This is a genomic window from Mesorhizobium sp. M0761 (assembly GCF_040320205.1).
Taxonomy (GTDB): domain Bacteria; phylum Pseudomonadota; class Alphaproteobacteria; order Rhizobiales; family Rhizobiaceae; genus Mesorhizobium.
In genome coordinates, this window is record NZ_JAMYPF010000009.1 from 1 (window position 1) to 222,719 (window position 222,719).

Consider the following 222,719-nt stretch of genomic DNA (forward strand, 5'->3'; position numbering starts at 1 on the left):
CATCGCCGGTCCTCCGGCGGACAAGAAAACTGTCACCCATGCTATCGGTCCATTCTGTTACCTATCTATCCGGTTCGGACACCGGCTTCTTCTCCCCGTATAGTGACGGGGAGAAGGACGCTGTCGCCTACTGATTTCGCCAATTGCCAGCGTTGCCAAGAGCGCCGATGTTGCGGCCATGTCGCTTCTCCCGTCACTATACAGGGAGAAGGTGCCGGCAGGCGGATGAGGGGCAGCGCCAGCCTCTGAAATGATTGCCTTGTTGCCTAAGCCCTTGCGCCCTGTGCAGCGCGGCATACCTATAGAGGATACTGCCCACGCATATCTGCCAGGATGACCGCATGCCGATCGATCCCGTTTCCCCGCTCTTGCGCTCCGTCGTTGGCGTGCGCGCCATGGTTCCCGACGATGCCTTCACGGCCAATGCCCTGGGCACGCGCCGGGAAGGCAGCGGCGTCGTCATCCGCGGCGACGGGCTGGTGCTCACCATCGGCTATCTCATCACCGAGGCCGAGGAGGTCTGGCTGACCGACCAGGACGGCCGCGTCGTGCCGGCGCATGCGCTGGCCTATGACCAGGAGACAGGCTTCGGCCTAGTGCAGGCGCTGGCGCCGCTCGGCCTGCCGGCGGTGGCGCTGGGTGACGCCTCGAAGGCGAAGATCGGCGACCCCGTGGTGTTTGCCGACGGCACCGGCCGCTCGGTCAAGGCACACATCGTCACCAAGCAGGAATTCGCCGGCTATTGGGAATATCTGCTCGACGAGGCGATCTTCATTGCCCCGGCGCATCCGTCCTGGGGCGGCGCGGCGCTCATCGGCCAGGATGGCAGCCTGCTCGGCATCGGTTCGCTGCTTTTGCAGATGAGCCGCAACGGCGAGGTCGCCGACATCAACATGGTCGTGCCGATCAACCTTCTGACCCCGATCCTCGACGATCTCCTGACGCGCGGCCAGGTGGCGAAGCCGCCGCGCCCATGGCTCGGCGCCTTCTCGGCCGAGTCGAACGGTGCGGTCGTGGTGATGAGCGTCGCCGAAGGCGGCCCCGCCGCCAAGGCCGGCCTGCGCCAGGGCGACATCATCTCCGACGTGCGCGATGGCGAGGTCGACGGTCTCGCCGATTTCTACCGCAAGCTATGGCAGAATCCGGCGGGTTCGGAGATTCCTCTCAGGGTCGTGCGTGACGGTCGTGAGACTTGGCTGCGAGTGAAATCCGCCGACCGAAACAGCTTTTTGAAGAAACCGCATCTGCAGTGAAGCCAATCTCCCCCCAAGTGGGGGAGATGCCCGGCAGGGCAGAGGGGGGCGCGAAGGATCGCGACCTCTCAATCTATATTTTCTGACAAGAATCGCGGGATAAACGTGGCTGACACTGGCCGGTGCGTTGGCGGGACAGCGGCCCCCCTGCCGGCCATCTCCCCCACGAGGGGGGAGATTGGCTGCCCCCTCAATCCCCGCATACCCTAAAAGGCGTCCCCGTGTCCCACTCCGCGAAGGGCACGACCTGGCCTTCGACAGACACGATACTGTTCACCTTGCTGTCATCATCCTGCGTCTGCATACTTTTGCCCTTGCCGGTCAGCACGTCGTAGTCGCAGCTGCTGTAGACGACAACGGACTGGTATTTGTAATGGTCATAGGCAACGCCGGCGACGACGAAGGCCTCGTTGCGCCAGGCGATGGTCAGCGTCATGTCGGTCCGCTCGCCGGGGCCGATCAGCCCCGGCAGATAGATCTTGATCGAGCCGTTGGGCAGCAAGGTCAACTCCGGTTCGATGCCGGAGCCCTCATAATGCGGCTGGTCGTAGTCGTTCCATTCGCCGTAGACCTGCTCATGCACGACGCCGGCGGGTTTCAGAAAATTGTACTTTTTGTCCCTCAGGAAGAAATGCATGTCCATGGTATCGTCTTCGGGCTCGGTCTCGACGATCATCGCCAGATCGGCGGCGCCGTCCCCATTGAAGTCGCCGGTCAGCGCGGTGATGATCTTCTGGGTTTCGATGGGTTCGGCGAGCGCCGAGGCCGGCAGCAGAAGGATGAGGCCGAGTAACATCGATCGCATGGCATTTCCCCCGAATTGCAGTCTGCCTTGCCCGGCTCGACCAGCCGGGAAACTGCCATGAGCGCCGGCTTGGGCGCAAGCCGGCTCGCAATAGGCTAGGGGGTATCGACGCCGCTGACGGAAACTGGCATCGACAGCCGATACAGCCGGCCCGGCAACAACGAGGTGATGATGGCGCCGTTCAAGGTCGATCCCGACAAGGTTCATGAATTCCCCGATCCCGACAGTTTTTACGCCTGGCTGCGCGAAAATCATGCCGGCGAGAGCGAGGTCTGGATCAAGGTCCACAAGGTCGGCTCGGGCCTCGCCTCGATCACGCCGAAGCAGGCCATCGACGTGGCGCTGTGCTTCGGCTGGATCGACGCCATACGCAAGCCGCTCGACGACAAGAGCTTTCTGCAGCGCTACACGCCGCGCGGCAAGAAGAGCATCTGGAGCAAGATCAACATCGACAATGTCGCCCGCCTGGTCGAGGAGGGCCGCATGACCGAACACGGGCTGAAACAGGTCGAGGCGGCCAAGGCCGACGGCCGCTGGGACCGCGCCTATGCCTCAGGCAAGGACATGAAGATCCCTGACGATCTGCAGGCCGCCATCGACGCCGAGCCGAAGGCGAAGGAGATGCTGGCAAAGCTTTCCGCCCAGAACCGGTTCGCGCTGGCGTTTCGAACGCACAACATGAAGACGGAGGCGGGGCGCAGGAAGAAGATCGAGGCTTTTGTCGAGATGCTGAAGCGCGGCGAGCCGATCTATCCGCAGAAGCGGTGAGGCGACGGCAAGCGGCTGCCATGGCGCGCGCAGCTAAAAACCCGCGTGTGAGGTTCTGGCCTCCCTTTATCGGACATAACGTATTGTTTTCACGGTATTTTCCACTCGTCGCGCGGGTGATAGCTGCGATAGTGAAAAACCATAACAACGTATTGTTTAATAAGAGTTTTCCACTATGTTAGCGTGATCCTGGCTTAAGAGTGGAAAACGATGCTGAGAGAGTTGACCGGCGAGCAGCGGCGCCAACTCATAGATTCGCAACAGGTCTACGAGGCCTGGCAGCATGCTGATGACCAGCGCCAAAGGCGCTTTGCAGGCAGCATGCGCTGGGTTGAGCGCAGCGGTGCTGAATACCTGCTGCGGAAGGTCCGGCAGGTCGAGAATTCACTCGGGCCGAAAAGCAGCCAGACGGAGAAGGCGTTCGCTGCGTTTTCCGAGGGCAGGGTGCAGAACAAGGATCTGCTGGCAGGTCTGGCCGATCGCCTGAACGGCCTGGCGAAAGTCAATGTGGCAATGGGGTTGGGCAGGGTACCGGCCATCGCCGCACGGATATTGCGGCGGTGCGCCGAAACAGACCTGCTGGGCAAGCAGTTGCTGGTCGTCGGCACGAATGCGCTGTTCGCTTACGAGGCTCTGGCGGGCGTCCAGATCACCAGCGGTCTCATGGCAACCGGCGACATCGACCTGCTCTTCGATTCCCGACGCCGCATCAGCTTCGTGACCGGCGAGAGGGTAAGCCAGTCCGGCCTGATAGGCGTGTTGCGTAAAGTGGACAGGTCCTTCAAGCCGCTCCAGCCCCGGGCCTTCAGGGCAGCGAACCGTGATGGCTATCTGGTCGACCTGATCCGTCCGCAGGCAAGACATGTCCTCAAGGACAACGCCACTACCTCGATTACACAGCTTGCCGACGATCTCGACAGCGCACCCATGGAGGGGCTGCAATGGCTCATCAACGCTCCAAAGGTGGAGGCTGTGGCGATCGATGAGCGTGGCTATCCCGTAAGCATGCCGACGGTCGACCCTCGAATGTTCGCTCTGCACAAGGCTTGGCTGGCCACGCTGCCTGATCGGTCTGCGGTCAAGGCAATGAGAGATCGTGAACAGGCGGAAGCGGCTGCACGCATTGCCACGGGCTATCTTGCGCTTCCGCTGGACAGCGAGCATCTCAAAGGGCTTCCGGGGGCACTGCTGGACGCTGCGGCCGCAACGCTCTCTGTGCCTGGCCCGAGCGGCTTTTCCGAAGACTCTCCAATTGAGCCCGACTGGTAGCGGCCGCGGTAGCACGCCATGCTACGAAAATAGCATTCTCGCCTCGCGAAATGTGATGCTACGGTTCCCGGCGCACCCAGGGCGGAGGGGTTGCCAAGAGGAGAAGTGGCGGGCGCTGGCCCGGATTCAGCGAGAACCGGACGGAACTGTTGAACCATTGCAAGGCCGCCGCGTTTTCCAGCGTCGGCCACAAGGGAGGAACCACCTGTGAAAGCATCCTATCTCGTCTCAGCCGCGCTGCTTGCGGCGACTGCGATGCCGGCGGCGGCCGGCGAAATTTCCGACGGCAAGGTCAAGATCGGCATCCTCAACGACCAGTCGGGCGTCTATGCCGATTTCGGCGGCAAATGGTCGGTCGAGGCCGCCAGGATGGCGGTCGAGGATTTTGGCGGCAAGGTGCAGGGCGCGCCGATCGAGATCGTCAACGCCGATCACCAGAACAAGCCCGACATTGCCTCCAACATTGCGCGCCAGTGGTACGACACCGAGCAGGTCGACGCGATCATGGAACTGACGACATCCTCGGTGGCGCTCGCCGTCCAGGGGTTGTCCAAGGAAAAGAAGAAGATCGACATCGTTACCGGAGCGGCATCGGCCGACCTGACCGGCAAGCAATGCTCGCCCTACGGTTTCCACTGGGCTTACGATACCCACTCGCAGGCGGTCGGCACCGGCGGCGCGCTTGTGCAGCAGGGCGGCGACAGCTGGTATTTCATCACCGTCGACTATGCCTTCGGCTATTCGCTGAAGGAGCAGACCTCAAAGGTTGTTGAGGCAAGCGGCGGCAAAGTGCTGGGCGAGGTGCGTTACCCCTTGGGATCGACGGATTATTCCTCCTTCCTGCTGCAGGCGCAGTCCTCCGGCGCCAAGGTTATCGGCCTTGCCAATGCCGGCCTCGACACCTCCAATACCATCAAGCAGGCGGCCGAGTTCGGCATCGTCGCCGGCGGCCAGCGGCTGGCAGCCCTTCTGTTCACGCTTGCCGAGGTGCACGGCCTCGGCCTGCAGGCGGCGCAGGGCGTGGTGCTCACCGAAGGGTTTTACTGGGACCGCGACGACAAGAGCCGCGACTTCGCCGGGCGCTTCTTCAAGCGCACCAACCGCATGCCCAACATGATCCAGGCCGGCACCTATTCGGCGGTGCTGCAATATCTCAAGGCCATCGACAAGGCCGGCACCGACGAAACCGAGGCGGTCGCCAAGCAACTCCATGAAATGCCCGTCGACGACATTATCAACGCCAACGGCAAGGTACAGGCCGACGGCTCGATGGTGCACGACATGTATCTCTATCAGGTCAAGAAGCCCGAGGAGTCGAAGAAGGACTGGGACTACTACACCTACCTTGCGACCATTCCGGGCGACAAGGCCTTCATCAAGGCTGAAGACAGCGGCTGCCCGCTCGTCACCAAGTGACGCTGGCGCAAGCCGTGGCCGTCCAGCCGGACGGTGCCGAAATCAAGCCGCGGGTGGTGCTCTCCGCCCGCGGCCTGCGGCGCGATTTTGCCGGTTTCGTCGCCGTCAACAATGTCGACCTCGACGTCCATCACGGCCAGATCCATGCCCTGATCGGGCCGAACGGCGCCGGCAAGACGACGATCTTCAACCTGTTGACCAAGTTCCTGCAGCCGAGCAGCGGCAGGATCGAACTTTTGGGCAACGACATCACCCGCACGGCGCCGGCCAGGGTAGCGCGCATGGGCCTCGTCCGCTCGTTCCAGATTTCGGCGATCTTTCCGCATCTGAGCGTCCTGGACAATGTCCGCGTCGCACTGCAGCGGCCGAGCGGGCTCGGCTTCCAGTTCTGGCGCTCGCTGTCGGCGCTCGATAAACTGACGCCACGGGCGCGCGAACTGCTTGCCGTCGTCGGTCTCGACGATGTCGCGCATCGTCCGGCCGGCGATCTCTCCTATGGCCGAAAGCGCGTGCTCGAGATCGCCACCACGCTGGCGCTCGACCCGAAAGTGCTGCTGCTCGACGAGCCGATGGCCGGCATGGGGCACGAGGATGTCGGCGTCATTTCCGGCGTCATCCGCTCGCTGGCAACGGACCGCGCCGTGCTGATGGTCGAGCACAATCTCACCGTCGTCGCCGACCTTTGCGACTGGATCACCGTCATGCAGCGCGGCCAGGTGCTCGCCGCCGGCGATTACGCAACGGTGAGCAAGGACGAGCGCGTCAGGATCGCTTACATGGGGACCGAGCAGGGGGACCGAGCATGAGTGAGCCGATGCTTGCCGTGCGCGATCTCCACGCCTGGTATGGCGAGGGCCATGCGCTGCATGGCGTCAACCTCGACGTTTTTCGCGGTGAGACGGTGACGCTGCTCGGCCGCAACGGTGTCGGCAAGACCACAACGCTGCGCGCCATCATGGGGCTGGTCCGCAAGCGCAGCGGCAGCGTCGCCTTCGACGGCAGCGACCTGATGCGCCTGCCGCTGCATCGTGTTGCCCATCGCGGCATCGGCTTCGTGCCGGAGGAACGCGGCATCTTCGCCACGCTCACCGTCGACGAAAACCTGATCCTGCCGCCGGTGGTGGCCAAGGGCGGCATGAGCGTCGAGGAAATCTTCGATCTCTTTCCCAACCTCAAGGAGCGCCGCAACAGCCCCGGCACCAAACTCTCCGGCGGCGAACAGCAGATGCTGGCCATCGCCCGCATCCTGCGGACGGGCGTGCAGATGCTGCTGCTCGACGAGCCAACCGAAGGCCTGGCGCCGGTCATCGTCCAGCGCATCGGCGAACTGCTGGCGACCTTGAAAAAGCGCGGCATGACCATCCTGCTCGTCGAGCAGAATTTCCGCTTCGCCGCGCGCATCGCCGACCGCTTCTATCTGATGGAGCATGGCAAGGTGGTGGAGGGTTTTGCCGTAAGCGAGCTTGCCGCTCACACGCAACAGCTGCACGAGGTGTTGGGGGTATGATGACGACAGCCCACGGCAGTACCCCCACCCCGCTGCTGCGCAGCGACCCTCCCCACAAGGGGGAGGGTGGAGGGCCACCGCCCTACCTTCCCCTTGTAGGGAGGTCGGACCGAAGGTCCGGGTGGGGGTACGTGCCGCACAGACGCATCCCGCTTGCAACACCCTCGGTGACGCCATGACCATGATCTTCGGCATCCCCGTCCAGGCCTTGCTCGGCCAGATGCTGGTCGGGCTGATCAACGGCTCCTTCTACGCCATGCTGAGCCTCGGCCTGGCCGTCATCTTCGGCCTGCTGCGGATCATCAATTTCGCCCATGGCGCACTCTATATGCTCGGCGCCTTCATCGGTTACCTGCTGCTCGTCCATCTCGGCATCGGCTACTGGCCGGCGCTGCTCCTGGTTCCGCTCATCGTTGGCGTCTTCGGCATGGCGGTCGAGCGCGTGGCGCTGTCGCGGCTCTACCGCCTGGATCCGCTCTACGGGCTGCTGTTCACCTTCGGACTGGCGCTGGTCATCGAAGGCGTGTTCCGTTTCTACTACGGCGTGTCGGGCAACCCTTATGCCGTTCCGGCGCAGCTTGCCGGCGGCACCAATCTCGGCTTCATGTTCCTGCCCAACTATCGCGGCTGGGTGGTGGTGGCCTCGCTCATTATCTGCATCGGCACCTGGCTCCTGATCGAAAAGACCAGGCTCGGCTCCTATCTGCGCGCCGCGACCGAAAATCCCGAGCTGGTGCAGGCCTTCGGCGTCAACGTGCCGCTGCTGCTGACGCTCACCTATGGGCTCGGCGCGGCGCTCGCCGGCCTTGCCGGTATTCTCGCCGCGCCCGTCTACCAGGTCAGTCCGCTGATGGGCTCCGATATCATCATCGTCGTCTTTGCCGTCGTCGTGGTCGGCGGCATGGGTTCGATCCTCGGGGCCATCGTCACCGGCTATATGCTTGGCCTCGCCGAGGGCCTGACCAAGGTGTTCTATCCCGAGGCGTCGAACCTCGTCGTCTTCGTCATCATGGCGGTCGTGCTGCTCCTGCGCCCCGCCGGCCTGTTCGGAAGGGACGCCTGAGATGAGCGAGGCAACCCTTCACCAACAGCGCACCGCCGCCTCCGTGCGGCTGGAGCGGGTATTGCTGGCATTGGCCATACTGGCGCTGATAGCCGCGCCCTTCTTCGTCTATCCGATCTTCCTGATGAAGATGCTGTGCTTCGCGCTGTTTGCCTGCGCCTTCAACCTGCTGCTCGGCTACACCGGGCTGCTGTCGTTCGGCCACGCCACCTTCTACGGCGCCGCCGCCTATTTCTGCGCCTACGCCGTCAAGGCATGGGGCTGGCCGCCCGAGGCCGGCATCCTGCTCGGCACCGCCGGCGCGGCCGTGCTCGGCCTGGTCATGGGCTTCCTCGCCATCCGCCGGCAAGGCATCTATTTCTCGATGATCACGCTGGCGCTGGCGCAGATGTTTTATTTCTTCTGCGTCCAGGCGCCGTTCACCGAAGGCGAGGACGGCATACAGGGCGTGCCGCGCGGGCATCTGTTCGGCATCGTCGATCTCAACGTCACGCTCAACATGTATTTCGTCGTGCTTGCCGTATTCCTCATCGGCGTCTTCGCCGTCTGGCGCATCGTCAACTCGCCCTTCGGCATGATCCTGCGTTCGATCCGCGAGAACGAGAACCGTGCCATCTCGCTGGGCTATTCGGTCGGCCGCTACAAGCTCGCCGCCTTCGTCATGTCGGCAGCCCTTGCCGGGCTTGCCGGCGCCACCAAGGCGATCGTCTTCCAGTTCGCGACGCTGACCGACGTCACCTGGCAGATGTCGGGCGAGGTGATCCTGATGACGCTGCTCGGCGGCATCGGCACCATGGTCGGTCCTGTCGTCGGCGCCGGCCTCGTCGTCGGGCTGGAAAACACGCTCGCCACCTCCGGCTTCCCGGTGACCATCGCCACCGGCCTGATCTTCATGATCTGCGTGCTGGTCTTTCGCCGCGGCATCGTCGGCGAGATTTACGCGCGCTGGCTGGCGCCGGCCAACGGCGAGGCGGGCCGCGATCAATAGGTGATGGTCACCACCACCGTGTCGGTGTAGACGCCGGCCGAGGGCGTCGTCTGCGGCGGCACGCGGCCATAGACGGTGAGCGCCTGGGCCGTACCGGTTCCGGTGCCGGCCACCGTGCTTCCCGGCGTTCCGGCGTCACCCCAGGGCTGCGAGCGCGCCAGATCCTTGTAGAGGCCGTAGGTGACCCTCTCGGCGCCCTTCGACATTTTGCGGGTGGTCGGCGTGCCCCCTGTCGTGCCGCCATTGAGGGAAACCGTGTACGCGGTAGACGGGGTGCAGGTGACCGTAACCTGGCCGGTGGCGTCGACATTGGCGTCGAGCACCCCCTTGGGGCCGAAATCGATGTTCTGGGTGGCGACCAGGCAGTTTGCCGCGACCGTGGCGTTGATGGTGAAGGTCGGACTGGTGCCCAAGTTGCCCGCGCCGGTGTCGCAGCTGCTGCTCAACAGGGTTGTCCGGGAGCGGAACTCGAGTTGCCCGCCCGAAAATGTCGACACATAGGTGCCCGGCGGGACGGTCGCCTGGCCGCCGGGAACCCGCCCATAGAGCGTCAGGGTGTCGGTTGAGTTGCCGAAGAGATTGGGGCTCAGCAGCAGCGGTGGCGGGCGCGAGGCATAGGCCCAGTTATGGGTGCCCCAGACAACGGTCATTGCGGGGTCCGAATAGAGTTGATAGTTGAGGCTGTTGACGCCGCTCGCCATCTGCCGGGCCGCCGCCGAGGTTGCACCGCCGGTGCCGGCGGCAATATGCGGACACACCAGGACCGGCAGCAGCAATGGCAAACTGCCGCTGCAAGTCGCGGTGAAGGTGGCTGTCGATGTCGCCGCGGTGCCCGACAGCGTGTCGATGAGGCCGAAATTCAAACTGGTGACGGTGTAACTGCAGCTTTGCGCGCGGGCGAGCGACGGCAGCAGCATAAGGACAATGATGAACGTTGCGCGCAGCACCTCGCGTCGGATGTTCATTGGCACACCACGTCCCCGATCACCACCTGCCGGCCACGCACCGCCTCGAAGGGAAACTCTGCCCGGCACGAACCGCCGTCCGCGCGCTCGACCTGCACGGAATTCTGCTTGCCGAGGCCCTTGATATAGGCCTGCCCGTCATAGCCGACGACAAAGTCTTCAGTGCCGCCATCGACGCGTCCCGACAGTCCGGCTTCGAGCGGCGTTCCGCTCGAGTCGACCAGGGTCACCAGCGCGGCCTGTGCCGCCTCGGACACGCCGAACTTCAGCACGACGCCGTTGCGGTCGGCTGGGACGACGGTCTCCTTGGTAGCCGGGACATCCGCGTCTACCGGCAGGTTTTTCGGGTCGATGGAGACCGTGTTCAGCTCATAGGAGTTGAGCCCGGTGACCAGGATGCGGCCTTTGCTGTCGGTCCTGCCTACGGGCCGGTTCTGATGCAACACCTCGACATCAGGCGTGCCGACATCGACGACGGCAAAGGCATCGTCGATGCGGTTGGTGGCGAACACCCCGCCGCCTGCGACCGCAATGGCGCCGTCCATCTGGCCGGTCACGCGAAAGTCCTTGTCGAATTGCTGAGCGCCGGCCTCGAAACGCGCAAACGGCGCGCGGTAGCTGACCGCTGCCGAACGATTGGGGACCTCGCCCTCCGAGGTGCGCAGCCGCCAGCCGATGCTGCCGTCCTCGGCCCGCTCCGATTTGGCGAGGTCGGCGACGACATTGAGGCCGTCAGGCCCATGCTCGACACCCGTCGAAGCCATGACGTCGTCATTGAACGGGATCGAAATCCCCGCAAAGATTCCATAACTGTCGCCGTCGTCGAGATCGGCGAAGGCCGTGGCATAGAGCGTGCTGCGCTTGAAGATCGCCTGACTATAGGAGAGGCCGACGATCTGGCTGGTCTCGCCTTCGGCATCCTTGAGGTGGGTATAGGAGAAGTTGAGGCTGGAGAAATCGATCGGCATCGGCACGCTGAGCGTCACCTGGTCGACCGCCCGCGGCACACCGGCGCTGAAACGGGTGAAATCATCGGGATCGAGTATGACCGGCTGTGCCGTCACCGAAGCGATGTCATCATAGCCGCCGAACGCCCGCTGCATGCGGGCATTGACCGCCCAGCCATCATAACCGAACTCGACCCTGGCATCGACCAGCGAGCCGGTGCGCCCGTCATGATGGCTGCCGGCGACTGCCAGCGAAGCCGCGCCATATGCCCCGAGCGGGAAGGCAGCGCCTATGCCGCCATTGATCAGATCCGCGCCGCCCTCGGCATGGGCTTCCAATGTCAGCCGGTCGGTCACGCCGTAACGCGCCGTGGCGACCCCCATGACGCGGCCGTCATAATCGTCGGAGGAGATGCCGAAATTGCGCCGCGCCATCCCTGCCTCCACGGAAAAGTCGAGCAGTCCCTGGCGCAGCAGCATGCTGGAGGCATAGAACGGCAAGGTGGCCGTGGTCTCGCGGCCGAGGCTGTCGCGCAACACCACCTGCGCCTGTCCGGCGCCGGTGAACACCGGCAAATTGGTGACCTGGAACGGTCCGGGCTGGATGTCGCCGGAATAGGTGCGCACGTTCTGCGTATAGACCTCGAGCGTCGACGGCACCGCCGCCGTGCCGCCGAAGGAGGGCAGGGGCAGCGTCACCAGGTCCGATCGCAGGTGGAAGTTGCGTTGCGCCTGGATGCCGCCGAGATAGACCGGACGCGTCCACGACAATCCACCGGAGATGAAGTCGCCGGCGCGGTAGGTCATCAGCCGGTCGGGGTCGGAATAGCTCCATGTCGTGTTGAGCCGCGTGAAGCCATCCAGCCTTCCGTCGGAATAGCCGGCGATGAAGGATTGGCTGAGCGTTCCATAGGGGCTGAACACGCGCGCATCGAAGCCGCCGGAAACGCCCTGGAACAGCTCGACGTCCTTGTCGAACAATGTGTTGGAGCTGGCAAACAGCGAATAGTTGAGAACCGCGCCCAAGCCCGATTGCGGCGCCGGCCGGTCCTGCAAGCGCAAGCCGAGATCGACCATGCGCGCCTCGCGGCTGTCATTGGCGGCGGTGACGTAGAGGCGCTGGGCTACCTCATCGATCCGAAACGAAACGTCGGCCAACTGGTCGAGCCTGACCAGGCCGCCGGCGTCGGCTATGTCCTCCGGCGGTTTCAGGCCGACCTCCTTCAGTTCTTGGGGCGTCGCCGCCAGCCGACCATCCGGCATCTCGATAAAATTGCCGACCAGCTTGGTCGAAACGTCGTTGATGAACACCTCGAGATAGAGGCTGCGGCCCGCTGGCAAAACGGAAGCCGGCTGTTCGAGGTTCGTCACGGCCGGAAATACCTGCGAACGCACCGCCAAGCAAGGTGTGAAAGTCGCAACCGCGACGATGACAGCGACGCTACTTGCCCTTGACGGCAACGTTGGCATCGAAGGGTCCAAGATCGCTCTGTGCCTTCAAAAGCACGGAGCCCGCGGACAGTGATTTGCCGCTGCCGATCGGCCACTGCATGGTCGCGCCGCCCAGCACATAGCCGACGAGCCCGTTTCGGTTGCCGAGCTTTTTGCCGTTCTGGGTCAGGGATAGGTTGGACAAGCGGAGACGACTTTCACCGGTATTGCTGGCTGTCAGCACAAGACTGCCGCCCTTGCGCGAAACACTCCAGGCGACTGCCGGCGCGGCCGCATCGGCGTCGCGGAAAAACACCGGGACCGAATAGCGCAGCGCGAGCGCGACCGTACCGGCCTTCTTGCGCGACGGGTCGGGTAACTCGTCGACGATGACGCGGTAGCTTTCCTCGGCCCGCACCGGCGCCTTGCTGACGCGCACGACGCGAACCACGTATTGGGCATTGGGTCCGAGTTTGGTCGATGGCGGGCTGGCGACGACGTCCGTAGTCGGCGTCAGCGTCTCGATCCCGCCAGCCTGGCTCCAGGCGAAGACGCGTATCTGCACATTGATCGGCCGCTTGGGGTCATCGTTGCTGAGGTTGAGAACCGCCGAGGCGTCGGGCGAGATCAGCTCGAGACCTGTCGGGGCCACCCTGAGCGAAGCGGCTTGTGAGAGACCGGCGCACAGCAACAGAACAGCCGTGGCTCCGATGCATGAAAGCATGGATCGCATGATCGTCCTCGTGTTGGTATCGATTGTCAGTACGTTATGGTGATCGCAACGGTGTCGGTGTAGAGGCCCGCCGCCGGTGTCGTCTGCGGTGGAACACGCCCGTAGACCGTCAGCGGCTGAATGGCGCCGTTGCCGGTTCCGCCGACCGTGTCGGTGGGGATCGTGGTGCCCCAAAGCTGCGTCCGGGTGCTTTCCCTGTAGATGGTGTAGTCGATCGTCGCCGACGCCGGCCCGGTCATCTTGCGAACAGCAACCGTTGCGCCCGCGCCCGCTCCGGCGCTCAGACCAACATTGTAGGACTTGCCGGTCGTGCATTGCACGTTGATGGTGCTGGTCTGGTCGACATTCGCATCAATGACACCGTGCGAGCCGAAATCGAGATCGCTCGCCGTCTGCACCTTGCATTCGTCGGTAATCGTGATGCGGACATTCATGCTGCCCGTCGCGGTCGCGGCGATCGCGGGCAGGATGGGAAGCAGCGACGCTCCCGCCAGCAGCGCATATTTCAGCAATCTCATGCGTGTTTCCTCCGTCGGGCAGACCGTTCCTCGCAACACAGTCTTGACCCGGATTTCACTCCTACAGCTCCTCCGTTGCATGCTTCGCAAGACATCAACGATACAGTAATGTCAGAAGCGAACTGTGTAATGATTATTACAACTTAGATTCGGATTACGACAGCGAATAACTTCGGTATGTATCGGGTAATTTTGGTTAATATTTGGTTAACAGAGATGAAATGGACGTTTTTCCGAAGTGAAAGTTCGTCTGCCGAGAATTTATTTTAGTTCTTGTGCCGAAAAGGCGAAAATATCTGGCAAATCATCTTGATTTTGTAGAGTCTCACCTGTCGTCGTTTATTATCGATATTTTGCGGCGTGCACCGGCGCCAAGCAGCCATCGCCATAGCCGCGCCGGTAGCTGTTCGCGCCTGTCCAAGCCTCGCGATCGTGCTGACAGGGCCGCATTCGCCAAAACCGTGTTCCGCCCGGCCCAAGCATGGCCGTCCCGGCTGAGATAAATCCACCGCCGTCGGGTCGCGGCGAAACACATGCGAGTCGTTCTGGCCACGCTGGCCCGGATTTCCTTCGGCGGCGCATCGGCCGGACGGGAGATGCGCCTGTTGTCCCTTGGAGCCATGATCCACGGCCGGCAGCCGCGCGGACCGGCTGCCAGACGTCAGAAAAGGAAGAACGATGAAGAAGACCTATGAAGAAGACCTATGAAAAGCCACAGCTCGAAAAGCGCCAGAAGCTGTCGCGTGTGACCGCTGTCGCCGGCCCATCAGTGACCAGTGAGAGCTGACGCCGTCGACCGGCATCGAACCACCAGCGGACAAGGAGAGCAGTCATGGATCAGCATGCGAACCCGTCACCCGGCTTCAGGCGCAATCCGGGCAAGGTGATCACCGTCGAGCCCTTCAACGGGCGTGTCGTCGTGTTTGCAAACGGCACCATCATCGCTTCCTCGGCAAAAGCCAAAATGGTGACCGAGCCGCCCCATCCCTTCTCCTTCTACATCCCGTTCGAGGACATCGACTTCCGCAAGCTCAGGAAGACGGAGCGGTCGACGCTGTGCCCCTACAAGGGCGACTCCAGCTACTGGAACGTGCTGCCGGCGGGCGAAACCGGTAACGACGCGATGTGGGCCTATGAGCAGCCCTTCGACGAGATGGCCGAGATTCGCGCCCACGGCGCCTTCTATCCCGACCGGGTCGCCATCGACGCCACGCCGCGCTAGCGCGTCACGCCTGTCGCCCAAAAGTGCCCAGCGTTTTTGGAGCCGACGACAGGCATGAACAGAGGAATTTTTCAGATCAGCCAAAGCTGTCCTCACCCGGGGGCGCAGCGGTTTTGCGGCAACGGCATGCCGAAACAAAGACAAAATGTCATGGACGAAAAGCAGAGAGCCATTCTCAACGAAATCCCGCGCCTGCGCCGCTATGCGCGCTCGCTGCTGCGCGACCGCGATTCCGCCGACGATCTCGTCCAGGACTGCCTGGAGCGGGCGCTGCTGCGGCTGGACAACTGGCAGACGGGAGAGAGCCCGCGAAAATGGCTGTTCACGATCATGCATCATCTGTTCATTGACCAGATGCGCAAGGTGAACCGGCGTGGCGAGGCCTCGATGCTGCCGCTGGAGGCCGGCGAGGTGCAGGCCTCTCCCGCCGACCAGCTGGAGAACGTCGCTGCGCGCGAGATCATCGACGCGCTGCAGGCGATCAGCCCCGACCGCCGTGCCGCGCTGACCATGGTCGCCATCGAGGGCTTTTCCTACGCCGAGGCCGCCGAGATGCTCGGCGTGCCGGCCGGCACGCTGATGTCGCGCATTGCCCGCGGACGTGAGGAACTGCGCGGCCTGCTCGAGGACAATGCGCGCCGCCGCGCGATAAGGATCGTCGAACCCGGGCCGGGCCGGGCGGCTCCAATCAGGGCGCCCATGGCATGAGGAATCCCGATCGCTTGATGGCGCAACACGGCAGGATACGATCCGATTGCAGGCCTTGTCCGCACTGTGGGCGCGGCGCACCCGGTAACGGTTTCTTCTCTGCTTGCGTGCATAGTGGCGGCGACGGAGTGAGCGAAACCAGGACATGGCTGAAGAGAAAATACGCAACGGCGAATTCTGGGCGCTTGCGCTCGAACGCGCTCATCTCGGCGTATGGGACTGGGATATTGTGAGCGGCGACTGTTTCTATTCGCCGACCTGGTCGCACATGCTGGGTTATGAGGATGGCGAGCTTGCCAACAGCGACGACCTCTGGCTGAAGCTGACGCATCCCGACGACCGCCAGCGGGCGCTGGCCAGCGGCGAGCGGCACATTTCCGGCCTGACCGCCTCGATCGAGACCGAGCTGCGCCTCAAGCACAAGGACGGCCACTGGATCTGGGTGCTGGACCGCGGCGGCATTGTCGAGCGTGACGAGACGGGCAAGCCGGTCAGGCTGATGGGCGTGCAGACCGACATCAGCCGGCAGAAAGAGGCGGAAGCCGAACTCGAGCGGGTCAATGTGCGCTTTCGCCTGGCGCTGGCGGCCAGTGGCACCGGCATCTGGCATCACGACATCGACGCCAACAAGAGCTATTGGGACGCCCGCACCAGGGAGATATTCGGCCTGGTCGCCGACACCGACGAGGTGGCTGCCGACCTTTGGCATTCCTATCTGCATCTCGACGACAAGGATGCCGCAGAGCGCGCCCATCTGGCGCCGCTTTCGACCGACGGCGTCGTCGCCGCGCAATACCGCATCGTCAGGCGCGACGGCGAAATCCGCCATGTCGAATCGCTGGTGCGCTTTATCGCGGCGCCCGAGACGGCGGGCCAGATTCTCGGCACCGTGCGCGACATCACCGAGGACAAGAAACGCGAGCGGGAACTCGCCTACGCCGCGCACCACGATGCGCTGACCGGCCTGTTTAACCGCGCCGCCTTCGACCGGCTGCTGGCCGAACACATCGCCATGAAGCGGCTTCTGCCGCTGGCGGTGTTCTATGTCGATCTCGACTACTTCAAGGCGCTCAACGACTTTGCCGGCCACGCCGCCGGCGACCTGGCGCTGAAGGGCGTCGCCGCCGGCATATTGGGTTGCCTGCCGTCAACGGCGCGCGCCGCGCGCCTCGGCGGCGACGAGTTCGCGCTGCTGGTGCCCAATTGCCAATCGGCCAAAGCCGAGGCGCTGGCGGGCGCCATCCTTGCGGCGGTCCGTGACGCCGACCTCGGACTGCCGGCGACCTCGCGAAAGCTCGCGGCCAGCATCGGCATCGCCTTCGTCGAGGACACCACCACCACGGTTGCCGATGCGTTGGCCTGCGCCGACGACGCCTGCTATGCCGCCAAGGCGGCCGGGCGCAATCGCTTCGCGGTGTTTTCGGCCGACGCGGCGTCGGGCTCCGGCGGCCTCAACGCGGCGCGTGTCGCCGCCGACACGGTCGACGCCATGGATGACGGGCGGCTGAAACTGTTCGGCCAGGAGATCCATCTTCTGGGCCAGCCTTGGCAGGAGAGCCGCCATGTCGAGGTGCTGGCGCGGCTTGCCGGGCGCAATGGCAAGCTGATCCCACCCAACGAATTCATTCCGGTCGCCGAGCGCTTCGGCATTGCCTCGCGGCTGGACCGCTGGATCATCAAGACAGCGCTTTCGCAGCATGGCGCGGCGATGCGGTCAGGCGCCATCTTGCTCGGCTTCAACCTGTCGGCGCAGACGCTGAGCGATCCGCTGCTATGGGATTTCGTCGACGCCGTCATCGCCGAGACCGGGGCGCCGCATTCCGGCATCGGTTTCGAGATCACCGAGACCGCGGCCGTCACCAATTTCGACGCCGCCGAGCAGTTCGTGCGCAAGGCGCGCGAGCGGCAATGCCGCGTCAGCCTCGACGATTTCGGCGCCGGCATGAGCTCGTTCGAATATTTGCGGCGCTTTCCGGTCGATCAGATCAAGATCGACGGCTCGTTCATCGAGAATATCGCGGAAAGCCGTTTCGACCGCGAGATCGTCTCGGCCATAGCGGGCATCGCCAAAAGTCTCGGCTGCGCGGTGGTGGCCGAAAAGATCGAACAGCAGGAAGCGCTCGACATTTTGCGCGGCATGGGCGTGGCCTATGGCCAGGGTTTTCTGCTTCACCGGCCGGAGCCGCTCGAGGCGATCGTCGCGCGGGCCGGCGAACAGTCACCGGCCAGCGGACAGTCGCCGGAAAAGCGCTTCGGCTGAGACTTCTCATCGCCTCGGGCTCGCGCGACTTGTCCGGCTAACCGGCGTCGGCCTTTTCCTGCTTTCGCTGCGCCGCCTCCTTCTTGCGGCGCAACACCTCATCTGTACCGACAAGGTCCTTCGAGGCGCCGGAAATGGCGGTCGAGACGACGGCGGGCGGATCGCTGGCCGGAAAACTGTCTTCGAGCCCTGATTGCAACTGCTCCTCGAGCGTCTGCGGGTTCTCGGAGCGGCCTTCGGCGCGGCGCTCGCCAACGGCTTCGACATCGCTCTTGGTGTCGGGGTGAGCGCGGGCTTCCGATATCGTCGACACCACCAGCTCGATGGCGAACTCTTTCATCGCCTCGGCTTGCGGCCCATCGACATCAGAGTCTTCGATCAGGCGGATGAGCGACTTTTCCAGGGCGCCCAGTTCCTTGACGCCCTGACACCGCGCCAGACGCTTGGTGAGCGAACCGATCAGCGCCGGGGCAAAGGTCGAATAGGCAAGCCTGCGTGTGTCGTCGACCTGCTCGGGATGAAGCTTTTGCAAGGACATAGATGCCTCCAGTCAATCAGCCGGGCAGCTTCTGCCGCTGGCCCCTCCTTAGGAAACAGAGGGGAGGGCAAGAGGTTCCATACAGTCCTCGACAGGGTCGACGAGTTCAACTCCACAGCGACGCCATGGTCAGCGACGCTTCGAATATCTGCTCCCTGTTCTCGTTCAGCATCTTGACGGTGATCCGCCGGTGGTCGCCCTCCGGAATCTCGTCGCGCGCCACATCGTGCAATATGCGCAGCGCTTCGGCTCCCGCACGCTCCCGGCTGGGAAAAAGCTGCCCCTCTTCATCAATCTGGGTCTCGGCGTTGTACAAGTCGAAGTAGAACCGTTCCATGTGTGCAAGGATCCCTGCGTGAGAACGCTAAGGCGCATCGCGGTTGAAAGGACGCAGGCGACGCGCTTCAGGTCTGTGTTTTTATGCATGTCGTTGTCTCAAAATCGGGGCCATTTTTGAGCGACATGGATTAAATCCCAACCCGCACCCATGGTTCCATGCGACTGTGTCCTGAGCAGATTTCCTGCCAGGAGCCGTCGCCGTGCCGGCCGATTGCAACCGCACCCGATCTCCGGCGTTTGGCTAGGCCACGAATGTCCACGAAATCTCGAACTGGATCCTCGATGCTAGAACCGCTTTATCTCAACCTTGGCCAGCATGACGCTTTGTCCGAGCAGGAAAAGGGGCTGCTGGCCGCCGCCATGACCATCGAGATGGATTTTGCCACTGGCCAGGACATCGTTTCCGAGGGGTCGAGGCCAGGCTACAGCACGCTCATCATCGAGGGATTGGCGGCGCGCTACAAAGTGCTGGAGGATGGCGGCCGCCAGTTCACCTCGTTGCAGGTGCCCGGCGATTTTGTCGATCTGCACGCCTTTCTGCTCAAGACAATGGACCATGGCATCATCGCATTGTCGCCATGCCGGGTGATCGCCGCCGACCACAGTCGGCTAAGGACGATCACCGAACAGGCGCCTCATCTCAGCCGCTTGCTGTGGCTGGACACGCTCGTCGATGGCGCCATTCACCGGGAATGGATCGTGGCCATGGGCCGGCGGTCCAAGACTTCGCATTTGGCGCATCTTGTGTGCGAGCTGTTCGTCCGGCTGCAGGTGGTCAAGCAGACCAACGGCATGAGTTTCCGGCTTCCTCTGTCGCAGGCGGAACTGGCCGATGTGCTTGGGCTTTCGGTGGTCCACATGAACCGGGTCATCGGCGCGCTGCGCAAGATCGGTGTGATCGGCTGGGCAAATTACATGGTGACCATTCTGGACTGGCAGCAGCTGGTGGAAATCGCCGAGTTCGACCCGACTTATCTCAGCATGAACCGCGAGCCGAGATAGGCTATCCGGCGTTCGCCATGACATCGCAGGCAATCCGTCAGCCGGTCTTTCAACGATGCCCATCCAGCGACGCCAATTCGTCGAGCATGGCAAGGGCGGCACTTGGCTTGGCCGGCTTCAGCAAGCCCTGTTGGGCGGCGGCATTCTGGAAAGCGGCAAAGGCGATGTCCGGGCGGCAAATGCCGTTCAACGCGTCGTCCACCAGCCTGTCGGCCGCCTTGTAGGCCGCCGTCTTCTTGTTCTTCCATGTTCCGCCTAGCGCCCTCCTGGCGTCGGCGATCGACGACACCGTCATCGCGCTTCCGTCCACGAATCTGATCGTCAGGGGCAGAAAACGGCTCATGCGCTCACCATCCAAACCATTCGCGTCTCGCCCGGATCGATCTCATCACTTGCCTCCTTGAAAACGGGATCGCCATAAACGAGGAAATCACAAACTGGTTGCAGCCCGGCGAGCTACATGTTGCTTGCCGGCCAGATCGGCCGATGCGGACGATAAGGCGGCCGCGGCGCCGGCTTCAACGGGATGTCGGCGAGCGAGTTGCGGATCGGCCTGTACAGTATCGGCGAAGACGCGGCGCGGCGGTGCAGTACCGCGGCAGACAGTTTGGCAATCAGATTTCGAACGTCCATGGGACACCTCGAGCGCGTTGAGAGTCCCCCCATGGCGATCACCTACCACCTCACCCCCACCATCCGCATTTAACTTTGATATAGGCCGGACGAATACGCGCCGCGCGCAATGTCTGCCGCCACCTTTGCTGGTCACCCGTCCGACAAGCAGGCGGCGATGTCTCGCAATTCGGCGCCAAGAACCCCGATGAAGCGCCCGGCCCAGCCGGAGGAGATCGCGCCCGCCTATGTGTTCCTGGCCGCAATGTTCAAGCTACATCACCGGCGAGAGTCTGCCGATCGTCGGCGGCTATTGAGCGGCGTCGCCAGGCTGGCGGTCACGCATCCCAGCAGCGACGTCGCAGACGCTGCTGCAACCGGATGAATTTTCGTGCATTCTTGTGCATGGCCACAATGCTTCGAACCGACACGCCGGCAAAATGCTGCTCCTATTGCGGTTCGCGAGAGCATGACTACGAGGATTGTCCGAAGCGCAAAGCAGAGGCGGAGCGGCAGTGGGAAGGCCAGGCAAAGCCCGGCGCCGAATCCCAGGCGACGGCCGAAGTCTAGCTGGGCTCGAACAGCTCGATCACGTTGCCGGACGGGTCTTCACAAAGAATCTGTCGCCCGCCCGGACCTTCGACGATCTGGTTGCGGAACCCCACGCCGGCCTCGCCCATCTTAGTCACGATTGACGGCAATTGCTCGACCTCGAGCACGAAGCGGTTCCATCCGCCCGGCTCGGGTGTCCGGCCGTCCGGCATCGGCCTGGCTGCCGACGCCAAGGGACCGGCGAGCCAGAGCGAGAGGTCGCCGCGCGTCAGGATGGCCATCGCCGGACCGAATTGCTGCTTCAGCGCGAAGCCCAGATGGCTCGTATAAAACGCGATGGACAGATCGACATCGCGGACCAGATATCGGACGGACACCATTCGCAGGCTCCCTCACAAACGCCCTCCCGAGAGATAGCTGGCGGGACAAGCTGGGGCAAGCCCGCGGCGCACGCTTCGGGCGTCTATGGTGCGATTGCGTGGTCGGCCTGTCTCTCTCTCACGAAGGCCGTCAGCAGTTCCATTCCCGCTGGCCAGTCGCCCAGCCCGCTATTGCTGTTGATGTGACCAAGCGGCCCGGCGATGTGCAGTTCGCTGCCCCATTGTGTGGCTTTCTCACGGGCATAGCCGTTCGGATCATAGGGATCGTCGGTGCTGGCCACGATCAGCGAGGGGAAGCGAAGCGGCCCGCGCGGCGTAGCGGCGAAGGGAATTCCGTAAGCGGGATAGACCGGCGAGGCCGGGTCGGGAACCGCAACCAGAAACGCCCCGCCGATCCGACGGCTCGACACCGCCTGCCAATGCGCGACCAGCAGGCAGCTGAGACTGTGGGCGACGAGCACCGGCGGGGTCTTTGCCTGTAACACCGCGACGTCCAGCGCCGCCACCCAGTCGTCGAAATCCGGCAGCTCCCAGCTTGCCGGGCTGAAGCGGCGCATCGCCGGGTCGGCCTGCTGCCAGCGTGTCTGCCAGTGGGCCTCGCCCGATCCGCCGCTGCCCGGCAGAATGATGAAGTCGGTCATGGAAAATCCTGTTTCTTCGCCGCAGATGATGCCCAATCCTAGGGCTTCTCCTCGTTCGCGGAATGAGAGATCATCGGAAAGCGACCAAGAATTCCGATGGATTGAAGGTGTTCATGGCAAACGGCGATTACCGGCCACGGCTCGACCCCACCGACATGGCAATCATCGAGATCATGCAGGAGGATGGCCGCATCGGCATTTCCGAACTCGGCCGCCGCGTCGGCCTGTCCCAGCCCGCGACGTCGGAGCGGGTGAAGCGGCTGGAGGAGCGCGGCATCATCGCCGGCTACCGGGCCGCGATCGATCCCACCGCCCTCGGTCTCGGCACCATGGCCATGATCCGCCTGCGCACCACGCATGAGCACATCCAGACCTGCCTGAAGAAATTCGCGGCCATGCCGGAAGTGGTCGAGGTGCTGCGGGTGACCGGCGAGGATTGTTTTCTGGTCAAGGTCGTCGTCCCGTCGCCGCCCGACCTCGAAAGCATCGTCGACGCCATCGGCCGCTACGGCGCGGTGACGACCAATGTGGTGCTTCGGGCCGAGCCGCCGAAGCGGCTGGGGCGGGAGCTGATGGCGAAGCTCTGAGCGGCCACTCGCGGCAAGAGGATTGCAAGCGCCTCCTTTGCGAGGTTCGGCTTTGCCGCGAAAGAATTTCGCGGGCTGGTGTAGGATCGGCGGCGTGGCGCCCGTCCTTGGGGCGAAACCCGTTGCAACCCTTGGAGGACATCATGGAAGCCGTTCAATCGCCATGGCAGACCGCGGCCATTCTCATCGCCCGCCTGACCCTGGCCGCCCTGTTCGCGATGGGCGCCGGCCTCAAGTTCATGGATATGGGCTTGACCGCCGGCTACATCGCCGCCGCCGGCTTCCCGTTCCCGCTGTTTCTGGCCTGATGCGCCGCGATCCTCGAAACGCTGCTGGTGATCGCCTTGCTGACCGGAGCATTCTTCACGCCGGCTGCCCTGGTCGCCGCCGTCTATGTGGTCTTCCTCGGCTTTGCCTTCCACGGTCCGTCGCACTGGACCGGCAACCAGGCCGAGGTCGGCGCCTTCATATCCCATTTCCCGTTCGCCGCCGGCTTGTTGTTCGCCGCCGTGCATGGACCGGGCAGCGTGCTGGCCTCGAAACTCGGCCGAGGGTGAGGCCCCGCGTCGGCAGACCGCCTCACATCTGGTCGTTGTAGGGTTCCTTCATCTGGCCGACCATGCGGGCCAGTTTCGAGAAGGACGGCATGTCCGCCTCCGGCTGGCATTGATTGGCCAGTTCCAGCAGTCGGATCGGAAAGTTGACGGCGTCGCGGTTGGACTCCGACATGCCGTCGGACCGCTCCTCGCCGGTTTCGATGGCCTCGGCCTTGCGCAGCGCAATGTCGATATCCTCCACCGTGAGCAGGCCCTTGCGCACCAGCACCTGATTGATCGAGGCGACGGCCATCAGCAGGCCTTCGAGTTGCAGATTGGCGACGTTCATGGCTGTTGCTCCCATTTGGCTCAGGCTCAACGCATGAGCCGCTGTTACGATCCGGACGGGGATACAAGCGATAGGCGTCCGTCGATGGCCTGCGCTACTCTTCTATCCAGCGGCGGCCATATTCGGCCCACAGCGCCTTGACCTCCCGGCTGCCGAGGCGCGGGGCGGCACCGTCGCCATAGGCGATCAAAACGCCGCTGATGTCGTAATGGGGGTGGGCGTCGATGACGAAGCGGATCGCCTCGCCGAGCGGCCTTCTGCCGATGACCGGATCGGCCTGGCCTTGGCCGACGCTGCGAACGCCCGAAACAGTGGCTGGCGCTTGCCGCATCCTGAACACGGATGCCATGGCTGGTTTGTCCATCCCGCTCTCCCCCGAGTTGGAGTGGAATGATTCCATAAGAGCCAGCTAATGACCAGTCGCTAGACGGCCTGTCGAAGGCTGCGTCTTGTATCCTGCAGCCGGTTGAAGGACTGTTCAGGCCAGCGGATCCGCCGCCGGCGGCCTGGCGGGGAGGCCGAGCCTTGTCCGCTCGCCGTCGGCAAACTCCTCGGCCGCTTCCTGGGCCATGAACAGATGCTGGGTCACCGTGCCATTCTCGGCAACCAGCACCGCCCATTGGCGGCGGTCGACACGTTCCACGCGAACGTCATTGGGCTCTCCGGCCACCATGATCGTCCTCCAGCAGGCGTACGGCACGGAGGGGGCGTGCCTTTACGCCTTGGTCTTGCTCTTGGCCGGCGCCTTGGCGGCCGGGGCCTCGGGTGTCCTGATGCCGAGCCCGAACTCCTTTGCCAGCTCCGATCGTTTGGCGGCGTAGCTGGGCGCCGTCATCGGATAGTCACCGGGCAGGTCCCATTTGGCGCGATAGGCTTCCGGCGTCATGCCATGGGCGGAGCCGAGATGGCGCCGCAGCGACCTGAACTTCTTGCCATCCTCGAGGCAGTAAATGAAATTCGGCGTCACCGAGCGCTTGCGGTTGACCGCGGGCTCAGGCGCAGGTTGCGGGGGAGCGACGGGATTGTCCACGGCCGCGAGCGCTGCATTGACGCTCTCGATCAACGCCGGCAGGCTATCCGGCGGCACAGAATTGTTGCGCACGAATGCCGCGACGATGTCGGCGGTCAGATTTATATTTCGGATTTTGTCCTCAGACATGGCTTCTTTTGCCCCCTTGATGCCAAAGGGCAAATTATCAGACAACATCCGCCGACGGCATGGCACTTTAGAACATATGCATATGACTTGACGCCGGATGTGGTAGCGCTAGCATCGCCGAGTCTCCGATCGATGTCGATGTAGGAATTCTTTCCTGACATATCTTGACCGGTGAGGGCAGCTATGCTATGATTTGTCGATGGTGCTGATTTGCGCCACCAACCCGCCGCCGAGGCGGGTTTTTTGTTTCAGGCCGGCTTGGAAGCGATGATGGCCAGTGACGCGAGTTTTCCCTCGCTCAGGCAGCTTATGTAGTTTTTTCGCCGCTGCACGAACTCGGCGCCGAGCACGATCGCATTGGCCTGCTGCTGGGCGGGCGAGGGCACGATGCCGGAATTTGCCCGTTTCAACGCCAGCTCGACGTGATCGCCGGTTTCGTCGATGACGTCGTCGACCTGGAATCCGGCTGAAGCAAACAAGACCTTCAGGGTTTCGCGGTCGACAAGATGGCTGACTGCAGCCGACACCGCCCAAGGCAAGGGATAGTGAGGCTCGCCGTCCGCCAGCACCGCCTCGGTCCAGACAAGCCTGGCCTTCGGCTTCAGCAGGCGCCACGCTTGCCCAATGACCGCCGCCTTGTCGGCGATATTCATGCCGACATAGAAGCAGATTGCCGCGTCGAATGTGTCGTCCGCAAAAGGCAGCCTTGTCGCATCGGCCTCATGGAAACGCACTTTGTCGCCGAGGCCGCAGAGCTCGGTCAGTCGGCGGGACGCCACGACGAACGCCTGCGTCAGGTCGACGCCGTCGACGCTGCACCCATAGGTCTCGGCAAGGAACCGGGCCGGGCCGCCAATGCCGCTGCCGATGTCCAGAACCCGATCGCCGGCGGAGGGCGCAAGACGCGCGGCATGGTCCTGCGTGGCGATCAGCTCGCGGCCATGAAGCTGGTCGAACGGATAGAGTTGTTCGGCCGCGAGGCTGCCGGCCCTGGCGTCCGGCACAGCCGACAGGATGCGCTCGACGATGCCGCCGCTGCCATAGTGACTGGTCACATTGCTCATTGCGCTCTCCGACGAGACGCAGCATCCCATCGATGCTGCCCTTGCGCAATGCGCGGCCGCGCCAAGACGCGGCTTTGACCGAAGTAGGAATTAGTTCCTAATCATATACTTGAGAAAGTATGGGAAAATGTCCTATGATTCGAGCCGACAGGCCGGCACTGATCTGAAAGCGCAAATAGAGGCAGGGACGCGGAGCTAGAAGGTGATATCTTCGCGGACACCGCGAAGCGCATCCTCGACCTCGTTCTCAGTGAACAGACCGAACTTCCTGAACATGAACACAGCCAAAGCCAGCGTTAGTTTGGCGCATGATTCGCTGGTCACATGGATGAAACCCATGGTGACCTCCTTGTGTTCTATGGATTCCATGGCTGGTCGTTCGAAGCGCGACAGATTGAAGGGTTGCTCGAAGAGCGTGCCGCCAATCATGGATGCGGTCCCGTGGATGCACCAGTTTCTATCATCCAGGATTCTGAAGGCAGCGTTCGCAAGCTCCTCAGCCCGTGGAACGGCCCCAGCAAGCTCTGGTATTGCTTTGATCGCCTTTTGGAAGAATCGGATTTTTGCCCGCGCATTCAGGGGCAATGTAGTAACTAGCGAGCTAGCGCCTTTCTCATAAAATAGGATAGAAATGCAGTGGTCGAACCCGTGTTCGGCAGCAGCCCAATTGATGGCTAACTTGCCGATGGCGCGTTCAAAATCTTCTCGCTGGATAGGGTCCAATGAAAGAATCAGCCAACCGTGATAGCGACAAAACCAACGATACACGCTTCAACGAGACGGTACAGCGGATGCTGAAGACGCCGCCCAGATCGCACCATGAAGAAAAGCATAAGACAGACCAGAAGACGCAAAAGTCCAAAAATAAGGCCGAAAAGCCTGAATAATTGGACTTTTAGCTTGCACTCCTCATATTGAGGCACCATGCCATATGTTGATTCGCGGGCTATAGCCAATTGGTTCATTAAGCGCGCTAGACGCGATGGCGGTCGCGCGCTTTCAAATATGCAGCTTCAAAAGCTGGTCTATTTTGCCCACGGCTGGAACATGGCTCTTCATCGCCATCCACTTATCCGCGACGAGGTGCAGGCGTGGGAGTTTGGTCCCGTCATCCCCACTCTGTATCGCGCTCTAGCGCCGTGGGGGCCTGATCCGGTCACGCAGCCAATTGACGCCCCACGCGAGAATTTGGAGCCGAACGAGCGAGATGTTTTGGAGCAAGTTTACGCGGCATATGCGGATTATCCGGCGTCAACGCTCTCATCCCTGACCCACCGGCGAGGCACACCTTGGGAGAGGGTCTTTGAGCCCGGCCGTCGCGGCGTTGTAATTCCAGACAATGTGATTGCGGACTATTTCAGTGGACTCGCCGAAAAGCGCTAAGCCAGACGCCGATATGAAGGCCCTGGTAAGGGCCGAGGTGGAGTCGTTGCCCGCAGAGACGGACGAGTCTCAGGCGATTTACGAGCTTGAGAAGGCGCGGCTGGAAAATGAGAAGCTGCGCACGCAAATCGACAGCCTAAAAGAAGGCGTGACTGACCAGCGGGCCGACCGAAATCTCAGGCAGGGGTACGCCGACAAAGCATTCCGCTTCCTAATTGTCTTCTCGGCATTCTCAGGGATTATCCTGATCGCACAGGGAATTCCGAGTTGCCCCTTCAAGCTGGACGATAAGGTCGTCATCACTCTTATTGGATCTACAGCGGTGGCTGTCGTGGGCTTGGTGGGCTGGATCGCTCGGGGCCTGTTCAAAGCCCCGAGCTAGAGCCCTTACTACTTCGAATTGCCATCAACCGGCGCGCCTTCTGCTTAGGCGTGACCGGCTTCACCAATCCGCCGATAGGTAAGGCGCTTGCCTTCGATCATTGCAAGCAACTGGTCGTGGCGTTCGGTGTCAGTCACCTTAAGAGCCGTGCGACGATTGTAGCGGAAATCGAACTCAGCAAGGTAGCGGTGCAAGTGAGCTTCGCCGCAATGCTGGTAGACGCCAACCATGCCGCGCTTGAACACTGAGAACACGCCTTCAATCGTATTGGAGTGGATCGTCTCTGCGCCTTCGTAGCGTACGTATTCGCCAGCGGCGTGATTGGTCGTCTTGTGCGATGCATGTTCATCGCCAGTGCGCGTGTAGAGGCGCGACGAGTCGGTATAGAGCGTCGTCGCGAGACACGTTGCGGACCAGCACATCGCGCACGGTAGAGGCCGTGGCGTCGTTCAAATGGAACATACGGGCTTTGCCGCCGCGCTCGACCAGACCAACCACAATGCGCTTATGCGCGCCGCCGCCTTTGCCCTTCTTGGTGAAGGGGCGGCCCTTGCGCTGCTCTGAAACGCGAGGCGTCTCACGCTTGCCGATGTAGGTCTCGTCGGCCTCGACGGTCTTGCCTTCGCCGCCAAGCGGCCCGGAAGACTTCACGTCTTCCTTCATGGCTTCGCGAATGCGGTGCGCCATAAACCAAGCTGTCTTGTAGGTGACGCCGAGCATACGGTGTAGCTGGTGCGCGCTCATGCCTTTCTTGGATGAGGCATACAGATGCGAAGCCAGCACCCACTTGTGCAGGCCGATCTTGGAACGCTCGAATACAGTGCCGACCGTGACAGAGAACGGCGCACGGCATTCGTTGCATTTGTAGACACCGGGGCGCGTGGACTTGCCCGCCAGTTTGGCAATGCGCTCAGGATTGGCATTGCCGCAATGAGGGCAGAACGGGCCGTGGGGCCAATGGATAGCCTCCAAATGCTCGCGGGCTTGTCGGCGTCGTGGTAAATGGCGTTGGTCAGATCGAACATTGCGATACCGCAAGCTGACGCTCACCTATGTCAGCGGCGCCGGCACTTTGCCAACGACGGCCAACGGCATCTGGCTGATGTTCGACCGTGCCGGCGACAGAGGCGCCGACGGGACGGGAGTAGGAGATTTTTTGGGGCCTGCGTCTTCCGTGACCGACAACATCGTCAGCTTCGCCGGGACCACGGGTAAGGCGGGGAAGGATAGTGGGATAGCGGTGTCCAGCCTGGCGCCGAAGGCCAGCCCGACATTCACCGGGACGCCAACGGGGCCGACCGCAGCGCCTGGAACGAATACCACGCAGTTGGCTACAACGGGGTTCGTCAAGGCTGGGTTGGATCTGAAACTTGATAGCCGTTCCAACCTTGGTGTCGTCGCGCAGACGATCACCGATTGGAACAACGCCCTGGACAATGGCTGGTATATGGCCTCGGCGGCGGCTAATGCGCCGGACGGCGTAAACTGGTTCCTGGGGTTTGTGGAAGCGCACGGCAGCACTGGCTACCGGACGCAGACGGTGCATGATTTCGTCAACGACACTACGGCGGCAGACCAAAAGCTATGGCGGCGCAGGCAGGCTGGCGGTGCCTGGGGAGGATGGATCAAGCTGCAATGGTCGCAGGCCGAACAGGATGCACGCTATGTCCAATCGTCCACGGCGTTGCTTCAGAAGTTTTATGAAAGCGCGCAGCAGACCATCACGAATGCCGGATCACTGACGCTAACGCATGGACTCGGCGTCAAGCCAAAAAACTACTTTGCCGTGCTGCAATGCACTACGGCAGATGCCGGGTATTCCATTGGAGACGAAGTACTGGCTAATCCGGGCGGCGGTACAGGCAACAAAGGTCTATCGCTGGTCCCGGACGCCACCAACATCAATGTGCGGTTTTCGTCCACCGCTGTTGATATCACCGCCAAAGGCACCGGCGCAGGCACCACAATTACCAACAGTAGCTGGAGGCTCGTCGTGCGAGCGTGGGCCTAATTATTAGCGGCTTCTCTCCTGGCCTGCAGCAGATCCTGCTGAGCGCAGTATTTCTCGTAAGGCGACCCCGTATACCGCGAAATGTATATGTCTACGCTTACCGATACAGGCAAAACAGCCAAAAAGAAGCCGCCTGTCGATAGCAGCCATCCGGCACCGCAACATAGGCGCCAAGAGCGACAAGTGCCACCAGTCCAATTTGCAGGGACTGATACCGGTACAGAAGCCACATCTAAAAAGCCCTTTCCAATTTTGAGGCGACACCATGACAAAATACTTCGTTGACGGCAATGGCGCCTATCTCGGCGGCTTTGATGGTGAAGACCTCGAGCTTCCTGAAAATGGCATCGAAGTGCCTGAAGCCCCGGAAGATGCGCGTCAAATATGGGATGGCTAGGCTTGCAGTGCTGCCCCGGCAGTCCGCCACATTGTGCTGAAATCCATAGTGCAAGCCCGCATCATCGACGGCGGCAAGATGCCGCAGGCCTATGGCATGCTCACCGGCAACCCGATCTATTTCGCCCGCTGGTTCGCTCCGGACGATCCCTCTCTCTACAGCGACGATCCTGATGCTGTGAACTTGGTCCGAGCGCTCGGGCTCGATCCGGCGGTAATCCTCGCCCCTAACCCACAACCCCAAAAGAGGCACAAAATGAACCGCAACTTCGCGCGGGCGCTTGCGCTCGTCCTCAAATCCGAAGGTGGCTGGTCCGACAATCCGGCCGATCCCGGCGGCGCAACCATGAAGGGCGTGACGCTGGCCAATTTCCGCCGCTACGTGAAGGCGGATGCGACGAAGGACGACCTTCGCCATATCACGGATACTCAGGTGGCGACGGTCTATCGCCGCTTCTATTGGGATGCCGCTGCGGGCGCAGAGCTTCCCGGCGGTGTCGACTATGCCGTCTTCGACTTCGCCGTGAACAGTGGGCCGGGCAGGGCGGCTAAATATCTGCAGGCGGCAGTTGGCACCGCACAGGACGGCAGGATCGGCCCGGCCACGCTCAAAGCTGTCGGCGCCAGGCCACCGGGCGCAGCCATCGACGATCTTTGCGATGCCCGCCTGGAATTCCTGCGGCGGCTGCCGACCTGGCCGGTTTTCGGCAAGGGTTGGAGCGATCGCATCCGGTCGGTCCGTTCCCAGGCGCTGTTGATGTCGGCACTACAGCCCGCTCCGGCACCTTTGCCGGGCACCCCGCCCCAGCCATCAGCGCTCTCACCGAAGCCCGGCAGTGCGATGCCGCCGGTGTCTCCCGGCGGGCGCGTCAGCCCCGTCGAACGCCTGCCGTTCTGGCGTGCGCTGCTTCAAATCCTGAAATCGATTTTCGCAAGGAGTTCGACATGATCGCCGTCTTCATCCGCATCGGCTTGCGTTACGGCGCCGGTGTTCTGGTCGTGCGTGGCCTGCTCGGCGCCGACGACGCGGCGGCATTTTCTTCCGACCCCGACATTCAAGCTGGTCTGGAGATCGCCGCCGGTCTCGCCATCGCCTCGGTCACCGAGACTTGGCACTGGCTGGCCCGCAAATCCGGCTGGGAGCACTGACATGGAAGGGTTTCAACAACTGCTCATCGCCTATCTCGAAGCCGCGAAACCCTACGCTATCGGCTTTGCCGCCGGGCTTGTCGCCGGGTGGCTGCTGTGAGCGCGCTCCTCGCCGTCCTGCTTGGCAACAAAGCGCTGCTGGGCTTCCTGGCATCGGTCATCGCCGCCCTTTGCTGGGGCGTTCACCAGCGGCTGGCCGGCGCCAGGGCCGAGCGCGGCAAACTGGCGGCCGCTGAGGCCGCGGCGCGCGCGGTCGCTGAGCAGGTGCAGAACGACGTCGGCGCACTGCCGGCGGACGCTGTTCGAAAGGAGCTGAAATCATGGGCAAGGGACTGATGCTTGCGCTGCTTGTGGCGCTTGCCGGGTGCACGACTGCTTCGGGCGGCTTCTGCGCGATTTCGAGCCCGCTGCGCCTTTCGGCCGAAGCCGCCGACGTCCTGTCGGACGCCGAGGCGAGAGCGCTCCTGGCGCACAACCGCAAGGGACAAAAGCTCTGCGGATGGAGGCCTTAGCCGATGCACGACCTATTCGACATGCTCGGCATCAAGGGGCCGGTCGTCGCCGCCGGGCTAGCCGGCGGCGTGCTGCGAGCACTGTCGCGCCATCGCTACAAGCTGCGCGAGATGATTGCCTCGCCGATCTGCGGGGCGCTGGCGGCTGCGTATCTGACGCTGCCTGCCGTCGCCTGGTTCAGGGCAACCGGCATGCCTATCCCCGATCCGGCCGACGATACCACGACGCTCGCCGCCGCCTTTTTGATCGGCGTCTCGGCCATGTGGATTTCCGACATCGTCTTCGAGGTCATCGTGCGGCGGTTCGGCTCGGCCGGCAACGAGTGATGCACTTGAGATGCTGGAAGAAGCCAGCGACAATGCCTACCTAAGGAGCAATCCAATGGAGGTATGATATGGCGACGTCCACCGAACGTGCAGTCCTTGCCGGCGGCTGTTTCTGGGGCATGCAGGATTTGATCCGGCGCTATCTCGGCGTGATCTCTACCCGCGTCGGCTATAGCGGTGGCGATGTGCCCAACGCCACGTATCGCAACCACGGCAGCCATGCCGAAGCCATCGAGATCGTTTTCGATCCGGCCAGGATCAGCTTTCGCACATTGCTCGAATCCTTTTTCCAGATCCACGATCCGACCACCAGGAACCGCCAGGGCAACGATGTCGGAATGAGCTATCGCTCGGCGATCTTCTACACCAGCGACGAGCAGAAGCGCGTCGCCGAAGACACCATCGCCGATGTCGATGCCTCTGGACTGTGGCCGGGCAAGGTCGTCACCGAGCTTGCGCCGGCGGGCGATTTCTGGGAGGCGGAGCCAGAGCATCAGGACTATCTCGAGAAATACCCCAACGGCTATACCTGCCACTTTGTCAGGCCGGGCTGGAAGCTTCCGGTCCGCGAAAAGGCTGTTTCGTAACGCAGCCGCTATCGTCTGCTTATCTGGCGGTCGAACTATTCTTCCGCGCGATCGGTATGCCGGCCGCCTCGTAGAGGTGGCCGTGCTCGGGCTCCCCATAGACGAACGCGCCGTGGACGGGTTTGCCGTCGACCTCAGAGTCTGAGAACGCGACGGCCTCGATCTTCTTTGTTCCGGTCAGGCTCTGGTTTCGAAGATAGGCGAAGGTTCGCACCGCTTCTCCAACAATTCGATCGAGAAACGGTTTTGGCCGCCTCCCGGGCCGTCGCACTAGGCTTGGAAAGCGCTCTCGTCCCGAAACAAAATGGTGCTGTGCGCAAAGCGCCGGCATGATCTGATAGATTCGGTTGAGCGAGCAGGTCATGAATCCTGGGTGAAAAAGAACGAAGTCGACCTCTCCTCTCAGATGCATGGTCCTGCGCAGCAATCTTTGCGCTGCCGATCTGGAGAGGACATAGCCTGCGGCGCCCGCGTGCAGGCCATAAAGTCTGGCAAGCGAAAACCCATCATCGAGAGCGACTTCCTTGCGTTCGACCCTCACTTTGGCAAAATGCGTTTCCAGCTTGATCACATCGGCATCGCGTGGCACCCATCGATCGGAAGCAAGCAGCGAGCCGGCGCCAGCGCCGAAAACGACGTCGTCTTCGAAAACCGCGCCATATTGATCCGCGCCGTTCGCAACGATCTCCCAACACGAGCGGTGGCTCAGGAAACAGCAAACCTCAGCAGCGCTCAGCGGGCTTTTGGCGACAGAGCAGCAATCGGGGCAATCAATGGCGGAGACACGCTCAAATGGTACTCCGATCCGGCCGAACTCGGACGCGACATGCGCCAGCCGATCGCGACAACGATCAAGATTGATCACCAGACACCTCATCAGCGCCCCCTTTGTCCGGTGATCAGTGAATATCACGTTCCCGTGATTGCAAATTTGCTTACGTGCGGGGCAGTGGGTAGCGGCGTACGTGCCGCCGGTTGATTTCGGAGGTTGGGTGGACATTGACTGCATCCCCGGCGAGGCGCGAGGCTTAACCGTGCGCGGGTAGACGAGTCGAGTCGCCCTAGAAGCCGAAGAATTGCCGGCCGATCATGTATCCAAGCGCGACGACCACAAGGGGAAACAGGGCGGGCGCCAGCCGACCAAGAGCGGAGGTCTTTGGCTGTTGCCTGGAGATGGTCGTGGGCGCATTGCCGAGATTCTTGGTCATCCGGCATAGTAGCAAGCGCTGATTAACGATTCCGTAACCCAGTCGAGGCCGCCGAGGCTTTTTGCGTTTCTGGCGCGACCTTGACAATGCCCAGCCCGTGACGCAACTGGGCCGTCTTGAGAGCATTGTGAGGCAAGGTCAATGCGGGTGACGCTCGTTTTGAAGGGCGTAATACCCTGCCGAGGTTACGGTGGGATTCAGCGTCAGGTCGAATGGCTGGCCACGGAGATGGTTCGTCTCGGACACGAAGTCGTGGTGATCGCTGGCCCTGGCTCCAGCCACCCGCTCTTCGAAGTCCGGCACGCTTCGACCGATGCCGAATGCCGGGCAGCCATTCCGCGCGACACGCAAATCGTCCACACCCATAGTTGGCCCGTCGAGGTGCCATTTCCAACGCTGAATACGCAGCGCGGCTTTATGCCGGACCAGCCCATGCCAGTTGCGAACTGGAGCTTTATCAGCGCCAATCATGCCCGCCAGCATGGGCGCGAGACATTCGTCTACAATGGCTTTCCGGTGGACGCCTATCGTTTGTCGGCTGCAAAGGGCGACCGCCTGCTATTTCTCGCCGGCATTGCACGATCAAGCAAAGGCCTCAACCGCGCCGTCGATCTCGCCAAAAAATTCGATTTCGGTCTCGATATCGCCGGTGGCTCGCGTTGGAAACTGCTGGGCCGAAGTCAGACCCGCCGCGAAGGGTTGTTTTTCAAGAGCCTTGGCAGGCGATACCGTTTCCACGGAATCGTTGACGGCGAGCCGAAGCTTCGCCTTCTCGGCGAAGCGCGAGCCTTCCTCAACCCCATCGCCTGGGAGGAGCCGTTCGGCAACGCACCGGTCGAAGCCATGTTGTGCGGCACTCCGGTGCTAACGACGACGCGAGGCGCATTGCCCGAGACGGTCGATGCCGACAGCGGGCGCTTCTTTGAGACCGATGAAGAATTTGCGGCCGCTTTCGAGGCCGTCGCCGACCTTACGCCTCAGCAATGCCGCGAATCGGCCGCGACGAGATTTCCCATCCAAAAAGCGGCGCGCGGCTATCTGGATCTCTATGCCCGCATCCTTGACGGCGAAGCGCTTCCTTGACGACCGGCGATCCAATCCTCTTCGTCGGCTTCCCCGCGGTCGGCGACTTCGTCCGTTGCCATTCCGCCATCCAGATCATTGCCGCGCGATTTCCTGATCGCCCCATAGATGTCGTCACCTCGCCCGTTGCAGCGCCGCTGGCGCGCCTGATGCCGCATGTCAGGAAGGGCTGGGCGTTTGCCAAGCGTCATCAGCGCCCCGGTTTTGGCGAGCGCAGCCGCCTGGTTGGCGAGTTGCGCAAGGAAAATTACCGTACGGCCTATCTGATGACCAGCAGCACCAAGGCGGCGCTGATGGCGTTCATGGCCGGAATAGAGGAGCGCATCGGCTATCCGCAGGAGTTGCAATTCGGCCTCCTCAATCGCTTCCCCGCCGGCTGGTTGGCGCATCTATGGGCCTTCGGACCCCGCAAGACGCGGCTCTTCGAGGAGGTCTGCTCGATTGCCTCGCTTGGCGAAAAGCCGGCTGCGGGCGCAGAGTGGCCGGCGCCCCGGCTTGTGGTCGATCCGGCCGAGTTGGACGATTGGCGCCAGCACAAGAAGATCGATGCCGGGCGACCGGCCCTGGCGCTCTATACTGCCGACATTGAGAATTTCCGCTCATGGCCCGTCGAGCGCTTCATTTCGATCGCCAGAGACCATCATGATCGCGGCTGGGCAATCTGGATTGTAGGCGGACCGCGCGAGCACGCCGGTGCCGCAAAAATCCGCGCCGCCATTCCTGAGGCAATCGACTTCACCTCGACCCCGTCGATTGCTGACGCGATGTGCCAGATCGCTGCGTCAACCATGTTCCTCGGGGTTGATGGCGGGATTTCCCACGCCGCCGCTGCCCTGAACGTCCCATGCGCGCTCATCTACGGGCTGAATCGCCCCTATGTGCATGGGCCCGTAAACAACCATGTTCGCTTTATCGAACCGCCGCTTTCGACGCCCAGCTGGGTCAAGGACACGCGCGGCGTCAGCGAAACTCGGGTGAGGGAGGTTCTGGCTGACCTCTCAGCCGGTATTGCCAACTGACCGGTGGCCTCGCCGGCCCCAAGCGTCTGATCAAACGCTCCGTGGGGGCAACCATCGCCCCGTTTCGGGTTTACCCCTTGGCACTACCCCTTGGCCCTGCGGTTTTCGGGCTCGTGATTGCCGACCCAGTGGGCACGGATGCGGTCGCTGGCTTCAAGGTAGGCCATGTCGATGAGGTAGGTCAGAAGCTTCTCGCCGTCGCCTTCGGCTTTCTGCCGAAGCTCCCGCAGTATCCCTTGCGCGAACTGCAGGTTCTCCATTTTGCTCGGCTGGTCCATCGGTGCCCCCCAATGTCTGCGCATGAACTTTGTGCTGACTATGCTTGCATGAAGATTGCCGTGAAGTGGATATTGCACGTGCGGACCGCGATCCTGCGAAGGCGCTGGCTGCATGAAAGCCGCCCCATCCGGATTCAAGATTCGCTACACTATGTGACGGAAAGAAAATAAACAAAGCGTTCTTTTGTACAAGACAGGAAGATTCCTTCAGTTCACACCACGACATACTTGGACAGCATAGTTGACGTAACGATATTGCGTGGTCTTAAGCTCTCGTTTCCAAACAAAACGTAGCATCGTTGCAACCACAAGACGAATTCCAGCTGACCGGGGACGCTCCGTAGTCAATCGCCGGTTACAAACGGCATGGGTCTCAGCCCAGGGCTTTGGCCAATCCATCGTTCCACGGCAGCGCAGGCCGGATGATCTACCGCCCGCCTTGGCTTGACGCCAAGGCGGGCTTTTTTGCGTTTGGCTTCTACCGGGTGAAATGTTGTCGGACCCGGTCCTGTCGGCATCGGGCGGTTTCGAGAATGAATTTCCTGCCTGCCGGCTGTCTGCGCCGCTCGCGCTAGGCCGACTTGCGTTGCGGCAAGCTAGACGGCGTCTCGACACCGTCAGAAATCGGTTCGGCTGTCCGGTTTGTCGGCTCGTCATCGACTCGGTCGTGCTCGAATTGCCGGGCGGCAGGCAAGCGTTGCAACCAGTGCTCACGGCGATTGACCCAGAGTTCATAGCTGGGCTCCAGCCCTTCGGTGGGCACCTCATCGAGGCTGCCAATCGTCACTTCCACCTCATTCTCACGAACCAAAGGGACCCGGCCGCCGCAGGTGGGACAAAAACTTCTGTCGCCGTAGCTGCTGACGATACCCGTCGTTTCGAACGCCTCGAGCGGCCACACTGCAAACGCCGAAAAAGCCGACCCGCTAGCCTTGCGGCAGTCCTTGCAATGGCAAAGGCCAATCCGAAAGGGATCTCCCGTCACCGAAAACTGGATGCCGCCGCACAGGCAGCTGCCGCTCCGCCTTGTATCATTGGGCATGACCGCTCCTCCATCTGGTTGGGCATCACACCGCTACATCTTGCAGCGCCATGCGCACAATCAATTCACCCGCAGCGCAAGGGTTCCATGTCGCCTCGCGCAAAGCATCGTCTGAACCCGGGAGCGCCATGGCAACGACCGCCGCAAGGCTGCTGGATGTGTCAGTTCGGGAAATCGAACACCGGTTCCCGGCACCAATAGACACGGCACTGGCGATCACGTGTCGGAACGGAGGCAGCGACCGGCACCTCCGGCCAGTCGCACTCGTTGCCGTATTGGCGGACATAGCGATCGTAAGTATTCTGGCCGGTCGTCAACACCGCCGAGTGATGGCTCTGGATCAGGCGCTGCGTCTCCTCGCAGCTCATCGAACGCGTGTCGGGTCGGGCGTGGGCCGTGCTTGTTGCTGCAAACAACGCCGTTCCAATGATCCATGCGATTGTTTGGGATGTCATGGCGATCCTTATCCTAAAATACGGCCAGGTATTTCAACAGCGAAATGATGCCGATAATGAGGACAACGATCTGCGCGATCTGCCTCGTGCGGCCATCGAGCGGCAGACGCTGGATGAGATAGAGCACCAGGATGATCACCAGGAAAGTGATTAGAATGCCGATAAGTACCGATGAAGCCATGTCCCTCACTCCGTCTGGCTACGTCTGAGAAGAGTACGCAGCGGCAAACGCTCTGGCCCTTGATTGGTTCCTGTCGATGCGAAGCCATCGGCGCAGCGTAAAGGCCGCGAAACAACGTTCCGCAGCCTTTGAAGCTGGATGCCGATCAGGGCCTGTTTGCCGCAATGGTTGTCGTTTGCCATCGGCGACACAGTCCCAGGCAACTTGTTGCTGGCGTCAGGCGGGGCTAACGGGAGAACCGCCTCGGGTTGACGAGCTTCCGACAAAGACGGCCTGAGTTGCGCTTCGTTGTCGACATTTGCGCGAGCCCTGAGATCCGGCGCCGCCCGGCGGGTGATCGCCTTTTCGCAGGAGAACAATTGCCGTCCCAAGGGGACGACGGGAACCGAAACCTCGCACGTGCATCTCAGCTACCGCGGAACGGGCAAATCGAGCAGGTGGGGAATTTGGGGTAGGGAAATACGTCATCCAACATGCGGGGATTGGAATCCCAGGTGTCGGGCCCGCCAGTTTGTTGGGAGCGTTGCCCGTTGCAGCCTACACCATCGACACACGGGGCCGCATCACGTTCTACAACGAGGCCGCCGAATGAGTGGGACGACGCGCCGCGGTTTTGGCTCCGTCGTCCTCCAGCGGGTTGCGCCACAAGCGCTTAGCGGCACCGGACAACTGGAATTTGGGGACAAGGCGTCGTCTGGACGCTCCAGGCGCCGCCGAGTTCGGTCCAAATCTCTCTCGCGGATTTTGTCGATTGAAAGAGAGGGTCGCGCTTAGGACAATCCCAGCAGGGGAGCGGTTTGGCCGCCTGTGGTGTCGGAATTGCCGATGCCAGACAGTTCGTGCTTATCGTCGGCAAGCGAAGTCAATCTCCCCGCCTCGACGGAGGTCAGTCCGTCCAATTCCATCACCGCGCCGTAGAGTTGGGCCGTCTGCATCACAAGCCGCTCGACGTCTTCAAGGGCGACGTTCTCGTCCAGGTTACGCAATCGTATGTCCTCGGCAACCACCGCAATATTGACCATTCCGCGCGAGCGCAGCGCGCCCAGGACCCGTGAATTGAGATCCTCCCGTAGCCGAGCCGAATATCCGTAGCGCATGGAAACCTTCCTTTCAGGAGCCGGTTGTCCCGTCGTGATCAAGATGCGCCAACGACCTTCAGATGGCAAGAAGAATATAAAATATTCTCAAGTAAATCAAGCAGTTAGCAGACTGCGAGGGTTGTGCTATCGGCGTGTCTTCCTCATCGTTGGTCTTGTATGTGAGTCACCCATCAGCCTCTCTTGACGCGCTGCACGGGGACCCCTAGCTATACTGCAATTGAGACACATACTAACTCACCATATTTTTGGTCTTGACGGTTGGAGGCGCGAATGGCCGAACTGGAACGACCCGAGCGACTGCAGATCATGCTGACAGCCGAGGAATTGGCTGCCTTGGAAAACTGGCGCTTCGAAAAGCGCATGCCAAGCCGGTCCGCGGCGGTGCGGGAACTGCTGCGGCGCGGCCTGGATGCGGATGGATTCCTGACTGCGGGACAAGGAACTAAGTCTCAGGACTTTGGAATTCTGGGCAGCAGTGTGACTGGCGACGGCCAGTCGGGCGAGTAATCCGACGGCGGTTAGCCTACAATCGCTTTTTCTGGAAGTGCCGCTACCAATTTATTGCCGTGGCGGAAACGCAAAGCGGGTCGGCTCTCGGCAGGGTACTGGTCTCAGCAGGGTACTCTTGGCGTATGGTTGCAAAGCCCGCTCCGGTTCGCCGGAGCGGGCTTTTTGCGTTTTCCGAACAGGAAATAGTCGCGATCGCTTTCAGATAGGCTCAAGGTTCTCTTCGCACTCCATGCACGCGACGCTGTGACCGGGGCAACTGAGCCGGTGTGTTCCTCCGGGGCAGCAATGGCCGTTCGAGCTCGCCCACCGGGCACAGACAAACACCTTGCGGGTTCCGTGGCATTGTGGACATTCCATCGGGCGGGCCAGCAGAGCCTCGTTTTCCGAGACACGGCATTCCCTCTCAAGAACCTGGACCATCTGAAACTCCACGGCCGAAATATAGCTAAGCTATCCATACCCGGAAAGCCTAAATTAGAATTTAATTACATAAGTCACGAGCCTTCCGAGGGGAAGTTTCGCGGATGGCAATCTCAGGCCACCGGCAGTCCGCCGCGCATGTCTCATTCCCAATTTCGGCCGTCTCAAGATCAAGCTCCGGTTGCTCCCGGCATCGGCCGACCCGCGATTTTGCCCACCGATTTTCGCATTCGGATCGTTATAGGCTTTCGCTTTGCTGGGGCGGCGTTAAAGCTGCCCGGCAAATGCCTGAGCGGGAACAGTCCGTTCCTGCGTCGGTTCGTTTGGACAAGGATGTCTGCCAATGACATTGATGGGCGCAGCGGCACTTTTGATCCTTGTCCTGACTTATGCCGGCGTCGCAATCGGGCGTATTCCAGGCCTCCGTCTCGACCGGGCAGGGATCGCCTTGCTGGGGGGTGCGGCGATGATCGCCATCGGCGCACTCAGTATGGAAGATGCCTATCGCGCCATCAATTTCGACACCATTACGCTGCTGCTCGGCATGATGATCGTGGTGGCGCATCTGAAGGTGTCCGGCGCCTTCCGGGCGCTTGGCGCCTACGCTATCGAGCATGCGCACGCGCCTTTCGTGCTGCTGGTGATGGTGACGCTGTTGACCGGCGTGCTGTCGGCGTTCCTGGTCAACGACGCCATCTGCCTGGTCATGGCGCCGATCGTCGTCCACGTCACCCGTGTCATCAACCGCAATCCCATTCCCTATCTAATCGCCACCGCCACAGCGTCCAACTGCGGCAGCGTCGCCACCATCACCGGCAACCCGCAGAACATGGTCATCGGCGCGCTGTCGGGAATTTCCTACCCCGCCTTTTCGGCCGCCCTGGCGCCGGTTGCCCTCTCCGGCCTCGTCGCGGTCATCGTAATCGTGCGCATGGTCTACCGCGCCGAATTCGCCCGCACCGCCGATCTCAACCCGGAAGTCTATCGCGGCCGCATGCTGCCGGGACAGGTGCTGAAGGCGGTGGTTGTCTGCATCGGCCTGGCCATCGCCTTCTTCGCCGGCGTTCCGGTTGCCAAGGCAGCGCTCATCGGCGGCGCCATCCTGTTGCTCACCCGCGCCATCAAGCCGGCACGCATCTACCGCGAGATCGACGGCCCGCTGCTGTTCATGTTCGCCGGCCTGTTCATCGTTGTCGCCGGCGCCGAAAAGACGCTGCTGACACCCGACATCATCGCCTCGGCCAAGAACCTCGGGCTGGACGACGTCTGGCGGCTATCGGGCTTCACCGCGGTGCTCTCCAACATCATGAGCAATGTTCCGGCCGTGCTGGCGCTGCGGCCATTCATACCCGGCCTTGAAAACCCCGGGCGTGCCTGGCTGGTGGTGGCGATGAGCTCGACGCTGGCCGGCAACTTCACCTTGCTCGGCTCAGTCGCCAACCTGATCGTCGCCGAACAGGCGCGGGCGGCCGGCACGCAGCTGTCCTTCTCAGCCTTCTTCAAGGTCGGCCTGCCACTGACGCTGCTGACCCTTGCCGTCGGGACGGCATGGCTGGCGGCTGGATTCTAGAGCAATTCCAGGAAAAGTGTGAAACGGTTTTCCGTCCGGATTGCGTCAAAACAAAGAGATAGAGTGTTTCGCCGTCTCCATTAGACGGTGAAACGCTCTAGCGGATAGTCGCCGATCCTAACCTTGCCCGAACCAGCGTTGCAGCGGCATGTCCGGCCGCCTCGATATAGTCGGGGTTGCGGTGGATCAGCATGATCGAGAACGCGCCGTCCATCAAAAGCACGATTTCGCGCGCCAGGGTCTGCGGCTCGTCGACGCCGTGGCCTGAGAGTTCGCCGGCCAGCCATGTCTCGAAATTCTGCTTATGCCGCGCCCCCGCTTTAACGGCGGGGTGTCCGGGCATGGAAGCGAGTTCGGCTGCCGTGCGCAGGAAGCCGCAGCCTCTCCATTTCGGGTGCTTCGCCACGCGCGCCAGATTGGTGAAAATCGCCTCGACCTTGCGCTCGACATCGCCTTCGGCCATCTCGAACCAGCCGGCCATCTGCTTGAGGTTCGGCTGGTCGCGACCGTCGAGATAGGCCGCGATCAAATCGTCCTTGCTCTTGAAATGATAGTAGAGCGTGCGCTTGGTCAGCCCGGCTTTTTCCGCCACTGCATCGACGCTGACGCGGCCGATCCCCTCGGCATAGAACAGCTTCGTTGCGGCATCGACAATGAGTTTGCGGGTAGGGCTCGGTGCTTCGCTCATACGCAAGTATACCGACTAGTGAATATACATACAACCGAAAGCCTGATCCTCTCCGTCGACAAACACAGGGAAGGAAAAGACATGACCGAGCTTGTGCTCACCGAGGCCCGCAACGGGATCGCCATCCTCACACTTAATCGGCCGGAAAAGCTCAACGCCTTGAACTATGCGCTGATTGATCGCCTGCTTGCGCTCCTCGATGCCGCCGAGACCGACGATGCAATCCGCGCCGTCATCCTTACTGGAGCAGGAGAGCGCGCCTTCTCCGCCGGCGGCGACATCCATGAATTCTCAGGCAGCGTGGCCATCGGCGTCGACGTTGCCCTGCGCGACTTCGTCATGCGCGGACAGCGGCTGACTGCAAGGCTGGAGGCATTCCGCAAGCCCGTCATCGCCGCCGTCAACGGCATCGCCTTCGGCGGCGGCTGCGAGATCACCGAAGCCGTGCCGCTCGCTATCGCCAGCGACCGCGCCTTGTTCGCCAAGCCTGAGATCAACCTTGCAATGCCGCCTGCTTTCGGCGGCACGCAGCGGCTTCCGAGGCTGGCAGGGCGCAAGCGGGCGCTCGAGCTGCTGTTGACCGGCGATTGGTTCCCGCCGCCGCGCGCCGTCGAACTCGGCCTCGTCAACCAGGTGGTGCCGCATGAGGAGCTGATGCCCGCCGCAATTGATCTCGCCCGGCGCATGACCAGGCATTCTCCTGCAGCAATTGCCTCGATCCTCACAGCAGTGGCGCGCGGCCTGAGCCAGAGCATCGCGGAAGGCTTGGCTGTCGAGGCTGAGCAGTTCGCCCGCATGGCTCCGACCGCTGATCTGCGCGAAGGGCTGGATGCCTGGATCGCACGGCGCCAGCCGGGCTGTGACGGCTCGTGGACGCACATCACCCGGCCGGATGAAGCCAGGTGAGCCTCAACGCAGCAGGACGGGCTTGCGGACCTGGATCAAGGCGCCGTCACGGCCACATGACCTTTCATGTTGGGGTGGAAGCGGCAGAAATATTCGACCGCTTCCGCCTTCCGCAGGGTCAGGCTCGCTGTTGTCTTCGGCGGGATCATCACTTCCCAGCCACCCTTGACGGTAGCCGTATGTGCGAACACGTCCTTGTTCACCCACTTGATCGTGTCGCCGACCTTCGCGTCGACGGTGGCCGGCGAAAAGATAAGTTTGTCGATGGTGACCTGGATGGTTTCGGCCTGCACGGGTGAGGTCCCGAAGACCAGCGCCAGTGCAATCCACAGCTGCCGTTTCGTCATAGCCTGGTCCTTACTTCAGCATACCTGCAACATGCTCGGCGTGCTGTTCATGGCCCTGGAAAATCTTCAGGCCGGTCTCCAGCAGGCTCTTCAACTCGGTATTACTGGCCGATGGGATCAAAAGGGTTTCAAGCGCGCCGTCGACCTGTTTGTGGTAGGCGATCTCGTTGTCGACATAGGCTTTGTCAAAGGCTGCGCCGTCGAGTTTGGCGAGCTTCGCCCGCTCCTCGGCCGCAGCCTTGGTCAGCGCCTGGCTGGTTGCGTTGTCTTGCGGCGTCACCTTCAGCTTCTTTACCAGTTCCAGTGCCTGCGCGTTGACCGCTTCGTGGTCGCGCACCATGTCGTTGGCGAAATCCACGACCTCCTTGGTCTTCGATTTCTTGATCGCCTGCTTGGCGGCTTCCACATCGATGACGCCTGCCGTGTAGGCGATGTGGGCGATCTGCGGGTCCGTCGGCTTGTCGGCGGCTTGTGCGAGCGGGGCAGCGCCAAGCAGCAGCAAGGCAGCGAGGGCGGCGGTGTGTCGGGTAAGCATGGCATCTCCTTCGCCCGGGCGCGGGATCGCGCCGGGCCATGTTTTTCAGTTGACGGTCATTGGATGCGCAGCGGCGGCAAACGTTCCCGGGGAAATCGGCCAATCAGCCGATGATCAGCTCTCCAGGCCGAGCCGCTGCATGACGGCGCTGGTCAGCCTGTCGCAGCGCCGGCCGGCGAATGGGAATGCGTCGAGCAGCACCGGCCCGATCTGGTCGTCGAGTGCCTTGCGCATCAGGGCGCGGGCGCGGTGTAGCCTTGTCTTGACGGTTTCCGGTCGCACGCCAAGTAGCTCGGCGGTCTCCTCGATGCTGAGCCCCTCGATCACCCGCGCCACGAACACCGTCCGGTAGACATCGGGCAGGCTGTCGGTCGCCCGTTCGACCAACTCGAGGATCTGCCGCTGCGCCATCGTCCGCTCCGGATCGTCGCTGGGATTGAGGGGGAACTGGATGATTTCGGCTTGCGGGTTTTTCGCCACCGTCCGCCGCCTTTTGCGCAGACGGCCGAGCGCCTCGTTGATGACGATGCGCGACAGCCAGGTGGCCAATGAGGACTCCCCGCGAAAGGCATCGAGATGGGCAAAGGCTCTGACATAGGCCTCCTGGACGATGTCCTCGGCTTCAGCATCGTTGCGCACCACCCCGCGAGCGATGCGATAGAGCCGCTGATTATGGGTCTTCATGATGATGCGGAAGGCGTTGCCTTCGCGTGCCAGCGCGCGGCGCACGAGAAGCATCTCGCTTGAAGCAGCTGTGGGCATTGGTACAGACATAGCAGGCATGGCCAGTTCCTCGATCCAATCCCCGTCCGAAACCTCGATCAAGACATTGGATGACATCGCCGGCTAAAGGTTCCCGGCCATTTTCGCCCGGCTCCGACGGCGCCTAGAATACTGCTTGCGCCAGCGGCTTGTCAGCAGCCTGCGCTCGCGCCGTGGCCGCAAGCAGGTCGGTCTGCGTGATCAGGCCAAGGATGCGGCTGTCCCCGTCCAAGATGATGACTGCATGGGTGCGGCCGTCGGTGAGCACCGGTAGCAGGGCCATGGCGGGCGTACCGGCGGCGGCGGTCGACGCTGTCGAGGTAACGCTTCCGACGGCTTCGTCGGCTCGCGCCAATTCCCTCAATCCAACGGTGCCGACCAGCCTGGCGTCCTTGTCTACAACCGGCAGCGTGCGGATATTGTGGTCGAGCAGCAGATGACGCGCCCGATCGGCAGACGCGTGTTCATCGACCGAAATCACGTCGCGCGACATGATGTCCTCGCACAACATGGTTCGGTGTGCGCGCATCGTCGCTTGCAGTTCGACCTGTCGCAGCAGTTGTTCGAGATCGTTGCGGTCGATGTCGAAGGTCTCGTCGAGCGCAGCCAGCGCGGCATCGATGTCCTCGGCCCGGAAGCCGATGCGCTCCTGAGCCGGCGGATCGATGGTTCCGTGCGTGCTTTTCGGGGCAGGGGCCGGCACATGCGGGTAGCTGCGTCGCGACAGCCTGTGGAAAGCATAGCCGAGCGCGACCAGAATCATGGAGTTCAGCGCCACCGGCACGAACGGAAACAGGAAGCCGGCACCGATCACGGCCGGCCCGCCGAGCACGGCGGTCAGTGCGGCGGCTCCGCCCGGCGGATGCAGGCAGCGTGAGAACGACATGGCGGCGATCGCCATCGCCACGGCAATGCCCGTGGCGAGAACGGGCTGATGGACGAAATGGGCCACGATCACGCCGACCAGCGCCGATATTGTATTGCCGCCGATGATCGACCATGGCTGCGCCAGCGGACTTGCAGGCACCGCAAACAACAGCACTGCAGATGCCCCCATCGGCGCCACCAGCAGCGGCACATGCGGCCCGTTGCCAAGCACCAGCGCGCCGATCGCGCCGGTCAGCGCAATGCCGATCATCGCCCCGATGCAGGCGATGAGGCGCTCGCGCAGCGTCGCGCCGGCGAGAATGGGGACAAAGAGACGAAAGGCCATGGCAAGCTCAGTCCGGCTGGAATTGCGCGCGCAGCGCCTGCAATGGCGTTGGCCCGACGATTTTGAAAGTCAAACCGATCCGAAAAAGCGCGCGTTGGGGAAATAACATTGCGCTTGGTTGACCGATGAGCGGCTTTGCGAGGTCGATCGCCCTACGAAAGCCGCTCGCCAATCCTTTCAACGGGTTAAGCCGGCTAGCGGAATCAGCTTGGCAAGTTTGCTGGTGTCATGCCGCAGCGGCCGCTTCCAGCCCGCGCAGGATATCGGCCTTGAGGTCCTCGACATCCTCGAGTCCGATCTGCAGCCGGATCAGCGGGCCGTCATAGGGGCCCTTGGCGACGGTACGGTCGCCGAGGAAGACCGGCACGGCAAGGCTCTCATAGCCGCCCCAGGAATAGCCGAGACCGAAAATTTTCAACGCATCGAGGAAGGCATGCTGCTGTCTCTGGCCGCCGCCTTTGAGCACGATGGAAAAGATGCCGCTCGAGCCGGAAAAATCACGCTTCCACACCGCGTGGTCGGGGTGGCTGGGAAGCGCCGGGTGCAGCACGCGGGCCACGCCGGGCTGGCCTTCAAGCCAGGTGGCAATCGAAAGCGCGCTCTTTTGATGGTGATCCAGCCGAACGCCCATCGTGCGCAGGCCGCGCAGGACTTGGTAGACGTCGTCGGGGCCGGCGCAGCAGCCCATCGTGTAGAACGTCTCGCAAAGCTGCTTCCAGCAGTTGGCATTGGCAGACACTGTGCCCAGCAGCACGTCCGAATGCCCGGCCGGATATTTCGTCGCCGCATGGATCGAGATATCGACGCCGTGGTCGAGCGGACGGAAATAGAGCGGCGTTGCCCAGGTGTTGTCCATCATGACGATGGCGCCCGTTTCATGCGCCGCCTTGGCGATCGCCGGAACGTCCTGCACCTCGAAGGTGTTGGAGGCCGGTGATTCCGTAAACACGACTTTGGTGTTCGGCTTGATCAAGCTGGCGATGCCGGCGCCGGCATGCGGATCGTAATACTCGACCTCGACACCCAGCCGCTTCAGCATCGTGTCGGCGAAATTGCGGGTCGGATGGTAGACGGAATCGACAATCAGGATGTGATCGCCTGCCGAGAGAAACGCCAGCAACGGGACGGTCACCGCCGCCAGGCCCGACGGCACGATTATTGTGCCGGCGGAGCCTTCCAGCGCGTCGATCGCATGCGCCAACGCATCGGTGGTCGGCGTGCCGCGTGTGCCATAGGTGTATTTCTGGCTGCGCGCCGCCATCACCGACGCATTGGGATAGAGCACGGTCGAGGCATGCACGATCGGCGGATTGACGAAGCCGAAATAGTCGTGCGGATTGTTGCCCGAATGGGCAAGCCGCGTGTTGATACCCATTTCGTTGCCGTCAGTCGCCATTGCTCTTCGCCTTGTGGTGAAAGCGCTAGCCATAGAGCGGCGGCATTGGCCGTGCAACAGCGGGCGCCCGCCAGGCGGTGCCCTTTGCATAGGCCAATTCCCCCATGAATAGTCTGGAAAGCCTGGCGATCCAGAGCCGCGGATTTCATGAGTGGATGTGGATTAGCGTCGACGGACTTTGCCGGTTTTATTTGCGGGGCTTGCTGCTTTCCTGATGCTGTTGTCCGCAATTCAGGCATTTGCGGCAATTGGTTTTCAAAGCTGTCGTGAAACGGTCATTTCCCTTGACCTCACGGAGATAATCGCCTTCGATGCAGTTCGTGAATGGGAGGGGCCGGGCGTCGGTTACGACGCGAGGTTCCGGAATGAGCCGGATGGGAGCCGGGTTCACGCGGGAAAAGATCAGGATTTGCCTGAGGATCAGGGTTTACCTGAAAACAGAAAAGGGTCTGTGGGTTATGAAACATATTGCAATTGGCATTCTCGGTGCCGCTGCGCTTGGATGGATGGCTTCGGCCGCGTCGGCGACAACGCTCGATACCGTCAAGGCGAAGGGCTTCATCCAGTGCGGTGTCTCGACGGGCCTGGCCGGCTTCTCGGCGCCTGACGACAAAGGCGATTGGAAAGGCATCGACGCGGATTTCTGCCGCGCTGTCGCTGGCGCAGTCTTCGGCGATGCCTCCAAGGTCAAGTTCACGCCGCTCAGCGCCAAGGAGCGCTTCACCGCGTTGCAGTCGGGCGAGATCGATCTCCTGTCGCGCAACACCACATGGACCATCAATCGCGATACCGCGCTTGGCCTGAACTTCATCGGCGTCACCTATTATGACGGCCAGGGTTTCATGATCAACGCCAAGAAACTGCCTGGCGTCAATTCGGCGCTGCAGCTTTCAGGTGCGGCAGTCTGCGTGCAGAGCGGCACCACCACCGAGCTCAACCTCGCCGATTACTTCAAGGCGAACAAGATGGAGTACAACCCGGTCGTCTTCGAAAAGCTGGAAGAGGTCAACGCTGCCTATGACGCCGGCCGCTGCGACGTCTACACCACCGACCAATCCGGCCTCTATGGCATCCGCCTGACGCTGAGTGCGCCGGCCGACCATGTCGTGCTGCCCGAGATCATCTCCAAGGAGCCGCTCGGCCCCGCCGTACGCCAGGGGGACGACCAGTGGTACCACATCGTCAAGTGGACCTACTTCGCCCTGTTGCAGGCAGAGGAACTGGGCATCACCCAGGCCAATGTCGAAGAGATGAAGACCTCGGATAATCCGGAGATCAAGCGCGTGCTCGGTCAGGAAGCCGAAACCAAGATCGGAACCGACCTTGGCGTGAGCAATGACTGGGTCGTCAACATCGTCAAGGCAGTCGGCAATTACGGTGAGATGTTCGAGCGCAATGTCGGCACCGGCAGCCCGCTGAAGATCGCGCGCGGCATCAATGCGCTGTGGACCAAGGGCGGCCTGCAATACGCACCGCCGATCCGCTGATCGAAATGTGATCCGGAAGGCAGATCATCTGCCTTCCGGTTTCTCTTTCCAGGGGATGAGCAATGGCATCGCAGGAAGTTCTTCGCGAGGAGCCGAGCCGCGGTTCCTTCATCAACGATCCGAAAGTCCGCGGGTTTTTCTTCCAGGCGGTGGTTGTCATCTTGCTGGTGGCGGGCGTCTGGTGGATCGTCCACAACGTCATCGTCAACCTGCAGCGCCTGCATATTACTTCCGGTTTTGGCTTCCTGAACAACCGAGCAGGCTTTGACATTCCAGTCAGGCCCATCGCTTATGATTCTGATTCGACCTATGGCCAGGCCATTGTCGTCGGGCTTATCAACACCATTATCGTCGCCGTTGCCGGCATTATCACCGCGACCATCATTGGCTTCATTGTCGGCGTCGGCCGGTTATCGCGCAACTGGCTGGTTCGCAAGATTTGCACGGTCTATGTCGAGGTGTTCCGCAACATTCCGCCCCTGCTGGTGATCTTCTTCTGGTATTCAGGCGTGCTCGCGGTACTGCCGGCGCCTCGCGACAGTTTCAATTTGCCGTTCGGCTCTTTCCTCAACCAACGCGGTTTCTATTTTCCGCGCGCTATCTGGGGCGACGGCTCCTGGCTGATGTTTGTCGCCTTGCTTGTCGGCATCGCCATGGCTTTTTTTGTCGCGCGCACGGCACGCCAGCGGCAAATGGCAACCGGCCAGCAGTTTCCCGTATTCTGGACTTCGGCGGCGCTGATCGTCGGCCTTCCGCTCCTGGCCTATGCGCTGAGCGGCTTTCCCTTGAGCTTCGACTTTCCAAAGCAATCGACCTTCAACCTGACCGGAGGCTTTCAGATCGGGCCGGAGTTCCTGTCTCTCTATTTGGCGCTGTCCTGTTACACGGCCTCCTTCATCGCCGAGATCGTGCGCGCCGGCATTCTCGGCGTCAGCAAGGGTCAGACCGAAGCGGCTGGCGCCCTGGGGCTGCGGCCGGGATCTATCCTGCGGCTTGTCGTCGTTCCCCAAGCCATGCGGATCGTCATCCCGCCGCTGACCAGCCAGTATCTCAACCTGACAAAGAACTCGTCGCTGGCCATTGCCATCGGTTACCCCGACCTGACGGCGATCGCCGGCACAGTGCTGAATCAGACCGGTCAAGCGGTCGAGGGTGTGCTGATCATGATGGTCGTCTATCTCATCATCAGCCTGGTGACGTCGGCGGTGATGAATGTGGTCAACGCCAGGATGGCGCTGGTGGAGAGGTAAGACCATGCAGGAACATGATACCTCCTGGGTGCGGACCGAAATGGCACTCGCTCAACAAGCCCCGGCCGGCGTGCGGGGGCCTTTGGCCTGGGTTCGCAAGAACCTGATCGGTTCGGTGGGCGACGTCATCCTGACTGTAGTGGCTATTGCGCTGGTGGTGATGATCGTGCCGCCCGTCCTCAACTGGGCCTTCATCAACGCCCAGTGGACGGGGCCGGACCGGACTGTATGCGCCACGGTGGCGCAAGGCGGCATCCAGCCGGACGGTTGGTCAGGCGCCTGCTGGGCCTTCGTCAACGCGAAGTTCGGCCAGTTGATGCTTGGCCGCTATCCCCTGGAAGAGCGCTGGCGGCCGATCCTGGTCGCCGTCCTGTTCGTGGCGCTGCTGGTGCCGTTGCTGATGCCACGTGTGCCGCGCAAGGGGTTGAACGCCATTCTTCTATTCCTGGCACTGCCGATCATCGCGTTCGTGCTCCTGGTCGGCGGCATCTTCGGCCTGCCGCATGTGGAGACCCAGCTATGGGGCGGGCTGCTGGTGACGCTGAGCCTGTCCTTTGTCGGCATTGCCGTGTCGCTGCCGATGGGCATCGTGCTGGCGCTCGGCCGGCGCTCCAAGATGCCGATCGTCAAGACACTGTGCGTGGTCTTCATCGAGTTCGTTCGCGGCATCCCGCTGATCACCGTTCTGTTCTTTGCCAGCGTCATGCTGCCGCTGTTTCTGCCCGCCGGGGTTTCGTTCGACAAATATCTCAGGGCGCTGATCGGCGTCTCGCTGTTTGCCGCCGCCTATATGGCGGAAGTGGTGCGCGGCGGCCTGCAGGCGATCCCCAAGGGCCAGTATGAGGGTGCGGATTCGCTTGGCCTGGGCTACTGGCAGAAGATGGTGCTGATCGTGCTGCCGCAGGCACTGAAGCTGGTCATCCCCGGCATCGTCAACACCTTCATCGGTATGTTCAAGGACACAAGCCTCGTCATCATCATCTCGATGTTTGACCTGCTTGGCGTCGTCAAGCAGAACTTCTCGGACGCCAATTGGGCGACGCCACAGACCGCGAGATCCGGTCTCATCTTTGCAGCCTTCGTCTTCTGGCTGTTCTGCTTCGGCATGTCGCGCTATTCGATGTATACGGAACGCCGGCTCGACACCGGCCACAAACGTTGATGCATGTCGCCCAAAAGTGTTTAGCGGTTTTGGGACAACGACATGCATCATAGCTAAAAGACAGAACAAAAAAGGGGAACCTGCCATGGTCATAGAAAACGCCGTCAGCGCCGAAGAGATCAAGGTCGATGCCAAGAAGATGCACATCTCGACCACCGATGTCGCAATCGACATCATCGGCATGCACAAATGGTATGGCGAGTTCCATGTGCTGAAGGACATCAACCTCAAGGTGATGCGCGGCGAGCGCATCGTCATCTGCGGTCCTTCGGGCTCGGGCAAATCGACCATGATCCGCTGCATCAACCGGCTGGAAGAGCACCAGAAGGGCAAGATCATCGTCGACGGCAAGGAACTCACCAACGATCTCAAGAAGATCGACGAGGTGCGCCGCGAGGTCGGCATGGTGTTCCAGCACTTCAACCTGTTCCCGCATCTGACCATCCTGGAGAACTGCACATTGGCACCGATCTGGGTGCGCAAGACGCCGAAGAAGCAGGCCGAGGAAATCGCCATGCACTTCCTCAAGCGCGTCAAGATCCCCGAACAGGCCAACAAATATCCGGGCCAGCTGTCGGGCGGCCAACAGCAGCGCGTGGCGATCGCGCGTTCGCTGTGCATGAACCCGCGCATCATGCTGTTCGATGAGCCGACCTCGGCGCTCGATCCAGAAATGATCAAGGAAGTGCTGGAGACGATGGTGGGCCTTGCCGAGGAAGGCATGACCATGCTGTGCGTCACCCACGAAATGGGCTTTGCCCGCAAGGTCGCCAACCGGGTGATCTTCATGGATCAGGGCCAGATCGTCGAACAGAACACGCCGGCCGAGTTCTTCGACCATCCGCGCCACGAGCGCACCAAGCTGTTTCTGTCGCAGATCCTGCACTGAGCATTTTCATGCGAACCAAAAGAGCCCGGCCGTAATGCGGCCGGGCTCTTTTGCTATCTGGGGTCGGGGTTGATCTTCTCCATTGAAACACAAAGCCGCCGCCGCATGAGAAAAGCCCTGCGTTTCGTGGCCATGCTGATTATCGTGGTCGCGCTCGCTGCCACGCTCGGCACGCTGGTGCCGCGTCCGCTGTGGCCGGCGTCAGCGGCGGGTGAGGGCACGCGCCATATTCTGGTGCTGGAGAATCCGATCCACACCGACATCGCCATTCCCGTCGATGACGAGGTGCGCCGGCGCTTCCATTTCCTGGTCGCTGCCGGCATCCCTGTCGACGCCCCGGAAGTGCGCTACATCGTCTTTGGCTGGGGCGGCCGGGCCTTCTATCTGGAGACGCCGAGCTGGTCGCAGCTGAAAGCAGTGCCCGTCCTCAAGGCGCTGACACTGGACGCCTCGGTCATGCATGTCGATATCGCCGGGACCATCGCCGAGCCGCACCCTGCTGTCACCGGTTTCGACATCGATGAGGAACGTTTTGCAGCGCTGCTCAACTATATCGACGCGAGTTTCCAGCAAGGGCCGCATGGTCCGGTCGTCATCGAGAACGCCGCCTATTCCAGCTTCGACCGCTTCTTCGAGGCGAACGGCCAATTCAACGCGCTTGTCGGCTGTAACACCTGGACAGCCGCCGGCCTGCGCACCGCCGGCCTGCGCACCGGCTGGTGGAACCCGCTGCCGGCCTCGCTGGGATTTTCAATGCGGTTTTATAACTAGCAGTCCTTCATCGCACCGCGACAGTGTTGGATCTTTTGAAGTCAGCGGGACAGCACCCCCCTCTGGCCAGCCGGCCATCTCCCCCGCAAGGGGGGAGATCAGCCGTTTTGCCCGCGGCGCTCCTGCTGCAACGCCGGCGATTTTGGCGAAGGCGACGGCGACACCAATCTCCCCCCTTGCGGGGGAGATGTCCGGCAGGACAGAGGGGGGTGGGAAGGATCGCTACGTCGACGATCTGGACTGCCGAGTGTCCGCTCGCCATCCATAGAGCCAGTCGAGGTCGGCGGCGAGCTTGTCAGGCGAGCGCATGGCCAGGAACAGATTGCGGGCGATCGCCACCGGGCCGGCAGCATGCCAGGCGAGGCGGTTTACGGCCCCACGACGCGCGGCCTTGGCGACACGCGGCCGCCGAAGATTTTCCCAGATTTGAAAACTTCTGGGCAGATCGCCAGGGAAATCGGCGATAGCGTCGGCAAGCGTGATGGCATCTTCGATCGCCATTGCCGCGCCCTGTGCGGCAAACGGCGTCATCGCATGCGCGGCGTCGCCGATCAGCGCGATGCCCTGCGGGCTCGTCCACCGCTGTTGTTCGACGGTATGGATCGGAAAGGCCGTCCATGGGCCGGCCAGTGCCACAAGCTTCGTCAGGCCCGGCGCGGTGCCGCGCAGGGCAGCCGTGAGGATCGCGGGATCGGCATGGCCCGACCAACCTTCGGCCATGCGCTCACCCTTGGTGAAGGCGGCGAGATTGAAGGTCCGGCCTTTGCTGACGGGGTAGGCGACCATGTGGAAGCCAGGATGCAGGAACGTGGTGACGCAGTCGGCGGCGCCGATCGCGGCAAAGGCTTCTCCGGCCGCACCGTCGGCTGCGATTGTAGCCCGCCAGGCGAGTTCGCCCGAAAAACGGCTTTTGACGAAGTCCTCGCCTGCGAGTTGCGCCCGGACCGCCGACCAGACGCCGTCGGCGCCGACCAGCAGTTTGCCGCGTGCCTCGATCTCGCGGCCGTCCACTTCGGCGGTCACGGCGACATATTGCGCGTCTTTGACGATGCCGGTCACGTGGGCGCCGGTGATGAACTCAATCTCCGGCCGTTCGGCCATTTGCGCCAGCAGCGCTGCCTGCAGATCGGCGCGGTGAGCGACGAGATAAGGCGCCTGCCAGCGCGCTTCGGCGGCTTGCCCAAGCGGTACCCGCGCCAGTTCGCGCAGCGTCCCGGCGTCCTTGAGCACGACCGCTTCCGGCCGCAACGCTGCGGGCAGCAGTCGGTCGAGCACGCCGAGTTTTCCAAGAATGCGTGTTGCGTTGGGCGAAAGCTGGATGCCGGCGCCGGCCGCTTCTAGGTGCTGTGCCTGTTCGATCAGCTTTACCGGATAACCCCGTCCGGCGAAGGCAAGGGCAGCGGTCAGCCCGGCGATGCCGGCCCCGGCGATTATGACCTGCCGGGACCTGATGTCTTCCATCGGGCTTGTCGCGGAAGGATCAGGCGGCCTGGTCGATATAAAGGCAACCAGCCGGCAGCGTTTCCGTCGCCCTCAGCTTCGCCGAATAGCGGTAGAGCGTCGAGCAGTAGGGACAGACCTTTTCATTGTCGTCGCCCATGTCGAGGAACACGTGTGGATGGTCGAAGGGCGGGTTGGCGCCGGTGCACATGAATTCCTTGACGCCGATGTCGATTGCCGGATGGCCCGCATCGTTCTGGAAGTGGGGAATGGAACCGCCTGCCATCGTCGTCTCCTTGATCTCGTCGAAAAGCATCTGGAACATAACAGGCCTGTTTGCAAGATCGATGAAATGAAACTGTCGCAAAAGCCTGTCAGAGGATACGGTGAGCCGGTTAAGTGCATGTCCCTGAAATCGGAATGGTTTTCGCCGAAGGGCCATGCGTCACAAAAGCGTGTTAGAGGCATGGCACGTCCAGCGGCGCTCCAAGGGACGGTTGGCGGGGAAGAGCAGGAACCATGAACGAACTGAAGCCGGTGCAGAGCGAATTCATCAATGTCGAGGTGGCGAGCCCCGAGGGCGGCAACCCCGATCGGTTCGTCAACCGTGAGTTCTCCTGGCTGCAGTTCAACCGGCGTGTGCTCGAGGAATCGCAGAACGAGCACCATCCGCTGCTCGAACGCGTCCGTTTCCTGTCGATTTCGGCCGCCAATCTCGATGAATTCTTCATGGTCCGCGTCGCCGGCCTTGCGGGCCAGGTGCGCGAAGGCATTGCGCTCAAGAGCCCCGACGGCCGCACGCCGGAGCAGCAGCTGGAACAATTGCTGCGCGAGGTCGAGCGGCTGCAGGAGGACCAGCAGAACAGCCTTTCAGCGCTGATGCTGCTGCTCAACAAGGAAGGCATAGAGAGCATCACCCGCGATGCACTAACCAAGGATGAGAAAGTCTGGCTGGAAGACCATTTCCAGGACCAGGTCTTCCCGGTCCTGACTCCACTGTCGATCGACCCGGCGCATCCGTTTCCGTTCATTCCCAATCTCGGCTTCTCGATGGCGCTGCAATTGCGCCATCGCAAGAATGGCGAGGAGATGAGCGCGCTTCTGCGCCTGCCGGTGGCGCTGAAGCGCTTCATCCGTCTGCCCGACCGCAAGCAGCACGTTCGCTTCATTCCACTGGAGGAGGCTGTCGGCCTCTATATCGGCAAGCTGTTCCCCGGCTATGAGGTCAAGGGTTCAGGCACCTTCCGCATCATCCGGGACAGCGATATCGAGGTCGAGGAAGAGTCGGAAGATCTCGTGCGCCTGTTCGAGACGGCGCTGAAGCGCCGCCGCCGCGGTTCGGTCATCCGCATCGAATTCGACAAGTCGATGCCCGGCGAATTGCGCGAGTTCGTCGCCGGCGAGCTTGGAGTCTCTTCGAGCCGCATCAGCGTTCTGACCGGCCCGCTGGCGCTCAGCCAGATTTCCGAGATCGTCGCCGTGCCGCGCGACGACCTGAAGTTCACCCCCTACAATCCGCGCTTTCCCGAGCGCATCCGCGAGCATGGCGGCGACTGTTTCGCGGCCATCCGCGAGAAGGACATCGTCGTCCACCACCCCTATGAATCCTTTGACGTTGTGGTCCAATTCCTGCGCCAGGCGATGGCCGACCCGGAGGTGGTGGCGATCAAGCAGACGCTCTACCGCACCTCCAACGACAGCCCGATCGTGCGCGCCTTGGTCGACGCGGCCGAGGCCGGCAAGTCGGTAACCGCCCTGGTCGAGCTCAAGGCGCGCTTCGACGAGGAAGCCAACATCCGCTGGGCGCGCGACCTCGAACGCGCCGGCGTTCAGGTCGTGTTCGGCTTCCTCGAACTCAAAACCCATGCGAAAATGTCGCTAGTAGTGCGGCGCGAGGACGGCAAGCTGCGCAACTATGTGCATCTCGGCACCGGCAACTACCATCCGGTGACCGCGCGCATCTACACCGACCTGTCCTTCTTCACCACCGATCCGACGATCGCGCGCGATGTCGCCCAGCTGTTCAACTTCATCACCGGCTATGCCGAGCCGACCGATGAGATGCGGATCGCCATCTCGCCGTTTACGCTGCGCAGCCGTATCCTCAAGCACATTGCCGACGAGGTCGCCTACGCGCTGGCTGGCCGTCCGGCGCGCATCTGGATGAAGATGAACGCGCTCGTCGATCCCAACATCATCGACGCGCTCTATGATGCCAGCCGTGCCGGCGTCGAGATCGATCTCGTCGTGCGCGGCATCTGCTGCCTGCGGCCGCAGGTGCCCGGCCTGTCGGAAAACATCAGGGTCAAGTCGATCGTCGGCCGCTTCCTCGAACACAGCCGCATCTACTGCTTCGGCAACGGCCATGGCCTGCCGTCGGACGAGGCGATCGTCTACATCGCCTCGGCCGACTTGATGCCACGCAATCTCGACCGCCGCGTCGAGACCATGGTGCCGATCACCAATCCAACGGTGCATGAACAGATCCTTGGCCAGATCATGCTGGGCAACATCATGGACAACCAGCAAAGTTTCGACGTATTGGCTGACGGAACCTCCCGGCGCGTCGTGCTGGAGGAGGGTGAGGAACCGTTCAACGCGCAGGAATATTTCATGACCAATCCGAGCCTGTCGGGACGGGGTGACGCGCTGAAGTCGCATGCGCCCAAGCGCATCGCGCAGTTCAAGCGTCGCAAGAAGAACACCGGCTGATGATTTCAACGTCCCAAGGCCGGCTGCAGGATCGCCGGCCGCTGTCCATCATCGACATCGGCTCGAACTCGATCCGCCTTGTCGTCTATGAAGGGTTGGCGCGCTCGCCGACCTTGCTGTTCAACGAAAAGATGCTGGCCGGCCTCGGCCGCGGCATCGTTTCGACCGGCAAGCTCGACCCCGAGGCGGTGACGCGCTCGATGGAGGAGTTCCGCCGTTTCCGCGCGCTCTCCGACCAGGCGGGTGCGGAGCACATGTTTGTGCTGGCAACAGCCGCGGCCCGCGAAGCGATCAACGGCCCCGATTTCATCCACCGCGCCCAGGAGGTGCTCAAGACCGAGATCCGCGTGCTCACTGGCCGGCAGGAGGCGCATTATTCGGCGCTTGGCGTCATTTCGGGCTTCCACCCCGCCAATGGCATTGCCGGCGATCTTGGCGGCGGCAGCCTGGAGCTTATCGACATCAATGGCGAGGCGATCGGCGACGGCATCACGCTGCCGCTGGGTGGCCTGCGGCTGCAGGACATGGCCAGGAATTCGCTCGCCCAGGCGGCAAAGATCACCCGCGACGAACTGGCGCGCGCCAAATTGTTGAAGGGCGGGCTGGGACGGCCCTTTTACGCCGTTGGCGGCACCTGGCGAAACCTTGCCCGGCTGCACATGGAAATGACCAACTACCCGCTTGGCGTCATGCACCACTATGAGATCGGTGTCGACAGCGCCGCCAATTTCCTGAAGCAGGTGGCGAAAGGCGAGATCGAGAAGGTCAAGGGCATCGAAGGCGTGTCGAAGAACCGCCGTTCGCTGCTGCCCTATGGCGCGGTCGTGCTGCAGGAGATCATGGCGGCGATGCAGCCGTCGAAGATAATCGTCTCGGCATTGGGCGTGCGCGAAGGGTTTCTCTATTCGCTGCTCGACCCTGCCGAGCAGAAGGCCGATCCGCTGGTCTCCGCTTCGGAGGAACTGGCGCGGCTGCGGTCGCGCTCGGTCAGCCATGCGCATGAGCTTGTCGAATGGACGGACAAGACCTTTGCCGCCTTCGGCATCGACGAGACGGAGGATGAGGCGCGCTATCGCCACGCTGCCTGTCTGCTGGCCGATATAGGCTGGCGCGCACACCCGGAATATCGCGGCAAGCAGTCGCTCAACATCATTGCCCACGCCTCCTTCATTGGCGTCGATCACCCCGGCCGTGCCTTCCTGGCGCTGGTCGGCCTGTTCCGCCACGAAGGCGTGTTCAACGATGCGGCGCCGGAAATCCGCGGCCTGGCGACGCCGCGCTATCTCGAGCGCGCCCGCATCCTGGCGGCGGTGCTGCGCGTCGTCTATCTGCTGACGGCGGCCATGCCCGGCGTCATGCCGCGGCTGAAATGGGAAAACCGCGGCAATGGCACGTTGGCGCTGGTGCTGCCGGCCTCACTTTCCGATCTTTACGGCGAACGCCCGGCCGGACGGCTGGCGCAACTGGCGCGGATCACCAACCGCCGGCTGGTGCTGGCGGTCGAGGGTGGGCAGAGCGTGTCGGTGAAGTAGGCGCGGCCTGACAGCAAAAGCATGTCGTCGTCGGCCTCGCGTTCGAGGACCGGCTTCCTCAATCCGTCGCTGCTTCGCACCGCCACCTTCCCCCTCCGGAGGGAAAGGAAGGGAGCCTCGTTGGAAAGCGTTGGCGGCAATAGGCTCGAGCCCTTCCTCTACTCCGTCGATCGGGGGAGAGGTGGCTCGGCGGAGCCGAGACGGAGTGGGGGTCGACCTGCCTCGGCGTGGGATCAACTTGGGACGATATTTGACGATATCAGACCGCGGCGCGGCGCCCGTCGATCGACCAGGCCCCGGCGCCGGCCATGGCTAGCGCCAGGAATCCACCGGCGATGGCAATATCCTTCATCAGCATCTGCTGGTGCAGGAAGGTGAGCATCGGGTCATCGCCGCCCTGGCCGTAGTGGCCGATGGAGCCTGCAACGATGCAGAAAGCGGCAAGAAGTATCGCAACGACCGGCGTCTGAAAGCCGACCAGTATCAAGAGACCGGCAATCAACTCGAACAGCCCGGTGCCCCAGGCAGCAAGCGTCGGCAATGGCATGCCGAGGCCGGCGAAATAGCCGGTCGTCCCGGCAATGTCGGCGAGCGCGTGGTAGCCGGAGGGAACGAGCAGGGCGGCGAGCAGCAGCCGGGAAATCAGAAGCAATGCATCGCGGGGCATGGTCATCTCCGTTGTCTGTCCGCCGGCTGTTTCGAGACCGATCCTAGCAGGGATGGAACGGGCGCGCGCTTGGGCAGACAACGAAAAAGCGGCGTGGAAAATTCCACGCCGCTTTTTTCAGGCTTGGGAGGGAAAGCTCAGCCGCGCTTGGCGTCGATCGAGTAGGCGCCAGGGCCCGAGGAAGCCAGCAGCAGGAAACCGCCGGTGATGGCGACGTTCTTCAGGAAATGGATCATCTGGTTCTGGTCGGCCCAGCCGGTATGGGCGACAAAGGCCGAGGCGATGGTGAAGACCGCGAGCACCCAGGCGGCGATGCGGGTCTGAAAGCCAACGAGCACGGCAAGGCCGCCGAGCAATTCGATCAGGCCGACGACAATGGCCGTTATGGTCGGCACCGGCAGGCCCATGGCGCCGAAATAGCCGGCGGTGCCGGAAATGGCGGTGAGCTTGCCGAAGCCGGAAAGCAGGAAGATGGCGGCGAGCAGGATGCGGCCGAGCAGGATGGTGGTGGAGCTGTTGGACGCGATGCCGGCGCCGGCAGCGGAAGTGTTGATGGACATGGTGGCTCTCCGAAAAGGGTTGATGTCCCGGTCAGATAGACCAAGCCGACTGTTCACCAAAGCCGCCAGTCCGGCGACACATTGTTCACAGGACGTACATTTCGGGATCGTTCGACCGACGCAAAATTCTTGTCGCGGCCAGCAGCGGCGGGAGCAAATTGTCCGCCACACAATTCGGATTTCTAGTTGACGCAATTCCAAAGAGGAAGGGCTGCGCGCTTCGAGGAAGGCACTTCCCCTGGAATCGCTTAACCCGGATGCGTCATGTCCTCCGGCCGCACCAGCCGGTCGTAGTCTGCCTCGCTGACCAGCCCGGTGGCCAGTGCTTCCTCGCGCAAGGTGGTGCCCTTCTTGTGCGCGGTCTTGGCGATCTTGGCGGCATTGTCGTACCCGATCGTCGGCGCCAGCGCTGTCACCAGCATCAGCGAGCGGTCGAGCGCGGCCTTGATGTTGTCTTCGCGCGCCTCGATGCCGACGACGCAATTGTCGGTGAAGGATATCGAAGCGTCGGCCAACAGCTGCACCGACTGCAGGAAATTATAGGCCATCAGCGGATTGTAGACGTTGAGCTCGAAATGGCCCTGGCTGCCGGCGAAGGTCAGCGAGGCGTTGTTGCCGAACACTTGCACGCAGACCTGCGTCAGAGCCTCGCATTGGGTCGGGTTGACCTTGCCCGGCATGATCGAGGAACCCGGCTCGTTTTCCGGCAGCGACAGTTCGCCGAGGCCCGAGCGCGGGCCGGAGCCGAGGAAGCGGATGTCGTTGGCGATCTTGAAGAGGGCGGCGGCCGCCGCGTTGATGGCGCCATGCGAGAACACCATGGAATCGTGCGCGGCGAGCGCCTCGAACTTGTTCGGCGCGGTGACGAAGGCAATGCCGGTGATTTCGGCGATGCGCGCCGCCACCTTTTCCGCAAAGCCGACCGGCGCGTTGAGGCCGGTGCCGACGGCGGTGCCGCCCTGCGCCAGTTCCTGCAGGCCGGGCAGCGTCATCTCGATGCGCTTGATCGAAGAGGCCACCTGCGCGGCGTAGCCGGAAAATTCCTGACCCAGCGTGAGGGGTGTCGCGTCCTGCGTATGGGTGCGGCCGATCTTGATGATGTGGGCGAAGGCCTTCGTCTTGACCTCGAGCGCAGCGTGGAGATGCTTCAGCGCCGGCAGCAGATCGTGCACGATGCGCTCGGCGCACGCGATGTGCATGGCTGTCGGGTAGGTGTCGTTCGACGACTGGCTCATATTGACGTGGTCGTTAGGGTGCACCGGCTTCTTCGAGCCCATGACGCCGCCCAGAAGTTCGATCGCCCGGTTGGAGATCACCTCGTTGGCGTTCATGTTGGACTGCGTGCCCGAGCCGGTCTGCCAGACGACCAGCGGGAAATGATCGTTCAGCTTGCCGTCGATCACCTCTTGCGCCGCCTCGATGATCGCCTTGCCGACTGCCGGATCGAGCCGCATCAGCTCCATATTGGCTTCCGCCGCCGCTCGCTTGACGATGCCGAGCGCACGCACGATCGAGGCCGGCTGCTTTTCCCAGCCTATCCTGAAATTGCCGAGGGAACGCTGCGCCTGCGCGCCCCAGTAACGGTCGGCGGCAACCTCGATGGGGCCGAACGTGTCGGTTTCGGTTCTGGTCGTGGCAGCGGTCACTTGTCTCTCCGACGATCGAATTCGGCAACGGCGTATCGCGTTGCACAATGGCCTTCAAGCAGAGATTGCGGTCGGCAGGCAGTAAATCGGTTGAAGCAGTAGCGCCGCCCTTCGGGACTCCTGCACCCTCCACTTTCGTGTGAAGGAAATTGCTCCTCAGTCCGGCTTGATCCCATAAAGTGGACGGAAACTTGCGGATTTAGCTCGATAAGATCATGTCGAGCTGGCGGATTGCTCTACGCAAACTTCCCCCAGGATCAGCAATGCGCAATTCACGTCTACCTACGGCGTCTCACTGGCAACAGCAGCGATGAGGTAGCTTATGCACTTGTCCTTCTGTCCAGTTTCCCGACCAAAATCCGGCATCGCATCCGGATCGAGCTTCGGATCGCGAAGCCGAGAATTTCAAGTCCACCCTGGGAGCGCCTCCACATAGCCTCGGAGATCTCCAAGATGCATGGCGGCAAGGTCGAAGCCGTCTCGACGTCGCAAGAGACGCTCTTTGTCCTCCGTATTTTGCTGAAAGCGCGCCTGATCGCGGACCGTCAGTTCGGAACCTTTTTCCTCCAGCGGCGCAGCTTTGTCCTGAGATAGGATCTGTAGCCGAACGGAAGTGTTCGCCGTCCGGAAGGCGTGCTTGTCCGCGCCTCCAGACGCTGGCGCACGACGCTCATCAGTCTGCAGAACGCGGGTGTTTCCAATGATTGCACCCGTTTGACGAGATTGTCGGGCAATGGCTTTGAGCGCCAGTCAAGCCTCGTAGTCTTGCGGCGTTGCGATCAGGTGCTGGAGATAGGCTGCAAGATCGCTGGCGCTGGCGAAGGCACTGGCGTCAATAAAGGAGTGCTCCGGAACGAACTCGTCCACATTGGGAGCGCCAAGGTAGATCGGCACCGTGCCGGCCATGAGCGCGTCATAGATTTTCTCGGTGACATAGTCGGCCTCGATCGAGTTCTCCATGGCCAGGCAGAATTTGTGCCGCGCAATGGTTTCAATCTTGGTCTTCGAGCCCAGATCGGGGCCAGAGACCGATCGGCTGTTGCGATATCGGCCATAAGAATCGATCTTGATGTGGCGCCCCAGTTCGTTCGCCAGATCGACACGGCCGCTATAATTCAGGCCGGCCGACTGGAAGAGTGCGACCGGCGCTTCTTCCGTTTTCGGTACGATTGGTCTGGCCAGCGCATCTTTCCACCACACCGCACGCGGAAGGTAGGGCACCCAGACATCGGACCGGGATTCATGCGTCATGATGATATCGAAGTGCCGCATGGTTTTGAGGTCGGCAAGTCGCTTGTAGTTTTGGCCGCATTCCATCGACCAGGCGACCCAATATTGACCAGGGTATTTGTAGGCATCGCCAACTTCGCGAAAGTTCGGAATATGGAAGACGACTGCCGCGGCCTCGGAAATCCGTCGTTTGTCCAGTGTCCACCGCCCGGGTATTTCGCACTGTATCGACGCGATATCGACGGGTTTGCTGAAGAACGTTGTGTAGAAGAGGATCAGTGGATCGATAGACGGCATGGCACCACGAATGTCTGAAGCATTGCTCAATCTGCAGACAGACGCGGTATCGGAAGTTTGGTCAAGTGCTCCGCTTGTTCGAGGCAGAGGGCCGTCCAAACGGTCACCCCGCCGTATACCCGCCATCGATCGCGAAAATGCCGCCGCTGGTCCACGCCGCCTCATCGCTGGCGAGATAGACGGCGATGCCGGCAAGATCGCTGGTCTGGCCGATGCGGCCGAGCGGGTAGCTGCGCTCGACATAGGCTTTCAGCTCGGCCTGCGCTGCCGCCGGCAGGTTTTCGATCGACTTGCGCCGCATGGCTGTCTCGACCGTGCCGGGCGCAATCGCATTGACCCTGATGCCGCGCGGACCAAGCTCGAAGGCCAGCGACTTGGTCAGCGAATTCAGCGCGCCCTTGGACAAGGAATACAGGCTCGATGGCCGCTTCGGGATCATCTTGTTGGCGAAGTAGGACGAGATGTTGATGACCGAAGCGCCGGCGCCGAAATGCGGCAGCAGGCGCTGGGTAAGGAAGAACGCCGCCGTCACATTGAGCGCGAAGGATTGCTGGAATTGGTGCTCGGTGACGGTCTCGAAAGGCACCAGATAAGCGACGCCGGCATTGTTGACGAGGATGTCGAGTGGGCCGGTTGCTTTCGCGCGATCGACCACGGCATCGATGCCGGAAGAGGTCGAGAGATCGGCCGACTGGGTGCCGACGTTGCCCTCCGCCGCAAGTGTCTCGCGGGCGGTCTCGAGCTTGCTGGTGTCGCGACCGACGATCAGCACGTCGGCGCCCTCGCGCAAGAAAGCTTCCGATATCGCCAGGCCGATGCCGTCCGAGCCGCCGGTCACCAGTGCTCGTTTGCCAGAAAGTCTCATTGAAGGCCAAGTCGCATCGAATGCTCTCGCTGTTGCCCGCGTCACGAAGGCAATGCCGATCGGCGAGGGCGGTCAAGCCGCCGGCCTATCGCTCAGTATGAACTTCGGTTGGCCGCGTGCCGATCCGGTTACCGCAGCAGCGACTGCGACGTCGGCGTCAGGCGCAAGGTTTCGGTCCGCCAGGTCACATCGGCCGCTTGCCATTGGGGCGAAGCGGCAACTGCGGCTTCGTAACTGGCATGCGCCTCGGGACTGTTGAAACCCGTCACCGCGATAAAGACGTTTTCGCTCAAGCGCACCGGCAGGCGGGGAAAGCTGTTTTCGGCGTGCTCGGTGATGAAGGCGCCAAGCAACCGTCCGCCGGCGCCGATAAGGACCGGAACGGCATCCGTTTCGAAATTGCCGGCGAAATCGGCTTCGGCGCCAGACCGCAGATGATGAATCTGGATGACAACCACACCGGTCAAGCCATCGTCTGCGCTCGGCTTTCCGTCCGCCGGCATGGCGCCTCGCTGCGCGCCTGACAGATCGAAGCCGGCGCCTGGCCATGCCGCCTTCAAGAGCAGCACATCGTCAGAATCGATCATCGTCGCATTGGCGGCGTCGCGGTGCGCCGTCCACACCGGCCCGTCATAGAAGGCGGTGAGCGCCTGCTTCCGCGCTTCCATGCCATCGAAGCCGCGCAGCCAGACGAACATGTCGGGGCGGTCGAGGTCGCGGAACTGTCCGATGATGGTCATGCCGGCGTGTTCCTGGCCTTCGATGAACCGACTGTCGAAGATGTCGATCAGCGTCTCGCGCCGGCCCGGCTTCAGCGTGTACTGCCGCAACTCGACGACAGGCGAAGCGAGCAGGCTTGCCGTCGCAGGCGCATTCAGGGGTACGGTCATTGTGTCGTCTCCAAAAAACAGGATGATCATCCGGTTTATAAAACAGACCGGTTGTCCTGTTTTGTCAATCTGCTATCGTTGGCAAATGTCAGCAGAGATTGCTCGGGCTCCGAAAGGGCCGCCGCGAAAACGCACCAACGATCCCGAAGGGCTGCGCAACAAGGTGCTCGATGTCGCCGAAGCGTCGTTCCAGGCGCGTGGCTATCATGCATCCGCTCTTGGCGAGTTGATGACGACCGCAGGCGTCAGCGGCGGCGCGCTGCATCATCATTTCCCGACGAAGAAGGCGCTAGCTCTGGCGGTGATCGAGGAGCGCGTGGCAGCGGCCCTCGATGAAACCTGGATCAACCCTGTACGGGCGGCAGGCTCGGCGCGCGAAGGCGTGCGCGCGGTGTTCGAGGCGGTGGCGACCGAGCTTGAGCAGCAAGGCTTCGTGCGCGGCTGTCCGCTCAACAATCTGGCGCATGAACTGTCGCTCGCTGACCCGGATTTCCGCGCCGCTCTGGACGATATCTTTGCCGGATGGCGTCAGGCGGTTGCCGACAAGGTGCGAGCCGACCAGCAGTCGGGGAGGGAGCAGGGCACCGACCCCGAGCGCTTTGCGGCACTCGCCATCGCCGCCTATTCCGGCGCCATGTCGATGGCCAAGGCGGCACAGGATGCCAGCGTGCTGCGCGATTGCCTGGCCGAACTTCAGGGTAGCTCAACGCCGCCATTCCCGAGCAGAGCGAAGCGGCGTCGCAGGATCCTGCTGCGGCCGGGAAAACCTTGAGGCCGGAACTGCGCTGTTCTAGTCGGAAAGCGGCTTGATCGTCTCGTAACCGTTCACCGATTCCGCGCTGGTCCCTTCGTCGTAGCGCCGGGCGAGGGACGCCTGCAGATCGGGCGCATAAAGCGCGGTAAATGTGTCCAGCGTTTCGCCGGCGCCGTTCTTAAAGGTCTCCGTGACCGCCAGCACGTTGTATTTGCAGCCGCCGACGTTGAACGTCTCCTTGCCCTTGACGACCAGGCTCAGTGTCTTGGTGCTCTTCGGCTGCTTGTTCGGCGACAGCTCGACGAATTCGATCGTGCTCTTGGCTCCCGTCTTCAGCGGAAACAGTTTTCGCAGATCGGAAAACGGGATCGTCGCCACCCGTCCGGTATCGCTGTCGCGAAACACTTCGACCAGGCCGGCAAACAGGAACTGTGTTTGCGGCGATTGCGATTCGTAGGTGTTGGCGACGGACACCATGCCGCCGGCCACCGGCCGAAACTCGCTGCGGACGCCAGGCATTTCCAGAACGAAGCCGGCCTTGGCCGATTTTGCGTCGACACAATCGGCGGCATGCACCGCAGCCGCCGGCAGCAACCCAGCCAGCACCACGCCTATCGAAAAGGCTCTCATGAAATCCTCCCCCTCTGCTTGTATTTGCTGCGCGCCAGCATGACCCAAGAAATGCCAGAGCCACAGTGCCGTGTCGACCTGCCATTCCTGGCAACCGGACGGTGGGGCGCCGGCTGTGCTGAATTTCAGGTCATGAATCGCAAGCTCGTCCTCTCCCGTCGCAATTTCCTCGCACAGGCAGCCGGCCTTACCATGGCTGGCATGCTGCCGCGCGCCGCGCTTGGCCAGACCGGCAAGCGCATCCAGCCCATCGACGCCACCTTTCTGTTCATCGCCGACGTCCATGCCTGCCGCATGTCGAGCGGCCTCAGCCCCAACTGCCTGGAGGAAGGCAAGACCGATGCCGCGCTGTTGCGCAATGTCGCTGTCCTCAATGGCTTGGCCGGCCGGCAATGGCCAGTCGAGATCGATGGCGTTGCAACCCGCCTGCGTTCGGCCGGCAGCCGCATCGATGCGCCGCTCGGCCTCGTTGTCGGCGGCGACATCACCGACGATGGCGGCGGCCAGATCACCGAGCCCAGCGAAGGCACGCAACTGTTGCAGTTCAGCCAGCGCTATCAACAAGGCGTCGGCCCGGACCGCGTGCACATGCCGGTCTATGTCGGCCTCGGCAACCACGATCTCGACCAGAACGGCTCGCCGCCCCATGTCGACTGGTATCGGCGTGAACTGCGCGACTATGTCGAGGTCAACCACCGCCCCGGCGTGTTCTTCAAGCCGCCGGTGCCGGCCACCGAATACGATGTCGACACCGACTGCTATTCCTGGGACTGGGGCGGCCTGCATCTCGTCCAGACCCACCGCTTTGCCGGCGACACCGGCCATGGCGCGGTGAGCAGCCTGCCGTGGCTGAAGCAGGATCTGGCGACCTACGCGGCGGATGGCCGTCCCCTCATCCTGTTCCAGCACTTTGGCTGGGACACTTTCTCGGTCGAGCGCTGGGACCCGGCCAAGCGCACCTATGACGATGACGGCGCAGGCGCGCCGCACTGGTGGAGCGAGGCCGACCGCCAGGCGCTGCTGGCGGCGCTGAAGGGCTACAATGTCATCGCCATCTTCCATGGCCATCAGCACGAAGTGCCTATGATCTACAAAAGCGATGGCCTCGACCTGTTCAAGCCGAAGGCCGCCTATATGGGCGGCTTCGCGCTGGTGAGGGTAACCGGGGACAGCATGGACGTAGTGCTGGGCGAGGCGGCCGGCGACCACGGCGAGGTCAAGTTCACCAGCGCCTTCAGCAAGAGTCTCAGCCTCTGACAAGAAAAAGGCGGCCTTGAGCCGCCTTCCTCATTGCCTGCGAGATCGGGTCAGAGCGCCTTTTTGATCTTGTCCTTCACGTCGCCATAGACCTTCTGCACCTTGCCGGCGGTCTTGTCTGCAGTGCCTTCGGCCTGGGTCTGCCTGTTGCCGGTCGCCTTGCCGCCGGCCTCCTTGACCGAGCCCTTGACCTGCTTGGCCACGCCGGCAACCTGATCCTTGTTCACCATCTTTGCATCTCCTGGGATTCCGGGGATTCATTCGCAGGAGGCAAACGGGCCGGCTTGGCTTAGGTTCCCTGGGCGGCGATCATCGTCGCATCTGGTCGCTTATATGGTCGCCGAAACGCTTTGCCGCGTCGTATCGTGTGACTAGTGTGACGAAATTTTGGGGAGACCGCCTTGGCTGAATTTACGCTCATCATCGCCAACAAGTGCTTTTCGTCCTGGTCGCTGAGGCCATGGGTGGCGATGAAGCATCTGGAGATCCCGTTCGAGGAAGGTTTCGTGCGCCTGCGCACGCCCGAGACTTTTGCCGCTCTGGCGAAAGTCTCGCCCACCGGCCTTGTGCCAGTGTTGAATCACAATGGCAGGATTGTCTGGGAAACCCTTGCCATCCTTGAATATCTGGCCGACCTGTTTCCGGAGAAAAAACTTTGGCCGCAGGATATCGGCGCCCGCGCCTTGGCTCGCTCGGTGGCGACCGAGATGCATTCCGGCTTTCGCGAGGTGCGCTATGGCTGGCCGATGAATTTGCGCCGGCCGAAGGGCCACAAGCCGCTCGACGCCGAAGGCGAAATGCAGCGCGCGCGCATCGAAACGATCTGGCGCCAGTGCCGGGAACAATACGGCAAAGGCGGCCCCTTCCTGTTCGGTCATTTCACCGCGGCCGATGCCATGTATGCACCTGTCGTCACCCGCTTCGACACCTATGGCGGCAAGCTCGCGCCCGACACGCGCGCCTACGTCGACGCCGTGTTGGCAACGCCGGCGATGCGGCACTGGTATGCGGAAGCAGCGAAGGAGACTTGGCCGGAACCCGGCCCGGACGAATAGGACCACTAATGACATCACGGTGAGTGACCGATGGCCAGCAATGATGGACCGCGTGAGACTACCGCGCCAACAATCTTCCACTGCCGGCTGATCCCGCCTCGGCCGGACTTCGCCTTCACCCTGACGGAGGAGGAGAGGGAGTTGATGGGCCGGCATGCCGACTATCTGCGCGGCAAGCTTGCCGAGGGCACCATGATCCTGGCCGGGCCGGTCGCCGACCCGGCCGGTCCTTGGGGTCTGCTGATCCTGCGTGTCGGCAGCGAAGCCGAGGCAAGAGCGGTCACCGACGGCGATCCGGTGTCGAGCTCCGGCCGCGGTTTCCACTACGAGATCCTGCCGCTGATCAGCGCGATCCTGTAGGCCGCCAGCGTGAGTTTAAGGAAAGTGTGAAACGGTTTTCCCCTGGGAATTGCGTCAGACAAGGGCACTTACAAGAACGCCTCTCGCACCGTTTAATGTGCGGGAGGCGTTCTTTTGCCAGCATTACCGAGATTGCTCTCTGAATTGCTGACACCACGGAAATGCGCCGGCTTGCGATTGGTTCCGGGGCGTGGAATATTTTTTGGAACGCCTTGAGCTCCGCCACCTCGTCAGTTGAGGCTTATGCCTCAGGCACCCTCAGGTTGAATTTGGGCTCCGGCCAAACCAGAAATTGACTCGGCGCTAAAAGAAGTCTATAAGAAACATGTCGATATTTGTTTGACCGACTTTTGTTATCCGCGCATGATGCGCGCCTTTGACGAACTTCCCCATCAAAAATCGAGACAAAACGCTGTTGTGCAGTCGCACGATGGTGAACGAATATTTGCCAGGGAAAGGGTTCTTCATGGCCACCGGCACAGTGAAATGGTTCAACGCCACCAAAGGTTTTGGTTTTATTCAGCCTGACGACGGCTCCGCCGACGTTTTTGTCCACATCTCGGCCGTAGAGCGCGCCGGCATGCGTGACATCGTCGAGGGCCAGAAGCTCGGCTACGAGATGACCCGCGACAACAAGTCGGGCAAGATGTCCGCCGACCAGTTGAAGGCGGCCTGATAAGGAATTCGGCCTTCCGGTGACCACGGATGTACTGGCACCGATGAAAGGCTGAAAGGAGCGCCTTGCGCATCCAACTGGATGCGCGGCGCTTTCATGGAAGGTCAGGCGGTGCCTGGCCTTTTTCATTTTGTGCGTCATGCCGCTAAAAGTGCGCCGCACGCCGGCCGGAACGTGCTAAGGGACGATCCAGCAATCTGAACCGCCCATACTGCCCCGCTGCCGTATTGCTTTGGTCGTAATCGAAGACCGCTCTCGCTCTATCGGCACCAGGCTCCCGACAGGAGAAAGTTTTGACCACTCAATCCAAGACTGCCGACCAGGCCGGCTCGCTGTTCAGCAAGACGCAAACCCAGTCGATGTCACTCAACCGCATCCTGTCCGAGCGTGATGCCGTCAGCGAGGCGCGCGAAGCCAAGACCGCGCGCTTGCGCGAACTGCGCAAGGAAAAGGAAGCCGACGACATGGCAGCGGCCGCAGTCCTTACGGCGCTGCCGAAGCGGGCAGGCAAACGCTGATGGCCACCAAGCGCGTACCGCCGACGCCGATCGATGCCGATGCGACCATCGCGTCCATGGTCCCGGGCCTGGACAAGCCGGTCGAATATGTCCGCCGTGTGCTGGAAAAGCTCGAGCGCTGCAAGCGCGCGCATGGCGATGCCCAGGTGCGCGTCGGCGTGCGCGGCCGTGCCGAAGCTCCGAACTATCTGGTCGAATATGTCCGCGAGGACAAAAAGACCCAGGAGCGCGTGACCTACCAGGATGCCGCCTATAGCGGCAGCACGCATCGCGAACTGGCGGCGCACCACATCGCCGAGGCGAGGAACTGGTCGCCCGAGGAAATGAACATCACAGCGGTCTCGGCGCTGATCGGCCGCTTGCGCAATCCGCGCGCACCATCATCCCGCTTTTCCGACGAGGACTGACATGGCCATAAAGTTTTCCACCAAGGACCAGCCGGCAGCGCCGACTGCTGCCACTGCAAAGCCGGCCAAGCCCGCTGCCGCGCCGAAGGCCGCCGAACCGTCGGCGACCGATCTGTTCGAGGCGCCAGCCGCCACGCCCAAGGGCAAGGCAGGCAAGAAGAAATAGCGCCTTGTCGCACCAAGCCGATCGCAATCTCGCAGCGCCTGGGCTGGTCGCGTTGGCCGCCAGGGATATCCGGTCGTCAAAACAGGACGACCAGCCGGTTTTCGATTGCCAGAGCTGCGGCGCCTGCTGCTCCTACTCGGCCGAATGGCCGCGCTTCTCGACCGAGGACGATGCGCAACTTGACCGGATTCCGGAAAAGTTCGTGTCCGCCGACCTGTCCGGGATGCGCTGCGAGGGCGTGCGCTGTTCGGCGCTTACGGGCGAGATCGGCAAGCACACGGCCTGCGGCATCTACGAGATCCGCCCGGACGTCTGCCACACCTGCATGCCTGGCGGCGACGATTGCCTGATGGCGCGCAAGGCGCACGGGATGCCAACGATCTAGCCGACGCCCACCTTGCCTGATCCCACATCCCCCGATAGCTTCCACCACGGGCAGGGCGTTGGAGGAACCATGAGCATCGAATTCCTGTTGACGTCGCTGATCGTCGTGGCTTCGCCCGGCACCGGCGTTCTCTACACGCTGAGCGCCGGGCTTTCGCGAGGCGCGCGCGCCTCGATCACTGCTGCATTCGGCTGCACGCTTGGCATCATCCCGCATATGGCCGCCGCCATCACCGGCCTGGCGGCGCTGCTGCACACAAGTGCTGTCGCCTTCGAGACGCTGAAATATCTCGGCGTCGCCTATCTCCTCTACATGGCCTGGAACACGCTGAAGGAGAAGGGCGGCCTGAGCGTCGATGAAAACGCGGCACCCCGCTCGGCAGCCAAGGTCATCACCTCCGGTATCCTGATCAACATCCTGAACCCGAAGCTGTCGATCTTCTTCTTTGCCTTCCTGCCGCAATTCGTCAGCACGACCGAACCGAACGCATTTGCCAAGATGCTCGAACTCTCGAGCGTCTTCATGCTGCTGACCTTCGTCGTCTTCGTCGCTTACGGGATCTTTGCGGCCTCGATCCGCAGCCATGTCGTGTCGCGGCCGATGGTGCTGACCTGGATGCGCCGCACCTTCGCCGGCGCCTTTGTCATGCTCGGCGCCAAGCTGGCGCTGGCTGATCGATAGAACAGGAGCTGCCAGGCCTCGGCCTACTCTTCGTCGGTTCCGGATCCGGTCCGGATGCCTAGACGCCAGGCCGAGGGAGGAAGGCCGATCATCTTCTTGAAGGCGCGGCTGAACGCTGCCTCGGATTCGTAGCCGATTTCAGCGGCGATGCTGGCCATGTTGCTGGAGCCGGCGCTGAGCAGCTCCGAGGCGATCTGCATGCGCCATTTGGCGAGATAATGCATTGGCGGCATGCCGACCAGCCTGGTGAAGCGTTCGGCGAGCACGCTGCGCGACAGCGCGGAGTCCTTCGCCAGCGCCTCCACCGTCCAGTTATGCGCCGGCCGGTCGTGGATCAGCGCCAGTGCCCTCGCCAGGTGCGGATCGCGCAGGCCAGCCAGCCATCCCGTGGTTTGTGGCGGCAGCGATTCCAAGTAACGGCGCAACACGTCGACAAACATCAGTTCGCTCAGTTTGGTGAGCACCGTTTCACTGCCTGCGCGCTTTTGCGCCACCTCCGTGACAGCCAGGTTGATGAACTGGCTGAGCCAGCCGCCATCGCCTTTGGCATCTCCGGCCTTGATCACCGACGGCAAAGCCTCGAGCAGTGGATTGAAAGGCTGTGCATCACAGGCGAGATAGCCGCAAACCAGCCTCGCCGAGGTCGCGCCGTCGCCGGCGCAGTTGATGTAAAACGGCATCCGGCCGGATGTTGCGATGTCGAGAACGTCGGCTGTCGGCGGATCGGCGCGCAGCGCCGGATTGCTGGACATAATGTGCGGGTCGCTCCTGGTGAAGACGACGACTTCGCCGGCCTCCAGCGCGATCGCTTCCTGGCCGACGATGCGCGCGAAGCAGCGACCGGCCGTTACCACATGGTAGGAGATCAGATGGTCCGCACCGGGCAGGATCTTCGGCAGGATGGACGATGGCGCCGGCGAGCAGACGGCCCACGGCTCGTGGCCCTCAATGTCAAAAAACGTCGCGCCGGTAAGGCGTACCGTCCTCAACAGGTCAGACAGAGCATCCCCGGCCATTCCGTTTCGTCCCGCACCCGGCTAGCCGGTCAGCCATCCCTTTCGAGTTCCGGACGCGCTGTCAAGCGAGGCGGACGCCGTATCATTCAGTTCGCGGCCAGAACTCCTAAACCTGCACCGGTGCTCAAGCGCTGCCGAGAGAGGGCGCTGAGTGCTGTCGAAACCAACCAGGGACAAATGTCATGACGGTACATAAGGGCGGGTGTTTTTGCGGCGCTGTGGAAATCGAAGTGCACGGAGCCGCCGAGGCAATGGGCTATTGCCATTGCGGTTCTTGTCGATCGTGGTCGGCGTCTCCCGTGAACGCATTCACGCTGTGGAAGCTTCAGAACGTCAAGGTCACGGGGGGCCTGGAGTTCCTGTCCGGGTTCGAGAAGACCGAAATGAGCGATCGCCAGTTCTGCACGAAATGCGGTGGTCATCTGATGACCGTTCATCCGCCGCTCGGCCTGGTCGATGTCTATGCGGCAACGATACCAGGCGTGAAATTCACGCCTGGAGTTCACGTCAACTACGCTGAGACCGTGCTGCCGATGAAGGACGGGCTGCCCAAGCTCAGGGACTTTCCGGCTGAGCTCGGCGGCTCCGGCATCGCGGTGCCGGAATAAGGCCCGGCCACTGCTCGCCATTTTTGACAACGACAATTCAAGACAGGAGATTGTTCATGGAAATCGCAACATTTCGCGCCACGCAGGAGCCGATCAAGGATCTCTATCGCAGGGATGCGAAGGCCGCGTTCCTCACCTTGAAGGCCAAAGGCGTCGCCGACGCGTCCACCGTGACCTGCAAGGTCGAGACCGGACGCGGGCTGGCGCTTGCCGGCATCCATCCGATGGCCGGGGGCAGCGGCCAGGAACTGTGCTCCGGCGACATGCTGCTGGAGGCGCTGATCGCATGCGCCGGTGTCTCGATGCGCGCGGCGGCGGCCGTGCTCGAAATTCCGATCAGGTCCGCCGAAGTTTCCGCGGAAGGTGACGTCGATCTTCGCGGCACGCTCGGCGTGACTGCGGGTGTTCCAGTCGGCTTCAAGGAAATCCGCTTGCGGTTCGACATCGACACCGACGCTCCCCAAAGCCAGCTCGACCAACTGCTCGAGCTCACGGATCGCTATTGCGTGATCTTCCAGACCATCCAGAACAGTCCCAGCACCACGGTGAAGCTGCACCGCGTCATCCAGTGACCAGAAAACCGGCCCGGAAACTCGACTTGAGCGAGATTCCGGGCTGGGAACGGGAGTGCCGTATCGGGCAACGCTTCTATCCCTTGACGTAACCCATCGCCTCGACGATCAGCCCGTCCGCGACACGCATAAGGTTGACGCCGCGGATGGAGTTGCCGTCGGCCATGAAGTAGCGCCAGCGGATCGTCGCCCGTTCGCCGGCGACGAATGTCTCCTCAAGGTCGAAGCGCGTGCCAGGCTGGGTGGCGATCGCCGACCATAGGTCAATGCATGCCTCTTTGCCGGCATGGCGGGCGCCGTCCGGCGCCGGCACGGTGTTTTCGATAACGCAATCCTGCGCCACCAACTCGGCAAGCGCGGACGGATCGTGCAACTGGAACACATCGTTGAAGCGACGCATGGTCTCGGCCGTCTGCCGGGACAAATCATTCCCGGCTGCGTCCATGATAAGCTCCTGTTTCATCATATTCTCCCGGTTTCATTGATCTTTGACGGCTTTGACCAGCACGGCCTTTAGGGTGATCTGAGGCACGCCGGCCAAGGCGCGCGAGACGAGGCAAGTCGCCTTGGCCGACTGCGCCAGGCGTTCGAACTCGTCTTCGGCGAGATCCGTGACCTCCGCCTCCGTTTCGAGCTCGATGCGGGTGATCGTCGGCCCGGCGGCGGTCGCGCCGAGATGCACCTTGGCGACGGTGCGGATGGTGCGGGCGACGTGGCCTTCCTGGCCGAGGATGAAGGTCAGCGCCATCGAGAAGCAGCCGGCATGTGCTGCCCCGATCAGCTCTTCGGGATTGGTGCCCGGACCATTCTCGAACCGCGACGGAAAGGAATAGGCGCCTTCGAAGACGCCGCTGCCAAGCCGCAGACGGCCGCCGCCTTCCTTCAGCGTGCCTTGCCATTCTGCGGAAGCTTCACGGATGGTCATGGTCGTTCTCCTGATTCGGGGTTGAAAAGCGGGCAATTGGGTCAGGCGCAGTCGATGACAACCTTCCCGAACACGTCGCCCTGCTGGAAGTGGCGGTACGCTTCGGGGGCTTCGGCAAAGGGGAAGACCCTGTCGATAACGGGCTTGAGGCGATGCTGCGACACGGCGCGCAGCATGGCCTCGAGATTGCTGCGGCTGCCGACGAACAGGCGGCTGATGGTGGCGAGGCTGCGCTGATAAAGCGCTGCCGGCATCTCGATCGATCTGCCACTAGCGTCCTGCAGCGTCAGCAGCACGATGTGTCCATAAAGCGTGCTGGCAATCAGCGACTGCGCGAAGGTGGCCGGGCCGCCGGTTTCGACGACGAGGTCGATGCCGCCTGTCTGCTCGCGCGCCCAGCCGCCCCATTCCGGTATGTCAGTGCTGGAGACAACGAGGTCGGCGCCCAGCGCCCGCAGCCTGTCGGCCTTCTCCGCGCGCGATGTGACGGCGACAACCCGGCAGCCGAGCAACTTGGCGAACTGCAGAGCAAACAGCGAAACGCCACCCGAACCGATGGTGAGAACCCATTGACCAGGCTTCGGAATCCGGGTCCCGGTCACCGCGTTCCAGGCCGTCACGCCGGCGCAGGTCAGCGTCGCCGCTTCGTGCCAGCTCAGATGATCGGGCAGTCGCGCCGCCCATTGTTCGTCGAGCACGGCAAACTCAGTCAGCATGCCGTCCAGCGTACAGCCGAGCTGGTCGATCAGACCGGCATTGATGCGGCCATCGATCCAGCGGGCGAAGTAGCTGCCTGTGACGCGGTCGCCGACGGCAAAACGGGTGACGGCATCGCCGATTACGACGACGTCACCGGCGCCGTCGCTCAGCGGCACGATGCCTTGCCGCGGCGGCAACGGATAGGTGCCGCCAAGGATCATCGTGTCGCGCCGATTGAGCGAGGCGGCGCGGACTCGCACCACGATCTCATGCGGTTTCGGTTCCGTCCGCGCCTCGTCGCGCATCGCCAGGGATTCGGTTCCACCAAACCCTTCGAGACGGTAGCTGCGCATGTCACTCTCCTTAACAATATATATAGACTGATCTACATACTATATAGACCGATTGTCATATTCTTGGCAAGGCCTATAATGCGTCACTGCTGACAGAGGTTGACATGGCCAACGACACCCGCACCCGCATACTCGAGACCACCGGCCTGTTGCTCAGGCAGCGCGGCTATCACGGCACCTCGCTCAACGACATTCTGGGCGCCAGCGGGGCGCCGCGCGGCTCGCTCTATTTTCATTTCCCAGGCGGCAAGGACCAACTGGTCATCGAGGTGACGCGTAACAGCGTTGCCGACGTCACGAAAAGGCTGGGCGAAGCACTGGCAGCCGAGAGCGATCCTGCAGTGGCCGTCCATCACATCTACCAGTCGGTCGGGCGCATGCTGGAGGACAATGATTTTTCGCTGGGTTGCCCCATCGCGCCGGTGGTGCTGGATTCACCCACCGATGTGCCGGAACTGGCGGAACTCTGCCGATCGGCTTTCGAGCAATGGATCGGCTTGCTGCGACAGGCCTTTGTCAGGGCAGGAGTGCCCGAACGCCGGGCGCATGCCCTGGCACTGCTGGTCGAATCCTCGCTGGAAGGGCTGATGGTGATTGCGAGGGCCACCCGCGATCGTGGCCCGGTGCTGGTGGTGGCCGACGAGGTGGCGGCGCTTGTCGAGCAGGCGGTGCTTGCAGGCAAGGTTGCGCGGCAGGCGGACAGCGCCGCCTAACCATCCGCTTTCCAAAACAAAAAGGGCGCCTCTCGGCGCCCTTTCCGTATGCATAAGCCAGATAGCTTGGATTAGAAATCCATGCCGCCCATGCCGCCCATGCCGCCGCCGCCCATGCCGCCAGGCATGCCGCCGCCGGCCGACTCCTTCTTGGGAGCCTCCGCGATCATGGCTTCGGTGGTGACGAGCAGGCCGGCGACCGAGGCCGCGTCCTGGAGAGCGGTGCGAACGACCTTGACCGGGTCGACGATGCCCATGGCGATCATGTCGCCATACTCGCCGGTCTGGGCGTTGTAGCCGTAGGTCGCGCCCTTGTTGTCGAGGATCTTGCCGGCAACGATCGAAGCTTCAGCACCTGCGTTCGAAGCGATCTGACGGGCCGGAGCCTGCAGTGCACGGCGAACGATGTTGATTCCGGCAGCCTGGTCGGCATTGACGCCGGTGACCTTGATGTTGGCCGAAGCGCGCAGGAGAGCGACGCCGCCGCCTGCAACGATGCCTTCTTCCACGGCCGCACGGGTCGCGTTGAGGGCGTCATCGACGCGGTCCTTCTTTTCCTTGACTTCGACTTCCGTCGCGCCGCCGACACGGATCACCGCAACGCCGCCGGCGAGCTTCGCCAGACGTTCCTGCAGCTTCTCCTTGTCGTAGTCCGACGTGGTCTCTTCGATCTGCTGCTTGATCTGGGCAACGCGGCCCTGGATCTCGGCCTTCTTGCCGGCGCCGTCGACGATGGTGGTGTTCTCCTTGGAGATCGACACCTTCTTGGCGCGGCCGAGCATGTTGAGGCCGACATTCTCGAGCTTGATGCCGAGGTCTTCCGAGATGACCTGGCCACCGGTCAGGATGGCGATGTCTTCCAGCATGGCCTTGCGGCGATCACCGAAGCCCGGCGCCTTGACGGCGGCGATTTTCAGGCCACCACGCAGCTTGTTGACGACCAGCGTGGCCAGAGCCTCGCCTTCGACGTCTTCCGAGATGATGAGCAGCGGCTTGGAGGTCTGCACGACGGCTTCGAGAACCGGCAGCATGGCCTGGAGGTTGGACAGCTTCTTCTCGTGCAGGAGGATGTAGGCGTCCTCGAGCTCGGCAACCATCTTGTCGGCGTTGGTGACGAAGTAGGGCGAGAGATAGCCGCGGTCGAACTGCATGCCTTCGACGACTTCCAGCTCTGTCTCGGCGGTCTTGGCTTCTTCAACCGTGATGACGCCTTCATTGCCGACCTTCTGCATCGCTTCGGCGATCATGGCGCCGACCGACTCGTCGCCATTGGCGGAGATCGTGCCGACCTGGGCAACTTCCTCGGAGGTCTTGATCTTCTTGGCAGCCTTGCCGAGAGCCGCGACGACTTCGGTCACGGCCAGGTCGATGCCGCGCTTCAGATCCATCGGGTTCATGCCGGCGGCAACGGCCTTGTGGCCTTCCTGGACGATCGACTGCGCCAGGACGGTCGCGGTCGTGGTGCCGTCGCCGGCGATGTCGTTGGTCTTCGAAGCAACTTCGCGGACCATCTGCGCGCCCATGTTCTCGAACTTGTCTTCAAGCTCGATTTCCTTGGCGACGGTGACGCCGTCCTTGGTGATGCGCGGTGCGCCGAACGACTTGTCGATGACGACGTTGCGGCCCTTGGGGCCGAGCGTGACCTTCACCGCGTCGGCGAGGATGTTGACGCCGCGCAGCATGCGCTCGCGGGCGTCGCGGGAGAATTTTACGTCTTTAGCAGCCATTTTTTAGCTCCTGGCAGGGGGCTTGCGATCAAGCCCGAAATTAGTTGACGGTGAGGCCGATGATCAGCCGATGATGCCCATAATGTCGGATTCCTTCATGATCAGAAGGTCTTCGCCATTGAGCTTGACTTCGGTGCCCGACCATTTGCCGAACAGGATGCGGTCGCCGGCCTTGACGTCCAGCGGGACCAGCTTGCCGGCTTCGTCGCGAGCGCCGGAGCCGACGGCGATGATCTCGCCTTCCTGCGGCTTTTCCTTTGCCGTATCCGGGATGATGATCCCGCCGGCGGTCTTGGATTCGGATTCGACCCGGCGTACGACCACGCGGTCATGAAGCGGGCGGAACTTCGACTTTGCCATTTTTTCTTCCTCGAATGAGAACGGTGAGAGCTGTTCCTCGATCCGGCGGTGCCGGATGTGCGTTAGCACTCACCTGGGGAGAGTGCTAACGTCGCGCTGAAATAAGCGCGTGGCTTTCGAGAGTCAAGGCGAACGGTGAGCACAATTGTGCCAATTGGAGCCGTGCCGCGATCCGACGGCAGACCCTATCGGCGCCGCGGCGATTCAAGCACCAGAAGCGGACAGCGTTCAGCCAGCCCATAGGTCCCTGTCGGCGCGAGGCGGACACTGTCAAAAAACCGGCTCGCCTCTTCGACCAGCGTCGCCGCCGGGGCGAAACTGTAGACAGTCTTCGAATTCGCATAGGCATCGATGGTGCCGATGACCGGCATCTCCCATCCGGTCGTCGCGGCAAGGGCCTCCCGGTCGGCAAACAGCGCATCGAAGGCATCGAGGATCGCCCGCACCGGAATGGCGCGGTCGGGATCGCCGCCGGCACAAGCCATGGCAATGCGCCATTTGAGTTCGTGGAAGGTCGCGACACCACCGGAAAGCGTCAGCGCCCGGACCTCCTGCAGATCATCCTGTACCTGAGGACTTGCATAGGCGCGCAATGCAGCCCGCCCACCGGACTTCAGCACACGCGCAATCTCGGCAAGCAGCGCCTGCCGTGCAACCGAGGAGTCCAGCGCCGACAGGCAGCCGTCGCCGATCACCGCCCCGGCGCTTTCGTCGCCCAGCGGCAACTCCAGCCAGTTGCCGATCACCGCCTTGCGTGAGGCGGTATCGCCCGGCCAGATGCCCGATATCATGGCAGTGGACTCGTCGATCGCGAGCATGGTCCTTCCGAGGCCGGCAAGCTCCGGCGTGACCCCGAGCAGCACCACATCGACTGATTGCAGGCTAAGTTCGCGCTCATAGGCGGCGACAGCTTCCGGGGGCGGACACAGCGGCGACCCGAGAAGCCGCCAATGACGGCGAATTGCGTCCCAATGCTCAGTCATGCGGAACGGTTTGGGGAAAGGCTGGACATATTTCCTTCCAGGCTGTTGGTTGCCTTGCGAGTTACCTCATGCAGGAAAGGCCATGGCCCGCATTGCCGTCATAACGCATGAATTTGACCGCTTCCAGAGCCGGCGGGGCCTCCTGCTGCGCCAGGACAGCCCCTACATGCTGTTCGACGTCCTGGCGGAGCTGAAACGGCGCGGTCACTCCGTGCAGATCATGCGTGGACCCTCGGCAAGTCATAACGCCGATATTGCCGTCCTGCATGTCGACGCGACAGTGACGCCATCGGACTATGTCGACTACGCGCGCGGATTTCCGATTTGTCTCAATCTTGGTGCAACCGACATTTCCAAGCGCCGCATCAGTGGTGCGATCCTCGAGGAGGGTGCCAACTGGAGCGGCCAGGTCATCGTCAAGAGCAACCTCAATCATTGGGGGACGCCCGAGGAGCAGCTCAACCGAAAATCCGTTCGCGCCGGCAAGGCAGTGCCTTTCCCGGGCGCGCAGACCTTCGACCGTTATCAGGTGCATGCCTCGCTGGCCGATGTGGCGCCGGAGATTTTCAGGCGTGCCGACCTGATCGTGGAAAAATTCATTCCCGAAATCGAGCCCGACGGGTTTGCGGCGCGGTTCTGGATATTCTGCGGCGATCGGGAGCGCTGCACCCGCTATGTCTCGCCGCAGCGCCTGGTCAAGGGCGACGACACCGTCCGCCGGCAGCCGGTTGCGGTTCCCGACGAACTGCGCGCCTTGCGTCGGAAGCTGGGCTTCGACTATGGCAAATTCGACTTTGTCGTGCATGAGGGCAGGGCCGTGCTGCTCGATGCCAACAAGACCCCAGGTCGCGCCAGGAACCTGTCGAAGATTGTTGCCGCCGGCACAGCCAACCTGGCCGACGGCTTCGAAAACCTCATCCACCAGACCGGACGGGGTCGAATCGGGCGCTAGAGAAACAGTCCCAACTGCGTATGGATGATCGACCGGTAGTCCTCGATGGTGTGGCGGCTTTCCTCCTGGTTCTGGGTCAGCGCCATGCGCACGACGCCGCCGGCCAGCTGGAAGATCAGGAAAACCATACGGCCGAACTCATTGCGTCGCTCTGGCGCGAGAAAGGGGCCGACATGGTCGCAGAACATCGTCGCCTGGCGCCGGGTTTCGGCGATGTCGAGATTCTTCAGCGCCTTGTCAGCCTGGATGGCGTTTTGCAGGTCCTGAATGGCGGGGTCGCCGGCGACGCGCTCATAGTAGTCGTCGAGCAGCCGGTCGGCCGCAGCGATAACGTCGTCCAGCCCGCCAATGTCGGCAACGATGGCGGCAAGCCGGGCGCGGCTCACTTCGGAGAATCGCTCGTAGAGCATCGCCAGGATCGCCGACTTGTTGGGGAAGTAATGATAGACGGTGGCGATCGGCCCGCCGGCCTGTGCGCCGACTTCCTTCATGGTGACGGCGTCGATGCCTTTCTCGCCGATCAGCCGCATGGTCGTCGACAGGATGGCGTCGATGCGCTCGCGGCTGCGCTCCTGTTTGGGCCTGCGCCTCGGTTCGGTCGTCATCTGCACTGCTTCGTTCATGCCGCCATCCTCTCGATCGCCCAGACCATTCGATCGCCAAGACCATCCCCAGCCTTGTTGGTGCCAAGTCCCGCTACTGATTGACAAACGAATATGATCGAGTATCAGTTTCTAAATGCTGACAGACTGTCAGTTTTTTTGCCGTCAGGCAAGGACGTTGGGAGGCGACCGTGACTTCTGCTGGTAACGCGGATGCCGGGAACGGCGACTGGCTGGTCGGCAACCCCACTGGGGCGCAACTCGCCTCGGCATTGTGGATCGGCTCGGTCGGCCTGCTCGTTCTCGGGCTGCAGCCGGTGCTTCTCGGCGCGCTCTACACCGAAGGGCATGTCAGCGGTGACGAACTCGCGCTGGTCGCCACGGCGGAGATGATCGCCATCGGCATCGGATCGGCGGCCATCGCCATGATGCTGTCCGCCCACAATATGCGCTTGAAAAGTGCCGTCCTTCTGCTCTTGCTGGCGCTGGCGAACGGGGCGACCGCCTATGCGCTGACCTCGACCTCGCTGATTGCCGCCCGCGCGGTGGCGGGCCTCGCCGAGGGTGGGCTGGTGGCGGTCGCCACGGAACTGATCGCCCGTTCGCGCCGGGCCGAGCGCATCGGCGGCTTCTTCGTCACCCTTCAGACCCTGGCGCAATGCGCCCTTGCCCTGCTGCTGGCGCTTTACGTCATCCCGGCCGCCGGATCGGCAGGCGGCTTCATCGTCCTTGCCGTCGTCTGCATCGCTTCGGTGGCGGTCGCCTTCATCGTTCCCGATAGCTATGCCGACCTGCCCAAGGAGGAACAGTTCAGCAATGTGCTGACCGTTCCTTCGCTTGCCGCTTTGCTGTGCGTCTTCTGCTACTTTATGTTCTTCGGCTCGGTCTGGGCGTTTCTCGAGCCGCTTGGCGCACAATACGGCATCGATGGCCGCAGCGTCGGCCTGATCGTCTCGGCCAGCCTGGCATTGCAGGTGCTGGGCGCAATGACGGCTACCGTCTTCGAGGCGCGTATCGACTACCGCTTCGCCATCGTGGCGATCGGCGTGGTCGCCGTCGCCAGTTCCGTGGTGCTCGCCGGCAGCCCCGGCCTGACGGTTTTCTGGGTCGCGGCCTTGATCATGGGCTTCATCCTTCTGTTCATCGTGCCCTATCAGATCCGGCTGGCGATCACCGCCGACGAGACGCGCACGGCCGTGCTTCTGGTGCCGGCGGCCCAGCTTTTCGGTCTGGCGATCGGCCCGGTCGCGGCATCGCTGCTGATCGACGGCAAGGATTTTCGGCCGGTGCCGGAATTTGCCGCCGCCAGTGCTGCGGCCAGCGTCGTGCTGCTCGGCCTGTTCGTCCTGATCGCACGGCGCCGCCGCGCCATCGCCTGAGACACGACCGGAGGAGCATCTCCTCGATACTTGACTAAGTCAAATAAATGACCGATCGTTGATGGGCAGGAGGCTTCCCATGACGATCCATCATCAACCCGGCAAGGAACGCATCGACGCGGTGCGGGCTTTCAACCGCTTCTACACCCGCCAGATAGGTCTGCTCGACGAAGGCCTGCTGAAAAGCGCCTTCTCGCTGACCGAGGCGCGGGTGCTCTACGAACTGGCGCATCGCGATGGCCTGACCGCCAGCGATCTCATCCGCGATCTCGGCCTCGACGCCGGTTATGTCAGCCGGCTCCTGAAGAAGTTCGAGCACCTGCAGCTGATTGCACGCGCGCCGCTGGCGTCGGATGCGCGGCAGTCGTCGATCACGCTGACGCCGGTGGGGCGGCAGGCCTTCGCGCCGCTGAACCGGGCTTCGCACGACCAGGTCGCGGCCTTGCTGGAGCGGCTTCCTGCTGCCGAACAGGACCGGCTGGTCAAGGCCATGCAGACGGTGCAGCAACTCCTGGGCGACAGCCCGGAGTCCAAAGTGCCGTATATGCTGCGCCCCTTGCAGGTCGGCGACATCGGCTGGGTGGTGCGCCGCCAAGGACAGATCTACGCACAGGACTATGGCTGGGACGAAACCTACGAGGCGCTGGTCGCCGAAATCCTCGGCGCCTTCGTAAAATCCTTCGATCCAGAATGGGAACGCAGCTGGATTGCCCAGCGGCAAGAGGAGGTAGTCGGCTCGGTCTTCGTCGTGCGCAAGTCCGACGAGGTGGCAAAATTGCGCCTGCTCTATGTCGAGCCTTCGGCGCGCGGCCTCGGCATCGGCAAACGGCTGGTCGAGGAGTGCATCAGCTTCGCCCGCGCCAGGGGCTACAAGACGCTGACCCTGTGGACCAACGACATTTTGACCGCCGCCCGCCACATCTATGAGAGTGCGGGCTTCAGGCTGGTGGACGAAGAGCGCCATCACGCCTTCGGCAAGGATCTGGTCGGCCAGAACTGGAACCTGGAGCTGTAGCGCCTTTTCACCGGAAGAAGGCAAGATCGCGCGCAAACGCTCTCACACTCTAACCGGAATCCATATCTCCAGCCCGCCATTGCCACTGCGCGGATCGAACTCCGGGCCGTAGCGTTCGAATTCGGGGCCGTCGGCTATATCGTGCCCCGAGGCCGGCAGCCATTTGTTCCAGATCGTGTTGACGGTGCGGCGGATGGTGGAGATGTGCTCGGCATGGGTGAACACGGCGTATTTCTGCGCCGGCACCCGCACCCGCGAAAGCTCCTTCGGCAGGTCCGAGAAATCCGAAACTTCGACGCCGGCGATATAGTCGAAATTGCCGGCATCGTCGCCGTTGACGCAGACGCCATAGGCGACGTCGCCGGTCTCGCCCGGAATGTTGCCGATATAGGGACCGAAGCGCTGCCACTGCATCGGAATGGCCGCGCTGGTTTCGCAGCTGTAGCGCTCGCCGAGGCCGGCAATGAGGAAGGGACGGCCGGTCTCGAAGCGCGGCGGCGGCAGTGAGGCGAGGAAGGACTGGTCCATCAGGATCGGCTCCACCAGGGCGAGATTGCTGAGGCTGCCCTGCGCGCGCACCAGTTCCGGCGTCGTGCCGAACTGATCGCGGAAGGCGCGGGTGAAGGCTTCGTGCGAGGCGTAGCCGGCATCGAGCGCGACCGCGAGGATGTCGGGCGCGCCGGAAGCCAGCTTGCGCGCCGCTTCGGTCAGCCGGCGCGCGCGCATATAGCCCATCACCGAACGGCCGGTGGCGGCGCCAAAGGCGCGCGTCACATGAAAGCGCGAGACGCCGCTGCTTTGCGCGACATCCTCAAGCGAGATCGCTTCCGGCAAATGGCTCTCGACAAACCACAGCGCTTTCTCGGTCGGGTTCATGAGTCTCCTCGCATTTGGCCACACCATGCTGCCGGCTTTTTGCGAGGCCAGTTTGATCGAAATTGCGCCTGTCGTAAAATCGAAGGGCGCTGGTCGACTGTGGCAGGTCACCATCGTGGAAAGCCGCTGCTGGGCGGCCTCGGCCTGGCTCGCTGGGACAATATCCGGGCGCGCTGGGTGCGGGCACCATCCTTGCCTATGCCCTGTGGAACCACCGCCGGCTCGATGCCTTCGCCGCCGGCGAAAATGCCGCCGAAAGCCTAGGTGTGCCGGTGGCGAGGACGCGCAAGACGACCTTTCTCCTCGGGGCGTTCTCGACGGCAATTCACGTCTCGGTCGGGAGGTCATCCGCAACCGTCATTGACAGCGCCGTGACCGCATCTGCATGGCTGCCATCCCTCTTTTTCGGCTCTGGTGCAATGCGGCGCCTTGAATGCTAAGCACGCTTATAATATATACCGCTCATGGTTTCCGACGGCATAGATAGATTGGGCTTTTTGATCCACGACGTGCAGCGCCTTATGCGCAAGCGCTTCGAGGCGCGCGCCAGCGGTCTTGGCCTTTCCTCGGCACAATGGCGGCTTCTGGTTCGCGTCGCCAAGGAGGCCGGCGTCGCCCAGGCTCGCCTCGCCGAACTTCTCGAAATCGAGCCGATCAGCGTTTCACGCCTCGTCGACCGGATGGAGGAGGGCGGCTGGATCGAACGGCGCTCCGATGCAACTGACCGGCGCGTGCGCATGATCTTCCCGACAGCCAAGGCGAACGCGGCCTATGCCGAGGTCAAAAGCCTTGCCGGCGAAGTTTATGAGGAATCGCTGGTCGGCGTTTCGCCGGACGACCGCCGCGTCCTGATCCGGGCGCTGGACACCATCGTGCAAAACCTGGCGGACGGCGAGACGTCGTCCTTGAAGAGTACGGAAGGGGCAGCAACATGAACGCGGCAGCCAAGCTAGACGAGAATGTAACCAAGATCGAGACGCCGGCACAGCCGGCTGCCGAAGCGCCCGCGCAGCCGGCCGCGGCACCTGTCGCTGTGGCTCCCCCGGTGCAGCCCGCTCCGGCTCCGGTCAAGAAGCGCCGCCTCGGCCGCCTGCTGCTGATGGTCGCCCTGCCGGCGGCACTGGCCATTGGCGGGGGCTACGTCTGGGTGACCGGCGGCCGCTATCAGGAGACCGAAAACGCCAATTTGCAGCAGGCCAAGGTGTCGATCGCCTCGGACACGGCCGGCCGCATAGTTCAGGTCGGCATCTCGGACAATCAGCAGGTCAAGCAGGGCGATGTGCTGTTTGCCGTCGACCCCGAGCCCTACCGGATCGCGTTGGCGCAGGCCGACGCGGCGGTCGCAGTCGCACGCGTCGGTATCGAACAGCTGCGCGCCGCCTACAGCCAGGCGCTGGCGCAGGAAAAGTCCGATGCCAGCCAGGTCGACTACGCGCAGTCGCAGTATGACCGCGCCGCCGACCTTGCCCAGAAGGGCATCAACGCCAAATCGTCGCTGGACGAGGCCAAGAACGATCTCGACAAGGCCAGGCAGCAACTGGCCGTTGCCGAGCAAGGCATCATCAGCGCCAAGGCCGCTCTCGCCGGCAATCCCGATATCGAGACCGACAAGCATCCGACCGTGATGGCCGCACTCGCCGCGCGCGACAAGGCCGCCTACGATCTGGCGCAGACCACGGTCAAGGCGCCGGCCGACGGCGTCATCAGCCAGGCCTCCTCGTTCAAGGTCGGCCAGTATGTCGGTTCCGGCACGCCGCTGTTTGCGCTGGTGGAGACCGGCGACACCTGGATCGATGCCAATTTCAAGGAAACCCAGCTTACCCACATGAAGCCTGGCCAGAAGGCCGAGATCGTCGTCGACACCTATCCGGGCAGAACTTTCGAAGCCACCGTCAAGGCGATCGGCGCCGGCACCGGCGCGGAGTTTTCGCTGCTGCCAGCTCAAAACGCCACCGGCAACTGGGTCAAGGTCACGCAGCGCATACCGGTGCGCCTGGAGCTGACCGATGCCGACGCCAAAATGGCGCTGCGCACCGGTATGAGCGCCTCGGTTACGGTGGATACCGGCGTTGCCCGCGGGTTCCCCGCTATCTTCGGCCACGCCACCGCAGGCGAAGCACAATAGACTGTGAATGGACCGTGATCTCGAAAAGCAGGATCACGGCCCGGCAGAACGCCCGCCGCAGGCGAGGTGAAGGTGAGATGACAGGATCGGTCCGACGGCAGGTTGAACGAGGGGTGGATTGGACCGGGCCGCATCGCGGCCTGCCCAGAACCTGGACCACTTCGGCGCCCATCCTTCGGACCTTGGATTTCCGGGCGGCAAGCGCCTGATGTGTCGAGACCTTCGATCGATGTAACCCCCACATCGATAGATCGCGTCCCACCGCGATGAGGGTCTCTTCACCAGAGAAGGCCTCGCCGCCCGGAAACCTAGTGTACACGTTTTTGTTACCTGTCGGAAGTTCCGCATGATGACCACACCAGAAACTTTCAAGGAAGTGCCGCATCGCGGCCTGATCACAGTGGCGCTGATGCTGGCGACGGTCATGCAGGCGCTCGACACCACGATCGCCAATGTCGCGCTGCCGACCATGACCGGCGACCTCGGCGCCTCGCCTGACAACATCAACTGGGTGTTGACCTCCTACATCGTTGCGGCCGCCATCATGACGCCGGTGACCGGCTGGCTGGCCGACCGCTTCGGCCGCAAGGAACTGTTCCTGGCGGCGGTTGTCGGCTTCACCGTGTTCTCGATGCTGTGCGGTATTGCCTGGAGCCTGGAGAGCATAGTGTTCTTCCGGCTGATGCAGGGCGTGTTCGGCGCAGCCATCGTGCCGCTGTCGCAGACCTTCCTGCTCGACATCAACCCCAGGGAACGCCACGGCCAGGCGATGGCCATCTGGGGCGCCGGCATCATGCTGGGGCCGATCCTGGGTCCGACGCTGGGCGGTTGGCTGACCGAGAATTTCAACTGGCGCTGGGTGTTCTTCATCAATTTGCCGGTCGGCATCATCGCCTTCCTCGGCATGGCAGCCTATTTGCCGGTCGTTGCCCGGCGGATCCGCAGCTTCGATTTCTTCGGTTTCGCCATGATTTCGCTCGGCGTCGGCGCACTGCAGCTGCTGCTCGACCGCGGCGGCGAGGTCGATTGGTTTTCCTCGGTCGAAATCTGGATCGAGCTTGCTCTTTCGATCACCGGCTTCTGGGTGTTCATCATCCACACACTGACGGCCGAACGTCCTTTCATCGACCCCAAGATCTTCCTCGACCGCAATTTCGTCACCGGTCTGGCCTTCATCTTCGTCATGGGCGTGCTGATCCTGGCCTCGATGTCGCTGCTGCCGCCGATGCTGTCGACCATCTTCGGCTATCCGACCGTGACCATCGGCGTCGTCCTGGGACCGCGCGGTGTCGGCACGATGATTTCGATGCTTGTCGTTGGGCGGCTCATGAGCAGGATCGACGCCCGCATCCTCGTCGTCATCGGCTTTCTGCTCACCGCGCAGTCGCTTTACACCATGTCTTCCTTCACGCCGCAGATGGACAATTGGCTGATCCTCAGCTCCGGCGTCATCCAGGGCCTGGGCATGGGCATGGTGTTCGTGCCGCTGTCGACGGTGGCCTTCGCCACGCTCGACGTGCGCTTCCGCACCGACGCCACGGCCCTGTTCAGCCTGGTTCGAAATCTCGGTTCGTCAATCGGCGTGTCGGTGGTGACGGTTCTCATGGTGCGCAACACGCAGGTCAATCACACCGAATTGTCGGCCTTCATCAACCCGTTCAACCCCAATTTGTGGGCACTCTCGCCGGCGGCAGCAGGCGGCGATCCGACGGCACTTTCGCAGGTGGACCGCATGGTCAACATCCAGGCGATGATGATCTCCTACGTCAACGACTTCAAACTGCTGATGGTGATGACGCTGGTTGCCATTCCGTTTGTCTTCCTGCTGCGCAAGCCGAAGACCGCTCCGGCCGGCGCGGCCGCTCCTGCCGCGCATATGGATTGAGGCGGGCGCCGGTAGCGCTGGCAGCAAGCTGGTTGCCCCTGATGATTGTTGCTCGGATGATCGTCAAAACCCGCGTGTGCAAAAGAATATCGATAATGAGCCGTTGGAAGTTGATTTGAAATGACATTTGCACCTTTGGTATCTGGTTGCTGACGCCTCCAATTCCGTTACAGTTCATCTTGAATTAGCACATCTGTAACATTGTCAGTCGACTTTCGTTTGGCACGACAGAGGCCCTTTCTTGTTTCAGGTGCCAAACCGGAGGAGGTCTGTTTGGTCACGAAGTCATCCAGAAGATCCGTCGGGGCGCGCGGGCCGGTGGGCGTAGTCGCATTGGCAAGACTGGCTGACGTTTCCTACGATACGCTCGAGGGAGAACTTCGCACGACCATTGCGGGTCTCGAAGGGCAGACCCTGCGCTTCGAGACTGCGATCGAGAATATTTCGCAAGGCATCTGCTTTTTCGATGCCGATGAACGCCTGATCCTGAGCAACCGGCGCTATGCGGAAATCTACCGCATTGCGCCCGAGGAATTGCGGCCTGGCGTGACACTGAGCGAAATAGTCGAACGCCGCGTTGCCGCCGGCACGGCGGCGACGGCCGCCGACACCTATCTCGCAACGGCTCGCTCGATCAATTCGGGCAAGGCTTCGCGGCTCTGGACCGCCAAACTTGTCGATGGTCGCACAATCCAGATCCGTAACCAGCCCATGCCCGATGGCAGTTGGATCGCCACGCATGAGGACATCACTGAACTCCTCGCCAATCGGCAGATCGTCGACGAGCGCATTTCGCTGCAGGCGCTGATCGACTGGGTGCCCGATTATCTCTGGGTCAAGGATACGCAAAGCCGTTTCGTCGTGGTCAACAGCGCCCTTGCGACCGATAGCGGCCGCAACAAGACCAGCGACATGATCGGTTTGACCGATTTTGATCTCCACCCCCCGGAAGTTGCGCGGAAATTTCGCCTGGTCGAGCAGCGCCTGCTCAAGAGCGGACAACCAATGATCGACGCGGAAGAGTTTGTCGTCGATGCGTCGGGGAACGGCAAATGGCTTTCGTCGACGAAGGTGCCGTTGCGCAATCGCCAAAATGAAATCTTCGGCCTGGTTGGCATCGCCCACGACATCACCGCCCGCAAGCAGGCGGATGTCCTTCGCAGCGGGCAGGCGCAGATCCTCGAAATGATTGCCACGAGCGCGCCGCTGGAGGACGTGCTCGACCGCCTCATGCGCTTCGTCGAGGCTCAGTTGAAGGGGATATTCGGTTCCGTCCTGCTGCTCGACAAGGACGGCATTCATTTGCGTCACGGTGCGGCGCCGGGCCTGGCGAAAGCCTATACGAGCGCCATCGATGGGGCGGCCATCGGTCCCAAGGTGGGATCCTGCGGAACCGCCATCTACCGGCGGGAACCGGTCATTGTTACCGATATTCTGCAGGATCCGCTTTGGGACGATTACCGCGAACTGGCGGCACCCCATGGCTATCGTTCGTGCTGGTCAACCCCGATCCTGTCGCATCGGGGCGTCGTGTTGGGCGCCTTTGCCATGTATTCGATGACCGTGCGCGAACCCACCCATGCCGAGACCCGCCTGATCGAATTCACCACACACATTGCCGGCATCGCGATCGAGCGCAAACTGGCGGAAGACCAGATCCACTTCATGGCCAACCATGATGCGCTGACCGGCCTGCCCAATCGCGCTTTGCTGGAGGATCGGCTTTCCCAGGCGGTCCTCTACGCGCAGCGATACAATCGCTGGATGACGGTGGTGTTCATCGATCTCGACAATTTCAAACTGGTGAACGATACGTTTGGCCACAATGCCGGCGACGAACTCCTCAAGACCGTCGCCAGCCGTTTGGTTGGATGCGTGAAGGCCACCGACACCGTCGTGCGGCTTGGCGGCGACGAATTTGTCATCGTCCTGTTCGACCAAACCACCAATGTCGATGTGGTCTCGGAAACCCTGCAGACGATCAGGGATGCGATCGCGGAACCGGTTCTTGTCGGAGAGCATCGGCTGAGAACGACGGCCAGCATCGGCATCGCAAATTACCCGAAGGACGGGACCAGCCCGGATACGCTGTTGGCCAATGCCGACGCCGCCATGTATCGCGCCAAGGAATTCGGCCGCGACAATTTCCAGTTCTATGCCCCGGAGTTCAACTCAACGGCACATGAAAAATTCCTGCTTCAGGAGGAATTGCGAAACGCGCTCGCCCGGTCGGAATTCGCTCTGCATTATCAGCCACAGGTGGATCTGCGATCGGGGCAGGTTTTCGCCGTCGAAGCGCTGGTGCGCTGGAACCACCCGACGCGAGGCCTGGTTTCGCCGGCGATGTTCATCCCGACCGCCGAGGAGACCGGGCTGATCGTGCCGCTCGGCGACTGGATCCTGCACGAAGCCTGCCGGCAGAACAAAGCCTGGCAGCGCGCCGGTCTGTCGCCCGTAACCGTCTGCGTCAACGTGTCGGCGCGGCAGTTCCGGGAGAAGAACCTGATCGACCGCGTCGTCAACGCATTGAAGGAAAGCGGCCTGGAGGCGAGGTATCTCGAGCTCGAAGTGACGGAAAGCCTGATCATGCAGGATTTCGAGCTGGCGGTCGCAACGATGAACGGACTGCAAAAGCTCGGCGTGCAGATATCGATCGACGATTTCGGAACAGGCTATTCCAGTCTCAGCGCCCTCAAGACGTTTCCGGTGGCGCGGCTGAAGATCGACAAGTCCTTCATCAACGATCTCGCGACCGACGAGAACGATCAGGCGGTCACTGGCGCCGTGATTTCCCTGGGGCAGAAGTTGAACCTTCGGGTGCTGGCCGAAGGTGTCGAAACGGAAGACCAGGTCGCCTTCCTGCGCAAGAACAATTGTGACGAGGTGCAGGGCAATTATTTCAGCAAACCCCTGTCGGCTGGGGATATCGGCGAGCTGATCGCGAAAGGCTGACGGCTGGCTCGCGCCGTAACCGCTGGCTGCTATTTTCCGAGCACCAGGCTCCAGTAGCGGATGGCGCTGTCGCGTCCGTCGCGTACATAGGCGAGGCCGAAGCGGCTGAAATCCGGATCGAGCATGTTGCGGCGGTGGCCAGCCGAATGCATCCAGATGTCGAACAGTTTCTGCTGGTCGAAGCGGCCCTCGGCGATGTTCTCGGCGGCGGCGCCCCGCACGCCATTGTCCTTCATCCGCGACGCGAAATCCTTTCCCCAGCCCGTCGTGTGGCTCATGCGTTCGCGTGAGGCCATATAGCCGGCCTGCTGCCGAGCGGCCTGCTCGAGCTGGGCGTCCGGCACCAGCGCCGGCAGTCCGGCCGAAGCTCGGATGCCGGCCAGCGTCGCGGTGGCGGAGGACGAGACACCGGCGCCTTCGCCGGTCGGCACCGAGACCGTGCTGCAAGCAGCGAGGCCGGCCATGGCTGCAAGGCCGATCAGCAGCAGGCGCCTGTTTGGTTTTGGACTTGCTGCGCCAGAGCGGGTTTGCGCGAGCGGGTGATTGGTGGTGCAGATCATTGTCATGCCTGCCTGACTTAGCGGCGATCATGGCTTTTGCCGGGCAGGGCTGCGAAAATCTCAATCGCTGGCCTCCGTGCAGGTTCGGCCGATCGATTCGAATGGGAAGGTCGGCGGCCGATGTAGTCTCGGCGCGCTGCCTCCGATCAGCGTTGCGCGTCGGTCGCCATTTTAAGCGCCAGCGCGGCGAGCACCGTGCCCATCATCCAGCGCTGGATGACCATCCATAGCGGCCGTCCGGCAAGAAAGGTGGCGATCGAACCGGCCGTTACCGCGATGATGGCATTGACGGTCAGGCTGATCGAGATCTGCGTGGCGCCGAGCACCAGAAGCTGCGACAGCACATGGCCGTTGCCCAGCGAGATGAACTGCGGCAGCAGCGACAGATAAAGCACCGCCACCTTGGGATTGAGGAGATTGGTCATTAGACCCATGGCGAACAGCTTGCGCGGCCTGTCCTTCGACAGTTCGCGCACCTGGAATGGTGAGCGCCCGCCGGGCCGCACCGCTTGCCAGGCGAGCCATAGCAGATAGAGCGCGCCGGCAATGCGCAGTGCGTCATAGGCAAACGGCACGGCAAGCAGCAGGGCGGTGATGCCCAGCGCAGCCGACACGACATAGAACAGAAAGCCGACCGCCACGCCGCCGAGCGAGATCAGCCCGGCCATGGGGCCTTGCGACAGCGAGCGCGAGATCAGGTAGATCATGTTCGGCCCGGGCGTCAGCACCATGCCCAGGCAGACCAGCGCGAAGGCGAGATGGTTGGCGGTTTCGGGCACGGGGCAATCTCCGGGAAGCGGTGACGATACCGAGCACGCGTTTTGACTCACCGCAAGAGCATGATGGCCGGAGACTTTGCGCCAGCGCCGAAAAATGTCGAAAGCGGCGAAGCCGTCAATTTCCCCCGCAAGGGGGAAGATCAGCAGCTTCAACCCTCAGCTCACCACGCGCAGGTTCGAGAGCTCGTTGGCGATTTCCTTGAAATTGTCGGACAGCGTGGCGCCGGTCGCGTTCCAGAACAGTTTTGCAGGCTTGCTCGGGTCGGTCGGATCCTTGCGGAAGCGCGAGTCCGACGAGCACGTCTTCAGTGCCTCCATCGCGCTCTTGTCGCCGGCGTCGGTCGTCGACATGTCGAGCGCCACCGTCATCACCATGATGTTGGCCGCCTTGGCGTTGTTGCACAGCGTCGCCATCTGCTCGTTGAGCGCGGCGGTGTAGTTGCTCGACGAATAGTTGAGCTGGCCGATGGCGCTCGACGTGCCGCCGAACAGGCGGGTGACCGCAGTGCCGTTGTAGCCGACGCCGGTATAGCCATAGCCGGCATAGGTCGACTTGTTGCCGGCGGGGTCGGAACTCACCGTCGAATAGGTGTTCTCGCCGTCGGTGAGCACGATGACCACCTTGTCGTTGCCGCGCTCCGTCTCAGGACGTCCTCCTGTGAAAGGCTCCGTGCTGGAGACGGTGCGCCAGCCCCAGGCCATGCCTTCCGGCACATTGGTGTTGCCGTTAGGCGCCATAAGGTCGATCGCAGCCTTGATCTTGGTCAGCCCGGCGGCGTTGGCGACGTCGGTCAGGGGTGTGATCGGCGTGGTGGTGCAGCTGTAGTTCGGACCGGCACCCGTCCCCAGCACCGGCGCGTTCATCGGCCGTGGCTGAAAATACTTGGCCATGTTGGACTGGCGCGTCTTGCCGGTGGTGCTCGCCGGATCGTCGTTCCACCAGCTGTTGGCTGCGCCATAGGTCTTGGGAGCCACCTCGTCGGGGTCCTGCGTTATGTACCAATGATTGCCCGGCTCATCCGGCGCGAACATCGGCACGAACATGGTCGCGGGATCGCCGACGCCGGTGCCGGTGTTGTTCGGTCCGCCGGAGGCCGGCGCGTCGTTGACATTATAGGGATAGGGCCGCACTTCGACGCAGCCCTGCCAGCTGGCGAACGGTCCATATGTGTCGTTGTAGTCGTATTCGTTGTGGCTGTCCGAGCATGTATGATTGGCGCGATATTTGTCGCAGACCACGCGTTTGCTGCCGACGATGCGCTCGTGGCTGGTGACCACCTTCATGTCGCGGTAGAGCGAGAAGCGGGTCAGCATCTGCCCCTCCTGCTCACCCCAGCCAGTGCCTTTCTTGTACCAGATGCCGCCGATCTTCTGGGCATATTTGTCGGCTGCGTTAAGCGTGGACCAGGCGAAATTCTCATTGTGGATGGGCGACAGCCCGTAGGCGTCGATCCACGACGCGTTGTCGTTGCTGGCGCCGACATTGACCGAGGCGGCGAACGGCACGAGGCTGAACTGGACCGGCTTGTCGATCTGCTTGATCATCGCGGCCTGCAAGGCAAGCGTGTCGACGAGCTGCTTGGCGGCTTGCTTGAGAAGGTCGATGCGCTTTTGTCCGGCACCCGTGCCCGTGTTCGACATCGACCCCGAATTGTCGAGCACCATGGCCACTTCCAGCGTGTTCTTCAGCCGGACTTGCGAACACACGGAGTAGGTGACGTTTTCCGACGTCCTGCCGATCAGCATCGCCGCTGCCGGCAGGAAATAGGGCTTGTAGACCAGGCTGGCGCACAGCTTGACGATGCCGCCGCCGGTCGTGCTGCTGGGCAGCGTAACGCTGAGCGTCGTGTCGGCGGGATCGACGTGGTTGAGGTTTGCCTTGAAGAAGTCGAGCGCATAGGCCCGCAACTGGTCGTCGGTGGCGCCTTCCACCAGCCGGCGCGCTGTGGCGAAGTTGGCGGCGTCGAGCGCGTTGACCACCCTCTGCTTCTCGCTGACCACGCCGGTGTAGTCGACAGCCATTGCCACGCCGCCCATCAGTGGCACCATCGCCACAACGGTCATCAGAGCGTAATTGCCGCGGCGGTCACGCCAGAAGTCACGCCGGAATGTGCGCCAGAGTTCACGCATGTGATGTAAGCGGCCCCGCCTGCGGATTCTTCAATGCCGCCACAGTTTCACAAAACGTTGAAGGACGGGTTTGGGAAACTGCTCGATTGCGCGGATAGCGCTTCACCAGGCGCTAACCAAATGCGCCAGCTGCCGAACGCAAAACGCCCCGCCGAGGCGGAGCGCCTTGTTCGAAAGATCGCGCCGATCAGCTGACGATGCGCAGGTTCGACAGTTCGTCGGCGATTTCCTTGAAACTTTGCGACAAGGTGGCGCCGGTCGCGTTCCAGTACAGCTTCGCCGGTTTGCTCGGGTCGGTCGGATCCTTGCGGAAGCGCGAATCCGAGGAGCATTTCTTGAGCGCATCTATGGCAGTCTTTTCCGCCGGCTTGGAACTAACAAGGTCGAGCGAGACGGTCATCAAGAGAATGTTCGAATTCTTCGCATTGGCGCAAAGGGTTTGCATCTGCTCGTCAAGCGCGGCCGTGTAGTTGGTCGCCGTATAGGTTGTCTTGGCGACGGTCGTGTTGACGAACAGGCGGGTCGCAGGCTCCACTGGCTTCGGAAAATTAGGGCCGGTGTAGCCATAGGCGGCGTAGGTCGATCCATTCTTGGCGTAGTTGCTGGTCATGTCGTTGCTGGGGCCGATGCTATAGGTGTTTGCGCCGTCGGTCAGGACGATGACCACTTTGTCGTTGCCTCTTTCGGTGTTCGGCCGGCCTTGCGTAAAAGGCTCGTTGCTCGACACCGTCCGCCAGCCCCAGGCCAGCCCTTCCGGCACGTTGGTGTTGCCCGTCGGGGCCATGGCATTGATGGCATCCGTCAGGATTTTCTTGCCATCGGTGGTGGTTATGTCCTGTAACGGCGTGATCGCGGCGGTCGTGCATGCCGAATTGGGTCCATCATCGGCCGCAGCGGCTGCTGCGTCCCAGGGCTTTGTCAGAAAATACTTGCGCATATCCGCCTGGCGTTTGGGGACAGTCAGCGTGTCGGAATAATCGATCCACCAATTGTTGGCGTAACCCCACGTCGATGTGCTGGTGCGAGTTGTGTCGGTCCAGAAATTGCCAGCTTCGTCCGGCGCGAACATCGGCACGAACATGGTGGCGGGCGTGCCAGTGGTCGGCGACGTGTCGTCGTCATTATAGGGATACGGCCTCGCCTCCACGCAGCCCTTCCAGGCTTCGTATTTGGCGACGACGGAGGTCTTGCAAGTGCCGTTCGAGTTTTTCTTCGTACAGGTCGTTGCCATCATGTCCTGATAGAGGGTGAAACGCGTCATCTCCTTGTCTTTGTCAGTGCCCCAGCCCGTGCCGCGCTGGTAGTAAACGCTGCCTACTTTTTCGATCCATTTGGTGGCATTTGCCGCCGCTGTCATCGTCGACCAATCGAAGTTCTGATGATGGATCGGGGAAATGCCGGTCGTGTCCAGCCACGTCGGCAATGGAGCCGGGGGGATCGGAGCGCCGACATTGACCGACGCAGAAAACGGGACCAGCGAGAACTGCACCGGCTTGGTCACCTGCTTCATTTGTGCGGCCTGGAGCGCCATTGTATTGACAAGCTCGGTCGCGGCCTTCTTGAGCAAATCTATTCGCGGCTGGCCGGTGCCGGAGCCGTTGGTGCTCATAGAGCCGGAATTGTCGAGCACGAGAGACACTTCCAGCGTGTTTTTGAGGCGGATCTCCGAGCATGCCGATGTTGTGACGTCGGCGGCGGTTCTTCCGATCATCATGGCCGCTGCCGGCAGGAAATAGGGGTGGTACGTCAATTCGGCGCACAGCTTCAGCGTGCCACCACCTGCGTTGTTGTTGGGAAGCGTCACCGTCAGGGCCGTATTGGCTGCTTTGACGCGGCCGAGATTGGCTTCGAAGAAATCCTTCGCATAGGCCTTGACTGCCGTGTCGGTCGCCCCGGTGACGATCTGCTGTGCCGTGGCAATCCCGGCGGCATCCAGCGCGTTCAGCATGTTCTGCTTTTGGCGCAAGAGATCGGTGTAGTCGATGGCAAGCGCCAGCGCGCCCATCAAGGGCACCATGGTGATCACTGTCATCAAGGCATAGTTGCCGCGTCTGTCGTTCAGAAATCTGCGGATCATGCCTTCAGCACCCCTGCCAGGACCCCAATATCGGTCCGAAGATGCCCACAAAATCGTTAAATTTCAGGTTGCTGAAATGCGTTCAACATAGGCCGATCTTTTCAAGGCTCGTTAACCACTCGGCCCTGGTGACCAGCGGTGCGACATTGTTTCGATAGACCAAAGCTCGGAGAAGGGTGGTTCCTGCCTGTGCAACCTTCGATCAGCCCGTTGCGCAACAGCCTGGCAAGTGCCGAAAAGCTGGTGACAGGATGAAACGCTTCGGTTAATGCGGGGCCGGTTGCGGCGGACCGTCGGCTGCAGCTCTCGCAATGATCGTCACAGCAGGTAAACGGCATGGCGGATTCGCCTGATATCATCGGCTCGCTCGCGGATTTGTCGGGCGCCTACTCGGCCATCCTGTGCGATGTCTGGGGCGTGATCCACAATGGCGAATGGCATTTTCCGGCGGCTGCCGAAGCGCTTGCCGCCGCGCGTGCGGCGAAGGTCCCGGTCGTCCTGATCACCAACTCGCCGCGCCGCAATGCCGATGTGGTGGCGCAGATGAATGCGATCGGCGTTCCCGCCGCCGCCTACGACCGCGTCGTGACCTCAGGCGATGTGACCCGCGACCTTATCGCCGAAGGCCCACGAAAAATCTTCCATATCGGCGCCGACCGCGATTTCACCCTCTATGACGGTCTCGACGTCGAGCTCGTCGAGGAGTTCGAGGCCTCCGGCGCGGTCTGCACCGGGCTGTTCGACGACGAGGTGGAAACGCCTGAGGATTACGCCGATCTGCTGCGCCGGCTGCGCGCCAGGAACCTGCCTTTCATCTGCGCCAATCCCGACATCGTGGTCGAACGCGGCGAGCGCATGATCTGGTGCGCCGGCGCCTTGGCGCGCGACTATGCCCAGCTTGGCGGCCGCACGCTGATCGCCGGAAAACCCTATGCGCCGGTCTATGACGTAGCGCTGCGGGAGGTTGCCGTGCTTCTCGGCCGCGACGTCGCGCGCTCCGAGGTGCTGGCCATCGGCGACGGCATGATGACCGATGTCAAGGGCGCCGCCGACAACGGCATCGATGTGCTTTACGTCTCGGGCGGCATTCACGCGCGCGACTATGGCGATCCCATGCAGCCGGACCCCGCCAGGCTCGCGGGCTTTCTGCAAAAGCACGGCTACCGGCCGGTCGCCGTCATTCCGAGACTGCGGTAGGATTGCTGCATGAGCGCAGCTTTCGAACACATTTCAGCAACCGCGCCGCTGCCGCCGCATTTGCGCCGCGGCGTGGTGGCGATCGGCAATTTCGACGGCGTCCATCGCGGTCACCAGGCGGTGCTCGATCGCGCGCTTGCCGAAGCCGGGCGGCGCGGCGTGCCGGCGCTGGTGCTGACCTTCGAGCCGCATCCGCGCAAGGTGTTCAGGCCCGATATGCCGCTGTTCGTATTGACGCCGCCGCCGATGAAGGCGCGGCTGCTGTCGCATCTGGGCTTTGCCGCACTCGTCGAACAGCCGTTCACGCGCGCCTTTGCCGGCCTGTCGGCCGAGGCTTTCGTGACCGATGTGCTGGAGACGAACCTCGGCATCACCCATGCCGTGACCGGCTTCGATTTCCACTTCGGCAAGGACCGGCAGGGCGGTCCTGCGTTTCTGATGGCGGCAGGCGAGCGCCATGGTTTCGGCGTCACCCTGGTCGACGCCTTTCGCGACGAGGGCGCCGAGGTCGTGTCGTCGAGCCGTATCCGCGAGCTGCTCTGCGAGGGAGAGGTCGCCGAGGCCGCAGGCCTGCTCGGCTACCGCTTCACCGTCGAAAGCGAAGTGATCGGCGGCCAGCAGCTCGGCCGCACGCTCGGCTTCCCGACAGCCAACATGAGGCTTTCGCCGGAAACGACTCTGAAGGAAGGGATTTATGCCGTCCGCTTTCGCCGCGCCGACGGCACGCTCTATGATGGTGTCGCCAGCTTCGGGCGTCGCCCGACTGTCGACGACAATGGCGCGCCGCTGCTCGAAACCTTCGTCTTCGACTTTGCCGGCGATCTCTATGGTGAGATCTGCGACGTATCGTTCTTCGGCTTTTTGCGCCCCGAGGTGAAGTTCGATGGGCTCGATGGGCTGGTGGCACAAATGAAGCGCGACGAGGCGGAGGCGCGCGCGCTGCTGGCCGGCGTCAGGCCGCTTTCGGATCTGGACGGCGCCATCGCTTTTTGAGCCTTCCGGCCGCTTACCTCTTCAAGCCCCTACTTCTTCAACGCCAGTCCGAGAGCGATGAAGCTCCAGCCCTGGAAGATCAGGTCGATGGCCAGGAACAGGCCGAGCACCCACAGGCTGTTGACCGGCCAGCCCATGGCGATGGTCAGCCCCGCCAGCACGCTGATCAGGCCCGCCGCGACGACCCAGCCCCAGCCCTTTTCCGGTCGGTGGCTATAGCCGACCCAGGCCCTGAGCGCGCCTGAAGCGACCAGCGCCACCGCCAGCAGCAAGGTCAGCACCGTCGAGGCCAGCAGCGGATTGTCGAAGGCAAAGAAACCGGCAACGGCATAAAGTAGGCCGCTGAGCAGCCAATAGAAGAAGCGACTCCAGGTCTTCACGCCGAAGGCATGCACGATCTCGATGATGCCGGCCATCAGCATCAGCCAGCCCACGACATAGACCGAGGCGACGGTGGCGATGAACAGATTGCCGAAGGCAATGCCGCCGAAGATGAGCAGCAGCACGCCGAGCGCGACGAACCACCCCCATTTGTCCCGTGTCCGGCCGATCGCATCTTTCAGGGTATCACCGTGCAGGGTCATGGCTGCATCTCCTCGAAATCGCCTGGCACCTTGCCGGGAGGTTAGCCCCGGCTGTAGCGGACGTCCAGCCGATGGCGACGGCTAGCAAACAAACAAAGCGTCGGTGGCTTGAGGTTCGCGCGTACGTGTCAATTTATGGCAGCCCACCCAGTCACAAGGACGAGGACAAGCGTGACGATCGCTCCAGAGACGTAGACGATCGTTCTGACACTGCCACCCTTGGCGGCATTGCCGCCGCGTAGGTAAACCCCCAGGTGAAGCAGGCGTATCGCCACATGAACCCAGACAATGGTCGCCAACGTGGCCGACCCAACGCCAACCATCATGGCCAGCACCGCCGGGACGACAAAAGGCGCCAGCGCCTCGACCGAGTTCATATGCACGCGGTCGATCCTGTAGAGGAGATTGGCGTCGTCGGCCGGGATCACCGGACCGGAAAGCGCTCCGGCAAATCCCTTGGACGAACCCGAGTAAACCGCCAGCGCGACTGACAAAAGACAGAGGATCAGTACACCGAGGATGCTTAGCCAATAGGGTTCCATAATTGTGCTCCTTCAGGTCACCTTGCTGGCAAAAAGATCTTGGAATCGCCTGAGATACAGCGGCCAGCCTCGATCACCGTCAATCCCAAAGCGCACGCCTTCCCAGCCTTCGCCATGACGTTCGAGATTGCGATGCTCGATCTCGACGCGGGTCCGGCTATTCGTCTCCGCCGTAAACCGGACTTCCCACTCGCTGGTCCTGTCCGGATTGGTCTCGATCTGCCATTGAGGGCTGATATCCCAACTCAGAAGCAGTCGGTTCGGCGGCTCGTAGGCCAGCACCCGTGCCCAGCGGCACTCGCTGCCATCCACACCGCGGTCGTAGACGTGACCGCCAACGCGGGGTTCGAAGATCGTCTCCGCGATCGGCACCGCAAGCAGGTTATGCTCTTTGGGTTTGAAACTGCCGAAGTCCTCGGTGAAGACCTTGAAGGCATGTGCGATCGGAGCCTCGACAAGGATGGAGTGCCTCACGGGCGGTTGATGTGTGCTCATTCCTGCTCCTTCAAGGGCTGTTCGACGACCACTTTGTAGGCCGCCAAGGTCTTGCTCCAGAACCGGTCGAGTTCGGCGCGCAGGCTGGCCAAGCCTTCCGGTTCGACCCGGTAGATGCGTTGCTTGCCTAGCCGTGTGTTGGCCACGAGGCCGGCGTCCTTGAGCACCTTCAGGTGCTGCGAGACCGCCGGCCGGGTGACAGGAAGCGCACGAGCCAATTCCCCGACCGAACAGGGTTGTTCGACCAGCAGTTCGAAGATCGTCCGCCTGGTCGGGTCGCCAAGCGCTGTCCATCTGTTCATGTTAGTCTGCACTAACGCGAATTTAGGCAACCTCGCTATTTCTGTCAACTCGCCACAGGCCCGGCGGCGCCCTGTTCAAATGGGCCACAGCGCAAAAAACAGGGTCGCAGTTGCCGCCACTGCTGTAGATTTTAAGTCAAATTTTACCGAACCGGCGCCATGGCTTTGGCTGCCGGGTGTTCTCTCCGTTTTGTTTCGCGTATGGGGTGGTGATGCGTATTGTCTGGACGATTCCGCTGTTTCTCGCCTCGGCGCTGCTCACTGTGTCCACCGCCAATGCGGGCGAGGGTGCCTTCGGCTGGATGTCCGGCGACTGGTACCTGACGCTTGGCGCCACCGGCATGGTCGCGCCGAAATTCGAGGGCTCCAACAGCTATCTGCTCAGCGCATCGCCGATCATCTCGCTGGGCAAGGCCGGCCCGGCCGCGCGCTTTACCTCGCGCAACGACAACATCTCGCTGGCGCTGGTCGACGATGGCGGCGTCCGCGCCGGCCTGACCGGAAAATTCCTGTTTTCCCGCGACAGCAAGGATGAGCTCAAGGGCCTCGACCCGGTGCGCTGGGGCGGTGAGGTCGGCGGCTTCTTCGAAATCTATCCGACGGACTGGCTGCGCGCCCGCGCCGAACTGCGCCATGGCATTCGTGCCCATGATGGCTTTGTCGCCGACATCGCCGCCGATGCTTTCTACGACGTGACGCCGACTGTCAGAATTTCGGGCGGACCACGCGTGTCCTTTGCCTCGTCGGGCTATTTCGACTCTTATTATGGTGTCAACGCCAAGGAGGCTGCGGCCTCGGGCCTGAGCGAACACCATCCTGGCGGCGGCCTGAAATCGACCGGCCTTGGTGGCGCCATCACCTGGAAGGTGACCGATCCGATGACCGCCAGCCTGTTCGGCGAATATGCGCGCCTGATGGGCCCGGCTGCCGATTCCAGCCTGGTCAAGGAGCGCGGCGACCGTAACCAGTTCACGGTCGGCGTCTCGACCACCTATCGCTTCGACTTCGCGATGTAAGTGAATCGAACAAGAGACGCTTTATTCCTGCGGCTTTCTCGGCTAAAAGCCCGGCAATGACGAGCTTTTCACGCCTTCGCGCGCTGACGATACGAATTACAGGCCCGGTGTTCCGGGCGGCCTGAGCGCCGCCGGAGCCGCCGGGAGTTTTGCGCGCCCCCTCGCGCTTTTCCAATCATGATAGTTCACGCCCGAGCTTTTACGCCCGCCGGGCAATGCACATGGCAGACCAATGACCGACACTGTTGAAACGATCGACTATTCCAAGACGCTTTACCTGCCGCAGACGGATTTCCCGATGCGCGCCGGCTTGCCTGAAAAAGAACCGCAGCTGGTCAAGCGCTGGCAGGACATGGATCTCTACCGCAAGCTGCGCGAGGACGCGGCCGGCCGCGAAAAATACGTGCTGCATGACGGCCCGCCCTACGCCAATGGCAACATCCATATCGGCCATGCGCTGAACAAGATCCTCAAGGACGTCATCACCCGTTCGTTCCAGATGCGCGGCTATGACGCCAATTATGTGCCGGGTTGGGACTGCCATGGCCTGCCGATCGAATGGAAGATCGAGGAACAGTACCGCGCCAAGGGCAAGAACAAGGACGAGGTGCCGGTCAACGAGTTTCGCAAGGAATGCCGCGACTTCGCCGCGAACTGGATCACGGTGCAGGGCGGCGAGTTCCAGCGGCTCGGCGTCGTCGGCGATTTCAAGAACCCCTATACGACAATGGCTTTCCACTCGGAGTCGCGCATCGCCGGGGAGTTGTTGAAGTTCGCCATGTCGGGCCAGCTCTATCGCGGCTCCAAGCCGGTAATGTGGAGCGTCGTCGAGCGCACCGCACTGGCCGAGGCCGAGATCGAATACCAGGACTATGAGTCCGACACGATCTGGGTGAAGTTTCCAGTTGTGTCAGGATTTTGGAGCGTTGAGCACTTTGTATCAGACGCTGCACCGTCCATGCGCGTTCCGGAAAGCGTTGCACTTTTGGACAACGCCCACGTCGTCATCTGGACGACAACCCCGTGGACGATCCCCGGCAACCGTGCCGTCAATTATTCGTCACGGATCGGCTACGGCCTTTATGAAGTTACCGCAGCCGAAAATTCGTTCGGTCCACAGCCCGGTGAGAAGCTGATCTTTGCAGATGCGCTTGCCGAAGACTCCTCGGCCAAGGCCAAGGTCACCTTGAATCGGCTTCGCAGCGTTTCGGTCGAAGAGCTTGGAAGCCTTACACTTTCACATCCCTTCAAAGGTCTCGGCGGTGGTTACGAATTCGCCGTACCCATGCTTGCCGGGGACCATGTCACCGACGATGCCGGTACCGGTTTCGTCCACACCGCGCCCGGCCATGGCCGCGAGGACTTTGATGCCTGGATGGATGCGGCATCGGATTTGCGCGCACGTGGCATCGACCCTGCCATCCCCTTCACTGTAGATGATGCCGGCTTCTTCACCAGGGACGCGCCGGGTTTTGGCCCGGATCGCGAAGGTGGCGCCGCGCGTGTCATCGACGATAACGGCAAGAAGGGCAATGCCAATCAGGCGGTCATCGACGAACTGATCAAGCGCAACGCGCTGTTCGCGCGCGGCCGGCTGAAGCATTCCTACCCGCATTCCTGGCGGTCGAAGAAGCCGATCATCTTCCGCAACACGCCGCAATGGTTCGTCTATATGGACAAGGACCTCGGCGACGGCACGACGTTGCGCAGCCGTGCGCTGAAGGCGATCGACGACACACGCTTCGTGCCGGCGGCCGGCCAGAACCGTATCCGCGCCATGATCGAGGAACGCCCGGATTGGGTCTTGTCACGCCAGCGCGCCTGGGGCGTGCCGATCGCCGTCTTTGCCGATGAGGATGGCAACGTGCTGAAGGACGAAGCCGTCAACCAGCGCATCATGGATGCTTTCGAACAGGAAGGCGCCGACGCCTGGTTCGCTGCCGGCGCCAAGGAGCGTTTCCTCGGCAATCACGAGGCCTCCAAATGGAAGCAGGTGATGGACATCCTTGACGTCTGGTTCGATTCGGGCTCGACGCATGTCTTCACGCTGGAAGACCGTCCGGACCTCAAATGGCCGGCCGACGTCTATCTCGAAGGCTCCGACCAGCATCGCGGCTGGTTCCACTCCTCGCTGCTCGAAAGCTGCGGCACCAGGGGCAGGGCACCTTACGACACCGTCGTCACCCATGGCTTCACCATGGATGAGGAGGGGCGAAAGATGTCGAAATCGCTCGGCAACACCGTCGTGCCGCAAGACGTCATCAAGCAGTCCGGCGCCGACATTCTGCGTCTGTGGGTGGTGACGACCGACTATTGGGAAGACCAGCGTCTCGGCAAGAACGTGCTGCAGACCAACATCGATGCCTACCGCAAGCTCCGCAACACCATCCGCTGGATGCTGGGCACGCTCGCCCATGACGATGGCGAGGAGGTGCCGCTGGACAAGATGCCGGAACTGGAGCGGCTGATGCTGCATCGGCTGGCCGAGCTCGATGAGGTCGTGCGCTCGGGCTACGACGCGTTCGAGTTCAAACGCATCACCCGCACTTTGCTCGACTTCATGGTGGTCGAGCTGTCGGCCTTCTATTTCGACATCAGGAAGGACGCGCTCTATTGCGAGGGACCCGCCAGCGTGAAGCGCAAGGCCTCGGTGCAAGTGGTGCGCCACCTCTTCGACTGCCTGGTGAAATGGCTGGCGCCGATGCTGCCCTTCACCACGGAAGAAGCCTGGCTCGACCGTCATCCGGATGCTGTCTCCCTGCATCTCGACCAGTTCCCCGAGATTCCGGCCGACTGGAAGAACGAGGCACTGGCGGAAAAATGGCGCAAGGTGCGGCAGGTCCGCCGAGTCGTCACCGGCGCGCTCGAGATCGCACGCGCTCAGAAGGTCATCGGTGCCTCGCTGGAAGCCGTGCCGGTCGTGACCCTCGACGATGCCGCGCTTGAAGCCGCGATCGCCGATGTCGACATGGCCGAAATGGCGATCACCAGCGATCTCGTCATCGCCCACGGTAAGGCGCCGGAAGGCGCCTTTGCGCTCGACGATGTCAAAGGTGTCGCGGTGGTGGTCGAAAAGGCCGAGGACCGCGGCTTGGTCAAATGCGCGCGTTCGTGGCGCTATACCGCCGATGTCGGGCAGGACGTGGAATTCCCCGACGTGTCTGCCCGCGATGCCGCCGTGCTGCATGAACTCAAGGCTCTGGGACGTTTGTGAGTGCTCAAAGCCGGTGCACAAATGCCACGGCGGGCGGGTGAAAAGCGCCCGCGCGTTGCCCTTAACGAGTGGTTGAGATAAACACGCGAAACTCCGGAAGACAAATTGTCGCCGGAATTCCGTCGCAAGAGCGTGGACGATGGGGACCGGGGCCTTTGGCCGGTGACGATCGAGAGGCTGTCTAGAGTGGGACTTTTTGGCATGATCGACAGAACTTCCGTGCGCGTTGCGCTGCTGGCGCCGCTTGTCGCGTCCGGCCTCGCTCTGTCCGGCTGCATGGGTTCGCCGACCTACGGCACCGACAAGACGGCTGGCGAGCAGCTTGCCGGCGACCTTTCCGGCGCCTTCGCCATCACGCCCAAGCACAAGGAACAGATCGACTACAGGCCGCGTCCGGAGCTGGTAAAGCCGGCGCCGGGGCAGAAGGAAGTGCTGCCGCCGCCTCAGGAAAGCATCGAAACGGCGAGCACCGATTGGCCCGAATCGCCCGAGCAGCGCCGCGCCCGCCTGCGTGCCGACGCCACTGCCCACCAGGACGACCCGTCCTATCAGTCGGGGATCGTCGACGACGTGCAGACCGATCCGGCTTCCGTGAAGAAGGCGCTGGCGGATTCGGGCTCAAGCCACCCGCCGGCCTGGTCGCCGAAGGATTCAGACAAGGGCCGCGCCGCCGAGATCCAGCGCCGCACCGCAGAGCAAAAGCAGGGCGATCCCAACACTCGCAGATATCTGAGCGAGCCGCCTCTGGCCTATCGGGCTGCCTCCGACACGGCGCCGCAGGGCGAACTCGGCGAGGATGAATACAAGAAGGAACGCCGCCTCAAGAAGGAAGCGGCCGCCAAGGGCAAGAGCGGCGGGCTCTTCGACTGGCTGCCCTCCTGGTAGGAACCGTCGCCTTCGGTAGCTGAAGGCTCTACGTTTCGCGTCTTTCCCGAAAGAATTCCCTGAGCAGCAGCGCCGCGTCGGCCTCGGCCATGCCCGGATAGATGTCGGGCGTATGGTGGCAGGTCGGCGAAGCGAAGAAGCGCACGCCGTTGACCACCGCGCCGCCCTTCTCGTCGGCCGCGCCGAAATAGAGCCGGCGCAGCCTGGCGAAGGAAATGGCGCCTGCGCACATGGCGCAGGGTTCCAGCGTCACATAGAGGTCGTGACCGGTCAGCCGCTCGCTGGAGAGCGTTTGGCAGGCCGCGCGGATGGCCAGCATTTCGGCATGCGCCGTCGGATCGGCAAGTTCGCGGGTGCGGTTACCGGCGGATGCCACCACCGTGTCGCCGCTGGCGATGACGGCGCCAACCGGAACTTCTCCGCGCAAGGCGGCGGCTTGCGCCTCTTTCAGCGCCAGCGCCATGAAATCCGGCCGCTTCACGCGGTTTCCATTCCGATTATCTCCTCGCCACTTGGCGGTGATCCTGTTATGGAGCGCGTCAACCCGAATATCGGAACAGATTTTCGGAAATGATCATGCGCCAAATCAAAGTGCTATAGCGTCCTTTGCGCGCCCGAAAGGATGCGCCACGCTGTAGCAGCGCAACAAGGCAAAGGCCACATGGACGACAACGACAAGAAATCTCCGCGCCACAAAGGCCCGGGCAAAAGCGGCCCTGGAGCCGCGGGGCCGCGCCGCGATGGCGCCGCCGGCAAAAGCGGCAAACCCTCCTTAGGGGCCAAGAAACCCTATTCACCGCGCGGCGCCCGGCCGGCAGCGGCTGAGGGCGAGCGGCCCAAGCGCGATTTCAAAAGTGGCGACCGGCCATTCAGCAAGGGTCCTCGTCCCGAAGGCAAGCCTTTCGAAAAGCGCGAGGGACCGCGCAAGCCATATGCACCACGCGGTGACCGGCCGATGGCAGCCGAAGGCGAGCGCAAGCCGTATGAAAAGCGCGAAGGGCCGCGCAAACCCTATGCGCCGCGTGGGGATCGCCCTATGGCGGCCGAGGGTGAACGCAAGCCGTATGAAAAGCGCGAGGGGCCGCGCAAGCCTTATGCACCGCGGGGCGATCGGCCGGTTGCGGCCGATGGCGAGCGGCCAAAGCGCGATTTCAAGGGCGGCGATCGGCCGTTCAGCAAGGGGCCGCGTCCCGAAGGCAAGCCTTTCGAAAAGCGTGAAGGGCCGCGCAAGCCCTACGCACTGCGCGGCGATCGGCTTGCTTCCGCCGAGGGCGAAAAGCGTTTTGACCGTCCAAAGCGCGATTTTGGCGATCGCCCGCAGCGCGACGCCGGAGATCGTCCCGAGCGTGACTTCAGCGATCGCCCCAAGCGCGATTTCGGTGGTGACCGGCCGCAAGCATCTGGCGGCGCCTTCAAGCCGCGCCCGCGTCCGGCCGAGGCTGAAGAAGCCGGCGAGCGTATCGCCAAGCGGTTGGCCCGCGCCGGCCTGGCGTCGCGCCGCGACGCCGAAGACCTGATCGCGGCGGGCCGTGTCAAGGTCAACAACCGGGCTTTGACCTCGCCGGCCTTCAACGTCATGCCGGGCGACATCATCCATCTCGATGGCATGGAGATCCCGCCGATCGAGCGCACCCGCCTGTTCCTGTTTCACAAGCCTGCCGGCGTCGTTACCACCAACCGCGACCCCGAGGGCCGCAAGACCGTGTTCGACGTGCTGCCGGCCGAATTGCCACGGCTGATGACCATCGGCCGCCTCGACATCAACACCGAAGGCCTGCTGCTGCTCACCAATGATGGCGGTCTGTCGCGCGTGCTCGAACTGCCTGCCACTGGCTGGCTGCGCCGTTACCGCGTGCGCGTTCATGGCAAGGTCGAGGAAAGCATGCTCGCAGGCCTGCGTGAAGGCATTGCCGTCGACGGCGTCTTCTACGGCGCCATCGAAGCGACGCTCGATCGTGAACAAGGCACCAACGCGTGGCTGACGATCGGCCTGCGCGAAGGCAAGAACCGCGAAGTGAAGAACATCCTTGGATCGCTCGGCCTCGACGTGACGCGGCTGATCCGTATCTCCTACGGACCGTTCCAGCTCGACGATCTCGCCGAAGGCCATGTGCTGGAGATCAAGGGCCGCGTCTTGCGCGACCAGCTCGGCGAGCGACTGGTCGAGGAATCCGGCGCCAATTTCGACGCCGAGATCATCAAGCCGTTTTCCAACCAGCCGGTGCGGCGAGAGCGTGACGCGGAGCCGGAACGGCCGAAAGTCACCCGCGAGGGTGACCATCGGCCGATCGGCGAGGGCGGTCTGATCAAGAACCGCAAGCGCCGCGAAGGCAGCCGCGACGAAGCGCTCGGCAAGCTGTCGACCAGTCCCGAAAGGGGCGCGAGGCCGGAAAAGAGCTTTGGCGAACGCGGCCCGAGACCCGAGCGCAGCGAGTTTTCGGACAAGCCGCGCAGCGAGTTTCGCGAAAAGCCGCGCGGCGATTTTGGCGACAAGCCCCGTGGAGGCTTCGGCGACAAGCCGCGCGGCGCCTTTGGTGACAAACCGCGCGGCGGCAAGAAGCCCGAGCGCGAGCAGCGGCCGATCGATCCGCCGGGCCAGCGCAAGGCTAATGTCTGGATGGCGCCGGGCGCGCGTCCGATCGGCAAGGGCAGGGCGGAAGCCGATGCCGCCAAGGCGGCCGAGGCCAAGGCGCGCAAGGCGTCATTCAAGCCGTCCTATGGCAAGCCGGCCTATGGCAAGCCGGGCGGAGCCAAGCCGTTCGGCAAGCCGGGTGGCGAGCGTCCGGATGGCGGTCGGGGCGGCGAGCGGCCACGCAACGGTCCCAAGGGCCCGAGGACCAGATGATGCCGGGACTTAAATGAGATCCGGCCTTAAATGAGACCCGGGCATAAATGAGAATCGTCGGCGGCCAATTTCGCGGGCGTCCGCTGGCGACGCCGCGCGACCATGCCATCCGCCCGACGACCGACCGCGCCCGCGAGGCCGTCTTCAACGTGCTGGCGCACCGCTTTGCCGACAAGCTCGACGGCGCGCGTGTGCTCGACCTTTTCGCCGGCACCGGCGCTCTCGGCCTCGAAGCGCTGTCGCGCGGCGCTTCCTATGGCGTCTTTATCGAAGAATCGGCCGAAGGACGCGGCCTGATCCGCACCAATGTCGAAGCTTTTGGCCTTACCGGCCGCACCAAGATCTTCCGCCGCGACGCGACCGCCCTGGGTGAGGCCGGTACGCTTGCGGCATTCGGCCTGGTCTTCGCCGATCCGCCCTATGGCAAGGGCCTTGGCGAGCGCGCCCTGCGCTCGGCCAGGGATGGCGGCTGGTTGCTGCCCGGCGCGCTCTGCGTGGTCGAGGAAGCCGCCTCGGCGCCCTTCGAGATTGGGCCGGAATTCTCGGTGGTTGATGAACGAAACTACGGCGAGACGGTGGTCCGGTTCATCGAGCTTGCGTAAGGGTGGAGCGACCGGCGCCTTCAAGTGGAGCGACCGGCGCCTTCAAAATGACGCACAATTCACTTTGCCTCCGCGGCTAACCTTGCCTATCGTCGCGCGATAACAACCGGAGCCATCAATGACATTTCATACTGAATGGCTGCGGAGAGCCTTGCTCGCCACCGCGCTGACCATGGCCGGCCCGGCCCTGGCCGCGGACGATGGCAAGGTGGCCAACTTCCTGCTCGACAATGGCATGGAGGTGGTGGTCATTCCCGATCACCGCGCCCCCATCGTCACCCATATGGTGTGGTACAAGATCGGCAGCGCCGACGAGCCGCCAGGCAAGTCCGGCATAGCGCACTTCTTCGAACACCTGATGTTCAAGGCCACGACCAACCACGCCGCGGGCGAGTTCGACCGCGCCATATCGGCCATCGGCGGCTCCAACAACGCCTTCACCTCCTATGACTACACTGCCTTCCACGAGACGGTGGCGCCCTCGGCACTCGGTGAGATGATGAGCTTCGAGGCCGATCGCATGCGCAACCTCATCTTGACCGACGAGGTCATCAAGACCGAGCGCGACGTGATCCTGGAAGAGCGCCGCGCGCGCATCGACAGCAATCCGCAGGCGGTGCTCGACGAAGAGGTCGACGCGACGCTCTGGCAGAACCAGCCCTACCGCATTCCGGTGATCGGCTGGATGCAGGAGATGGAGCAGTTGAACCGCACCGATGCGGTTGCCTTCTATGACAAATACTACCGCCCCAACAATGCGGTGCTGATCGTGGCCGGCGATGTCGAGCCGGAGGTCGTGAAGGCGCTGGCCGAAAAAACCTATGGCAAGGTCGCGCGCGGTCCCGACCTGCCCCCGCGCATCCGCCCGGTCGAGCCGGAGCAGAACACCAAGCGCACGGTGACGCTCACCGATGGGCGCGTTTCGGTGCCGAGCTTTTCGACGCAATGGGTGGTTCCGTCCTACCACACGGCAAAACCCGGCGAGGCCGAGGCGCTCGACCTGCTGGGAGAGATCCTTGGCGGCGGCAGCCGCAGCAGGCTCTACCAGCAACTCGTGGTCAAGCAAGGCATCGCATCGGCGACCGGCGCCTTCTTCCAGGGTACGATGCTCGACGCCACCAATTTCACCGTCTATGGCGCGCCGCGCGGCGACGCCAAGCTGAGCGACGTCGAGGCGGCCGTCGACGCCGAGATCGCCCGCATCGTCAAGGACGGCGTCACCGCCGATGAGCTGGAGAAGGCCAAGGCCCGCTATATCAGGGCCATGATCTTCGCCCGCGACAAGCAGGACGAGATGGCCAATCTCTACGGCGCCGAGCTCGCCACCGGCGGCAACGTCAGGGATATCGAGGAATGGCCGGAACGCATTCGCAAGGTCACCGCCGATGAGATCAAGGCGGTCGCCGCACGCTATCTGCTGCTCGATCGTACGACGACCGGCTATCTCTTGCCGCAGCAACAGGCGGGGAATTGATGATGACGAGATTGAGCGTTAGCGCTGCCCCTCACCTGCCTGCCGGCATCCTCTCCCCCTATAGTGACGGGGAGAGGGGCGCTGTCATCGTCGATTTCGCCAACCATCAGCGTCGTAAGAAGAGCGCCAGCGTCGCGGCGAGACCCCTTCTCCCCGTCACTATACGGGGAGAAGTGCCCGGCAGCGCGATGAGGGGCGGAGCTGACCTTGGCGATCAATGGCCTGATGGGATTACTCATAGGCGCATCGCGGTTCTCCACGTCTTCGCCACACTGTTCCTCGGCATCTTCTTCCTCATCCTGCCGGCGCTTGCCGCGCACGCGATGGACATTCAGCCGGTGACCTCATCGAAAGGCGTCAACGCCTGGCTGGTCGAGGACCACTCCATTCCGATCGTCGCCATCCGCTTCGTCTTCGATGGCGGCTCGACGCAGGATCCGGCGGGGCGGGAAGGGCTGGTCAATCTGATGACCGGCCTATTCGACGAGGGCGCCGGCGACCTCGACAGCGAGGCCTTCCAGATCAAGCTTGACGATGCCGGCGCCGAAATGGGCTTCGAAGCGGCGCGCGACGGCACCTATGGCGCGATGCGGATGCTGGCCGAGCAGAAGGATGCGGCCTTCGACCTGCTCAGGCTGGCGGTCACCAGCCCGCGCTTCGACCAGGCGCCGATCGACCGTATCCGCGCCCAGATCCTGTCCGGCATCATCGCCAATGAGCGTGACCCCAACACCGTCGCGCAAACCAAATGGCTGCGCGCCATCTATGGCGAACATCCGTATTCCAGGCCCGACCAGGGCACCAAGGACAGCATCGCCACCATCACGGCGGCGGATCTGGCTGCCTTCCACAAGGCCAATTTCGCCCGCAGCGGCCTGCATGTTGCGGTGGTCGGCGACATAGATGCCGCGACGCTGAAACGGAAGCTCGACGAGGTCTTCGGCGATCTGCCGGAAAAGCAGGTGCTGCAACCGGTTGCCGATACCGAGCTGAAGCTCGGCCAGCAGCTCGAGGTCGACTACGACCTGCCGCAGACCTCGCTGCAGTTTGCCTATCCCGGTGTGAAGCGCGATGCGCCGGATTTCTTCCCTGCGGTGCTGATGAACCAGATTCTCGGCGGCGGCACCTTCACCTCGCGCCTCTATGACGAGGTGCGGGAAAAGCGCGGCTTGGCCTACTCCGTCGATTCCAACCTGGTCGACCACCAGCATTCCAATGCGCTGATCATCACCACGGCGACGCGTTCCGACCGCGCCGCCGAGACGCTCGGCATCGTCAAGGAGGTGGTCAAGAAGATGGCGCAGGAGGGGCCGACCGAGGCCGAGCTGGACGCCACCAAGAAATACATGGTCGGCTCCTATGCTATCAGCAATCTGGATTCTTCCAGCGCCATTGCCGCGACCCTGGTGGAATTGCAGCTCGACAATCTCGGCATCGACTACGTGCAGCGCCGCGCGGCGCTCATCAACGGCGTGACGCTCGATCAGGTCAAGGCAGCGGCGAAGAAGCTGCTGACGCCGGCGCCCGCGATCATGAGCATCGGGCCGAAGCTGGAGGCCAAATGACAGGTCCGACTTTCGGTATCGCCTTTGGCGGCGGCGGCGCGCGCGGCCTCGCCCATATCCACATCGTCGAGGCGCTGAACGAGCTCGGCATCAAGCCCGTGGCCATCGCCGGCTCCTCGATCGGCGCCATCATGGGCGCCGGCATGGCCTCGGGCATGAGCGGCAAGGACATCGAGGACTACGCCCGCTCGATCCTCGGCCGCCGCGCCGAGGTGGCGGCGCGCATGTGGCGCTCGCGTCCCGGCACCATCGCCGAGGCGATGCAGGGCGGCATCCGCGTCAGCCAGTTCAACATAGAGCGCATCTTGAAGGCGTTCCTGCCGGAAGCCATCCCGGAAACCTTCGCCGAGCTGATGATCCCGCTCAAGGTGACGGCGACGGACTATTTCGGTCACAAGCTGGCCGTCTTCGACGAGGGCGACCTGCATTCGGCGCTCGCCGCCTCGGCTGCCATTCCCGCCGTGTTCCGCCCGGTGACGCGCGACGACCGCGTGCTGATCGACGGCGGCATCTACAATCCGGTGCCGTTCGACCTCATCGAAAACGCCGCCGACATCATCATCGCGATCGACGTCGTCGGTGCGCCGAGCGAGGCCGAGCGCAAGCACCCGACCACGGTCGACCTGATGTACGGCGCCACGCAATTGATGATGCAGTCGATCATCGCCCACAAGCTGAACCAGCGCCCCCCCGACATACTGATCCGCCCGCCGGTGTCGAAATACCGCGTGCTCGATTTCATGAAGATCGACACGCTGCTTGCCGAGACGCAGGAGGTCAAGGACGAACTGAAGCGCGAGGTGGAAAGAGTGGTCGAGGCGCGTGCCAAGGGCAAGCGGGGGAAGAAAGTAGGGTGAGCTGCCGATCTCCCCCCTCGAGGGGGAGATGGCCGGCAGGCCAGAGGGGGTCGTCTCGCGTGAAGCTAGACCTCCTACTGTCGATAGGAGGTTGCGTCAGGACGGACCGACCGCCTCTGTCGCCTTCGGCGACATCTCCCCTCACGGGGAGATTACCCCACCAGCGTCTCACACCCTCCCAGCCGCATATTCCAGCGCCACCACGCCATTGCTGAACTGTACGGTCGAGATCGGCTCCAACGCCACCGGCATATCGGGCGGGAACAGCTTCTTGCCCTCCCCGACGGAGCCAGGGTAGCTCAGCAGCCTGACGCGATCGACCAGACCATGGCGCAGCAATTCCCGCGCGACGCTCAGGCTGCCATGCACATAGATGTTGCCGCCGCTGCCTTGCTTCAGCGCCCGAACCGCTTCCGGCAACGCACCCTTCAGCAACTCGGCCGGTTTCCAGTCGAGTGCCTTCGGGCTTGTCGACGCGACATATTTCGGCAGCGCATTGAACCGGTCGGCGAAGTCTCCGGTTTCCTTGGGCCAAGAGCCGGCAAAAATCTCGTAGGTCGTGCGCCCCAGAAGCATGGCCCCGCTGTCGGCAAGCTCGTCCTCCTTGAACCTTTGCATCTCATCGTTCCAGGTCACGCTGGGCAGATTCTCGACCTCGGCGATGCCATCGATGCTGATGAACTCGGTGACAATGAGGTTTCTCATGGCGCTCTCCTTCTTCTGTCAAAGGACGAACCGCGTGAGCCTTTTGCGACCGCTCTGCGAAAAAAATGCGCTTTGTTGAGCAGCTGTCGGGCGCTGGCCCATTCGCGCTTAAAGGGGGGCGCTTCGGACACCATCGACAAACGCCAGAACGACCACGCACGGAGCAAGGCAGTAAACCAGTCTCGCTCTGCGGCCCGTCTTCGTCACAGCGTCGCCTGCGTCGAGATCGACGGTGATGTCCTCATAGCCCAGCACTTCGCGATCAAGCGGGTAGGCGGCCTTGTAGACAGCTTCCTTGGCGGCAAAAAGGATGCGACCGGCAAGATACGGGTCGGTTGCGTCGATCCGGTCAGCGGGGACTGCAACCAGCGCGAAGATGTCGTCGGGCAGGGGCAAAGCGGGCTCGATATCGATGCCGAGCGAGGCGACGTGGGAGAGCGGCGCGACGGCCGCCACGGCTATCTCGTCGTCGTGAGCCAGCGACCCCGTTACTCCATGAGGCCATACCGGTGCGCCGGAGGAGCCGCGGAGGATAGCGACGTCGTTCAAGCCCATATCCGCCAGCAGCTCGTGCGCGATCCACCGCGCCGCGCCACTCGCCCGCCGCATCAGCGGCAGGCGTGACGGGATGGAGCGTGCTTCCTGCGGCAGCAAATGGTTCTCATCGCCTTCGCGGATCGTGCGGCATCCGATCTGAACGCCGGCCGGTGCCATGGCGGCCATCGCCGCCAGCAACTGCGCCGACAGGCTGCCACCGGCATCGAGCGGGCGCGTCATGGCTGGCCGCCCCGCAGAGCGAGGTCGGCGATCATTTCCCCGTCCTCGTCGGGCCCTTCTTCGACGAAACCGGCAGCGCGATAGAGGCGGCGTGCCGCTTCATTCCCAGGTTCGTAGCAGATCGAAACGTGGCTGATGTGGCCGAGCCGCATGATTTCATCCAGCACTTCGCGCAAAGCGGCCTTGCCGTAGCCTTGGCCCTGATGGACGCGATCGATCATGAAGCGGTAGATCCGCGCCTCGTCGTCGTCCTCCGGCGCCTCGTACATCAGGAAACCGACGACGCGATCCCCTGCCATGACGACGCGCGGCCGTGCGTCCCCGTCGGTTTCGGCTTCGTCCAGCGACTCCGCATTGCTGGCGACAAAATCGATCTGATCCGCGGCCAGTTGCAGGGCCGCGACCAAGGCCCGGTTGGCCGCAGTCAGCGAAACGAGACGGACGTCTGCGCCCATCAAGCCGTTGCCTTGACGCTATCCTCCGGCACCGGCTCGACGAAGCGATGCAGCTTGGCCGGGTTGCCCCGCCAGATCGAGTTGGGCTCCAGCTCTTCGCCCTTCATCACGAAGGAGTCCGCGTCGACCATCGAGCCTTTGCCCATCACTACGCCGTAGTGGACAAAGGCGGAAGGTCCGAGCGTGCAACCATCGCCGATGCGGATGAAATCGGACTTGAACGCGCCTTCTTCCAGCGAGTGGGCCTGAATGACGCAGCCCTCGTTGAGCGTGACGTCGTCGCCGATCTCGACCAGCGAGCGCTCGGTCAGGTTGCTGCCGCCATCATAGACCCGGCTGCCGACCTTGACGCCGAGCAGGCGCAGGATCATCGGCCGGAACGGCGTGCCGGCGAACAGGCGCACGATCGGCGAATCCGCCAGCTTCCAGTGGCGTTCGTGGCGCCAGAAGGCGACGTCGTAGATCGTCGTCATCTGCGGCTTCAGCCGGCTAAAGCCAAGGCTTGCCCGCTCGACCAGAATGTAGAACGGAATGGTGATCGCCGAGGTCAAAAGCACAGCGGCGAACAGGGCGACCTCCGCCCATTCCGTATAGTAGTTCAGCGCCCGGTCCCAGATCGCCAGCGTGACGAACAGCATGACCCATTGCGTTGCCAGGAACAGAAGAATGGTCACCAGGTTGTGGCGGTTCTTGTGCGGGATGCGCCGGCGCCGGTCGGCCTCGTCGACGCCGGCTATAAGCTCCTTGTCGCGGTTCACCATGCGCGGGATTTCAAACGCAGGCGAACCGAGAAGGCCGACATTCTCGCGCACCGGCCCATCGATGGGGATCATCACCTTGGTGCCGAGCAGCACGTTGTCGCCGGTGCGGCCGTCCGGCGGATAGTAGATGTTGTTGCCGAGATAGTTGCGTTCGCCGATGCGCGTCGGCTCGAGCCTGAAGGCCGAGGCGGACTTGTGCATGTTGATCATGAACAGCCCGTCCGAGACCATGGTCTCGGTGCCGATCTCGCACAGAAGCGGATTTTCGTGCTGCTGGTTGGAGCCGAAATTGGAGCCGGTCTGCACCACTCTGTTTAGGTTCCAGCCGATGGCGCGCATGTAGTGCACGATGGCCGAGCTGTCGCCGGCCAGGAGCCCGAGCACGCGGGAATTGCTGGCGAATTCGGCGACGGTCTGCAGCCAGTAGCGGAAACCGTAAAGCGTGTAGGTGCGGCCCGGCTTCAAGATGAGGCTGGTCAGGCGCGGCACCAGCGTCGCTGCCAGGAAAGCCGCCGCGATATAGCCGAAAAGCGTGACCGTGGTGCCGATTGCGACAAGGCCGATCGTCTCCTGATAGTCGTCGCCGACATATTCCCAGTAGCTGTGGAACAGGAGCGGCAGCGGGGTGACGAGGCCAAACAGGCCGATCAGCTGCAGCGCTTCATAGAGGAAGCGCCGGACCTGGTAAGGATTGACATTGCGCACCTTGCAATAGTCCGCCGTGGTCGGCACCGCCGGCGATCCATGCCAGTGCTCGCCGTCGGGAATGCTTTGCCCGCGATGCAGCGAGGACGAATGGCCGAGCTGGGCGCCGTTGCCGATCCTGGTGTCGATGTCGAGCGTGGAGCCGACGCCGACGAAGGCATCGCGGCCGATGGTCAGCGGCCCGGTGTGGATATAACCGGACTGGGCCCTGAAGCCGAGGATCATCGATTCCTTGCGCAGGATGGTGTTGGCGCCGATGGAAATAAGATCCGTGCAGACGGGCACGGACTTCGATTCGATGACGGCGTTTTTGCCCAGCTTGGTGCCGAGCAGCTGCAGATAGAGGCTGTAGAGCGGGCTACCGCGGAACAGCACGACGGGTGCGGTGCGGATCAACGTCTTGACCACCCAGAAGCGGAAGTAGCGCACGCCCCAGATCGGAAACGCCTCGGCCTTCCAGCGGCCGATGAGCAGCCATTTCGCCAGGACGGCAAAGCCCGACATGCCGAAGAACACGGCGGCCGAGAGCGCCACGCACCGGATATAGAGCTGCAGCGGATCGTCGAGCGCGTCATACATCCAGTTGAGGCCGTCATTGATCGCCCAGAGCGCCACGTAGCTGTAGAGGCCGTAGAACGAAAGCTGCGCCGCGCCGCAGGTCCAGTAGGCGAAATTCGAGGCCCGGCGGGTGAGGACCGGCTCGTTGGTTGCCGTCGTCATCTCCTCCGCTACCCCCAGATGCAGCGCCAGGCGCGCCACTGTGGGATAGAGATAGATGTCGCGCATCGACGTCGTCGCCCATTCCTTCCTGGTGCGCACGCGCGCGCAGAAATGCGCCATCAGCAAGGAGTTGGCGCCGAGATCGTCGAAGAAGTGATCCTCGACCGACACCGCGTCGAATTTCAGCACCGTGGCCAGCGCTTCCGCCAGGAATCGCTCGTCCTCATTGCCGGGCGGCACCATTGTGCGATCGGCCGAAAGCCGGACGCTCGTCGGCTTCGGCAGTTGGCGCAGGTCTACCTTGTTGGAGACGGTCATCGGGATGGCGGGCAGCTCCTCCAGATAGGCGGGCACCATGTAGTCCGGCAGCCGCCGCTTCATCGTCTGGGCGAGATCCCCTCGGGAAATCGCCGCTACGCCGGTTTTAAGCGCGTAATAGGCAACCAGTTCGACGCGGCCGGGCTCGATCTCCCAGGTGGTGACGGCGGCCTGCGCGATCTCGGGCTGGTCGAGCAGCACCGCCTCGATCTCGCCGAGCTCGATGCGATATCCGCGAATCTTCACCTGCGTGTCGATGCGCCCGGCATACTCGATCTCGCCGCCATCGTTGATCCGGCCAAGATCGCCGGTGCGGTAGATGCGCTGCGACGGGTTGTTCGGCAGGCCGACGAAATCGGCGATGAATTTCTGGTCGGTCAGGTCCGGCCGGTTCAGATAGCCGACGGCGAGCCCGATGCCGGCAATGCCGATCTCGCCCAGTTCACCGGGCTCGGCAAGTTGCGGCAGCGAAGCGTCGAGAATGACGATCGAGTAAGTCGGCAACGGCGCGCCGATTGTGACGGGACGGTCCGGCGTCAGCGCCCCCATCGTTGCGGTGACGGTCGCCTCGGTCGGCCCGTAGGTGTTGAGGATCTGCCGGCCCGGCTTCGACCAGCGCACCACCAGATTGTGCGGGCAGGCCTCGCCGCCCACCAGAAGCGTGCGCAGGCTGGGAACGTCCGATGTCATCGACGACAACAATGTCGGGCTGCAGGCCATGCAGGTGATGTCATGGAGGCGCAGGAAATCCGCCAGTTCCTCGCCCACCAGCGGCATCTGGCCAGGTGCCGGCACCACCGTCGCGCCGGCGACGAACGGCACCCAGATCTCTTCGGAGGAAAAGTCGAAGGCAATGGTCATGCCCTGATAGACCCGGTCGCCCGGCCGGTAGCCATAGGAGGCGGCGGCGACGTGTATGAAATTGACGAAACTCTGGTGCGTGATGACCACGCCCTTGGGCTTGCCGGTGGTGCCCGAGGTATAGAGGATGTAGCAGATGTCGTCGTTCGCCTGCGGCTTCAGCGGCGCGGGCGACTGTGCGGAAATTTCGGCGACGGCGCTGTCGATCAGCACATGGGGAACGGGCAGTTGACCGGCGCGCGACGCATAGGCGGCGATGGTGATGATCATGCTGACGGCGGCGTCTTCGATGATCAGCGCCATCCGCTCCTGCGGAAACGCGGTGGCCAGCGGCACGAAGGCAGCCCCCGCCTTCATCACCGCCAGCAACGCCACATAGGTTTCCGCCGATCGGTCGAGGATGAGCCCGACCCGGTGGCCCGGCCGCACGCCGTGCTTGATCAGCATGCGGGCGAACCGGTTGGCACGGCTGTTCAGCTCCTGATAGGTCCACACGCGTCCGTCGGAGATCACCGCCGGCAACGTGGCGAATGTCACGGCGAGCTGCTCGAACACCGTATCGAGCCGCTCACCCGGCTGCAGGGCAAAGTCGGCGCCCGTCAGGACCTGGCCGTCCCTTGCCGGGCCGCGAGCGATCCTTGCCAGCGCATCGATGCTTGCCAGGCTGCCGATCGCCGTTGCCGCGTCGCTGTCCAGTTCGGCGATATCGTAGTCCATGTCCATACTTTCTCGTCCTCGCCGGGCATTGCCCGGCTGTTCATGCCGCCGCCGCTGGAGGAGGCACTACGCCGCCGCTGCGATTTTGTTGGTGGAGGGCTTCCAAAAAGGAAGAACCCGGAATCCCGACCGGGAAGCTTATGCCACCCGATCTTTTCGCCGGTTTTTCCGAACTGTTGAATTTTGTTTCTGGAGTGTGTCTGGGCGGGGAGCTTGGCCGGCCGCTCGCTGCACCTTGCGGGGGAGGGCTTCAGCGTTGGTGGCAGCCCGGAAAGAGACTATGAGCGAACCTCATGCGGACGGCGCCGGCGAGCTGTCTATCTTGGAGCGCTACGGCGACCCAGCAGCAGAGCGATGCCCAACGCCGGAAGCGTCGCCGCCGCGACGGCCAAGAAGACGAATTGCAGCCCGGTCGACGCGGCGACCAAGCCGAGCGCCGGACTGCCGAAGCCGAGCGCCACGTCGAGGAAGACGGTGTAGAGTCCCATGGCCAGGCCGCGGCTGCGCGACGGAAGACGGCCTACGGCCTCGGCGCCGAGGCCGGGATAGACCAGCGAGTAGCCGAGGCCAGTCAGGCCCGCTCCGATCGCGGCGACGACAGGCCCGGTCGCAAGCCAGATCAGCATCAGCCCTGCCGCCTCGACCGCGACGAAGATCACAGCGACGCGTGCGCCCCCAAGCCTGTCGGGCAGGTGGCCGAAGCACAGCCTTGCCACGATCAGCGACGCGGCATAGGCCGTGAAGGGAAGCCAGACCGGCTGCCAGCCCCGCTCGGCGAAGAGCAGGGCGCCGAAGCCCAGAATAGCACCATAGCCGAGGCTGCTGAAAGCAGTTCCGACGCCAGGAAGCCAGACCGCTTTCGCCACGCTCCTCCATGACTGCGGCACGCTGCCCGCGGCGGCGCCGGTGCCGCGCATCGGCAGGATGGCAAGCAGCGTCGCCAGCGGCAGGACGATCGTCGCGAGTGCGATCGCGGTGAAACCGCTCGCTGCATAGAGCGCAGATCCGACCGGCGCTCCTAGCGCGAGCGCCGCAAACATCGCCGTGCCCACCCAGGCTATGACTTTTCCGGAGTTCTGTCCGCCCGCAACGGAGAGGCCCCAGGCGACGCCGCCGGTGATGATGAAGCTCTCGGACGCGCCCAGTACCGCCCGTCCGGCGAACAGCGCGGATGCGGACGCTACCGGCCGGTCGAGCAATGCCAGCGAGCCGAGGTAAAATAGCCCGGCAAGGGCAGCGGCAACGAGGCCGATGACGACGGCGCGCTTGCCGCCGCGTCCATCGGCATAGTTTCCAGCCCCGATGCGCGACAGCATCGAGGCGACGAACTGGCTGCCCGTCACCAGTCCCACTGCGAAGGGGCCGAAGCCAAGCTGCTGGTGAAGATGCAGCGGCAGGACGGGTAGCGCCAGGCCGATCAGCAGGAAGCCGGCGAAGACAGCCGCCATGATCGGCACCAGTTCCGCCATGACGCCATTTCGGTCTGACATCCGCGCCATTTTGGTCAATCGGCAGCCCAACTGTTCGGATCAGTAGCGTTCGTAGGTTACGCGCCAGCCTTCGGCCGGGTTGTCAGGCGTGAGGACGAGTTTGTTGTCCGAGACCTCGAATTTGCGTTTCATGCTCTTCCCGACAAGGTTGCGGACCAGGGAGGACTCGATGGTGATGACGAAGGTCTTGTCCTGGTCGTTGATGGCGACCGGCCCGTAATAGGCTTCGTAGCCATTCGCCGTGTAAGGCGTGTCCGGCGCCTTGGGGTCGGGGTTCTGCGCCTGCACCGAGAGGGTGCCGGCCTCGGTGAAGATGACCTGGCCGGAATAGGACACGGGCTTCAGGTTTCCCTCGGAGCCGGCCTCGAGCGAAATCATGCGCCATGCGCCGATGATCGCGGATTCTTGCGAGAGAGCCGGCGTGGCGACCGAAAGGGCAAGCGCAAGGGCGGCAATCTTTAATCTCATAGTCATATGTCGTTGTTCCTTTTCTGAGTTGTGGGTGCGCACAGGCCGTCCGCCCGATCTTGCTCACACCGAAAGCATGACCTTGATGGCGCGACGCTCGTCCATGGCGCGATAGCCTTCAGCGACCTCGGCCAACGGCAGCTTGAGGTCGAAGACCTTGCCGGGCATGATCCGACCTTGCAGCACACGGTCCATCAGGTCGGGCAGGAAGCGGCGCACCGGCGCCGGGCCGCCCAGCATGCGTTTCTGGCCGAAGAATAGTTTTTGGCCGTCGAAGTTCACGCCGTGCGGCACGCCGACATAGCCGATGGTGCCGCCGGGGCGGGAGCAGGCCAGCGCCTGGTCGAAGGATTCTCCCGTGCCGACGCATTCCAGCACGGAGTCCGCGCCGACGCCCTTGGTGAGTTCCTTGATGAGGGCCACGCCTTCCTCGCCGCGCTCAGCGACGATGTCGGTGGCGCCGAACTCGCGGGCGAGCTTTTGGCGGCTGGCGTGCCGGCTCATGGCGATGATGCGCTCGGCGCCCATCTCCTTGGCCGCAAGCACGCCCATCAGGCCGACCGCACCGTCGCCGACCACCACCACCGTCGATCCTTCGCGGACCTCGGCTGCGTCGGCCGCATACCAGCCGGTGCCGAGCACATCGGACACCGCCAGCAGGTCAGGGATGAGGTCGGCCGGCGGCACCTCGGCGGTGGCGACCAGTGTGCCATCGGCCAAGGGTACGCGAGCGTAAGGCGCCTGCGCGCCCGACATGAACTCGCGCTGCACGCAAGACGACTGGAAGCCGAAGCGGCAATGCGGGCAGGTATTGTCCGAGAGGCAGAATGACCCGACGACGAACTGGCCGGGGCGGACCGTGCGCACCTCTGCGCCGACCTCGACGACGATGCCGCAATATTCGTGGCCCATATGCATCGGCCCGGCGACCGGCTGCAGCCCGCGATAGGGCCACAGGTCCGAGCCGCAGATGCAGCTTGCCGACAGCTTGATGATGGCGTCCGTCGGCCGCATGATTTTCGGATCGGCGATTTCCTCGCAGCGTATGTCGCCCGGTTTGTGAAGAACGGTTGCAAGCATGTTGGTTCCTTCCGAGGGGAGAAGATCAGCCGCCGTAGTCGGCGTCGCTGACATGTTCCAGCCAGTCCACGACCTTGCCGTCCTTGACCTCCTGGAGGGCGATGTGGGTCATGGCGGTCCGAGGCGACGCGCCGTGCCAGTGCTTTTCGCCGGGAGCGAACCAGACGACATCGCCCGGATGGATTTCCTCGACCGGGCCACCTTCGCGCTGCACGCGACCGAGGCCGGAGACGACGATCAGCGTCTGGCCGAGCGGATGCGTGTGCCAGGCGGTGCGGGCGCCGGGCTCGAAGGTCACCTGTGCGCCTTGAACCCGCTCGGCGTCGAAGGGATTGAAGAGCGGATCGATCCGCACCGTTCCGGTGAACCAGTCAGGCGGTCCCTTGCCGGAAGGCCTGGTGCCGGCGCGAAGAATGTCCATGGTGATCTCCTTTGCGTCCTCAAATGCGTTCGATGCGAAGCGGGAATTTGCCGCGAATGTGCAGGGCCTGCTCGCCCTCGTCGAAGCGGCCAAGCCTGATCAGCCCCGGATGGCGGTAGTCGGCGTAGAACATGGCCAGGTTGCCCCAGGGCATGAAATAGCACAGGTCATAGGGCTGCTCGTCGGCGAACGGACCGCTTCCCTCCTCGGTCAGCTTGCGCGGCAGATAGGCGATCTTCTCGTTATGGGCGTAGTCCTCGATTTCGAGGTCGAGCGGCAGCATGGAGAAGAAGTCGTGCGCCGACGGATTGTCGTAGAGCGTGGCGGTCATGGTGCGGCCGTTGAAAACCATCCTGATCTTCATGTCGGTGGGCTCCTGGCTGACGGGAGATTGGCCTTCCTGGCCGGCGGCTGTGCGAGGCAGGGCCGCCGCCGCGAGCGCGGCGCCGAGCAATGTCCGGCGGCTGAGCGGCGCATGTTCGTTCGTCACGGCAAAGACCTCCGGGCCATATGCGCTGCGGCAAGGGCGGCGACCGCCGATCCGCAGAGCAGCACCGCGCCCAGAGTGAACGGTCCCCACCAGCCCACCGTATCGAACAGCGTGCCGCCGATCGCGGCGCCGCCGGTGATGGCGAACTGGATGACGGCTAGCTGCAACCCGCCGCCGGCCTCCGCGTCGTTCGGCAATGTTCGGCTGAGCCACGTGCCCCAACCGACCGGCGCGGCCATGCCGAAGAAGCCCCAGGCAACGAGCAGCAGCGCTGTGGGACCCGGGAGTGCACCGAGGGCGATGAGCGCGGCGGCCAGCGCAGCCATGACCAGCGGGATGACGGTGAGGATGCTGAACAGACGCGTGCGCAAAAGCCGGCCGACGCACCATGTGCCGAGCACCCCGGCCAGCCCCATCGCCAGCAGGACCGCCGAGAGGGCGGCGATGTCGAGCCGGGTGACGTTCTCGAGGAAGGGCCGCAGATAGGTGAAGAGCGCGAACTGGCCCATGAACAGCATCATGATCGACGCCATGCCGGTGGCGACGGGAAGACGGCCGAGCAGCGCCAGCGGATTGCCGGCACGCTTCCTGCGGCGCGGCGGCAGCGGCGGCAGGCTTGTCCACTGCCAGGCCAGCGCCAGGAGACCAAACGGCACGACGAGGAAGAAAGCGCCGCGCCAGCCGACATAGGCGCCAAGAAAACTGCCCAGCGGCGCGGCGATGGTGGCCGCAATGGCATTGCCGGCGTTCAGCATGGCGAGACCCTTCGGAACCATGTCTTGCGGCACGAGGCGCATGACGATCGCGGTCGACATCGACCAGAACCCGCCGATCGCGATACCGAGCAGCGCCCGGCCGACCATGAGCAACGCGTAGTTCGGCGCGAAGGTGACAGCCAGACCGGACACGATGAGGAGGAGGGTAAAGCCGGTCACGACCAGTCGGCGGTCGATGTGGCGCGTGAGGCCGGCGACCAGCAGGCTGGTCACGACGGCGAAAGCGCCCGAAATCGAGATCGCCTGTCCCGCCCGGCCCTCGGTGATGCCGAGATCGGCCGCTAGCGGCGACAGCAGGCTGACCGGCATGAATTCCGACGCGATGAGCACGAAAACACACAGCGCCATCGACAACACCGCGCCCCATGCGGCGCGGTTTTCAACAAGCCTTGTGTCGTACGTGGTTTCCATGATTGGCATCCTGGCAAAGCGACCGGACGGATCAGCCGCCAATCCCCATCGCTGCCAGAAGATATTGCAGGGGAACCCATTTAAGTAGACTAAGCAATCCGCATGGACTTATCTGCTCATGATATGAATGTCCGATGGGAGGTGCCCTGTGCAACGCGATGGCATGAAGGATCTGCTCTGGTTCGTGGCGGTCGCCCGGGAGCGCAGCTTCACCAGGGCGGCGGCCAAGCTCGGAACCTCGCAGTCGACCCTGAGTTCGACAATCAAGGAGCTTGAAGCTCGTCTTGGCGTCCGCCTGCTGACGCGTACGACACGGAGCGTCTCTCCGACCGAGGCCGGCGAGCGACTTTTCCAATCGCTCGTTCCGCGCTTCGAGGAAATCGAATCCGACCTCGCAAGCCTGGTGGCGTTTCGCGACAAGCCCTCCGGAACGGTCCGTATCACCCTGTCCGACCATGCGCTCCAGACGACCGTCTGGCCGAAGCTGCAGCCCTTGCTCAGCGACAATCCCGACGTGCGCGTCGAGCTCTACAGCGACAACGGCATGAAGAACATTGTGGAGGAGCGCTTCGACGCAGGCGTGCGGCTTGGTGAGAGCATCGACAGGGATATGATCGCAGTGCGCATCGGACCCGATTGGAGGCTCGTGGCCGTGGCTTCGCCGGACTACTTTTCCCGCCATCCGGTTCCGACCGCGCCCCAGGATCTGGTCCATCACGACTGCATCAATATGCGGCAGGCGACGTTCGGCGGATTATATGCGTGGGAATTCGCCAGGGATGGCCGCGACCTTCGTGTGCGGGTGGAAGGCCAACTCACCTTCAATTCGTCCATTCCCATGATCGAGGCTGCGGCAAGCGGTTTCGGGATCGCCTATGTCCCGGAAAACCTCGTCAGCCACCACATCGCCGAGGGACGCCTCAGGCTCGTGCTTGACGACTGGAGCCCGCCATTTGCCGGCTATCACCTCTACTATCCGAGCAGGCGACAGCTCTCCCCTGCGATGGCGGTGATCATCGACGCGCTCCGCCATCGCATCTGACCCCGAGACTGTTGTGGATCATGAAGCTGACCTTGCTGAATGGCAGGTTCTGCCCCCAGGCATCCTCAATGCGTGCGATTTGGCCGATCGGCGTTGCCGCGTCGCTGTCCAGTCCGGCGATATCGTAGTCCATGTCCATACTCTCTCGTCCTGGCCGGGCATCGCCCGGCTGTTCATGCCGCCGCTGGAGCAGGCACTGCGCCGCCGCTGCGATTTGACCGTTGTTTGTGGAGGACCGACGCTGCCAAAAAGGGAAGAATCCGGAATCCCGACCGGGAAGCTTATGCCACCCGAACTTTTCGCCGGTTTTTCCGAACTGTTGAATTTTGTTTCTGGAGTGTGTCTGGGGGCGCTCGTCTGACCCGTCCCCTTGTTGGCATTTGGGGGCGTGCTGCGCTCGCGGGAGGGATCAACCCTCGCCAGCGCGCCGAGCCGGAAAATGCGAAGCTCTCTTGACGATGAAAAGGTTCCGTCCTATCTCACGTGAGTAACGTGAGTTAGGTGATGACCATGAGATACCAAATGCTGCGCTCTGATCGGGAGCCCGTGCTTGCAGGAGCCTTGAATGGGAAAATCGCATTCGCGCGCATGATACAGGGCATCGACGTCAATCCAGAGACTGCTGCTCCGCTCTTCCTGGACTTTCGCGATGTACAGGTCGCGACTGCAAGCTACCTTCGCGAGTCCGTATTCTCGTTCAAGTCTTACCTACGGTTGACAGATTCAAAGTTCTACGCAGTCGCAGCAAATGTGAATGAATCAGTTTATGATGAATTTCAGATGGTTGCAGATGCGAAGAATGATGCCATCCTAAGCTGTCAGCTGAGCGAGGACGGCCATGTTTTCGATATTGGCCTTGTTGGCAAACTTGACCCAAAACAACAGATTACATTTGACCTAGTTAATAGACTCCGTGAGGCCGACGCAAACACCTTGAAAGAGCGCTTCGGCGAAACCGAGAAGACCACCGCTTGGAACAACCGACTCGCTGGACTGGCCGCTCGTGGCCTTATCCGCGAGTTTTCAAAGGGACGTGCCAAATATTACCGGCCCGTCGTGGAGGTAGGGAACAATGGGCGTTGAGTTTCTGAGCCGGACAAAGAAAACGATCCGCAAGACCATCGACATCCAGCGGGTGGCTTTGGCGACGCCTCATCTGTTCTCGGCGGTTCCTGGGGAGAAGCCCCAGGTCTATCTTGGAACGATCCGCTCCGGCGTCGCGGTCGCGGCAGGCGAGTCGTTCATCGTGGAATCTAGGAACTCCGGTTCAATCACATTCAGGCGTGGCAACGACACCGTTGGCTCGATGGACAATCCGTCAACGCAGATAGTCTCCTCCATCCAACAGTCAGGAGGGGTTGCTCGCGCGGTTGTTCAGCGCGTCCACACCATCTCAGGCAAAGTGGATGTCACGCTGTGCTGACCCACGCAACCAAGAGTACTGAACTCCAGACGCGCATGCTCACGGACAACCCTTACGCAAATACGATGTGCCTGGGTTGCGGGATCTGCCCGGAGCGACGAGTCTGTGGTGGCCTAAGCTTGGAGGCGCAGATTGTCGATTGCCTGCATCATTGCTGCGGCACGCCCGAGTTCTGCACAAAGGTATGCGCTAACAACACCGTGCTGTTCCCCCAGCAGTCGCGGGAAATCGGAGGTTTCGACCTGAACATCACGCCCCGCGCGCCTATTCGATCCATCACGCTTAAGGGGGATATCGTGGAACTGATCTATCACGGCAGCCGTCGCTCGCAGGCACTGGACGCGGATATCGTGGCGCTGAGGTTGGCGGATGTCGTGGACTTCCGTCGCAAACGGCCCAAGCATTCCAGCGCGGAGCAACTTCGTGAGGCGTTTCGCCTGATGCCGGATTGCAAGATCATCCTGACCGGCGTGGATCACGACAACAGGATTGAGTCCTGGTGGTCGCTCGGTTCCGCCCGTCCGGCGATCATTAGGGGGCTGGTTGCGCTCGGCATCCACATGGTCACCACGCCGAATTTCAGCCTCGTCCTAGATCATCCTCGCTGGGACGATCTTCACGCCATGAAACGTATAGCGCTGGTCTTCGCCGAGTTCCAAGAGAACGGTCTAGCGTGCGCATTGCATCCGAATGGGCGAACTTTTCAGGATTTCGAACGCTGGATGTCCTTCGTCGTCGAGCGTCCAGAGGTGCAGGCGCTTGCTTACGAATTCATCACCGGACCAGATCGGACTGGGCGACGGCAATTTCATCTCGATCGCCTCGCCGAACTCGCCGCCGCTGTAAATCGTCCGCTCGACATCATCATCCGCGGCAACCCACAGGTCATTCCTTTCCTGCGCGGGCATTTCCGCGAGGTCATTTATATCGACACGACGGCCTTTATGAAGACGCAGAAGCGTCGCATCGCCGAAAGAGTCGCGAATAGTGCTCTTGAGTGGGTCCCTTTCAAAACGCTACCCAAAGCCTTCCTCGATCCATTGCTAAGGATCAATCTAGAGGAGCAGGTGGCTTACCTTCGAGCCGCCTACTATAGCCTGCCGCCGCTGGCAGCCAGAGCAGGCTGAGGTGCGCCATAGATAGTCTGACCTTCGAACTGGTTGACGATATTGGGCTGGCCGCCTCAAGTGGACCGGGATGGGCAGCACGAATTCCGCCGCAAACCGGTCACGAGCTTGGTCCTCTACTGGAGCTTTGGCGTCTCGGCTATTTGCCGGACGCCCTTGGTCGATGGCTTGAGGCGCCAGGATTTAGGGAGCAACTCGCAAACGTCATCGCGATGACGGATTGGTTTAGGGCCGACGGACAGCAAGGTGTCATCACGGTTCGTAGTGTCGTCAAGAATGCCATGAATTGGCATGATTTCTCGATCAGGGCCAAAAACGCGGCTACCAGAGTGGGCGTGGGGCAGCAAGAATCCTGGCAACTCGTCGCGAGCCTCGAGGAAATTTACACCAACACCATCGAACACAGCGAACGCGCGGATACGGGCGTGGTCGCGTATGCCGCCCGGCGGGGCAGTTTCGAATATGTGGTATGCGATAATGGGATCGGGGTTCTGCGAAGTCTTCGCAAGAACCCCCTCTATGCCGGAGTGTTGGACTCGTGCACCGCATTGGAACTGGCGCTTAGCGAGGGGATCTCAGCAAAAGCCGAGCAGGGCCGTGGAATGGGTTTTCGTCCCATCTTTGTCGGCCTCGCCAATATTAGCCGAGTAGTGCGTTTCAGGTCCGGCGACGGGGCGCGTATACTGGCGCGCCAAACAGATGGAACACTGCCCTCTACCACCTTGCAGAGGGCTTGGATCGACGGACTCTTCTGTTCGGTCAAGATCGACGCTCAAGCACCAGGAGCACCATAAATGCAGTTCAGGGTGATCTCGGCTTTAGTTGTATTCTTGGGGTCTTACCTACCCTTGAGCCTCATACTTCTCGCACAGGACTTCGAGTACGCTTTTCTAGACCGCCCGCTTTGCTGGAAGGTGTGGGAGAGCGCCTGCTCGATACCGTTGAAAAATCCGGTCTTCGCCGTTGGCATTTTTGTGGCCTGCTTAATTTGTTTCGTGCTGACCTTATGGGCACTTGCCGTGGTCAAGCCGAAGGACGAGATCGTCGTGCAGGAAGCAAAACACGTGCCCACCGACCTTATGAACTATACGCTTCCCTATGTCGTTTCTTTTATGAGCATCGACTATCAGGATATTGGGAAGCACATCGGAGTGGTCATCTTCCTAGGGTGGATGTTCTGGATTAGCTACAAGTCCGGCCAGATCATTCTGAATCCTGTGCTGATCGTCTTCGGCTGGAAGCTATACGACATCTCCTATAACCACGCCGCGTCGAAGCAGGTGCATAGCGCCAATGCCCTTGCTCACGGAAACATCAAACCAGGCGCGCGATATCGCCAGATTCCGGTTCAGGACATCCTGGTGATCAAATCCAGCACGGGAGGAGACTGACCATGCCGTTGCCGCAAAGCCTGGCCAATTTCGACATACATAATTCTACGGTTTCGGTGTGGCTCTTCAAGAAGTCCATCGCGCCGGGAGGTGCGCCGCGGTTCACGGGACGTCGCGTCGATACGGACGAAGAGCTCGACAACGCCTTAAAGGTGGCCCTCGCTCAGGCGCGGGACTCGATTCAGGACGTTACTCCCTACACACTCTTGGCGGCGGCGCAGGATGGGATTGCTCTCAGGATCGACGCCTTGGAGACCCACGCCGACGCAATCACTGCGCAGATGGCGGATCCACTTGCCGAAAAGAAAGTGAGATCGTTGAAGGAGGTACAAAACACCAAGTTCTATGTCGTGAAGCTAACCCATGGCGACAGCGCGATCTACGCGGTCCGAAGCACGGATAATTCTTGGCAGTCCAGGCAGGTTCGGAGCGCCATTTCCGTTATATTCAAGGACGAACAACTTGGACTCAATGAAGAGCCAGCCTTCAGCATATCCCGCCATGTTGATTTCTTCATCGCTGGCGAGGACATCATCATGTTGAGCAAGCCATCATTTGAAAAGGTGCTGAGCTACAAGCAGGCTCATGCCGAGGATTTCGTGGCCTTGCAGGCGGAACCGGCTTTCGCCGCCATTTTCTCCGATGTCGCTCCACTCGTGACATTCGTGGGGGAGAACAAAATCCATCTGCGCCGCGCCTGCGTCATCCGCCAGAAGGGCCATTATCTGGATGCGCAGTTTATGCAGCGGCTGCGCGACAATTTCCAGAAGTGCGGACTGAACTTGGTGTTTGGCCAAGACGGCAAGCTGGTCGCGACGCCGGAGACTTGCGCGGATATTGTTCGCGCCTTGCTTGACCACCGGTTGTCGTCAATATTTTCCGAACAGAACTATGACGTGCCCGATGCTACCGCCGTAGCTTGATATCTTGAGCAGGCCAGTCACGGTCGCCATTCCCCGTTCATGATCTGGCGCCTCCCGTGCTTCTGGGCGAAACATCATAACCGGAGCATCGCGGCGCGTAGAAGAGGAGCCGTCCACAAGGCGACATCAGAATATTTGCTCGTCAATGACCGCCTCTGGTGCAAAGCGGCTATCACGATCAACCGGATCGTGTCGCATCCCGCTATACCCTCTTGCCATCCCCAAATTCTCATCCTAGTCTCGTCTGAGAAAACGTTTTCCCAAACTCGCAGCATCCGCCACCCACCCACATCAACACGCCAGAGACCCGCAAGAGAAAACCTTTTCTCAACCCGAGGACTTACACCCGACCAATGCCCTCCGACACCTCGCCGCCACCCGCCAAGACCCCCGTCACCCTGCGTGAAGTGGCGGCGATGGCTGGCGTCAGTGTGGCCACGGCGTCGAAGGCGCTGAACGGGCAGGGGCGGATGACCGTCGAGACGCGGCAGCGCATTCGCGAGACGGCGCAGCGGCTCGGCTTTCGCCCCAACAGCCTGGCGCAGAGCCTGCTGCGGCGGCGCTCCTTCACCGTCGGCCTGTTGACCAATGATACCTATGGCCGCTTTTCGCTGCCGGTCATGTCGGGCATTTCGGATGCGCTGGTCGACGCCGGTGTCTCGGTGTTCATGTGCAATGTCGAGGATGATCCGCGGCTGGCGCAGCTGCATGTCGAGGCGATGCTGGACAAGCGCATCGACGGCATCATCGCCAGCGGCAAGCGCATCGACCGCCATCTGCCGGTCGACCTCGCCAATCTCGGCGTGCCCGTCATCTACGCCTTCAGCCAGCCCGATCCCGATGCCATCGCCTTCGTCTCCGACGATGCCGGCGGGGCGCGGCTGGCGGTCGAGCATTTTTGCCGGCTCGGGCGTCGGCGCATCGCCCATGTCAGCGGTCCCGCCAGTTTTGCCGTGGTGAATGAGCGGGCACAGGCTTTTCGCGATGTGCTGGCCGCCCACGGCCTGCCGGTCACCGAGCCCTTGCTCGGCTCGTGGTCGGAAGCCTGGGGGCATGAAGCCGTCGGAAAGCTGTTCGACGGCCCAACGCTCTTCAACAAGAAGGGGGAGAAACCCGACGCCGTGTTCTGCGGCAACGACCAGATCGCGCGCGGCGTCATCGATGCGCTGCGCGAGCGCGGCTTAGGCGTGCCCGGCGATGTCGGCGTCATCGGCTTCGACAATTGGGAGATCGTGGCGGAGGCAACCCGCCCGCCGCTGACCTCGGTCGACATGAACCTGGCGGCGCTCGGCCGCGAGGCCGGCCTCACACTGCTATCGCTCGTCGGTGGCGAACCCGCCGCGCCGGGCATTCGAAAACTGCCGTGCCGGCTGGTGGTGCGTCAGTCCTGCGGCCGCCCATTGGACGGCTAGGAGAACGCGCGGCGCCATCTAAGGGAGCGCCGCAACAGGGAGGAGAACAGAACCATGAGGAGGAAAACCATGAAGACCGTGATTACCGGGTTCGCGCTCGCCGCGAGCATCATTGCCTTGCCTGCAATGGCTGCCGACACCGCCAACATCTGGGTCCGCGCCGACGGCTCGAACTTCATGCCGCGGATCGTCGATGCCTTCAACAAGGGCCATGAGAACCAGGTCAAGCTCGACATCATTCCCAATGCCGAGATCATCCCGAAATATGGCGCCGCCGCCGCCGGCGGCACGGCGCCCGACGCGCTGTCGCTCGACCTGATCTACACGCCGTCCTTTGCCGCCGCCGGCCAGCTCGAGGACATCACCGACTGGGCGAAATCGCTGCCCTATTTCGCCAGCCTGTCGCCGGCGCACGTCAAGACCGGCACCTACAAGGACCACATTTACGGGCTGCCGTTCTCGGCCGACGCCTCGGTGCTGATCTGGAACAAGAAACTGTTCAAGCAGGCGGGGCTCGATCCCGACAAGGGCCCGGCCAACTGGGCCGAGATCGAGGCTGACGCCGAAAAGGTCAACGCACTTGGTGGCGACATCAAGGGCTTCTACTTCTCCGGCAATTGCGGCGGCTGCAACATCTTCACCTTCACGCCGCTGATCTGGGCCTCGGGCGGCGACATCCTCTCCGAGGACGGCTCGAAGGCGACGCTGGACAGCCCGCAGCTGCGCGGCGCCATCGACCTCTACCGCTCGATGGTCAAGAAGGATCTGGTGCCGGCCGGCGCGCAGACCGACACCGGCGCCAACTTCTTTGCCGCCTTCGCCACCGGCAATATAGGCATTTCGCCGTCCGGCGCCTTCGCCATCGGCGCGCTCAACACGCAGTATCCGGATATCGACTATGGCGTCACCTTCCTGCCGGGCAAGGACAGCGGCTGGTCTTCGTTTGCCGGCGGCGACAATTTCGTCGTCACCAAGGGCACCAAGAAGCTCGCCGTGGTGAAGGAGTTTCTCGACTTTGCCTATTCGCTCGAAGGCCAGACCATCCTGGCCAAATACGGCAGCCTGCCGGTGCGCGGCGACATCGCCAAGGAGGCGCTGAAAGATCTCGATCCGCGCTACCAGATCGCCGCCGAAGCCATGGCCAAGGGCCGCACGCCCTATTCCGTGGTGTTCAACGACCTGATCAACTCCGCCAACGGCCCTTGGACGCAGATGATCAACGAGGTCGTCTTCGGCGACGACGTCGATGGCGCGATCGCCAATGCCCAAGAGACCATGCAGTCGATCATCGACCAGGCGCAGAAATAAGGACTGGCCGGCGGCGAGGGCGGTGCAACGCCCCTGCCGTCGCGGGTCCTGATCCGGTCGCCCGGTCCGTCTCCCTGGACGGGCGGCCGGCGCTCCTTACCCTCCCCACAAGGGGGAGGGTAAATGACCGCCATCACCACCACCCCGCCACGCGCCAGAAAACTGGTCGGCGTTGGCCGCCGGCAGTGGATCGGCCTGCTCTATGTCGCGCCGGCCGTGGCGCTGGTCGTCGTCTTCTTCATCATTCCCCTCGGCATGACCGCCTGGATGTCGCTGCACAACTGGCCGCTGATGGGCGAGCATTTTTATATCGGCTTCGACAATTACCGGGCGATCCTGCGCGACAACCGCTTCTGGAACGCGCTGAGCTTCACCGCCTATTACACCGTGATCGTCACCATCGTGATCTTCGCCGTCGCCTTTCCGCTGGCGCTGTTCATCGAAAAGCCCAGGCGGCTGACCGGCTTTTACCGGACATCCTTCTTCATGCCGGCGGTCGTCGGTTTCGCCTCGGCCAGCCTGCTGTGGTCGTGGCTGCTCAATGTCGATTCCGGCCTGTTCAGCCCTGCCGCCTACGACCTCGGCCTGACGGCGAAAAAGTTCAACCTGCTGGCGACCTTCCAGCCGGCCTTCTGGTCGATCATCGCCATGGTCGTCTGGAAGGTGGCGGGCTTCACCATGATCATCCTGATGACCGGCCTGCAGTCGATCCCGACCGATCTGCAGGAAGCCGCGATGATCGACGGGGCAGGGCCGTTCGCGCGCTTTCGCGCCATCACCCTGCCGCTGATGCGCCGCACGCTGGCGCTGGCGCTGATCCTGTCGATCGCCGGTTCGATCCTCGCCTTCGACCAGTTCTACATCATCCTGCGCGGCGGCCCGCGCAACCAGACGCTGACCGCCGTCTACTGGATCTTCAACCAGTCCTTCGTCTCGTTCAAGCTCGGCTATGGCGCGGCGCTGTCGATGATCCTGCTGGCCATATTGGTGGCGCTCAGCCTGGTTCAGCTGTGGCTGCTGCGCAAGCCGGAGGGCATCGACTGATGGCGCAGGCAAGAAGCCGCAGCAGCCGCCTCTGGCTCAGGATCGCCGAGCATTCGACCGGCATGATCGCCTCAGTGCTGTTCATCGCGCCGATCGTCTGGGCCGTGCTGTCGACCTTCAAGCCGGCGCAGGAGGCGCGCCAGCCGCCGCTGCCGCCATGGCCGACGACAGGCTTCTCGGTCGAGAACTACCGCACGCTCGACACCTTTGGCGACGGCCTCTGGCTGCCGGCGCAAAACAGCCTCTATGTCGCCTCGATGACGGTGATCCTGTCGGTGATCGTCAGCGTGCTCGCCGGCTACGGCTTTTCGCGCTTCCGCTTTCCCATGAAGGATGTGCTCTTCATCGTCATCCTGTCGACGATCATGATCCCGTTCCAGTCGATCCTGACGCCGATCTTCCTGGTGCTGACCAAGGTCGGCCTGCACAACACGCTGACCGGGCTGGTCCTGGTCTACACCACGCTGCAATTGCCGTTCTCGATCTTCATGATGCGCAACGCCTTCGACGCGGTGCCGCGCGAGATCGAGGAAGCCGCGCGCATGGACGGCGCCAACAACGTCACCATGCTGCTCAAGGTGATGCTGCCGCTGGTCTGGCCGGGCATCGTCACCATCGCACTGTTTGCCTTCCTCGGCGCCTGGAACGAATTCCTGGCCGCACTCGTGCTGATGACCGATCAGTCCAAATTCACGCTGCCGATCATGATGACCGCGCTTCAGTCGGGCCGCTTCGGCGCCATCGACTGGGGCGCCGTGCAGGCGGGCGTCACAGTGATGATGGTGCCGTGCCTGGTGCTCTTCCTGTTGCTGCAGCGCTTCTACATCCGCGGCCTGATGGCCGGCGCGGTGAAATGACCCGCCGTGAAATGACCAATATCCAACGGAGTGACACGATGACCGTTCAACCATTCGCCAAGCCCGGCAAACTCGCCTTCCGCCCGCTGCCGGTGCCGCAGGTCGATGTCCGCGGCTTCTGGGGCGACCGTGTCGATGCCGTGGCGTCGCGCACCGCCGACATCCTCTACGAGCGCTGCGTCGAGGCGCGCATGCTGGAGCAGATCGACCCGGACCGGCCCTCGCCGGGCGTCGTCATTCCGTTCCATTCGCCGTCGCCCGACGAGGCTGCCAGCCCCGGCTTCACCGGCTCGACGGTGACGACGCAGATGTTCTGGGACTCCGATTGGGGCAAGACCATCGAGACCGCGGCCTATTCGCTCTACCGGCGCAAGAACGCGGCGCTCGAGAAGAAGATCGATGCCGTCATCGACCTCTACGGCAGACTGCAGCAGGAAGACGGTTATCTCTCCAGCTGGTACCAGCGTATCCAGCCCGGCAAGCGCTGGACCAATCTGCGCGATTGCCACGAGCTCTATTGCGCCGGCCATCTGATCGAAGGCGCGGTCGCCTACTACCAGGCCACCGGCAAGCGCAAGCTGCTGGATATCATGTGCCGCTACGTCGACCATATCGCCGACACCTTCGGTCCGGAGCCGGGCAAGAAGAAGGGCTATTGCGGCCATGAGGAGATCGAGCTGGCGCTGGTCAAGCTGGCGCGGGCGACCGGCGAGCAGAAATACATGGACCTGGCCAGGTATTTCATCGACCAGCGCGGGCAACAGCCGCATTATTTCGACGAGGAGGCGCGTGCGCGCGGCGCCGACCCGAAGGCCTATCATTTCAAGACCTATGAGTACAACCAGTCGCACAAGCCGGTGCGCGAGCAGGACAAGGTCGTCGGCCATGCGGTCAGGGCGATGTACCTCTATTCCGGCATGGCCGACATCGCCACCGAATATGGCGACGACACGCTCAGGGTAGCGCTCGACCGTCTGTGGAACGATCTCACCACCAAGAACCTCTATGTCACCGGCGGCCTCGGGCCATCGGCGCACAATGAGGGCTTTACCAGCGACTACGACCTGCCCAACGAAACCGCCTATGCCGAGACCTGTGCCTCGGTCGGCCTCGTGTTCTGGGCCAGCCGCATGCTCGGCATGGGTCCCAACGCCCGCTACGCCGACATGATGGAGCGGGCACTCTACAACGGCTCGATCTCCGGCCTGTCGCTCGACGGCTCGCTGTTCTTCTACGAGAACCCGTTGGAGAGCCGGGGCAGGCACAATCGCTGGAAATGGCATCGCTGCCCCTGTTGCCCGCCGAATATCGGCCGCATGGTCGCCTCCATCGGCAGCTATTTCTACAGCCTGTCGGACGACGCGCTCGCCGTTCATCTCTACGGCGACAGCACCGCGCGCTTCGACATATCGAACCGGGCGGTCAGTCTGATTCAGACCAGCAATTATCCTTGGGATGGCGCGGTCTCGATCCGGATCGAAGCCGAAGCGCCGGTCGAGTTCACCTTGCACCTGCGCGTCCCCTCCTGGTGCGGCAAGGCGGCGCTCAAGGTTAACGGCGCCGCGGTCGATCTGGATGACATCACCAGCGACGGCTATGCCGCGATCCGGCGCGAGTGGCGCCAGGGCGACCGGGTCGAACTCGATCTCCAAATGTCGATCGCCCGTCTGTTCGCCAATCCGGAGGTGCGTCAGGACATCGGCCGCGTCGCACTTGCGCGCGGTCCGCTGATCTATTGCGTCGAGGAGACCGACAATCCCGGCCAGTTGCATCGGATCGCTCTGCCGCGAACGGCAACAATCGAGGCGCATGCCGAGCCGAACCTGCTCGGCGGCATCGTCACGCTTTCGGCACTTGGCAGCAAGGAAGCCCAGGAAAACTGGGAAACCGGGCTCTATCGCACCGATCCGCCGGCGGTGAGCGAAACGAAAATCACCGCCGTCCCGTACTTTGCCTGGGACAACCGCGAACCCGGTGAGATGCTGGTCTGGCTGCGGGACGGATGAGTTACAGGCTGACGAACGCCGTCAGCGGCAAATGATCCGACGCAACCCGCGACAGCGGCGTGTCATGGGCTTCCACCGACGATACCATGCCGTGCCGGTTGGCCATGATCCGGTCGAGCGCCAGCACCGGCAGGCCTGAGGGGAAAGTCGGCACCGCCGCCGGCGTGAAACCAAAGGTGGCGTGCAGCGTCTTGAGCGCCGAGCGGTTGCCCAGCCGCCATTCGTTGAGGTCGCCGAGCAGCAAGGTCGGCCTTTCATCCTGGTTGCTCATGATGTCGAGCACGACGCGGGCCTGCTCCGAACGCGAGCGGCGCAACAGGCCGAGATGCGCGGCGATGACGCGCAGAGTGCGCGTTTCGTCGAGGTCGATCTCGGCAACCAGCGCGCCGCGGGGCTCCAGTCCCGGAAGCTTGATCTGATGGACGTCGCGCACGGTGCCGCGCTTGAACAAAAGCACATTGCCGCGCCAGCCATGGCCCTTGCCGCTTCCGGAAACCGGCACCGGCACAAGCCCTGTTTCGTGTTCGATCCGGGCAAGGTCGAGCAGCCCGGCGCGGTCGCCGAAGCGGTTGTCGGCCTCCTGCAGCGCGATGACGTCGGGGCCGATCTCGCGGATGACGCGGGCGGTCCGTTCGGGGTCGAACCTGCGGTCGGTGCCGATGCATTTGTGGACGTTGTAGGAGGCGACCACCATCTGGGCGCCTTCAATGTGCTTGCGCGGCGTCGCGTTCGCCTTGCGCGCTTTCCTGCCGCGGATCGACAGGAGCACTGTTTCAGGAAGGCTGCGTCCGTTTATGTCCATAGGCCTGCGTTCAATCTGTCCTGATTCTAAAGATAGGGCGATCCCAGCCATAACAACCGGTCAAAAACCCGGATGACAAATGGCCGCGCTCTTAGGGTTGCGAGTGTGACGGGTTTGGCGGAAGCGATTGCCGCTCCGATGCGCCCCTCGATCTCGGCGGCAAAGCCGGTATCCAGAACCTCAAGGTCGATTTCGAAATTCAGCCGCAGCGACCGCGCGTCGAGGTTGGAGGAGCCGACATAGGCCCAGACGCCATCGACCGACAACAGCTTCGAATGGTCGAACGACCCTTCATGCCGCCAGACGCGGCAATAGTGCTTCAGCACCTGGTCGTATTGCGCCGTCATGGCGCGGCCGACCAGGAAGAGATTGTTGACCGCGGGCACGACGATGTCGATCTCGACGCCGCGCCGGGCAGCCGTGACCAGCGCGCTGACAAATTCCCGGTCCGGCAGGAAATAGGGCGACATGATGCGGATCGATTTGCGGGCGACGGAAAATGCCCCCGTCAGCAATTTGTGGTTGGTTTCGATGCTGGCGTCCGGCCCCGACGCCACCGCCCGCACCAGGATCGGCTGACCGGGAGGCGGCGAGGGCTTTGCCACGTGCCAGACCTCGTCCTTGAGGGCCTCGTTGCCGGCAAAACGCCAGTCTTCGGCGGCAACCGCGAACAGGTCGGCCACGACCGGCCCCGTCACCTGGAAATGCGTATCCGCCGAACTGGCGCTGCCGGCGCATTCGGCCGAAAATCCCTTGCGGATGTTCATGCCTCCCGAGAACGCCACCACACCGTCGACGATCAGAATTTTCCTGTGCGTCCTCAAATTCGCATAGGGAAGTCTCAGGCCCATGACGATGTTGCCGTTGAACAGATCGACGGTGACGCCGGCTTCCCGGAGTGTCCCAAGAATGCTGGGCACGGAATAGCGCACGCCCACCGCATCGATCAGCACGCGAACCGTCACACCGCGCCGGACCGCTCCGGCCAGCGATCCGACAAAACGTCGTCCGATCTCGTCATTGTCGAAGATGTAGGTCTCGAGCAGGATGCTGCGCCGTGCGCCGTCGATCGCCCCGCACATTGCCGCGTAGGCTTCGTCGCCGGTCCTCAGGATGGTGATTGCATTTCCCGAAAGCAGGCCGCGCCGCGCCACCCTGTCGCCTAGCGTCTTCAGGCCGGCAAAGCGCTGGCCGAATTCGGCTGAGATGAGTGTTTCGAGCGCAATGTCGTGGTCGTGTTTGGCTGTCTCGGCTTCACCGGCGACGGGCCGCATGGCGCTGATCGTGGCGCGGCGGATGCGGTTGATGCCGGCAATGGCATAGATGATCGCGCCAAGGAACGGCGACAAGATCATCACGCCGACCCAGCCGGTGGCGGCGCGCACGTCTTCCTTGGTCATGATTGCGTGGACGATGCCGATGGCGGCCATCAGCATCGGAATGATCACAAGGATCAGAGGCCAGTAGGTCACAAAGGTCTGCCACATCGGCAGGACTATCGAGCCAGCGGCCGCAGAAGGCAATGCAACGGATCAACCAGGACGGAGGCGCTCGCGCCTCAGTCCTTCGCCCGCTCCACATAAGCACCGTCAGCCGTCATCACCACCACGCGGGTGCCCGGCGCGATGTGCGGCGGCACCAGCGTGCGCACGCCGTTCGAAAGCACGGCCGGCTTGTAGGACGAGGACGCCGTCTGGCCTTTGGTCGTCGGCTCCGTCTCGACCACTTCGAAAGTAGCGCGCTGCGGCAGCACCAGGGCTATGGCGATGCCGTTGAACTGCGAGATCTGCACCGCCATGCCTTCGAGCAGGTAGGGCGCCATGTCGCCGACCACGCTTTCCGGCACCGCGACCTGGTCGTAGCTTTCCGGGTTCATGAAGTGATACCCCTCGGCGTCGGCGTAGAGGAAGGTGTGCTCGCGCTCCTCGACATAGGCGCGCTCGACCTGTTCGGTGGTGCGGTAGCGCTCCGAAACCTTCACCCCGTCGGAGATGCGGCGCATGTCGAGCTGGGTGACCGGCGTACCCTTGCCAGGGTGGATGTTTTCGGCAAAGAGGATGACGTAAAGCTTGCCGTCCTTGTCGACGACATTGCCTTTACGGAGCGAACTGGCGATGACCTTCACCACGGTTTTCAATCCTAGACTTCGTTGGCCTGAAACGATCGTTCGGCGCAAATCGGCTGCGAGAGCCGTCGCCGTAGCGCATCTTGGCCCGAACCGCCAGCCCTGTCAGCAATTCCGTTGCCCGGCAAACCCATGACTGGCGCTTCGCCCTGGTGGACGCCGGATGTTCACGCCGACCGCCGGCCGCGGCTGATGGCCCGCAACGCCATAGCTGCCGCAATGCGCGGCTGGTTTGGCGAGCGCGACTTCATCGAGGTCGAGACGGCGGCCTTGCAGATTTCGCCCGGCAACGAGGCGCATCTCTCAGCCTTCGCCACCGAGGCGATCGGCGCCGACGGCGCGCGCCGGCCGCTTTATCTCCACACCTCGCCGGAGTTCGCCTGCAAGAAGCTGCTGGCCGCCGGTGAGCGGCGCATCTTCAGCCTGGGCGCCGTCTGGCGCAACCGCGAGCGCGGCCCCTTGCACCATCCCGAATTCATCATGCTGGAATGGTATCGGGTCGGCGAAACCTATGACAGCCTGATGGCCGATTGCGCCGAACTGCTGAAGCTCGCGGCTGAGCGGGCCGGCGCCAAAACCTTCCGCTTCCGCGGCCGCGAGGCCGATCCGTTTGCCGAGCCGGAACGCGTGAGCGTGGCGGAAGCTTTTGCGCGTTACGCCGGCATCGATCTTCTTGCCACCGTTTCTGCCGATGGCAGCACAGACCGCGCCGCACTCCATGATGCTCTGGTCAAGGCCGGCCTGCGCACGGCCGACGATGACAACTGGGCCGATTTGTTCAGCCGGGTAATGGTCGAGAAGGTCGAACCGGTGCTGGGGCAGGGGCGGGCCACCATCTTGTACGGCTATCCGATCTCGGAAGCGGCGCTCGCCCGGCCGAGCGCGGAGGACCAGCGCGTGGCCGAGCGCTTCGAGCTCTATTGCTGCGGCGTCGAGCTCGCCAATGCTTTTGGCGAACTGACCGATCCGGCCGAGCAGCGCCGGCGCTTTGCCGCCGAGATGGACGAGAAGGAGCGCGTCTATGGCGAGCGCTATCCGCTGGATGAGGATTTTCTCGCCGCCCTCGCCATCATGCCGCAAGCCAGCGGCTCGGCGCTCGGCTTCGACCGGCTGGTGATGCTGGCAACGGGCGCGACGAGGATCGATGACGTGATCTGGACGCCGGTCGCCACTCCTTGACGGAAATCGGCCTCGGTTAAACTCACAAACCGGTCAAGCCGCGCGTCTGTGGCGGCCGCCGCGGATGGGCTTTGCGGGCCGCTTGGGCGCTATGCCGCAGCGGGACAATTGCCCGTGCGCCATTGCACAAGCCGCATTGGGACAATAGATGGTGCAACAGCCGCTACCGCCCGGCGCGGCTTCAGCCAGGACCATGCGCATGACCGATACACCAGAGGCAGCGAAATTGACCGACCGCGTCGCGGCACTGGTCGAGGCTGCCAAGCGGGCCGGCGCCGACGCCGCCGACGCGGTTGCCGTGCGCGGCCGCTCGATCGGCGTGTCGGTGCGGCTGGGCAAGGTCGAGAACACTGAGGCGTCCGAGGGCGACGATGTCTCGCTGCGCGTCTTCGTCGGCAACCGGGTGGCGAGCGTCTCGGCGACGGCGGCATCGGACCCCAAGGCATTGGCCGAGCGCGCCGTGGCCATGGCCAAAGTCTCGCCCGAGGACCCCTATCAGGGTCTCGCCGATCCGGCTTTGCTGGTCGGCAAGGTGCGCGACCTCGATCTGTTCGACGCCACCGAGGTTTCGGCCGATCAGTTGAAGGAAGCGGCCCTGGCCGCCGAGGAAGCGGCCCTTGCAGTCAAGGGCGTCACCAATTCGGCCGGCAGCGGCGCCAGCGCAGGCCTCGGCGGGCTGGTGCTTGCCACGTCGAACGGCTTCGTCGGCCACTATGTCGCGTCGCGCTTTTCGCGTTCGGCCAGCGTGATTGCGGGCGAAGGCACCGGCATGGAGCGCGACTACGAATACTCTTCGAACCAGCATTTTTCCGATCTGGACGCACCGGAATTGATCGGCCGCAAGGCCGGCGAGCGCGCCGTGCGCCGCCTCGGCGCCCGCAAGGCGGCGACCGGTCCGGTCAACGTGGTGTTCGATCCGCGCGTCGCGCGCGGCATTGCCGGTCATCTCGCCGGCGCCATCAACGGCGCTTCGGTGGCGCGCAAGACGAGTTTTTTGCGCGAGATGATGGGCAAGCAGGTTGCGTCGGCTGCCATCACCGTCACCGACGAGCCGCTACGGCGTCGCGGCCAGGCCTCGCGCCCGTTCGACGGCGAAGGCGTCGAGGGCGAAAAGCTGTTGATGGTCGAGAACGGCGTGCTGAAGCACTGGTTCCTGTCGACGTCCGCCGCGCGGGAATTGGGGCTGACCACCAACGGACGCGGCGCGCGCAGCGGCTCGTCGGTATCGCCGTCTTCGACCAATCTCGCCATCGAGCCGGGCGACAGGACGCCGGAAGACCTGATCAGGTCGCTGAAATCCGGCTTTTATGTCACTGAAGTGTTCGGCCAGGGCGTCGACATGGTGACCGGCGAATACAGCCGTGGCGCATCCGGCTTCTGGATCGACAATGGTGAGCTTGCCTATCCGGTGGCCGAGGTGACCATCGCCTCCAATTTGAAGACGATGTTCCTCAATATGGTTCCGGCGAGCGATCTTGACCGCGATTTCGGCACTGCCGCACCGACGCTGCTGATCGAAGGAATGACCCTTGCCGGAGCGTGACCCGGTCATATCGGCCGGGGCCTCGGAAGACCTCGATCTGCTGCGCGACGCCGCCCGCGAGGCGGGCGCGATCGCCATGCGCTATTTCGGCAAGAACCCGCAAGTGTGGATGAAAGGCGGCACCTCGCCGGTCAGCGAAGCCGACCACGCGGCGGACGCCTATCTTCGCGAGACCCTGCTGGCGGCGCGGCCGGACTATGGCTGGCTGTCGGAGGAAACGACTGACGATCCGGCACGGCTTCTGGCGCGGCGCACCTTTGTCGTCGACCCCATAGACGGCACCCGCGGCTTCCTCGAAGGTCTGCGCTCGTGGTGCGTCAGCGTCGCGGTGGTCGAGAATGGCCGCACGCTCACCGGTGTGCTCGAATGTCCGGCCAAGGGCGAAACCTATTGGGCGCTGCCTGGCCATGGAGCTTTCCGCAACGGCAAGCCGATTGCCGTGCGCGGCCTGGGTAAGACGGTCGAGATCGGCGGGCTGAAGCAGTTGATCGACCTGATGCCGGCGCAATGGCAAAGCCGGGTGCGGCGCGCGGCGCACATTCCCTCTCTCGCCTACCGGCTGGCGATGGTCGCCAACGGCACGCTCGACGCAACCTTCGTCAAGCCCAACGCGCATGACTGGGATATCGCCGCCGCCGATCTCATCTTGCGCGAGGCTGGCGGCGCCGTGCTCGACGGCCATGGCCGCGCGCCGCTTTATGCCGGGGAGATCATCCGTCACGGCGCGCTGGTCGCCGGCAGCGGGCAGCTGCTGACCGTGCTTGCCGGCGTCATTGCCGATACGGAAGCGTGATCGAAGGTTCCAAAGTCGGCAGCTTTGGGCTAGACCTGTCGCAAACTCACAATATGTGAAGGACCGAAATGGCCGCGGAAGACGGAAAGAAACAGCTTTTGCACCTGGTGTTCGGCGGCGAGCTGAAGCAACTGGGAGGCACCGAGTTCCGCGATCTCGACGCGCTCGACATCGTTGGCGTCTATCCGGACTATCAAACCGCGCACACCGCGTGGAAGGCCAAGGCGCAAGCCAGCGTGGACAATGCCCATATGCGCTATTTCGTCGTCCATCTGCACCGGCTGCTCGACCCTGAAAGCAAGGCCGCCGGTTGACAGTGATGGAGCATGAAGCGGTGAAAGGGCAGCCCACCGGCGCCGCGGTCCGAAGAAGACGCGGCGGCAGTTCGAAGACGTTCTGGCGCAAGATCCGCGAGCCGTTGGCGCAGTCGCGAATCGTCAAGAGCATCATCGTCAGCCTGCTCGCCCAGTTCGTCCGCCTGGTGCGCCTGACCAACCGCGTGGTCGAAGGCTCGGCTAAATTTTCAGGCGGCGACTACGCCGAATTCGAACCCGGCATCATCGCGCTCTGGCATGGCCAGCATCTGCTGACCCCAGCCTATTATCCCAAGGGACGGCCGCTGGTCGCCATGGTCTCGCGCAGCGCCGACGCCGAACTCAACGCGCTGATGATCGAAAAATTCGGCATCGAGGCGGTGCGCGGCTCCGGCGGGCGTGAAAGCACTAAGCATCTCGACAAGGGCGGCGCCAAGGCGCTCATCGCCCTGAAAAAGTCACTCGTCGCCGGCAAGAACGTCGCCATGATCGCCGACATTCCCCACGGCACGCCGCGCGACGCGGGGCTTGGTATCGTTCTGCTGGCACGCCTTTCCGGCCGGCCGATCATGCCTGCCGCCATCGCCACCAGCCGCCGCAAGGTGCTGGAAAGAAGCTGGGACAAGACCACCATCAACCTGCCGTTCGGCCGCTCCTCGATCGTCATCGGAACGCCGGTTTTCGTGCCGGCCAATGCCGACGAGGCCGAAATGGAGCGCAAGCGCCAGGAAGTCACGGCCGCGCTCAATGCCGCGACCGCCGAGGCCTATCGGCTCGTGGACGGCAGGCCATGAGCGTCGGCTGGGCGCGCGCCTTCCTGGCGGCGTACCGCCTTGCCGGTGCCGCCGCCTATCCGCTGATGGGTCCCTATGTCGCCTGGCGCACATCGCAGGGCAAGGAAGACCGCAGCCGCAGCCGTGAGCGCTACGGCGTTGCCGGGCGGCCGCGCCCTGAAGGGCCGGTGATCTGGATCCATGCGGCAAGCGTCGGCGAGACCCTTGCGGTCGTGCCGCTGGTGCAAAGCATCCTCGACTACGGTGTCAACATCGTGCTGACGACGGGCACCGTCACTTCGGCGCAGGTTGCCGACGAACGGCTGGGCGACCGCATCATCCACCAATATGTTCCGCTCGACCTGAAGCCGGCCGTCAGCCGCTTTCTCGATCACTGGCGGCCGGACCTGGCGATCATCGCCGAATCCGAGATATGGCCGATGACCATCCTCGAGCTCGGCGCCCGACACGTGCCGCAGGTGCTGGTCAACGGCCGGCTGTCCGACCGTTCGTTCAAATCCTGGAAGAAGCGCGCCAACATCGCCGAGGCGCTGTTCGAGAACCTCGCACATGTCGTTGCCCAGTCGGATGTCGACGGCGAACGGTTTCGCGCGCTTGGCGCCCGGCCGGTCACCGTGTCCGGCAACCTCAAGGTCGACACCTTGCCGCCGCCCGTCGACGAACGGGCGCTGGCGACGCTGAAGCGCCAGATCGCCGGCCGCCCGACCTGGGCGGCAATTTCGACCCATGACGGCGAGGAGGTGGTCGCGGCGGAAGTCCACGCCACGCTCTACAAGCGCCACCATGGCCTGCTGACAATCATCGTCCCGCGCCATCCCGACCGCGCCGAAGCGCTGGCAGCACAGATTTCCGGCATGGGCCTGAAGCTGGCGCGGCGCAGCAAGGGGGACCGGATCACCGCCGACACCGATATCCTCCTTGGCGATACGATCGGCGAGATGGGGCTTTATCTCCGGCTGACGGAAATCGCCTTTGTCGGCCGCTCGCTGACCTCGGAAGGCGGCCAGAATCCGCTGGAGCCGGCCATGCTCGACACCGCTGTGCTGGCCGGCCGCAACGTCCAGAATTTTCGCGAGGCCTATCAGCGCCTGCTCGACAGTGGCGGCGCCAAGCTGGTGCGCGACCGCGACATGCTGGCCGGCGCCGTCAATTTCCTGCTGAGCAATGAAGTTGCGCGCCATGAGATGATGGCGGCCGGTGCCGCCACAGTCGACCAGATGCGCGGTGCGCTGGCGCACACGCTGAAGTCGCTCGAGCCTTATATCCAGCCATTGATCGTCAAGTCGCGCCTGAAGGGCGCCGACGGGCGATAGGTGGCGTCGGAAGCACCACCTTTCTGGTGGGAAGCGCCGGACTGGCGGGTCTTTGCGCTGTCGCCGCTATCAGCGGTCTATGGCATGGTCGCCGGCCGCCATATGCATCGGGCGATACGTCAAAAGATCGACGCGCCAGTGCTTTGCGTCGGCAACTTCACCGTCGGCGGCAGCGGCAAGACGCCGGTCGCCATCGCGCTGGCCAAGCAGGCCAGGCGCATGCAGCTCAATCCCGGATTCCTGTCGCGCGGCCATGGCGGCTCGTTTGCGCAGCCGCATGTCGTCGATGCCAGTCACGACGCCGCCAAGCATGTCGGCGACGAGCCGCTGCTTCTGGCCGAGCACGCGCCGGTTGCGGTAAGCCCGAACCGCGCCGCCGGCGCCAAGCTGCTCATGGAAGCCCATGGCTGCGATTTCCTGATCATGGATGACGGTTTTCAGAGCGCGCGCATCCATATTGATTATGCGCTGGTCGTCGTCGACGCCCGCTACGGCATCGGCAATGGCCGCGTCATTCCGGGTGGGCCGCTGCGCGCCAACGTCGTCGACCAACTGGTGTTCACCGATGGGCTGTTGAAGATGGGCGAGGGCACCGCCGCCGACCAGGTCGTGCGCCAGGCGGCGCGCGCCGGCCGGCCGATCTTCGAGGCGCATGCTGAACCGGGCGGCAAGGAGCGGTTCGCCGGCCGGCGGTTCCTCGCCTTTGCCGGCATCGGCCATCCCGAAAAATTCTTCGAGACGCTGCGCGGCACGGGCGCGGAAGTGGCGCTGAGCCGGTCGTTTCCGGACCATCATTTTTATGCCCCCGACGAACTCGCCGAACTGGCGGCAACCGCGCGCCGTGAGGGACTGGGCCTCGTGACCACCGCCAAGGACGCAGCCCGGCTGCGCCATGGCGCAGCCTCGGCTGAATTCCTTGGTCAACTCGACGTGCTGGAGATAGACGCCACGTTCGAACTCGACAATGTGCCGGAGCGGATCATCGATGAGACGCTGGATGCCTGGAGACAGCGCCGGCTGCGAGGGTAGGGCGCTCCCGCGTTGACACAGGATATTTCTCGCCGCTTATCACAATTATAAGTCAGACCGGCTTCAGCGCGGGGGGTGGAATGGTTAGGTTGCGGGCACTCTTTGTGGGCTTTGTTCTTGTGGCGATGGCGAACCCATCTTCGGCGCAGGCACCCACCGCGACCGACAGCGAATTTCTGGTCTCGGTCACCGAAGCGGACGGTGCTACCCACGTTCGGCCCTCAAACATTGTACCGCTTATCCCCGATAGCGCCTGCTTTGAATGGCGCGTACGTCTGGCGCAAGGCGACAGACTGGTATCGGTCACCGAGGTGTTCGCGCTTCCCGCGGAGCCCAGGCAGTGGGGTGGTATCGACGGAAACGAATACAGCTTGAGCAAGCTATCGGGCGATCGAAGGGTCTCCGAGACCACCATGTTCTACAAACCGCAGGACGGATGGATCTCGCATGGGTGGTGCATGGCCGAGGGTGATCCGATCGGGCCGTATTCCATCAAAGTGCTTGTCGGAGATCGGCTTGTTCATAAATTCGACTTTTCGGTCGAAAACGCGCCGGCATCCTCAAAGCCATAGTCCTGCAGGCGTTCCAGGAAAATCAGATCGACGGTGAGCCTTGCTTTCCGGTGTGCCGATCTAGCCCCGGCTGCGCAGGTCCGGATGCGTTTCGATCTCGCGGCGCAGCGAGGCGGCGGCGCTGACATAGGGCTCCTGCCTGGCGACGCTCCAATATTTGAGCTCGTCCAGCGGAATGCTCTCACCGGTCACAGCGCAGCGCACGAATGCGCCGGGGCTGGTGACCTGGAAGTCGCCGTCGAGATAGCGGATCCGGGCTTCCTTGCCGCCAGGGCCTTCGAAGCGGTTCATCATGGGGTGGTGCCAGAGTTCATGCTGATTTCATCGCCATAAATTGCCGGCAAGGTCAAGCTTGACGCAATGCTGAGGCGCTATTGTCGGCTCCAAACCATTCTTATGGGACCGGCATGGACATTTCATCCGCCCGCCTGACTGCGCTGCTGCGCGAGGCCATGATATTGGCAGCGGTGCCGTCGGCGAAGGCCGATCCGGCGAAAGCAGCACTTATAAAGGCGCTGGTGCAGCCGCCGACGCCATCCGGTGCGCCTTTGCAGCCGGCAGCGGCGCCGGCGCTGCAGGCGCTGTTGTCCGCAGCCGTCGCAAAGGGGCAGCAGACGGGTTCAGCCGAGATCCTGCAGGCCTATCTGGCGCTTGCCGAACCGGGTGACGCGGCGCCCGACGATTTCGGGCCGACAACGGCTGCGACAGGCAAGGCGACGCCAGCCAACGACGATGCACAGCGCGGTCTGCCGGTGCCGCCGGCCAGGGCCGATGATGGCGCTGCCGCAAAGCCGGCAGGACTGCCCTGGTTTGCGCTTCTCGCACCGGGGGTTTCGCCGCCGCGCCGCGCCTCCGCCACCGACGCGGCGGCGAAGCGGGGGCAGGCGATGTCTGGGTCGAATGACACGGTCCAGCCCGAAGGCCGGCAGCAGATGCGTGTCGGCCTGATGGCGCTGGCAGCCGGGTTTCTGGCCGTCGCCATTGTCGGGCTCGCCTTGCTGGTGCTTGGCTGAGCACCGAACGATCGCCGCTATCGCTCGGCTTCGAGGAAAGCTTCCATCTTGTCCATCGCCAGCCCCGCCTCGACAGCGATACGGCGTGAAAGTTCGGCGGCAGCCGTACGCGGCCGCCCCAGCGGCCGGTCCAGCCAGTACGACACCGGGTTCAGCGCCGTGCGCTCGTCGACGGCGACGATGCGGCCTGCCTCCAACTGGTGTCCGGTCAGCGGCGGCCGCGCCAGCGCGATGCCGAGCCCGTAAGCTGCGGCGTCGAGCACCAGATTGTAGTCCTCGAAGCGGCGATCCTGCGGGCGCGGGCGGTAGTCCATCCCTTGCGCGGCAAACCAGGCACGCCAACCCGAAGCGTCGGAATCGTTGATCAGTGGAAACCTCAGCAGCCGGGCCGGGTCGCCGCGGCCGATCTCGCGGGCAAGGCCGGGCGCGGCGACGGGAAAGACATGTTCCTCGAACAGCTTCACCGAGATGCGGCCCGGAATGCCCCCGCGGCCGCAGCGGACCGACAGGTCGATGCCTTCATCGGCAAGGTCGCCCTGGCGGATGTCGACGTCGAGCACGATGCGCAGCTTGGTTGGATTGTTCTCCAGCGCCGCCATGCGTGGCATCAGCCACAGCCCGCTGACGGAGGGTATCGAGGTCAGCCGCACCACGGCGGTGCCGCGCGGCTCGACCCAGCGGTCGGAATGGCTGGAGATCAGCGCAAAGGCTTCCGCCGTGCGCAGATGCAGGCGGTTGCCCTCGATGGTCAGCGAGACGCCGCGCGCGCCGCGGTCGAACACTTTCAAGCCCAGCCAGTCCTCCAGCTTGGCGATCTGCCGGCTGACGGCGCCGTGGGTGATGTTGAGCTTCTCGGCCGCGGCCGAAAAGCTCCCCGTTCGCGCCGCCGCATCGAAGGCGCGCAGGGTCTCGAGCGGCACCATTGTGTCTGAGCTGTGATCCATAGTCACAGGTGATCCTCGATTTGATCGTTTGTCAACGGCGCCGAAAAGGCGCTTTCTGCCTTTCAACACTCTGGGAACCCGAGGACAGGCAGATGAGCGCAACGACCAGCACGTCGAATCCGACACAGCGGATGGACACCACGGCGGCCATCGCCGTGGCCTTGACGGTGGTCGGCTGGGCCTCGGCCTTTCCCGCGATCCGTGCCGGCCTCGCCGCTTTCGGGCCGCTGGAACTCGGTGCGTTGCGCTTTGCCATTGCCGCGGTGCCGGCGGCGATCTTTCTTGCCGTCAAGCGCCCGGCGCTGCCGAGGCTCGACGAAGTGTGGCGCCTGGTCTTTGGCGGCGCCATCTTCGTCGCGCTCTACACTGTCATGCTCAATTTCGGCGAATTGACGGTTTCGGCGGGTGCCGCCGGTTTCATCATCAATGTCAGCCCGATCTTCACCGCCATCATGGCAATGGCATTGCTCGGCGAGCGCTTCTCAAGCTGGGCCTGGTTCGGCACGGCGATTTCTTTCGCCGGCATCGGCATCATCGCTGTGGCTGACGGCAATGGCTTGAGTTTCGACACCGGCGCGCTGCTGGTTCTTGGCTCCGCGCTGTGCTCGGCCGTCAACACGATCGTCCAGAAGCCGCTCTTTGCCCGCCATCACCCGCTGACCATTTCGGCCTCGAACATGATTCTTGGCGCTCTTTGCCTGGCACCCTTTCTGCCGAGCGGCTTTGCGCAGGCCGCGGTCGCCAACACGGCCGGTATCGGCGCCGTGATCTTTCTTGGCATCGTGCCCAGCCTGATCGCCTATGCCGCCTGGGCAACCGCACTGTCGCGTCTTCCGGCAGCGCGCGCGTCGAACTTCCTCTATCTGGTCTCGCCCATGTCAGCCCTGATCGGCTTCTTCTGGCTGGGCGAAGTGCCGACGCTACTTGGTATCCTCGGCGGCGCACTGGCGCTGGGCGGCGTGATCGTGGTGAATTTAAAGCGTTAAAACAAATGATTTGAGCTGTTTTCGGACTCAAACCGGGAACCGCATTCCATCAGAATGCAGACACCCAGAGGAAGGACAGCTGTGGTATGCTGCCTTCACTGGGGGACGGAATGGGAAGACTGTTCATATCGGCAATTTTTTGCGTTTTGCTGCTGACCGGGAAAGCCGCTGCGGGCTGGTATCAGGTCGAAAACTACGAAGGCTCCATCGGACCTAACCCCGTCCACCTATCGCTGCAGAGATATGACAGTTTCGGCAGCGGGATTACGGTCGAGGGGAGCTATTTCTACGACGCGAAGCAAAGCCCGATAGCGGTGTACGGCAAGATCAGTGGCACCAGCCTCTTCCTTTGCGAGATTGCGGACGACAGGGAGTTCGACAGGTTGCTGGTCATGGGATCGAAAACGCCCGTTGGCACCGCCGGATGTCCGTTTTCTCTTGACCTTGGCGAAAGCGGCGCAACAGGGACTTGGAGCAAGGGCTCGGACAAGTTCCCGATCACGCTGAAGAAGGTCGCAAGCCTCGACGATACCGGTGAGGCGAAGGTTGACGGCGCCGTCGAGATTCCCTTCTGGGCGCAGACAGCAACCCACAGATTTGCCGGGGTCTACGAGAAAGCGGGCTTTCTCGTCTGCATGAATAAGCTGCGGGTCATCGATAAGAAGAAAAAGAAGGTCGTTCAGGAGATCGCTTTCGATGACGACGATTGCGATGCCGGCATGCTGATGACTCCCATCTACATGAATGTTCAAAAACAGGTTGGGAGAAGCTTCGAGATAATCTCCGTGAATTTTCGCGGCGGTAGCGCCGGTTACTCAAGGGATTACGTTTTCTCTCATAGGTTCAAGGATTATCGCCTGTTGGTGAATTGAGCGTGTGCCCTGACCTGGCTTGTGCTCACCGCCGCCCAAACAGCCGCTCTATATCGGCGAGCTTGAGTTCGATATAGGTCGGGCGGCCGTGGTTGCAGGTGCCGGAGCCCGGCGTTGCTTCCATCTGGCGCAGCAGCGCGTTCATCTCCTCAGGCTTGAGCAGGCGGCCGGAGCGGACCGAGCCGTGGCAGGCCATAGTCGCGGCGATCTTGTCCAGTCGTTCCTTCAGCGTCTCGATCGTGTCGTTGTCGGCGATCTCGTCGGCAAGATCACGCACCAATTGCTGGACATTGGTTTCGCCGAGCATCGACGGCGTCTCGCGCACCGCCACCGCGCCGGGACCGAAACGCTCAATGCCGAGGCCGAACCGGGCCAGCGTTTCGGAATGCATGGCCAGCCGCTCGGCGTCCTCCTCCGGCAGGTCGACGATCTCCGGCAGAAGCAGCATCTGCGAGGGCACCGCGCGCGAGTGCAGGGCATTCTTCAGCGCCTCGTAGACCAGCCGCTCATGCGCCGCGTGCTGGTCGACGATGACAAGCGAATCCCTGGTCTGGGCGACGATGTAGTTCTCGTGGACCTGCGCGCGGGCGACGCCCAGCGCGGTGCCGAGCAGCGTCTCGGCCGGCTCGGCTAAGCCGGCACGCGCATCGGCGCTGGCGAGCGGACCGGCGTCGAATGCAGCCTGGTCGTTTTCGCGGAAGCCGGCGCCGTCAAATCCCATATCCAGCGGCCGCTGTGGCGAGCGGTCAAAGCCCGAAAAGCCCGAGGCCCGGTAGGCCGCGTCATAACTGCGATGACCGTTGGCAGGACCCGCATGGGCGTAGGAGGCGGCTCCCGGCCGGAACGCCGCCACCATCCCGGCGGCCCCGCTGGTGGCGGCGCGGATGCCGGCATTGGCCAGCACCTCGCGGATGGCGCCGACGATCAGCCCGCGCACCAGGCCGGGATCGCGGAAGCGAACATCGGCCTTGGCTGGGTGGACATTGACGTCGACGGTCGCCGGATCAAGCGTCAGGAACAGCACCGTGACAGCATGCCGGTCGCGCGGCAGCACGTCGGCGAAGGCGCCGCGAATGGCGCCGGCGATCAGCTTGTCGCGCACCGGACGGCCGTTGACATAGGCATATTGCTGCAGCGCGTTGGCGCGGGTGAAGGACGGGATCGAGACGTGGCCGGTCAAGTGCACGCCGTCCCGGCTGGCGTCGATAGCGATGGAATTGTCGGGAAACTCGGCGCCCATGACTTGCGCGACGCGGCGCAGGCTGCCTTCCGCCGTGTCGTCGGTTGCCGGCAATTCCAGCGTCGAGCGGTCGGAGCCGGCGAGCGTAAAGCGCACGGCAGGGAAGGCGATGGCGATGCGCTTGACCACGTCGCTGGTGGCGGAGCTTTCGGCGCGCTCGCCCTTCATGAATTTGAGCCGCGCCGGCGTGGCGAAGAACAGGTCGCGCACCTCGACCGTGGTGCCGCGGTTGGCCGCCGCCGGTTTGACCGCCGAAACGCGGCCGCCTTCGATGGCGATCTCGGCTGCAGCGTCGCCTGCGGCCGTGCGCGAGCGAACCGACAGTCGCGACACCGAACCAATTGACGGCAATGCCTCGCCACGGAACCCGAGCGAGCGGATATCATGAATGTTGTCGGCAAGTTTCGAGGTGCAGTGGCGCGCAATGGCCAGCGCCAGTTCCTGTTCGGGGATACCGGAGCCGTCATCGGTGACGCGGATCAGGTTCAGCCCGCCGCCGGCAGTGACGACCTCGACGCGGGAGGCGCCGGCGTCGAGCGCGTTTTCGACCAGTTCCTTCACCACGCTCGCCGGACGCTCGATGACTTCGCCGGCGGCGATCTGGTTGATCATCGTTTCGGAAAGCTGGCGAATGGGCATGGGGGTATTATAGGCGGATTCGAAGGGTGTGCGGAAGGCTTCAATGAATGCCGGACATTGGAGACGCCAGCGGGACAGCACCCCCCTCTGGCCTGCCGGCCATCTCCCCCGCAAGGAGGGAGATCAGATGTCACGACGGCTTTCGCCAATCTCCAATGCTTGAAGGGTGACGCGACATATGAACTGCCAATCTCCCCCCTTGCGGGGGAGATGTCCGGCAGGACAGAGGGGGGTGTGAAGGAACTCCGCGATAGTGACTACGCTGCAACCGATTTCAAGCCTGCGCTGCCAGCCAGTCCCTGACTTTCCGCGCATTCTCGCTCAGCTCACGGTTCTTAGGCCAAACCACATAGAACGCCTTGCCGGTCTTCAGCACATGATCGGTCACCGGCACCAGCAGCCCCGACGCCAGGAGCCGTTCGGCCAGATGCCGCCAGCCAAGCGCGATGCCCTGGCCTTCCATGACGCCCTGGATCACGAGGCCGTAATCGTTGATGCGCAGGCCGCGCGCGGTGTTGTCGAGGCTGCCGCCCGCCGACTGGAACCATTCGTCCCAGCTAGCCGCCTCGCGGTAGGGCTCCTCGAGGTGGATCAGGCGATGCGTCGCCAGCTCCGCGACGCTCCTTGGCATGCCGAATTTCGCGAGATAGCTGGCGCCAACCACCGGAAAAATCTCCTCGTCGGCCAGCGGCAGCGAATGATAATCGGCCCAGTCGCGCGGTTCGCCGCCGCGAACGGCGAGCGGGATGCCCTCGGCGATGATGTCGAGATCGCGGTCGGCGGTCTGGATGCGCAAGTCGATGCCCGGCAGTTCGTCGCGGAACTGCTGCAGCCGCGGCATCATCCAGAACGAGCCGAAGGCGGTCGACGCCGCCAGCGTGACATGGCCGCCGGTCGCCTGCAGGCGCAGATCCTCGGCCGATTTGCGGATATGCGACAGGCCGAGCGAGACGTCGGCATGGAAGCGTTCGCCCGCTTCTGTCAGGACGACCTGGCGGTGGCGGCGCTGGAACAGCTGCGCGCCAAGCTGTTCCTCCAACCCGCGCACCGCATAAGAGACGGCGGCCTGCGTCATGCCGAGCTCGCGCCCGGCAGCGGTGAAGCTCGACAGCCGGCCCGCCGCCTCGAAGACGATCAGGCTGCCGGCCGAGGGCAGGAGGTGGCGCAGGCTTCGCATAAGCTGAGCTTATACAAGAGATCAGGATTTTCCAGCATCACATCCATATTTCCTCTCGCTAACTTGGTTGGACGGAATGAGGAGGCTCCATGAACGCACCGGCCACTGAACTGACCGAGCAAACCCACCGCCGCGGCGGCGGTCGCCTCGGACGCAAGGCGCTGAGGAGCGCCCCCGTCACCTCGTTCCCGACGCTGGTCCGCCAGATCCCCACCTACCAGATGGTCCCGGACGAGGCGGTGGAACTGATCCACCAGGAGTCACTCGCCATCCTCGAAGAGGTCGGTTGCGAGTTCCGCGACGACGAGGCGATCGCCATGTGGAAGGCGGCGGGCGCCGACATCTCCGAGACACGCGTCCGCATCGACCGCGGCCTGCTGATGGAACTGGTCGCGAAGGTTCCGTCCGAATTCACCCTCAATGCGCGTAATCCCGAGCGCACCGTGCGCGTCGGCGGCAAGAACTCCATCTTCGCGCCGATGTATGGCGCGCCTTACGTGCGCGACCTCGACAACAACCGGCGTTATGGCACGCTTGAAGACCTCAACAATTTCCACAAGCTCGCCTACATGGCCCCGGCGCTGCATTCGTCGAGTTCGATCATCTGCGAGCCGATGGAGATCGCGGTGCCGAAACGGCATCTCCACATCATCCATTCGGCGCTGAAGCATTCCGACAAGCCGTTCATGGGCATCGTTACTTCCAAAGACCGGGCCGAAGACACGATGGCGATGGCGGGCATCGTCTTCGGCGAGGAGTTCGTCCGCGACAACCCGGTCCTGGTGTCGATTACCAACTGCAACTCGCCGCTGGTGTGGGACGCCACCATGCTGGACGCGATGAAGGTCTATGCGCGCAGCAATCAGCCGCTGATCCTGGCGCCCTTTGCGCTGTGCGGCGCATCGACTTCGGCCTCGGCCGTCGGCGCGGTGGCGCAGGTCAATGCCGAAGCATTGGCCGGTGTCGCTTTCACCCAGCTGCTGCGTCCTGGTTCGCCGCAAATCTACGGCCAGTTCATGGTGACCGTCGACATGAAGACCGGCGCGCCGATGGGCGGCACACCGGAAGCCGCCCAGATGATGTATCTGATGGGCGCGCTGGCGCGGAAATACAAACTGCCCTGGCGAACCTCCGGCTTCCATGTCGGCTCCAAGCTCAACGACGCCCAGGCCGGCTATGAATCCAACATGCTGATGCATGCCGCCATCCTCGCCGGCGCCAATTATATTTGGCACTCCGCCGGCTGGTTGGAGGCCGGGCTGACCTGCGGCTATTCGAAATTCGCCACGGACTGCGAGCAGCTTGTCGGCTGGTACAAATATGCCGACGGCCTGCCGTTCGACGACTTCAAGGAGGCCATGGCGGCGATCCGCGAGGTCGGGCCGCAGGGCCATTTCCTCGGCACCCAGCACACGCTCGATCATTACGAGTCGGCATTCTTCATGCCCACCATCATGGATTTCAACTCCTACGAACAATGGAAGGCTGGAGGGGCGAAGGACCACGACACGCGCGGCCGCGAGAAAGCCCGCAACATGCTGGCCGACTATGAAGAGCCGAAACTCGATGAGGGCATTGCCGAGGGCCTCAGGGACTTTATCGCGCAGCGCGAAGAGAGGCTGCCCGACAGCGTTAGCTAAGAGAACGACGAATGAGTTGATAACGGGCGAAGACCCGATGGGAACCGCAAGGGAGAAAGACATGACACTTTTCAAAAGCAATGGCGATCGCGTGCCAACGGCCATCGAGGCGATGGCGCAAGAGACGCGTGCTGGCCGTATGGACCGGCGCGAGTTTCTTGCATTGGCAAGTGCGTTCGGCGCATCGACGGCGCTGGCCTACGGCATGATCGGCCTTGCCGCGCCGGGACAGGCTTTTGCCGAGGAGCCGAAGAAGGGCGGCACGCTGCACATATCGATGTCGGTCAAGGCCCAAAAAGATCCGCGCACCTATGACTGGGTGGAACTCGCCAACATCTCGCGCTGCTGGCTGGAGCCGCTGGTCCGCTACACCAGGGAATTCACCTTCGAGCCAGTGCTGCTCGAAAGCTGGGACATCAATGACGACGCCACGGAATACACGTTGCATGTGCGCAAGGGCATCACCTGGAACAATGGCGATGCTTTCAACGCCGATGACGTGGTCTTCAATGTTACCCGCTGGTGCGAGAAGAAGGTCGCCGGCAACTCCATGGCCGCTCGCGTCGGCGGGCTGATCGACGAAAAGTCGGGCAAGGCCAGGGAAGGCGCGATCGCCAAGGTCGACGACAATACGGTCAAGCTGACGCTCAGCGCGCCCGACATTTCGCTGATCCCGAACCTCACCGATTATCCAGCGCTCGTCGTCCACCGCAATTTCGACGCCGAAGGCGCCGACCCGGTCAAGAAGCCGATCGGCACGGGCCCGTTCGAACTGGTCTCCTACGATGTCGGCCAGAAGGCGGTGGTCAAGCGTCGTGAAAACGGCAAGTGGTGGGGTGGTGAAGCGCCGCTCGACAGCGTCGAGTTCATCGACTACGGCACCGACTTCAACGCTTCGATCAACGCCTTCGAATCCGGCGAGATAGACCTCAATTTCGAGACGCCGGCCGACTTCATCGACATCCTGGATAAGATGGGGCTGGAGAAGTCCGAGGTTGCGACGGCAACCACGCTGGTTGCCCGCACGAACGTTACCCACAAGCCCTATGACGACCAGCGGGTGCGCAACGCGCTGCAGATGGCGGTCGACAACAATGCGGTGCTGGAACTCGGCTATGCCGGGCGAGGGACGGTCGGTGAAAACCACCATGTCAGCCCTATCCATCCTGAATATTTCGCGCTGCCCAAGAAGACGCGCGACGCGGCCGGCGCCAAGAAACTGATGGCCGACGCTGGGCAGGCCGATTTCGAGCACGAGCTGATCACCGTCGAGGACGATTGGCAGAAGAACACCGGCGACGCGATTGCCGGCCAACTGCGCGACGCCGGCATCAAGGTCAAGCGCACGGTGCTGCCGGGCTCGACCTTCTGGAACGACTGGACGAAATATCCCTATTCGATGACCATCTGGTACATGCGCCCGCTTGGCGTCCAGGTCCTGGCGCTTGGTTATCGCACCGGCGAGGCCTGGAATGAATCGGCCTATTCCAACCCGGACTTCGACGCCAAGCTGAAGCAGGCGCTGTCGCTGATCGATGTGGAGAAGCGGCGTGAGGTGATGAAGGATGTCGAGCAGATCCTGCAGGATTCCGGCGTCATCATTCAACCCTTCTGGCAGAAGCTCTACAGCCACATGAACAAGAAGGTGAAGAACTACGGCGTCCACCAGACCTTCGAGATGGACCTGCAGAACGTCTGGCTTGATGGCTGAGACGGTGCAGCCGGGGCTTCATGAGCCGCAAAAAAACCGATATGCAGGATGTCTGGTATTGCACCTTGCCGCCAAACGTCCGGAGATCCTGCATGAAACCGATAGTGCTTGCCGCTGTCTTTTCTATTGCCTTGCCAGCGACAGTGCTGGCCGGGCCGGCTTCCAACGCCGTCAAGTTCTTTTATGTGCCTGAAGTGAAATTCGAGGGAGACGCAAAGTACCGCGACCGCTTCACCGAGCCGGTGACCAAGCTGTTCGATCTCAACGACCAGGCAACGAAGAACAAGCCCGACGAAGTCGCCTGCCTCGACTTCGATCCCGGCCTTGACGCCCAGGATTTCGACCAGAAGTCGATTGCCAAGACATTGAAGCTGGCCGAGACCGTCAATGGCGATACGGCCGAAGTCACCGCCACCTTCAGCCTTTTTGCGGAAGGCGATGATTCCAAACGCGAAATGCTGTGGTCGCTGAAGAAAATCGACGGCAAATGGAAGGTCGCCGACATTACCTCCAAGACCAGCAGCTGGACGCTGAGCGCGCTGGAATGCATGCCCGACAAAGCGCCGGAGTGATCCCGTGCTCCGCCGTCTTGCCTTGGCGCTGTCGCCCATGTGCGTGCTGTCGGTGGGTATGAGCGCAGCCGCAGCACAAGGCCTGTTGGGCCCGCCGCCAGCCAATGCGCCGGCCGTGACGGCACCGGCCGGCGCAGCACCGCCCGCAAATCCACCCGGGACAGCGGTGGAACCGGCGACACCGCCGGTTGGGTGGCCGCCGGCCGACGCCCCACCGGCCGCACCCATTCTGCCGGGATCCCCGACGGCGGTGGTGCGGCCATTTTACGATCAGGTGGGACTGGAGATCGATCCGGCGCAGCGCAGCCACTTCATCGACCCGGCAAAAACCGTTCTCGACAAGAGCGACGCGTTGCGCACATCCGGGCAGGGAGAATGTCTCGACCCCAACATGGCGCTCGACAATGCCGACTATGACAAGACCGAGATCGATAAGAGCCTGAAGACGCTCGAAGCGATCAATGGCGACCAGGCCAAGGTCATTGTCGCCTTCGTCGTCGCCGGCAATCCACATCGCCTTGAATGGAAGTTCAGGAAGGTCGACGGCGACTGGAAGATATCCGATCTGCTTTCGGTGACCGGTGAATGGGCGCTCAGCCAGTACCAGTGCGAATAATGTTGATTGAGGATCAGCGCCTGCGATCCTTCGCGCCCCTCTCTGTCCTGCCGGACATCTCCCCCACGGGTGGGGAGATCAGCAGTTCCAACGTCTCGCCCGCTCCGCATCATTTGAGATTAGCTAAAGCCGGCGTAGCGGCCAATCTCCCCCCGTGTGGGGGAGATGTCCGGCAGGACAGAGGGGGGCGCTGTCCCGCTAAAGTTCCGCAAAATAGCTTCAGCCCCTTCCGCGATAGGGGGCAACGCCGGTGTCGGGCAACCAGGCGCCTTCGGGCGGAGCGCCGGTCTGCCAGAAGACATCGATCGGAATGCCGCCGCGCGGATACCAATAGCCGCCTATGCGCAACCACAGCGGCTTCGTTGCCGCCACAATGCGGCGGCCGATCATCACCGTGCAGTCTTCATGGAAAGCGCCATGGTTGCGAAACGAGGTCATGAACAGTTTGAGCGACTTCGATTCCACGAGCGTGGCATCGGGTGCGTAGTCGATGACGATATGAGCGAAATCCGGCTGTCCGGTTACCGGGCAGAGCGAGGTGAATTCCGGGCAGGTGAAGCGCACGATCGCCGGCGGTCCGTCGCCGCGCTGGAACGGCACGGTCTCCAGGACCGCGGTCTCCGGGCTCTGTGGCGTCTCGACGTGGGCGCCGAGCTGGGTGAGGGTTTTGGTATCGATCATCGCGGTTTTCCTGGGGATTTTCCGCGCTCATTAGCACCGGACCGAAAAGTGTGCAGCGATTTTCGAATAAATTCGATGCTTAAGACAAGAACTGGAGCAGCACGCGCTGCTCCGACACAAATTGGAATGGCAGGAAGATGATGACCAGCAACGACCCGCTTCTCCAGCCTTACCAGCTCAAACACCTGACGCTGAAGAACAGGGTGATGTCGACCAGCCACGAGCCGGCCTATTCCGAGGACGGCATGCCGAAACAGCGCTACCGGCTCTACCACGCCGAAAAGGCCAAGGGCGGCATGGCGCTGACCATGACGGCGGGCTCGGCGATCGTCTCGCGCGACAGCCCGGCCGCCTTTGGCAATCTGCATGTCTATGACGACCGCATCGTGCCGTGGCTGGCCGAACTGGCGGACGCCTGCCACGAGCATGACTGCAAGGTGATGATCCAGATCACCCATCTTGGTCGCCGCACCGGCTGGAACAAGGCCGACTGGCTGCCGGTGCTGTCGGCTTCGCCGGTGCGTGAGCCGGCGCACCGCGCGTTCCCCAAAACCATCGAGGACTGGGACATCGAGCGCATCGTCGCCGACTATGCGTCGGCTGCGCAGCGCTGCCAGGCGGCCGGCCTCGACGGCATCGAGTTCGAATCCTACGGCCATCTGATGGACGGCTTCTGGTCGCCGGCCACAAACCATCGCGACGACGAGTTCGGCGGTTCGCTCGACAACCGGCTGCGCTTCACCGACATGGTGCTGGATGCCGTGCGAGCGGCCGTCGGTGAGAAGTTCATCGTCGGCATCCGCATGGTCGCCGATGAGGACTTTGACAAAGGCCTGTCGAAGGCCGAGGGCGTCGAGATCGCGAGACGGCTCGCCAATTCTGGCAAGGTCGATTTCCTGAACATCATCCGCGGCTCGATCGAAAGCGACGCGGCGCTCACCAAGGTTATCCCGGTGACCGGCATGCGCTCTTCGCCGCATCTCGATTTCGCCGGCGAGGTGAGGGCGGCAACAAAATTCCCGACCTTCCATGCGGCGCGGATTTCCGATGTCGCCACGGCGCGCCACGCCATCGCGACCGGCAAGCTCGATATGGTCGGCATGACCCGCGCCCATATCGCCGACCCGCACATCATCAAGAAGGTCATGGAAGGTCGCGAGCACGAGATCCGGCCTTGCGTCGGCGCCACCTATTGCCTCGATCGTATCTATGAAGGCGGCGAAGCGCTCTGTGTCCACAATGCCGCGACCGGCCGCGAGGCCGAGATTCCGCATATCATCGTCATGACCGAAGGGCCCAGGCGGAACGTCGTCGTCGTTGGCGCTGGCGCTGGCGGGCTCGAGGCAGCTCGCGTCATGGCCGAACGTGGCCATCATGTCACGGTGCTTGAAGCCTCCGGTCAGGCCGGCGGCCAGGTCCGGCTCGCGACGCAGAACCCGCGCCGCAAGGAACTGATCGGCATCATCGACTGGCGGCTGGCCGAACTCGACCGGCTCGGCGTCGGGATCCGCTACGATACATGGGCCGAGCAGGACGATGTGCTGGCGCTGTCGCCCGATGTGGTGGTGATCGCCACCGGCGGCCTGCCGCAGAACCCGCCGCTGACATCGGGCGACAATCTCGTCACGTCGAGCTGGGACATCATGGCCGGCAGCGTCAAGCCGGCGGAGAACGTGCTGCTCTTCGACGACAATGGCGGCCATCAGGGCATGGGCGCGGCGGAGCTGATCGCCAATGCCGGTTCGAAGCTGGAGCTGGTTTCGCCGGAGCGCTTCTTCGCCCCCGAAATGGGCGGCATGAACCACGTGCCCTATATGCGCGCCTTCCAGGAGAAGGGCGTCACCATCACCATCAACACCAGGCTGCGCTCGGTACGGCGCGAGGGCAACCAGCTGGTCGCCGAACTCGCCTCCGACTTTGCCGACGGCTGGCGCGGCGAGAGGCGGGTCGACCAGGTGGTGGTCGAGCACGGCACGGCGCCGCTCGACGATCTCTATCTCCAGCTGAAACCGCTGTCGAAGAATGGTGGCGCGGTCGATTACGAGCGGCTGGTCGGCGGCGGCGATATTTTTCCTTCACGCAACCCCGAAGGCGGCTTCGTGCTGTTGCGCATCGGCGATGCGGTCGCCTCGCGCAACATCCACGCCGCCATCTATGACGGCATCAGGTTCGGCTTGCGGGTTTGAGCCTACAAGCCGGCCTACGGCTTGTTCCAAAGCTCGATCTCACCCTTCCGGCGGGCGCATCTCGATCGATCAAAGTGATGGGTGGCGCGCAGCCAAACCTCTGTGCGGAGAGCCACCTTGCACATCCGTCCGAACTGCGCGCCGCGTACGCCACCAGCCGAGAGCCAGGCGACGCACGATGCGGAATGCTTTTCAACCGGGAGGCAACGCGCGGCAGGGCTCAAATCATCCTGGCCGTCGCCATGCAAAGTACGGTGAGTACCAGAAGCCAGGCGGCGATGCGCTCGCCGCGGGCCATTTTGGTGCGCAGCGCCGCTTCCGTTGCGGCGTCCGCGCCGGCAAGCTGCCGGCTGGTCTTGCGGACGACGACGCTGAGAACGCCGGCAGCGGCGAAGGCGGCCAGGATGCCCAGCGCCAGCACCATTTCCATCGAGCCGAAATAGGCGCCGTGGAAGAAATACCAGAGCAGGGCGCCGGTCACGAACACCATGCCGGCCGAGCCCATTTGCGGTCCGATAAAGCGCTCCGCCCTGATCTCGGGGTCGCGGGCAAGCGTGATGGTGGTGCCGGCCCAGAACACGCCGGACATGACGTGAAGGCCGATAACGACGATGTAGACATATTGCATGACCGCTTCCTCCTTGCCGCCGCCCGTCCTCGGATCCCTGTCGAACGCGGATAATACGAACTCGGCAGATCGACACGCATGATAGTTAGATATCAAATGGTTCGATGTCAATGTATAATGCCGCGTTCCATCGCTCGGCGCCTTGTTCTACTGTCGGCGCATGACTCCCTTTGACCGTCCGCCAATCGGCATGAATCTCGCGCGCACCTCCAAGCTGGTGGCGCAGGCCTTTGACGCCGCTTTGGTCGAGGCCGGCGGCACGCTGCCGGTGTGGCTGACCTTGCTTTCGGTCAAGTCGAGCGAGCTTGCCAACCAGCGCGAACTTGCCGGCATGATCGGCATCCAGGGCGCCACGCTCACCCACCATCTCAACGCCATGGAGGCGCAAGGCTTGCTGACGCGCCGCCGCGATCCGGACAACCGCCGGGTTCATCTGGTCGAGCTGACGCAGGCGGGCGAAACGATGTTCCTGAAGCTGCGGGCGGCGGCTCTCATCTTCGACAAGCGGCTGCGCGCGGGATTGCCGGACGACAGGCTGGCGGAGTTCGCCGAGGTGCTGGCGGCATTGCGGGCGAATGTCGCGCCGGCCAAATGACCGGCACCGGTGGGCAATAGTCTAGGCTAAATTGCCCTGAAGCACCTTCAGCTTGGCTTTCTTCGGGCTGCGCGCCAGCAGCCATTCGCGCGCTTTGTCCTGCGGCATCGGGAAGGCGATGGAATAGCCCTGCACCTGGTCGCAGCCGATTGCCAACAGCGAATCGAGCTCGGCTTCGGTTTCCGCGCCCTCGGCGACGATCGAAATGCCGAGACCGCGCGCCAGCTCGGTGATGGCGCGCACGATCTTGGTGTTGTCGCCATTCTCGTTGATGTTCTGGACGAAGCGGCGGTCGATCTTCAGCCGGTCGATCTCGTTGGGATTGACGTGGCTGAGCGAGGCATAGCCGGTGCCGAAATCGTCGAGCTCAAGATGGACGCCAGCAGCGCGGATGTGGCGCAGCTTCGCCGCGATGCCCGTCTTCTCGTCGTCGAGAATGACGGATTCGACGATTTCAAGCGACAGTTTCTGCGGCGCCAGGCCGGCCTTTTCCAGCGTCGCGAACAGGAAGCGGTCGAAGTCGGGTTCGCGCAGCTCGGTGCCGGACACGTTGACGGCGAGCCGGCCGAAGGCAATGCCGGCGCGATCCCATTCGGCTGCTTGCTCGATCGCCTTCGTAAAGACTATGCGGCCGATCTCGGGCATGAAGCCGCATTTTTCGGCGACCGGAATGAACTCGCCCGGCGCAATCATGCCGCGCTCGGCATGCTTCCAGCGCACCAGCGCCTCGATGCCGCTGATGGCGCCGTTGCTCAGCGACACCTGCGGCTGGAAATAGACCTGGAAGGCGTTCTCCGAAATGGCGACCTTGATGTCATGCTCGAGCTGCTTGCGGTAATCGAGTTCGCGCCTGAGTTCCTCGGAGAAGAACGAGAAGCTGCCGCCGCCGAGCTTCTTGGCGGAATAGAGCGCGAGGTCGGCGTGGACGAGCAGATCCTCGGCATTGTCGGCGTCGATGGGATAGACGGCAATGCCGGCGCTGGCCCCCGGAAGGATGGTCGTGCCCTGGAAGGTAATCGGCTCGTTGATCTCCTCCAGGATGCGACGGGCCAGCATGTTGATGTCCTCGGGGCCGCCGGCGCCATTGAGGATCATCACGAATTCGTCGCCGCCAAGGCGCGCGCACAGATCCGACGCGCGGCAGGAATCACGCATGCGCTGCGCGGTGACGACCAGAACATAGTCGCCTGCGGCGTGGCCGAGCGTGTCGTTGATCTGCTTGAACCGGTCGAGGTCGAGCTGGATCACCGCCAGCCTCTCACGCCGGCGATGCGCGCCCTTGATCAGCGTTTCGAAGTGATCGGTCAGGAAGGTGCGGTTGTGCAGGCCGGTCAGCCCGTCATGTACGGCGATGAAGGCCATCGAGTTGCGGGCATCGACAAGCTCATGGGTCTTGCGCAGGATCGCCTTCGACATTGGCCGGAAGATGAAAAGCGCCACCAGCACGATGACGCCGATGGTGGCGTAGAACAAGGTGCGGTGGAGATCGAGGAGCTTTTCCGACCGCTCGTCGGCGAATGCGGCGATGCGTTGGCCGAGCGCGGCATAACCCGACAGCGTCGCATTGGCGACGGAAGCATCGAGATTGACGCGCTCGCCGCCGCCCTTGTAGGCGGCATTGCCGGAGAGCTGGGATTCGAAGGACGAGATCAGCCTTTCGCCATTGGCGACCAGCCCGACCGAGAAATAGTCGAGGTGGAACGGCTTGCCGTAGAGCACGCTCTCGATCGACCTTGGGTCGGACAATGCCGGCGACAGCGGGTCGGCTCCCGTCTGTTTGAGGAGCAGGTCGTAGTTCGTCTCGAACTCGGCGGTCGCCTGTTTCAGCGCGGCAACCAGGGCCGGCTGCTTGTCACGCGCGGCGGAGCCGGTTGCGCTGGTCAAAAAGACGATGCGCTGCGACAGCGCCTTCTGGGTGCTGACGATGTCGAGCAGAGTATGGTTGTGCTGTTGCGCCGCCATCATCTGCTGCAGCAGGATGAAGGAAGCCATCACCATAGCCGCGATGATCAGCAGCGCCAGCCAATAGCCGCTCTTGATCAGCAGGATGAGTTTGCCCGAGACGGTTTGCGCCGGCTGCTGCGACATATTCTAGGTGACCCCTCGGTCGACGGATTTCTGCCACCGATTCGTGGCAAGAACACCATTGCCTTGAAAGGGTTAACAGGTTTGGAAGCCGGCGGAATAGTTGCTTCGGCAGTAAACGAAAGCTGCTGAAATGGTTATCATGTTCTTTCGCGGCACGGCCGTATTCGCGTGCCTGCTACTCCAGCATGCTGGCCATGCGATCGGGTCGCGCCAGGGTTGAGCCCGCCGTGCCACCGAAACGGTCGCTTTTGCGATGGATTTTTAGTGCGCGTAGCGCGACAGTCGCGCCATTCTCAACAGGACCTGATCATGAGCGCGGCATTCCTCTCCCATATCGACAATGAACTGCAAGGTCTGAAATCCGCCGGGCTCTACAAATCCGAGCGGGTGATCACCTCGACCCAGTCGGCTGAGATCGAGGTCGGCGGCGACAAGGTGCTGAATTTCTGCGCCAACAACTATCTCGGCCTCGCCGACAGCGCCGAATTGCGTAACGCAGCCAAAGGCGCGTTGGACCGCTACGGCTACGGCATGGCGTCGGTGCGCTTCATCTGCGGCACGCAGGAAGAGCACAAGCAGCTTGAATCAACGATTTCATCTTTCCTCGGCATGGACGACACCATCCTCTACGGCTCCTGCTTCGACGCCAATGGCGGCCTGTTCGAGACACTGCTCGGCGAGGAGGATGCGATCATCTCCGATGCGCTGAACCACGCCTCGATTATCGACGGCGTGCGACTGTCGAAGGCAAAACGCTTCCGCTACGCCAACAACGACATGGCTGATCTCGAAGCGCGGCTGAAGGAAGCGAAGGATTGCCGCTTCCGCCTGATCGCCACCGACGGCGTGTTCTCCATGGACGGCATCATCGCCAATCTGAAAGGCGTCTGCGACCTCGCGGAAAAATACGACGCCATGGTCATGGTCGATGACAGCCATGCCGTCGGCTTCGTCGGCAAAAACGGCCGCGGCTCGGCCGAGCATTGCGGCGTCGAGGGCAGGGTGGACATCATCACCGGCACGCTCGGCAAGGCGCTGGGCGGCGCGTCGGGCGGCTATACCTCGGGCAAAAGCCAGGTGGTCGACTGGCTGCGCCAGCGCTCGCGGCCCTATCTCTTCTCCAACACGCTGATGCCGGCGATCGCCGGCGCCTCGATCAAGGTTTTCGAGCTGATCCGAAATGGCGATGCGCTACGCGAGCGCCTCTATGCCAATGCGGCGCGGTTCAGGTCCGAGATGGGCAAGCTCGGCTTCACATTGGCCGGCGCCGATCACCCGATCATCCCGGTGATGCTGGGCGATGCCAGCCTGGCGCAGGAAATGGCGGCGCGCATGCTGAAGCGCGGCATCTATGTCATCGGTTTTTCGTTCCCGGTGGTGCCGAAAGGCCAGGCGCGCATCCGCACGCAGATGTCGGCGGCGCATTCCGCCGCCTAAATCGACCGCGCCGTGGCGGCATTCGCCGCAGTCGGCAAGGAACTGGGCGTGATTGGCTGAGAGTTTTACCCTCCCCCTTTGTGGGGAGGCGGGGTGGGGGTCTGCAGGGTCACGACCTCCGCCAGTTTTTGACCCCCACCCGGCCCTTCGGGCCACCCTCCCCACAAGGGGGAGGGTAAGGAGTTGTAGCATGTCGAACATGATGAAGGCGCTGGTGAAGGCCAAGGCCGAACCGGGCATCTGGATGGAAGAGGTACCGGTGCCGGAGATCGGCCCCAACGACGTGCTGATCAAGGTCAAGAAGACGGCGATCTGCGGCACCGACGTCCACATCTACAATTGGGACCAGTGGGCGCAGAAGACCGTGCCGGTGCCGATGGTGACCGGCCATGAATTCGTCGGCACGGTGGCCGATTTCGGCGCTGCGGTCACCGAATACAAGGTCGGCCAGCGTGTCTCCGGCGAAGGTCACATCGTCTGCGGCCATTGCCGCAATTGCCGCGCCGGCAGGGGGCATCTCTGCCGTAACACGCTCGGCGTCGGCGTCAACCGCCCCGGCGCCTTCGGCGAATATCTGGCGATCCCGCAGCACAATGTCGTGCCGATCCCCGACGATGTGCCCGACGAGATCGCCGCGATCTTCGATCCCCTGGGCAATGCCGTCCACACCGCTCTGTCCTTCGACCTGGTCGGTGAAGACGTTCTGGTCACCGGCGCCGGGCCGATCGGCATCATGGGCGCGCTCGTTGCCCAATGTGTGGGGGCGCGAAAAGTCGTCATCACCGACATCAACCCGGTGCGGCTGGCGCTGGCCAAAAAGCTCGGCGTCCAGCATGTCGTCGATGCCTCGAAGGAAAAACTGCGCGACGTTATGCCGGCGCTGGGCATGACCGAGGGTTTTGACGTCGGCCTCGAAATGTCGGGCGCCGCGCCCGCCTTTCGCGACATGATCGACACCATGAACAATGGCGGCAAGATCGCCATTCTGGGCATCGCGCCGACCGGCTTCGAAATCGACTGGAACAAGGTCATCTTCAAGATGCTGCACTTGAAGGGCATCTACGGCCGCGAAATGTTCGAGACCTGGTACAAGATGATCGCCCTGGTGCAGGGGCCGCTGGATGTGTCGGGTCTGATTACGCACCGCATTGGGATCGACGATTTCCAGACGGGGTTTGACGCGATGCGGAGCGGCAGTTCGGGCAAGGTGGTGATGGATTGGTGAGGCACGTGTGGGTGCAAGATGGCGGACAATGAGCACGGTCGTATCATTGCCTCGCAGGCAAAGCTCGTACTGAAGCCGGCCGGATTTCGACGCAAAGGGCAGTCCCGAATCTGGATCGCCGATCGCGGCTTCTGGCTAAGTGTAGTCGAGTTCCAGCCCAGTTCCTGGTCCAAGGGCACTTACCTTAACGTAGCAGTCCACTGGCTCTGGGGTTCGCTTCCGGAAACGATTACCTTCGATCGCGTTGAGCGCATTGGACAGTTCGTTCCGTTCGAGAGCCCGCCACAGTTTCTTCTCGCGGTTGATCAAATGGCCAAGAAGGTCGTCGAAATCGATCAGGTTCACCGATCGATGTTCCCTTCCGTCCAAACGACAGCGAAAATCCTCGTGAGTGAATTGCAGCCGGGCGCCTACGGCGAGTGGGCGGCCTTCCACGCCGGGGTGGCGGCTGGTTTGGCCGGTGATTTTGAAACGGCAAGGCGACTGTTTGAAAGCGCTCAAAGACACGCGGCTTCGCAAGCGCAGGCGCTTCTAGCCTACATTGATGATCCGGCGGCATTTCGAAGCCGTGTCAGAGGCTTCATTGAAGCCGAACGCGCCTATTACGGTCTAGGGGCGTTGCCTGCCGCATTCGCGATCTGATTTCAGCGACGGTCGAACTTATGGGAAGATCTCAACCCAAGGTGAGTTTTGCCTCCAGCGCCGCCACCCCATTCACAATCGCCGCCCGCTCTTCCGTACCAAGCCTCGCCAGCAACTGCCGTTCAAAGGCTTTCGCCAGCGGCACCATCTCGCGATAGGCGGCCAGTCCCGCCTTGGTCAGCGCCAAATGCTCCACACGCCGATCATTCTCGTCCGGCGTGCGCGTCAGCCAGCGCCGCCGCTCAAGCTCCGCCACCGCCCGCGAAACCTTGGTCTTGTGCATGGCCGACTGCTCGCCGAGCGCCGTCGCGGTCATCGTGCCGCGCTGTCCGAGCCCAGAGAGTGTGCGCCATTCCGGCCGCGTCAGACCGTGACGGTCGCGGTAGATTTTTGAAAATTCTCGGCTGACAGCGTCGGCCAGCCGGTAAAGCCGGTAGGGCAGGAAATTTTCGAGTTCGAGGGTTTCCACATGCGCACCGTGGATGCGGCATCAGCCGTTGATAGTTACATTTTCGATGGTTACAAATGAAACCAGTTTGGTCAACATCGCCGGCAGGCCGCGCTTCGCGGCGGTCGGGATCAGGGAGGATCGGATGGAATTTTCCTACATGCCGGGCTTCGGCAATGATTTTGAGACCGAAACGCTGCCCGGCTCGCTGCCGCAAGGGCGCAATTCCCCGCAGCGGCCGGCTTACGGACTTTATGCCGAGCAGCTCTCGGGCTCGCCCTTCACCGCCCCGCGCGGCACCAATGAGCGCTCCTGGCTCTACCGCATCCGGCCGAGCGTAAAAGACACCGGCCGCTTCAAGGCGGCGAGCTATCCCCTGTGGAAGACCGCTCCCAATGTCGGCGACCACGAGCTGGCGCTCGGCCAGTACCGCTGGAACCCGGTGCCGATGCCGAAGGAGCCGACCGATTTCATTCAAGGGATGCGCACCATCACCACCGCCGGCGACGTGCTGGGCCAAAGCGGCATGGCGGCGCATGTCTATGTCGCCAACCGCTCGATGGTCGACGACCATTTCTTCAACGCCGACGGCGAGTTGCTGATTGTCCCCCAGGTCGGTGCCTTGCGCTTTGTCACCGAGATGGGCGTCATCGAGCTTCGGCCCGGCGAGATCGCCGTGCTGCCGCGCGGTCTGGTGTTCAAGGTCGAGCTCGCCGACAAGGAAGTGCGCGGCTATGTCTGCGAGAATTACGGCGCCAAGCTGACGCTGCCCGACCGCGGCCCGATTGGCGCCAACTGCCTGGCCAACCCACGCGACTTCAAGACGCCCAGCGCCTGGTTCGAGGAGAAGGAGACGCCGTGCCGGCTGACGGTGAAATGGTGCGGCAATTTCAACGTCACCGAGATCGGCCATTCGCCGCTCGACGTCGTCGCCTGGCACGGCAACTATGCGCCCTACAAATATGATCTGGTGACGTTTTCGCCGGTCGGCGCCATCCTGTTCGACCATCCCGATCCGTCGATCTTCACCGTGCTGACGGCGCCGAGCGGCGAGGAGGGCACCGCCAATATCGACTTCGTCATCTTCCCGCCGCGCTGGCTGGTGGCGGAAGACACGTTCCGGCCGCCCTGGTACCACCGCAACATCATGAGCGAGTTCATGGGCCTGATCCATGGCCAGTACGACGCCAAGGAAGAAGGCTTCGTGCCCGGCGGCATCAGCCTGCACAATCTGATGCTGGCCCACGGCCCCGACGCACCTGGCTTCGAAAAGGCCTCGCGCTCCGAGCTGAAACCGGTCAAGCTCGACAACACGATGGCCTTCATGTTCGAGACCCGATTCCCGCAAATGCTGACCCGCTACGGCGCCGAGCTTGAAACAAGGCAGGACAATTACATTGACTGCTGGACCGACCTGAAGAAGCGCTTCAACGGCACGCCGGAGGGCGACTGGTCTTGAGATCAGCTCGATGAGCGACCGGCTGGTGCTTCTCGGCTCGAAAGGCGGCCCGGCATTGCGGTCGGGCGGGCCGTGGCCGAGTTCGTCGCTGCTGGAGCTTGGCGGGCGGACCATCGTCGTCGATTGCGGGCTGGGTGTCACGCGTGGCCTGGTCGATGCCGGCGTCAGCCTGAAGGCGCTCGACCTGATCTTCGTCACCCATCTGCATTCCGATCATGTGCTGGAACTGGGGGCGCTGCTCCACACCGCCTGGACCGCCGGTCTGGCCAATCCGGTGACGTTGTTCGGACCGCCCGGCACCGGGCATTACTGGCGGCGCTTCTGCCAGGCGATGGAGTTCGACATCGAGATCCGAATCGTCGACGAAGGCAGGCCGGACATCCGCGAACTGGTTTCGATCGTTGAATTCGGCGAAGGCCAGGTTTTCGCACAACGCGGCCTGAAGGTCTCGGCACTGCGCGTCGACCATCCACCGGTAACCGACTGTTTCGCGCTGCGGTTCGAGCAAGGCGGTAAAAGCGTCGTCTTCTCATCCGACACCGCCTTCTTCCCGCCGCTCGCCGGCTTCGCCAAAAATGCCGACATCCTCGTCCATGAAGCCATGCTGGACGAGGGCATCGAGAGGCTGGTCGCCAGGACCGGCAACGGGGCGCGGCTGAAGGAGCATCTGCTCGCCAGCCACTCATTTGCCGAGGAAGCCGGCCGCATCGCCACCGATGCCGGGGTGAAGAGGCTGGTGCTCAACCACCTTATTCCGGCCGATGATCCCGAGATCGGCGGGGCCGACTGGGAGGTTGCTGTCAGGAAATCGTGGGTAGGTGACTTGACGATTGCCCGCGACGGCTTTGTTGTGGGGCTGGAGGCAAAGACGTGACGGATGAACAACACTGGGAGGATCTGCGGGCATCCGAGGCGCGGTCCTCGGAAAGCCTTCGATTGCTTCTCGACGATGTTCAGGATTTGCAGTCTTTCATCGGGTTCATCGACGGTCTGAGGCGAGATAGCGAGGATGCGGACCGCAAAGAAGCGTTGAAACCGGCGGGACCCTATTCTTCAGGTTGGAATGGATGGGAAAACGGCTCGATCAGCGCCTTTCTCGAGCGGGCTGTCGCTTGGACTGAAGACAATCAGGGTGGCGATCCGGCATTCCTGGCTGATGAAAATCCTTGGAAGGCCGCTGCGAGAATTATCTACGCCGGCAAATATTACGAATAACCATTGGGAGGATGCATGAAGCTTGCCACATTGAAGGACGGGACGCGCGACGGAAAACTCGTCGTCGTCTCGCGCGACCTGACGCGCTTCACCGACGCCTCGTTCCTGGCGCGCACGCTGCAGGCCGCGCTCGACGACTGGCAACGGATTTCGCCGCATCTGGCGACCATCGCCGAATCGCTGGAGAACAATGCGGTGCCGTCGGCACGCTTCCATGAGCATGATGCCCATTCGCCGCTGCCACGCGCCTATCAATGGGCCGATGGTTCGGCCTACGTGAACCATGTCGAGCTGGTGCGCAAAGCCCGCGGCGCCGAGATGCCGGCAAGCTTCTGGACCGATCCGCTGATCTATCAGGGTGGCTCGGATTCCTTTATCGCGCCGCGCGAGCCGATCCGCGCGGCGGACGAAGCCTTCGGCATCGACATGGAGGCGGAGGTCGCCGTCGTCGTCGACGATGTGCCGATGGGCGCCAGCCTCGACCAGGCGCGCGCTGCGATCCGGCTGGTCATGCTGGTCAATGATGTGACGCTGCGCGCGCTCACCGGACCCGAACTCGCCAAGGGGTTTGGCTTCTTCCAGTCGAAGCCGTCCTCGGCTTTTTCGCCGGTGGCGGTGACGCCGGACGAACTCGGCGACGCCTGGGATGGCGGCAAGGTCAACCTGCCTCTGCTCGCCGACGTCAACGGCAAGCCGTTCGGCCGTGCCAATGCCGGCGTCGACATGACCTTCGACTTCCCGGCGCTGATTGCCCATGCCGCAAAGACACGGCCGCTGGTTGCCGGCACCATCATCGGCTCCGGCACCGTCTCCAACAAGCTGGATGGCGGGCCGGGCAAACCGGTGGCGGCCGGCGGCGCCGGCTATTCCTGCATCGCTGAACTGCGCATGATCGAGACCATTGAGTCTGGCGAGCCCAAGACGCCGTTCCTGCGCTTTGGCGATACGGTGCGTATCGAGATGAAGAATAAAAGCGGAAACTCGATCTTCGGCGCCATCGAGCAGAAGGTCGAGAAGTCCCAGGCATAAGAGGGGGCAATAGTGACGGGAGAGGCGTTCTACCTGCTGGCCGGCGTCTGGGCGCTGGCCATTCTGGTGGTCTTCATCCAGGCGATCCGGCTGAGCTACCGAATCGAGGCGCGCTCGCCCGATCTGACCAACCGCAGTGGCTACCCGCGCAAGGCGATGATGTTCCACACCATCACCAACACCAATGTGGCGCGGGACGAGGAGACGCAGGCGATGCGGCGGCGCATGAACCGGCTGCTGCTGATCGTTGTCGCCGGCTTCGCGGTGATGGCGGCTGGCATTGGCCTGATCAGACGAATGAACGCGTGACCCTGCTCGAGCATTTCAGCCGCATGGCCGGCAACAATCTCTGGTCGAACGACCGGCTCTATCGGGCCGTGCTGCAGCTAAAGCCCGGCGAATTCGAAGCCGAACGCACCAGCTTCTTCCCGTCGATCAAGGCAACGCTCAACCACATCCTCGCGGTCGATCATCTCTATCTCGATTTCCTTGAGGAGGGCGGCGTCGGCGCGGCCGCCCATGACGATTACGTGCCGTTCGATGACCCGCAGGCGCTGTTTGCCGCTCAGGTCGCGGCCGACTGGCGCCTGATCGCCTTTTGCGAGAAGCTGTCGGAAGCGGATGTCGACCGTCAGGTCATCACCGACCGGCGCGAGGACGGCATGATCCGCGAAAAGATCGGCGACATTCTCGCCCATGTCTTCCTGCACGACATCCATCATCGCGGCCAGGTGCACGCGATGCTCTCGGGCAGCTCGGTCGCGCCGCCGCAGCTGGACGAGTTTTTGCTCGATTATGATTTGAAGGTGAGGAAAGAAGAGGTCGAGCGGTTGGGCCTCTGACCTTTATCTGGTGTACTCGTTCCATTCAGGGCCGAGTTTGTCGAAATCGTCTGAAATCCAAATCTTCCCCTTCAGGGCACCTATGCGCGACAACAAGTCTTCTCGAACTGGTGGCACGAGCCGCGCCGCGATCTTGCCGTGACGAGTGATGACTATCTCCTCGCCGGCTTCCGCGCGGCCGACGAGTTCCGATAGTTGGCCTTTGCTTCGGTTATGGAGACGTTCACGGCTTGACCCTTTTGATCGAAACTTAGATCAAGGCCGATCGAGCCGCAAACGGGGGTTCACGCCGCCTTGCCATCGACCTTGATTACGCCGCGCTTGATCTGGTCCTGCTCGATCGACTCGAACAGCGCGCGGAAATTGCCTTCGCCAAAACCTTCGTCGCCCTTCCTCTGGATGAATTCGAAGAAGATCGGGCCGATCACGGTTTTGGAGAATATCTGCAGCAGGATCTTGGTCATGCCGCCGTCGACCACGCCTTCGCCGTCGATCAGGATGCCGTGCTTCTTCATCCGCTCGATCGGCTCGTCATGCCCGTTCACCCTGTTGTACGACATGTCGTAGTAGGTCTCCGGCGGACCGGGCATGAACTTCAGCCCGTTGTCGGCAAGCTTGTCGGTGGCGGCGTAGATGTCGTCGGTGCCGACGGCGATATGCTGGATGCCTTCGCCATTGTACTTCTTCAGGTATTCGGCGATCTGGCTGGTGTCGTCCTTGGATTCATTTAGCGGAATGCGGATCTTGCCGCAGGGCGAGGTGATGGCGCGGCTGACCAGGCCGGTGATCTTGCCGTCGATGTCGAAGAAATGGATCTGCTTGAAGCCGAACAGCTCGCGATAAAAGTCCCACCATTTGTCCATCTGGCCGCGATAGACATTGTGGGTGAGGTGGTCGAGGAAATAGAAGCCGACGCCTTGCGGCCGCGGGTCGCGTTCGCCCAGCCACTCGAACTCGGCATCATAGGCCGAGCCCTTCTTGCCATAGGCTTCGATGAAATAGAGCAGTGAGCCGCCAATGCCGACAATGGCCGGCACGTCGAGCGCCTTGTCGTTGCCGTCGTAGGGCGTGGCGCCTTTCGATACCGCATGCTCGAACGCATGCTTTGCATCGACCACGCGCCAGGCCATCGAGGCGGCGCAGGGGCCGTGCTTGTCGACGAATTTCATCGCATGCGAACCCGGCTCGGCATTGACGACATAGTTGATGTCGCCCTGGCGCCAGACGGTGATGTCCTTCGTGCGGTGCTTGGCCACCGCGACATAGCCCATGCGGGTGAACAGCTCGGAGAGCTTCTGCGGCTCCGCGTGCGCGAACTCGACGAACTCGAAACCGTCGGTGCCGGCGGGGTTTTCCTTGCTGATCTTTGCGGGCGGGGCGTCGTGCGGGAAGGGACCCATGGCATTCCTCCAAACGGATGGTGGCCGCATCGGACCACGAGATGACGCATGATAGTGCGAAGCGACCGCACGGTGCTTGCATTCAAACGCTTGAAATGATCATCTCGTGCGTAATTCATGCATGATTGGAGATGAATCGATGAATGAAGCGCGCATCGATCAATTTGACCGCAAGATAATGGCTCTCTTGCAGGGCGACGCACGGCTCACCAACAACGATCTCTCGGAGCGCGTGAACCTGTCGGCATCGCAATGCTCACGCCGCCGCCAGCGGCTGGAGGAAGACGGCTACATCAAGGGCTATCGCGCCGTGCTCGACCGCGACAAGCTCGGCTTCTCGCTGGTCAATGTCATCTCGGTGACATTGGCCACCCACAACCGCGACAATGCGCGGCGCTTCGGCGAATTGCTGGCGCGGCTGCCGGAAGTGCAGGAGGCGCACGCGCTGACCGGTGAGATGGACTACATCTTGAAAGTGGTGACCCCCGATCTGAAATCGCTGTCGGAATTCGTCAACGGCGTGCTGTTGCCGCACGACTCCGTGCAGCATGTAAAGACCGCGATCGTGCTGGAGACGCTGAAGGAGACCGGGGCGCTGCCGATCTAGTTTGAGAGAGTTTCAGTTGATACGTCGGCGGGACAGCACCCCCCCTCTGGGCTGCCGGCCATCTCCCCCGCAAGGAGGGAGATCAGCAGCTTGTCGACAGCGCTCATCCTGCAACGTCGGCGATTGGCGAAAAGCGAAGGCGACATCCGATCTCCCCCCTTGCGGGGGAGATGTCCGGCAGGACAGAGGGGGGTGTGAGGGATCGCCAGCGCCTCAGATGCTCACCCCTTGGACTGCTGAATCAGCCCGTAGAGATTGGTGCAGCGCGCGCCGGAGCGGCAATAGGCAAACACCGGGCCTTCGAGCGCGTCGAGCGCTTTGGCCTGATCTTCGACATTCTCGGCCGTGATCTGGCCGCTGATTACCGGGATGTAGCGGAAGGCCAGCCCCGCGGCTTCGACCGCCGCCTTGACGCTGTCGGCCGAAGGCTGGTCGGGCTGCTCGTCATCCGGCCGGTTGCAGATCACGCTCTTGAAACCGGCTTCCTTGATGGCGGCGGCATCTTCGGGCTGGATCTGGCCCGAGACCGAATAGTCCTCGCTGATTTCGCGATATTCCATGGCTCTCATCCTCGCAATCTGGTTTCGCGCGAAGTCTTGCCACTCTCACACGAGGTCGGCAATCCGCGCCGGAAAGAAATCCCTCGGCGCAGATAGACATTTGCGGCCCAAGATCCAACCCAGGCTCAAGAGGTTTCGCGCTGTTGGCCTTGCCCGGAGGCGGCAGCGACTCTAAACAGGCGCACCGACAAACGAAGGAACCATCCCATGAGCATTCGTCGCATCGATGTTGGCCCGCGCATGAGCCAGATCGTCATCCACGGCAACACCGTCTATCTCGCCGGCCAGGTCGGAACGCCCGGCGCCAGCGTTGGCGAACAGACCAGGTCGATCCTCGCATCTATCGACGAACTGCTGGCCAAGGCCGGCACCGACAAGACCAAGATCCTGCAGGCGATCATCTGGCTGGCCGATATGGGCACCTTCGCCGAGATGAACAAGGAATGGGACAAGTGGGTCCCGCAAGGCAACACGCCCGCCCGCGCCACGGGTGAGGCCAAGCTTGCAGGGCCGGAATACACTGTCGAGATTATCGTTACGGCGGCGATTTAAAGTGCAGCCTTCTACCTCCCCCTTGTGGGGAGGTCGGACCGAAGGTCCGGGCGGGGGGCTGGCGCCGACCCCCACCCCGCTGCTTCGCAGCGACCCTCCCCACAAGGGGGAGGGTAAAGGAGCTACCCCTGCGAAGGCCTGAACCGCGCCACCAGCGTGTGGCTCTCCGCGGCATAAGTGAACCTCACCTGCGTCACCGGGTGCTCCGCGCTCCAGGTCCGGCGTTCGACCACCAGGCACGGTGCGCCGGTTGCGACGTCGAGGGCTTCGGCAATATGCCTGTCGGCCGCCACCGCGCGGATGCGGTGCTCGGCCTCACTCCATGGCACGCGGCCGATCAGCCAAGGGCCGGGGGCGATGTCGAGAAACTCCTCCTCGGCGGCTTCCGCGACGGCGGCGAGATTGATCAGCCGCTGTTCGTGCGCGAATGGCCGCTTGCCGGCGAAATGCCGGCATTCAAGCGCCAGCACCTGTCCGGCTGCGTCCAGTTCCAGCAAGGCGCGATCCTCGGCGCTGCTGCGCCTTTTCTGCCGCGCCAAGCGCTCGTAACGATAAGCCAGGCCAAGCGACTCAACCTCGATCCTGATGTCGTGGATTTCCAGCACCGCGGCCTGCGACTGCGGCTGGCGGACAAAGCTGCCCGAACGGCGACGGCGCTCTATCAGCCCGGCCTTGGCCAGTTGCGACAGCGCCTTGTTCACTGTCATGCGCGAGCAATTGTATTCGGCCGTCAACTCGTGCTCGAACGGGATGCGGTGACCCGGCGCCCAGGCGCCGGACATTATTTTCTCGCTGATGTCGGACAGGATGCGCTGGTGCAGCGAACCGCCGCCTTCCACAGCCGCTGTCTCTGATATGCTCATGCCGAAAGCGCCGTCATCACATGGCGAAAGCGCTCGGCGATCGTCTCACGCGCTGCATGCCGGCCGCCGCTGACCTGTTTTTTTCCGTGCACCCAGACGCAATCGACCTTGCCGCCATTGGCAAAGATCCAGGCGTCGAGGATCGCATCGCCACTTTTTCCGGCCAGCGAAGGATGGTTTTCGTCGAGGGAGACGAAATCAGCCGCGGCGCCGGCGGCGATCCGCGACGGGCCGGCGCCGAGTGCGGTGCTGCCGCCATCGAGGGCGGCGTCGAACAGAGCCCGCCCGGTCGAGCCGCCGGTCACCGCCAGCACATTGCGGGCGCGGTGTGCGAGGCGCTGCGAATATTCGAGCTGGCGCAATTCATCCGGCAGGCCGATCAGCACGTTGGAATCCGAGCCGACGCCGAAGCGGCCGCCATGTTCGATGAACAGAGGTGCTGAAAAGGTGCCGTCGCCGAGATTGGCCTCGGTGATCGGGCAAAGCCCGGCAATGGCGCCGCTTCTGGCCATGCCGGTTGTCTCAGCCTCGGTCATGTGGGTGGCGTGGATCAGGCACCAACGCTTGTCGATCCCGGCATTGGCGAGCAGCCATTCGACCGGTCGCGCACCCGACCACGCCAGGCAATCCTCGACCTCCTTCGCCTGCTCGGCGACGTGGATGTGGATCGGTCCGTCCGGCGCAATGGCGGCAACAGCGCTGAGTTCCTCCGGCGTCGCGGCGCGCAGGCTGTGCGGGGCGACGCCGACGACAGCCTGATTCAACGCACGAACCGATTCGCGGCTTTTCTCAAGCAAGCGTTCGAACCGATTCACATCGTTGATGAATCGCCGCTGGCCTTCGTTGGGCGCAGCGCCGCCGAAGGAGGAATGGGCATAAAACACCGGCAGCAGCGTCAGGCCGATCCCGGTTTCGCCGGCGGCCGCGGCAATACGTTCGGCCATCTCGGCAAGGTTGGCATAGGGTTTTCCGTCGCGATCGTGGTGGAGATAATGAAATTCGCCGACGCGCGAGAATCCGGCCTCCAGCATTTCGACATAAAGCTGGGCGGCGACCGCCTCGACCTGGTCCGGCGTCATCGACAGCGCGAAGCGGTACATCACCTCGCGCCAGCTCCAGAAGCTGTCGGCGGAGGGACCGCGCAGTTCGGCAAGCCCGGCCATGCCGCGCTGGAAGGCGTGGCTGTGCAGGTTCGGCATGCCGGGGACCAGAATGGCGTGGCGTTCGTCACCGCTCTGCGGCGACGTGTCGACTTCGACGGTTGCGATGCGACCGTCCGTGACGACGATCCGCACCTTGTCATGCCAGCCATCGGTCAGCAGCGCCTGTTCCGCAAAGATCGCCGTCACGTTTTTCTCCGAATTCCATAAACAATGCACTTGCAGCGCGTTTCAATATGTATATACATAATCGCCATCCAAGCAACGGAAAAAGATGATGGCGGCACAAGACAAAAGCCGGGCAGGGGGCCTTCAGCTTTGGCGTGATGCGCGCCTGGCAACCATGGCCGAAGGCGTTGCCGGACTTGGCATCGTCGAAAAGGGCGCGATCGTCTCCCGTGACGGCATCATCGTCTATGCCGGCCCGGAAGCCGACATGCCGTCAGCGTTGGCTCAGGGCGGCGAGACTACCGATTGCGAAGGCCGCTGGATCACGCCCGGCCTGATCGACTGCCACACCCATCTCGTCCATGCCGGCAACCGTGCCAACGAGTTCGAGATGCGGCTGGCCGGCGCCACCTATGAAGAAGTCGCCCGTGCCGGCGGCGGCATCGTCTCCTCGGTCAAATCCCTGCGTGCCGCGAGCGAAGACGCACTGGTTGCGCAGACGCTGCCACGCCTCGATGCGCTGATGGCCGAGGGCGTCACCACGGTAGAGGTAAAGTCGGGTTACGGGCTCGATCTCGAACATGAACAGAAGTCGCTTCGCGCCGCGCGGCAGCTGGACAAGCAACGCCCGGTCACGGTCCGCACCACCTTCCTCGGCGCGCATGCGCTGCCGCCGGAAGCAAAAGGCGACAAGGACGCTTTTGTCGATCTCGTCGCCAACACCATCCTCCCCGGAATCGCCGCCGAGGGCCTGGCTGACGCCGTCGACGGCTTTTGCGAGGGCATTGCCTTTTCGCCGGAACAGATTGCCCGCGTCTTCGACAAGGCCAAGGCGCTTGGCCTGCCGGTCAAACTCCATGCCGACCAGTTGTCCAACCTGCATGGCGCCGAACTCGCCGCCCGCTATGGCGCGCTGTCGGCCGACCATCTCGAATACACCGACGAGGCCGGCGCCGCAGCGATGGCCAAGGCCGGCACCGTGGCGACCATCCTGCCCGGCGCCTACTATTTCATCCGCGAAACCAGGAAGCCGCCGGTCGGCCTGTTCCGCCAGCACGGCGTCAAGATGGCGGTCGCCACCGACAACAATCCCGGGACGTCGCCGCTGACCTCGCTGCTTCTGACCATGAACATGGCCGCCACCCTGTTTGGCCTGACCGTCGAGGAGTGCCTGGCCGGCACCACTCGCGAGGCTGCCCGTGCGCTTGGGCTGCTTGGCAAGACCGGCACGCTTGAGGCAGGAAAATCCGCCGACCTGGCGATCTGGGACATCGAGCGTCCGGCCGAACTCGTCTACCGCATGGGCTTCAACCCGCTCCATGCCCGCATCTGGAGAGGACAATGACCGAACTTAACCTGAAGCCCGGAAATGCGACGCTGGCCGACTGGCGCGCTATCTATCGTGGCGCCATGCCGAAGCTCGACGCCTCCTGCCGGCCAAAAATCAAGGCCAGCGCCGAGGCAGTCGCCCGCATCGTCGCCAAGGGTGAGCCGGTCTACGGCATCAACACCGGCTTCGGCAAACTGGCCAGCGTCCGCATTCCGGCCGAGGATCTAGAGACCCTGCAACGCAACATCGTTTTGTCGCATGCCGCCGGCGTCGGCGAGCCGATGCCGGTCGCCGTGGTTCGGTTGATGATGGCGCTGAAGCTGGCCAGCCTGGCGCAGGGCGCGTCGGGCGTGCGGCCGCAAACCATCGAATTGCTGGAAGCGATGCTGGCCAACGACGTCATCCCCGTCGTGCCGGCGCAGGGCTCGGTCGGCGCCTCCGGCGATCTCGCGCCGCTGTCGCACATGACGGAGGTGATGATCGGCGTCGGCGAATGCTTTACACCGCATGGCCGCTTCCCGGCCAAGGTCGCTTTCATCTCGCACGGCCTGGAGCCCGTGACGCTCGGCGCCAAGGAAGGTCTGGCGCTGCTCAACGGCACGCAGTTTTCCACCGCCTACGCGCTGGCCGCTCTGTTCGAGGCCGAAGTGCTGTATCAGTCGGCGCTGGTCGCCGGGGCGCTGTCGACCGACGCTGCCAAGGGCTCCGATGCACCCTTCGATCCGCGCATCCATCTCCTCAGAAAACACCCGGGCCAGATCGAGACGGCGGCAGCGCTGCGCAATCTGATGGCCGGCAGCGCTATCCGTGAATCGCATCGCGTCGGCGATGAGCGCGTGCAGGATCCGTACTGCCTGCGCTGCCAGCCGCAGGTGATGGGTGCGGCGCTCAGCGTGCTGCGCCAGGCCGCCGATACGCTCGGCACCGAGGGCAACGGCGTCACCGACAATCCGCTGATCTTCGCCGAGGACGATACTGCGCTTTCAGGCGGCAATTTCCACGCCGAGCCGGTGGCTTTCGCCGCCGACATGATCGCGCTCGCCGTCTGCGAGATCGGCTCGCTGTCGGAACGCCGCATCGCCATGCTGGTGGACCCGGCGCTGTCCGGCATGCCGGCCTTCCTGACGCCGAAGCCCGGCCTGAACTCCGGCTTCATGATCCCGCAGGTGACGGCGGCGGCGCTCGTCTCTGAGAACAAGCAGAAGGCCTATCCGGCAAGTGTCGATTCCATCCCGACCTCGGCCAACCAGGAAGACCATGTCTCGATGGCCGCACATGGCGCGCGCCGGCTGATCGGCATGGTCGAGAATGCGACAGCCGTCATCGGCATCGAACTCCTGGCCGCCGCGCAGGGCTGCGATTTCCATGCGCCGCTGGCGTCGAGTGCAGCTCTGGAAGCGGTTCGCAAGCTGGTCCGCGCCGAGGTGCCGCATCTCGACAATGACAGGCATTTCCACCCTGACATGGAAAAAGCCATCGCCATGGTGCGCAGCGGCGCTGCCATCAAGGCTGCGAGCGCGGTGACATTGCCTTCGATCTCGGGAGTCTGACATGACCGACTGGCTGACAGTGACGGAAGGCACAGCACCCCTGTTGGTGTCCATCCCGCACACGGGTATCGATCTCGCCGGCATCGACAATCGGCTGGTCTCGCCCTGGCTCGGCCGCCGCGATTGCGACTGGTGGATCGACAATCTCTACGATTTTGCCGCCGGCCTTGGCGCGACTGTCGTGCACACGTCGATCTCGCGCACCGTCATCGACGTCAACCGCGATCCTTCCGGCGCCTCGCTCTATCCCGGGCAGACGACAACGACGCTATGCCCGACCGAGACCTTCGACGGCGATCCGCTGTATTTGCCCGGCGCGGAACCGACGCCGTCGGAGATCGATCAACGCCGCATAGCGTATTTCGTGCCCTACCATGAAATGCTGGCGGCTCAGTCCGTCAGGCTGCGCGGCCTGCATGAGAAGGTCGTCATTTACGATTGCCACTCGATCCGGTCGGTGCTGCCGCGCCTGTTCTACGGCACGCTGCCGGTGTTCAATCTCGGCACCAATGACGGCCAGACCGCGGATCCTACGCTGCAGGCGCTGGTTGGCCAGATCATGGCCGAGAGCGGTGAAAGCAATGTCATCAACGGCCGTTTCAAGGGTGGCTGGATCACCCGCTATTTCGGCAATCCGCAAGGCGGCTACCATGCGCTGCAGATGGAACTTGCCGATCGCGGCTATTTGCGCGAGCCCGAGGGCAAGGGCGAACCGGACAATTGGCCGGTGCCTTATGATGCCGAGTTCGCCGCGCCGATGCGCGCCACACTGACGAAAATCCTCCAATCCGCCATTGACTGGGCCGGGCGCTGAGACGCCGCCTTACTCCAAAGGGACAATGATGAACAATCCTCGCCACAACATCCGCGAAGTGCGTGCGCCCCGCGGCGACAAGCTCAACGCCAAATACTGGACGACCGAAGCGCCGCTGCGCATGCTGATGAACAACCTCGATCCCGATGTCGCCGAAAACCCCAATGAGCTCGTTGTCTATGGCGGCATCGGCCGGGCCGCGCGCACCTGGAACGATTTCGACAGCATCGTCGCCTCGTTGAAGACCCTCAATGAAGACGAGACGCTGCTGGTCCAGTCCGGCAAGCCGGTCGGCGTCTTCCGGACGCACACCGATGCGCCGCGCGTGCTGATCGCCAACTCCAACATCGTGCCGCATTGGGCGACCTGGGATAAATTCAACGAGCTCGATAAAAAAGGCCTGATGATGTACGGCCAGATGACGGCTGGCTCCTGGATCTATATCGGCACGCAAGGCATCGTGCAGGGCACCTACGAGACCTTCGTCGAGGCCGGCCGCCAGCACTACAATGGCAACCTTACGGGCAAATGGATCCTGACCGGCGGCCTCGGCGGCATGGGCGGCGCCCAGCCGCTTGCCGCCGTCATGGCCGGCGCCTGCTGCCTCGCCATCGAATGCAATCCGGACTCGATCGATTTCCGGCTGCGCACCCGCTATGTCGACGAGAAGGCCGAGACGCTCGACGAAGCGATGGAAATGATCGGGCGCTGGACCAAGGCCGGCGAGGCGAAGTCGGTCGGCCTGCTCGGCAATGCGGCCGACATCGTGCCGGAAATGTTCAAGCGGGGCATCCGCCCCGACATGGTCACCGACCAGACCTCGGCGCATGACCCGATTAACGGCTATCTGCCCAAGGGCTGGACGATGGCTGAGTGGCGCGAGAAGCGCGTCTCCGATCCCAAGGCTGTCGAGAAGGCCGCCCGCGCCTCAATGCGCGAGCATGTCGAGGCGATGGTCGCGTTCTGGAATGCCGGCGTGCCGACGCTCGACTATGGCAACAACATCCGCCAGGTCGCCAAGGACGAAGGCTTCGAGAACGCCTTTGCTTTCCCGGGTTTCGTGCCGGCCTATATAAGGCCGCTGTTCTGCCGCGGCATCGGCCCGTTCCGCTGGGCTGCTCTTTCGGGCGATCCCGAGGATATCTACAAGACGGACGCCAAGGTGCGCGAACTCACCCCCGGCAACACCCATCTGCACAACTGGCTGGACATGGCACGTGAGCGCATCGCCTTTCAGGGCCTGCCGGCGCGCATCTGCTGGGTCGGCCTCGGCGACCGCCACAGGCTGGGGCTCGCCTTCAACGAGATGGTGGCCAGGGGCGAACTCAAGGCGCCCGTCGTCATCGGCCGCGACCACCTCGATTCCGGCTCGGTGGCTTCGCCCAACCGCGAGACGGAAGCGATGAAGGACGGGTCCGACGCCGTCTCCGACTGGCCGCTGCTCAATGCGTTGCTCAACACCGCGTCGGGCGCAACCTGGGTGTCGCTGCATCATGGCGGTGGCGTCGGCATGGGCTTCTCGCAGCATGCCGGCATGGTCATCGTCGCCGACGGCACGCCGGACGCCGCAAGGCGCCTGCAGCGCGTGTTGTGGAACGATCCGGCGACAGGCGTCATGCGCCACGCCGATGCCGGCTACGACATCGCCATCGAGTGCGCGAAGGAGCACCAGCTCAATCTGCCCGGTATTTTAGGCTGATTGGCTTAAATGATGCGCATCCTACGGGCCGCCGACTACCGGGTCATGCCGTGGAAGAATGGCGGCGGCACGACCACCGAGATCGCCGTCTCGCCGGACGGCGCCGGCCTGGACGATTTCGACTGGCGCGTTTCGATGGCGCGAGTCGAGGATAGCGGGCCGTTCTCGGGCTTTGCCGGCGTCGACCGCACGCTGGCCGTGCTGGAAGGCGAGGGCATCGTCCTCGACATTGCTGGCCGGCCGCCGGCCGAAGTGACGGCGGCTTCCGCCCCGCTGTCCTTCCCGGCCGATGTGCCGACCTCGGCGGCGCTGATCTCCGGTCCGATCACCGACCTCAACGTCATGACCCGCCGCGGGCGGGCCATGCACACGGTCGAGCGCCTGGTGATCTCGGTTCCGACCGATATCCGGCCGACCAGCGCTATGACCCTGATCCTGCCGTTCGACGGTGAGGTCGGCGTGACCGGCGCGACATCGTCGCGCCTTGGACCTCGCGACACGCTGTTGCTCGGACCGCAGGCCGCGAAACTGCGGCTTGAACCGGTGCGGCCGACGATCGTGTTCGTCGTCCGGATAGCCAGCCTGGGCTAGCCGCACCGCCAGCACAACGATTAACGCCTGTTGCCAAACATGATCGCACGCCGGAGAAATCTGGCGTAAGCTGTTGTCTGGATCACGAAAAAGCCCGAATCCTTCCGTCGTTCCAAGGCGGACGGGAGGGCAGGGGTGCTCGTCCTTAAGTTGTCGAAAGCCCCACTTAAAATGTCGAAGGGATAACGCCTCTGGCGTGGTGAGAAGCAAAACTTTCGGCCAGTGTAATCATGCAACCAATTGCATTTGAATCGGTTTTAGGGACATTGCCGTGGCGGTGGCGCCGCATCGCGTCCCCCATGCGGAATTTTCAATGAATATCCAGACAAATCCTGCCCATATCGAAAAGTCCAGCGCCGGCTTCCCGGTCATCACCGAAGAGCCGATACGCTCCAATTTCCTGCCCGAAGAGCGGCTGCGCGCGCTGGGCGAAAGCCTCGCCAAGGGCGACATCAAGGACCTGTTCGGCCTGACGCAGTTCGATTTCCAGGCCCGCATCCGCGACAGCGCCAAGAAAATCCTCGAAGTCTACCGCTCGACCAATGCCGCCCAGGCCAAGGGCGAAACCATCACGCCTGCCGCGCAATGGCTGCTCGACAACAATTATCTCGTCGAGGAGACCATTTTTCAGGTGAAGCGCGACCTGCCGCGTCGTTTCTACCGGCAGTTGCCGACCCTGGAAGTGGCCAACCGCGCCGCGGTGCCGCGCGCGCTGGCCCTGGCCTGGAGCTATGTCGCCCATTCCGACAGTTCGGTTTCGGCGACCATGTTCAAATCCATCGTCGAGGGTTTTCAGTCGGTCGAGCCGCTCAAGATCGGCGAATTGTGGGCGCTGCCGTCGCTGCTGCGCTTCGTTTTGATCGAGAATCTGCGCCGCATCGCCGTGCGCGTCGACCGCACCAGGCAGATGCGCCATATCGCCAACGAGGTCGCCGACCGCGTGCTGGCGACCGACGACAATGCAGACCGCCGGAAGATCCTGTCGGGCTACGGCGCGCATGCGCAGGACACCACCTTCGCCACCCAGTTGCTCTACCGCCTGCGCGACGGCTCGCAGAATGCCGGCAGGGCGCTGGAATGGCTGGAGGTCGAGCTCGAGAAAACCGGCTCCGACGCCGAGGAAATCATCATTTCCGAGCATCGCACGCTGTCCAGCGGCAATGTCACCACCGGCAACATCATCCGCGGCCTGCGCCTCATCAACGACGTCGACTGGACGGTGTGGTTCGAGGGCGTCAGCCGCATCGACACGCTGTTGCGCGAGCGCACCGATTTCGCCGCGCTCGATTTCTTTTCGCGCGACCAGTACCGCACGTCGATCGAGCAACTGGCGCGGCGCTCCGACCTGTCCGAATTCCGTGTCGCCGAAAAGGCCATCGAGCTGGCCAGCCATGTTCCCGGGGTCACCGATGCCTCCGGCGTGCCGGATGCATCAGCCGATCCGGCCATGCATACCGATGTCGGCTTCTTCCTGGTCGGCCCGCGCCGGCCGGATCTGGAAAAGGCGATCGGCTATCGGCCGCCCTTCCATGTGACCTTCAAGCGCGCCTTCACCGCCACGGGCTGGCTCGGCATCGTTGTGCCGGTCTTCCTGCTGACGGTGCTACTGCTGGTTGTCTCCGGCAATGCGCTTGCCCATCTCGGCCTGTCGGTGGAATCCATCACGCTGATGCTGGCGCTGTTTGCGGTGCCTGCCAGCGAAGGCGCGCTCGCCTTCTTCAACACCGTTGTTTCACTGTTCCTGAAGCCGACGCGGCTCGTCGGCTATGACTACAAGCACGGCATTCCGGCGGCATCACGCACCTTGGTCGTGGTGCCGTCGCTGATCGGCTCGCGCGATGATGTCGAGGAAAACATCCGCAACATCGAGGTGCATCACCTCGCCAACACGGCCGAAGAAATCCATTTCGCGCTGCTGTCCGACTGGCCGGATTCCAAGACCGAGATCGACGCCGCCGACATCGAGATCCTGCAATATGCGCGCGACGAGATCGCCAGGCTCAATGCCCGTTATCCCTCGGAAGGCGCGCCGCGTTTCTATATCCTGCATCGCCGCCGGCTCTACAACCAGGCGCAGGGCGCCTGGATGGGCTGGGAGCGCAAGCGCGGCAAGCTGCATGAGCTGAACCTTCTCTTGCGCGGCGACAGCGACACCACCTTCCTGCCGCTCGACGTGCCGCTGCCGGAAAAGGTCGTCTATGTCATGACGCTCGACGCCGACACGCGCACCACGCGCGACGCCGTGTCGTCACTGGTCGGCAAGCTCGCCCATCCGCTCAACCGCCCGCATTTTGACGCGACAAAGCGCGTCGTTACCGCCGGCTACACCATTCTGCAGCCGCGCATCACAGCCTCGCTCACCAGCGGCGACGACGCTTCTTTCTTCCAGCGCGTCTTCTCGTCCAACAGCGGTCTCGATCCTTACGTCTTTGCCGTCTCGGATCTCTACCAGGACGTCTTCAGCGACGGCTCCTTCACCGGCAAGGGCCTTTATCACGTCGACGCTTTCGAGGCGGCGCTGCAGGGCCGCATCGAGGAAAACACCGTCCTCAGCCACGATCTGCTCGAAGGTGCGCTGGCGCGCGCAGCACTTGTCACCGACGTCGAACTGGTCGAGGACTATCCTACCCGCTACTCGGTCGACGCCTCGCGCCACCACCGCTGGGCGCGCGGCGACTGGCAGCTGCTGCGCTTCATCTTCTCGCCGCGTTCCGGCGTGCCGGCGCTGTCGCGCTGGAAGATGGTCGACAATCTGCGCCGCTCGCTGACCCCGATCTTCTGGGTGATGGCGGCGATCGCCGGCTGGACGCTGCTGCCCTTCACGCAGGCCGCGCAGTGGCAGGCGCTGCTGATCCTGTCGCTGTTCATGGCGCCGACCTTCGATGTCGTCAACGCCATCCTGCCCAAGAGCGGCGACCAGACGCCGCGCGGCCATTTCTCCGCACTGGCGCACGACACCGTCTTCGGCACGGCCCTTGTGGCGCTGAAAGTGCTGTTGATGGCGCACAATGCCTGGATGATGGGCGACGCCATCGTGCGCACGCTTTACCGCCTGTTCGTCAGCCGCCAGAACCTGCTGGAATGGCGCACCGCGTCGCAGGCGCACAAGGGCGGCGACAACGATATCGGCTCCTATTACAGCATGATGTATGGCGCCGTGATCATCGGCGTCGTCGGTCTCGCTATCCCCGTGCTGGCCGATTCCACCGGTGCCTTCGTCGCCTTCTTCTTCGCTCTGTTCTGGATCGGTTCGCCGGCGGTTGCCTGCTGGATCAGCCGCTCGGCCGAGACCGAGGACCGCCTGCGCATATCGCAAGCCGACATCCACGCGCTGCGCACCGTGGCGCGCCGCACCTGGCATTATTTCGAAACCTTCGTCACGGCCGAGCACCACAATCTGCCGCCCGACAATTTCCAGGAAAGCCCGGCGCCGGTTGTGGCGCCGCGGACGTCGCCGACCAATATCGGCGTCTACCTGCTGTCGGTGGTGTCGGCACGCGATTTCGGCTGGATTGCGCTCTCCGACGCCATCACTCGCATCGACGCCACGATGACGACCATCGAGAGCATGCCGCGCAACCGCGGCCACCTCTTCAACTGGTACGACACCACGACGCTCAAGCCGCTCTATCCGCTCTACATCTCGGCCGTCGACAGCGGCAATCTGGCCGGACATCTGGTCGCGGTGGCGGCGGCCTGTGCCGAGTGGGCGGAAGCCCCGTCCGTTCACCTGCAGGGCGATTTCGAAGGCGTCCTCGACACGGTGAGTATCCTCGACGAGAGCCTCGAGGAATTGCCTGACGACCGCCGGCAACTGCGGCCGTTGCGCCAGCGTCTGGCCGATCGCCTCGATGGCATGCGGCGCGCCGTCATGACCATCAAGGCGCAGCCGGAGATGGCCTCGATCCGCACCATTAACCTGGCCGTGCTTGCCGGCGAGATCCGCAAGCTCGCCACCGCCATCCACACCGAGGCCGGATCGCAGCGCAGCGACATTATCGCCGACTGGGCGGCACGGCTGGAAGCGACCTGCGAGGCGCATGTGCATGACTCGCACAGCGACGAAAACGCCGTCGAAGCCTTGCGCGCCAAGCTGCTGGCGCTGCGCGAACGCTGCCGCCGCTATGCCTTCGAGATGGATTTCTCTTTCCTGATGCGTCAGGAGCGCAAACTGCTCTCGATCGGCTACCGGGTCGAGGAGCACCAGCTCGATGAGAGCTGCTACGATCTGCTCGCCTCCGAGGCGCGGCTGACCAGCCTGTTCGCCATCGCCAAGGGTGACCTGCCGACGGAGCATTGGTTCCGGCTTGGAAGGCCGATCGTCGAGATCGGCTTCCAGGGTGCGCTGATGTCCTGGTCGGGCTCGATGTTCGAGTATCTGATGCCGCCACTGGTGATGAAGGAACCGCAGGGCTCGATCCTCAACCAGACCAGCAAGCTGATCATCAAGCGTCAGATCCAGTACGCGCGTTCGAAGAACGTGCCCTGGGGCATTTCGGAAGCGGCCTACAATGCCCGCGACCGCGAACTGACCTACCAGTATACCAATTTCGGCGTGCCCGGACTTGGCCTCAAGCGCGGCCTTGGCCAGAACACGGTGATCGCCCCTTACGCCACGATCCTCGCGGCGCAGTTCACACCGCGCGAATCCGTCCAGAATCTGGCTAGGCTGCGCTCCATCGGCGCTCTCGGCCGGCATGGCTTTTACGACGCCGTCGACTTCACGCCGCAGCGCGTGCCGGAAGGCACCGACCATGCCGTTGTCCTGAACTACATGGCGCATCACTCCGGCATGTCGATCGCCGCCGTTGCCGACGCCATCTTCGAGGGCCGGCTGCGCGACCGCTTCCATAGCGATCCGGTGATCGAGTCTGCCGAACTCCTGCTGCAGGAGAGGGCGCCGCGCGACATCCCGACCGCCACGGTCAGGACCGAAGCCGACGAGCGTTCGAAGGACGAGACCGAGGTCGAGAGCCCGGACTCGCGCATTATCCTCGACCCGCTGAGGGCGTTGCGCGCCACCAGCGTCATGTCCAATGGCCGCTACTCCGTCATGGTCTCGGCCACCGGTTCCGGTTACAGCCGCTGGGGCGAACTCGCCGTCACCCGTTGGCAGCCCGACCCGACCGAAGACCGGCTCGGCTCCTACATCTTCCTGCGCGACGCCGGCAGCGGCGACTGGTGGTCGGCCACCGCAGAGCCGAAGCAGGCGACCGGCGAGAGAGTGCAAACGCTGTTTTCCGACGACAAGGCGAGCTTCGTCAAAACAGTGGGCTCGCTGCGTTCGGAGGTCGAATGCATCGTCATCTCGGAAGGCAATGGCGAGGGACGGCGCGTCACGCTCTACAACGACGGCGCCACTGACCGGCATATCGAGGTGACCTCCTTTGCCGAGCTGGTGCTGGGCAACGAAGCCTCCGACAATGCCCATCCTGCGTTCTCGAAAATGTTTATCGAGACCGAGATCGCTGCCAATAACGGCGCCATCTTTGCCACCAGGCGCAAGCGCGAGAAGAACGAGCCTGACGTCACCATGGTGCATTTCGTCACCGATCCGTCCGGGTCGGCGCGCGATGCCGAGGCCGAAACCGACCGCCGTGCCTTCATCGGCCGTGGCCGTACCATCGCGGAAGCGGCGGCCTTCGATCCCGGCGCCAAGCTTGGCGGTCACCACGGCTTCACCCTCGATCCGGTAGCGGCCCTGCGCCGCCAGGTGCGGGTGCCGGCCAACAAGAAGATATCGCTGACCTTCTGGACCGCCGTCGGCGCCAACCGCGCCGAACTGGACGAGGCCATCGCCAGGCTCGACCATCCCGAAAGTTTTGCTCGCCAGGCGATGCTTGCCTGGACGCGTTCGCAGGTGCAGACCCGCCATCTTGGTCTGAGCCTGACCGACGCCGCCAACGTGCAGAAGCTGGCGCGCTTCCTGATCTATCCCGATCCGTTCCTGCGCCTTCCCGGCGAATCCATCGCTTCGGGGCTGGGCAAGCAGTCCAGCCTGTGGCCGACCAGCATTTCGGGCGATTTCCCGATCTTCCTGGTCCGCATCGGCGACGTGGCCGACCTCGAAATTGTCGCCCAGGCGCTGCGCTTCCAGGAGTATATGCGCGCCCGCGGCATGATGATCGACTTCGTGGTCGTCAACGAGCAGGCATCGTCCTATGTCCAGGACCTGCAGCGCGCGGTCGAGACGCTGTGCGAAAACAGCCGCCTGCGCGGCAAGGAACTCGGGCCGCGCCAGCACATCTTCGCCGTGCGCCGCGACCTGATGGACGAGGCGACGTACAAGACGCTGCTGGCGGTTGCCCGCGTGGTTCTGCACACGCGCAACGGCACCATCTTCGACCAGATCGAACGCGCCGAGGCGGCAGCCTTGCAAGCACGCGATGCCCTGCAGCCGGTGGCCCCCGCGTCGCTGCGCGAGCCGTCTCTGCCGGTGCCGGCGGCGCCTGCATACCATGCCGCGTCCGACAGCAGCGCCGACGGCAGCGGCCTCAGCCAATGGAACGGCTTTGGCGGTTTCGAGGGCGACGGCCGCCACTATGTCACCCGCCTTGCCGGGCGGCGCTCGACGCCGCAGCCCTGGATCAACGTCGTCTCGAACGCCTCGTTCGGATTCCATGTCTCGGCCGAAGGCGCTGCCTTCACCTGGAGCCGCAACAGCCGCGATTACCAGCTGACGCCATGGTCGAACGATCCGGTCACCAACCGGCCGGGCGAGGGCATCTACATCTACGACCAGGCCAGCGGCAAGGCATTCTCGCCGCTGGCTGCCGTGGTCCGCGATCCCTCGATGACCTATGAGACATGGCACGGCCAGGGCTTCTCCACCTTCCGGTCCAAACGCGGCCCGCTGTCGATGGATCTGACGCACGTCGTCGATCCCGTCGATCCAGTGAAGATCACGCGGCTGCGCATCCAGAACTCAGGCTCGGCGCCGGCGCGGCTGCGCGTCTATGCCTATGCCGAATGGGTCCTCGGCAGCCATCGCTCGAGCACGGCTGCGACCATCATCCCGTCCAGGGATCCAGCGACTGGCGCGCTTCTGGCGCAAAACCCCTACGGTCTCGATTTCGGCGACCGGGTGGCCTTCCTGGCCGCCACTGGTCCGGTGCATTCGGTGACAGCCGATCGCGGCGAGTTCATCGGCAGGCATGGCACCAGCGCCTTCCCGCACGCCGTCGTCAGCGGCGCCGGCCTGTCGGGCCGCGTCGAGGCCGGCGACGATCCGTGCGCAGCTGTCGCCAGCGACATCGACATCCCCGCCGGCGGCGACGTCACGCTGGTCTGGCTGCTTGGCGACGCCGCCACATCAGCCGAGGCGAGCGCGTTGGTGCAGACCCATTCGGGCAAGGATTTCGACCAGCGGCTGGCCGACAATGAACGCGTCTGGCGCGGCTTCCTCGACACCATCCAGGTCGAGACGCCCGACAAGGCGCTCGACGCCATGGTCAATCACTGGCTGCCCTATCAGAGCCTGGCCTGCCGCATCCGCGCCCGCTCGGCCTTTTATCAGGCAAGCGGCGCCTTCGGCTTCCGCGACCAGCTGCAGGACACGCTGGCCCTGCTTGCGCACGATCCGAAACTGGCGCGCGACCAGATCCTCAATGCGGCGCGCCGGCAGTTCCCCGAAGGCGATGTCCAGCATTGGTGGTTGCCGCGCACCGACGCCGGCGTGCGCACCATGATCTCCGACGATGTGGTCTGGCTGGCGCATGCCACCAATCGCTACATCGAGGTGACCGGCGATACAGGGATCCTGAAGGAGCAGCTGCCTTTCATCGACGGGCAGGTGCTGGGCGAAGGCGAGCACGACGCCTTCTTCACGCCGGAAATCTCCAAGACGAACGCGTCGCTCTACGACCATTGCGCGCGTGCGCTCGACCTTGCGGTCAAGCGCAGCAGCCCGGCAGGGCTGCCGCTGATCCTCGGCGGCGACTGGAACGACGGCATGAACCGCGTCGGCGAAGCCGGCAAGGGGGAGAGTGTCTGGCTCGGCTGGTTCCTTTTGAAGACGCTGGGCGACTTTACCACCGTGGCCAAGGGGCAAGGCGACACCAAACGGGCGCAGGCCTGGACAAAACACGCCGATGTGCTGAAGCGGGCGCTGGAAAGCACCGCCTGGGACGGCCAGTGGTATCGCCGCGGCAGCTACGACGACGGCACGCCGCTTGGCTCGCATAATTCGGACGAGTGCAAGATCGACTCCATCGCGCAGTCGTGGAGCGTGCTCTCCGGCGAGGGCGACCCCGCGCGCTCGACCACGGCGATGCAGCAGGCGACGAACCTGCTGGTCGACGACAAGCTCAAGATCGTCAAACTGTTTACCCCGGCCTTCCAGAACACGAGAAAGGACCCTGGTTACATCAAGAGTTATCCGCCGGGCGTGCGCGAGAACGGCGGCCAGTACACGCATGCGGCGACCTGGTTTGTCATCGCGCTCGCTGAAATGGGCCGCACCGACGATGCCTATCGCTGCTTCTCGATGCTGAACCCGGTCAACCATGCGCTCGACGATGCATCGGCCGAGCATTACCGCGTCGAGCCGTACGTCGTCGCCGCCGACATCTATTCCGGTGAGGGCAAGGGCGGTCGCGGCGGCTGGACCTGGTATACGGGCTCAGCGGGATGGCTCTACCGTGCTGCGGTCGAAGGAATTCTGGGCATTGAGCGGCGGGGCAAGCAGATCACGTTCCGGCCGAAACTGCCCAGCCATTGGGACGGCTATTCTGCCACGCTGAAGATGCTGGGGTCGGAGATCAAGGTTCGCGTCATCCGCGACAAAAAGGCCAAATCCATCTCGCTCGAAGTCAATGGGACCAAGACAAAGTCTTCCGGTTTTCAGCCGAAAGCCGGCGACAAGACCGAGGTGGTCGTCAAGATACCCGCGTAAAATCAAAGGCTTCAGGTTATTGACGCGCGCCTTTCGAGGCGCGCGTTTTCTACTTCGGCATGCTCCTGACGCAGAACGGCGTGCCTTCCCGATAACGGCGGTCCAAGCGTGCAGTGACTAAAAATGTGGCAGCGCCAGCTGCTGCCATGATTTTGCCGCAAGACTGACATTTCACCTTTTATCTCAAACCGTTAGGTGATCACGGCAGATTTCGCAACGTCGTCATCTTTTGTTCGCAGAATGGGAACGGAAGAGGTAGACGGGCATTGTTTTGCGACCCGTTAACCGGTACGTGTCAAGAAATGGTGCGGTGCACAATAATGTTTTGGGCGGAGTAGCTGAAGTGTCACTTCTGCAAATCTACTGGAGAGCGCTGGGTTATCTCGCAGCCGACAGGAAGCGCGTTGCGTTTATCTGCGGTGCGAATGTCGCGCTCGCCATTATCGCCATCCTCGAGCCGATCATGTTCGGCCGGGTAATCGACGCCATCTCCGATAAGGGTTCGGTGTTTTCGACGCTGGCGCTGTGGGCCGGTCTCGGCGCCTTTAACATCGTCGCCTTCGTGCTGGTGGCGCGCGGCGCCGACCGTTTTGCCCACAAGCGGCGCAGCGAGGTGCTGTGCCAGTCGTTCGAGCGCGTGATCACCATGCCGCTCGCCTGGCACCACCAGCGCGGCACCTCCAACGCGCTGCACACGCTGCTGCGCGCCGTCGAGACGCTGTTCAGCCTGTGGCTTGAATTCATGCGCCAGCATCTGTCGACGGCGGTTGCGCTGGCTCTGCTGATTCCGACCGCGATAAGCATGGATCTTCGCATGTCGCTGGTGCTAATGGCGCTGGGCGTTCTCTATGTCGGCATCGGCCGGCTTGTGATGAAGCGCACCAAGGCGGGCCAAGCCGCGGTCGAGCGCCACTACCATCAGGTCTTCGCGCATGTGACCGACTCGGTCAGCAATGTCGCCGTGCTGCAGAGCTACAACCGTCTCGGTCACGAGGCCGATACGCTGCGCCGCTATGTCAAGAACCTGCTCGACGCGCAGAACCCGGTGCTCGACTGGTGGGCGATGGCCAATGCGTTGCACCGCCTGTCGTCGACCATTTCGATGATGGTTGTGCTTTTGATCGGCGCCTATCTGGTCACCCATGGCCAGCTCAAGATCGGCGACGTCATCGCCTTCACCGGCTTTGCCACGCTGCTGATTGCCCGCCTCGACCAGATGTCGGCTTTCGCCAACCAGATTTCGGAAGCCCGCGCCAAGCTCGAGGACTTCTATCACCTCGAGGATTCGGCCGCCGACTCCGCCGAGCCGGACGGCTTGCGCGACCTCACCAACGTCACCGGCCACGTCCGCTTCGAGAATGTCGGCTTCGAGTTTGCCAATTCGAGGCAGGGCGTCGACGACGTCTCCTTCGAGGTCCAGGCCGGGCAGACGGTTGCCATCGTCGGCCCGACCGGCGCCGGCAAGACGACGCTGATCAACCTCTTGCAGCGCGTCTTCTCGCCGTCTCATGGCCGTATCCTGATCGACGGCATCGACACCCGCACGGTGACCCGCAAGTCGCTGCGTCATTCGATCGCCACCGTCTTCCAGGATGCCGGCCTGCTCAACCGCTCGATCGAGGACAACATCCGCGTCGGTCGTGCCGAGGCGACTTATGACGAGGTTCACGCCGCCGCCAATGCGGCTGCCGCGCAGGATTTTATCCTTGCCAAGAGCGCCGGCTATGACACCGTCGTTGGCGAGCGCGGCGGCCAGCTTTCGGGCGGCGAGCGTCAGCGCATCGCCATTGCCCGCGCCGTGCTCAAGGACGCACCGATTCTGGTGCTCGACGAGGCGACCAGCGCGCTCGATGTCGAGACCGAGGACCGCGTCAAGGAAGCCATCGACGAACTGAGGCGCAACCGCACCACCTTCATCATCGCCCACCGCCTGACCACCGTCCGCGACGCCGACCTGGTCGTGTTCATGGACAAGGGCAAGGTGGTCGAGATGGGCGGCTTCGCCGAACTGTCGCTGCGCAATGGCCGTTTCGCCAGCCTGCTGCGCGCCGGCGGCCTGCTCAACGACGAGGAAGTCCGCCGTCTCAGCCGCACGGTGAATATCGAAGCGGCGTAGCTTTTTTACCTCCCCCTTGTGGGGAGGTCGGACCCGTAGGGTCCGGGTGGGGGTAGTGCCCCACCACCCCCACCCCGCTGCTTCGCAGCGACCCTCCCCACGAGGGGGAGGGTAAATAAGACTGCGACACTCCCTCGATTGCCCCGAACGCGCCGCCGGTCTATCTAGACCTTATGAGCGATACCTCCTCACGCCTCGCCGGCTGGACCGACCTCGCCAACCCCACGCGCTTTGTCGGGCTGGCCGATAGGCTGGTGCCGTGGCTGGCGTCGATCGCCGCGATCCTGCTCGCCATCGGTCTCTATATGAGCTTTGCCGCGCCTGAGGATTTCCAGCAGGGCATCACGGTGCGCATCATGTATATCCACGTGCCTTTCGCCTGGCTCGCCATGATGTGCTACACGGTGATGGCCGTCGCCGCGCTCGGCACGCTGGTCTGGCGCCATCCCTTGGCCGATGTCGCGCTGAAGTCGGCAGCCCCGATCGGCGCCACCTTCACCGCGCTTGCGCTGGTCACCGGCTCGATCTGGGGCAAGCCGATGTGGGGCACCTGGTGGGTCTGGGACGCCCGCCTGACCTCGGTCTTCATCCTGTTCCTGATGTATCTCGGCATCATCGCGCTGACGCGTGCGCTCGATGACGCCAGCCGCGCCGCCTGGGCCGCCGCCATCATCACGCTCGTCGGCTTCATCAACATCCCGATCATCAAATTCTCGGTCGACTGGTGGAACACGCTGCACCAGCCGGCCTCGGTGTTCCGGCTCGGCGGACCGACGATCGATCCCAGCCTGCTATGGCCACTGCTGGTGATGGCGCTCGGCTTCACCGTGCTGTTCTTCGCGCTGCATTTGACGGCGATGCGCACCGAAATCCGCCGCCGGCGGGTGATCGCCATGCGCAGGGTGGCGGCACGGCAGGCCGACTAGCGCGATTTTCAAAACCGAAGCCATACGCCTGCCGCCAAACATTAGCATGTGCTGCTATGTTGCGGTGCAGCAACAAGAATTCTCAAAAGATTGTTCCCGACTTCGCTTGGCTCCTTGATCTCGTTTGCTTTCTTGACAGCTCGGCCGCGAAGCAAGAGTGATACCAGTCACTAGTTGTAGCGAGGGAATCGGCGATGAAACTGCGCTTGTTGGCTGGCGTCTCGACATTTGCATTGGCGCTTGGTTGGAGTTCGGCCTACGCCGCCGACGCGATTGTCGACGTTCCGAGGGCGGAGGATCTCTGGTACGTCACGCTCTTCGGCGGCGCCAGTTTCCCGAACCATGTGAAAACGGACTACAATGGTACTGGGTATTCAATCGATCTTGATACCGGGTTCGTAATCGGCGGCGCTGTCGGTCGGCGCATCAACGATGTGTTTCGTGTCGAAGGCGAACTGTCCTACGCGCGCTACAAGGCAAGCGAATACAGCTACACGGGCGTCGGCAACTATCCGGCTTCCGGCAATCTGTCGGCCACCTATCTTCTCGCCAACGTCTGGGCCGATGTTGCGCATTTTGGTGATGCCAAACTCTATGTCGGCGGCGGTCTCGGCGCGGCCTATGTTACCGCCGATACTCACTTTGATGGCCACGCCTTTGGATACGGGCCTGGCGGCTGGGGTTTCGCCGGCCAGGTGGGCGCCGGTGTTACCTACGCGGTAACGCAGAATGTCGACCTCGATTTCGGTTACCGCTTTAAGGCCGTGACAAGCGTGGATCTAGACGACAATGATGGCGGCGGCACATACGAGAACGCCAAATTGTACTCCCACAATCTCCAGCTTGGCGTTACCCTGAAGTTCTGATTGGTTCGTCGCAGGCCGCGACCGGGATTTGACGGATGCCGCTCTTGCCACGCCGGCAACCCCTGGGCCTGCCGGCAATGATCCCAGCCTCGCTGCCGACCGCCGGTGAGCCGGCGGAAAAGACATTGCAGCGCGGCATCGACCTGCAACGGCGCAAGCGTTTTCGCGAGGCCGAGTTCTGCTACCAGACGGTGCTTCGCACGCAGCCCAAAAATGCCATGGCGCTGAACCTGATGGGCACGCTCGCCATCGAGGCCGAGCATCATGACGCCGCCATTGCCTATATGGAAAGGGCGGTCAAGCTCGAACCGGACAACGCCATCTTCCGCAACAATCTCGGCAATGCCTACAATGTCACCGGCAACGTCGACAAGGCGCGCAGACATCTGAGAAAGGCGATCGAGCTCGACGGAGGGCTCATCGAAGCGCTGTGCAATCTCGGCCGCTCCTACCGCAGCCAGCTCGAGGGCGACGTTGCCGAAGGGTTCTATCGCCGGGCGCTGGCTATCGACGGCCAGTCGGTGATGGCACTTGCCGGTATGGGTGATTTGCTCACCGACATTGGACGGCCGGCCGAGGCGGTCGAATGCTTCAGCAAGGCCCTTGCCATCGACCCGGGCCATGTCGAAGCGCTGGCCGGAATGGCGCTGGCGCGCCGGGCGGTCAAGGATGATCCGACGCTGCCTCTAATACGGGCTCGTCTGGAATTGCCGACGACCACCGATCGCGAGCGGGTGGTGCTGCACCATGCCGCCGGCAAGATGCTCAACGATCAGCGCGAGTATCGCCCGGCAATCCGCCATTTCGCGAGGGCCAAGGCGATTTCCGGCAATGATTTCGACATCGACCGGCACACCCAGCTTTACGACAGCTTCATCGACACTTTCGACGCCGGCTTCTTCGAGGCGCGAGCCAATTTGGGAAATCCATCCAGACGCCCGGTCTTCATCGTCGGCATGCCACGGTCGGGAACGACGCTGACCGAGCAGATATGCGCCAGTCATCGCGATATCCATGGCGCCGGCGAGTTGTCGACCGTTCGTTCACTTGCCGGCGAACTTGGGTTCGACAAGCTCGACCCAGCCATTTTCACCAAGGCCATGGCGGCGCTCACTGCGGCCAAGGCCAAGGAGCTTGGATCGAAATATCTCGACGATCTCAAAAAGCGCAACAACACGGCGCGGCTTGTCGTCGACAAGATGCCGCATAATTTCGAGCTGCTGGCCTTCATCAGCCTGATCTTGCCGAATGCCCGCATCATCCATTGCCGGCGTGACCCGATGGACAATTGCGCGTCCTGTTTCATGCATAATTTTTCCGAGGCGCACGGCTATAATGCCGATCTTACCAAGCTTGGGCAGTATTACCGGGAGTATGACCGCCTGATGCGCCATTGGACCAAGGTCATCCCGCTGAATATCCACGACATGCCCTATGAAGAAACGGTCGCCGATTTCGAAAATCGCGCCCGTGGATTGATCGGATTCCTCGGCGTCGAGTGGGACGATGCCTGCCTGCGTTTCAACGAGACCGAGCGCACCGTGCGGACGCCGAGCCGCTGGCAGGTGCGCCAGCCGATCTATTCATCCTCGGTCGAGCGCTGGAAGCTGTATGGCGACGCGCTGGATCCGCTGAAGGCGGCGCTGGGTCCGGTTTATCCGTCCTGATTTCAGTTCGCCCGAACAACCTCGCGCTCGACGCGCGCTGGCGTAGATTAGACCTGAGTTGCATCGTGCTTTGGGGCCAAATGAAAGCCGAATGCTTTCATGACCGCCAGTGTGGTTTCCAGCGTAGGATTACCGTTTTCGCTGAGCGAGGTATAAAGATGCTCGCGAGCCAAGCCGGTCTTTCTGGCAATGTTGCTCATCCCCTTGGCGCGGGCAACGACACCGAGGGCGGACGCGACGAATTTGGCGTCTCCGGTTTCCATTGCCTCTGCCAGAAACGCCTCGATTGCCGTATCGGAATCGAGCATTTCGGCGGGATCGAAATCATAGATTTTTTCAACCATTGTCGTCACTCCATTCTACGGCCAGGCGCTTTGCTGTCCGTATGTCGGTTTCTTGTGAACTTTTATCCCCGCCGCACAGGAGCAGGATGACCGTTTCACCGCGCTTGTGAAAATAAACGCGATAGCCGGGCCCATAGTGAATGCGCAATTCACTGATGCCTTCACCCACTAGTCGCCGGGATTTCCTACAATCAAACGTTGCAGCCGAACGGCAATTGCCGCCTTGGCTCTTCCGTCTTTCAGCTTTTGGTGCCACCTCCGAAAGGTGGCTGTCTGCTTCAGGATTGCCATGGGGACTAGTAAGTTATAAATTACAATTCGTCAATGTCGAAATAGGGCGAGCCTCCAAAACGAAAAGCCTCACCCCATCCGCCCACGCGCTTCCACCTTCAGCGTTTCCAGCACCTTGTCACCGTCGATCAGATGCACCTGGTCGAACAGGTTGGTCACGACGCAGCAATGATCAGGCACCACGCGCACGCGCTCGCCAATGCGAAGCTTCGCACCATTTCCAAGCGTGACCGTGCCATGTTCCTCGCTCAAGCTGGTGACGCGGGCGCCGGGCATGCCGAGCAGCTCGCCAAAATCGGCGAGCCCCAGCGTGTCGCTGGACAGCGCCTTGCTGCCGCTGTCCAGGATGGCGCGGGCCGGCGTCGGATGGCTGACCACGGTGGCGAGCACCGTCAGCGCACAATCGTCGAGCGTGCCGACGCCTTTGGCGACCTGGTAGCGGTCGAGGTAGATGTAGGTGCCGGGGCGGTATTCGGTCACCACGCTGTCCTCGCCCGAGCGCCACATGTCAGGCGTGCCGCCGCTGGAGATGCGTTCACAGGCGAGACCCGAGGCCGCGAGCGTTTGTTTGGCGCCGGCCAGCCACGATTCAGCCTCGGCGGCGCGGCCGGCCGCGGGGTAGGTCATCAGCCCGCCGAGGGTGAGCCCCTTGGCTTGGTCGATCAACTTCGCCAGTGCCAGCGCCTCGGCGGCGCTTTGCACACCACAACGGCCCATGCCGGTGTCGCATTCGACCAGGACGGGCAGGGGGTGCCCTGCATCGGTGAAGGTGGCGGCGAGCCCCTCCAGCGTTTCGAGGCTGTCGGCCGTCACTGACAGTGTCACACGGCCATGCAGGGCCTTGAGGCGCTCCAGCTTGGCGCGGCCAAGGATGTTGTAGGGCAGAAAAATATCGGTCAGCCCGGCATCGGCCATCACTTCCGCCTCGCCGATCTTCTGGCAGGTGATGCCGACCGCGCCGGCCGCCATCTGCTTCTTCGCCCAATAAGGCAGCTTGTGCGTCTTGATGTGCGGCCTGAGTTTCAGCCCGTGGCGGTCGGCATGCGCCTGCGCTCGTGCGATGTTGGCTTCGGCGCGGGCCGCGTCGATGAGGATCGCCGGCGTGTCGAGGTCGTCTATGCCTTGCATGAAATATCACCCTGGGAAATCTGGCTGACTTATGGCCCCGATCCGCACGGATGTCATGGGGCCAGCACGCAGTTTGCGTCGACACCGCAGCGCTGTTCGGCTATGCGCTTCAGATAACTCCAGGGAACGCGACGCGAAGGGATCACGATCATGAAACGCTCCACCGTCAACGACATCATCCGCGATGCAGACGCCTTCATCCGCTCGTTCGGCTACATCATGCCGCCCTTCGCCTACTGGAGCCCGGAAGAGATGAAGGCGCGCAAGGCCGACTCCGCCGCCATTTTCACCTCGCGGCTCGGTTGGGACATCACCGATTACGGCCAGGAAAAATTCGACGAACTCGGCCTGTTCCTGTTCACCGTTCGCAACGGCGTCTATGCCGACATGAAGAAGGGCATGGGCATGCTTTATGCCGAGAAGATCATGATCTCGCGCAAGGATCAGCTGTCGCCGATGCACCGCCACAACATCAAGGCCGAGGACATCATCAACCGCGGCGGCGGTAAGCTCGTGCTGGAACTGTTCATGCACGATCGCGACGGCGGCATCGATCCGAAGGCCGAAGTGACGGTGCCGGTCGACGGCACCATCCACAGGCTGCCGGCAGGCGGGCTCCTGAAGCTCGACCCGGGCCAGAGCGTGACGCTGCTGCCCGGCGTCTGGCACGCCTTCTGGGCCGAGGGCAAGGATGTGCTGATCGGCGAGGTCTCGACCGTCAATGACGATCTCACCGACAACGTCTTCCGCGAGCCGATCGGCCGCTTTTCCAACATCGACGAGGATGTCGCGCCGGTGCACCTGCTGGTGTCCGACTATGAGAAGTGGGTGGGGTAGGCGAGGGCCTAATCGCCCCAATTCAGCTGCTGAAAGAACGTCCAGATGCTGATCGTGCTGTCATCCCGATCGCTCGTGCTGTGCAGCGTCAGGACAATATCCACCGTGGGCGGCGCCTTGCTCAAGACTGTGATCAGGCGCGCGCTGCCGTCAGGCACGATACCTATGCCTGACGTCATTTCCCAATTTCCGTCGGCTTGCTGAAGTCGGGAAGAAGTATCTCCGAATTGCTCCCTCATCGATGCATCGTTTAGAAACGGTTCGTCGGTGAGTTCTGCAAATTCCTTCCAGGATCCGGAGACTGCCGCCTGAATGGCGCGTTCTATTCTGGCTTTTTCCGCTTCGCTAACTTGAGCCGGCATCCCGAACTCCGATCTACAGCTGATACTTATCCGCCTTGCGGGTGCCGAGCAAAAGCTTCCGCTCAAGCTGTGCCCGCAGCTCGCCGTAATAGGCGGTGAGGAAGGCCCTGGAATCGACCGGCTCGATCGTCATGCCGATCTTGCGTCCGATCGTTTCGGCCACGGCTTTCAGCGCGAAATAGTCGTCGCGGCGCAGCACTTCCTCCAGCTTGTGCAGTTCGGCGATGCCATAGGCATCGAGCTGCGCCTGGGTGAAGCGGAATGCGCGGGTGGTGGTGTCTTGGCGTTGCGACAGGTCTTCGACCAGCGCCAGTTTCGGCGCCTCGACAACCCACGTTCCGGCCAAAAGGTCGCCGATGCGCATGCGGTCGCGGTTGAACAGCGGGAAGAGCGCAAACAGCAGCGTCCACACCAGTCCGAAGATCGTCGTCAGCGTGTCGGCGAGCCCCATCTCGCTGCGGCCGAGGATGATCGACAGCGGCAGGAAGATCTCGATCTCGCGCATCAGGTTGCGGGCAATGACCTGATCGACTGACAGGCCGGCGCCGCTGCGCGACGCCACCCGGATGCCGAGCATCCGTTTGCCGGGCGTGGCGGCGCGGCGGCCGGCTTCGAAGACGATGAAATAGGCGTTGCGCAGGAAGAAGATCAGGATGATCCAGACGATGAACAGCGGCTGCGCGCCTTCGCCTTTGAGGCCGGCCAGCCCGAACAGTGCAACGATCGAGATCACGATCGCCGTGACGATGATGATGACAAAGTCGAGCAGGAAGGCGGCGGCGCGGGTGCCGGCATCGGCGAGCTTGATCCGGAGATCGACCCCTTCCGGCGTGATCAGCGGCCGTATCGTCGAGACGGCAGCGCGCCTAGCGGTCGCCATGCCGCACCACCCTGAACACATAGAAATAGCAAAGCCACAGCGTCAGCATGACGCCGCCAATGGCATAGCGTGTCACGTCGCTGGTGATCACCTGCCTGCCGATGCCTTCGAGCAGGCCGGCAAACAAAAGCATGATCGTCACCCCGACCATGGTGGTGGCGGCCACGCGCCCGGCATCGGCAGCAGCCGTCATCCGCGTCAGTTCGCCGGGGAAGGCGATGCGCGTGCCGATGCGCATGCCGGCGGCGCCCGCCAAGGCGATCGCGAACATCTCGGTGGTGCCATGGATGGACAGCCATCCGCCCAGCTCCAGCCCAAGCCCCTTGGCGACGTAGATCTGGAACATCGCGCCAAGCAGGCAGCCATTCATCAGGATCAAGAGCACGCTCGGCACCGCGAAGGCAAAGCCCAGCGCGAAGGCCAGGATCGCCACCTGGACATTGTGCGTGAACAGATAGGCGGCGAAGCCCGACAGGAAATTGCTGTCGGCGCCGTCATAAAGCACCTGTCGCAGGACTTCGACTGAGGCGTCCGGGTTGCGCCCGCCGGCCAGGCTCGGCGGAATGATGGCGTCGAACCAGCCCTTGTCTTTGGCCACCAGCCAGTAGCCGGCGCCGGCGCCGACAAAGGTCAGGACGACCGACAGCAAGGTCTCGCGCCACAAATCGCGAATGGCATGCGGCCAGTCATGCAGGAAGAAGTCGCCGATGCGCTGCCGCAAGCCGCGACGTGCGCCATAGAGGTAGAAGTAGCCGCGCAGGCAAAGCGCTTCGAGATAGCTGACCAGCGCATTGTCGAGCGACGTCGCCCGCGCCACCGAAAGCGAGGACAGCGCCGAGCGGTAGAGCAGCGGCAGCGACAGCAGTTCGTCTTCCGATAGCGTGCGTGGCGCACGTTTCTCGACCCGGGCAAGCAGCGCCTCGAACGCCTTCCAGTCGGCCTCGCGCTCCGAACGGAAGCTCGCCAGCGACTGGCGCACCGCATCCTTGCCGACCAGCGCGTTCACAACAGATCCTCTCGCTTGAGCTCGAGATAGCGCTCGACCAGCGCCGGCCCGAGCCTCTGATGGTCGGCTTCGATGACATGCGCGCCGAGCAGCCTGAGCCTGCCGATGACGACCTGCCTTTCGCGCAGCAGCCCGCCGGCGACGACGGAGCGCGCCACATCCTCCGGTGCGTCCGGCGGCATGTCGGCCAGTGTCTCCAGTTCGACATCCCTCATCATCATGAACAGCACCAGATGCCGTTCGGTGAGCCGGCCGACGGTGCGCAGCATCAGTTCGGCGCTGATCGGATCGACGAAGTCGGTGAAGATGATCACCAGCGAGCGCCGGTCGAGCCGCGCCGCCAGCGTCGTCAGCGCCAGGGTGAAATTGGTCTCTTCGGTGGAATAGTCGATCTCCGCCGCCCGCTTCTGGATCATGGCGAAGCTGGCGGAGCCGCGCACGGCGCCGCTGGAAACGCGCGGCCGCGCGTCGAAGCCGAACAGGGAGACCATGTCGCCGCCCTTCAGCGCAATGAACGCCGACAGCAAGGCTGCGGTGACCGCGCGGTCGACCTTCGGCACGCCGTCGACGGGCTCGCACATCAGCCGGCCGCTATCGATGGCCAGCACGATGTTGTTGTTCTCCTCGATACGGAATTCGCGCGCCAGAAGCCTGCCGTGGCGGGCGCTGCGCTTCCAGTCGATCATGCGCCGGCCCATGCCGGGCTGATAGTCCTTGAGCGCCTCGAATTCGCGGCCCTGGCCGGCGCGGCGCTGCGCATGGCCGTCGGGCAGCGCCTGACGCTGCAGAAGCGTGATCGCCTCGTCGCGGGCGCTGCTGACATCGGGCAGCACCGCGACTTGGCTCGCCATCGGCAGCACCACCTGGTTCCAGACCAGCCCGAACGGCCCGCGCCAGCGCACCCACAGGCGATCGAACCTGGCGATGCCGCGCCGCAGCGCCTGAAATTTGAGATCGAGCGATGCGCTGTCGGCCTCGGCGGTCAACGCGCCGCCGGTGCCGCCCAGCGGTTCCAGCCGCTCGTCATGGCCAAGACGCGCCTGCACGGCGCGCGGCCGTCCGCTGAGCCCGGCGATGACATGGACGGTGAACTGGCCGCCGACGCTGACCTGCGGCGGGGCATGGATGCTGGCATCCAGCGAAGCCCGTCCGGGTCCGGCGGCGGCGTCCACGGCCAGGAAAGCAAGCAGCACGCAGATCCACAACAGGCCGAGATACCACAGCGACGGCAACGCGAGCGCGATCAGGAAGGCCGGTATTGCACCTGCCGCACCTGCCCAGACTGCCCGGCCGCTCGGATATATCAACGTGGCGCTTCCGTCTGGTCGACCAAGTCGGTGACGATCTGCTCGACCAGGCGGCCGTCGATCTGCGCCGCCGGCGACAGGATCACGCGATGGCGCAGCGCCGGCACCGCAAGCGCCTTGACGTCGTCGGGGATGACATAGGCGCGTCCGTCGAGCGCCGCCCGGGCGCGCGCGGCTCTCGCCAGCATGGCGCCCGCGCGCGGGCTGGCGCCGACTTCCAGATCGGGGCTTTCGCGCGTAGCCCGCACCAGCCTTGCGATATAGTCGACGACATCGTCGACCAGCGTGACCTCGCCGACGGTCGCCAGCGCCTTTTCCAGCGTCTTGCGGTCGGCCTGGGCGGTGATGCCGTACTGCTTGATGTCGTGCGAGGCGGTGCCGCCGCCATGGTGGATGATGATCGCCTTTTCCTCTTCCGCGCCGGGGTAGCTCACCCGGTGCTTGAACAGGAAACGGTCGAGCTGCGCCTCGGGCAGAGGATAGACGCCCTGATGTTCGATAGGGTTCTGCGTCGCCACCACCATGAAGTTCGGGCCGAGCGCATGAGTGGTGCCGTCGAAGGTGACGGCATGCTCCTGCATCGCCTCCAAAAGGGCAGCCTGGGTCTTGGGCGGCGTGCGGTTGATTTCGTCGGCGAGCAAAAGGTCGCAGAAGATCGGGCCGCGCGTCAGCGTGAATTGCCCGGTCTGGAAATTGTAGATGTTGGAACCGACGATATCGCCGGGCATCAGGTCGGGCGTGAACTGGATACGGCCATAGGCGACCCCCAGCGCCTGGGCAAAGCAGCGCGCCGTCATCGTCTTGGCCGTGCCCGGCGGTCCTTCGAGCAATATATGCCCGCCGGCGAACAATGCCGTCAGCATCAGATCGACCGTATCGTGTTGCCCGGTGATGGCCTTGGCCACCTCTTCCCTGATCTGTGTCGCCAGGGCCTTCACATCATCGACGTTCACCGAGCCTCCTTGCCGTCCAGTCGTGCAGCTTTTCGGCTGCATCATGCATTTGTGTCAGGGTCTTTGCCGCGTTCGCAGCTTGCAGGCGGGTCGTGAAACCGCCGGCTTCGTCCTTGTCGCGGGAATCGAGCCAGCGGTCGAGCGCTTCGCCCTGCAAACCGTGCGGCGCGCCGAGCAGCGCGCCGGCGCGCACGCGTGCCAGTGCTCCATAGCGGTCGCCCAGTTCCTCCAGCCGGCCAGCGCGGCGCAACAGCATCGCCGTGGTATCGACCAGCGCGCGCTTGCCGAAGGCGATGGCGCGCTGATCGGCCCGCGGCGGCCCGAACCGGCCAAGGCCATGCAGGAAGGCAAGTGCCGCCGCCGCCAGGATGGTCAGCGTCAGCGCCAGGAAGGGCGGCTCGACCAGAAGCTTGGCGAGATCGTATTTTCGCCCGACGCCATGCAGCGTCAGGTCGAACATGACGGCACCCTTTTCGGGCTGGAGGAGCTCGATCAGCTTGAGCGCCGCCGCCGCCTTGTCGGGATCTTTCAAGCCAGCGTTATTGATGAGATCGGGGTCCGTCAGAATGTAGAACCGCTCGTCTTCGATCTCGGTCAGCACGGCCTTGCCGTTGCCGGCGGCAATCAGCGGGTGTTCGTCGGCCACCCATTGCAACTGGTCGGGAACGCTGACCACTTGCCCTGAGACGTCGAGTTGCTTGACCGTGGTCTCACCTTCGCCGAGCTTGGCCTTGGCGATGCGGCCGAGCCAGTCGTTGACCACCACATCCGGCAGTCGCTGGATCTTCATCTCCCAGCCCTCATGCTGGAACAGCGGCAAGGTCGCCCATTTGGGCAGAACGAACAGCGTATCCAGGCCCTTTCGAAGCTTGATGATGTTGGCAAGCGCATCCGGGTCGCTGTCGGGTGAAATGGTGACGATCAGCAGCATTTCGGTCTCGAGATCGCTGTCGGACCGCGCCATGTCGGGCGCTTCGCCGGTCAGCTTCAGCCATTGCGCCAGACCGGCATAGCCGATGCCGCTCTTCGACAGCGGGGTTGCGCCACCGACGCTCGGCTGGCGAAAGTCGGGCGCATAGGTGGACAACAGGAAGAAGCCTGCGGCCGCGAGCAGGCTGGCGAAAATGCCCCAGAACAGCGTCCTGCGGCTGAACGGCTCCTGCTGGGCGATGTCGGCTGTCGCGTCACTCACGTCCAGGCATCCCTGAAGACGAATCGCTCATAGGCGCTGCGCGCCTCCTGCCAGCCCTCGGGCCCGACCGGCCGGCGCGCGAACAACGCCGCCTCGACGATGCGCGCGATCTGGGTAAAGGCGCCACGCGCCCGCGTTGGCAGCGACGCCGCTCCCGCGATATCGCGCGCGGTCAGCGACGGGCGCAGGAAGTCGGGCAGGCGGCCGGCAATGTCGGCAACGCTGCGGCGCAGCAGGAGATGCACCGCCTCGTCATACTCGCCCCGGGCGGCCAGCGCATCGGCTTCCGACAGCAGGACCTGCGCGGCGCCAACGTCGGGGTGCCATGTCGCTTCCGCCTCGGTCACGCTCTTTTGGCGCCACCAGGGCAGGCGCCAGGCGACGCCTTTCACCTCAAGGAAAATCAGCAGCAGAATGATTGCGGCACCTGTGATCACGGCCCCCCAGAACAGATAGATCATGTAAGGGCCGAGCTGTGCCAGGAATTCGACCAGCGGCTTTAGCCACTCAGGCGTCTTGGGCTGTACGTAGGCCGGCAGGTCGAACTGGATCGAATCGTCCGACAGCAACTGCTTGTGCAGTTTGGCCAGCCATTCGGCTTGCGCAGCGTCCGGCTGTGCAGCAGTCACCTTTTCGCCCCCATGCAACCTGCGGTTCGCGGGCCGACACTGGCAATACGCCAAGGCAATTGCAAGCGGCGGCAACCGCAAGTATCAATATCGGTGATTTATACTTTCTGATTTGGGGTATCCATTAGTCGGGGGGAATGTAACATGACGTCAATCGCGAGCGAGCGGCCGGAACGGTTCAGCGTCGGCAGGGCTTTCAGCAATACGTTTTCGGTAATCGGACGCAGCTTCGTCCCACTTGCCGCCATCGTCGGCCTTTTTTCGACGCTGCCTGCGCTGCTGTACAACATCTGGAGCTTTAGACAGATTGCAAAGATAGCAGTACCTGGGGCGAGCTTCGAGCAATCGGCTATGGCGGGCTATGGTGCCGTTTCGATGATTGCCGGCCTGGTGCTCCTGATCTTGGCCTTTCTGGCGCAGGCGGCGCTGGTACGAGCGACAATCGAAGATTTGAACGGCAAGCGCCCGTCGATTGGCGATTGCATTCAGATAGCCCTGCGCAGCTTCCTCCCCACGCTCGGAATTGGTCTTGTGATCATCGTGGCAATGTTTCTGGTGGCGATGATATTAACGGTCATCACCATGGCCATCCCCATCGTCGGCGGTGTGATTGCACTTCTGTCGCTCATCCCCATAGCCATGTGGCTGATCAGCATATCGGTGGCTGTGCCCGTCGCAGTTCAGGAAAGGCCTGGCGTCTTCGCCTCGATTTCGCGAAGCAGGGCGCTGACGAAGGGAAGCCGCTGGCGGATATTCGCGCTGTTTCTGGTCCTCGGCATTGTTGCGATAGGGCTACAAGTGGTTTTCACCTTGCTGTTTCAGGCTGCTATTGCGAGCGGCGGGATCAGCACGACCGGTCTCATTGCCGCTGCCATCGGAAGCAGCCTGCTGTCGACAATCGTTTCGGCGGTGATTTCGGTGGCGATTGCCGTCACCTATGTCGAGCTGCGCCAGGTCAGGGAAGGCACCAGCGTCGACGAACTGGCGGAGATCTTCTCGTAACGAAGGTTTTGGCCCGAGAACAGCCAGTCATGTTGGCGCGATTGGCCGGGATCTAGCTCGGGCCGGAAGGGGTAATCGTGGCATCGACGGCGTCGGCGCGGCTTGAGAAGTTCCAGATCGGCAGGGTTTTCAACAACACCTTCGCCGTGATCGACCGCAATCCCGGTCTGATGATTGCTTTGGCGGCGCTTTTCCTGGTCCTCCCAGCAGTTGCGCTCAATCTGTCGACCACTGGAATGGCGGCCCCAACGGCTACATCGCCGCACCTCCACTCGGCGCGAAGTGGGTCATTATGAGCAGCTCGTTCTTATCGCTCGTTTTAAGCCTGATCTATTTCGTTTGCGCGCTGTTGTTCCAGTCCTCGCTGGTGCAAGCGACGGTAGAGGACCTGAACGGCAAGCGCCCGGCGATCGGCGACTGCATCCAGATAGCCTTGCGCAGCATATTCCCGACGCTGGGGGTGGGGCTGATTGTCTTTTTGGCCATGATCCTTGGCCTCATCGTGATGGGCATCGCCGGAATGTTGGTGCCGATCTTCGGAGCGATCATTGCCTTCGTGGTGTTGCTCGTTGCCGGCATCAGGTGGCTGCTCGGCATATCGGTTTCCGTGCCGGTGCTGATGCAGGAGCGGCTTGGCATGTTTGGCGCGATGTCGCGCAGCCGTGCTCTGACAAAGGGCAGCCGCTGGCCGATGTTCGGTGTCTTTCTGATCCTGTGTTTGGCGGCGCTTGCCTTCCAGATGATGTTTGCCTTGCTGATCGGCCTGATTTTCGCTTTCTTCAGCGGCCTCTCGACGGTCGCCCTGATTTTCGGCGCTATCGGAAGCGTCCTTATCGCGACGGTCGTGTCCACGGTGGCATCGGTGGCCATTGCGGTCGCCTATGTTGAACTGCGCCAGGTTAGGGAAGGCACCAGCGTAGACGAACTGGCGGAGATTTTCTCTTAGAAGGCGAAGCCAACTCGGCTGGTCGGGCGGCGGGGATTTCAGTGACAACAGCTTGGCCCCGCCTCCGCGCTCGTCCGACACAGGCACGACGAGGTGATCGCCACATCCCGCGCGAGCTGGACATGGTCGAAGCAGCGTTTGGCCGCACGGTCTGCCTCGTCCTTGCCGTGCTCGTTCCAGGTGAGGTTGTAAAAAGGCCCGGCGGCAGAGGCGATGCCCCAATGCACGAAGGCGCAATCAGGATCTGTCTCCAGCGCCTTCTCGAAGCACTTTATGCCTTCCTCATGGTTGAAGCCGTAGCACCAGTTCAGCCCGATATCGAACCAGCGCTGCGTCTCGGCCGAGGCGGTGGAGATTGGACGGCGATAGGTGCCGAGGTCGAAGTGGTCCATGCGTTCTCGTGCAAAATATCGCGGCCAAAGTGTATCAGGCCTTGAACTCAATCTTGGGGTGCTGACCTAGGTAAAGTGCGAAGCAATCTGTTCGACAGGGTCCTTGTCTGGGCGCACCAAAAGCCAGAAGATCAGCCCTGTAGCGCCACCGAGTATCCCTATGAAGGAGCATGCATAGAGAACTCCGCCGATTCCCAATGGAGGACTCCACTTACTGAGGCCGAAGACAAACGCTGGAACAAAAACTGCCAGAAAGCCAACGACGACGTATACCCAAAAAAACTGCCAGCGCCGTCGGGTCAGGACATAGAAGGCCGGAATTCCTACCACCGCCTCCACAACATAGAAAACAAGGGTTACGAAGATGAAGCCCGACAACGGCCCCGTCTCAGGGTGGTTCGCATGCCAATTGTAGCCGGGCAGGATCGCCGGAATAATGGGTGCAAGAATGAAAGCCCAACGGGCGCGCATGTGTATTCTCCGGAATGACGCGAGCCCACAGCGGCGCCTCGTCGACACACCAGACCGATCCACGGTCGCCGCGTCAAGACAGACACCGTCGTAAATGCTCGGAGTGCGCTGCAGGTATCTACCTGAGCGACATACCGCTCAGGTGCCAGCCGGTATGCGGCGTCCCCGAAGGATCACCCCTCCAGCCACACCTTCTCAAAATGCTGTTCCAGCGACTGGTGCTGTTCGCAGCCTTGCACGCCCTTGCGGTAGGTGCGGTAGACCGAGCGCCAGTAGGGCTGGATGATGATGCCGGCATCGCGCAGATTCTGCTCGATCCTGGCCATGATCTCCTTGCGCTGGGCGGCGTCCGGCGTTGCCAGCGCCTTGTCGAGGAGTTCGTCGAACTCTTTGTTGGCGTAAGCGCTTTCGTTCCAGGCGGCGCCCGATTTATAGGCGAGCGCCAGCACCTGGACGCCGAGCGGGCGGCCCAGCCATTCGGTGGTGGAGAAGGGGTATTTGCTCCAGTCGTTCCAGAAGGTCGCCGCCGGCAGCACGGTGCGCTTGATCTTCAGGCCGGCCTCGCGCATCTGCGCGGCGATCGCGTCGCCGGTGCTCTTTTGCCATTCGATGTCGACCGAGATCAGCTCGAATTCGTGGTCCGTCTTGCCGGCCTCGGCGAGCAGTTTCTTCGCCTGATCCATATCTCGCTTGGCCGGACCGATATCGGCAAACTCAGGATGCATCGGACCGACATGGTGGTTGTCGGCGGGCTTGCCGCGACCGCCGAGGCCCAGCGCCAGCACGGCGGAATTGTCGACGGCAAGCTGGGCGGCGCGGCGCACCTTGACGTCGTCATAGGGCGCGTTGCCGACATTGAAACGGGCAACGATGGTCGATCCGGTGGCGATCTCGGAATTCAGCAAGCCCATCTGCTCGGTCTGCGACACGGCGTCGGAGGCGGTCTCGTGGTCGGTGTCGATCTCGCCGGATTCGAACGCCGACAGCGTCGCGTTGGGGTCGGAGCCGTAATCGACCCATTTGATGCCGTCGAGGTAGAAGTCGCCCTTCCACCAGGGCTTGTCCTTGCGCTTCACCTCAGCACTTGTCTCGGCATTCAAGCTGACCAGTTCGCAGGGTCCGGTGGTGATCGCCAGCGCCTTCATCGGATCGTCGCCGCCCTCATAGGAGCGGTGCATGATCAGCGCGGGATAGTCGGCCATCCCTGCGATCAGCGAAATGTCGGGTTTCGGCAGATTGAGCTTTACGGTGAAATCGTCGACCTTCTCGATGCCGCCATCGACCGGCTTCTTGGTGTCGGCATTGACCAGCGCGCCCATGCGCGCGGCGACCGAATTGCCGGGGACGGAAGCGTCGCACCAGCGGTTGAGATTGTGGATGACGTCATCGGCGTTGAAGGCGTCGCCATTCGACCAGGCGATGCCCTTGCGCACATGCAGCGTCAGCGTCTTGGCGTCGTCGCTGGTTTCCCAGCTTTCGAGCAGCCACGGCTCGAAGGTGAAGTCGCGGTTCCAGCGCACCAGATATTCGTTGCAGTGGCGCGCCACATTGGACATTTCGACACCGTCGAAAGTGCGCGGATCCTTGAACCCCTTGACGTTCATGGCGACGCGCAAGGTGCCGCCGCGCTTCGGCTCCTGGGCCCGGGCAGGCGACGCGCTGAGGCCGCCCAGCGCCAGCGCTCCGGCAGCACTGACGCCGAAGCCGGCCATGATGGCAAGATATTCGCGCCGGTTGACGCCGCCTTTCCTGAAATCGTCGGCAACGGGCTTCGCCTGCGGGTGCAAATTGCGGTCGGTCAGCATGAATTTCATCGTCGTTCCCTCTTTTGTTGGGCGCCCCGACGGTCCGTCTCCGCTGGGGGCGGAGGCGACCATCGGGCGCGCCGTTGCCTGAGCAGGTGATGATAAAGCGGGTCCACCCAGGGAAATGTTCTCTTTTCCGCAATTCTTGTGCACTGCTCCGCAGAGGTAGACTGCCAATCTCCCCCCTTGTGGGGGAGATGTCCGGCAGGACAGAGGGGGGCGCTGTCCCGCCATCCCGTCTGCCGACTGGAGTATCTTCACAGATAATCGTTGCGCTGATTTAGGATATTGAAGGGCCGCGATCCTTCGCGCCCCCCTCTGGCCTGCCGGCCATCTCCCCCACGAGGGGGGAGATCAGCGCTTCGTCGTTCTTGCCGAGCACGGCGACGGCGGCGATGGCCGCAAGCGTGCACGCGAACGCCTCGCCGGCGCGCTGAACACTTTTGCGGGCGCGCAGAAAACTGTGCACGAGGCGGTTCTCCTCATACCACCAGGCGCGGCCGCCTGCCGCAACGATGCGGTCGCGATAGGTCTCGCCGTCCGATGACAGCGGATCGCATTGGGCGGTGATGATGACAGTCGGCGGCAGGCCGGAGAAGTCATTGTCGCTCAGCGGCGAAAAAGTCGGGTCGTCGGGCGACTGTGCCGGGGCAGCGCGAATGGTGCGGTAGAACGCGATGTCGCGCAGTGTCAACAGCGGTGCGTCGGCATGTTCGACATAGGAGCCGGCACTCTCGTCGCCGCCGAGGCCGGGATAGATCAGCACCTGGCCGACCGCCCGGCGCAGGTGGCGGCGCGAGGCGTGCGCGACCGCGGCGGCAAGGTTGCCGCCGGCGCTTTCGCCAACGAGCACGATCGGCAGGTCCGTTGTCACCGCCGCCCATTCGAACACGGTCAGCGCGTCGTCGAAGGCGGCCGGGTGCGGATGCTCCGGCGCCAACCGGTAGTCGGCCGAGACAACGTCGAAACCGGTGCCGGCGCAGATCTCGGCGCAGATGTCGTCATGGCTGTCGAGCCCGCCAAGCACAAAGCCGCCGCCATGATAGTAGACGATGACGGCGCGCACGGGCTTGCCCGCCATCCGGTAGTAGCGGATCGGGATGGCGTGCCCTGCATCGGCGGCGATGATGCCGCCGCTGGCCGAAACCCCTTTGGGACAACCCTGATGGAAGGCGCGGCACATCGCATCATAGACCGACCTTTGCTCGGCGATCGGAAGTTCGGCGATTTCTGGCGGGAACCAGTCATTGACCAGGTCGATATGCTCCCACAGCGCCGGGTCGAGCAGGGTGGCGTATTTCCCCCGCCTGGTGGTCTTGAGCTTGTGGACCGTGCCCATCTCTCAGAGCTCGCCGTAGAGACGTTCGGCGTTTTCAAAGGTGAAGCGCAGCGGCACCGAGCCCTCGACCCGCCATGCGCTGACAGTGTCGCCCGCCATCAGCCGGCACGCGTCTATCGTGTTGGTGACGGCGCCGCCATAGAGCCGGTTGGCAAGGTTGAGGATGGCGGTCTGGTGCATGGCGGCACTGCCGCTGCCGCAGGCATCCTTGACCAGAAGCACGCGAAAGCCGGATGCGACCGCGTCCTTCACGGTGGCATCGATACAGGCCTCGGTCCAGACGCCGGCGACGATCAGCCATTCGATGCCGCGCGCCTTGAATTCGGTTGCGGCAGGCCCGGCGCCGAAGGCGCTGGCCTGCGTCTTGACCAGCATCGTCTCGCCGGCCGCGGGCGCCACCTCATGGCAAATCTCGGTCAGCGGATCGGTCTTGTCGGAAAAGGCAGACTTGCCGTCGGCGTCGAGCGGATGGAACGGACGCGCCTTGGCGGTATCGACGACATAGGCCCAGTGATAGAGCGGCACGAAGTTGCGCCGCGCCGCCGCCTGCAGGCGCTGGACGTTGGCCAGCACCTCGCCAAAACCTTCGACCAGATAGCGCTTGTCCTGCCGATGCTCTTCCTGGAGGTCGATGAACGCCGCGGCGACCGTGCCGCGTTTGATCGAGATCCGGCTTTTCATGCGGATAGGCCTTGGTTCGCGACCAACGCTATTCCGTTCAGCGAAGTGGCGCCAACAGTGGTGATTGGCCGGTGCCTCCCCACCTTCGTCATCCACGGGCGAAGCAGGAGCGAAGCTCCGTCGCGGAGACCCGAGGATCCATGCCGTGACGCTGGTCGGAGAGTGCGGCGGAGCAGAACTTGCACCGTTGCGGCGCGGATGAGTCCCGGCATGGATCCTAGGGTCTGCGCCGCGTCGCTGCGCTCCTTGCTTCGCCCTAGGATGACGAAGGCATAGCTGCCGCGACTATTTCCGAAGGTTTGCGATACCGCGCTGACGTTAGTGAGGGACGCTGCGATCAAACCTGCTTCTCCAGAAACTCATCCTCGTAGGGAAAGCGCGACAGAAGCTCGGTGCCGGTGTCGGTGATCAGGATCTCGTCCTCCAGCTTGACGCCCTCGCGGCCGCCTTTCTCGCCGATATAGCTTTCCACGCTCACCACCATGCCGGGCACGATAATGCCGTCGCGGCCATAGGTTTCATAGTCCATGGCGTGCGCAATGAACGGCGTCTCGCCATGCATGCCGACGCCGTGCATCACCGAGGTATAGCGCTGGTCGACGAAACGGTCCGGGATTTTCCACGCCTTTTCGGCGATTTCGCGAAACGCCATGCCCGGCCTGACGATCGAAATGTTGTGCTGAACCTGGTCGTGCGCCATGCGGTAAAGCGATTTCTGATAGTCGGTCGGCTTGCCCGGCCCGCAGCGGAAGGTGCGCGAAAAATCGGAATAATAGCCATAGCAGCCGATCGTATCGGTATCGAGCGCCAGAAGCTCGCCCGGCCGGATCTTGCGGCCGCTGGCCTCGTTGAACCACGGATTGGTGCGCTGGCCCGAGGTGAGGAGCCTCGTCTCGATGAACTCGCCGCCCTGGCGGATCACCTCGCCATACATGATGGCGAACAGCTCGTTTTCGGAGACGCCGGGTTTTATCGCCTCGCGCACGGCATAAACAGCGGCTTCCGCGCCGGCCATCGACACCTGCAGGCATTTGACCTCCTCAGGCGTCTTGACCGCGCGCACCGCCAAAATCTCGCCCTGGCAATCCTTGACCTCGCAGCCGCGCTTTTCCAGCGCCAGCGCCTGCAAATGGCTGCAGCGGTCCAACCCGAGCTTCATCGAGCCGCCGCCATGTTTCTTCAAAAGCTCGGCGATCTCGTCGGCGAAGGGGCCGGCGGTTTCGTCGTCGCGGCCCGAGACCGAAGACCATACCAGCTTGGACGGGCGCGCCTCGTCGATCGTGTCGAGCACCATCGAGACATGGTAGCTCTGCGGGTATTCGAACAGCACGATCGGCCCGTCGGTCGGGATGAAGAAATACCGCGTCGAGTTGCGCAGGAAATAGCCGAACATGTTGCGCGAGCCGGTGGCATAGCGCTGGTTGTAGGGGTCGAACAAAACGACGCCGCCATAGCCCGCCTCGCGCATCCAGCCGCGCAGTTTCGCCAGCCGCCCTTTGCGCAAGGCGTCGGCATCGATGAAGGACGGCTCGGTATCCGACAGCCACATGCCGCCGGCGGAGTCGGCCGCGACCGGGTGGCGCATGCGGTCCTTGAAATCCACATCCTCGGTGCTGTCGGGGTCGAAAACGACGATGCTCATTGGGTGCGCCTCCTGAAGGGCTAGACCATAGCCATGCGCCGAAAAATGTCTGTGCGAGAATCCGCAGATGTCGCGCGAAATGCCGCAAGAAGGGCATGGATACAAAGGGCAATGTTGCGATCCTTCGCGCCCGCCCTCTGTCCTGCCGGACATCTCCCCCACAAGGAGGGAGATTAGCAGCTTTCGCGTCCCGCTCGCCCTGCAACGTTGGTGATTGGCGAAAGCCGACGCGACATCTGATCTCCCCCCGTGTGGGGGAGATGTCCGGCAGGACAGAGGGGGGCGCTGTCCCGCCAGCATCTCACCGCGTTAGCGCGCAGCGCCCTCTAATGCCGCCGCATCGCCTTCGGCGCGTGCCCATGCTCCTCGCGAAACGCTCGGGCAAAACTTGACATGGACGCGAAGCCGCAGGCCAGCGCCACGTCTCGCACCATCAGCGTCGAATGGGCCAACAGGTCGGCGGCGCGCCGTAGCCTGAGGCGCCGGTAATATCCATTGGGCGAAATGCTGAGCTCGGTGCGGAAATTGCGCTCCAACTTGTCGGAGGAGACGCCGAGACGGGCCGCCAGTTCCGTCATGCCAAGCCGCTCTTCCACCGCATCCTCCATGATGGCAATGGCCGACAGCACCAGTTCGTTCTGGACGCCGGTGCGCAGCCTGAGCGGCATCAGCTTGCGGTCGACGCTCGAACGCAAGGGGCTGTGCACAAACCATTCCGCGACGCCGGCCGCGAGCTCGCCGCCATAATCGTTGGTGATGATCTCCAGCATCATGTCCAGGCTGCCGACGCCGCCGGCTGAGGTGAAGCGCTTGCGGTCGATGACGTAGAGATCGCGCCGAAGCTCGATATCCGGGAAGGCCTCCGTGAAGGCCGCCTGGCTGGTCCAGTGCAAGGTGCAGGCATGGCCGTCGAGCAGGCCGGCCCTGGCGAGGAAGAAGGCGGCGTCGGCCACCGCGCCGATATGGGCGCCGGCGCGCAGGCTCCTGCGGATCCAGGCAACCGCATAGTCCGCGACAAGCAAGTCCGCATTGCCGCCGGAGCAGACGACGATGCGGTCGACCTTCGGTGCGCTGGAGGCTGAGAATCCCGGTTGTATGACAACCCCGTTGGACGCCTCGACCGTTCCCTGGTCGGCGCCGACGATCACCCAGCGGTAACAATCGCGTTTGGCCAGCACATTGGCGGCGCGCAGCGGCTCGATCACCGAACTGAACGCCATCATCGGAAAGCCGGGAAAGACCAGCACGGCGAAGGTGAGGGGACCTTCGCTCGCTGCGGGTTGCGCCCGGTCGTGTGTTTGGCTGGCACGGTCGGTATTCACAATTGTGTATTTCCTGGGAGCGTCATTGGTGGCAGACAGGAAATGTAAGGGGCTTTTTGCCCCGCCGGCAATGGAGACGACGCCATGTTTGCGGCCCAGACCATCGACAGCACCGACAAGCCAGCCTTCTACCGCGAACTGGCCACCCAGTTGAAGGCGCTGCTGGAAGGCGAGAGCGACTCCGTCGCTAACGCCGCCAACACATCGGCGCTGATCTTCCAGATGGTGCCCGATCTTAACTGGGCCGGCTTCTATTTCCTGGCGTCGGACGAGGAGCTGGTGCTTGGACCGTTCCAGGGCAAGCCGGCCTGCGTGCGCATCGCCGTCGGCAAGGGCGTGTGCGGCACCGCCATCGATCTCGAAATGTCGATGCTGGTCAAGGATGTGCATGAATTTGCCGGCCACATCGCTTGCGACGCCGACTCGCGCTCGGAATTCGTCGTGCTGCTGAGGGACAATGACGGCGTCTTCGGCCTGATCGACCTCGACAGCCCGACGCCCGGCCGCTTCGACAAGGACGACCAGGCCGGCATCGAGGCGCTTGCCGCGATCTATGTCGCGGCGAGTTCGTTCGAGGATTAAGCGAACTTCACCAGCATCAGGCTGAAGCAGCCGATGAACAGGAAGGCGCAGGAGGCGAGCGCCAGCGGGCGAAGGCCGCGCGAGCGCAGCTGCGAAATGTTGGCCTGCAGACCCATGGCGGCGAGCCCCATGGTCAGCATGATGGTGGTGGCGAACGCCATGGCCGACTTCACTTCGGCCGGCACGGCAACCAGGCTGTTCAGCGCCACGACGGCGATGAAAGCGGCGACGAACCACGGCATCGGCGGCCGCGCACCGGATTGGTCGCTTGGGCGATCGCCATTGCTCTTGCGGCGCGCCATCAGGCCGAGCGCGATGACCATCGGCGCCAGCAGGGCGACGCGGGTCAGCTTGGCGACGGTGGCGATCTCGCCGGACTGGGCGCCGTTCTGGAAGCCGGCGCCGATGACCTGTGCCACCTCGTGGATCGAGGCGCCGGCCCACAGGCCGAATGCGTGCTGGTCGAGGCCGAGCACCGGCGCCAGCAGCGGGAAGCCGAGCATGGCGACGGTGCCGAACAGCGTGATCGAGGCGACGGCATAAGTGACGTCCTCGTCGCGCGCATCGGTGACGATGTTGGTGGCAACGATCGCCGAAGCGCCGCAGATCGAGGTGCCGGCGGCAATCAGCTGCGCCAGCTTGGCGTCGACGCCGATCAGCCGGCCAAGCGTAATGGTGAAGACGAAGGTCGCTCCAAGGGTCAGCGCCACGATGCCGACGCCGCCGGCGCCGATGGAGACGACCTGGCCGAGCGTCAGCTGAAAGCCGAGCAGCACGATGGCAAAGCGCAGCAGGCGCTTCTGCGAGAAGGCAATGCCGGCCTTGGCGTGGGCGGGCGTGCCGAGCACGTTGGAATAGATCATGCCGGCGACGACGGCGAGGATCATCGGGCTGAACAGCGCGAAGCCGGAGACATTATGGGCCGAGAAGGCCACCCCCGTAATCATCGCCACCAGCACGATCCCGGCGATGACGCCATTCCACACGGAACCGAGCCGCTTCCGGCCCACGGCCAGGTCGGCGGAAATCATGCTGATCGGAATATCGTTCGCTAGCTGGGCGGCGGAAGACAATGCAATTCTCCACGCAAGTACCTCAGGAGAATGTCATTCCAGAATCGATCTTTCCAACGAATTGTTTTTGTTGAAATGATCGATTTTTGTGAACGTTTAGGGCGGCCGAGGTCAGAATGAGAAAGAGCGGCCGGGCGAAACCTGGAGCCGCCCTAGATCATGATGAATCCCATCACGATCTAACCCCACTTTTTGGGATCATGCCCTAGTATTTCATCCCAATTCGCGCGGCGATCGTATGGTCCTGGCTGTCGCCGTTGCTGCCGACCGCGGTGCTGTAGTTCAGCCCGAAGGCAATACCGCCGATTTGCGCATCGACGCCGAGCCCGATTGACAAATAGTCGTTGGAAAAGGCATCTGCGTCCAGCGCGTAGGGCGTGGTGCCGATATCGGCATAGCCGAGGCTGACGCGGCTGGAGCCGGCAAAGTCGTGCGTATACTCAAAGCGCGCGCGCGGTGTGAGCAGACCCCAGCTGGTAGGAATGTTGTTCTCGATGCGCAGGCCAAGGGTGCCCGACAGCGTGTCGACGGTCTGCTTGCCGAAGGTCAGATTATAGATGTCGCCACCCGTCTCGGTGAAGCCGTCAAGCGTGGAGTGGGACCCCGACAGACGTCCATAGGGTGATATCAGAGAGTCCGGCCGGCGAAATTCGTAGCCCGCCGTCAGCGACCCGAAGACCTGGCTTCCGTCGCGCGTTCCAGACGCGAAATCGCCGGTATCGGTCACATAGCGCTCACTGTCGAAATTGAGGGCGCCATAGCCGGCAAGGCCATCGACAAAAAAACCTGGCGCCGGGCGGTAGCTGCTATAGGCGGCGACCGAGATGGCATGGGCGCGGCTTTCGGTGCCGTTGCTCCCGACGTCGGTGACGTCATGGCCATAGCCAAACCCGAGACCGGCGGTGAAGGCCGGGGAAAAGCGGTAGTCGGCACCGACGCTCACGCCGACCAGCGTATGGTCGAGCTTGATGGCTCCATCGTCATCGGTGCCGAAATTGACGTAGCCGCCGCTCCAGAAGGCCAGTTCGCCAAATGGGTTCTCGGCCGGCAGTGACGACGTCTGGGTGTCCACGTCCGTGCCAGTTGAAGACTGTCCGGTCTTGATCGGCGACGCGCCGGTCGAAGTCCTGTCCTGCTTTGCGTTGGCGTTGGGCTGAATGCGCTCCGGATTGGGCGCTCCGTAAGTGGACTGCGACGATGCCGTGGCGATTGCGGCGAGCTCCGGATCGTTCGCCGCATTCTGCTGCTGAGCGTATGCGTCGGGATTGTCCGACGATTGCTGGACGGCAACGCTGAGGCCTATCGAATTGTGGCGCTGGTCGCCCTCATTGTGGAGCTGTTCCAGCCTCTGTCCAAATCCCTGGATCTGAATGTCGGCGAAGTGCTTTGCCGCCTCCACCTGTGCCCGAATCAGGCCGATCACTTCCGGATCGCGGGAGGGGTCGGGCCGTGCCGTGACGTTGATGGTCACGGTTGCCGGAGGTGACGTTCCGTCGGCATTGGAGAGCGTGTAGGTCAGGCTGGTTGTGCCGGCAAAGGTGGCTGCCGCGGCAAACTGCAGGATATAAGCGCCGCCATCGGGCACAATGGAAGCCGTGCCCGCTTCGCTCGGCGGCGGCGAGGCAATCGTGGCGCTGGTAAACGGCCCATTCGTAGCCCCTTGCGTCAGGTCGAGGGACCCGGTCGTTCCGGCCATCACGTCCAGCGTGTGGTCCTGTGCCGACGGCAAGTGGATCTCGACGACCACAGTGTAGTCACGTTGGCCAGTAAAGCCGTTGCTGTCCGTGGCCCGCACCGTAAAATCGTAATTGGCCGCGACAGTGGGTGTGCCAGCCAGTGTACCCCCAGGCGAGAGTGCGAGGCCGGGAGGCACCGAGCCGGAAACCACGGTGAAGGTGTAGGGTGCGGCGCCGCCATTGGGGCTGCTTGCGGTGATGGTCTGGCTGTACGGCGTGCCAATATGTGCATTCGGCAATGTTGCCGGCGAAAACTCCACCGTCACCGTGGTGCAGGACAGGACAAGATTGGTCACGTCGGCTCCCGCCACCGTGCCCGAGGCCGTCGTCACCGTGCATGTCTGGTCGGCCGGCTTGGCAGTAACCTCAACGCTCCAGTTGGAGCCGGTCAGCAGGCCATCCGCAAAGGCAAAAGTAGTATCGCCGACATTCACGTCCCTGGTTTGCGTCCCTGCCGGCGAGCTTGATGTCAATTTCAAACTCACCGTCCCGGTCTGACCGCTCGCCGTGCCGCTGATCACATAGAGCGGCTCATCAAAACAGATCAATGCGGACCCATCGCCTGAATTGACGCCTTCCGCCACCGCAGCCGATTGCAGCGAGCCGGCATCCGATGATCCGCCGCCGCCGCCGCCGCCGGCGCCGTTCCAGTTCTGCTGGCACGAGGTCGTGCCGACGCCTGCGCCGCCACCACCGCCGCCGACAGTAGCCCCGCCACCGCCGCCACCAGCATATCCGGCGCCCAGGAAAGAGCCTGAGAAATTTCGTGCAGTTCCGCCTTGGCCATTTGTCTGACCGGCCGTGCCAGGAAAACTATCGCACCCAGCGCCGATCGCGCCACCGGCACCTACAGTGCCACCTTCACCGCCAAAGGGGCCAAGGCCGCCCGAAACATCGGTTCCTGCCGAGCCGGATCCCCCGCTCTTGCCACCGGCGCCACCAGCTATCGAATTTGTAGTGTGCCAGCCCCCGTTGCCACCGCCGCCACCGCCGCCAGCAATTGCCAGGCGGGTTCCGCCCAGCCGCAGGTCGGTCGCCCCGCCACCATCGCCGCCGTCGGGAGTGCCGCTCGCGCCACCGGGATTGACCGCGAGCGAGCCACGGCCGCCAACGCCGACAGAAAGGATGTCACCCGGCGCGACAGTCAAGGAACCGCTCACCTGGCCGCCGAGCCCGCCGGCGCCGCCTGGGCTCAATGGGCTCCCCCCGATGGTGCCGGCGCCGCTCTTGCCAACCCCGCCTTGCGCTCCCTTGAGGTATACTGTGGCGGAATGGGTGTTGCCAGGAACCGAGATGGACTGGTCGCCGCCAGTAAAGCTAAAAGCATGAGCTGTCTGTGTGGGACTACAAGACTGCGCGAGCGCTGACGTCGTGCCCGCGAGCGCGTAGACGACCGTCATCGCGCCTAACAAACGTGAGATTGTACGCTTTGCCAGCCCTCGATGCATGGCGCCCCCCCCGTCAGCCCGTCCAGTGCTTCTCCGCTTATATTATGATGCCAAGACTAGATCAAATAGAAATTTGAACCAGTGGTAGGTTGAATGTCCAACAATATTAGCTGTTGCTGTTTTTTTGTACGCGTACGAGAGCCCTACTCGACGGCAGCAGTTTAGGGCGAGCAACCACCGCGCAAGGTGACGACTGGCGTTGCCTGGCAGTACACTTATGGCCTTGCCGGCGCCGGCCGCTCTGCCGCGCGGCTCAACTCGGAGGCTGGGCCAACGCCAAAATCTTGACAGCGCCGCGCTTCCTGCTCCAGCGTGGCGTCATGTTCGTTTTCTC

223 protein-coding genes and 6 pseudogenes are annotated in these 222,719 nt (G+C 63.0%); 126 read left to right on the top strand and 103 right to left on the bottom strand.

The genetic code is table 11. The features are described from left to right. Window positions 1-341: 341 nt before the first annotated feature. Complete coding sequence (locus NKI32_RS16345) at window positions 342-1,253, top strand: S1C family serine protease (RefSeq protein ID WP_023671416.1); 912 nt, start codon at window positions 342-344, stop codon at window positions 1,251-1,253. A gap of 190 nt (window positions 1,254-1,443) precedes the next feature. Here NKI32_RS16345 and NKI32_RS16350 read toward each other — a convergent pair whose 3' ends face one another. Further along, a complete protein-coding gene (locus NKI32_RS16350; protein ID WP_023715162.1) occupies window positions 1,444-2,058 on the bottom strand; it encodes a hypothetical protein in 615 nt (204 codons plus the stop codon). A gap of 171 nt (window positions 2,059-2,229) precedes the next feature. On the opposite strand from NKI32_RS16350, the gene NKI32_RS16355 reads away from it, so the two are divergent. From NKI32_RS16355 to NKI32_RS16385, 7 genes are all read left to right on the top strand, one after another. Continuing rightward, window positions 2,230-2,826, top strand: coding sequence for a YdeI/OmpD-associated family protein (locus NKI32_RS16355; protein WP_023743926.1), 597 nt, complete (start codon window positions 2,230-2,232; stop codon window positions 2,824-2,826). A 210-nt stretch (window positions 2,827-3,036) separates the two neighbouring features. Next, entirely contained in the window at window positions 3,037-4,095 is a 1,059-nt protein-coding gene (locus NKI32_RS16360; RefSeq protein WP_353002997.1) for a GSU2403 family nucleotidyltransferase fold protein, read from the top strand. Between the two features lie 207 nt (window positions 4,096-4,302). Further along, window positions 4,303-5,511, top strand: a complete 1,209-nt coding sequence (locus tag NKI32_RS16365) for an ABC transporter substrate-binding protein (protein WP_023689847.1) — start codon at window positions 4,303-4,305, stop codon at window positions 5,509-5,511. Between the two features lie 14 nt (window positions 5,512-5,525). Then, window positions 5,526-6,317, top strand: a complete 792-nt coding sequence (locus NKI32_RS16370) for an ABC transporter ATP-binding protein (RefSeq protein WP_353002998.1) — start codon at window positions 5,526-5,528, stop codon at window positions 6,315-6,317. Beyond that, window positions 6,314-7,018 (top strand): ABC transporter ATP-binding protein, encoded by a 705-nt coding sequence (locus tag NKI32_RS16375; protein ID WP_023693758.1) that lies wholly within the window; start codon window positions 6,314-6,316, stop codon window positions 7,016-7,018. Before NKI32_RS16370 ends, NKI32_RS16375 begins: the two co-directional genes overlap by 4 nt. A 175-nt stretch (window positions 7,019-7,193) precedes the next feature. After that, on the top strand, window positions 7,194-8,081 hold the full coding sequence (locus NKI32_RS16380; protein ID WP_023671423.1) for a branched-chain amino acid ABC transporter permease: 888 nt from the start codon (window positions 7,194-7,196) through the stop codon (window positions 8,079-8,081). 1 nt (window position 8,082) lies between these two features. Beyond that, window positions 8,083-9,069, top strand: coding sequence for a branched-chain amino acid ABC transporter permease (locus NKI32_RS16385; RefSeq protein WP_023747796.1), 987 nt, complete (start codon window positions 8,083-8,085; stop codon window positions 9,067-9,069). On the opposite strand, the gene NKI32_RS16390 is transcribed toward NKI32_RS16385, so the two are convergent. From NKI32_RS16390 to NKI32_RS16405, 4 genes are read right to left on the bottom strand one after another with little or no spacing between them, the layout of a single operon-like run. After that, complete coding sequence (locus tag NKI32_RS16390; protein WP_031246640.1) at window positions 9,063-10,016, bottom strand: Csu type fimbrial protein; 954 nt, start codon at window positions 10,014-10,016, stop codon at window positions 9,063-9,065. The genes NKI32_RS16385 and NKI32_RS16390 overlap by 7 nt on opposite strands. A gap of 14 nt (window positions 10,017-10,030) precedes the next feature. After that, window positions 10,031-12,451, bottom strand: a complete 2,421-nt coding sequence (locus tag NKI32_RS16395; RefSeq protein ID WP_353003000.1) for a fimbria/pilus outer membrane usher protein — start codon at window positions 12,449-12,451, stop codon at window positions 10,031-10,033. After that, window positions 12,423-13,145: a fimbrial biogenesis chaperone gene (locus NKI32_RS16400; RefSeq protein ID WP_023819045.1), complete on the bottom strand. Its 723-nt coding sequence runs from the start codon at window positions 13,143-13,145 to the stop codon at window positions 12,423-12,425. Before NKI32_RS16400 ends, NKI32_RS16395 begins: the two co-directional genes overlap by 29 nt. A gap of 26 nt (window positions 13,146-13,171) precedes the next feature. Then, entirely contained in the window at window positions 13,172-13,663 is a 492-nt protein-coding gene (locus NKI32_RS16405; RefSeq protein WP_023685937.1) for a Csu type fimbrial protein, read from the bottom strand. A gap of 832 nt (window positions 13,664-14,495) precedes the next feature. Here NKI32_RS16405 and NKI32_RS16410 point away from each other — a divergent pair. The 3 genes from NKI32_RS16410 (at window position 14,496) to NKI32_RS16420 (ending at window position 17,853) form a co-directional block, all read left to right on the top strand. Continuing rightward, window positions 14,496-14,885, top strand: coding sequence for a DUF427 domain-containing protein (locus NKI32_RS16410; RefSeq protein ID WP_023697761.1), 390 nt, complete (start codon window positions 14,496-14,498; stop codon window positions 14,883-14,885). 150 nt (window positions 14,886-15,035) lie between these two features. Further along, window positions 15,036-15,593 (top strand): RNA polymerase sigma factor, encoded by a 558-nt coding sequence (locus NKI32_RS16415; RefSeq protein WP_352625863.1) that lies wholly within the window; start codon window positions 15,036-15,038, stop codon window positions 15,591-15,593. Between the two features lie 145 nt (window positions 15,594-15,738). Continuing rightward, window positions 15,739-17,853, top strand: a complete 2,115-nt coding sequence (locus NKI32_RS16420; RefSeq protein ID WP_353003001.1) for an EAL domain-containing protein — start codon at window positions 15,739-15,741, stop codon at window positions 17,851-17,853. 37 nt (window positions 17,854-17,890) lie between these two features. Here the strand turns inward: NKI32_RS16420 and NKI32_RS16425 are convergent, their stop codons facing one another. Together NKI32_RS16425 and NKI32_RS16430 are read right to left on the bottom strand one after the other, a co-directional pair. Further along, window positions 17,891-18,391, bottom strand: coding sequence for a hypothetical protein (locus tag NKI32_RS16425; RefSeq protein WP_023693749.1), 501 nt, complete (start codon window positions 18,389-18,391; stop codon window positions 17,891-17,893). A gap of 106 nt (window positions 18,392-18,497) precedes the next feature. After that, on the bottom strand, window positions 18,498-18,728 hold the full coding sequence (locus NKI32_RS16430; protein ID WP_023671435.1) for a DUF6894 family protein: 231 nt from the start codon (window positions 18,726-18,728) through the stop codon (window positions 18,498-18,500). 284 nt (window positions 18,729-19,012) lie between these two features. Here NKI32_RS16430 and NKI32_RS16435 point away from each other — a divergent pair, with 284 nt between their 5' ends. After that, window positions 19,013-19,732 (top strand): Crp/Fnr family transcriptional regulator, encoded by a 720-nt coding sequence (locus NKI32_RS16435; RefSeq protein ID WP_023671436.1) that lies wholly within the window; start codon window positions 19,013-19,015, stop codon window positions 19,730-19,732. A 49-nt stretch (window positions 19,733-19,781) separates the two neighbouring features. On the opposite strand, the gene NKI32_RS16440 is transcribed toward NKI32_RS16435, so the two are convergent. Both NKI32_RS16440 and NKI32_RS16445 read right to left on the bottom strand, forming a co-directional pair. Beyond that, window positions 19,782-20,075 (bottom strand): DUF982 domain-containing protein, encoded by a 294-nt coding sequence (locus tag NKI32_RS16440; protein WP_353003002.1) that lies wholly within the window; start codon window positions 20,073-20,075, stop codon window positions 19,782-19,784. A gap of 113 nt (window positions 20,076-20,188) precedes the next feature. After that, window positions 20,189-20,365, bottom strand: a complete 177-nt coding sequence (locus NKI32_RS16445) for a hypothetical protein (RefSeq protein WP_023693747.1) — start codon at window positions 20,363-20,365, stop codon at window positions 20,189-20,191. 133 nt (window positions 20,366-20,498) lie between these two features. Here NKI32_RS16445 and NKI32_RS16450 point away from each other — a divergent pair. After that, a pseudogene (locus NKI32_RS16450) lies at window positions 20,499-20,661 on the top strand (SDR family oxidoreductase); the annotation flags it as partial. A 249-nt stretch (window positions 20,662-20,910) separates the two neighbouring features. Here the strand turns inward: NKI32_RS16450 and NKI32_RS16455 are convergent. Together NKI32_RS16455 and NKI32_RS16460 are read right to left on the bottom strand one after the other, a co-directional pair. Continuing rightward, window positions 20,911-21,276 carry a VOC family protein gene (locus tag NKI32_RS16455; protein WP_023753167.1) on the bottom strand — a complete coding sequence of 122 codons (366 nt, stop codon included), beginning with the start codon at window positions 21,274-21,276 and terminating at the stop codon, window positions 20,911-20,913. An 83-nt stretch (window positions 21,277-21,359) separates the two neighbouring features. Next, the gene (locus NKI32_RS16460; RefSeq protein WP_353003003.1) at window positions 21,360-21,917 is read right to left on the bottom strand and encodes an RBBP9/YdeN family alpha/beta hydrolase; all 558 of its coding nucleotides are present in this window, start codon (window positions 21,915-21,917) and stop codon (window positions 21,360-21,362) included. 113 nt (window positions 21,918-22,030) lie between these two features. Between NKI32_RS16460 and NKI32_RS16465 the strand changes: the two genes are divergently transcribed. Together NKI32_RS16465 and NKI32_RS16470 are read left to right on the top strand one after the other, a co-directional pair. Continuing rightward, on the top strand, window positions 22,031-22,504 hold the full coding sequence (locus tag NKI32_RS16465) for an Lrp/AsnC family transcriptional regulator (RefSeq protein ID WP_023693744.1): 474 nt from the start codon (window positions 22,031-22,033) through the stop codon (window positions 22,502-22,504). Window positions 22,505-22,647: 143 nt separating this feature from the next. Beyond that, window positions 22,648-23,061 (top strand): annotated as a pseudogene (locus NKI32_RS16470) (DoxX family protein). A gap of 22 nt (window positions 23,062-23,083) precedes the next feature. On the opposite strand, the gene NKI32_RS16475 reads toward NKI32_RS16470, so the two are convergent. The 6 genes from NKI32_RS16475 to NKI32_RS16500 form a co-directional block, all read right to left on the bottom strand. After that, window positions 23,084-23,389 carry a hypothetical protein gene (locus NKI32_RS16475; protein ID WP_023671444.1) on the bottom strand — a complete coding sequence of 102 codons (306 nt, stop codon included), beginning with the start codon at window positions 23,387-23,389 and terminating at the stop codon, window positions 23,084-23,086. A gap of 94 nt (window positions 23,390-23,483) precedes the next feature. After that, a complete protein-coding gene (locus NKI32_RS16480; protein ID WP_352860355.1) occupies window positions 23,484-23,753 on the bottom strand; it encodes a hypothetical protein in 270 nt (89 codons plus the stop codon). Window positions 23,754-23,867: 114 nt separating this feature from the next. After that, the gene (locus tag NKI32_RS16485; RefSeq protein WP_023689866.1) at window positions 23,868-24,062 is read right to left on the bottom strand and encodes a hypothetical protein; all 195 of its coding nucleotides are present in this window, start codon (window positions 24,060-24,062) and stop codon (window positions 23,868-23,870) included. Between the two features lie 42 nt (window positions 24,063-24,104). Beyond that, window positions 24,105-24,548 carry a Ros/MucR family transcriptional regulator gene (locus NKI32_RS16490; RefSeq protein ID WP_023671447.1) on the bottom strand — a complete coding sequence of 148 codons (444 nt, stop codon included), beginning with the start codon at window positions 24,546-24,548 and terminating at the stop codon, window positions 24,105-24,107. Between the two features lie 248 nt (window positions 24,549-24,796). Next, on the bottom strand, window positions 24,797-25,612 hold the full coding sequence (locus NKI32_RS16495; RefSeq protein ID WP_353003004.1) for a class I SAM-dependent methyltransferase: 816 nt from the start codon (window positions 25,610-25,612) through the stop codon (window positions 24,797-24,799). A 195-nt stretch (window positions 25,613-25,807) separates the two neighbouring features. After that, a complete protein-coding gene (locus NKI32_RS16500) occupies window positions 25,808-26,335 on the bottom strand; it encodes a hypothetical protein (protein WP_023740019.1) in 528 nt (175 codons plus the stop codon). Here NKI32_RS16500 and NKI32_RS16505 point away from each other — a divergent pair. Genes NKI32_RS16505 through NKI32_RS16515 form a run of 3 tightly spaced genes read left to right on the top strand, consistent with a single transcriptional unit; the run spans window position 26,335 to window position 27,377 of the window. Continuing rightward, entirely contained in the window at window positions 26,335-26,499 is a 165-nt protein-coding gene (locus NKI32_RS16505) for a hypothetical protein (RefSeq protein ID WP_353003005.1), read from the top strand. The two genes, NKI32_RS16500 and NKI32_RS16505, sit on opposite strands and share 1 nt — an antisense overlap. Window positions 26,500-26,536: 37 nt before the next feature. Next, the gene (locus NKI32_RS16510) at window positions 26,537-26,995 is read left to right on the top strand and encodes a Panacea domain-containing protein (protein ID WP_023819037.1); all 459 of its coding nucleotides are present in this window, start codon (window positions 26,537-26,539) and stop codon (window positions 26,993-26,995) included. 13 nt (window positions 26,996-27,008) lie between these two features. Further along, window positions 27,009-27,377: a hypothetical protein gene (locus NKI32_RS16515; protein WP_023749530.1), complete on the top strand. Its 369-nt coding sequence runs from the start codon at window positions 27,009-27,011 to the stop codon at window positions 27,375-27,377. Window positions 27,378-27,421: 44 nt separating this feature from the next. Here the strand turns inward: NKI32_RS16515 and NKI32_RS16520 are convergent. Next, window positions 27,422-28,402, bottom strand: a pseudogene (locus NKI32_RS16520) (IS1595 family transposase). Here NKI32_RS16520 and NKI32_RS16525 point away from each other — a divergent pair. From NKI32_RS16525 to msrA, 8 genes are all read left to right on the top strand, one after another. After that, on the top strand, window positions 28,402-29,388 hold the full coding sequence (locus NKI32_RS16525; protein ID WP_353003006.1) for a pyocin knob domain-containing protein: 987 nt from the start codon (window positions 28,402-28,404) through the stop codon (window positions 29,386-29,388). The pseudogene NKI32_RS16520 and the gene NKI32_RS16525 overlap by 1 nt on opposite strands. A gap of 265 nt (window positions 29,389-29,653) precedes the next feature. Beyond that, on the top strand, window positions 29,654-29,785 hold the full coding sequence (locus NKI32_RS16530) for a hypothetical protein (protein WP_280790706.1): 132 nt from the start codon (window positions 29,654-29,656) through the stop codon (window positions 29,783-29,785). 255 nt (window positions 29,786-30,040) lie between these two features. After that, on the top strand, window positions 30,041-30,733 hold the full coding sequence (locus NKI32_RS16535; protein WP_488377249.1) for a glycoside hydrolase family 108 protein: 693 nt from the start codon (window positions 30,041-30,043) through the stop codon (window positions 30,731-30,733). Continuing rightward, window positions 30,730-30,933 carry a Pam3-gp28 family putative phage holin gene (locus NKI32_RS16540; protein ID WP_352625869.1) on the top strand — a complete coding sequence of 68 codons (204 nt, stop codon included), beginning with the start codon at window positions 30,730-30,732 and terminating at the stop codon, window positions 30,931-30,933. Before NKI32_RS16535 ends, NKI32_RS16540 begins: the two co-directional genes overlap by 4 nt. Before the next feature lie 96 nt (window positions 30,934-31,029). After that, window positions 31,030-31,269 carry a hypothetical protein gene (locus tag NKI32_RS16545; RefSeq protein ID WP_023808298.1) on the top strand — a complete coding sequence of 80 codons (240 nt, stop codon included), beginning with the start codon at window positions 31,030-31,032 and terminating at the stop codon, window positions 31,267-31,269. Further along, entirely contained in the window at window positions 31,254-31,445 is a 192-nt protein-coding gene (locus NKI32_RS16550) for a hypothetical protein (RefSeq protein ID WP_352625870.1), read from the top strand. Before NKI32_RS16545 ends, NKI32_RS16550 begins: the two co-directional genes overlap by 16 nt. Window positions 31,446-31,448: 3 nt before the next feature. After that, the gene (locus NKI32_RS16555) at window positions 31,449-31,772 is read left to right on the top strand and encodes a hypothetical protein (protein ID WP_023689880.1); all 324 of its coding nucleotides are present in this window, start codon (window positions 31,449-31,451) and stop codon (window positions 31,770-31,772) included. A 68-nt stretch (window positions 31,773-31,840) separates the two neighbouring features. Further along, window positions 31,841-32,359, top strand: a complete 519-nt coding sequence (gene msrA, locus NKI32_RS16560) for a peptide-methionine (S)-S-oxide reductase MsrA (RefSeq protein WP_352510825.1) — start codon at window positions 31,841-31,843, stop codon at window positions 32,357-32,359. A gap of 19 nt (window positions 32,360-32,378) precedes the next feature. On the opposite strand, the gene NKI32_RS16565 is transcribed toward msrA, so the two are convergent. Continuing rightward, entirely contained in the window at window positions 32,379-33,224 is an 846-nt protein-coding gene (locus NKI32_RS16565) for a glycosyltransferase family 25 protein (protein ID WP_353003007.1), read from the bottom strand. Between the two features lie 484 nt (window positions 33,225-33,708). On the opposite strand from NKI32_RS16565, the gene NKI32_RS16570 reads away from it, so the two are divergent. Next, a complete protein-coding gene (locus tag NKI32_RS16570) occupies window positions 33,709-34,650 on the top strand; it encodes a glycosyltransferase (protein ID WP_023808296.1) in 942 nt (313 codons plus the stop codon). Beyond that, window positions 34,647-35,669, top strand: a complete 1,023-nt coding sequence (waaF, locus tag NKI32_RS16575) for a lipopolysaccharide heptosyltransferase II (protein WP_353003008.1) — start codon at window positions 34,647-34,649, stop codon at window positions 35,667-35,669. Before NKI32_RS16570 ends, waaF begins: the two co-directional genes overlap by 4 nt. Before the next feature lie 83 nt (window positions 35,670-35,752). Here waaF and NKI32_RS16580 read toward each other — a convergent pair whose 3' ends face one another. The 5 genes from NKI32_RS16580 to NKI32_RS16600 all read right to left on the bottom strand — a co-directional run bounded on the left by NKI32_RS16580 (window position 35,753) and on the right by NKI32_RS16600 (window position 38,722). Then, window positions 35,753-35,947 (bottom strand): hypothetical protein, encoded by a 195-nt coding sequence (locus NKI32_RS16580; protein ID WP_023705682.1) that lies wholly within the window; start codon window positions 35,945-35,947, stop codon window positions 35,753-35,755. Between the two features lie 571 nt (window positions 35,948-36,518). Further along, window positions 36,519-36,989 (bottom strand): GFA family protein, encoded by a 471-nt coding sequence (locus NKI32_RS16585; RefSeq protein WP_023705683.1) that lies wholly within the window; start codon window positions 36,987-36,989, stop codon window positions 36,519-36,521. A 161-nt stretch (window positions 36,990-37,150) separates the two neighbouring features. Next, on the bottom strand, window positions 37,151-37,444 hold the full coding sequence (locus NKI32_RS16590) for a hypothetical protein (RefSeq protein WP_023730429.1): 294 nt from the start codon (window positions 37,442-37,444) through the stop codon (window positions 37,151-37,153). 13 nt (window positions 37,445-37,457) lie between these two features. Then, the gene (locus NKI32_RS16595; protein ID WP_023727872.1) at window positions 37,458-37,625 is read right to left on the bottom strand and encodes a Thivi_2564 family membrane protein; all 168 of its coding nucleotides are present in this window, start codon (window positions 37,623-37,625) and stop codon (window positions 37,458-37,460) included. Window positions 37,626-38,395: 770 nt separating this feature from the next. Continuing rightward, entirely contained in the window at window positions 38,396-38,722 is a 327-nt protein-coding gene (locus tag NKI32_RS16600; RefSeq protein ID WP_023727873.1) for a hypothetical protein, read from the bottom strand. Between the two features lie 273 nt (window positions 38,723-38,995). Here NKI32_RS16600 and NKI32_RS16605 point away from each other — a divergent pair, with 273 nt between their 5' ends. Next, the gene (locus tag NKI32_RS16605; protein WP_023671471.1) at window positions 38,996-39,232 is read left to right on the top strand and encodes a hypothetical protein; all 237 of its coding nucleotides are present in this window, start codon (window positions 38,996-38,998) and stop codon (window positions 39,230-39,232) included. Between the two features lie 766 nt (window positions 39,233-39,998). Continuing rightward, complete coding sequence (locus tag NKI32_RS16610; protein WP_353003009.1) at window positions 39,999-41,225, top strand: anion transporter; 1,227 nt, start codon at window positions 39,999-40,001, stop codon at window positions 41,223-41,225. 97 nt (window positions 41,226-41,322) lie between these two features. Here NKI32_RS16610 and NKI32_RS16615 read toward each other — a convergent pair whose 3' ends face one another. After that, window positions 41,323-41,913, bottom strand: a complete 591-nt coding sequence (locus NKI32_RS16615) for a TetR/AcrR family transcriptional regulator (protein ID WP_352764066.1) — start codon at window positions 41,911-41,913, stop codon at window positions 41,323-41,325. An 81-nt stretch (window positions 41,914-41,994) separates the two neighbouring features. On the opposite strand from NKI32_RS16615, the gene NKI32_RS16620 reads away from it, so the two are divergent. Further along, window positions 41,995-42,819, top strand: coding sequence for a crotonase/enoyl-CoA hydratase family protein (locus NKI32_RS16620; RefSeq protein WP_352764068.1), 825 nt, complete (start codon window positions 41,995-41,997; stop codon window positions 42,817-42,819). Window positions 42,820-42,854: 35 nt separating this feature from the next. Here NKI32_RS16620 and NKI32_RS16625 read toward each other — a convergent pair whose 3' ends face one another. The 5 genes from NKI32_RS16625 to NKI32_RS16645 form a co-directional block, all read right to left on the bottom strand. Continuing rightward, the gene (locus tag NKI32_RS16625; protein ID WP_353003010.1) at window positions 42,855-43,166 is read right to left on the bottom strand and encodes a cupredoxin domain-containing protein; all 312 of its coding nucleotides are present in this window, start codon (window positions 43,164-43,166) and stop codon (window positions 42,855-42,857) included. Between the two features lie 10 nt (window positions 43,167-43,176). Beyond that, a complete protein-coding gene (locus NKI32_RS16630) occupies window positions 43,177-43,701 on the bottom strand; it encodes a DUF4142 domain-containing protein (RefSeq protein WP_353003011.1) in 525 nt (174 codons plus the stop codon). Between the two features lie 114 nt (window positions 43,702-43,815). After that, entirely contained in the window at window positions 43,816-44,484 is a 669-nt protein-coding gene (locus tag NKI32_RS16635; RefSeq protein ID WP_023715180.1) for an RNA polymerase sigma factor, read from the bottom strand. 103 nt (window positions 44,485-44,587) lie between these two features. Further along, window positions 44,588-45,676, bottom strand: coding sequence for an HPP family protein (locus NKI32_RS16640; protein ID WP_353003012.1), 1,089 nt, complete (start codon window positions 45,674-45,676; stop codon window positions 44,588-44,590). A 226-nt stretch (window positions 45,677-45,902) separates the two neighbouring features. Then, window positions 45,903-47,072 carry a cystathionine beta-lyase gene (locus NKI32_RS16645; RefSeq protein ID WP_023700668.1) on the bottom strand — a complete coding sequence of 390 codons (1,170 nt, stop codon included), beginning with the start codon at window positions 47,070-47,072 and terminating at the stop codon, window positions 45,903-45,905. 458 nt (window positions 47,073-47,530) lie between these two features. Between NKI32_RS16645 and NKI32_RS16650 the strand changes: the two genes are divergently transcribed. The 5 genes from NKI32_RS16650 (at window position 47,531) to NKI32_RS16670 (ending at window position 52,631) form a co-directional block, all read left to right on the top strand. Further along, window positions 47,531-48,559, top strand: a complete 1,029-nt coding sequence (locus NKI32_RS16650) for an amino acid ABC transporter substrate-binding protein (RefSeq protein WP_023671480.1) — start codon at window positions 47,531-47,533, stop codon at window positions 48,557-48,559. 62 nt (window positions 48,560-48,621) lie between these two features. Then, window positions 48,622-49,809 carry an amino acid ABC transporter permease gene (locus tag NKI32_RS16655; RefSeq protein ID WP_023671481.1) on the top strand — a complete coding sequence of 396 codons (1,188 nt, stop codon included), beginning with the start codon at window positions 48,622-48,624 and terminating at the stop codon, window positions 49,807-49,809. A gap of 4 nt (window positions 49,810-49,813) precedes the next feature. After that, window positions 49,814-50,971 carry an amino acid ABC transporter permease gene (locus tag NKI32_RS16660; RefSeq protein WP_353003013.1) on the top strand — a complete coding sequence of 386 codons (1,158 nt, stop codon included), beginning with the start codon at window positions 49,814-49,816 and terminating at the stop codon, window positions 50,969-50,971. Between the two features lie 85 nt (window positions 50,972-51,056). Beyond that, window positions 51,057-51,860, top strand: a complete 804-nt coding sequence (locus NKI32_RS16665; protein WP_023671483.1) for an amino acid ABC transporter ATP-binding protein — start codon at window positions 51,057-51,059, stop codon at window positions 51,858-51,860. A gap of 105 nt (window positions 51,861-51,965) precedes the next feature. Further along, window positions 51,966-52,631, top strand: a complete 666-nt coding sequence (locus tag NKI32_RS16670; RefSeq protein ID WP_023821203.1) for a TIGR02117 family protein — start codon at window positions 51,966-51,968, stop codon at window positions 52,629-52,631. Window positions 52,632-52,853: 222 nt separating this feature from the next. Here NKI32_RS16670 and NKI32_RS16675 read toward each other — a convergent pair whose 3' ends face one another. Together NKI32_RS16675 and NKI32_RS16680 are read right to left on the bottom strand one after the other, a co-directional pair. Continuing rightward, window positions 52,854-54,092 carry an FAD-dependent monooxygenase gene (locus NKI32_RS16675; protein WP_353003014.1) on the bottom strand — a complete coding sequence of 413 codons (1,239 nt, stop codon included), beginning with the start codon at window positions 54,090-54,092 and terminating at the stop codon, window positions 52,854-52,856. A gap of 19 nt (window positions 54,093-54,111) precedes the next feature. Further along, a complete protein-coding gene (locus NKI32_RS16680) occupies window positions 54,112-54,357 on the bottom strand; it encodes a zinc-finger domain-containing protein (RefSeq protein WP_023705697.1) in 246 nt (81 codons plus the stop codon). Between the two features lie 233 nt (window positions 54,358-54,590). Between NKI32_RS16680 and NKI32_RS16685 the strand changes: the two genes are divergently transcribed. Together NKI32_RS16685 and ppx are read left to right on the top strand one after the other, a co-directional pair. Beyond that, window positions 54,591-56,783 (top strand): RNA degradosome polyphosphate kinase, encoded by a 2,193-nt coding sequence (locus NKI32_RS16685; RefSeq protein WP_023700662.1) that lies wholly within the window; start codon window positions 54,591-54,593, stop codon window positions 56,781-56,783. Beyond that, window positions 56,783-58,315, top strand: coding sequence for an exopolyphosphatase (gene ppx / locus NKI32_RS16690; RefSeq protein ID WP_353003015.1), 1,533 nt, complete (start codon window positions 56,783-56,785; stop codon window positions 58,313-58,315). Before NKI32_RS16685 ends, ppx begins: the two co-directional genes overlap by 1 nt. Window positions 58,316-58,574: 259 nt before the next feature. On the opposite strand, the gene NKI32_RS16695 is transcribed toward ppx, so the two are convergent. The 3 genes from NKI32_RS16695 to fumC form a co-directional block, all read right to left on the bottom strand. After that, window positions 58,575-58,982: a DoxX family protein gene (locus tag NKI32_RS16695; protein ID WP_023712732.1), complete on the bottom strand. Its 408-nt coding sequence runs from the start codon at window positions 58,980-58,982 to the stop codon at window positions 58,575-58,577. Window positions 58,983-59,119: 137 nt separating this feature from the next. Continuing rightward, the gene (locus tag NKI32_RS16700) at window positions 59,120-59,542 is read right to left on the bottom strand and encodes a DoxX family protein (protein WP_023671490.1); all 423 of its coding nucleotides are present in this window, start codon (window positions 59,540-59,542) and stop codon (window positions 59,120-59,122) included. Between the two features lie 248 nt (window positions 59,543-59,790). Next, complete coding sequence (gene fumC / locus NKI32_RS16705) at window positions 59,791-61,188, bottom strand: class II fumarate hydratase (RefSeq protein WP_353003016.1); 1,398 nt, start codon at window positions 61,186-61,188, stop codon at window positions 59,791-59,793. 453 nt (window positions 61,189-61,641) lie between these two features. Between fumC and NKI32_RS16710 the strand changes: the two genes are divergently transcribed. Next, on the top strand, window positions 61,642-61,782 hold the full coding sequence (locus NKI32_RS16710) for a hypothetical protein (protein ID WP_353003017.1): 141 nt from the start codon (window positions 61,642-61,644) through the stop codon (window positions 61,780-61,782). 156 nt (window positions 61,783-61,938) lie between these two features. Here NKI32_RS16710 and NKI32_RS16715 read toward each other — a convergent pair whose 3' ends face one another. From NKI32_RS16715 to NKI32_RS16725, 3 genes are all read right to left on the bottom strand, one after another. Then, a complete protein-coding gene (locus NKI32_RS16715) occupies window positions 61,939-62,745 on the bottom strand; it encodes a glycosyltransferase family 10 domain-containing protein (RefSeq protein WP_353003018.1) in 807 nt (268 codons plus the stop codon). A 73-nt stretch (window positions 62,746-62,818) separates the two neighbouring features. Further along, on the bottom strand, window positions 62,819-63,580 hold the full coding sequence (locus NKI32_RS16720) for an SDR family NAD(P)-dependent oxidoreductase (RefSeq protein WP_023747763.1): 762 nt from the start codon (window positions 63,578-63,580) through the stop codon (window positions 62,819-62,821). A gap of 128 nt (window positions 63,581-63,708) precedes the next feature. Beyond that, complete coding sequence (locus NKI32_RS16725) at window positions 63,709-64,470, bottom strand: NIPSNAP family protein (RefSeq protein ID WP_352445852.1); 762 nt, start codon at window positions 64,468-64,470, stop codon at window positions 63,709-63,711. A gap of 85 nt (window positions 64,471-64,555) precedes the next feature. Here NKI32_RS16725 and NKI32_RS16730 point away from each other — a divergent pair, with 85 nt between their 5' ends. Then, entirely contained in the window at window positions 64,556-65,242 is a 687-nt protein-coding gene (locus NKI32_RS16730; RefSeq protein ID WP_023747761.1) for a TetR/AcrR family transcriptional regulator, read from the top strand. An 18-nt stretch (window positions 65,243-65,260) separates the two neighbouring features. Here the strand turns inward: NKI32_RS16730 and NKI32_RS16735 are convergent, their stop codons facing one another. Further along, on the bottom strand, window positions 65,261-65,854 hold the full coding sequence (locus tag NKI32_RS16735; protein WP_023750509.1) for a hypothetical protein: 594 nt from the start codon (window positions 65,852-65,854) through the stop codon (window positions 65,261-65,263). A 132-nt stretch (window positions 65,855-65,986) separates the two neighbouring features. Here NKI32_RS16735 and NKI32_RS16740 point away from each other — a divergent pair, with 132 nt between their 5' ends. Beyond that, window positions 65,987-67,111 carry a metallophosphoesterase gene (locus tag NKI32_RS16740; RefSeq protein WP_353003019.1) on the top strand — a complete coding sequence of 375 codons (1,125 nt, stop codon included), beginning with the start codon at window positions 65,987-65,989 and terminating at the stop codon, window positions 67,109-67,111. A 50-nt stretch (window positions 67,112-67,161) separates the two neighbouring features. On the opposite strand, the gene NKI32_RS16745 is transcribed toward NKI32_RS16740, so the two are convergent. Then, on the bottom strand, window positions 67,162-67,341 hold the full coding sequence (locus tag NKI32_RS16745) for a CsbD family protein (RefSeq protein WP_023671498.1): 180 nt from the start codon (window positions 67,339-67,341) through the stop codon (window positions 67,162-67,164). A 171-nt stretch (window positions 67,342-67,512) separates the two neighbouring features. Between NKI32_RS16745 and NKI32_RS16750 the strand changes: the two genes are divergently transcribed. The 8 genes from NKI32_RS16750 to NKI32_RS16785 all read left to right on the top strand — a co-directional run bounded on the left by NKI32_RS16750 (window position 67,513) and on the right by NKI32_RS16785 (window position 71,359). Beyond that, complete coding sequence (locus NKI32_RS16750; RefSeq protein WP_023684314.1) at window positions 67,513-68,166, top strand: glutathione S-transferase family protein; 654 nt, start codon at window positions 67,513-67,515, stop codon at window positions 68,164-68,166. A gap of 30 nt (window positions 68,167-68,196) precedes the next feature. Continuing rightward, window positions 68,197-68,526, top strand: a complete 330-nt coding sequence (locus NKI32_RS16755; RefSeq protein ID WP_023824496.1) for a YciI family protein — start codon at window positions 68,197-68,199, stop codon at window positions 68,524-68,526. Between the two features lie 466 nt (window positions 68,527-68,992). Then, complete coding sequence (locus NKI32_RS16760; protein WP_023671502.1) at window positions 68,993-69,202, top strand: cold-shock protein; 210 nt, start codon at window positions 68,993-68,995, stop codon at window positions 69,200-69,202. Between the two features lie 293 nt (window positions 69,203-69,495). After that, a complete protein-coding gene (locus NKI32_RS16765; protein ID WP_353003020.1) occupies window positions 69,496-69,720 on the top strand; it encodes a hypothetical protein in 225 nt (74 codons plus the stop codon). Continuing rightward, window positions 69,720-70,127 (top strand): hypothetical protein, encoded by a 408-nt coding sequence (locus NKI32_RS16770; RefSeq protein ID WP_023671504.1) that lies wholly within the window; start codon window positions 69,720-69,722, stop codon window positions 70,125-70,127. The genes NKI32_RS16765 and NKI32_RS16770 overlap by 1 nt, the downstream gene beginning before the upstream one ends. 1 nt (window position 70,128) lies before the next feature. Beyond that, window positions 70,129-70,293 carry a hypothetical protein gene (locus NKI32_RS16775; protein ID WP_353003021.1) on the top strand — a complete coding sequence of 55 codons (165 nt, stop codon included), beginning with the start codon at window positions 70,129-70,131 and terminating at the stop codon, window positions 70,291-70,293. Between the two features lie 52 nt (window positions 70,294-70,345). Next, window positions 70,346-70,678: a YkgJ family cysteine cluster protein gene (locus tag NKI32_RS16780; RefSeq protein ID WP_050589135.1), complete on the top strand. Its 333-nt coding sequence runs from the start codon at window positions 70,346-70,348 to the stop codon at window positions 70,676-70,678. 69 nt (window positions 70,679-70,747) lie between these two features. Beyond that, window positions 70,748-71,359 carry a LysE family translocator gene (locus NKI32_RS16785; RefSeq protein ID WP_023689918.1) on the top strand — a complete coding sequence of 204 codons (612 nt, stop codon included), beginning with the start codon at window positions 70,748-70,750 and terminating at the stop codon, window positions 71,357-71,359. Between the two features lie 23 nt (window positions 71,360-71,382). Here NKI32_RS16785 and NKI32_RS16790 read toward each other — a convergent pair whose 3' ends face one another. Then, the gene (locus tag NKI32_RS16790; protein ID WP_353003022.1) at window positions 71,383-72,375 is read right to left on the bottom strand and encodes an AraC family transcriptional regulator; all 993 of its coding nucleotides are present in this window, start codon (window positions 72,373-72,375) and stop codon (window positions 71,383-71,385) included. A 182-nt stretch (window positions 72,376-72,557) separates the two neighbouring features. Between NKI32_RS16790 and NKI32_RS16795 the strand changes: the two genes are divergently transcribed. Then, on the top strand, window positions 72,558-72,983 hold the full coding sequence (locus tag NKI32_RS16795; RefSeq protein ID WP_353003023.1) for a GFA family protein: 426 nt from the start codon (window positions 72,558-72,560) through the stop codon (window positions 72,981-72,983). Window positions 72,984-73,039: 56 nt separating this feature from the next. Then, complete coding sequence (locus NKI32_RS16800; protein WP_023671510.1) at window positions 73,040-73,555, top strand: OsmC family protein; 516 nt, start codon at window positions 73,040-73,042, stop codon at window positions 73,553-73,555. A 76-nt stretch (window positions 73,556-73,631) separates the two neighbouring features. Here NKI32_RS16800 and NKI32_RS16805 read toward each other — a convergent pair whose 3' ends face one another. The 3 genes from NKI32_RS16805 to NKI32_RS16815 are packed head-to-tail and all read right to left on the bottom strand — an operon-like array spanning window position 73,632 to window position 75,532. Beyond that, on the bottom strand, window positions 73,632-74,018 hold the full coding sequence (locus tag NKI32_RS16805) for a nuclear transport factor 2 family protein (RefSeq protein WP_353003024.1): 387 nt from the start codon (window positions 74,016-74,018) through the stop codon (window positions 73,632-73,634). A gap of 15 nt (window positions 74,019-74,033) precedes the next feature. Further along, entirely contained in the window at window positions 74,034-74,480 is a 447-nt protein-coding gene (locus NKI32_RS16810; protein WP_023689922.1) for an OsmC family peroxiredoxin, read from the bottom strand. Between the two features lie 41 nt (window positions 74,481-74,521). Beyond that, the gene (locus tag NKI32_RS16815) at window positions 74,522-75,532 is read right to left on the bottom strand and encodes a zinc-dependent alcohol dehydrogenase family protein (protein ID WP_353003025.1); all 1,011 of its coding nucleotides are present in this window, start codon (window positions 75,530-75,532) and stop codon (window positions 74,522-74,524) included. 104 nt (window positions 75,533-75,636) lie between these two features. On the opposite strand from NKI32_RS16815, the gene NKI32_RS16820 reads away from it, so the two are divergent. Next, window positions 75,637-76,245 (top strand): TetR/AcrR family transcriptional regulator, encoded by a 609-nt coding sequence (locus NKI32_RS16820; RefSeq protein WP_023697706.1) that lies wholly within the window; start codon window positions 75,637-75,639, stop codon window positions 76,243-76,245. A gap of 71 nt (window positions 76,246-76,316) precedes the next feature. On the opposite strand, the gene groL is transcribed toward NKI32_RS16820, so the two are convergent. The 3 genes from groL to NKI32_RS16835 form a co-directional block, all read right to left on the bottom strand. Continuing rightward, window positions 76,317-77,972 carry a chaperonin GroEL gene (gene groL, locus NKI32_RS16825; RefSeq protein WP_353003026.1) on the bottom strand — a complete coding sequence of 552 codons (1,656 nt, stop codon included), beginning with the start codon at window positions 77,970-77,972 and terminating at the stop codon, window positions 76,317-76,319. A 63-nt stretch (window positions 77,973-78,035) separates the two neighbouring features. After that, window positions 78,036-78,332: a co-chaperone GroES gene (gene groES / locus NKI32_RS16830; protein WP_006203049.1), complete on the bottom strand. Its 297-nt coding sequence runs from the start codon at window positions 78,330-78,332 to the stop codon at window positions 78,036-78,038. Window positions 78,333-78,517: 185 nt separating this feature from the next. Then, a complete protein-coding gene (locus NKI32_RS16835) occupies window positions 78,518-79,315 on the bottom strand; it encodes a class I SAM-dependent methyltransferase (RefSeq protein ID WP_353003027.1) in 798 nt (265 codons plus the stop codon). Window positions 79,316-79,397: 82 nt separating this feature from the next. Here NKI32_RS16835 and NKI32_RS16840 point away from each other — a divergent pair, with 82 nt between their 5' ends. Continuing rightward, window positions 79,398-80,267 carry a hypothetical protein gene (locus NKI32_RS16840; protein WP_023715203.1) on the top strand — a complete coding sequence of 290 codons (870 nt, stop codon included), beginning with the start codon at window positions 79,398-79,400 and terminating at the stop codon, window positions 80,265-80,267. Here the strand turns inward: NKI32_RS16840 and NKI32_RS16845 are convergent. Next, the gene (locus tag NKI32_RS16845; RefSeq protein ID WP_023753766.1) at window positions 80,264-80,890 is read right to left on the bottom strand and encodes a TetR/AcrR family transcriptional regulator; all 627 of its coding nucleotides are present in this window, start codon (window positions 80,888-80,890) and stop codon (window positions 80,264-80,266) included. The genes NKI32_RS16840 and NKI32_RS16845 overlap by 4 nt on opposite strands. Before the next feature lie 170 nt (window positions 80,891-81,060). Here NKI32_RS16845 and NKI32_RS16850 point away from each other — a divergent pair, with 170 nt between their 5' ends. Together NKI32_RS16850 and NKI32_RS16855 are read left to right on the top strand one after the other, a co-directional pair. Continuing rightward, window positions 81,061-82,248, top strand: a complete 1,188-nt coding sequence (locus NKI32_RS16850; RefSeq protein ID WP_023756407.1) for an MFS transporter — start codon at window positions 81,061-81,063, stop codon at window positions 82,246-82,248. A gap of 79 nt (window positions 82,249-82,327) precedes the next feature. After that, the gene (locus NKI32_RS16855) at window positions 82,328-83,263 is read left to right on the top strand and encodes a bifunctional helix-turn-helix transcriptional regulator/GNAT family N-acetyltransferase (RefSeq protein WP_353003028.1); all 936 of its coding nucleotides are present in this window, start codon (window positions 82,328-82,330) and stop codon (window positions 83,261-83,263) included. 42 nt (window positions 83,264-83,305) lie between these two features. Here NKI32_RS16855 and NKI32_RS16860 read toward each other — a convergent pair whose 3' ends face one another. Beyond that, the gene (locus tag NKI32_RS16860; RefSeq protein ID WP_353003029.1) at window positions 83,306-84,139 is read right to left on the bottom strand and encodes an AraC family transcriptional regulator; all 834 of its coding nucleotides are present in this window, start codon (window positions 84,137-84,139) and stop codon (window positions 83,306-83,308) included. Between the two features lie 129 nt (window positions 84,140-84,268). Between NKI32_RS16860 and NKI32_RS16865 the strand changes: the two are divergent. The 5 genes and pseudogenes from NKI32_RS16865 to NKI32_RS16885 form a co-directional block, all read left to right on the top strand. Further along, window positions 84,269-84,477, top strand: a pseudogene (locus tag NKI32_RS16865) (iron chelate uptake ABC transporter family permease subunit); the annotation flags it as partial. Window positions 84,478-84,603: 126 nt separating this feature from the next. Beyond that, window positions 84,604-85,074, top strand: a complete 471-nt coding sequence (locus NKI32_RS16870; protein ID WP_353003030.1) for a MarR family winged helix-turn-helix transcriptional regulator — start codon at window positions 84,604-84,606, stop codon at window positions 85,072-85,074. Further along, window positions 85,071-86,264 (top strand): HlyD family secretion protein, encoded by a 1,194-nt coding sequence (locus NKI32_RS16875; RefSeq protein ID WP_352625881.1) that lies wholly within the window; start codon window positions 85,071-85,073, stop codon window positions 86,262-86,264. Before NKI32_RS16870 ends, NKI32_RS16875 begins: the two co-directional genes overlap by 4 nt. A gap of 349 nt (window positions 86,265-86,613) precedes the next feature. Continuing rightward, window positions 86,614-88,149, top strand: a complete 1,536-nt coding sequence (locus NKI32_RS16880; RefSeq protein WP_353003069.1) for a DHA2 family efflux MFS transporter permease subunit — start codon at window positions 86,614-86,616, stop codon at window positions 88,147-88,149. Between the two features lie 333 nt (window positions 88,150-88,482). Further along, a complete protein-coding gene (locus tag NKI32_RS16885; protein WP_245263080.1) occupies window positions 88,483-91,101 on the top strand; it encodes an EAL domain-containing protein in 2,619 nt (872 codons plus the stop codon). 29 nt (window positions 91,102-91,130) lie between these two features. Here the strand turns inward: NKI32_RS16885 and NKI32_RS16890 are convergent, their stop codons facing one another. The 4 genes from NKI32_RS16890 to NKI32_RS16905 all read right to left on the bottom strand — a co-directional run bounded on the left by NKI32_RS16890 (window position 91,131) and on the right by NKI32_RS16905 (window position 96,647). Continuing rightward, window positions 91,131-91,661 carry a CAP domain-containing protein gene (locus NKI32_RS16890; protein ID WP_023671529.1) on the bottom strand — a complete coding sequence of 177 codons (531 nt, stop codon included), beginning with the start codon at window positions 91,659-91,661 and terminating at the stop codon, window positions 91,131-91,133. A gap of 146 nt (window positions 91,662-91,807) precedes the next feature. After that, entirely contained in the window at window positions 91,808-92,440 is a 633-nt protein-coding gene (locus tag NKI32_RS16895) for a LysE family translocator (RefSeq protein WP_353003031.1), read from the bottom strand. A 156-nt stretch (window positions 92,441-92,596) separates the two neighbouring features. Further along, window positions 92,597-94,570, bottom strand: coding sequence for a pilus assembly protein (locus NKI32_RS16900; protein ID WP_023816294.1), 1,974 nt, complete (start codon window positions 94,568-94,570; stop codon window positions 92,597-92,599). 187 nt (window positions 94,571-94,757) lie between these two features. Next, window positions 94,758-96,647: a pilus assembly protein gene (locus NKI32_RS16905; protein WP_023697694.1), complete on the bottom strand. Its 1,890-nt coding sequence runs from the start codon at window positions 96,645-96,647 to the stop codon at window positions 94,758-94,760. Window positions 96,648-96,983: 336 nt separating this feature from the next. Here NKI32_RS16905 and NKI32_RS16910 point away from each other — a divergent pair, with 336 nt between their 5' ends. Then, window positions 96,984-97,844 carry a TIGR01459 family HAD-type hydrolase gene (locus tag NKI32_RS16910; RefSeq protein WP_353003032.1) on the top strand — a complete coding sequence of 287 codons (861 nt, stop codon included), beginning with the start codon at window positions 96,984-96,986 and terminating at the stop codon, window positions 97,842-97,844. 9 nt (window positions 97,845-97,853) lie between these two features. Beyond that, a complete protein-coding gene (locus tag NKI32_RS16915) occupies window positions 97,854-98,837 on the top strand; it encodes a bifunctional riboflavin kinase/FAD synthetase (RefSeq protein WP_352853212.1) in 984 nt (327 codons plus the stop codon). A gap of 29 nt (window positions 98,838-98,866) precedes the next feature. Here NKI32_RS16915 and NKI32_RS16920 read toward each other — a convergent pair whose 3' ends face one another. The 4 genes from NKI32_RS16920 to NKI32_RS16935 all read right to left on the bottom strand — a co-directional run bounded on the left by NKI32_RS16920 (window position 98,867) and on the right by NKI32_RS16935 (window position 100,760). Next, on the bottom strand, window positions 98,867-99,421 hold the full coding sequence (locus NKI32_RS16920; protein ID WP_023671535.1) for an HdeD family acid-resistance protein: 555 nt from the start codon (window positions 99,419-99,421) through the stop codon (window positions 98,867-98,869). Window positions 99,422-99,549: 128 nt separating this feature from the next. Next, window positions 99,550-99,963: an MAPEG family protein gene (locus NKI32_RS16925; protein ID WP_023671536.1), complete on the bottom strand. Its 414-nt coding sequence runs from the start codon at window positions 99,961-99,963 to the stop codon at window positions 99,550-99,552. Window positions 99,964-99,975: 12 nt separating this feature from the next. After that, entirely contained in the window at window positions 99,976-100,458 is a 483-nt protein-coding gene (locus NKI32_RS16930; protein ID WP_023730459.1) for an SRPBCC family protein, read from the bottom strand. Beyond that, window positions 100,455-100,760 (bottom strand): ArsR/SmtB family transcription factor, encoded by a 306-nt coding sequence (locus tag NKI32_RS16935; protein ID WP_023689559.1) that lies wholly within the window; start codon window positions 100,758-100,760, stop codon window positions 100,455-100,457. The genes NKI32_RS16930 and NKI32_RS16935 overlap by 4 nt, the downstream gene beginning before the upstream one ends. A gap of 212 nt (window positions 100,761-100,972) precedes the next feature. Between NKI32_RS16935 and NKI32_RS16940 the strand changes: the two genes are divergently transcribed. The 3 genes from NKI32_RS16940 (at window position 100,973) to NKI32_RS16950 (ending at window position 105,875) form a co-directional block, all read left to right on the top strand. Beyond that, window positions 100,973-101,776 (top strand): MipA/OmpV family protein, encoded by an 804-nt coding sequence (locus NKI32_RS16940; protein ID WP_023730461.1) that lies wholly within the window; start codon window positions 100,973-100,975, stop codon window positions 101,774-101,776. 232 nt (window positions 101,777-102,008) lie between these two features. Further along, on the top strand, window positions 102,009-104,990 hold the full coding sequence (gene ileS, locus NKI32_RS16945) for an isoleucine--tRNA ligase (RefSeq protein WP_353003033.1): 2,982 nt from the start codon (window positions 102,009-102,011) through the stop codon (window positions 104,988-104,990). Between the two features lie 201 nt (window positions 104,991-105,191). After that, the gene (locus NKI32_RS16950; protein WP_023682973.1) at window positions 105,192-105,875 is read left to right on the top strand and encodes a hypothetical protein; all 684 of its coding nucleotides are present in this window, start codon (window positions 105,192-105,194) and stop codon (window positions 105,873-105,875) included. A gap of 28 nt (window positions 105,876-105,903) precedes the next feature. Here NKI32_RS16950 and NKI32_RS16955 read toward each other — a convergent pair whose 3' ends face one another. Then, complete coding sequence (locus tag NKI32_RS16955) at window positions 105,904-106,356, bottom strand: nucleoside deaminase (RefSeq protein ID WP_023694762.1); 453 nt, start codon at window positions 106,354-106,356, stop codon at window positions 105,904-105,906. A 180-nt stretch (window positions 106,357-106,536) separates the two neighbouring features. On the opposite strand from NKI32_RS16955, the gene NKI32_RS16960 reads away from it, so the two are divergent. The 5 genes from NKI32_RS16960 (at window position 106,537) to NKI32_RS16980 (ending at window position 113,218) form a co-directional block, all read left to right on the top strand. Further along, window positions 106,537-108,720 (top strand): pseudouridine synthase, encoded by a 2,184-nt coding sequence (locus NKI32_RS16960; RefSeq protein ID WP_353003034.1) that lies wholly within the window; start codon window positions 106,537-106,539, stop codon window positions 108,718-108,720. A gap of 47 nt (window positions 108,721-108,767) precedes the next feature. Next, the gene (gene rsmD, locus NKI32_RS16965; RefSeq protein WP_023671544.1) at window positions 108,768-109,322 is read left to right on the top strand and encodes a 16S rRNA (guanine(966)-N(2))-methyltransferase RsmD; all 555 of its coding nucleotides are present in this window, start codon (window positions 108,768-108,770) and stop codon (window positions 109,320-109,322) included. A 118-nt stretch (window positions 109,323-109,440) separates the two neighbouring features. After that, a complete protein-coding gene (locus NKI32_RS16970; protein WP_023824515.1) occupies window positions 109,441-110,796 on the top strand; it encodes a M16 family metallopeptidase in 1,356 nt (451 codons plus the stop codon). A gap of 188 nt (window positions 110,797-110,984) precedes the next feature. Continuing rightward, window positions 110,985-112,361, top strand: coding sequence for a M16 family metallopeptidase (locus NKI32_RS16975; RefSeq protein WP_023821174.1), 1,377 nt, complete (start codon window positions 110,985-110,987; stop codon window positions 112,359-112,361). Beyond that, entirely contained in the window at window positions 112,358-113,218 is an 861-nt protein-coding gene (locus NKI32_RS16980) for a patatin-like phospholipase family protein (RefSeq protein WP_353003035.1), read from the top strand. Before NKI32_RS16975 ends, NKI32_RS16980 begins: the two co-directional genes overlap by 4 nt. A gap of 168 nt (window positions 113,219-113,386) precedes the next feature. Here the strand turns inward: NKI32_RS16980 and NKI32_RS16985 are convergent, their stop codons facing one another. The 10 genes from NKI32_RS16985 to NKI32_RS17030 all read right to left on the bottom strand — a co-directional run bounded on the left by NKI32_RS16985 (window position 113,387) and on the right by NKI32_RS17030 (window position 124,373). Continuing rightward, window positions 113,387-113,923: a dihydrofolate reductase family protein gene (locus tag NKI32_RS16985; protein ID WP_353003036.1), complete on the bottom strand. Its 537-nt coding sequence runs from the start codon at window positions 113,921-113,923 to the stop codon at window positions 113,387-113,389. 108 nt (window positions 113,924-114,031) lie between these two features. Then, window positions 114,032-114,700 (bottom strand): 4'-phosphopantetheinyl transferase family protein, encoded by a 669-nt coding sequence (locus NKI32_RS16990; RefSeq protein WP_352626806.1) that lies wholly within the window; start codon window positions 114,698-114,700, stop codon window positions 114,032-114,034. Next, entirely contained in the window at window positions 114,697-115,155 is a 459-nt protein-coding gene (locus NKI32_RS16995; RefSeq protein WP_031198139.1) for a GNAT family N-acetyltransferase, read from the bottom strand. Before NKI32_RS16995 ends, NKI32_RS16990 begins: the two co-directional genes overlap by 4 nt. Then, window positions 115,155-119,243: a Pls/PosA family non-ribosomal peptide synthetase gene (locus NKI32_RS17000; RefSeq protein WP_353003037.1), complete on the bottom strand. Its 4,089-nt coding sequence runs from the start codon at window positions 119,241-119,243 to the stop codon at window positions 115,155-115,157. Before NKI32_RS17000 ends, NKI32_RS16995 begins: the two co-directional genes overlap by 1 nt. Window positions 119,244-119,554: 311 nt before the next feature. Further along, window positions 119,555-120,727 (bottom strand): arabinose transporter, encoded by a 1,173-nt coding sequence (locus NKI32_RS17005; protein ID WP_353003038.1) that lies wholly within the window; start codon window positions 120,725-120,727, stop codon window positions 119,555-119,557. A 39-nt stretch (window positions 120,728-120,766) separates the two neighbouring features. After that, window positions 120,767-121,201, bottom strand: a complete 435-nt coding sequence (locus NKI32_RS17010; protein WP_027049660.1) for a lipocalin-like domain-containing protein — start codon at window positions 121,199-121,201, stop codon at window positions 120,767-120,769. 57 nt (window positions 121,202-121,258) lie between these two features. Beyond that, window positions 121,259-122,275: a zinc-dependent alcohol dehydrogenase family protein gene (locus NKI32_RS17015; RefSeq protein WP_023682961.1), complete on the bottom strand. Its 1,017-nt coding sequence runs from the start codon at window positions 122,273-122,275 to the stop codon at window positions 121,259-121,261. 25 nt (window positions 122,276-122,300) lie between these two features. Beyond that, window positions 122,301-122,696, bottom strand: coding sequence for a (R)-mandelonitrile lyase (locus NKI32_RS17020; RefSeq protein ID WP_023682960.1), 396 nt, complete (start codon window positions 122,694-122,696; stop codon window positions 122,301-122,303). Window positions 122,697-122,715: 19 nt separating this feature from the next. Further along, a complete protein-coding gene (locus NKI32_RS17025) occupies window positions 122,716-123,186 on the bottom strand; it encodes a cyclophilin-like fold protein (protein WP_023734245.1) in 471 nt (156 codons plus the stop codon). Next, window positions 123,183-124,373 (bottom strand): MFS transporter, encoded by a 1,191-nt coding sequence (locus tag NKI32_RS17030; RefSeq protein WP_353003039.1) that lies wholly within the window; start codon window positions 124,371-124,373, stop codon window positions 123,183-123,185. Before NKI32_RS17030 ends, NKI32_RS17025 begins: the two co-directional genes overlap by 4 nt. A gap of 163 nt (window positions 124,374-124,536) precedes the next feature. On the opposite strand from NKI32_RS17030, the gene NKI32_RS17035 reads away from it, so the two are divergent. From NKI32_RS17035 to NKI32_RS17095, 13 genes are all read left to right on the top strand, one after another. Further along, entirely contained in the window at window positions 124,537-125,415 is an 879-nt protein-coding gene (locus NKI32_RS17035) for a LysR family transcriptional regulator (protein WP_502897958.1), read from the top strand. A gap of 13 nt (window positions 125,416-125,428) precedes the next feature. Beyond that, entirely contained in the window at window positions 125,429-125,776 is a 348-nt protein-coding gene (locus NKI32_RS17040; protein WP_352626815.1) for a hypothetical protein, read from the top strand. Window positions 125,777-125,937: 161 nt separating this feature from the next. Beyond that, entirely contained in the window at window positions 125,938-126,498 is a 561-nt protein-coding gene (locus NKI32_RS17045) for a hypothetical protein (RefSeq protein ID WP_353003041.1), read from the top strand. Then, window positions 126,488-126,838 (top strand): hypothetical protein, encoded by a 351-nt coding sequence (locus NKI32_RS17050; protein ID WP_352626818.1) that lies wholly within the window; start codon window positions 126,488-126,490, stop codon window positions 126,836-126,838. Before NKI32_RS17045 ends, NKI32_RS17050 begins: the two co-directional genes overlap by 11 nt. A gap of 119 nt (window positions 126,839-126,957) precedes the next feature. Further along, a complete protein-coding gene (locus tag NKI32_RS17055; protein WP_352626820.1) occupies window positions 126,958-127,965 on the top strand; it encodes a hypothetical protein in 1,008 nt (335 codons plus the stop codon). 212 nt (window positions 127,966-128,177) lie between these two features. After that, entirely contained in the window at window positions 128,178-128,759 is a 582-nt protein-coding gene (locus tag NKI32_RS17060; RefSeq protein WP_352626822.1) for an ATP-binding protein, read from the top strand. Continuing rightward, complete coding sequence (locus NKI32_RS17065; RefSeq protein WP_353003042.1) at window positions 128,760-129,356, top strand: KwaA family protein; 597 nt, start codon at window positions 128,760-128,762, stop codon at window positions 129,354-129,356. A gap of 2 nt (window positions 129,357-129,358) precedes the next feature. Continuing rightward, entirely contained in the window at window positions 129,359-130,279 is a 921-nt protein-coding gene (locus NKI32_RS17070) for a Kiwa anti-phage protein KwaB-like domain-containing protein (protein WP_352626826.1), read from the top strand. 353 nt (window positions 130,280-130,632) lie between these two features. Further along, the gene (locus NKI32_RS17075) at window positions 130,633-131,691 is read left to right on the top strand and encodes a LacI family DNA-binding transcriptional regulator (RefSeq protein ID WP_352747981.1); all 1,059 of its coding nucleotides are present in this window, start codon (window positions 130,633-130,635) and stop codon (window positions 131,689-131,691) included. A 69-nt stretch (window positions 131,692-131,760) separates the two neighbouring features. Beyond that, entirely contained in the window at window positions 131,761-132,999 is a 1,239-nt protein-coding gene (locus NKI32_RS17080; protein ID WP_023689585.1) for an ABC transporter substrate-binding protein, read from the top strand. Between the two features lie 123 nt (window positions 133,000-133,122). Then, complete coding sequence (locus NKI32_RS17085; RefSeq protein WP_023753742.1) at window positions 133,123-134,043, top strand: carbohydrate ABC transporter permease; 921 nt, start codon at window positions 133,123-133,125, stop codon at window positions 134,041-134,043. Continuing rightward, window positions 134,043-134,900 (top strand): carbohydrate ABC transporter permease, encoded by an 858-nt coding sequence (locus tag NKI32_RS17090; protein WP_023712775.1) that lies wholly within the window; start codon window positions 134,043-134,045, stop codon window positions 134,898-134,900. The genes NKI32_RS17085 and NKI32_RS17090 overlap by 1 nt, the downstream gene beginning before the upstream one ends. Before the next feature lie 38 nt (window positions 134,901-134,938). Then, a complete protein-coding gene (locus NKI32_RS17095) occupies window positions 134,939-136,906 on the top strand; it encodes a glycoside hydrolase family 127 protein (protein WP_353003043.1) in 1,968 nt (655 codons plus the stop codon). Window position 136,907: 1 nt separating this feature from the next. Here NKI32_RS17095 and NKI32_RS17100 read toward each other — a convergent pair whose 3' ends face one another. The 3 genes from NKI32_RS17100 to efp all read right to left on the bottom strand — a co-directional run bounded on the left by NKI32_RS17100 (window position 136,908) and on the right by efp (window position 139,836). Continuing rightward, window positions 136,908-137,708 carry an endonuclease/exonuclease/phosphatase family protein gene (locus NKI32_RS17100; protein ID WP_023671569.1) on the bottom strand — a complete coding sequence of 267 codons (801 nt, stop codon included), beginning with the start codon at window positions 137,706-137,708 and terminating at the stop codon, window positions 136,908-136,910. Between the two features lie 26 nt (window positions 137,709-137,734). Next, window positions 137,735-139,195 (bottom strand): phospholipase D-like domain-containing protein, encoded by a 1,461-nt coding sequence (locus NKI32_RS17105; RefSeq protein WP_353003044.1) that lies wholly within the window; start codon window positions 139,193-139,195, stop codon window positions 137,735-137,737. Window positions 139,196-139,266: 71 nt separating this feature from the next. Next, window positions 139,267-139,836: an elongation factor P gene (efp, locus tag NKI32_RS17110; protein WP_023682947.1), complete on the bottom strand. Its 570-nt coding sequence runs from the start codon at window positions 139,834-139,836 to the stop codon at window positions 139,267-139,269. Between the two features lie 129 nt (window positions 139,837-139,965). Between efp and epmA the strand changes: the two genes are divergently transcribed. The 8 genes from epmA (at window position 139,966) to NKI32_RS17150 (ending at window position 147,370) form a co-directional block, all read left to right on the top strand. Further along, window positions 139,966-141,012, top strand: coding sequence for an EF-P lysine aminoacylase EpmA (epmA, locus tag NKI32_RS17115; protein WP_352535714.1), 1,047 nt, complete (start codon window positions 139,966-139,968; stop codon window positions 141,010-141,012). Window positions 141,013-141,211: 199 nt separating this feature from the next. Continuing rightward, on the top strand, window positions 141,212-142,555 hold the full coding sequence (locus tag NKI32_RS17120; protein WP_023816274.1) for a TldD/PmbA family protein: 1,344 nt from the start codon (window positions 141,212-141,214) through the stop codon (window positions 142,553-142,555). Then, entirely contained in the window at window positions 142,542-143,348 is an 807-nt protein-coding gene (locus NKI32_RS17125; protein ID WP_023671574.1) for a 3'(2'),5'-bisphosphate nucleotidase CysQ, read from the top strand. Before NKI32_RS17120 ends, NKI32_RS17125 begins: the two co-directional genes overlap by 14 nt. 68 nt (window positions 143,349-143,416) lie before the next feature. Continuing rightward, window positions 143,417-143,662, top strand: coding sequence for a DUF4170 domain-containing protein (locus NKI32_RS17130; RefSeq protein WP_023671575.1), 246 nt, complete (start codon window positions 143,417-143,419; stop codon window positions 143,660-143,662). 5 nt (window positions 143,663-143,667) lie between these two features. Then, on the top strand, window positions 143,668-144,456 hold the full coding sequence (locus NKI32_RS17135) for a lysophospholipid acyltransferase family protein (RefSeq protein WP_023671576.1): 789 nt from the start codon (window positions 143,668-143,670) through the stop codon (window positions 144,454-144,456). Continuing rightward, window positions 144,453-145,769, top strand: a complete 1,317-nt coding sequence (waaA, locus tag NKI32_RS17140; RefSeq protein WP_023671577.1) for a lipid IV(A) 3-deoxy-D-manno-octulosonic acid transferase — start codon at window positions 144,453-144,455, stop codon at window positions 145,767-145,769. Before NKI32_RS17135 ends, waaA begins: the two co-directional genes overlap by 4 nt. Next, on the top strand, window positions 145,770-146,798 hold the full coding sequence (gene lpxK, locus NKI32_RS17145) for a tetraacyldisaccharide 4'-kinase (protein WP_023671578.1): 1,029 nt from the start codon (window positions 145,770-145,772) through the stop codon (window positions 146,796-146,798). A gap of 89 nt (window positions 146,799-146,887) precedes the next feature. Then, window positions 146,888-147,370: a PM0630 family protein gene (locus tag NKI32_RS17150; protein WP_155922435.1), complete on the top strand. Its 483-nt coding sequence runs from the start codon at window positions 146,888-146,890 to the stop codon at window positions 147,368-147,370. Window positions 147,371-147,430: 60 nt separating this feature from the next. Here NKI32_RS17150 and NKI32_RS17155 read toward each other — a convergent pair whose 3' ends face one another. Beyond that, entirely contained in the window at window positions 147,431-147,664 is a 234-nt protein-coding gene (locus NKI32_RS17155) for a DUF2093 domain-containing protein (RefSeq protein WP_023671580.1), read from the bottom strand. Window positions 147,665-147,777: 113 nt separating this feature from the next. Here NKI32_RS17155 and NKI32_RS17160 point away from each other — a divergent pair, with 113 nt between their 5' ends. Next, window positions 147,778-148,383: a hypothetical protein gene (locus NKI32_RS17160; protein WP_023671581.1), complete on the top strand. Its 606-nt coding sequence runs from the start codon at window positions 147,778-147,780 to the stop codon at window positions 148,381-148,383. A 17-nt stretch (window positions 148,384-148,400) separates the two neighbouring features. Here the strand turns inward: NKI32_RS17160 and NKI32_RS17165 are convergent, their stop codons facing one another. After that, window positions 148,401-149,327 (bottom strand): LysR family transcriptional regulator, encoded by a 927-nt coding sequence (locus tag NKI32_RS17165; RefSeq protein WP_023705759.1) that lies wholly within the window; start codon window positions 149,325-149,327, stop codon window positions 148,401-148,403. A 92-nt stretch (window positions 149,328-149,419) separates the two neighbouring features. On the opposite strand from NKI32_RS17165, the gene NKI32_RS17170 reads away from it, so the two are divergent. After that, on the top strand, window positions 149,420-150,313 hold the full coding sequence (locus NKI32_RS17170; RefSeq protein WP_023671583.1) for a DMT family transporter: 894 nt from the start codon (window positions 149,420-149,422) through the stop codon (window positions 150,311-150,313). Between the two features lie 86 nt (window positions 150,314-150,399). Beyond that, window positions 150,400-151,185: a hypothetical protein gene (locus NKI32_RS17175; RefSeq protein WP_050593590.1), complete on the top strand. Its 786-nt coding sequence runs from the start codon at window positions 150,400-150,402 to the stop codon at window positions 151,183-151,185. A 25-nt stretch (window positions 151,186-151,210) separates the two neighbouring features. On the opposite strand, the gene mutL is transcribed toward NKI32_RS17175, so the two are convergent. Further along, complete coding sequence (mutL, locus tag NKI32_RS17180) at window positions 151,211-153,064, bottom strand: DNA mismatch repair endonuclease MutL (protein WP_353003045.1); 1,854 nt, start codon at window positions 153,062-153,064, stop codon at window positions 151,211-151,213. A gap of 274 nt (window positions 153,065-153,338) precedes the next feature. After that, window positions 153,339-154,241, bottom strand: coding sequence for a LysR substrate-binding domain-containing protein (locus tag NKI32_RS17185; protein WP_023702312.1), 903 nt, complete (start codon window positions 154,239-154,241; stop codon window positions 153,339-153,341). Window positions 154,242-154,330: 89 nt separating this feature from the next. Between NKI32_RS17185 and NKI32_RS17190 the strand changes: the two genes are divergently transcribed. The 4 genes from NKI32_RS17190 (at window position 154,331) to NKI32_RS17205 (ending at window position 158,780) form a co-directional block, all read left to right on the top strand. Continuing rightward, a complete protein-coding gene (locus NKI32_RS17190) occupies window positions 154,331-155,881 on the top strand; it encodes a trimethylamine methyltransferase family protein (protein WP_353003046.1) in 1,551 nt (516 codons plus the stop codon). Window positions 155,882-155,942: 61 nt separating this feature from the next. Continuing rightward, on the top strand, window positions 155,943-157,592 hold the full coding sequence (locus NKI32_RS17195) for an ABC transporter substrate-binding protein (protein ID WP_023682934.1): 1,650 nt from the start codon (window positions 155,943-155,945) through the stop codon (window positions 157,590-157,592). Between the two features lie 92 nt (window positions 157,593-157,684). Continuing rightward, window positions 157,685-158,164: a DUF3828 domain-containing protein gene (locus NKI32_RS17200; RefSeq protein WP_023694426.1), complete on the top strand. Its 480-nt coding sequence runs from the start codon at window positions 157,685-157,687 to the stop codon at window positions 158,162-158,164. A gap of 4 nt (window positions 158,165-158,168) precedes the next feature. Next, window positions 158,169-158,780: a hypothetical protein gene (locus NKI32_RS17205; protein WP_023682932.1), complete on the top strand. Its 612-nt coding sequence runs from the start codon at window positions 158,169-158,171 to the stop codon at window positions 158,778-158,780. Window positions 158,781-158,999: 219 nt separating this feature from the next. On the opposite strand, the gene queF is transcribed toward NKI32_RS17205, so the two are convergent. Beyond that, window positions 159,000-159,461 (bottom strand): preQ(1) synthase, encoded by a 462-nt coding sequence (gene queF / locus NKI32_RS17210; RefSeq protein WP_023682931.1) that lies wholly within the window; start codon window positions 159,459-159,461, stop codon window positions 159,000-159,002. A 140-nt stretch (window positions 159,462-159,601) separates the two neighbouring features. Between queF and NKI32_RS17215 the strand changes: the two genes are divergently transcribed. Next, complete coding sequence (locus NKI32_RS17215; RefSeq protein WP_353003070.1) at window positions 159,602-161,647, top strand: oxidoreductase; 2,046 nt, start codon at window positions 159,602-159,604, stop codon at window positions 161,645-161,647. Between the two features lie 220 nt (window positions 161,648-161,867). Here NKI32_RS17215 and NKI32_RS17220 read toward each other — a convergent pair whose 3' ends face one another. After that, a complete protein-coding gene (locus NKI32_RS17220) occupies window positions 161,868-162,275 on the bottom strand; it encodes a hypothetical protein (protein WP_023824543.1) in 408 nt (135 codons plus the stop codon). Between the two features lie 190 nt (window positions 162,276-162,465). Between NKI32_RS17220 and NKI32_RS17225 the strand changes: the two genes are divergently transcribed. Beyond that, window positions 162,466-162,870: a MarR family winged helix-turn-helix transcriptional regulator gene (locus NKI32_RS17225; protein ID WP_023672921.1), complete on the top strand. Its 405-nt coding sequence runs from the start codon at window positions 162,466-162,468 to the stop codon at window positions 162,868-162,870. A gap of 21 nt (window positions 162,871-162,891) precedes the next feature. Here the strand turns inward: NKI32_RS17225 and NKI32_RS17230 are convergent, their stop codons facing one another. Continuing rightward, window positions 162,892-164,958: a putative bifunctional diguanylate cyclase/phosphodiesterase gene (locus tag NKI32_RS17230; RefSeq protein ID WP_353003047.1), complete on the bottom strand. Its 2,067-nt coding sequence runs from the start codon at window positions 164,956-164,958 to the stop codon at window positions 162,892-162,894. 309 nt (window positions 164,959-165,267) lie between these two features. Here NKI32_RS17230 and NKI32_RS17235 point away from each other — a divergent pair, with 309 nt between their 5' ends. The 3 genes from NKI32_RS17235 to NKI32_RS17245 all read left to right on the top strand — a co-directional run bounded on the left by NKI32_RS17235 (window position 165,268) and on the right by NKI32_RS17245 (window position 168,262). Next, a complete protein-coding gene (locus tag NKI32_RS17235) occupies window positions 165,268-166,395 on the top strand; it encodes a glycine C-acetyltransferase (protein WP_353003048.1) in 1,128 nt (375 codons plus the stop codon). Between the two features lie 190 nt (window positions 166,396-166,585). Then, entirely contained in the window at window positions 166,586-167,620 is a 1,035-nt protein-coding gene (gene tdh, locus NKI32_RS17240; RefSeq protein ID WP_023672918.1) for an L-threonine 3-dehydrogenase, read from the top strand. Window positions 167,621-167,638: 18 nt separating this feature from the next. Beyond that, complete coding sequence (locus tag NKI32_RS17245) at window positions 167,639-168,262, top strand: DUF4304 domain-containing protein (protein WP_352519327.1); 624 nt, start codon at window positions 167,639-167,641, stop codon at window positions 168,260-168,262. Window positions 168,263-168,293: 31 nt separating this feature from the next. On the opposite strand, the gene NKI32_RS17250 is transcribed toward NKI32_RS17245, so the two are convergent. Then, window positions 168,294-168,731: a MarR family winged helix-turn-helix transcriptional regulator gene (locus NKI32_RS17250; protein WP_023724852.1), complete on the bottom strand. Its 438-nt coding sequence runs from the start codon at window positions 168,729-168,731 to the stop codon at window positions 168,294-168,296. A gap of 124 nt (window positions 168,732-168,855) precedes the next feature. On the opposite strand from NKI32_RS17250, the gene hmgA reads away from it, so the two are divergent. The 6 genes from hmgA to NKI32_RS17280 are packed head-to-tail and all read left to right on the top strand — an operon-like array spanning window position 168,856 to window position 173,255. Beyond that, window positions 168,856-170,169, top strand: a complete 1,314-nt coding sequence (gene hmgA / locus NKI32_RS17255) for a homogentisate 1,2-dioxygenase (RefSeq protein ID WP_353003049.1) — start codon at window positions 168,856-168,858, stop codon at window positions 170,167-170,169. 10 nt (window positions 170,170-170,179) lie between these two features. Next, the gene (locus NKI32_RS17260; protein WP_023711620.1) at window positions 170,180-171,043 is read left to right on the top strand and encodes an MBL fold metallo-hydrolase; all 864 of its coding nucleotides are present in this window, start codon (window positions 170,180-170,182) and stop codon (window positions 171,041-171,043) included. Then, window positions 171,040-171,384 carry a DUF7660 family protein gene (locus NKI32_RS17265; RefSeq protein WP_023713593.1) on the top strand — a complete coding sequence of 115 codons (345 nt, stop codon included), beginning with the start codon at window positions 171,040-171,042 and terminating at the stop codon, window positions 171,382-171,384. Before NKI32_RS17260 ends, NKI32_RS17265 begins: the two co-directional genes overlap by 4 nt. A 15-nt stretch (window positions 171,385-171,399) precedes the next feature. Then, window positions 171,400-172,413: a fumarylacetoacetate hydrolase family protein gene (locus NKI32_RS17270; RefSeq protein WP_023711618.1), complete on the top strand. Its 1,014-nt coding sequence runs from the start codon at window positions 171,400-171,402 to the stop codon at window positions 172,411-172,413. Window positions 172,414-172,425: 12 nt separating this feature from the next. After that, entirely contained in the window at window positions 172,426-172,722 is a 297-nt protein-coding gene (locus tag NKI32_RS17275) for a hypothetical protein (RefSeq protein WP_023694415.1), read from the top strand. After that, the gene (locus NKI32_RS17280; RefSeq protein WP_023711617.1) at window positions 172,719-173,255 is read left to right on the top strand and encodes a DinB family protein; all 537 of its coding nucleotides are present in this window, start codon (window positions 172,719-172,721) and stop codon (window positions 173,253-173,255) included. The genes NKI32_RS17275 and NKI32_RS17280 overlap by 4 nt, the downstream gene beginning before the upstream one ends. A 3-nt stretch (window positions 173,256-173,258) precedes the next feature. On the opposite strand, the pseudogene NKI32_RS17285 reads toward NKI32_RS17280, so the two are convergent. Then, a pseudogene (locus NKI32_RS17285) lies at window positions 173,259-173,417 on the bottom strand (type II toxin-antitoxin system Phd/YefM family antitoxin); the annotation flags it as partial. 122 nt (window positions 173,418-173,539) lie between these two features. Then, window positions 173,540-174,655 carry a 4-hydroxyphenylpyruvate dioxygenase gene (gene hppD, locus NKI32_RS17290; RefSeq protein WP_353003050.1) on the bottom strand — a complete coding sequence of 372 codons (1,116 nt, stop codon included), beginning with the start codon at window positions 174,653-174,655 and terminating at the stop codon, window positions 173,540-173,542. A 139-nt stretch (window positions 174,656-174,794) separates the two neighbouring features. Between hppD and NKI32_RS17295 the strand changes: the two genes are divergently transcribed. Beyond that, window positions 174,795-175,262, top strand: a complete 468-nt coding sequence (locus NKI32_RS17295) for an Lrp/AsnC family transcriptional regulator (protein ID WP_023698021.1) — start codon at window positions 174,795-174,797, stop codon at window positions 175,260-175,262. Between the two features lie 221 nt (window positions 175,263-175,483). On the opposite strand, the gene NKI32_RS17300 is transcribed toward NKI32_RS17295, so the two are convergent. Continuing rightward, on the bottom strand, window positions 175,484-175,822 hold the full coding sequence (locus tag NKI32_RS17300) for a protein tyrosine phosphatase family protein (protein ID WP_023689629.1): 339 nt from the start codon (window positions 175,820-175,822) through the stop codon (window positions 175,484-175,486). Between the two features lie 207 nt (window positions 175,823-176,029). Here NKI32_RS17300 and NKI32_RS17305 point away from each other — a divergent pair, with 207 nt between their 5' ends. Beyond that, complete coding sequence (locus tag NKI32_RS17305; protein WP_023672906.1) at window positions 176,030-176,374, top strand: RidA family protein; 345 nt, start codon at window positions 176,030-176,032, stop codon at window positions 176,372-176,374. A 122-nt stretch (window positions 176,375-176,496) separates the two neighbouring features. Here NKI32_RS17305 and hutC read toward each other — a convergent pair whose 3' ends face one another. After that, window positions 176,497-177,237, bottom strand: a complete 741-nt coding sequence (hutC, locus tag NKI32_RS17310) for a histidine utilization transcriptional repressor HutC (RefSeq protein WP_023698022.1) — start codon at window positions 177,235-177,237, stop codon at window positions 176,497-176,499. Beyond that, on the bottom strand, window positions 177,234-178,586 hold the full coding sequence (locus NKI32_RS17315; RefSeq protein ID WP_353003051.1) for a formimidoylglutamate deiminase: 1,353 nt from the start codon (window positions 178,584-178,586) through the stop codon (window positions 177,234-177,236). Before NKI32_RS17315 ends, hutC begins: the two co-directional genes overlap by 4 nt. Before the next feature lie 88 nt (window positions 178,587-178,674). On the opposite strand from NKI32_RS17315, the gene hutI reads away from it, so the two are divergent. The 10 genes from hutI (at window position 178,675) to NKI32_RS17365 (ending at window position 199,017) form a co-directional block, all read left to right on the top strand. Continuing rightward, complete coding sequence (hutI, locus tag NKI32_RS17320) at window positions 178,675-179,910, top strand: imidazolonepropionase (protein ID WP_023831553.1); 1,236 nt, start codon at window positions 178,675-178,677, stop codon at window positions 179,908-179,910. After that, on the top strand, window positions 179,907-181,445 hold the full coding sequence (hutH, locus tag NKI32_RS17325; RefSeq protein ID WP_353003052.1) for a histidine ammonia-lyase: 1,539 nt from the start codon (window positions 179,907-179,909) through the stop codon (window positions 181,443-181,445). Before hutI ends, hutH begins: the two co-directional genes overlap by 4 nt. Window position 181,446: 1 nt before the next feature. Then, complete coding sequence (gene hutG / locus NKI32_RS17330; protein WP_023689634.1) at window positions 181,447-182,259, top strand: N-formylglutamate deformylase; 813 nt, start codon at window positions 181,447-181,449, stop codon at window positions 182,257-182,259. Window positions 182,260-182,287: 28 nt separating this feature from the next. After that, on the top strand, window positions 182,288-183,958 hold the full coding sequence (hutU, locus tag NKI32_RS17335; RefSeq protein ID WP_023739268.1) for a urocanate hydratase: 1,671 nt from the start codon (window positions 182,288-182,290) through the stop codon (window positions 183,956-183,958). Window positions 183,959-183,970: 12 nt separating this feature from the next. After that, on the top strand, window positions 183,971-184,549 hold the full coding sequence (locus tag NKI32_RS17340) for a HutD/Ves family protein (protein WP_023753715.1): 579 nt from the start codon (window positions 183,971-183,973) through the stop codon (window positions 184,547-184,549). Window positions 184,550-184,862: 313 nt separating this feature from the next. After that, window positions 184,863-193,442: a glycoside hydrolase family 94 protein gene (locus NKI32_RS17345; RefSeq protein WP_353003053.1), complete on the top strand. Its 8,580-nt coding sequence runs from the start codon at window positions 184,863-184,865 to the stop codon at window positions 193,440-193,442. 343 nt (window positions 193,443-193,785) lie between these two features. Beyond that, complete coding sequence (locus NKI32_RS17350) at window positions 193,786-195,558, top strand: glucan ABC transporter ATP-binding protein/ permease (protein WP_023672897.1); 1,773 nt, start codon at window positions 193,786-193,788, stop codon at window positions 195,556-195,558. A 173-nt stretch (window positions 195,559-195,731) separates the two neighbouring features. Continuing rightward, window positions 195,732-196,484: a heme ABC transporter permease gene (locus NKI32_RS17355; RefSeq protein ID WP_023682911.1), complete on the top strand. Its 753-nt coding sequence runs from the start codon at window positions 195,732-195,734 to the stop codon at window positions 196,482-196,484. Window positions 196,485-196,678: 194 nt separating this feature from the next. Continuing rightward, entirely contained in the window at window positions 196,679-197,350 is a 672-nt protein-coding gene (locus NKI32_RS17360) for an outer membrane protein (RefSeq protein ID WP_353003054.1), read from the top strand. Between the two features lie 35 nt (window positions 197,351-197,385). Continuing rightward, window positions 197,386-199,017 (top strand): tetratricopeptide repeat-containing sulfotransferase family protein, encoded by a 1,632-nt coding sequence (locus tag NKI32_RS17365; RefSeq protein ID WP_353003055.1) that lies wholly within the window; start codon window positions 197,386-197,388, stop codon window positions 199,015-199,017. 47 nt (window positions 199,018-199,064) lie between these two features. Here NKI32_RS17365 and NKI32_RS17370 read toward each other — a convergent pair whose 3' ends face one another. The 3 genes and pseudogenes from NKI32_RS17370 to NKI32_RS17380 form a co-directional block, all read right to left on the bottom strand. Next, window positions 199,065-199,361: an addiction module antidote protein gene (locus tag NKI32_RS17370; RefSeq protein WP_023672893.1), complete on the bottom strand. Its 297-nt coding sequence runs from the start codon at window positions 199,359-199,361 to the stop codon at window positions 199,065-199,067. Continuing rightward, window positions 199,354-199,652, bottom strand: a pseudogene (locus NKI32_RS17375) (type II toxin-antitoxin system RelE/ParE family toxin). The gene NKI32_RS17370 and the pseudogene NKI32_RS17375 overlap by 8 nt, the downstream one beginning before the upstream one ends. A 69-nt stretch (window positions 199,653-199,721) precedes the next feature. Then, window positions 199,722-200,780 carry a D-TA family PLP-dependent enzyme gene (locus tag NKI32_RS17380; RefSeq protein ID WP_353003056.1) on the bottom strand — a complete coding sequence of 353 codons (1,059 nt, stop codon included), beginning with the start codon at window positions 200,778-200,780 and terminating at the stop codon, window positions 199,722-199,724. Between the two features lie 150 nt (window positions 200,781-200,930). On the opposite strand from NKI32_RS17380, the gene NKI32_RS17385 reads away from it, so the two are divergent. After that, window positions 200,931-201,617: a D-lyxose/D-mannose family sugar isomerase gene (locus NKI32_RS17385; protein WP_023694398.1), complete on the top strand. Its 687-nt coding sequence runs from the start codon at window positions 200,931-200,933 to the stop codon at window positions 201,615-201,617. A gap of 8 nt (window positions 201,618-201,625) precedes the next feature. Here the strand turns inward: NKI32_RS17385 and NKI32_RS17390 are convergent, their stop codons facing one another. The 7 genes from NKI32_RS17390 to NKI32_RS17420 are packed head-to-tail and all read right to left on the bottom strand — an operon-like array spanning window position 201,626 to window position 207,946. Next, window positions 201,626-201,979 carry a hypothetical protein gene (locus tag NKI32_RS17390; protein WP_023694397.1) on the bottom strand — a complete coding sequence of 118 codons (354 nt, stop codon included), beginning with the start codon at window positions 201,977-201,979 and terminating at the stop codon, window positions 201,626-201,628. 13 nt (window positions 201,980-201,992) lie between these two features. Continuing rightward, on the bottom strand, window positions 201,993-202,859 hold the full coding sequence (locus tag NKI32_RS17395) for an RDD family protein (RefSeq protein WP_023694396.1): 867 nt from the start codon (window positions 202,857-202,859) through the stop codon (window positions 201,993-201,995). Beyond that, a complete protein-coding gene (locus tag NKI32_RS17400; protein WP_023694395.1) occupies window positions 202,846-203,865 on the bottom strand; it encodes a stage II sporulation protein M in 1,020 nt (339 codons plus the stop codon). The genes NKI32_RS17395 and NKI32_RS17400 overlap by 14 nt, the downstream gene beginning before the upstream one ends. Then, window positions 203,862-205,172 carry a DUF58 domain-containing protein gene (locus tag NKI32_RS17405; RefSeq protein WP_023724874.1) on the bottom strand — a complete coding sequence of 437 codons (1,311 nt, stop codon included), beginning with the start codon at window positions 205,170-205,172 and terminating at the stop codon, window positions 203,862-203,864. Before NKI32_RS17405 ends, NKI32_RS17400 begins: the two co-directional genes overlap by 4 nt. Continuing rightward, window positions 205,169-206,125, bottom strand: a complete 957-nt coding sequence (locus tag NKI32_RS17410; protein ID WP_023805069.1) for an AAA family ATPase — start codon at window positions 206,123-206,125, stop codon at window positions 205,169-205,171. Before NKI32_RS17410 ends, NKI32_RS17405 begins: the two co-directional genes overlap by 4 nt. Next, the gene (locus NKI32_RS17415) at window positions 206,112-207,317 is read right to left on the bottom strand and encodes a DUF4350 domain-containing protein (RefSeq protein ID WP_352627189.1); all 1,206 of its coding nucleotides are present in this window, start codon (window positions 207,315-207,317) and stop codon (window positions 206,112-206,114) included. The genes NKI32_RS17410 and NKI32_RS17415 overlap by 14 nt, the downstream gene beginning before the upstream one ends. Further along, on the bottom strand, window positions 207,314-207,946 hold the full coding sequence (locus NKI32_RS17420) for a DUF4129 domain-containing protein (protein ID WP_352510753.1): 633 nt from the start codon (window positions 207,944-207,946) through the stop codon (window positions 207,314-207,316). Before NKI32_RS17420 ends, NKI32_RS17415 begins: the two co-directional genes overlap by 4 nt. Window positions 207,947-208,090: 144 nt before the next feature. Between NKI32_RS17420 and NKI32_RS17425 the strand changes: the two genes are divergently transcribed. From NKI32_RS17425 to NKI32_RS17435, 3 genes are all read left to right on the top strand, one after another. Beyond that, the gene (locus NKI32_RS17425) at window positions 208,091-208,948 is read left to right on the top strand and encodes a hypothetical protein (RefSeq protein WP_023672536.1); all 858 of its coding nucleotides are present in this window, start codon (window positions 208,091-208,093) and stop codon (window positions 208,946-208,948) included. A gap of 77 nt (window positions 208,949-209,025) precedes the next feature. Next, a complete protein-coding gene (locus tag NKI32_RS17430) occupies window positions 209,026-209,244 on the top strand; it encodes a hypothetical protein (protein WP_352510752.1) in 219 nt (72 codons plus the stop codon). After that, window positions 209,241-209,894, top strand: coding sequence for a hypothetical protein (locus tag NKI32_RS17435; protein ID WP_352510751.1), 654 nt, complete (start codon window positions 209,241-209,243; stop codon window positions 209,892-209,894). Before NKI32_RS17430 ends, NKI32_RS17435 begins: the two co-directional genes overlap by 4 nt. 38 nt (window positions 209,895-209,932) lie before the next feature. Here the strand turns inward: NKI32_RS17435 and NKI32_RS17440 are convergent, their stop codons facing one another. From NKI32_RS17440 to NKI32_RS17470, 7 genes are all read right to left on the bottom strand, one after another. Further along, complete coding sequence (locus NKI32_RS17440) at window positions 209,933-210,286, bottom strand: tetratricopeptide repeat protein (RefSeq protein WP_488377242.1); 354 nt, start codon at window positions 210,284-210,286, stop codon at window positions 209,933-209,935. A gap of 66 nt (window positions 210,287-210,352) precedes the next feature. Further along, window positions 210,353-210,757 (bottom strand): hypothetical protein, encoded by a 405-nt coding sequence (locus tag NKI32_RS17445; protein WP_023742726.1) that lies wholly within the window; start codon window positions 210,755-210,757, stop codon window positions 210,353-210,355. Window positions 210,758-210,930: 173 nt separating this feature from the next. Beyond that, window positions 210,931-212,571, bottom strand: a complete 1,641-nt coding sequence (locus NKI32_RS17450) for an ABC transporter substrate-binding protein (RefSeq protein WP_353003057.1) — start codon at window positions 212,569-212,571, stop codon at window positions 210,931-210,933. Window positions 212,572-212,842: 271 nt separating this feature from the next. Next, window positions 212,843-213,901 (bottom strand): alpha/beta hydrolase, encoded by a 1,059-nt coding sequence (locus tag NKI32_RS17455; RefSeq protein ID WP_353003058.1) that lies wholly within the window; start codon window positions 213,899-213,901, stop codon window positions 212,843-212,845. A 3-nt stretch (window positions 213,902-213,904) separates the two neighbouring features. Continuing rightward, window positions 213,905-214,582: an isochorismatase family protein gene (locus NKI32_RS17460; protein ID WP_353003059.1), complete on the bottom strand. Its 678-nt coding sequence runs from the start codon at window positions 214,580-214,582 to the stop codon at window positions 213,905-213,907. 337 nt (window positions 214,583-214,919) lie between these two features. Then, window positions 214,920-216,224: a M24 family metallopeptidase gene (locus tag NKI32_RS17465; protein WP_352446613.1), complete on the bottom strand. Its 1,305-nt coding sequence runs from the start codon at window positions 216,222-216,224 to the stop codon at window positions 214,920-214,922. Between the two features lie 326 nt (window positions 216,225-216,550). Next, window positions 216,551-217,447 carry a GlxA family transcriptional regulator gene (locus NKI32_RS17470; protein ID WP_353003071.1) on the bottom strand — a complete coding sequence of 299 codons (897 nt, stop codon included), beginning with the start codon at window positions 217,445-217,447 and terminating at the stop codon, window positions 216,551-216,553. A 183-nt stretch (window positions 217,448-217,630) separates the two neighbouring features. Between NKI32_RS17470 and msrC the strand changes: the two genes are divergently transcribed. After that, window positions 217,631-218,128 (top strand): free L-methionine (R)-S-oxide reductase MsrC, encoded by a 498-nt coding sequence (gene msrC / locus NKI32_RS17475; RefSeq protein ID WP_353003060.1) that lies wholly within the window; start codon window positions 217,631-217,633, stop codon window positions 218,126-218,128. Here the strand turns inward: msrC and NKI32_RS17480 are convergent. Together NKI32_RS17480 and NKI32_RS17485 are read right to left on the bottom strand one after the other, a co-directional pair. Further along, entirely contained in the window at window positions 218,125-219,159 is a 1,035-nt protein-coding gene (locus tag NKI32_RS17480) for a YeiH family protein (protein WP_502897959.1), read from the bottom strand. The genes msrC and NKI32_RS17480 overlap by 4 nt on opposite strands. Window positions 219,160-219,406: 247 nt before the next feature. Beyond that, window positions 219,407-222,133, bottom strand: coding sequence for an autotransporter domain-containing protein (locus NKI32_RS17485; RefSeq protein WP_353003062.1), 2,727 nt, complete (start codon window positions 222,131-222,133; stop codon window positions 219,407-219,409). Window positions 222,134-222,719: the final 586 nt, after the last annotated feature.

Excerpts from the sequence above, each read along its gene's own strand:
- rsmD (WP_023671544.1), top strand. The coding sequence starts at position 108,768 with ATGAGAATCGTCGGCGGCCAATTTCGCGGGCGTCCGCTGGCGACGCCG.
- NKI32_RS17185 (WP_023702312.1), bottom strand. The coding sequence starts at position 154,241 with ATGCGAAGCCTGCGCCACCTCCTGCCCTCGGCCGGCAGCCTGATCGTC.
- NKI32_RS16785 (WP_023689918.1), top strand. The coding sequence starts at position 70,748 with ATGAGCATCGAATTCCTGTTGACGTCGCTGATCGTCGTGGCTTCGCCC.
- hutC (WP_023698022.1), bottom strand. The coding sequence starts at position 177,237 with ATGAGCATATCAGAGACAGCGGCTGTGGAAGGCGGCGGTTCGCTGCAC.
- NKI32_RS17020 (WP_023682960.1), bottom strand. The coding sequence starts at position 122,696 with ATGGACATTCTTCGCGCCGGCACCAGGCCTTCCGGCAAGGGACCGCCT.
- NKI32_RS16735 (WP_023750509.1), bottom strand. The coding sequence starts at position 65,854 with ATGAGAGCCTTTTCGATAGGCGTGGTGCTGGCTGGGTTGCTGCCGGCG.
- NKI32_RS16755 (WP_023824496.1), top strand. The coding sequence starts at position 68,197 with ATGGCCAGCAATGATGGACCGCGTGAGACTACCGCGCCAACAATCTTC.
- NKI32_RS16440 (WP_353003002.1), bottom strand. The coding sequence starts at position 20,075 with ATGAGCCGTTTTCTGCCCCTGACGATCAGATTCGTGGACGGAAGCGCG.
- epmA (WP_352535714.1), top strand. The coding sequence starts at position 139,966 with ATGACTGGCGCTTCGCCCTGGTGGACGCCGGATGTTCACGCCGACCGC.
- NKI32_RS16490 (WP_023671447.1), bottom strand. The coding sequence starts at position 24,548 with ATGTCTGAGGACAAAATCCGAAATATAAATCTGACCGCCGACATCGTC.
- NKI32_RS16985 (WP_353003036.1), bottom strand. The coding sequence starts at position 113,923 with ATGAGAAACCTCATTGTCACCGAGTTCATCAGCATCGATGGCATCGCC.
- NKI32_RS16380 (WP_023671423.1), top strand. The coding sequence starts at position 7,194 with ATGACCATGATCTTCGGCATCCCCGTCCAGGCCTTGCTCGGCCAGATG.
- NKI32_RS16495 (WP_353003004.1), bottom strand. The coding sequence starts at position 25,612 with ATGAGCAATGTGACCAGTCACTATGGCAGCGGCGGCATCGTCGAGCGC.
- NKI32_RS16795 (WP_353003023.1), top strand. The coding sequence starts at position 72,558 with ATGACGGTACATAAGGGCGGGTGTTTTTGCGGCGCTGTGGAAATCGAA.
- NKI32_RS16930 (WP_023730459.1), bottom strand. The coding sequence starts at position 100,458 with ATGAGCACACATCAACCGCCCGTGAGGCACTCCATCCTTGTCGAGGCT.
- NKI32_RS17190 (WP_353003046.1), top strand. The coding sequence starts at position 154,331 with ATGAACGCACCGGCCACTGAACTGACCGAGCAAACCCACCGCCGCGGC.
- NKI32_RS17170 (WP_023671583.1), top strand. The coding sequence starts at position 149,420 with ATGAGCGCAACGACCAGCACGTCGAATCCGACACAGCGGATGGACACC.
- NKI32_RS16775 (WP_353003021.1), top strand. The coding sequence starts at position 70,129 with ATGGCCATAAAGTTTTCCACCAAGGACCAGCCGGCAGCGCCGACTGCT.
- NKI32_RS16835 (WP_353003027.1), bottom strand. The coding sequence starts at position 79,315 with ATGACTGAGCATTGGGACGCAATTCGCCGTCATTGGCGGCTTCTCGGG.
- NKI32_RS17450 (WP_353003057.1), bottom strand. The coding sequence starts at position 212,571 with ATGAAATTCATGCTGACCGACCGCAATTTGCACCCGCAGGCGAAGCCC.
- NKI32_RS17220 (WP_023824543.1), bottom strand. The coding sequence starts at position 162,275 with ATGCAATATGTCTACATCGTCGTTATCGGCCTTCACGTCATGTCCGGC.
- NKI32_RS16790 (WP_353003022.1), bottom strand. The coding sequence starts at position 72,375 with ATGGCCGGGGATGCTCTGTCTGACCTGTTGAGGACGGTACGCCTTACC.
- NKI32_RS16615 (WP_352764066.1), bottom strand. The coding sequence starts at position 41,913 with ATGAGCGAAGCACCGAGCCCTACCCGCAAACTCATTGTCGATGCCGCA.
- NKI32_RS17340 (WP_023753715.1), top strand. The coding sequence starts at position 183,971 with ATGCGCATCCTACGGGCCGCCGACTACCGGGTCATGCCGTGGAAGAAT.
- NKI32_RS17070 (WP_352626826.1), top strand. The coding sequence starts at position 129,359 with ATGCCGTTGCCGCAAAGCCTGGCCAATTTCGACATACATAATTCTACG.
- NKI32_RS16595 (WP_023727872.1), bottom strand. The coding sequence starts at position 37,625 with ATGGCTTCATCGGTACTTATCGGCATTCTAATCACTTTCCTGGTGATC.
- NKI32_RS16530 (WP_280790706.1), top strand. The coding sequence starts at position 29,654 with ATGACAAAATACTTCGTTGACGGCAATGGCGCCTATCTCGGCGGCTTT.
- NKI32_RS17230 (WP_353003047.1), bottom strand. The coding sequence starts at position 164,958 with ATGTCGCAGCAGCCGGCGCAAACCGTCTCGGGCAAACTCATCCTGCTG.
- NKI32_RS16725 (WP_352445852.1), bottom strand. The coding sequence starts at position 64,470 with ATGACCGTACCCCTGAATGCGCCTGCGACGGCAAGCCTGCTCGCTTCG.
- NKI32_RS16990 (WP_352626806.1), bottom strand. The coding sequence starts at position 114,700 with ATGACGCGCCCGCTCGATGCCGGTGGCAGCCTGTCGGCGCAGTTGCTG.
- NKI32_RS16550 (WP_352625870.1), top strand. The coding sequence starts at position 31,254 with ATGGGCAAGGGACTGATGCTTGCGCTGCTTGTGGCGCTTGCCGGGTGC.
- NKI32_RS17390 (WP_023694397.1), bottom strand. The coding sequence starts at position 201,979 with ATGCCGGCTCAAGTTAGCGAAGCGGAAAAAGCCAGAATAGAACGCGCC.
- NKI32_RS16970 (WP_023824515.1), top strand. The coding sequence starts at position 109,441 with ATGACATTTCATACTGAATGGCTGCGGAGAGCCTTGCTCGCCACCGCG.
- NKI32_RS17435 (WP_352510751.1), top strand. The coding sequence starts at position 209,241 with ATGAGCAGCTCGTTCTTATCGCTCGTTTTAAGCCTGATCTATTTCGTT.
- NKI32_RS16670 (WP_023821203.1), top strand. The coding sequence starts at position 51,966 with ATGAGAAAAGCCCTGCGTTTCGTGGCCATGCTGATTATCGTGGTCGCG.
- NKI32_RS17035 (WP_502897958.1), top strand. The coding sequence starts at position 124,537 with ATGAAGGATCTGCTCTGGTTCGTGGCGGTCGCCCGGGAGCGCAGCTTC.
- hutU (WP_023739268.1), top strand. The coding sequence starts at position 182,288 with ATGAACAATCCTCGCCACAACATCCGCGAAGTGCGTGCGCCCCGCGGC.
- NKI32_RS17215 (WP_353003070.1), top strand. The coding sequence starts at position 159,602 with ATGACCAGCAACGACCCGCTTCTCCAGCCTTACCAGCTCAAACACCTG.
- NKI32_RS17245 (WP_352519327.1), top strand. The coding sequence starts at position 167,639 with ATGGCGGACAATGAGCACGGTCGTATCATTGCCTCGCAGGCAAAGCTC.
- groES (WP_006203049.1), bottom strand. The coding sequence starts at position 78,332 with ATGGCAAAGTCGAAGTTCCGCCCGCTTCATGACCGCGTGGTCGTACGC.
- NKI32_RS16920 (WP_023671535.1), bottom strand. The coding sequence starts at position 99,421 with ATGACCCTGCACGGTGATACCCTGAAAGATGCGATCGGCCGGACACGG.
- NKI32_RS17480 (WP_502897959.1), bottom strand. The coding sequence starts at position 219,159 with ATGATTTCCGCCGACCTGGCCGTGGGCCGGAAGCGGCTCGGTTCCGTG.
- NKI32_RS17120 (WP_023816274.1), top strand. The coding sequence starts at position 141,212 with ATGACCGATACACCAGAGGCAGCGAAATTGACCGACCGCGTCGCGGCA.
- NKI32_RS16535 (WP_488377249.1), top strand. The coding sequence starts at position 30,041 with ATGAACCGCAACTTCGCGCGGGCGCTTGCGCTCGTCCTCAAATCCGAA.
- NKI32_RS16375 (WP_023693758.1), top strand. The coding sequence starts at position 6,314 with ATGAGTGAGCCGATGCTTGCCGTGCGCGATCTCCACGCCTGGTATGGC.
- NKI32_RS16840 (WP_023715203.1), top strand. The coding sequence starts at position 79,398 with ATGGCCCGCATTGCCGTCATAACGCATGAATTTGACCGCTTCCAGAGC.
- NKI32_RS16410 (WP_023697761.1), top strand. The coding sequence starts at position 14,496 with ATGGATCAGCATGCGAACCCGTCACCCGGCTTCAGGCGCAATCCGGGC.
- NKI32_RS16420 (WP_353003001.1), top strand. The coding sequence starts at position 15,739 with ATGGCTGAAGAGAAAATACGCAACGGCGAATTCTGGGCGCTTGCGCTC.
- NKI32_RS16415 (WP_352625863.1), top strand. The coding sequence starts at position 15,036 with ATGGACGAAAAGCAGAGAGCCATTCTCAACGAAATCCCGCGCCTGCGC.
- hutG (WP_023689634.1), top strand. The coding sequence starts at position 181,447 with ATGACCGACTGGCTGACAGTGACGGAAGGCACAGCACCCCTGTTGGTG.
- NKI32_RS17355 (WP_023682911.1), top strand. The coding sequence starts at position 195,732 with ATGAGCGATACCTCCTCACGCCTCGCCGGCTGGACCGACCTCGCCAAC.
- NKI32_RS16395 (WP_353003000.1), bottom strand. The coding sequence starts at position 12,451 with ATGCCAACGTTGCCGTCAAGGGCAAGTAGCGTCGCTGTCATCGTCGCG.
- NKI32_RS16740 (WP_353003019.1), top strand. The coding sequence starts at position 65,987 with ATGAATCGCAAGCTCGTCCTCTCCCGTCGCAATTTCCTCGCACAGGCA.
- NKI32_RS17300 (WP_023689629.1), bottom strand. The coding sequence starts at position 175,822 with ATGGAATATCGCGAAATCAGCGAGGACTATTCGGTCTCGGGCCAGATC.
- NKI32_RS16665 (WP_023671483.1), top strand. The coding sequence starts at position 51,057 with ATGGTCATAGAAAACGCCGTCAGCGCCGAAGAGATCAAGGTCGATGCC.
- NKI32_RS16475 (WP_023671444.1), bottom strand. The coding sequence starts at position 23,389 with ATGAACGTCGCCAATCTGCAACTCGAAGGCCTGCTGATGGCCGTCGCC.
- NKI32_RS17065 (WP_353003042.1), top strand. The coding sequence starts at position 128,760 with ATGCAGTTCAGGGTGATCTCGGCTTTAGTTGTATTCTTGGGGTCTTAC.
- NKI32_RS17155 (WP_023671580.1), bottom strand. The coding sequence starts at position 147,664 with ATGATGAACCGCTTCGAAGGCCCTGGCGGCAAGGAAGCCCGGATCCGC.
- NKI32_RS16385 (WP_023747796.1), top strand. The coding sequence starts at position 8,083 with ATGAGCGAGGCAACCCTTCACCAACAGCGCACCGCCGCCTCCGTGCGG.
- NKI32_RS16445 (WP_023693747.1), bottom strand. The coding sequence starts at position 20,365 with ATGGACGTTCGAAATCTGATTGCCAAACTGTCTGCCGCGGTACTGCAC.
- NKI32_RS17465 (WP_352446613.1), bottom strand. The coding sequence starts at position 216,224 with ATGAGCATCGTCGTTTTCGACCCCGACAGCACCGAGGATGTGGATTTC.
- NKI32_RS16760 (WP_023671502.1), top strand. The coding sequence starts at position 68,993 with ATGGCCACCGGCACAGTGAAATGGTTCAACGCCACCAAAGGTTTTGGT.
- NKI32_RS17440 (WP_488377242.1), bottom strand. The coding sequence starts at position 210,286 with ATGGACCACTTCGACCTCGGCACCTATCGCCGTCCAATCTCCACCGCC.
- NKI32_RS16610 (WP_353003009.1), top strand. The coding sequence starts at position 39,999 with ATGACATTGATGGGCGCAGCGGCACTTTTGATCCTTGTCCTGACTTAT.
- NKI32_RS17175 (WP_050593590.1), top strand. The coding sequence starts at position 150,400 with ATGCTGCCTTCACTGGGGGACGGAATGGGAAGACTGTTCATATCGGCA.
- NKI32_RS17385 (WP_023694398.1), top strand. The coding sequence starts at position 200,931 with ATGAAACGCTCCACCGTCAACGACATCATCCGCGATGCAGACGCCTTC.
- NKI32_RS16645 (WP_023700668.1), bottom strand. The coding sequence starts at position 47,072 with ATGGCGACTGACGGCAACGAAATGGGTATCAACACGCGGCTTGCCCAT.
- queF (WP_023682931.1), bottom strand. The coding sequence starts at position 159,461 with ATGATCGATACCAAAACCCTCACCCAGCTCGGCGCCCACGTCGAGACG.
- NKI32_RS16355 (WP_023743926.1), top strand. The coding sequence starts at position 2,230 with ATGGCGCCGTTCAAGGTCGATCCCGACAAGGTTCATGAATTCCCCGAT.
- NKI32_RS17080 (WP_023689585.1), top strand. The coding sequence starts at position 131,761 with ATGAAGACCGTGATTACCGGGTTCGCGCTCGCCGCGAGCATCATTGCC.
- NKI32_RS16950 (WP_023682973.1), top strand. The coding sequence starts at position 105,192 with ATGATCGACAGAACTTCCGTGCGCGTTGCGCTGCTGGCGCCGCTTGTC.
- NKI32_RS16730 (WP_023747761.1), top strand. The coding sequence starts at position 64,556 with ATGTCAGCAGAGATTGCTCGGGCTCCGAAAGGGCCGCCGCGAAAACGC.
- NKI32_RS17050 (WP_352626818.1), top strand. The coding sequence starts at position 126,488 with ATGGGCGTTGAGTTTCTGAGCCGGACAAAGAAAACGATCCGCAAGACC.
- NKI32_RS17460 (WP_353003059.1), bottom strand. The coding sequence starts at position 214,582 with ATGAAAAGCCGGATCTCGATCAAACGCGGCACGGTCGCCGCGGCGTTC.
- NKI32_RS16910 (WP_353003032.1), top strand. The coding sequence starts at position 96,984 with ATGGCGGATTCGCCTGATATCATCGGCTCGCTCGCGGATTTGTCGGGC.
- NKI32_RS17260 (WP_023711620.1), top strand. The coding sequence starts at position 170,180 with ATGAGCGACCGGCTGGTGCTTCTCGGCTCGAAAGGCGGCCCGGCATTG.
- NKI32_RS16820 (WP_023697706.1), top strand. The coding sequence starts at position 75,637 with ATGGCCAACGACACCCGCACCCGCATACTCGAGACCACCGGCCTGTTG.
- NKI32_RS16635 (WP_023715180.1), bottom strand. The coding sequence starts at position 44,484 with ATGCCTGCTATGTCTGTACCAATGCCCACAGCTGCTTCAAGCGAGATG.
- NKI32_RS16925 (WP_023671536.1), bottom strand. The coding sequence starts at position 99,963 with ATGGAACCCTATTGGCTAAGCATCCTCGGTGTACTGATCCTCTGTCTT.
- NKI32_RS16960 (WP_353003034.1), top strand. The coding sequence starts at position 106,537 with ATGGACGACAACGACAAGAAATCTCCGCGCCACAAAGGCCCGGGCAAA.
- NKI32_RS16855 (WP_353003028.1), top strand. The coding sequence starts at position 82,328 with ATGACGATCCATCATCAACCCGGCAAGGAACGCATCGACGCGGTGCGG.
- NKI32_RS17380 (WP_353003056.1), bottom strand. The coding sequence starts at position 200,780 with ATGCAAGGCATAGACGACCTCGACACGCCGGCGATCCTCATCGACGCG.
- NKI32_RS17225 (WP_023672921.1), top strand. The coding sequence starts at position 162,466 with ATGAATCTCGCGCGCACCTCCAAGCTGGTGGCGCAGGCCTTTGACGCC.
- NKI32_RS16915 (WP_352853212.1), top strand. The coding sequence starts at position 97,854 with ATGAGCGCAGCTTTCGAACACATTTCAGCAACCGCGCCGCTGCCGCCG.
- NKI32_RS16655 (WP_023671481.1), top strand. The coding sequence starts at position 48,622 with ATGGCATCGCAGGAAGTTCTTCGCGAGGAGCCGAGCCGCGGTTCCTTC.
- NKI32_RS17100 (WP_023671569.1), bottom strand. The coding sequence starts at position 137,708 with ATGGACATAAACGGACGCAGCCTTCCTGAAACAGTGCTCCTGTCGATC.
- NKI32_RS17085 (WP_023753742.1), top strand. The coding sequence starts at position 133,123 with ATGACCGCCATCACCACCACCCCGCCACGCGCCAGAAAACTGGTCGGC.
- NKI32_RS16660 (WP_353003013.1), top strand. The coding sequence starts at position 49,814 with ATGCAGGAACATGATACCTCCTGGGTGCGGACCGAAATGGCACTCGCT.
- NKI32_RS16630 (WP_353003011.1), bottom strand. The coding sequence starts at position 43,701 with ATGCTTACCCGACACACCGCCGCCCTCGCTGCCTTGCTGCTGCTTGGC.
- ileS (WP_353003033.1), top strand. The coding sequence starts at position 102,009 with ATGACCGACACTGTTGAAACGATCGACTATTCCAAGACGCTTTACCTG.
- NKI32_RS16515 (WP_023749530.1), top strand. The coding sequence starts at position 27,009 with ATGAAGGCCCTGGTAAGGGCCGAGGTGGAGTCGTTGCCCGCAGAGACG.
- NKI32_RS16555 (WP_023689880.1), top strand. The coding sequence starts at position 31,449 with ATGCACGACCTATTCGACATGCTCGGCATCAAGGGGCCGGTCGTCGCC.
- NKI32_RS16720 (WP_023747763.1), bottom strand. The coding sequence starts at position 63,580 with ATGAGACTTTCTGGCAAACGAGCACTGGTGACCGGCGGCTCGGACGGC.
- NKI32_RS16975 (WP_023821174.1), top strand. The coding sequence starts at position 110,985 with ATGAGGGGCGGAGCTGACCTTGGCGATCAATGGCCTGATGGGATTACT.
- NKI32_RS17455 (WP_353003058.1), bottom strand. The coding sequence starts at position 213,901 with ATGGGCACGGTCCACAAGCTCAAGACCACCAGGCGGGGGAAATACGCC.
- NKI32_RS16465 (WP_023693744.1), top strand. The coding sequence starts at position 22,031 with ATGGCAAACGGCGATTACCGGCCACGGCTCGACCCCACCGACATGGCA.
- NKI32_RS16680 (WP_023705697.1), bottom strand. The coding sequence starts at position 54,357 with ATGGCAGGCGGTTCCATTCCCCACTTCCAGAACGATGCGGGCCATCCG.
- ppx (WP_353003015.1), top strand. The coding sequence starts at position 56,783 with ATGATTTCAACGTCCCAAGGCCGGCTGCAGGATCGCCGGCCGCTGTCC.
- hmgA (WP_353003049.1), top strand. The coding sequence starts at position 168,856 with ATGGAATTTTCCTACATGCCGGGCTTCGGCAATGATTTTGAGACCGAA.
- tdh (WP_023672918.1), top strand. The coding sequence starts at position 166,586 with ATGTCGAACATGATGAAGGCGCTGGTGAAGGCCAAGGCCGAACCGGGC.
- hppD (WP_353003050.1), bottom strand. The coding sequence starts at position 174,655 with ATGGGTCCCTTCCCGCACGACGCCCCGCCCGCAAAGATCAGCAAGGAA.
- NKI32_RS17130 (WP_023671575.1), top strand. The coding sequence starts at position 143,417 with ATGGCCGCGGAAGACGGAAAGAAACAGCTTTTGCACCTGGTGTTCGGC.
- NKI32_RS17000 (WP_353003037.1), bottom strand. The coding sequence starts at position 119,243 with ATGGACATGGACTACGATATCGCCGAACTGGACAGCGACGCGGCAACG.
- NKI32_RS16480 (WP_352860355.1), bottom strand. The coding sequence starts at position 23,753 with ATGGACAAACCAGCCATGGCATCCGTGTTCAGGATGCGGCAAGCGCCA.
- NKI32_RS16890 (WP_023671529.1), bottom strand. The coding sequence starts at position 91,661 with ATGATCTGCACCACCAATCACCCGCTCGCGCAAACCCGCTCTGGCGCA.
- NKI32_RS17360 (WP_353003054.1), top strand. The coding sequence starts at position 196,679 with ATGAAACTGCGCTTGTTGGCTGGCGTCTCGACATTTGCATTGGCGCTT.
- NKI32_RS16405 (WP_023685937.1), bottom strand. The coding sequence starts at position 13,663 with ATGAGATTGCTGAAATATGCGCTGCTGGCGGGAGCGTCGCTGCTTCCC.
- NKI32_RS16995 (WP_031198139.1), bottom strand. The coding sequence starts at position 115,155 with ATGGGCGCAGACGTCCGTCTCGTTTCGCTGACTGCGGCCAACCGGGCC.
- NKI32_RS16810 (WP_023689922.1), bottom strand. The coding sequence starts at position 74,480 with ATGACCATCCGTGAAGCTTCCGCAGAATGGCAAGGCACGCTGAAGGAA.
- NKI32_RS16650 (WP_023671480.1), top strand. The coding sequence starts at position 47,531 with ATGAAACATATTGCAATTGGCATTCTCGGTGCCGCTGCGCTTGGATGG.
- NKI32_RS16345 (WP_023671416.1), top strand. The coding sequence starts at position 342 with ATGCCGATCGATCCCGTTTCCCCGCTCTTGCGCTCCGTCGTTGGCGTG.
- NKI32_RS16880 (WP_353003069.1), top strand. The coding sequence starts at position 86,614 with ATGACCACACCAGAAACTTTCAAGGAAGTGCCGCATCGCGGCCTGATC.
- NKI32_RS17200 (WP_023694426.1), top strand. The coding sequence starts at position 157,685 with ATGAAACCGATAGTGCTTGCCGCTGTCTTTTCTATTGCCTTGCCAGCG.
- NKI32_RS17090 (WP_023712775.1), top strand. The coding sequence starts at position 134,043 with ATGGCGCAGGCAAGAAGCCGCAGCAGCCGCCTCTGGCTCAGGATCGCC.
- NKI32_RS16900 (WP_023816294.1), bottom strand. The coding sequence starts at position 94,570 with ATGCGTGAACTCTGGCGCACATTCCGGCGTGACTTCTGGCGTGACCGC.
- NKI32_RS17095 (WP_353003043.1), top strand. The coding sequence starts at position 134,939 with ATGACCGTTCAACCATTCGCCAAGCCCGGCAAACTCGCCTTCCGCCCG.
- NKI32_RS16605 (WP_023671471.1), top strand. The coding sequence starts at position 38,996 with ATGGCCGAACTGGAACGACCCGAGCGACTGCAGATCATGCTGACAGCC.
- NKI32_RS17160 (WP_023671581.1), top strand. The coding sequence starts at position 147,778 with ATGGACATTTCATCCGCCCGCCTGACTGCGCTGCTGCGCGAGGCCATG.
- NKI32_RS17005 (WP_353003038.1), bottom strand. The coding sequence starts at position 120,727 with ATGTCAGACCGAAATGGCGTCATGGCGGAACTGGTGCCGATCATGGCG.
- NKI32_RS16580 (WP_023705682.1), bottom strand. The coding sequence starts at position 35,947 with ATGGACCAGCCGAGCAAAATGGAGAACCTGCAGTTCGCGCAAGGGATA.
- NKI32_RS16510 (WP_023819037.1), top strand. The coding sequence starts at position 26,537 with ATGCCATATGTTGATTCGCGGGCTATAGCCAATTGGTTCATTAAGCGC.
- NKI32_RS17305 (WP_023672906.1), top strand. The coding sequence starts at position 176,030 with ATGAGCATTCGTCGCATCGATGTTGGCCCGCGCATGAGCCAGATCGTC.
- NKI32_RS16640 (WP_353003012.1), bottom strand. The coding sequence starts at position 45,676 with ATGGCCTTTCGTCTCTTTGTCCCCATTCTCGCCGGCGCGACGCTGCGC.
- NKI32_RS16585 (WP_023705683.1), bottom strand. The coding sequence starts at position 36,989 with ATGCCCAATGATACAAGGCGGAGCGGCAGCTGCCTGTGCGGCGGCATC.
- NKI32_RS17295 (WP_023698021.1), top strand. The coding sequence starts at position 174,795 with ATGAATGAAGCGCGCATCGATCAATTTGACCGCAAGATAATGGCTCTC.
- NKI32_RS16710 (WP_353003017.1), top strand. The coding sequence starts at position 61,642 with ATGCATGGCGGCAAGGTCGAAGCCGTCTCGACGTCGCAAGAGACGCTC.
- NKI32_RS17365 (WP_353003055.1), top strand. The coding sequence starts at position 197,386 with ATGCCGCTCTTGCCACGCCGGCAACCCCTGGGCCTGCCGGCAATGATC.
- NKI32_RS16400 (WP_023819045.1), bottom strand. The coding sequence starts at position 13,145 with ATGCGATCCATGCTTTCATGCATCGGAGCCACGGCTGTTCTGTTGCTG.
- msrC (WP_353003060.1), top strand. The coding sequence starts at position 217,631 with ATGTTTGCGGCCCAGACCATCGACAGCACCGACAAGCCAGCCTTCTAC.
- waaA (WP_023671577.1), top strand. The coding sequence starts at position 144,453 with ATGAGCGTCGGCTGGGCGCGCGCCTTCCTGGCGGCGTACCGCCTTGCC.
- NKI32_RS16800 (WP_023671510.1), top strand. The coding sequence starts at position 73,040 with ATGGAAATCGCAACATTTCGCGCCACGCAGGAGCCGATCAAGGATCTC.
- NKI32_RS17370 (WP_023672893.1), bottom strand. The coding sequence starts at position 199,361 with ATGGTTGAAAAAATCTATGATTTCGATCCCGCCGAAATGCTCGATTCC.
- hutH (WP_353003052.1), top strand. The coding sequence starts at position 179,907 with ATGACCGAACTTAACCTGAAGCCCGGAAATGCGACGCTGGCCGACTGG.
- NKI32_RS17045 (WP_353003041.1), top strand. The coding sequence starts at position 125,938 with ATGCTGCGCTCTGATCGGGAGCCCGTGCTTGCAGGAGCCTTGAATGGG.
- NKI32_RS17345 (WP_353003053.1), top strand. The coding sequence starts at position 184,863 with ATGAATATCCAGACAAATCCTGCCCATATCGAAAAGTCCAGCGCCGGC.
- NKI32_RS16815 (WP_353003025.1), bottom strand. The coding sequence starts at position 75,532 with ATGCGCAGCTACCGTCTCGAAGGGTTTGGTGGAACCGAATCCCTGGCG.
- NKI32_RS16460 (WP_353003003.1), bottom strand. The coding sequence starts at position 21,917 with ATGACCGACTTCATCATTCTGCCGGGCAGCGGCGGATCGGGCGAGGCC.
- NKI32_RS16570 (WP_023808296.1), top strand. The coding sequence starts at position 33,709 with ATGCGGGTGACGCTCGTTTTGAAGGGCGTAATACCCTGCCGAGGTTAC.
- NKI32_RS16350 (WP_023715162.1), bottom strand. The coding sequence starts at position 2,058 with ATGCGATCGATGTTACTCGGCCTCATCCTTCTGCTGCCGGCCTCGGCG.
- NKI32_RS17425 (WP_023672536.1), top strand. The coding sequence starts at position 208,091 with ATGACGTCAATCGCGAGCGAGCGGCCGGAACGGTTCAGCGTCGGCAGG.
- NKI32_RS16455 (WP_023753167.1), bottom strand. The coding sequence starts at position 21,276 with ATGGTGTCCGTCCGATATCTGGTCCGCGATGTCGATCTGTCCATCGCG.
- NKI32_RS17105 (WP_353003044.1), bottom strand. The coding sequence starts at position 139,195 with ATGTGGCAGACCTTTGTGACCTACTGGCCTCTGATCCTTGTGATCATT.
- NKI32_RS17470 (WP_353003071.1), bottom strand. The coding sequence starts at position 217,447 with ATGATGGCGTTCAGTTCGGTGATCGAGCCGCTGCGCGCCGCCAATGTG.
- NKI32_RS16505 (WP_353003005.1), top strand. The coding sequence starts at position 26,335 with ATGAAAGAATCAGCCAACCGTGATAGCGACAAAACCAACGATACACGC.
- NKI32_RS16905 (WP_023697694.1), bottom strand. The coding sequence starts at position 96,647 with ATGATCCGCAGATTTCTGAACGACAGACGCGGCAACTATGCCTTGATG.
- msrA (WP_352510825.1), top strand. The coding sequence starts at position 31,841 with ATGGCGACGTCCACCGAACGTGCAGTCCTTGCCGGCGGCTGTTTCTGG.
- NKI32_RS16940 (WP_023730461.1), top strand. The coding sequence starts at position 100,973 with ATGCGTATTGTCTGGACGATTCCGCTGTTTCTCGCCTCGGCGCTGCTC.
- NKI32_RS16485 (WP_023689866.1), bottom strand. The coding sequence starts at position 24,062 with ATGGTGGCCGGAGAGCCCAATGACGTTCGCGTGGAACGTGTCGACCGC.
- NKI32_RS16875 (WP_352625881.1), top strand. The coding sequence starts at position 85,071 with ATGAACGCGGCAGCCAAGCTAGACGAGAATGTAACCAAGATCGAGACG.
- NKI32_RS16870 (WP_353003030.1), top strand. The coding sequence starts at position 84,604 with ATGGTTTCCGACGGCATAGATAGATTGGGCTTTTTGATCCACGACGTG.
- NKI32_RS17235 (WP_353003048.1), top strand. The coding sequence starts at position 165,268 with ATGAGCGCGGCATTCCTCTCCCATATCGACAATGAACTGCAAGGTCTG.
- NKI32_RS16430 (WP_023671435.1), bottom strand. The coding sequence starts at position 18,728 with ATGGAACGGTTCTACTTCGACTTGTACAACGCCGAGACCCAGATTGAT.
- NKI32_RS16695 (WP_023712732.1), bottom strand. The coding sequence starts at position 58,982 with ATGCCCCGCGATGCATTGCTTCTGATTTCCCGGCTGCTGCTCGCCGCC.
- NKI32_RS17075 (WP_352747981.1), top strand. The coding sequence starts at position 130,633 with ATGCCCTCCGACACCTCGCCGCCACCCGCCAAGACCCCCGTCACCCTG.
- groL (WP_353003026.1), bottom strand. The coding sequence starts at position 77,972 with ATGGCTGCTAAAGACGTAAAATTCTCCCGCGACGCCCGCGAGCGCATG.
- NKI32_RS17270 (WP_023711618.1), top strand. The coding sequence starts at position 171,400 with ATGAAGCTTGCCACATTGAAGGACGGGACGCGCGACGGAAAACTCGTC.
- mutL (WP_353003045.1), bottom strand. The coding sequence starts at position 153,064 with ATGCCCATTCGCCAGCTTTCCGAAACGATGATCAACCAGATCGCCGCC.
- NKI32_RS17135 (WP_023671576.1), top strand. The coding sequence starts at position 143,668 with ATGGAGCATGAAGCGGTGAAAGGGCAGCCCACCGGCGCCGCGGTCCGA.
- NKI32_RS16590 (WP_023730429.1), bottom strand. The coding sequence starts at position 37,444 with ATGACATCCCAAACAATCGCATGGATCATTGGAACGGCGTTGTTTGCA.
- NKI32_RS17030 (WP_353003039.1), bottom strand. The coding sequence starts at position 124,373 with ATGGAAACCACGTACGACACAAGGCTTGTTGAAAACCGCGCCGCATGG.
- NKI32_RS17445 (WP_023742726.1), bottom strand. The coding sequence starts at position 210,757 with ATGCGCGCCCGTTGGGCTTTCATTCTTGCACCCATTATTCCGGCGATC.
- NKI32_RS16745 (WP_023671498.1), bottom strand. The coding sequence starts at position 67,341 with ATGGTGAACAAGGATCAGGTTGCCGGCGTGGCCAAGCAGGTCAAGGGC.
- NKI32_RS17395 (WP_023694396.1), bottom strand. The coding sequence starts at position 202,859 with ATGGCGACCGCTAGGCGCGCTGCCGTCTCGACGATACGGCCGCTGATC.
- NKI32_RS16845 (WP_023753766.1), bottom strand. The coding sequence starts at position 80,890 with ATGAACGAAGCAGTGCAGATGACGACCGAACCGAGGCGCAGGCCCAAA.
- NKI32_RS16600 (WP_023727873.1), bottom strand. The coding sequence starts at position 38,722 with ATGCGCTACGGATATTCGGCTCGGCTACGGGAGGATCTCAATTCACGG.
- NKI32_RS16980 (WP_353003035.1), top strand. The coding sequence starts at position 112,358 with ATGACAGGTCCGACTTTCGGTATCGCCTTTGGCGGCGGCGGCGCGCGC.
- NKI32_RS17165 (WP_023705759.1), bottom strand. The coding sequence starts at position 149,327 with ATGGATCACAGCTCAGACACAATGGTGCCGCTCGAGACCCTGCGCGCC.
- NKI32_RS16360 (WP_353002997.1), top strand. The coding sequence starts at position 3,037 with ATGCTGAGAGAGTTGACCGGCGAGCAGCGGCGCCAACTCATAGATTCG.
- NKI32_RS17195 (WP_023682934.1), top strand. The coding sequence starts at position 155,943 with ATGACACTTTTCAAAAGCAATGGCGATCGCGTGCCAACGGCCATCGAG.
- NKI32_RS16620 (WP_352764068.1), top strand. The coding sequence starts at position 41,995 with ATGACCGAGCTTGTGCTCACCGAGGCCCGCAACGGGATCGCCATCCTC.
- NKI32_RS17015 (WP_023682961.1), bottom strand. The coding sequence starts at position 122,275 with ATGCTTGCAACCGTTCTTCACAAACCGGGCGACATACGCTGCGAGGAA.
- NKI32_RS16805 (WP_353003024.1), bottom strand. The coding sequence starts at position 74,018 with ATGAAACAGGAGCTTATCATGGACGCAGCCGGGAATGATTTGTCCCGG.
- NKI32_RS16860 (WP_353003029.1), bottom strand. The coding sequence starts at position 84,139 with ATGAACCCGACCGAGAAAGCGCTGTGGTTTGTCGAGAGCCATTTGCCG.
- NKI32_RS16675 (WP_353003014.1), bottom strand. The coding sequence starts at position 54,092 with ATGGAAGACATCAGGTCCCGGCAGGTCATAATCGCCGGGGCCGGCATC.
- NKI32_RS16435 (WP_023671436.1), top strand. The coding sequence starts at position 19,013 with ATGCTAGAACCGCTTTATCTCAACCTTGGCCAGCATGACGCTTTGTCC.
- NKI32_RS17010 (WP_027049660.1), bottom strand. The coding sequence starts at position 121,201 with ATGACTATGAGATTAAAGATTGCCGCCCTTGCGCTTGCCCTTTCGGTC.
- NKI32_RS16425 (WP_023693749.1), bottom strand. The coding sequence starts at position 18,391 with ATGTCCTTGCAAAAGCTTCATCCCGAGCAGGTCGACGACACACGCAGG.
- NKI32_RS16935 (WP_023689559.1), bottom strand. The coding sequence starts at position 100,760 with ATGAACAGATGGACAGCGCTTGGCGACCCGACCAGGCGGACGATCTTC.
- NKI32_RS16770 (WP_023671504.1), top strand. The coding sequence starts at position 69,720 with ATGGCCACCAAGCGCGTACCGCCGACGCCGATCGATGCCGATGCGACC.
- NKI32_RS17060 (WP_352626822.1), top strand. The coding sequence starts at position 128,178 with ATGACGGATTGGTTTAGGGCCGACGGACAGCAAGGTGTCATCACGGTT.
- NKI32_RS16625 (WP_353003010.1), bottom strand. The coding sequence starts at position 43,166 with ATGACGAAACGGCAGCTGTGGATTGCACTGGCGCTGGTCTTCGGGACC.
- NKI32_RS16540 (WP_352625869.1), top strand. The coding sequence starts at position 30,730 with ATGATCGCCGTCTTCATCCGCATCGGCTTGCGTTACGGCGCCGGTGTT.
- NKI32_RS16685 (WP_023700662.1), top strand. The coding sequence starts at position 54,591 with ATGAACGAACTGAAGCCGGTGCAGAGCGAATTCATCAATGTCGAGGTG.
- NKI32_RS16700 (WP_023671490.1), bottom strand. The coding sequence starts at position 59,542 with ATGTCCATCAACACTTCCGCTGCCGGCGCCGGCATCGCGTCCAACAGC.
- hutI (WP_023831553.1), top strand. The coding sequence starts at position 178,675 with ATGGCGGCACAAGACAAAAGCCGGGCAGGGGGCCTTCAGCTTTGGCGT.